The sequence below is a fragment of the Nitrospira sp. Nam74 genome, from assembly GCF_965152615.1.
The window spans coordinates 3,825,172-4,052,752 of the sequence record NZ_OZ224220.1; the positions used below are offsets into that span (position 1 = coordinate 3,825,172).

Annotated in this window: 229 protein-coding genes, 5 tRNA genes, 5 pseudogenes and 2 riboswitches (2 of these 241 running past the window's edge); of the genes and pseudogenes, 99 read left to right on the forward strand and 140 right to left on the reverse strand. The window is 55.3% G+C overall.

All coding sequences use genetic code 11. The features are described 5' to 3' along the window. A protein-coding gene (locus ACWHYZ_RS17975) for an HAD-IC family P-type ATPase (protein ID WP_447984049.1) crosses the window boundary here: on the reverse strand, positions 1 to 976 show its start. It extends 1,187 nt beyond the left edge of the window; the window shows 976 of its 2,163 coding nt (coding positions 1-976); it begins with the start codon at positions 974 to 976; its stop codon lies off the left edge, out of view. 248 nt (positions 977 to 1,224) lie between these two features. Here ACWHYZ_RS17975 and ACWHYZ_RS17980 point away from each other — a divergent pair, with 248 nt between their 5' ends. Beyond that, positions 1,225 to 1,581 (forward strand): heavy-metal-associated domain-containing protein, encoded by a 357-nt coding sequence (locus ACWHYZ_RS17980; RefSeq protein ID WP_447984050.1) that lies wholly within the window; start codon positions 1,225 to 1,227, stop codon positions 1,579 to 1,581. A 41-nt stretch (positions 1,582 to 1,622) separates the two neighbouring features. Here the strand turns inward: ACWHYZ_RS17980 and ACWHYZ_RS17985 are convergent. After that, positions 1,623 to 3,707 (reverse strand): annotated as a pseudogene (locus tag ACWHYZ_RS17985) (heavy metal translocating P-type ATPase); the annotation flags it as partial. A gap of 450 nt (positions 3,708 to 4,157) precedes the next feature. Here ACWHYZ_RS17985 and ACWHYZ_RS17990 point away from each other — a divergent pair. After that, positions 4,158 to 4,391 carry a winged helix-turn-helix domain-containing protein gene (locus tag ACWHYZ_RS17990; RefSeq protein WP_447987607.1) on the forward strand — a complete coding sequence of 78 codons (234 nt, stop codon included), beginning with the start codon at positions 4,158 to 4,160 and terminating at the stop codon, positions 4,389 to 4,391. 504 nt (positions 4,392 to 4,895) lie between these two features. Here ACWHYZ_RS17990 and ACWHYZ_RS17995 read toward each other — a convergent pair. From ACWHYZ_RS17995 to ACWHYZ_RS18005, 3 genes are all read right to left on the reverse strand, one after another. Then, positions 4,896 to 5,270 carry an HMA2 domain-containing protein gene (locus ACWHYZ_RS17995; protein ID WP_447984051.1) on the reverse strand — a complete coding sequence of 125 codons (375 nt, stop codon included), beginning with the start codon at positions 5,268 to 5,270 and terminating at the stop codon, positions 4,896 to 4,898. 149 nt (positions 5,271 to 5,419) lie between these two features. After that, on the reverse strand, positions 5,420 to 5,971 hold the full coding sequence (locus tag ACWHYZ_RS18000) for an HMA2 domain-containing protein (RefSeq protein ID WP_447984052.1): 552 nt from the start codon (positions 5,969 to 5,971) through the stop codon (positions 5,420 to 5,422). Continuing rightward, a complete protein-coding gene (locus ACWHYZ_RS18005) occupies positions 5,968 to 6,306 on the reverse strand; it encodes a DUF5132 domain-containing protein (RefSeq protein ID WP_447984053.1) in 339 nt (112 codons plus the stop codon). Before ACWHYZ_RS18005 ends, ACWHYZ_RS18000 begins: the two co-directional genes overlap by 4 nt. A 403-nt stretch (positions 6,307 to 6,709) precedes the next feature. Here ACWHYZ_RS18005 and ACWHYZ_RS18010 point away from each other — a divergent pair, with 403 nt between their 5' ends. Then, positions 6,710 to 6,997 carry an integrase core domain-containing protein gene (locus ACWHYZ_RS18010; RefSeq protein WP_447984054.1) on the forward strand — a complete coding sequence of 96 codons (288 nt, stop codon included), beginning with the start codon at positions 6,710 to 6,712 and terminating at the stop codon, positions 6,995 to 6,997. Here the strand turns inward: ACWHYZ_RS18010 and ACWHYZ_RS18015 are convergent. Continuing rightward, positions 6,989 to 7,732, reverse strand: a complete 744-nt coding sequence (locus ACWHYZ_RS18015; RefSeq protein ID WP_447984055.1) for a ZIP family metal transporter — start codon at positions 7,730 to 7,732, stop codon at positions 6,989 to 6,991. The genes ACWHYZ_RS18010 and ACWHYZ_RS18015 overlap by 9 nt on opposite strands. A gap of 737 nt (positions 7,733 to 8,469) precedes the next feature. Here ACWHYZ_RS18015 and ACWHYZ_RS18020 point away from each other — a divergent pair. Both ACWHYZ_RS18020 and ACWHYZ_RS18025 read left to right on the forward strand, forming a co-directional pair. Continuing rightward, positions 8,470 to 8,757 carry a hypothetical protein gene (locus tag ACWHYZ_RS18020; protein WP_447984056.1) on the forward strand — a complete coding sequence of 96 codons (288 nt, stop codon included), beginning with the start codon at positions 8,470 to 8,472 and terminating at the stop codon, positions 8,755 to 8,757. Beyond that, a complete protein-coding gene (locus ACWHYZ_RS18025; RefSeq protein WP_447984057.1) occupies positions 8,727 to 9,029 on the forward strand; it encodes a hypothetical protein in 303 nt (100 codons plus the stop codon). The genes ACWHYZ_RS18020 and ACWHYZ_RS18025 overlap by 31 nt, the downstream gene beginning before the upstream one ends. Positions 9,030 to 9,058: 29 nt before the next feature. Here ACWHYZ_RS18025 and ACWHYZ_RS18030 read toward each other — a convergent pair whose 3' ends face one another. Both ACWHYZ_RS18030 and ACWHYZ_RS18035 read right to left on the reverse strand, forming a co-directional pair. Further along, positions 9,059 to 9,340 (reverse strand): metalloregulator ArsR/SmtB family transcription factor, encoded by a 282-nt coding sequence (locus ACWHYZ_RS18030; RefSeq protein ID WP_447984058.1) that lies wholly within the window; start codon positions 9,338 to 9,340, stop codon positions 9,059 to 9,061. 53 nt (positions 9,341 to 9,393) lie between these two features. Then, entirely contained in the window at positions 9,394 to 11,334 is a 1,941-nt protein-coding gene (locus tag ACWHYZ_RS18035; RefSeq protein WP_447984059.1) for a TonB-dependent receptor plug domain-containing protein, read from the reverse strand. A 28-nt stretch (positions 11,335 to 11,362) separates the two neighbouring features. Continuing rightward, positions 11,363 to 11,555: riboswitch (cobalamin riboswitch) on the reverse strand. A 536-nt stretch (positions 11,556 to 12,091) separates the two neighbouring features. Next, positions 12,092 to 12,262: riboswitch (cobalamin riboswitch) on the reverse strand. Between the two features lie 160 nt (positions 12,263 to 12,422). Between ACWHYZ_RS18035 and ACWHYZ_RS18040 the strand changes: the two genes are divergently transcribed. After that, positions 12,423 to 13,295 (forward strand): carbon-nitrogen hydrolase family protein, encoded by an 873-nt coding sequence (locus tag ACWHYZ_RS18040; RefSeq protein WP_447984060.1) that lies wholly within the window; start codon positions 12,423 to 12,425, stop codon positions 13,293 to 13,295. 353 nt (positions 13,296 to 13,648) lie between these two features. Here ACWHYZ_RS18040 and ACWHYZ_RS18045 read toward each other — a convergent pair whose 3' ends face one another. Then, complete coding sequence (locus ACWHYZ_RS18045; protein WP_447984061.1) at positions 13,649 to 14,002, reverse strand: nuclear transport factor 2 family protein; 354 nt, start codon at positions 14,000 to 14,002, stop codon at positions 13,649 to 13,651. A gap of 392 nt (positions 14,003 to 14,394) precedes the next feature. After that, positions 14,395 to 14,682 carry a tetratricopeptide repeat protein gene (locus ACWHYZ_RS18050; RefSeq protein WP_447984062.1) on the reverse strand — a complete coding sequence of 96 codons (288 nt, stop codon included), beginning with the start codon at positions 14,680 to 14,682 and terminating at the stop codon, positions 14,395 to 14,397. 429 nt (positions 14,683 to 15,111) lie between these two features. Between ACWHYZ_RS18050 and ACWHYZ_RS18055 the strand changes: the two genes are divergently transcribed. Next, positions 15,112 to 16,098, forward strand: a complete 987-nt coding sequence (locus ACWHYZ_RS18055) for a hypothetical protein (protein ID WP_447984063.1) — start codon at positions 15,112 to 15,114, stop codon at positions 16,096 to 16,098. A 343-nt stretch (positions 16,099 to 16,441) separates the two neighbouring features. On the opposite strand, the gene ACWHYZ_RS18060 is transcribed toward ACWHYZ_RS18055, so the two are convergent. The 4 genes from ACWHYZ_RS18060 to ACWHYZ_RS18075 all read right to left on the reverse strand — a co-directional run bounded on the left by ACWHYZ_RS18060 (position 16,442) and on the right by ACWHYZ_RS18075 (position 19,452). After that, on the reverse strand, positions 16,442 to 16,603 hold the full coding sequence (locus ACWHYZ_RS18060) for a hypothetical protein (RefSeq protein WP_447984064.1): 162 nt from the start codon (positions 16,601 to 16,603) through the stop codon (positions 16,442 to 16,444). Between the two features lie 129 nt (positions 16,604 to 16,732). Beyond that, a complete protein-coding gene (locus ACWHYZ_RS18065) occupies positions 16,733 to 17,083 on the reverse strand; it encodes a tyrosine-type recombinase/integrase (RefSeq protein WP_447984065.1) in 351 nt (116 codons plus the stop codon). Positions 17,084 to 17,337: 254 nt separating this feature from the next. Beyond that, on the reverse strand, positions 17,338 to 18,846 hold the full coding sequence (gene trpE / locus ACWHYZ_RS18070; protein WP_447984066.1) for an anthranilate synthase component I: 1,509 nt from the start codon (positions 18,844 to 18,846) through the stop codon (positions 17,338 to 17,340). Between the two features lie 3 nt (positions 18,847 to 18,849). Then, positions 18,850 to 19,452 carry a LysM peptidoglycan-binding domain-containing protein gene (locus ACWHYZ_RS18075; protein WP_447984067.1) on the reverse strand — a complete coding sequence of 201 codons (603 nt, stop codon included), beginning with the start codon at positions 19,450 to 19,452 and terminating at the stop codon, positions 18,850 to 18,852. Between the two features lie 192 nt (positions 19,453 to 19,644). Here ACWHYZ_RS18075 and ACWHYZ_RS18080 point away from each other — a divergent pair, with 192 nt between their 5' ends. The 4 genes from ACWHYZ_RS18080 (at position 19,645) to ACWHYZ_RS18095 (ending at position 26,954) form a co-directional block, all read left to right on the forward strand. Further along, positions 19,645 to 20,598 carry an AAA family ATPase gene (locus ACWHYZ_RS18080; protein WP_447987608.1) on the forward strand — a complete coding sequence of 318 codons (954 nt, stop codon included), beginning with the start codon at positions 19,645 to 19,647 and terminating at the stop codon, positions 20,596 to 20,598. An 88-nt stretch (positions 20,599 to 20,686) separates the two neighbouring features. Continuing rightward, a complete protein-coding gene (locus tag ACWHYZ_RS18085) occupies positions 20,687 to 22,612 on the forward strand; it encodes a hypothetical protein (RefSeq protein ID WP_447984068.1) in 1,926 nt (641 codons plus the stop codon). Between the two features lie 103 nt (positions 22,613 to 22,715). Then, a complete protein-coding gene (gene ligA / locus ACWHYZ_RS18090) occupies positions 22,716 to 24,752 on the forward strand; it encodes an NAD-dependent DNA ligase LigA (protein ID WP_447984069.1) in 2,037 nt (678 codons plus the stop codon). Positions 24,753 to 24,827: 75 nt separating this feature from the next. Further along, on the forward strand, positions 24,828 to 26,954 hold the full coding sequence (locus tag ACWHYZ_RS18095) for a sensor domain-containing diguanylate cyclase (protein ID WP_447984070.1): 2,127 nt from the start codon (positions 24,828 to 24,830) through the stop codon (positions 26,952 to 26,954). Here ACWHYZ_RS18095 and ACWHYZ_RS18100 read toward each other — a convergent pair. The 3 genes from ACWHYZ_RS18100 to ACWHYZ_RS18110 all read right to left on the reverse strand — a co-directional run bounded on the left by ACWHYZ_RS18100 (position 26,928) and on the right by ACWHYZ_RS18110 (position 29,600). Beyond that, positions 26,928 to 28,190 (reverse strand): hemolysin family protein, encoded by a 1,263-nt coding sequence (locus ACWHYZ_RS18100; protein ID WP_447984071.1) that lies wholly within the window; start codon positions 28,188 to 28,190, stop codon positions 26,928 to 26,930. The genes ACWHYZ_RS18095 and ACWHYZ_RS18100 overlap by 27 nt on opposite strands. A gap of 227 nt (positions 28,191 to 28,417) precedes the next feature. Next, a complete protein-coding gene (locus ACWHYZ_RS18105; RefSeq protein ID WP_447984072.1) occupies positions 28,418 to 28,972 on the reverse strand; it encodes a septal ring lytic transglycosylase RlpA family protein in 555 nt (184 codons plus the stop codon). Positions 28,973 to 29,174: 202 nt separating this feature from the next. Then, positions 29,175 to 29,600 carry a hypothetical protein gene (locus tag ACWHYZ_RS18110; protein ID WP_447984073.1) on the reverse strand — a complete coding sequence of 142 codons (426 nt, stop codon included), beginning with the start codon at positions 29,598 to 29,600 and terminating at the stop codon, positions 29,175 to 29,177. Between the two features lie 139 nt (positions 29,601 to 29,739). On the opposite strand from ACWHYZ_RS18110, the gene ACWHYZ_RS18115 reads away from it, so the two are divergent. The 9 genes from ACWHYZ_RS18115 to ACWHYZ_RS18155 all read left to right on the forward strand — a co-directional run bounded on the left by ACWHYZ_RS18115 (position 29,740) and on the right by ACWHYZ_RS18155 (position 42,540). After that, on the forward strand, positions 29,740 to 32,034 hold the full coding sequence (locus tag ACWHYZ_RS18115; protein ID WP_447984074.1) for a PBP1A family penicillin-binding protein: 2,295 nt from the start codon (positions 29,740 to 29,742) through the stop codon (positions 32,032 to 32,034). 484 nt (positions 32,035 to 32,518) lie between these two features. Continuing rightward, the gene (locus tag ACWHYZ_RS18120; RefSeq protein WP_447984075.1) at positions 32,519 to 33,700 is read left to right on the forward strand and encodes a patatin-like phospholipase family protein; all 1,182 of its coding nucleotides are present in this window, start codon (positions 32,519 to 32,521) and stop codon (positions 33,698 to 33,700) included. Positions 33,701 to 33,893: 193 nt separating this feature from the next. After that, a complete protein-coding gene (gene lnt, locus ACWHYZ_RS18125) occupies positions 33,894 to 35,522 on the forward strand; it encodes an apolipoprotein N-acyltransferase (RefSeq protein WP_447984076.1) in 1,629 nt (542 codons plus the stop codon). 37 nt (positions 35,523 to 35,559) lie between these two features. Next, a protein-coding gene (gene prfB / locus ACWHYZ_RS18130; RefSeq protein ID WP_447984077.1) for a peptide chain release factor 2 occupies positions 35,560 to 36,712 on the forward strand; the annotation gives its coding sequence in 2 pieces (ribosomal slippage) (positions 35,560 to 35,625 and positions 35,627 to 36,712; 1,152 coding nt in all). A gap of 127 nt (positions 36,713 to 36,839) precedes the next feature. Further along, positions 36,840 to 38,321, forward strand: a complete 1,482-nt coding sequence (gene lysS, locus ACWHYZ_RS18135; protein ID WP_447984078.1) for a lysine--tRNA ligase — start codon at positions 36,840 to 36,842, stop codon at positions 38,319 to 38,321. A 143-nt stretch (positions 38,322 to 38,464) separates the two neighbouring features. After that, the gene (locus ACWHYZ_RS18140; RefSeq protein ID WP_447984079.1) at positions 38,465 to 39,763 is read left to right on the forward strand and encodes an FtsX-like permease family protein; all 1,299 of its coding nucleotides are present in this window, start codon (positions 38,465 to 38,467) and stop codon (positions 39,761 to 39,763) included. A gap of 240 nt (positions 39,764 to 40,003) precedes the next feature. Continuing rightward, entirely contained in the window at positions 40,004 to 40,672 is a 669-nt protein-coding gene (gene lolD, locus ACWHYZ_RS18145) for a lipoprotein-releasing ABC transporter ATP-binding protein LolD (protein WP_447984080.1), read from the forward strand. A gap of 103 nt (positions 40,673 to 40,775) precedes the next feature. Beyond that, on the forward strand, positions 40,776 to 41,918 hold the full coding sequence (gene traF / locus ACWHYZ_RS18150) for a conjugal transfer protein TraF (protein WP_447984081.1): 1,143 nt from the start codon (positions 40,776 to 40,778) through the stop codon (positions 41,916 to 41,918). Between the two features lie 25 nt (positions 41,919 to 41,943). Then, the gene (locus ACWHYZ_RS18155) at positions 41,944 to 42,540 is read left to right on the forward strand and encodes a hypothetical protein (RefSeq protein ID WP_447984082.1); all 597 of its coding nucleotides are present in this window, start codon (positions 41,944 to 41,946) and stop codon (positions 42,538 to 42,540) included. 25 nt (positions 42,541 to 42,565) lie between these two features. Here the strand turns inward: ACWHYZ_RS18155 and ACWHYZ_RS18160 are convergent, their stop codons facing one another. From ACWHYZ_RS18160 to trpD, 7 genes are all read right to left on the reverse strand, one after another. Then, positions 42,566 to 44,206, reverse strand: coding sequence for an HD domain-containing phosphohydrolase (locus tag ACWHYZ_RS18160; protein WP_447984083.1), 1,641 nt, complete (start codon positions 44,204 to 44,206; stop codon positions 42,566 to 42,568). A 54-nt stretch (positions 44,207 to 44,260) separates the two neighbouring features. After that, entirely contained in the window at positions 44,261 to 45,079 is an 819-nt protein-coding gene (gene trpA, locus ACWHYZ_RS18165) for a tryptophan synthase subunit alpha (RefSeq protein WP_447984084.1), read from the reverse strand. A gap of 33 nt (positions 45,080 to 45,112) precedes the next feature. Then, entirely contained in the window at positions 45,113 to 46,306 is a 1,194-nt protein-coding gene (trpB, locus tag ACWHYZ_RS18170; RefSeq protein ID WP_447984085.1) for a tryptophan synthase subunit beta, read from the reverse strand. A 67-nt stretch (positions 46,307 to 46,373) separates the two neighbouring features. Continuing rightward, positions 46,374 to 47,012, reverse strand: a complete 639-nt coding sequence (locus tag ACWHYZ_RS18175; protein ID WP_447984086.1) for a phosphoribosylanthranilate isomerase — start codon at positions 47,010 to 47,012, stop codon at positions 46,374 to 46,376. 20 nt (positions 47,013 to 47,032) lie between these two features. Beyond that, positions 47,033 to 47,536, reverse strand: a complete 504-nt coding sequence (locus ACWHYZ_RS18180) for a hypothetical protein (RefSeq protein WP_447984087.1) — start codon at positions 47,534 to 47,536, stop codon at positions 47,033 to 47,035. Beyond that, positions 47,529 to 48,428: an indole-3-glycerol phosphate synthase TrpC gene (trpC, locus tag ACWHYZ_RS18185; protein ID WP_447984088.1), complete on the reverse strand. Its 900-nt coding sequence runs from the start codon at positions 48,426 to 48,428 to the stop codon at positions 47,529 to 47,531. The genes ACWHYZ_RS18180 and trpC overlap by 8 nt, the downstream gene beginning before the upstream one ends. An 81-nt stretch (positions 48,429 to 48,509) precedes the next feature. After that, positions 48,510 to 49,520, reverse strand: a complete 1,011-nt coding sequence (gene trpD / locus ACWHYZ_RS18190; protein ID WP_447984089.1) for an anthranilate phosphoribosyltransferase — start codon at positions 49,518 to 49,520, stop codon at positions 48,510 to 48,512. A 131-nt stretch (positions 49,521 to 49,651) separates the two neighbouring features. Between trpD and ACWHYZ_RS18195 the strand changes: the two genes are divergently transcribed. After that, entirely contained in the window at positions 49,652 to 49,885 is a 234-nt protein-coding gene (locus ACWHYZ_RS18195) for a KTSC domain-containing protein (RefSeq protein ID WP_447987609.1), read from the forward strand. 176 nt (positions 49,886 to 50,061) lie between these two features. On the opposite strand, the gene ACWHYZ_RS18200 is transcribed toward ACWHYZ_RS18195, so the two are convergent. Continuing rightward, positions 50,062 to 51,297 (reverse strand): DEAD/DEAH box helicase, encoded by a 1,236-nt coding sequence (locus ACWHYZ_RS18200; protein ID WP_447984090.1) that lies wholly within the window; start codon positions 51,295 to 51,297, stop codon positions 50,062 to 50,064. Between the two features lie 690 nt (positions 51,298 to 51,987). On the opposite strand from ACWHYZ_RS18200, the gene ACWHYZ_RS18205 reads away from it, so the two are divergent. The 13 genes from ACWHYZ_RS18205 to ACWHYZ_RS18265 all read left to right on the forward strand — a co-directional run bounded on the left by ACWHYZ_RS18205 (position 51,988) and on the right by ACWHYZ_RS18265 (position 67,066). Further along, positions 51,988 to 52,257: a hypothetical protein gene (locus ACWHYZ_RS18205; RefSeq protein ID WP_447984091.1), complete on the forward strand. Its 270-nt coding sequence runs from the start codon at positions 51,988 to 51,990 to the stop codon at positions 52,255 to 52,257. Positions 52,258 to 53,028: 771 nt separating this feature from the next. Next, positions 53,029 to 53,355: an RNA recognition motif domain-containing protein gene (locus ACWHYZ_RS18210; protein ID WP_447984092.1), complete on the forward strand. Its 327-nt coding sequence runs from the start codon at positions 53,029 to 53,031 to the stop codon at positions 53,353 to 53,355. Positions 53,356 to 53,437: 82 nt separating this feature from the next. Further along, positions 53,438 to 54,286 carry an acyl-CoA desaturase gene (locus ACWHYZ_RS18215; protein ID WP_447984093.1) on the forward strand — a complete coding sequence of 283 codons (849 nt, stop codon included), beginning with the start codon at positions 53,438 to 53,440 and terminating at the stop codon, positions 54,284 to 54,286. A 214-nt stretch (positions 54,287 to 54,500) separates the two neighbouring features. Further along, positions 54,501 to 54,878, forward strand: a complete 378-nt coding sequence (locus tag ACWHYZ_RS18220; protein WP_447984094.1) for a response regulator — start codon at positions 54,501 to 54,503, stop codon at positions 54,876 to 54,878. Between the two features lie 539 nt (positions 54,879 to 55,417). Next, positions 55,418 to 57,262, forward strand: coding sequence for an ABC-F family ATP-binding cassette domain-containing protein (locus tag ACWHYZ_RS18225; RefSeq protein WP_447984095.1), 1,845 nt, complete (start codon positions 55,418 to 55,420; stop codon positions 57,260 to 57,262). Positions 57,263 to 57,459: 197 nt separating this feature from the next. Beyond that, positions 57,460 to 58,677, forward strand: a complete 1,218-nt coding sequence (locus ACWHYZ_RS18230) for an outer membrane beta-barrel protein (protein ID WP_447984096.1) — start codon at positions 57,460 to 57,462, stop codon at positions 58,675 to 58,677. Between the two features lie 210 nt (positions 58,678 to 58,887). Continuing rightward, entirely contained in the window at positions 58,888 to 58,977 is a 90-nt protein-coding gene (locus ACWHYZ_RS18235; protein WP_447984097.1) for a potassium-transporting ATPase subunit F, read from the forward strand. Then, entirely contained in the window at positions 58,977 to 60,779 is a 1,803-nt protein-coding gene (gene kdpA, locus ACWHYZ_RS18240) for a potassium-transporting ATPase subunit KdpA (RefSeq protein WP_447984098.1), read from the forward strand. Before ACWHYZ_RS18235 ends, kdpA begins: the two co-directional genes overlap by 1 nt. 20 nt (positions 60,780 to 60,799) lie before the next feature. Continuing rightward, positions 60,800 to 62,920 (forward strand): potassium-transporting ATPase subunit KdpB, encoded by a 2,121-nt coding sequence (gene kdpB, locus ACWHYZ_RS18245; protein WP_447984099.1) that lies wholly within the window; start codon positions 60,800 to 60,802, stop codon positions 62,918 to 62,920. 9 nt (positions 62,921 to 62,929) lie between these two features. Then, complete coding sequence (kdpC, locus tag ACWHYZ_RS18250) at positions 62,930 to 63,511, forward strand: potassium-transporting ATPase subunit KdpC (protein ID WP_447984100.1); 582 nt, start codon at positions 62,930 to 62,932, stop codon at positions 63,509 to 63,511. A gap of 128 nt (positions 63,512 to 63,639) precedes the next feature. Continuing rightward, a complete protein-coding gene (locus tag ACWHYZ_RS18255; RefSeq protein WP_447984101.1) occupies positions 63,640 to 66,075 on the forward strand; it encodes a DUF4118 domain-containing protein in 2,436 nt (811 codons plus the stop codon). After that, entirely contained in the window at positions 66,057 to 66,356 is a 300-nt protein-coding gene (locus ACWHYZ_RS18260) for a sensor histidine kinase (protein WP_447984102.1), read from the forward strand. The genes ACWHYZ_RS18255 and ACWHYZ_RS18260 overlap by 19 nt, the downstream gene beginning before the upstream one ends. Before the next feature lie 11 nt (positions 66,357 to 66,367). Beyond that, on the forward strand, positions 66,368 to 67,066 hold the full coding sequence (locus ACWHYZ_RS18265; RefSeq protein WP_447987610.1) for a response regulator: 699 nt from the start codon (positions 66,368 to 66,370) through the stop codon (positions 67,064 to 67,066). A 145-nt stretch (positions 67,067 to 67,211) separates the two neighbouring features. Here the strand turns inward: ACWHYZ_RS18265 and ACWHYZ_RS18270 are convergent, their stop codons facing one another. The 7 genes and pseudogenes from ACWHYZ_RS18270 to ACWHYZ_RS18300 all read right to left on the reverse strand — a co-directional run bounded on the left by ACWHYZ_RS18270 (position 67,212) and on the right by ACWHYZ_RS18300 (position 73,423). Further along, positions 67,212 to 67,451 carry a hypothetical protein gene (locus tag ACWHYZ_RS18270; RefSeq protein ID WP_447984103.1) on the reverse strand — a complete coding sequence of 80 codons (240 nt, stop codon included), beginning with the start codon at positions 67,449 to 67,451 and terminating at the stop codon, positions 67,212 to 67,214. Between the two features lie 349 nt (positions 67,452 to 67,800). Further along, positions 67,801 to 69,300, reverse strand: a complete 1,500-nt coding sequence (locus tag ACWHYZ_RS18275) for a sodium:solute symporter family protein (protein ID WP_447984104.1) — start codon at positions 69,298 to 69,300, stop codon at positions 67,801 to 67,803. 360 nt (positions 69,301 to 69,660) lie between these two features. Continuing rightward, complete coding sequence (locus ACWHYZ_RS18280) at positions 69,661 to 70,602, reverse strand: hypothetical protein (protein WP_447984105.1); 942 nt, start codon at positions 70,600 to 70,602, stop codon at positions 69,661 to 69,663. Positions 70,603 to 70,911: 309 nt separating this feature from the next. Next, positions 70,912 to 71,166, reverse strand: coding sequence for a hypothetical protein (locus ACWHYZ_RS18285; RefSeq protein ID WP_447984106.1), 255 nt, complete (start codon positions 71,164 to 71,166; stop codon positions 70,912 to 70,914). Positions 71,167 to 71,533: 367 nt separating this feature from the next. Then, positions 71,534 to 72,130, reverse strand: a complete 597-nt coding sequence (locus tag ACWHYZ_RS18290) for a short chain dehydrogenase (protein ID WP_447987611.1) — start codon at positions 72,128 to 72,130, stop codon at positions 71,534 to 71,536. A gap of 44 nt (positions 72,131 to 72,174) precedes the next feature. Further along, positions 72,175 to 72,723 (reverse strand): YbhB/YbcL family Raf kinase inhibitor-like protein, encoded by a 549-nt coding sequence (locus ACWHYZ_RS18295; protein WP_447984107.1) that lies wholly within the window; start codon positions 72,721 to 72,723, stop codon positions 72,175 to 72,177. A 143-nt stretch (positions 72,724 to 72,866) separates the two neighbouring features. Further along, positions 72,867 to 73,423 (reverse strand): annotated as a pseudogene (locus tag ACWHYZ_RS18300) (DNA-3-methyladenine glycosylase I). 219 nt (positions 73,424 to 73,642) lie between these two features. Between ACWHYZ_RS18300 and ACWHYZ_RS18305 the strand changes: the two are divergent. The 5 genes from ACWHYZ_RS18305 (at position 73,643) to ACWHYZ_RS18325 (ending at position 75,999) form a co-directional block, all read left to right on the forward strand. Beyond that, positions 73,643 to 74,071: a YciI family protein gene (locus tag ACWHYZ_RS18305; RefSeq protein ID WP_447984108.1), complete on the forward strand. Its 429-nt coding sequence runs from the start codon at positions 73,643 to 73,645 to the stop codon at positions 74,069 to 74,071. A 77-nt stretch (positions 74,072 to 74,148) separates the two neighbouring features. Then, complete coding sequence (locus tag ACWHYZ_RS18310) at positions 74,149 to 74,565, forward strand: VOC family protein (protein WP_447984109.1); 417 nt, start codon at positions 74,149 to 74,151, stop codon at positions 74,563 to 74,565. Then, positions 74,562 to 75,260 carry an alpha/beta hydrolase family protein gene (locus ACWHYZ_RS18315; protein ID WP_447984110.1) on the forward strand — a complete coding sequence of 233 codons (699 nt, stop codon included), beginning with the start codon at positions 74,562 to 74,564 and terminating at the stop codon, positions 75,258 to 75,260. Before ACWHYZ_RS18310 ends, ACWHYZ_RS18315 begins: the two co-directional genes overlap by 4 nt. Positions 75,261 to 75,271: 11 nt before the next feature. Continuing rightward, complete coding sequence (locus ACWHYZ_RS18320) at positions 75,272 to 75,631, forward strand: DUF1428 domain-containing protein (RefSeq protein WP_447984111.1); 360 nt, start codon at positions 75,272 to 75,274, stop codon at positions 75,629 to 75,631. Between the two features lie 29 nt (positions 75,632 to 75,660). Continuing rightward, entirely contained in the window at positions 75,661 to 75,999 is a 339-nt protein-coding gene (locus ACWHYZ_RS18325; protein WP_447987612.1) for a GIY-YIG nuclease family protein, read from the forward strand. 41 nt (positions 76,000 to 76,040) lie between these two features. On the opposite strand, the gene rdgB is transcribed toward ACWHYZ_RS18325, so the two are convergent. Continuing rightward, on the reverse strand, positions 76,041 to 76,661 hold the full coding sequence (gene rdgB, locus ACWHYZ_RS18330; protein ID WP_447984112.1) for an RdgB/HAM1 family non-canonical purine NTP pyrophosphatase: 621 nt from the start codon (positions 76,659 to 76,661) through the stop codon (positions 76,041 to 76,043). A gap of 15 nt (positions 76,662 to 76,676) precedes the next feature. Next, positions 76,677 to 77,420 (reverse strand): ribonuclease PH, encoded by a 744-nt coding sequence (gene rph, locus ACWHYZ_RS18335; protein ID WP_447984113.1) that lies wholly within the window; start codon positions 77,418 to 77,420, stop codon positions 76,677 to 76,679. Positions 77,421 to 77,961: 541 nt separating this feature from the next. Here rph and ACWHYZ_RS18340 point away from each other — a divergent pair. Next, positions 77,962 to 79,077 (forward strand): HD domain-containing phosphohydrolase, encoded by a 1,116-nt coding sequence (locus ACWHYZ_RS18340; protein WP_447984114.1) that lies wholly within the window; start codon positions 77,962 to 77,964, stop codon positions 79,075 to 79,077. Between the two features lie 122 nt (positions 79,078 to 79,199). Next, a complete protein-coding gene (locus ACWHYZ_RS18345) occupies positions 79,200 to 79,718 on the forward strand; it encodes a hypothetical protein (RefSeq protein ID WP_447984115.1) in 519 nt (172 codons plus the stop codon). A 235-nt stretch (positions 79,719 to 79,953) separates the two neighbouring features. On the opposite strand, the gene metH is transcribed toward ACWHYZ_RS18345, so the two are convergent. After that, a complete protein-coding gene (gene metH, locus ACWHYZ_RS18350) occupies positions 79,954 to 83,730 on the reverse strand; it encodes a methionine synthase (RefSeq protein WP_447984116.1) in 3,777 nt (1,258 codons plus the stop codon). Between the two features lie 123 nt (positions 83,731 to 83,853). On the opposite strand from metH, the gene ACWHYZ_RS18355 reads away from it, so the two are divergent. Continuing rightward, on the forward strand, positions 83,854 to 84,636 hold the full coding sequence (locus ACWHYZ_RS18355; RefSeq protein ID WP_447984117.1) for a hypothetical protein: 783 nt from the start codon (positions 83,854 to 83,856) through the stop codon (positions 84,634 to 84,636). Between the two features lie 136 nt (positions 84,637 to 84,772). On the opposite strand, the gene ACWHYZ_RS18360 is transcribed toward ACWHYZ_RS18355, so the two are convergent. Beyond that, positions 84,773 to 85,132 (reverse strand): hypothetical protein, encoded by a 360-nt coding sequence (locus ACWHYZ_RS18360; protein WP_447984118.1) that lies wholly within the window; start codon positions 85,130 to 85,132, stop codon positions 84,773 to 84,775. A 58-nt stretch (positions 85,133 to 85,190) separates the two neighbouring features. Between ACWHYZ_RS18360 and ACWHYZ_RS18365 the strand changes: the two genes are divergently transcribed. Then, complete coding sequence (locus ACWHYZ_RS18365) at positions 85,191 to 85,700, forward strand: hypothetical protein (RefSeq protein ID WP_447984119.1); 510 nt, start codon at positions 85,191 to 85,193, stop codon at positions 85,698 to 85,700. A 6-nt stretch (positions 85,701 to 85,706) separates the two neighbouring features. Here ACWHYZ_RS18365 and ACWHYZ_RS18370 read toward each other — a convergent pair whose 3' ends face one another. The 3 genes from ACWHYZ_RS18370 to ACWHYZ_RS18380 form a co-directional block, all read right to left on the reverse strand. Beyond that, positions 85,707 to 85,970 carry a putative signal transducing protein gene (locus tag ACWHYZ_RS18370; protein ID WP_447984120.1) on the reverse strand — a complete coding sequence of 88 codons (264 nt, stop codon included), beginning with the start codon at positions 85,968 to 85,970 and terminating at the stop codon, positions 85,707 to 85,709. 24 nt (positions 85,971 to 85,994) lie between these two features. Then, positions 85,995 to 86,426 (reverse strand): DUF1499 domain-containing protein, encoded by a 432-nt coding sequence (locus tag ACWHYZ_RS18375; protein ID WP_447984121.1) that lies wholly within the window; start codon positions 86,424 to 86,426, stop codon positions 85,995 to 85,997. A 251-nt stretch (positions 86,427 to 86,677) separates the two neighbouring features. Beyond that, positions 86,678 to 86,962 (reverse strand): hypothetical protein, encoded by a 285-nt coding sequence (locus tag ACWHYZ_RS18380; RefSeq protein WP_447984122.1) that lies wholly within the window; start codon positions 86,960 to 86,962, stop codon positions 86,678 to 86,680. Positions 86,963 to 87,074: 112 nt separating this feature from the next. Here ACWHYZ_RS18380 and ACWHYZ_RS18385 point away from each other — a divergent pair, with 112 nt between their 5' ends. Both ACWHYZ_RS18385 and ACWHYZ_RS18390 read left to right on the forward strand, forming a co-directional pair. Next, a complete protein-coding gene (locus tag ACWHYZ_RS18385; RefSeq protein ID WP_447984123.1) occupies positions 87,075 to 87,827 on the forward strand; it encodes a TenA family transcriptional regulator in 753 nt (250 codons plus the stop codon). A gap of 18 nt (positions 87,828 to 87,845) precedes the next feature. Continuing rightward, positions 87,846 to 88,748: a formylglycine-generating enzyme family protein gene (locus ACWHYZ_RS18390; protein WP_447984124.1), complete on the forward strand. Its 903-nt coding sequence runs from the start codon at positions 87,846 to 87,848 to the stop codon at positions 88,746 to 88,748. 149 nt (positions 88,749 to 88,897) lie between these two features. Here the strand turns inward: ACWHYZ_RS18390 and ACWHYZ_RS18395 are convergent, their stop codons facing one another. The 5 genes from ACWHYZ_RS18395 to ACWHYZ_RS18415 form a co-directional block, all read right to left on the reverse strand. Beyond that, the gene (locus ACWHYZ_RS18395) at positions 88,898 to 89,305 is read right to left on the reverse strand and encodes a hypothetical protein (protein WP_447984125.1); all 408 of its coding nucleotides are present in this window, start codon (positions 89,303 to 89,305) and stop codon (positions 88,898 to 88,900) included. Between the two features lie 132 nt (positions 89,306 to 89,437). After that, positions 89,438 to 89,761 carry a hypothetical protein gene (locus ACWHYZ_RS18400; RefSeq protein WP_447984126.1) on the reverse strand — a complete coding sequence of 108 codons (324 nt, stop codon included), beginning with the start codon at positions 89,759 to 89,761 and terminating at the stop codon, positions 89,438 to 89,440. Positions 89,762 to 89,938: 177 nt separating this feature from the next. Next, positions 89,939 to 90,436 (reverse strand): hypothetical protein, encoded by a 498-nt coding sequence (locus tag ACWHYZ_RS18405; RefSeq protein ID WP_447984127.1) that lies wholly within the window; start codon positions 90,434 to 90,436, stop codon positions 89,939 to 89,941. Between the two features lie 211 nt (positions 90,437 to 90,647). Further along, positions 90,648 to 90,965, reverse strand: a complete 318-nt coding sequence (locus tag ACWHYZ_RS18410; protein ID WP_447984128.1) for a hypothetical protein — start codon at positions 90,963 to 90,965, stop codon at positions 90,648 to 90,650. A gap of 151 nt (positions 90,966 to 91,116) precedes the next feature. Next, positions 91,117 to 91,524 (reverse strand): FmdB family zinc ribbon protein, encoded by a 408-nt coding sequence (locus ACWHYZ_RS18415; RefSeq protein ID WP_447984129.1) that lies wholly within the window; start codon positions 91,522 to 91,524, stop codon positions 91,117 to 91,119. Here ACWHYZ_RS18415 and ACWHYZ_RS18420 point away from each other — a divergent pair. The 3 genes from ACWHYZ_RS18420 to hemW all read left to right on the forward strand — a co-directional run bounded on the left by ACWHYZ_RS18420 (position 91,438) and on the right by hemW (position 93,569). Then, entirely contained in the window at positions 91,438 to 91,704 is a 267-nt protein-coding gene (locus tag ACWHYZ_RS18420; RefSeq protein ID WP_447987643.1) for a hypothetical protein, read from the forward strand. The two genes, ACWHYZ_RS18415 and ACWHYZ_RS18420, sit on opposite strands and share 87 nt — an antisense overlap. Positions 91,705 to 91,717: 13 nt before the next feature. Then, positions 91,718 to 92,164 carry a VOC family protein gene (locus ACWHYZ_RS18425; RefSeq protein ID WP_447984130.1) on the forward strand — a complete coding sequence of 149 codons (447 nt, stop codon included), beginning with the start codon at positions 91,718 to 91,720 and terminating at the stop codon, positions 92,162 to 92,164. Positions 92,165 to 92,441: 277 nt separating this feature from the next. Continuing rightward, a complete protein-coding gene (gene hemW, locus ACWHYZ_RS18430) occupies positions 92,442 to 93,569 on the forward strand; it encodes a radical SAM family heme chaperone HemW (RefSeq protein ID WP_447984131.1) in 1,128 nt (375 codons plus the stop codon). Here the strand turns inward: hemW and ACWHYZ_RS18435 are convergent. Further along, positions 93,566 to 93,982 carry a DUF6941 family protein gene (locus ACWHYZ_RS18435; RefSeq protein ID WP_447984132.1) on the reverse strand — a complete coding sequence of 139 codons (417 nt, stop codon included), beginning with the start codon at positions 93,980 to 93,982 and terminating at the stop codon, positions 93,566 to 93,568. The genes hemW and ACWHYZ_RS18435 overlap by 4 nt on opposite strands. Positions 93,983 to 94,425: 443 nt before the next feature. Here ACWHYZ_RS18435 and ACWHYZ_RS18440 point away from each other — a divergent pair, with 443 nt between their 5' ends. After that, complete coding sequence (locus ACWHYZ_RS18440) at positions 94,426 to 94,638, forward strand: hypothetical protein (RefSeq protein WP_447984133.1); 213 nt, start codon at positions 94,426 to 94,428, stop codon at positions 94,636 to 94,638. A gap of 148 nt (positions 94,639 to 94,786) precedes the next feature. Here the strand turns inward: ACWHYZ_RS18440 and cax are convergent, their stop codons facing one another. Further along, positions 94,787 to 95,884 carry a calcium/proton exchanger gene (cax, locus tag ACWHYZ_RS18445; protein ID WP_447984134.1) on the reverse strand — a complete coding sequence of 366 codons (1,098 nt, stop codon included), beginning with the start codon at positions 95,882 to 95,884 and terminating at the stop codon, positions 94,787 to 94,789. A gap of 18 nt (positions 95,885 to 95,902) precedes the next feature. On the opposite strand from cax, the gene ACWHYZ_RS18450 reads away from it, so the two are divergent. Both ACWHYZ_RS18450 and ACWHYZ_RS18455 read left to right on the forward strand, forming a co-directional pair. Beyond that, complete coding sequence (locus ACWHYZ_RS18450; protein ID WP_447984135.1) at positions 95,903 to 96,586, forward strand: hypothetical protein; 684 nt, start codon at positions 95,903 to 95,905, stop codon at positions 96,584 to 96,586. Between the two features lie 65 nt (positions 96,587 to 96,651). Then, entirely contained in the window at positions 96,652 to 96,948 is a 297-nt protein-coding gene (locus ACWHYZ_RS18455) for an ATP-dependent Clp protease adaptor ClpS (protein ID WP_447984136.1), read from the forward strand. 22 nt (positions 96,949 to 96,970) lie between these two features. Here the strand turns inward: ACWHYZ_RS18455 and ACWHYZ_RS18460 are convergent, their stop codons facing one another. Beyond that, a complete protein-coding gene (locus tag ACWHYZ_RS18460) occupies positions 96,971 to 97,267 on the reverse strand; it encodes a hypothetical protein (RefSeq protein WP_447984137.1) in 297 nt (98 codons plus the stop codon). A gap of 254 nt (positions 97,268 to 97,521) precedes the next feature. Between ACWHYZ_RS18460 and ACWHYZ_RS18465 the strand changes: the two genes are divergently transcribed. From ACWHYZ_RS18465 to ACWHYZ_RS18475, 3 genes are read left to right on the forward strand one after another with little or no spacing between them, the layout of a single operon-like run. Beyond that, positions 97,522 to 98,196 carry a DUF3386 family protein gene (locus tag ACWHYZ_RS18465; RefSeq protein WP_447984138.1) on the forward strand — a complete coding sequence of 225 codons (675 nt, stop codon included), beginning with the start codon at positions 97,522 to 97,524 and terminating at the stop codon, positions 98,194 to 98,196. Positions 98,197 to 98,201: 5 nt separating this feature from the next. Beyond that, positions 98,202 to 98,636, forward strand: coding sequence for a DUF5069 domain-containing protein (locus tag ACWHYZ_RS18470; RefSeq protein WP_447984139.1), 435 nt, complete (start codon positions 98,202 to 98,204; stop codon positions 98,634 to 98,636). Positions 98,637 to 98,649: 13 nt separating this feature from the next. Further along, positions 98,650 to 99,180, forward strand: a complete 531-nt coding sequence (locus tag ACWHYZ_RS18475; RefSeq protein WP_447984140.1) for a GlcG/HbpS family heme-binding protein — start codon at positions 98,650 to 98,652, stop codon at positions 99,178 to 99,180. A gap of 8 nt (positions 99,181 to 99,188) precedes the next feature. Here the strand turns inward: ACWHYZ_RS18475 and ACWHYZ_RS18480 are convergent, their stop codons facing one another. The 5 genes from ACWHYZ_RS18480 to ACWHYZ_RS18500 form a co-directional block, all read right to left on the reverse strand. Then, positions 99,189 to 99,932 (reverse strand): TPM domain-containing protein, encoded by a 744-nt coding sequence (locus ACWHYZ_RS18480; RefSeq protein ID WP_447984141.1) that lies wholly within the window; start codon positions 99,930 to 99,932, stop codon positions 99,189 to 99,191. Beyond that, entirely contained in the window at positions 99,932 to 100,696 is a 765-nt protein-coding gene (locus ACWHYZ_RS18485; RefSeq protein ID WP_447984142.1) for a hypothetical protein, read from the reverse strand. Before ACWHYZ_RS18485 ends, ACWHYZ_RS18480 begins: the two co-directional genes overlap by 1 nt. Then, entirely contained in the window at positions 100,671 to 102,038 is a 1,368-nt protein-coding gene (locus ACWHYZ_RS18490) for an FAD-dependent monooxygenase (protein WP_447984143.1), read from the reverse strand. Before ACWHYZ_RS18490 ends, ACWHYZ_RS18485 begins: the two co-directional genes overlap by 26 nt. A 148-nt stretch (positions 102,039 to 102,186) precedes the next feature. Then, a complete protein-coding gene (locus ACWHYZ_RS18495; RefSeq protein ID WP_447984144.1) occupies positions 102,187 to 102,738 on the reverse strand; it encodes a phospholipase D-like domain-containing protein in 552 nt (183 codons plus the stop codon). 6 nt (positions 102,739 to 102,744) lie between these two features. Continuing rightward, entirely contained in the window at positions 102,745 to 103,125 is a 381-nt protein-coding gene (locus ACWHYZ_RS18500) for a hypothetical protein (RefSeq protein WP_447984145.1), read from the reverse strand. A 247-nt stretch (positions 103,126 to 103,372) separates the two neighbouring features. Here ACWHYZ_RS18500 and thiS point away from each other — a divergent pair, with 247 nt between their 5' ends. The 9 genes from thiS to ACWHYZ_RS18545 all read left to right on the forward strand — a co-directional run bounded on the left by thiS (position 103,373) and on the right by ACWHYZ_RS18545 (position 109,322). Then, on the forward strand, positions 103,373 to 103,573 hold the full coding sequence (gene thiS, locus ACWHYZ_RS18505; protein WP_447984146.1) for a sulfur carrier protein ThiS: 201 nt from the start codon (positions 103,373 to 103,375) through the stop codon (positions 103,571 to 103,573). Beyond that, positions 103,573 to 104,496, forward strand: a complete 924-nt coding sequence (cysK, locus tag ACWHYZ_RS18510) for a cysteine synthase A (protein ID WP_447984147.1) — start codon at positions 103,573 to 103,575, stop codon at positions 104,494 to 104,496. Before thiS ends, cysK begins: the two co-directional genes overlap by 1 nt. Positions 104,497 to 104,634: 138 nt before the next feature. Beyond that, positions 104,635 to 105,486, forward strand: a complete 852-nt coding sequence (locus ACWHYZ_RS18515) for a HesA/MoeB/ThiF family protein (RefSeq protein ID WP_447984148.1) — start codon at positions 104,635 to 104,637, stop codon at positions 105,484 to 105,486. A 54-nt stretch (positions 105,487 to 105,540) separates the two neighbouring features. After that, on the forward strand, positions 105,541 to 106,782 hold the full coding sequence (gene thrC / locus ACWHYZ_RS18520; protein ID WP_447984149.1) for a threonine synthase: 1,242 nt from the start codon (positions 105,541 to 105,543) through the stop codon (positions 106,780 to 106,782). Beyond that, positions 106,779 to 107,051 (forward strand): ubiquitin-like small modifier protein 1, encoded by a 273-nt coding sequence (locus ACWHYZ_RS18525; RefSeq protein ID WP_447984150.1) that lies wholly within the window; start codon positions 106,779 to 106,781, stop codon positions 107,049 to 107,051. Before thrC ends, ACWHYZ_RS18525 begins: the two co-directional genes overlap by 4 nt. A 1-nt stretch (position 107,052) precedes the next feature. Beyond that, positions 107,053 to 107,292 carry an NIL domain-containing protein gene (locus ACWHYZ_RS18530; protein WP_447984151.1) on the forward strand — a complete coding sequence of 80 codons (240 nt, stop codon included), beginning with the start codon at positions 107,053 to 107,055 and terminating at the stop codon, positions 107,290 to 107,292. 96 nt (positions 107,293 to 107,388) lie between these two features. After that, entirely contained in the window at positions 107,389 to 108,192 is an 804-nt protein-coding gene (gene moeB / locus ACWHYZ_RS18535; RefSeq protein ID WP_447984152.1) for a molybdopterin-synthase adenylyltransferase MoeB, read from the forward strand. Positions 108,193 to 108,388: 196 nt separating this feature from the next. Continuing rightward, on the forward strand, positions 108,389 to 108,901 hold the full coding sequence (locus tag ACWHYZ_RS18540; RefSeq protein ID WP_447984153.1) for a Mov34/MPN/PAD-1 family protein: 513 nt from the start codon (positions 108,389 to 108,391) through the stop codon (positions 108,899 to 108,901). 85 nt (positions 108,902 to 108,986) lie between these two features. Further along, a complete protein-coding gene (locus ACWHYZ_RS18545) occupies positions 108,987 to 109,322 on the forward strand; it encodes a hypothetical protein (RefSeq protein WP_447984154.1) in 336 nt (111 codons plus the stop codon). Positions 109,323 to 109,504: 182 nt separating this feature from the next. On the opposite strand, the gene ACWHYZ_RS18550 is transcribed toward ACWHYZ_RS18545, so the two are convergent. From ACWHYZ_RS18550 to ACWHYZ_RS18610, 13 genes are all read right to left on the reverse strand, one after another. Beyond that, complete coding sequence (locus ACWHYZ_RS18550) at positions 109,505 to 109,714, reverse strand: hypothetical protein (RefSeq protein ID WP_447984155.1); 210 nt, start codon at positions 109,712 to 109,714, stop codon at positions 109,505 to 109,507. Between the two features lie 55 nt (positions 109,715 to 109,769). Continuing rightward, entirely contained in the window at positions 109,770 to 109,964 is a 195-nt protein-coding gene (locus tag ACWHYZ_RS18555; protein WP_447984156.1) for a hypothetical protein, read from the reverse strand. 170 nt (positions 109,965 to 110,134) lie between these two features. Then, a complete protein-coding gene (locus ACWHYZ_RS18560; RefSeq protein ID WP_447984157.1) occupies positions 110,135 to 111,859 on the reverse strand; it encodes an ABC transporter ATP-binding protein in 1,725 nt (574 codons plus the stop codon). Between the two features lie 98 nt (positions 111,860 to 111,957). Then, positions 111,958 to 112,488: a peptide deformylase gene (gene def / locus ACWHYZ_RS18565; protein ID WP_447984158.1), complete on the reverse strand. Its 531-nt coding sequence runs from the start codon at positions 112,486 to 112,488 to the stop codon at positions 111,958 to 111,960. A gap of 146 nt (positions 112,489 to 112,634) precedes the next feature. Further along, entirely contained in the window at positions 112,635 to 113,432 is a 798-nt protein-coding gene (locus ACWHYZ_RS18570; protein WP_447984159.1) for a HEAT repeat domain-containing protein, read from the reverse strand. A gap of 62 nt (positions 113,433 to 113,494) precedes the next feature. Beyond that, positions 113,495 to 116,581 (reverse strand): efflux RND transporter permease subunit, encoded by a 3,087-nt coding sequence (locus ACWHYZ_RS18575; RefSeq protein ID WP_447984160.1) that lies wholly within the window; start codon positions 116,579 to 116,581, stop codon positions 113,495 to 113,497. A 213-nt stretch (positions 116,582 to 116,794) separates the two neighbouring features. Next, positions 116,795 to 117,946 carry an efflux RND transporter periplasmic adaptor subunit gene (locus ACWHYZ_RS18580; RefSeq protein ID WP_447984161.1) on the reverse strand — a complete coding sequence of 384 codons (1,152 nt, stop codon included), beginning with the start codon at positions 117,944 to 117,946 and terminating at the stop codon, positions 116,795 to 116,797. Further along, positions 117,943 to 119,163, reverse strand: coding sequence for a TolC family protein (locus ACWHYZ_RS18585; protein ID WP_447984162.1), 1,221 nt, complete (start codon positions 119,161 to 119,163; stop codon positions 117,943 to 117,945). The genes ACWHYZ_RS18580 and ACWHYZ_RS18585 overlap by 4 nt, the downstream gene beginning before the upstream one ends. Before the next feature lie 237 nt (positions 119,164 to 119,400). Continuing rightward, positions 119,401 to 120,486 carry an ABC transporter substrate-binding protein gene (locus ACWHYZ_RS18590; RefSeq protein WP_447984163.1) on the reverse strand — a complete coding sequence of 362 codons (1,086 nt, stop codon included), beginning with the start codon at positions 120,484 to 120,486 and terminating at the stop codon, positions 119,401 to 119,403. 2 nt (positions 120,487 to 120,488) lie between these two features. Beyond that, positions 120,489 to 121,268, reverse strand: coding sequence for an ABC transporter permease (locus ACWHYZ_RS18595; protein WP_447984164.1), 780 nt, complete (start codon positions 121,266 to 121,268; stop codon positions 120,489 to 120,491). Further along, positions 121,265 to 122,068 carry an ABC transporter permease gene (locus ACWHYZ_RS18600; protein WP_447984165.1) on the reverse strand — a complete coding sequence of 268 codons (804 nt, stop codon included), beginning with the start codon at positions 122,066 to 122,068 and terminating at the stop codon, positions 121,265 to 121,267. The genes ACWHYZ_RS18595 and ACWHYZ_RS18600 overlap by 4 nt, the downstream gene beginning before the upstream one ends. 83 nt (positions 122,069 to 122,151) lie before the next feature. After that, a complete protein-coding gene (locus tag ACWHYZ_RS18605; protein ID WP_447984166.1) occupies positions 122,152 to 123,240 on the reverse strand; it encodes an ABC transporter ATP-binding protein in 1,089 nt (362 codons plus the stop codon). 22 nt (positions 123,241 to 123,262) lie between these two features. After that, positions 123,263 to 123,526 carry a hypothetical protein gene (locus tag ACWHYZ_RS18610; protein WP_447984167.1) on the reverse strand — a complete coding sequence of 88 codons (264 nt, stop codon included), beginning with the start codon at positions 123,524 to 123,526 and terminating at the stop codon, positions 123,263 to 123,265. A gap of 94 nt (positions 123,527 to 123,620) precedes the next feature. Between ACWHYZ_RS18610 and glgC the strand changes: the two genes are divergently transcribed. From glgC to ACWHYZ_RS18635, 5 genes are all read left to right on the forward strand, one after another. Beyond that, the gene (gene glgC / locus ACWHYZ_RS18615; protein WP_447984168.1) at positions 123,621 to 124,859 is read left to right on the forward strand and encodes a glucose-1-phosphate adenylyltransferase; all 1,239 of its coding nucleotides are present in this window, start codon (positions 123,621 to 123,623) and stop codon (positions 124,857 to 124,859) included. After that, positions 124,834 to 126,690, forward strand: coding sequence for a helicase-related protein (locus ACWHYZ_RS18620; protein ID WP_447984169.1), 1,857 nt, complete (start codon positions 124,834 to 124,836; stop codon positions 126,688 to 126,690). The genes glgC and ACWHYZ_RS18620 overlap by 26 nt, the downstream gene beginning before the upstream one ends. An 84-nt stretch (positions 126,691 to 126,774) precedes the next feature. Further along, complete coding sequence (locus ACWHYZ_RS18625) at positions 126,775 to 127,824, forward strand: DEAD/DEAH box helicase (protein WP_447984170.1); 1,050 nt, start codon at positions 126,775 to 126,777, stop codon at positions 127,822 to 127,824. 49 nt (positions 127,825 to 127,873) lie between these two features. After that, positions 127,874 to 128,326, forward strand: a complete 453-nt coding sequence (locus tag ACWHYZ_RS18630; RefSeq protein WP_447984171.1) for a hypothetical protein — start codon at positions 127,874 to 127,876, stop codon at positions 128,324 to 128,326. Between the two features lie 194 nt (positions 128,327 to 128,520). Next, the gene (locus ACWHYZ_RS18635) at positions 128,521 to 129,045 is read left to right on the forward strand and encodes a hypothetical protein (protein WP_447984172.1); all 525 of its coding nucleotides are present in this window, start codon (positions 128,521 to 128,523) and stop codon (positions 129,043 to 129,045) included. 30 nt (positions 129,046 to 129,075) lie between these two features. On the opposite strand, the gene glgA is transcribed toward ACWHYZ_RS18635, so the two are convergent. From glgA to recO, 4 genes are all read right to left on the reverse strand, one after another. Next, entirely contained in the window at positions 129,076 to 130,614 is a 1,539-nt protein-coding gene (gene glgA, locus ACWHYZ_RS18640) for a glycogen synthase GlgA (RefSeq protein WP_447984173.1), read from the reverse strand. Continuing rightward, the gene (locus ACWHYZ_RS18645) at positions 130,614 to 131,117 is read right to left on the reverse strand and encodes a hypothetical protein (RefSeq protein WP_447984174.1); all 504 of its coding nucleotides are present in this window, start codon (positions 131,115 to 131,117) and stop codon (positions 130,614 to 130,616) included. Before ACWHYZ_RS18645 ends, glgA begins: the two co-directional genes overlap by 1 nt. A 113-nt stretch (positions 131,118 to 131,230) precedes the next feature. After that, positions 131,231 to 131,587 (reverse strand): gamma-butyrobetaine hydroxylase-like domain-containing protein, encoded by a 357-nt coding sequence (locus ACWHYZ_RS18650; protein ID WP_447984175.1) that lies wholly within the window; start codon positions 131,585 to 131,587, stop codon positions 131,231 to 131,233. Positions 131,588 to 131,666: 79 nt separating this feature from the next. Further along, positions 131,667 to 132,473 carry a DNA repair protein RecO gene (gene recO / locus ACWHYZ_RS18655; protein ID WP_447984176.1) on the reverse strand — a complete coding sequence of 269 codons (807 nt, stop codon included), beginning with the start codon at positions 132,471 to 132,473 and terminating at the stop codon, positions 131,667 to 131,669. Positions 132,474 to 132,574: 101 nt separating this feature from the next. Here recO and ACWHYZ_RS18660 point away from each other — a divergent pair, with 101 nt between their 5' ends. From ACWHYZ_RS18660 to ACWHYZ_RS18670, 3 genes are all read left to right on the forward strand, one after another. Continuing rightward, positions 132,575 to 133,435, forward strand: a complete 861-nt coding sequence (locus tag ACWHYZ_RS18660) for a M48 family metallopeptidase (protein ID WP_447984177.1) — start codon at positions 132,575 to 132,577, stop codon at positions 133,433 to 133,435. A gap of 94 nt (positions 133,436 to 133,529) precedes the next feature. Next, a complete protein-coding gene (locus ACWHYZ_RS18665) occupies positions 133,530 to 133,772 on the forward strand; it encodes an Lrp/AsnC ligand binding domain-containing protein (protein WP_447984178.1) in 243 nt (80 codons plus the stop codon). A 26-nt stretch (positions 133,773 to 133,798) separates the two neighbouring features. Beyond that, a complete protein-coding gene (locus ACWHYZ_RS18670; protein WP_447984179.1) occupies positions 133,799 to 134,254 on the forward strand; it encodes a hypothetical protein in 456 nt (151 codons plus the stop codon). Position 134,255: 1 nt separating this feature from the next. Here ACWHYZ_RS18670 and ACWHYZ_RS18675 read toward each other — a convergent pair whose 3' ends face one another. From ACWHYZ_RS18675 to ACWHYZ_RS18945, 55 genes and pseudogenes are all read right to left on the reverse strand, one after another. Beyond that, a complete protein-coding gene (locus ACWHYZ_RS18675; protein WP_447984180.1) occupies positions 134,256 to 134,681 on the reverse strand; it encodes a PilZ domain-containing protein in 426 nt (141 codons plus the stop codon). 406 nt (positions 134,682 to 135,087) lie between these two features. Beyond that, positions 135,088 to 136,488, reverse strand: a complete 1,401-nt coding sequence (locus ACWHYZ_RS18680) for a sigma-54-dependent transcriptional regulator (protein ID WP_447984181.1) — start codon at positions 136,486 to 136,488, stop codon at positions 135,088 to 135,090. Next, entirely contained in the window at positions 136,485 to 137,642 is a 1,158-nt protein-coding gene (locus ACWHYZ_RS18685; protein ID WP_447984182.1) for a sensor histidine kinase, read from the reverse strand. Before ACWHYZ_RS18685 ends, ACWHYZ_RS18680 begins: the two co-directional genes overlap by 4 nt. 69 nt (positions 137,643 to 137,711) lie before the next feature. Further along, complete coding sequence (gene malQ / locus ACWHYZ_RS18690) at positions 137,712 to 139,955, reverse strand: 4-alpha-glucanotransferase (RefSeq protein WP_447984183.1); 2,244 nt, start codon at positions 139,953 to 139,955, stop codon at positions 137,712 to 137,714. A gap of 165 nt (positions 139,956 to 140,120) precedes the next feature. Next, the gene (rplQ, locus tag ACWHYZ_RS18695; protein ID WP_447984184.1) at positions 140,121 to 140,558 is read right to left on the reverse strand and encodes a 50S ribosomal protein L17; all 438 of its coding nucleotides are present in this window, start codon (positions 140,556 to 140,558) and stop codon (positions 140,121 to 140,123) included. A gap of 12 nt (positions 140,559 to 140,570) precedes the next feature. Beyond that, positions 140,571 to 141,575 (reverse strand): DNA-directed RNA polymerase subunit alpha, encoded by a 1,005-nt coding sequence (locus tag ACWHYZ_RS18700; protein WP_447984185.1) that lies wholly within the window; start codon positions 141,573 to 141,575, stop codon positions 140,571 to 140,573. Between the two features lie 69 nt (positions 141,576 to 141,644). Continuing rightward, on the reverse strand, positions 141,645 to 142,271 hold the full coding sequence (gene rpsD, locus ACWHYZ_RS18705; protein ID WP_447984186.1) for a 30S ribosomal protein S4: 627 nt from the start codon (positions 142,269 to 142,271) through the stop codon (positions 141,645 to 141,647). Between the two features lie 89 nt (positions 142,272 to 142,360). Beyond that, a complete protein-coding gene (gene rpsK / locus ACWHYZ_RS18710; RefSeq protein WP_447984187.1) occupies positions 142,361 to 142,744 on the reverse strand; it encodes a 30S ribosomal protein S11 in 384 nt (127 codons plus the stop codon). A 37-nt stretch (positions 142,745 to 142,781) separates the two neighbouring features. Then, the gene (gene rpsM, locus ACWHYZ_RS18715) at positions 142,782 to 143,159 is read right to left on the reverse strand and encodes a 30S ribosomal protein S13 (RefSeq protein WP_447984188.1); all 378 of its coding nucleotides are present in this window, start codon (positions 143,157 to 143,159) and stop codon (positions 142,782 to 142,784) included. An 83-nt stretch (positions 143,160 to 143,242) separates the two neighbouring features. Continuing rightward, a complete protein-coding gene (gene rpmJ / locus ACWHYZ_RS18720; RefSeq protein ID WP_447984189.1) occupies positions 143,243 to 143,356 on the reverse strand; it encodes a 50S ribosomal protein L36 in 114 nt (37 codons plus the stop codon). Positions 143,357 to 143,369: 13 nt separating this feature from the next. Further along, positions 143,370 to 143,588 (reverse strand): translation initiation factor IF-1, encoded by a 219-nt coding sequence (gene infA / locus ACWHYZ_RS18725; RefSeq protein ID WP_447984190.1) that lies wholly within the window; start codon positions 143,586 to 143,588, stop codon positions 143,370 to 143,372. A gap of 16 nt (positions 143,589 to 143,604) precedes the next feature. Continuing rightward, entirely contained in the window at positions 143,605 to 144,375 is a 771-nt protein-coding gene (gene map, locus ACWHYZ_RS18730) for a type I methionyl aminopeptidase (protein WP_447984191.1), read from the reverse strand. Beyond that, positions 144,372 to 145,028, reverse strand: a complete 657-nt coding sequence (locus ACWHYZ_RS18735; RefSeq protein WP_447987613.1) for an adenylate kinase — start codon at positions 145,026 to 145,028, stop codon at positions 144,372 to 144,374. The genes map and ACWHYZ_RS18735 overlap by 4 nt, the downstream gene beginning before the upstream one ends. A gap of 4 nt (positions 145,029 to 145,032) precedes the next feature. Continuing rightward, a complete protein-coding gene (secY, locus tag ACWHYZ_RS18740) occupies positions 145,033 to 146,370 on the reverse strand; it encodes a preprotein translocase subunit SecY (protein WP_447984192.1) in 1,338 nt (445 codons plus the stop codon). Beyond that, positions 146,339 to 146,788, reverse strand: coding sequence for a 50S ribosomal protein L15 (gene rplO, locus ACWHYZ_RS18745; protein ID WP_447984193.1), 450 nt, complete (start codon positions 146,786 to 146,788; stop codon positions 146,339 to 146,341). The genes secY and rplO overlap by 32 nt, the downstream gene beginning before the upstream one ends. After that, positions 146,785 to 146,985 (reverse strand): 50S ribosomal protein L30, encoded by a 201-nt coding sequence (rpmD, locus tag ACWHYZ_RS18750; protein ID WP_447984194.1) that lies wholly within the window; start codon positions 146,983 to 146,985, stop codon positions 146,785 to 146,787. The genes rplO and rpmD overlap by 4 nt, the downstream gene beginning before the upstream one ends. Before the next feature lie 2 nt (positions 146,986 to 146,987). Continuing rightward, positions 146,988 to 147,482 carry a 30S ribosomal protein S5 gene (gene rpsE, locus ACWHYZ_RS18755; protein WP_447984195.1) on the reverse strand — a complete coding sequence of 165 codons (495 nt, stop codon included), beginning with the start codon at positions 147,480 to 147,482 and terminating at the stop codon, positions 146,988 to 146,990. 160 nt (positions 147,483 to 147,642) lie between these two features. Continuing rightward, the gene (rplR, locus tag ACWHYZ_RS18760; RefSeq protein ID WP_447984196.1) at positions 147,643 to 148,008 is read right to left on the reverse strand and encodes a 50S ribosomal protein L18; all 366 of its coding nucleotides are present in this window, start codon (positions 148,006 to 148,008) and stop codon (positions 147,643 to 147,645) included. Between the two features lie 9 nt (positions 148,009 to 148,017). Beyond that, positions 148,018 to 148,554 (reverse strand): 50S ribosomal protein L6, encoded by a 537-nt coding sequence (gene rplF, locus ACWHYZ_RS18765; protein WP_447984197.1) that lies wholly within the window; start codon positions 148,552 to 148,554, stop codon positions 148,018 to 148,020. A gap of 86 nt (positions 148,555 to 148,640) precedes the next feature. Further along, complete coding sequence (gene rpsH / locus ACWHYZ_RS18770; RefSeq protein WP_447984198.1) at positions 148,641 to 149,036, reverse strand: 30S ribosomal protein S8; 396 nt, start codon at positions 149,034 to 149,036, stop codon at positions 148,641 to 148,643. An 86-nt stretch (positions 149,037 to 149,122) separates the two neighbouring features. Continuing rightward, positions 149,123 to 149,308 (reverse strand): type Z 30S ribosomal protein S14, encoded by a 186-nt coding sequence (locus ACWHYZ_RS18775; protein WP_447984199.1) that lies wholly within the window; start codon positions 149,306 to 149,308, stop codon positions 149,123 to 149,125. 31 nt (positions 149,309 to 149,339) lie between these two features. Next, positions 149,340 to 149,882, reverse strand: a complete 543-nt coding sequence (rplE, locus tag ACWHYZ_RS18780) for a 50S ribosomal protein L5 (RefSeq protein WP_447987614.1) — start codon at positions 149,880 to 149,882, stop codon at positions 149,340 to 149,342. 150 nt (positions 149,883 to 150,032) lie between these two features. Further along, the gene (rplX, locus tag ACWHYZ_RS18785) at positions 150,033 to 150,371 is read right to left on the reverse strand and encodes a 50S ribosomal protein L24 (RefSeq protein WP_447984200.1); all 339 of its coding nucleotides are present in this window, start codon (positions 150,369 to 150,371) and stop codon (positions 150,033 to 150,035) included. Positions 150,372 to 150,385: 14 nt separating this feature from the next. After that, entirely contained in the window at positions 150,386 to 150,754 is a 369-nt protein-coding gene (gene rplN, locus ACWHYZ_RS18790; protein ID WP_447979899.1) for a 50S ribosomal protein L14, read from the reverse strand. Next, the gene (gene rpsQ / locus ACWHYZ_RS18795) at positions 150,751 to 151,020 is read right to left on the reverse strand and encodes a 30S ribosomal protein S17 (RefSeq protein ID WP_447984201.1); all 270 of its coding nucleotides are present in this window, start codon (positions 151,018 to 151,020) and stop codon (positions 150,751 to 150,753) included. Before rpsQ ends, rplN begins: the two co-directional genes overlap by 4 nt. Continuing rightward, on the reverse strand, positions 151,017 to 151,226 hold the full coding sequence (gene rpmC / locus ACWHYZ_RS18800) for a 50S ribosomal protein L29 (RefSeq protein WP_447984202.1): 210 nt from the start codon (positions 151,224 to 151,226) through the stop codon (positions 151,017 to 151,019). The genes rpsQ and rpmC overlap by 4 nt, the downstream gene beginning before the upstream one ends. Beyond that, the gene (gene rplP / locus ACWHYZ_RS18805; RefSeq protein WP_447984203.1) at positions 151,226 to 151,639 is read right to left on the reverse strand and encodes a 50S ribosomal protein L16; all 414 of its coding nucleotides are present in this window, start codon (positions 151,637 to 151,639) and stop codon (positions 151,226 to 151,228) included. Before rplP ends, rpmC begins: the two co-directional genes overlap by 1 nt. A gap of 8 nt (positions 151,640 to 151,647) precedes the next feature. Next, positions 151,648 to 152,313: a 30S ribosomal protein S3 gene (gene rpsC / locus ACWHYZ_RS18810; protein ID WP_447984204.1), complete on the reverse strand. Its 666-nt coding sequence runs from the start codon at positions 152,311 to 152,313 to the stop codon at positions 151,648 to 151,650. 14 nt (positions 152,314 to 152,327) lie between these two features. After that, a complete protein-coding gene (gene rplV, locus ACWHYZ_RS18815; RefSeq protein WP_447984205.1) occupies positions 152,328 to 152,681 on the reverse strand; it encodes a 50S ribosomal protein L22 in 354 nt (117 codons plus the stop codon). Positions 152,682 to 152,734: 53 nt separating this feature from the next. Further along, on the reverse strand, positions 152,735 to 153,022 hold the full coding sequence (gene rpsS / locus ACWHYZ_RS18820) for a 30S ribosomal protein S19 (RefSeq protein WP_447984206.1): 288 nt from the start codon (positions 153,020 to 153,022) through the stop codon (positions 152,735 to 152,737). Positions 153,023 to 153,034: 12 nt separating this feature from the next. Then, positions 153,035 to 153,862, reverse strand: coding sequence for a 50S ribosomal protein L2 (gene rplB, locus ACWHYZ_RS18825; RefSeq protein ID WP_447984207.1), 828 nt, complete (start codon positions 153,860 to 153,862; stop codon positions 153,035 to 153,037). Between the two features lie 144 nt (positions 153,863 to 154,006). Then, entirely contained in the window at positions 154,007 to 154,300 is a 294-nt protein-coding gene (locus tag ACWHYZ_RS18830; RefSeq protein ID WP_447984208.1) for a 50S ribosomal protein L23, read from the reverse strand. After that, positions 154,297 to 154,920: a 50S ribosomal protein L4 gene (gene rplD, locus ACWHYZ_RS18835; protein ID WP_447984209.1), complete on the reverse strand. Its 624-nt coding sequence runs from the start codon at positions 154,918 to 154,920 to the stop codon at positions 154,297 to 154,299. The genes ACWHYZ_RS18830 and rplD overlap by 4 nt, the downstream gene beginning before the upstream one ends. A gap of 2 nt (positions 154,921 to 154,922) precedes the next feature. Continuing rightward, entirely contained in the window at positions 154,923 to 155,546 is a 624-nt protein-coding gene (rplC, locus tag ACWHYZ_RS18840; RefSeq protein WP_447984210.1) for a 50S ribosomal protein L3, read from the reverse strand. A 79-nt stretch (positions 155,547 to 155,625) separates the two neighbouring features. Further along, positions 155,626 to 155,937: a 30S ribosomal protein S10 gene (gene rpsJ, locus ACWHYZ_RS18845; RefSeq protein WP_447975578.1), complete on the reverse strand. Its 312-nt coding sequence runs from the start codon at positions 155,935 to 155,937 to the stop codon at positions 155,626 to 155,628. Positions 155,938 to 155,987: 50 nt separating this feature from the next. Next, positions 155,988 to 157,193: an elongation factor Tu gene (gene tuf, locus ACWHYZ_RS18850; RefSeq protein ID WP_447984211.1), complete on the reverse strand. Its 1,206-nt coding sequence runs from the start codon at positions 157,191 to 157,193 to the stop codon at positions 155,988 to 155,990. 72 nt (positions 157,194 to 157,265) lie between these two features. After that, positions 157,266 to 159,350: an elongation factor G gene (gene fusA, locus ACWHYZ_RS18855; RefSeq protein WP_447984212.1), complete on the reverse strand. Its 2,085-nt coding sequence runs from the start codon at positions 159,348 to 159,350 to the stop codon at positions 157,266 to 157,268. Between the two features lie 117 nt (positions 159,351 to 159,467). After that, on the reverse strand, positions 159,468 to 159,938 hold the full coding sequence (gene rpsG, locus ACWHYZ_RS18860) for a 30S ribosomal protein S7 (RefSeq protein ID WP_447984213.1): 471 nt from the start codon (positions 159,936 to 159,938) through the stop codon (positions 159,468 to 159,470). Positions 159,939 to 159,972: 34 nt separating this feature from the next. After that, positions 159,973 to 160,344 (reverse strand): 30S ribosomal protein S12, encoded by a 372-nt coding sequence (gene rpsL / locus ACWHYZ_RS18865; protein ID WP_447984214.1) that lies wholly within the window; start codon positions 160,342 to 160,344, stop codon positions 159,973 to 159,975. Between the two features lie 83 nt (positions 160,345 to 160,427). Then, complete coding sequence (gene rpoC, locus ACWHYZ_RS18870) at positions 160,428 to 164,609, reverse strand: DNA-directed RNA polymerase subunit beta' (protein WP_447984215.1); 4,182 nt, start codon at positions 164,607 to 164,609, stop codon at positions 160,428 to 160,430. A 124-nt stretch (positions 164,610 to 164,733) separates the two neighbouring features. Then, complete coding sequence (gene rpoB / locus ACWHYZ_RS18875) at positions 164,734 to 168,699, reverse strand: DNA-directed RNA polymerase subunit beta (protein ID WP_447984216.1); 3,966 nt, start codon at positions 168,697 to 168,699, stop codon at positions 164,734 to 164,736. A gap of 79 nt (positions 168,700 to 168,778) precedes the next feature. Beyond that, positions 168,779 to 169,180 carry a 50S ribosomal protein L7/L12 gene (gene rplL / locus ACWHYZ_RS18880; RefSeq protein ID WP_447987615.1) on the reverse strand — a complete coding sequence of 134 codons (402 nt, stop codon included), beginning with the start codon at positions 169,178 to 169,180 and terminating at the stop codon, positions 168,779 to 168,781. A 27-nt stretch (positions 169,181 to 169,207) separates the two neighbouring features. Further along, positions 169,208 to 169,714: pseudogene (gene rplJ, locus ACWHYZ_RS18885) on the reverse strand (50S ribosomal protein L10); the annotation flags it as partial. 112 nt (positions 169,715 to 169,826) lie between these two features. After that, positions 169,827 to 170,519, reverse strand: coding sequence for a 50S ribosomal protein L1 (gene rplA / locus ACWHYZ_RS18890; protein WP_447984217.1), 693 nt, complete (start codon positions 170,517 to 170,519; stop codon positions 169,827 to 169,829). A gap of 60 nt (positions 170,520 to 170,579) precedes the next feature. Further along, positions 170,580 to 171,002: a 50S ribosomal protein L11 gene (gene rplK, locus ACWHYZ_RS18895; RefSeq protein ID WP_447984218.1), complete on the reverse strand. Its 423-nt coding sequence runs from the start codon at positions 171,000 to 171,002 to the stop codon at positions 170,580 to 170,582. Positions 171,003 to 171,112: 110 nt separating this feature from the next. Next, positions 171,113 to 171,649 (reverse strand): transcription termination/antitermination protein NusG, encoded by a 537-nt coding sequence (nusG, locus tag ACWHYZ_RS18900; protein ID WP_447984219.1) that lies wholly within the window; start codon positions 171,647 to 171,649, stop codon positions 171,113 to 171,115. 35 nt (positions 171,650 to 171,684) lie between these two features. After that, positions 171,685 to 171,879: a preprotein translocase subunit SecE gene (gene secE / locus ACWHYZ_RS18905; protein WP_447984220.1), complete on the reverse strand. Its 195-nt coding sequence runs from the start codon at positions 171,877 to 171,879 to the stop codon at positions 171,685 to 171,687. Positions 171,880 to 171,926: 47 nt separating this feature from the next. Further along, positions 171,927 to 172,003, reverse strand: a tRNA-Trp gene (locus ACWHYZ_RS18910). A 173-nt stretch (positions 172,004 to 172,176) separates the two neighbouring features. Continuing rightward, complete coding sequence (gene rpmG / locus ACWHYZ_RS18915) at positions 172,177 to 172,326, reverse strand: 50S ribosomal protein L33 (RefSeq protein WP_447984221.1); 150 nt, start codon at positions 172,324 to 172,326, stop codon at positions 172,177 to 172,179. Between the two features lie 22 nt (positions 172,327 to 172,348). Further along, the gene (tuf, locus tag ACWHYZ_RS18920) at positions 172,349 to 173,554 is read right to left on the reverse strand and encodes an elongation factor Tu (protein ID WP_447984211.1); all 1,206 of its coding nucleotides are present in this window, start codon (positions 173,552 to 173,554) and stop codon (positions 172,349 to 172,351) included. 99 nt (positions 173,555 to 173,653) lie between these two features. After that, a tRNA-Thr gene (locus ACWHYZ_RS18925) sits at positions 173,654 to 173,729 on the reverse strand. Between the two features lie 122 nt (positions 173,730 to 173,851). Next, positions 173,852 to 173,926: transfer RNA gene (locus ACWHYZ_RS18930), tRNA-Gly, on the reverse strand. Positions 173,927 to 174,082: 156 nt separating this feature from the next. Continuing rightward, a tRNA-Tyr gene (locus tag ACWHYZ_RS18935) sits at positions 174,083 to 174,167 on the reverse strand. 237 nt (positions 174,168 to 174,404) lie between these two features. Next, entirely contained in the window at positions 174,405 to 175,346 is a 942-nt protein-coding gene (locus ACWHYZ_RS18940; RefSeq protein ID WP_447984222.1) for a hypothetical protein, read from the reverse strand. Beyond that, entirely contained in the window at positions 175,330 to 177,348 is a 2,019-nt protein-coding gene (locus tag ACWHYZ_RS18945; RefSeq protein WP_447984223.1) for an ATP-dependent helicase, read from the reverse strand. Before ACWHYZ_RS18945 ends, ACWHYZ_RS18940 begins: the two co-directional genes overlap by 17 nt. A gap of 151 nt (positions 177,349 to 177,499) precedes the next feature. Between ACWHYZ_RS18945 and ACWHYZ_RS18950 the strand changes: the two genes are divergently transcribed. Together ACWHYZ_RS18950 and glgP are read left to right on the forward strand one after the other, a co-directional pair. Continuing rightward, positions 177,500 to 178,342: a hypothetical protein gene (locus tag ACWHYZ_RS18950; protein ID WP_447984224.1), complete on the forward strand. Its 843-nt coding sequence runs from the start codon at positions 177,500 to 177,502 to the stop codon at positions 178,340 to 178,342. 156 nt (positions 178,343 to 178,498) lie between these two features. Further along, the gene (gene glgP / locus ACWHYZ_RS18955) at positions 178,499 to 180,643 is read left to right on the forward strand and encodes an alpha-glucan family phosphorylase (RefSeq protein ID WP_447984225.1); all 2,145 of its coding nucleotides are present in this window, start codon (positions 178,499 to 178,501) and stop codon (positions 180,641 to 180,643) included. A 23-nt stretch (positions 180,644 to 180,666) separates the two neighbouring features. On the opposite strand, the gene ACWHYZ_RS18960 is transcribed toward glgP, so the two are convergent. Then, complete coding sequence (locus ACWHYZ_RS18960; protein ID WP_447984226.1) at positions 180,667 to 181,140, reverse strand: HIT family protein; 474 nt, start codon at positions 181,138 to 181,140, stop codon at positions 180,667 to 180,669. Between the two features lie 145 nt (positions 181,141 to 181,285). Between ACWHYZ_RS18960 and ACWHYZ_RS18965 the strand changes: the two genes are divergently transcribed. Beyond that, on the forward strand, positions 181,286 to 182,587 hold the full coding sequence (locus ACWHYZ_RS18965) for a HEAT repeat domain-containing protein (protein WP_447984227.1): 1,302 nt from the start codon (positions 181,286 to 181,288) through the stop codon (positions 182,585 to 182,587). Between the two features lie 19 nt (positions 182,588 to 182,606). Continuing rightward, on the forward strand, positions 182,607 to 183,053 hold the full coding sequence (locus tag ACWHYZ_RS18970) for a hypothetical protein (protein ID WP_447984228.1): 447 nt from the start codon (positions 182,607 to 182,609) through the stop codon (positions 183,051 to 183,053). 155 nt (positions 183,054 to 183,208) lie between these two features. Here ACWHYZ_RS18970 and ACWHYZ_RS18975 read toward each other — a convergent pair whose 3' ends face one another. The 5 genes from ACWHYZ_RS18975 to ACWHYZ_RS18995 all read right to left on the reverse strand — a co-directional run bounded on the left by ACWHYZ_RS18975 (position 183,209) and on the right by ACWHYZ_RS18995 (position 187,696). Beyond that, positions 183,209 to 184,030, reverse strand: a complete 822-nt coding sequence (locus ACWHYZ_RS18975) for a HEAT repeat domain-containing protein (protein WP_447984229.1) — start codon at positions 184,028 to 184,030, stop codon at positions 183,209 to 183,211. 30 nt (positions 184,031 to 184,060) lie between these two features. Then, positions 184,061 to 184,282 carry a hypothetical protein gene (locus ACWHYZ_RS18980; RefSeq protein ID WP_447984230.1) on the reverse strand — a complete coding sequence of 74 codons (222 nt, stop codon included), beginning with the start codon at positions 184,280 to 184,282 and terminating at the stop codon, positions 184,061 to 184,063. Between the two features lie 123 nt (positions 184,283 to 184,405). Then, complete coding sequence (locus ACWHYZ_RS18985; protein WP_447984231.1) at positions 184,406 to 185,044, reverse strand: septal ring lytic transglycosylase RlpA family protein; 639 nt, start codon at positions 185,042 to 185,044, stop codon at positions 184,406 to 184,408. A gap of 217 nt (positions 185,045 to 185,261) precedes the next feature. Then, positions 185,262 to 187,403 (reverse strand): glycogen debranching protein GlgX, encoded by a 2,142-nt coding sequence (glgX, locus tag ACWHYZ_RS18990; protein ID WP_447984232.1) that lies wholly within the window; start codon positions 187,401 to 187,403, stop codon positions 185,262 to 185,264. After that, positions 187,400 to 187,696, reverse strand: a complete 297-nt coding sequence (locus ACWHYZ_RS18995; RefSeq protein ID WP_447984233.1) for a DUF2934 domain-containing protein — start codon at positions 187,694 to 187,696, stop codon at positions 187,400 to 187,402. Before ACWHYZ_RS18995 ends, glgX begins: the two co-directional genes overlap by 4 nt. A 132-nt stretch (positions 187,697 to 187,828) precedes the next feature. Between ACWHYZ_RS18995 and treZ the strand changes: the two genes are divergently transcribed. Beyond that, positions 187,829 to 189,697, forward strand: coding sequence for a malto-oligosyltrehalose trehalohydrolase (gene treZ, locus ACWHYZ_RS19000; RefSeq protein WP_447984234.1), 1,869 nt, complete (start codon positions 187,829 to 187,831; stop codon positions 189,695 to 189,697). 1 nt (position 189,698) lies between these two features. Here the strand turns inward: treZ and glgB are convergent, their stop codons facing one another. Then, positions 189,699 to 191,900 carry a 1,4-alpha-glucan branching protein GlgB gene (gene glgB, locus ACWHYZ_RS19005; protein ID WP_447984235.1) on the reverse strand — a complete coding sequence of 734 codons (2,202 nt, stop codon included), beginning with the start codon at positions 191,898 to 191,900 and terminating at the stop codon, positions 189,699 to 189,701. Between the two features lie 24 nt (positions 191,901 to 191,924). On the opposite strand from glgB, the gene malQ (ACWHYZ_RS19010) reads away from it, so the two are divergent. The 11 genes from malQ (ACWHYZ_RS19010) to ACWHYZ_RS19060 all read left to right on the forward strand — a co-directional run bounded on the left by malQ (ACWHYZ_RS19010) (position 191,925) and on the right by ACWHYZ_RS19060 (position 207,617). Continuing rightward, positions 191,925 to 194,198 (forward strand): 4-alpha-glucanotransferase, encoded by a 2,274-nt coding sequence (gene malQ / locus ACWHYZ_RS19010; RefSeq protein WP_447984236.1) that lies wholly within the window; start codon positions 191,925 to 191,927, stop codon positions 194,196 to 194,198. Positions 194,199 to 194,284: 86 nt separating this feature from the next. Then, positions 194,285 to 195,331: a mechanosensitive ion channel family protein gene (locus ACWHYZ_RS19015; RefSeq protein WP_447984237.1), complete on the forward strand. Its 1,047-nt coding sequence runs from the start codon at positions 194,285 to 194,287 to the stop codon at positions 195,329 to 195,331. Positions 195,332 to 195,549: 218 nt separating this feature from the next. Then, complete coding sequence (locus ACWHYZ_RS19020; protein ID WP_447984238.1) at positions 195,550 to 196,797, forward strand: glucose-1-phosphate adenylyltransferase; 1,248 nt, start codon at positions 195,550 to 195,552, stop codon at positions 196,795 to 196,797. 14 nt (positions 196,798 to 196,811) lie between these two features. After that, a complete protein-coding gene (gene treY / locus ACWHYZ_RS19025) occupies positions 196,812 to 199,724 on the forward strand; it encodes a malto-oligosyltrehalose synthase (protein ID WP_447984239.1) in 2,913 nt (970 codons plus the stop codon). 18 nt (positions 199,725 to 199,742) lie between these two features. Then, positions 199,743 to 199,931 carry a hypothetical protein gene (locus tag ACWHYZ_RS19030; protein ID WP_447984240.1) on the forward strand — a complete coding sequence of 63 codons (189 nt, stop codon included), beginning with the start codon at positions 199,743 to 199,745 and terminating at the stop codon, positions 199,929 to 199,931. Positions 199,932 to 199,939: 8 nt separating this feature from the next. After that, the gene (locus ACWHYZ_RS19035) at positions 199,940 to 200,287 is read left to right on the forward strand and encodes a YtxH domain-containing protein (RefSeq protein ID WP_447984241.1); all 348 of its coding nucleotides are present in this window, start codon (positions 199,940 to 199,942) and stop codon (positions 200,285 to 200,287) included. Next, positions 200,280 to 200,960, forward strand: a complete 681-nt coding sequence (locus ACWHYZ_RS19040) for a DUF5752 family protein (RefSeq protein ID WP_447984242.1) — start codon at positions 200,280 to 200,282, stop codon at positions 200,958 to 200,960. The genes ACWHYZ_RS19035 and ACWHYZ_RS19040 overlap by 8 nt, the downstream gene beginning before the upstream one ends. 4 nt (positions 200,961 to 200,964) lie before the next feature. Continuing rightward, positions 200,965 to 202,167, forward strand: coding sequence for a glycosyltransferase (locus ACWHYZ_RS19045; protein WP_447984243.1), 1,203 nt, complete (start codon positions 200,965 to 200,967; stop codon positions 202,165 to 202,167). Continuing rightward, positions 202,164 to 204,197 (forward strand): maltotransferase domain-containing protein, encoded by a 2,034-nt coding sequence (locus ACWHYZ_RS19050; RefSeq protein WP_447984244.1) that lies wholly within the window; start codon positions 202,164 to 202,166, stop codon positions 204,195 to 204,197. The genes ACWHYZ_RS19045 and ACWHYZ_RS19050 overlap by 4 nt, the downstream gene beginning before the upstream one ends. Positions 204,198 to 204,384: 187 nt before the next feature. Next, complete coding sequence (gene treS / locus ACWHYZ_RS19055; protein ID WP_447984245.1) at positions 204,385 to 206,031, forward strand: maltose alpha-D-glucosyltransferase; 1,647 nt, start codon at positions 204,385 to 204,387, stop codon at positions 206,029 to 206,031. 2 nt (positions 206,032 to 206,033) lie between these two features. After that, the gene (locus tag ACWHYZ_RS19060; RefSeq protein ID WP_447984246.1) at positions 206,034 to 207,617 is read left to right on the forward strand and encodes a maltokinase N-terminal cap-like domain-containing protein; all 1,584 of its coding nucleotides are present in this window, start codon (positions 206,034 to 206,036) and stop codon (positions 207,615 to 207,617) included. Between the two features lie 23 nt (positions 207,618 to 207,640). On the opposite strand, the gene ACWHYZ_RS19065 is transcribed toward ACWHYZ_RS19060, so the two are convergent. From ACWHYZ_RS19065 to ACWHYZ_RS19075, 3 genes are all read right to left on the reverse strand, one after another. Next, positions 207,641 to 208,042, reverse strand: coding sequence for a response regulator (locus tag ACWHYZ_RS19065; protein WP_447984247.1), 402 nt, complete (start codon positions 208,040 to 208,042; stop codon positions 207,641 to 207,643). Continuing rightward, a complete protein-coding gene (locus ACWHYZ_RS19070; protein ID WP_447984248.1) occupies positions 208,026 to 209,159 on the reverse strand; it encodes a two-component system sensor histidine kinase NtrB in 1,134 nt (377 codons plus the stop codon). The genes ACWHYZ_RS19065 and ACWHYZ_RS19070 overlap by 17 nt, the downstream gene beginning before the upstream one ends. A gap of 278 nt (positions 209,160 to 209,437) precedes the next feature. Next, positions 209,438 to 210,061, reverse strand: a complete 624-nt coding sequence (locus tag ACWHYZ_RS19075) for a hypothetical protein (RefSeq protein ID WP_447984249.1) — start codon at positions 210,059 to 210,061, stop codon at positions 209,438 to 209,440. A gap of 307 nt (positions 210,062 to 210,368) precedes the next feature. Between ACWHYZ_RS19075 and ACWHYZ_RS19080 the strand changes: the two genes are divergently transcribed. From ACWHYZ_RS19080 to ACWHYZ_RS19105, 6 genes are all read left to right on the forward strand, one after another. Then, entirely contained in the window at positions 210,369 to 211,337 is a 969-nt protein-coding gene (locus tag ACWHYZ_RS19080) for an ABC transporter ATP-binding protein (protein WP_447984250.1), read from the forward strand. After that, positions 211,334 to 212,104 carry an ABC transporter permease gene (locus tag ACWHYZ_RS19085; RefSeq protein WP_447984251.1) on the forward strand — a complete coding sequence of 257 codons (771 nt, stop codon included), beginning with the start codon at positions 211,334 to 211,336 and terminating at the stop codon, positions 212,102 to 212,104. The genes ACWHYZ_RS19080 and ACWHYZ_RS19085 overlap by 4 nt, the downstream gene beginning before the upstream one ends. A 121-nt stretch (positions 212,105 to 212,225) precedes the next feature. After that, the gene (locus ACWHYZ_RS19090; RefSeq protein ID WP_447984252.1) at positions 212,226 to 213,749 is read left to right on the forward strand and encodes a GldG family protein; all 1,524 of its coding nucleotides are present in this window, start codon (positions 212,226 to 212,228) and stop codon (positions 213,747 to 213,749) included. A 255-nt stretch (positions 213,750 to 214,004) separates the two neighbouring features. Then, positions 214,005 to 215,369 (forward strand): DUF4340 domain-containing protein, encoded by a 1,365-nt coding sequence (locus ACWHYZ_RS19095; RefSeq protein ID WP_447984253.1) that lies wholly within the window; start codon positions 214,005 to 214,007, stop codon positions 215,367 to 215,369. 64 nt (positions 215,370 to 215,433) lie between these two features. Next, the gene (locus ACWHYZ_RS19100; RefSeq protein WP_447984254.1) at positions 215,434 to 215,901 is read left to right on the forward strand and encodes a hypothetical protein; all 468 of its coding nucleotides are present in this window, start codon (positions 215,434 to 215,436) and stop codon (positions 215,899 to 215,901) included. Between the two features lie 170 nt (positions 215,902 to 216,071). Further along, positions 216,072 to 216,148 (forward strand) — tRNA-Arg (locus tag ACWHYZ_RS19105). A 4-nt stretch (positions 216,149 to 216,152) separates the two neighbouring features. On the opposite strand, the gene ACWHYZ_RS19110 is transcribed toward ACWHYZ_RS19105, so the two are convergent. Further along, positions 216,153 to 216,575, reverse strand: a complete 423-nt coding sequence (locus ACWHYZ_RS19110; protein ID WP_447984255.1) for a tyrosine-type recombinase/integrase — start codon at positions 216,573 to 216,575, stop codon at positions 216,153 to 216,155. Between the two features lie 411 nt (positions 216,576 to 216,986). On the opposite strand from ACWHYZ_RS19110, the gene ACWHYZ_RS19115 reads away from it, so the two are divergent. Both ACWHYZ_RS19115 and ACWHYZ_RS19120 read left to right on the forward strand, forming a co-directional pair. After that, positions 216,987 to 217,352: a copper resistance CopC family protein gene (locus ACWHYZ_RS19115; RefSeq protein WP_447984256.1), complete on the forward strand. Its 366-nt coding sequence runs from the start codon at positions 216,987 to 216,989 to the stop codon at positions 217,350 to 217,352. A 32-nt stretch (positions 217,353 to 217,384) separates the two neighbouring features. Then, positions 217,385 to 219,004, forward strand: coding sequence for a copper resistance D family protein (locus ACWHYZ_RS19120; protein WP_447984257.1), 1,620 nt, complete (start codon positions 217,385 to 217,387; stop codon positions 219,002 to 219,004). A gap of 327 nt (positions 219,005 to 219,331) precedes the next feature. On the opposite strand, the gene ACWHYZ_RS19125 is transcribed toward ACWHYZ_RS19120, so the two are convergent. From ACWHYZ_RS19125 to ACWHYZ_RS19135, 3 genes are all read right to left on the reverse strand, one after another. Then, a complete protein-coding gene (locus tag ACWHYZ_RS19125) occupies positions 219,332 to 220,708 on the reverse strand; it encodes an aspartate aminotransferase family protein (RefSeq protein WP_447984258.1) in 1,377 nt (458 codons plus the stop codon). Between the two features lie 1,159 nt (positions 220,709 to 221,867). Next, a complete protein-coding gene (locus ACWHYZ_RS19130; RefSeq protein ID WP_447984259.1) occupies positions 221,868 to 222,728 on the reverse strand; it encodes a PEP-CTERM sorting domain-containing protein in 861 nt (286 codons plus the stop codon). 142 nt (positions 222,729 to 222,870) lie between these two features. Then, on the reverse strand, positions 222,871 to 223,035 hold the full coding sequence (locus tag ACWHYZ_RS19135) for a hypothetical protein (RefSeq protein WP_447984260.1): 165 nt from the start codon (positions 223,033 to 223,035) through the stop codon (positions 222,871 to 222,873). Between the two features lie 128 nt (positions 223,036 to 223,163). Here ACWHYZ_RS19135 and ACWHYZ_RS19140 point away from each other — a divergent pair, with 128 nt between their 5' ends. Further along, complete coding sequence (locus ACWHYZ_RS19140) at positions 223,164 to 223,808, forward strand: PEP-CTERM sorting domain-containing protein (protein WP_447984261.1); 645 nt, start codon at positions 223,164 to 223,166, stop codon at positions 223,806 to 223,808. A gap of 364 nt (positions 223,809 to 224,172) precedes the next feature. Beyond that, positions 224,173 to 224,706, forward strand: a pseudogene (locus ACWHYZ_RS19145) (helix-turn-helix domain-containing protein); the annotation flags it as partial. Positions 224,707 to 224,760: 54 nt separating this feature from the next. On the opposite strand, the pseudogene ACWHYZ_RS19150 reads toward ACWHYZ_RS19145, so the two are convergent. Continuing rightward, a pseudogene (locus tag ACWHYZ_RS19150) lies at positions 224,761 to 224,808 on the reverse strand (hypothetical protein); the annotation flags it as partial. A gap of 765 nt (positions 224,809 to 225,573) precedes the next feature. Between ACWHYZ_RS19150 and ACWHYZ_RS19155 the strand changes: the two are divergent. Further along, the gene (locus ACWHYZ_RS19155; protein ID WP_447984262.1) at positions 225,574 to 225,900 is read left to right on the forward strand and encodes a hypothetical protein; all 327 of its coding nucleotides are present in this window, start codon (positions 225,574 to 225,576) and stop codon (positions 225,898 to 225,900) included. Between the two features lie 646 nt (positions 225,901 to 226,546). Here ACWHYZ_RS19155 and ACWHYZ_RS19160 read toward each other — a convergent pair. Beyond that, the gene (locus ACWHYZ_RS19160) at positions 226,547 to 226,747 is read right to left on the reverse strand and encodes a hypothetical protein (RefSeq protein ID WP_447984263.1); all 201 of its coding nucleotides are present in this window, start codon (positions 226,745 to 226,747) and stop codon (positions 226,547 to 226,549) included. 236 nt (positions 226,748 to 226,983) lie between these two features. Between ACWHYZ_RS19160 and ACWHYZ_RS19165 the strand changes: the two genes are divergently transcribed. Further along, positions 226,984 to 227,581, forward strand: the 5' portion of a protein-coding gene (locus tag ACWHYZ_RS19165) for a PEP-CTERM sorting domain-containing protein (RefSeq protein WP_447984264.1). The gene runs 116 nt beyond the window's last position; only the first 598 of its 714 coding nucleotides appear in the window; the start codon lies at positions 226,984 to 226,986; its stop codon lies off the right edge, out of view.

Genomic DNA, 227,581 nt, shown 5'->3' on the forward strand with positions numbered 1-227,581 from the left:
TTTCGTGGGATCGGCGTGCGAAGGCGCGACGAAGGATCGCGTCGTGTGCCGTTTCCTTCCCTATCCGGTTGACGGCGACATACAGATGCCCATCAGCCACAAAGGACCCGGAGAGCAGGAGATCGCCTGACTCCTTGGATTGCCGATGGTCGCGACCATTGCGACCCGGCTCATACACGGTGCCGTTCCCACCCACCACCGTGCCATCCACGGGGACCCGATCTCCAGGGTACAGCACAATCGTGCTGCCAGCGGACAGTTCAGCAATAGACTGCTGCACCCGCTGGCTGTCCTGTCGCACCCACACCTGTTCTGCTTCTGTGGGGAGCAGGGCTTCGAAAGCGGCCGTCGAGCGGCTCGTGGCCAGCATCCGGAGTGCGTCGGTAAGCGTACTCAACCACACACTAACTGTGGCGGTCCCCGCGTCTCCCTGTAACAGAAGAAGGGTCAAGACCGCCCCATCGAGAATATCTTGCGTGATGCCCTCGTTGCCCACAAACGAGTGGTACGCCTTTTTCCAGATGTCGGCACCCGTAAAGAGCACCACGAGAGGTAAGACCGGTGCTGCCAGCGGCTTGAAGAAGTAGTTTGCAACAACGGCTAGCGTCGAGACCATTAAAGGCAAGTGGCCCTCAGCGTGCCGATATTCCTGAGGACCGCCATGTCGGTCTTCTTTGTCAGCCGCAGTCTTCGGCGTTGGTAAGTGGTCCGTCATCCACTCGTGCAGTTGCTGAGCATCCATCATCGAGGGACTGTGATAAATGGTCACACTGCCGCACGCGGGATTGATGACAACGTCCTGGACCCCCGGACAGCGCAGCACAGCGCGTGTCCAGAGGGGCACGAAGGCCTCATGTCCCTTGAACTGAGGGACATAGAAGCGAGCCCGGCCTCGGATGGCATGCCTTAAGAGCACGCCGGACGGAGCTCGCAAAACGGGGGGCTCACCAGCGCCGGTGTCAGCGCGAACGATCATACGGCTCCTTCCCGTGTAGTTACTCTATAATAAACTCCGCAGGGGATAAGTCGCTTTATCAGCCTCATGAAGAGGTCCATCCACCCAACGATAGTCTGAATTGTTCACCACGGCAAGGCTGGAGACGTGATTTTACGCTCTCGTAACTTTGCCGTTTCATCGCCTTAACCCTTAACACATACACTCTTACTCGGGATCGCCCATGCGGTGAACAGATTTCTTCACCACATTTATAAAGGAGGACAGGTATGGTGACGACGGAGGGCTACGTCCATGTACTGGACGGGCGACTTCGCATTCGGCTTACGGAAGTAAAGCGCTCCGCCGCCACGGCGGCCACTGTGGAAAGGATGCTCAGGGACCTGCCCGGCGTGAAGAACGCGCACGCCAATCGTATGACCGGCAGTGTCCTCGTGTTCTTTGATTCCACAGTGCTCACCCATCAGGCTATTTTAGGCAAACTGAAAGCGCTCGATTGTTTGGAATCGGCCTGGGCTCCTCGAGCAGTGGCCAACTCAAACGGCCTGCTCCATTCCTTATCCCACGCGCTGGTGCGATCAGTCGCTGAGGTCGCCTTAGAACGGATGGTCGTGGGCCTGTTGTGAGGGGCCCGTATGTGTTGTGAGAACAGCGGCCGGAGGGCGTTGGCCGTCGCCACCACCGCCGACCCATTGCTCAAGATCGTGGTCGCGCCCGGTCCCATGAGGCCTATAAAGGCCAGGCCTAAGGCGACGGTATTCGGGATCGCAATCACCTGCCAGTTCTGATGAATCAACTCCATGGCCTCGCGGCTGATATCAATGGCCAGCGGGATCTTCCACAGGCCGCCGTGCAGGAGCACCACATGGGCCGTCTCCCGGGCGACATCGGTGCCCCCTTCGACGGCAATGCCGACGTCGGCATAGGCCAGGGCGGGCGAATCGTTAATACCGTCGCCGACCACCGCGACTGTATACCCGTCTTGTTGTAGGCGTTTCACCGCCGCCACCTTATCCGTCGGAAATAATTCGGCGACATAGCGGGTGACGCCAACTTCGTCCGCCACCCGTTTAGCGACACCGTGACGGTCGCCGGTCAACATGACGATTTCTCGGACTCCACGCGCACGGAGGGCCATGATGACCTCACGGGCCTCTATTCGGATGGCATCCGCGCACGCTAAGACCCCCATGATCAAACCATCTGCGGCCACGCACAGCGGTGACGCCGCCTGTTGTTCAATATGCTCCATATCACGCTCGATCCCTGTGGGCAGCATAACACCTCGCTCACGCATGAATCGGGCGCTGCCCACTAGCACCGTCCTCCCATCGATGGACGCCTCTACGCCTCGACCCACGGCGTAATCAAAGGACTTGCGCGAAGGAATGCTCAACTTGTGCTGCTCGGCGGCTCGGACGATGCATTTCGCTATAGGGTGCTCCAACCTCTGCTCCGCGGCTGCGGCCATGGTTAACACATCGTCCGCCATATAGCCGTTATGTGGAATCACCTGCCGTACCTCCGGCTGACCAGCTGTTAAGGTCCCGGTCTTATCGAACACAACCGCATCGACTGCCGCTAGTTGCTCCAGATAGCGTCCACCCTTAATAAGGATTCCGTGGCGCATGGCTTTCGTCATCGAGGCCAGCACGGCCGTGGGAGCGGCAATACGAATGCCCGTGCCGTAGTCGACGATGAGCATCGACGCCGCTCCTTGAAGACCCGCCCCCGTCAGACCTGAGACTCCAGCCGCCATGAAGCTGTACGGCACCAACTCGTCCGCCCATTGCTCCGCATAGTTCTGTACCCGTGTTTCCTGCGCAGGAGCATATTCAATCAGACGGACGACGGTCGCTGCTTCCGTTTCATCACCCAACCGCTCCGCTTTGACATACAACTGTCCGTCCTGCACGACTGTGGCGGCATAGACCTCGTCGCCGACCACCTTCAGGACAGGCACGGATTCGCCAGTCAGCGCTTGCTGATCGACGATGGCCTGACCGTCCAGGACATGACCATCGGCCGGGATGCGCTCACCAGGGTAAATCACGATTGTATCGCCGACCTGAATCGCCTCCACGCTGACCCGGATCTTGCGGCCGTCCCGGATGACCCAGGCGGGATACCGTCGATAGGTCAACACCTCTCCGACGGCGGCCTGAGCGTGCCGCATGGTGGCATCCCGAATGTAATCCCCGAGATTGACGAGCCACACCATACATAGGGCCATCGATACTTTGCCCTGTATGGCCAAGAGCACGGTCGCCGAGGCATCTAAGACATCAACATTCAGGCGATTCCGTTGGGTCACTACATGGAAAGCGCGTATGAGCATCGGAAGCGCACTCCCTAGGAGAAGGAGCGGCATGACCGGCCCGGCCGCCTCCACTGCGAAACTGGCGACGATTCCGATCGAGGAGAGGAACAGCTGAAACGCGGGAGAACTTTCGTCCGCCGGCGTGCTCTTCTCAATTTGGCGTGGTTGGTACCGCTCAAGTTCGTCCAGCGATCGCTCATTGACATGCCGGCAGATTGCTGCAGGAGTCCATTCCGAAGGGGCAAACCGGACCACGAGACTCGCACACACAGGGTTCACATCGACGTCCTCGATCCCCGGTTGATCGCGAAGGTACGCTCTCAGCCAATCCCCCAGCATGGGAGAGGTCTTAAGCGCCGGAATGCGCAATCGCATTCGCCGAACTAACGCATGAACAATGGTGCATGAGACAGGCATCCCTCTGTTCTCCATTTCTATGAGCGACCACTCTCTTAATAATATTGGTACATGCAGCCTCGATGAGCATCAGACGTACTGATACTCCGAGGTGTCAGTACGTTCTGAGATAACGCGCCTACGAATGCCGAGGGAAAAGCAAAGCGAATCGGAAAAGCGATCCGACGTCCTTACCCCCAGCACACAGTCAGCCCCCTTAAACCGTCGAGGACACCTGAGAGACGCTCCGTGGTCATTAACACGAAGACAACAAGATCGCTATCACGTTGTAACACTCAGAGGGTATGAGAGCGTGTCAAATATTGTAAAACAAAGTTCATGTGACGGGTGAGATCTCACGACCACCCGCAGACTGTCGGAAATTATGATGGCATTTAAAAAATACCAGCCCCATAAAGTCTCGGCTGGCCGTTTAGTCCTGGACCGGCCTCGATGTGAAGTGCATGCGGGCCGGCGCAAATTCTGCTGACGGCACGAGAGTTCGAATTATTATGGGATTTGGCGTCCATGATCGGGCACGTTGTCACCCGTGAGTCACTCATGACCACGGTGTGGCAACAGGAGGTCCATGTCTCAAGAACCATCGATAGTCATATTGCCTCGTTATTGCCTTCATCCTCGCCCTTATATACGCCCTATACGCCCACTGTCTGTCAGGCGCATTGGAACCTGAGGACGAGTTGTGTAGTCCCGCCATGAGCCCCCATTGCCCCCTCCCTCTCGTGCAATATGGCCGCCCAACTGACCATGGTCACCTGAAGCGTGATTAGGATTTTCCTTCAGTGACGCAAACGTCAGCGTCCGATCCATGTGGTCGACCCCCATCTCGTGGTAACACCGAGGAAGCTGTACAGCAGAAGAGATTCTCGTGCGGGAACTGCCCAATCAGGAGTCATCCCGTCTATGGGCCCCTGGATACGCGGGAGATGACTGGCCAAGACTTGCAGCATGGGAACATGGTGGTAGTAGGGACGGTCATGGGGCCCTCCCGGATACCCCTGACAGGGGCACCACTTGTGCGGCCTACGAAACGGGCCCAGTGCTCCATGTTTGGAGAAACGGCGGGGCAGAATTACTGTGCGGATCGCCGGATCGTCCTTCTGAACATTTCATGACGGATTGCAACGCGCTAACAGCATCCTTCAGGTCATCCCTTGCGGGCATGTATCCCTGTTCGTGCCAGCCGAACGTTTAAGGCTTCAATCAGTGCCAGGACTGCCTGTGAGAACCGATCCTTCCCAGCAGAAGGGACAAGGCGATTTCACTCATCACACGAATGACAATCTGCTCGACGATGCGGTGACCAGCGGGTGGGGAAGTTGCAGCAGGGTGGTTCGTAACGGGGGGCTCGGCTCCCGCTCCCAGCAAGGCGAGCAGTTCATCCCGGCTCATTTGGCACTCATCATACTGGATCAAGAGACTCCCCGTGAGGGGGTTGGCTGTCACCTCTTTGATGCCCTTCAATCTGCGTAGACATTCCGCAAGGGCGTCGGCACGCGTGGGGTTTCTTTTGAGAATGCCAAGTCGAATACGCAGCCGGCCATCAAGAATGTGAATGTAGTGCTTCACGCTCCTCATGGTCATTCCCCCTGTGGAAGGAATCATCGCGGCTCGCGAAATTATCAGGTCAGCGCACGGGGTGAAAGGGATACCCATCCAAAAATCTGAGGTTGGTCTGCGATGGCGTAAGGGGGATGGCGGCCCACAACTGTGAGTTCGATACCGGCTTATGGCGACGCGTCGCCGGACGCGGGCTTGTTCAACATGAAATAGGTGCCAAACGCAAACCAGAAGTAGTCATACCATCTAGGTGTCACGAGCACCTCGCAAATCAAAAGACTGCGTATGCCGAGCAGTAGGAGGAGTGTAGGGATCAATATCTTCCCATCCACTCGTCCCCCTGATACGTCGCCGATCGTGCGGTTCATTGTCCTTCCGACTCGTTGCAGCTGCCCATGTACGTCAAATGTCGCACGTTCAGCCCCATCCTCCAAGCGCCCCAGCCATTCGCCGATGTCCGTCGCATCGACCATCGGCAGTCCAAACGCGGCGGCCACCTTAGCGAGGAATTCGATCGAGTAGACGGCCGTTGGGTCATGATGCAGCACGACACTTCCCGCCGTCGGGTTAATGTCGATCTGATCAATCCCGGCAATAGCCGTCAACTTCTGCTGGAGATGGGCGTGGCGCTGGGGATGCGTCTTGAGCTCGGAAAACTTTAGGCGCGTCCGGCCTGGCAACGAATGGACCACGCGAAGGTCCCCTAGGGCCGCCTTCATGCCTTCTGTTTCTCGCCCGCTGGGCCGCGCTTCTCCTGGTGCCCAACCGTCGTCGCCCGCTCGCCACCGGCTTCGCTCGTCCGCGAGCGGTCTCCTGTCTCTACCATCTCGGCACGCGCTTCGGCCACCATATCACTCATTTCCTCGCCCGCTTCAGCCACGAAGTCTTTGGCGGAATCGTACACGGTGACCCCGGCCTTCACCACCGCCTTCGCAAGCGGCCGAAGCGCCGAGCCCAGGGCGGGAACGAGTGTAGGCGCCACCAACACCGCCCCGATGACAAGAATCGGGGATGTGAACACGGACTTGGACATGTCTTCCCAGAGACTCATCATAACCTCCTTATCTAACCGATCGAGGGATCCAAGGATCTTGCTCTGAGCTTTATATAACAACTCGCTTGAAAAGGGTGTCAGACAGAATGACGTCGGCCGCTCTGATGCAGGACCTTTCGTTGCCGGTGAATTCCCTTCCGTGCCCATTTCATCGCCAATGCCCATCCGCATGGTTGCTTATCGCCTCCCTTTTGACGGGGTGGACTAGGTTATTCAGAAGGATTGACGTAATTCATGCCTTTTGATGGTCCCCTTTCTGTTGTGCTCGCTCTAGGCATGCTTCAGTGAGTTAGGCAACCGCATTCTATGGAAGATATGAGCCACTTATGGCCCCCTCTTCTGCTTATACGATCGCCCGGAATTCATCGCCACGGCGCTGCGCGCCTGGTATCGCGTCTTGGCGGTGGCGCCCTTATTCATCGAACCCGCCGGTCGGTGTGAGAATGGGTATGCGAAGTCCTTTAACGGCAAGTTGCGTGATGAGTTGTTCAGCGGTGAACTGTTTTATAGGTTGCACGAAGCCCAATGCTCGTGGAACGCCGGCGGCAGAGCTACCTCCGCCGGGACATCGTGCACTGGGGTATCGGCCACCGGCCCCAGAAACTCCCAGCGTGACGCCCATCAGTGTATCGGCGTGACGGAACTCAAGCGGTGTATAGCATGGCCAGGGCGATATCCGGGGCTAGGGTGATACTTTGCTTAGGAGAAAGGCTAGCAGAAACCCCGTGACGGCGATGAGCCGGGAGAAGTGCTGTGTTACAGCAAATGCTTCGGGAATCATGGTGTGCACAATCATGGTTAGGATCGCCCCAGCACCAAGAGCTAAGGACGCTGCGATGACATCAGGCGAGACGCCTTGAAATATGACGTAGCCGACGAGGGCGACGATGCCCAACGCCAACGCAATCACGCCCCATAACCCTAATGCGTAGCGGGGACTTCCTGCCTCTCGAAGGCCTGCTGCACTCGCCAACCCTTCAGGAATGTTGGACAGAAAAATCGCTATCACCGCCACCATACTCACCCGCCGACCATGGAGCAGACTCAGCCCGATGACGAGCGATTCCGGAATCCCATCTAAAGAAGCCCCGAGAGCGATTGCGAGGCCACTTCCTGGCTGATCATCTTCAGCCGGTTGCTGACCCCCCGTCTGCTTGCGCGATTGCGCCCCCCGTTTCTCCAGATACCAGTTGGGGATGGTGTAGAAGACAGCACTCGTAAGAAATCCTAAGGAACTGACCAACGCCCCGCCCCTCGCATAGGCTTCCTCGAAGAGGTCAAACGACAAGGCTGCCATCAGAATGCCACTGCCGAAAGCCATGATGGCTGCGATCCATGGCCGCGGTAATCGCGAGAAATAACCGAGGAATGCGCCAAGCACGAGCGCTGCTCCGGTGACCCATCCCCAAAAAGCGGCTTCCAGCATGCGGGCCTCGTTGAGTGGTATTGATATCTTCAGGTGGGACAGGGGGAACGAGTATCGGGCTTCAGTTAATCAGGGCGTCGGTGGCTATCCCACTCCATTAAGGTGGATATGGGTTAGAGATCAAGCAAGTCGGTGAGTCAGCATCACGAGACATCATGGTGCCACGGCCGCCGGGAGACTGCGCGATGGTACGGCGGTTCCACTGTACAGTCCTCCTGTCGCCTCGAGTGACGACGCAAGAGGAGGCAAGGACGTCTCTCACTCGCCCAACATGAGATCAGCCGAACTGGAATAGTTGGTGTTTGTCCAGACGACCGACGCCCACGCTAGGACGATGAACGGTTCGTGCCCCGAGACAGCGAAGGCCGCGTCCATGGGTGCTTGATGAGCCTCGCGAGAACGCCTTCTGCTTTTGGACGACGCTCTTGCGTAGGCGCTCGGTCCAGGTATCAACCGCCTCTGCAAGGACAGATCTTCGCCTCACCGCCCCTTGTCGGTCACGTCCCTCTCGACGTACGGTTGAGACAAGAGAGGTGACACATGGCTGCTCTTCGGCGACCGATCCGCAACTTGGTTGATTCTTGCGATGCCGTGCGGAAGGAACCTCCGAGAAGGCAAACCGTTTAATGTGATGCGACGTCTCGTTCTCCAGTCGCGCGCGATGCAGCTGTGCCGGAAGCTCGTGCAGTCGCAATTGACCGAGGAGTCTGCTCCTTCAGCGGAGAAGGGTCGTGGGAATGCCGTGTAACACCGATGCGGCGAACAGCCACGGGCAATGGTTACAGTATCTGACGATCGGGTGGAACGTAATCGAATCCACCGTCGGCTTCATTGCGGCTCTCCTCGCGGGCAGCATTGCCCTTCTCGGATTTGCCTTCGATTCGGCTATTGAGGTCATCAGTAGTCTCGCTGCCCTCCGGCGCTTACGGGCCGAGCACGACGGCAAGGCCAAACGGCACGTTGAACGGAACGCGCACAAGATGAGCATCGAACGATGGCAGAGAGTTGGATCGGCATCATCCTAGCCATCGGTTCACTCACCCTATTGCCGTGGCTTGCCGCCTCGAAGCGACGTGTGGCGGAGTGTCTCGGGAGCGCAGCCTTGGAGGCCGAAACTCGCCAAACGCAAATCGCCCTCTACTTGTCCGGGACCCTCCTGATCGGACTAGTCCTCAACGCCACGTTGGGATGGTGGTGGGCCGATCCGGTGGCCGCACTATCCATGGTGCCTGTGATGCTCCAGGAGGGCTGTCGTGCACTATTGGCACCGGGGTTCTTGCTGCAGCGGATCAGGTAATCCTCGAGCCAGGTGCGAGGTGTAGGGTTTCACAACACGTCTGCCGCTGAAAGTTCTTCCGCGATCACTTCGTTCCAGTCCCTGCCCTTGACGCGGTAGTAGCTCCCTCGGTCTCGGCCTTCTCGACGGTCCCGAAGGAGCGCCGCATCCGTGAGCAGCTTGAGATGAAATGGCAATCGTGATTGTCCGGGATTCATAGCATCCGTGAGTCCGCAGACGCAATGCTCCCCGCCTTTCAAGCGGTCGAGCAATGCCAGTCGTCTCTCGTCGGACAAGGCGTGAAAAAACAACGCCGTCTTCTTGAGTCGCATGGTAGGGGGCATGACCTACGATATATCAATAAATATTAATAGGCATGGTAGTCCTATAACGTCACTCTGATGCCGCCGTAGACAGACCGAATGGGTGTACCGAAGAAGAGGATTTCTTCGTACTTTTCATTGAAGAGATTATCGACGCGACCGTATACTTGGAACTGCTTGGTTACATTATAGGTAACCTGAGCATTCACGACTCCGAAGGGACTCATCTTCTGCGTATTCTCAGTATCATTGAATCGTGTTCCCACATACCGATATTCGACATTCAGAAGCAGACGTTCAAGGGGCTGATACCCCGCAATGATGCTCGCTTGATGGAGGGGCCAGCGAGGGAGCCGAAGACCGGTTGAAACATCCTTGGTCTGTGTGTAGGTATACTGGCCCTTCAGGCTAACATTATTGAACACTGCCAGTTGAAAACCGGCTTCCACCCCTTCACTTCTCGACTCTTGAATATTCTGAGGGCAGAATCCGAAGGTGGCAGGAGGACACGTGGCCGACGTCACGTTCACGATCTGATCGGTGAAGTGATTCCAGAAATAGCCGGCGTTGATCTGTAAGCGATCCTTGAACAGACGCTGCTCCACCCCCACATCCATGCTTTTGCTTTTTTCCGGTTTAAGATCGGGGTTGCCGAAGTTTTGGAAAAACAATTCGTTTAACGATGGAGCGCGAAATCCTGTCGCATAGCTACCGCGTATTTTTGTGCCTGTTTCGGGAATGAGATATCCCGCCGTGACGCGATAGGTGGTGGCGTCCCCGAATACGTTGTAGCTGTCTTGCCGTACACCGGCCGTCATCAACAGCCGCTCCCAAATATTCACGTGCGCTTCTGCAAACCCGGCATTCGACCTGAGAATTCTCTGAGGCTGGTCAGTGCCGAAGGATGACCCGGCATTTCCCAGTCCGTCACGGAATTGATATCCGGCTGTTAGGAGCAAGGGTTTCGCGATCTGGAAGTTGTGCTGCCATTCAAGTCGATGATTCAAAATCGAGATATCGGATGGAGAGGGAAACGGTGTACTCACGACCCCAGTCATGATCTCTCTCTGAAGCGTCCCGCTTGTAAATAAGACCCGTTGATCGGTCTGGGCCAATGTGAGCTTTTGCGACCACCAAGCAGTGATCGGCTGTTCGTACCTCGCACTGAGGGTCAGATTCCGGCTCGTCTGCTTGGAACCGAATACATCGAAGGCACTGTTGCCGAATGCGCTGTCCAGATTGACGTCTGAGTTCCACCAACGGAGACTAAATTCCAGCCGACCGTCTCTCGGTAGAGTCACCCCCAGCTTTGAAGAAGCCTGCCAGTTATGGAATCCATCTCGTTCGGCCGCGCCACGTCTATAGTTCACGGCGGAGAAATTACTCGTATCCCAGCGCGAGAGTGACATCGAGAAATCGACAGGCCCTCTGGCTCCTGACGCTTGTGCGCCTTCCCGAATGGTGGCAAAGGAACCATACTCAAAAAAGCTACTGACGGTCGGTTTCCCTGTGCCTCGCTTTGTAATAATGTTGATCACGCCGCCAATCGCATCCGATCCCCACAGCATGCTTTGAGCGCCCCGAAGAATTTCGATGCGTTCAATGTTCTCGGCTGTCAGGTTCGCAAAGTCGAAGGCGCTATCCGTCGGACTGTTCATGATGGTGCCGTCCAGCACTACCATGGTTTGAGCGCTGCTTGCTCCGCGCATTCGCACCTGTGCCAAAGTTCCCGGACCACCGTTAGAAAATGCCACGACACCTTGCGCAAGCCGGAGTGCATCGACGACGGTTTTGATTTTCCTTTGCTGCATCTCTTCTCCGGTAATCACCTCGACAGCACTCGTCACTTGGCTCGCAGGCAGCGGGGTCTTTGTCGCGCTGATGATGACGTCCTGAACTTCGATCGGCTTTTCCGCCGGTTCTTCGGCCGCCGCCCACTGAGCCCACCACGCACTGGAGCAACACATAATCATCAGCCCTGTTCGCACAATCTGATATGTCATACCCATCCCCTTATGCTCGAAGGATTGAACGGTATATCGGCAGTCCGGGTCTCCTGACTCGCGGATCGTCGCTTCCTTGCACCTTCCCATGGATCGACATCCACAGTGGCGTTATGGCAAGGTCACTCCCCGCTTACAGTGGCGGCACCGTGATGGTTTTGCACCATCTTCCCCGGCGCTACGGATTGTTGCTTTCCGCAGCTCGTTGAGAATCCTCTTAATCCATGACTACGTACCCTCCTAAAAATCCGATGAGTGGACCAACTACAAGCCTCCTTCTCCCTTCAGTTAACGTTGTTGCCCGTAGGGCCTCTCGTTCATCTCGCAGACGTGGACTCCAGAGGAGGCTGAGCGAATTTGATGTCGCTGAAATGACCCGCCCCGTCGACGCGACTGGTCGCACGCAAACCAGGTTCTGGACAGATTGACGCCTACCAGTTCTCAATAACACCCGATTCCTTGGAAACCACGTGTTTGGGTCGATCCACGCGAGAGGCGCGCGGACGGGCACAAAGATGGAACACTGAAGGCGAAGGAGATGGGTCAGTCTAGTAGGTCGAGCGCGGTTTCTGGTGAGCAACCGCCGACCAACGAGGCGAGCAATCAGATATCTAATGAGACGTACGCCGCAGAGAGGGCCGGGAGGTCGAGGACGTAATGCGGACAAATCAAAAATCCCCGGGGTCGATTCGCAAACGCGACCTCGAGGATTACTCCCGCCACGATCCTCACGCTTCTCTTCACCCCACGGAAGATTAGCAGTCTTTAGCTCCAGCCAGGTCTTCTGACTCCTGGTTCACTCACCGCCGACGTCTTCCCATTCGCGAGAACGAACAGTGACAGGTATAGTCGGCGGTGTCCCCAGTTACAGCGGCGGGACCGTGAAGGTTTGCACCCTCTTCCCTTAGACCGGAGTATTACGGGCGCACAGTAGAGGACGCGGACTTGTTCTGTCAAGTCTGAAGTCCATTGTCGATCAGTCTTCTGTATTCAGAAGCGAATCGAGTGTCCATCAAGTCGGCAGCGCACTTCGGGACATAGTGGAATTGCGCACTGCTGGATGGTATGTTGCATCCGCCGATGAGGGAATGATGAACTTGAACCGGCGCCAATTTCTCCAGGCAAGCGTGGGCGGCCTCGCGAGCACTCTTATTGCCCATACGGCAGGACTCGAAGCTGGATCGACTCGCACGTTGCGAATCGCCCTCCTCCATCTCGCGCCCAGAGCGGGCGACCTAGCGTACAACCGACGTCTCCTGGAAAAAGCTCTTGTCACCGCAGCGGAATGGCGCGCCGCATGGATCCTGACTCCCGAACTGAGCACCACTGGCTACACCTTCGCCGACGAGATCGGCACGGACTGGATCGTGCCTCAACCGGATCCTTGGATGAAGCATGTCTGTGGTTTGATCTCCCGTCTGAACGTCACGGTCTTCTTGTCCGTTCCGGAACGCGACCCGCATACTCAGAAGCTGCATAACTCTGTCTGCGTCATCGCGTCTGACGGCACTGTTATAGGCTGTCACCGCAAGATCAATACGCTCCGTGTCGGGTCAGAGTCGTGGTCGAATCCTGGGGAACGCGTCGTTCCCCTTCCCGTTCCTCCGTTCGATCTTGTCGGAATCCTCATTTGCGCCGACGCATTTTCCCCGGACATCGCTGAAAGCCTCAAAGCACAGGAAGCTCAATTCTTAGTCTCAGCGGCTGCCTGGGCGCCCGGACTCCATGGCCCGAACGGTGAGTGGGAGCGGTGTACGCGCGATACCGGACTCCCGCTCTTGGTTTGCAATCGGACCGGGCCCGACCGTACGCTCAATTTTACTGAGGCCCAGAGTGTCGTCGTGAAAGACGGGCGGCGGCTACTGTCTATGTCCTCGGAACGTTCCGCCATATTTGTAATCGACTGGGACACGAAGAGCCAGAATTTGGTCTCGCAGGAATACCAGAGAGTCTTCCTTTAGAGTAGGAAGACAGCACGGGAGCATCATATCCGCCGTCCAACAAAAGCCTAGACCTCAGCTCATATCAGACCGTCGGAATGGGAGCCACACTCAAAGCTACAAAACAGGCGTGCCGACAGGAGGCAGAAGTTAGCGCAAGATTAGGAAGGTGAAGGCGGACGCCATGTTGCAAGAACTTCATGGTAGGACAATGCATTGCTATAGATGTCCCCCACCTCCCCCACGTCGGGATCACGACGGATGTGAGCACTGACTAGGAGCGGACTTAATACGCGACTTGTTTGATCCGTTTGAGTATTGGCGTGGATAGCGGCAATGACCTGAATGCCCCTGTCAATTCGTGCCTTCCTCGGCTACGCGTAGTGAGCGGCCGCGCGCGTTACCTGTCCGGCGCTGTTGAAGAAGAAGACCTCCGCTGCCATCCCCCGGCGTCCTCGATAGTAGAGGACGAGGCTGTCAGTCCCGACCAACGTCATATGCAGCTCCAAGCGGATCGGCCCCAGTTGCTCGAGGGCCTTACGCCAGTACGCCCCGACAGCGTGCTTGCCCTTCAGCTTGCCGGAGGGTTGGCCGGCGATCTTAACGATCAACGGGGAGGACATTTCAAAATCGTCCGCATAATGCGCCAGAACTCGGTCAACGGCATGATCATTCCAGGCATCGATCCAGTCGCTGGCAAACTGCTTGGCAAACTCTTGAGTGAGCATCGAATCCTCCGCGGTTGGGATCCGGTTTTGAAGGCCGAGGGCCCCTTTTAGCACATCGAGCAGAGGCGAGCCAGTGGAACTCAAGTGTCTAGCTATCAGCGGCCTTACACATGTAGCGCTTGCTCTTCGCGACGTTCCGGTACAGTACCGCTGTGAAGCGCATGCCGGTAGATCCGATGCGATTCCGGCGAGCTGCCACGGACGATGACTTGTTCAATGACCCGGTGCCATTTGGGACCGGTCAGCGCCCTGATAGTCAAGGCCAGCTGCGGCACATCAGAGGGCCGATTGCATCTGCTTGGTTCGGATGGCGGCAATGCGGGCGGCCAACCACCTCGGCTTCGAACGGTCGACTGATTCCTCGCAACAGCATCGCGCCATTCTCCAAATGGTCACGACATGAGATGCTGTGCCCCGAACGCCTGTTCCATGATTGAGAGTGAGCGTAGATAGGCGAGTTTCGCTTCACCGTATCGACCTGCGTCGGCATGAAAAATGGCTAGATTATTGAGCACCGATCCGACACGAGGATGATCCTGACCCCACGCGCGCTCGAACACGGATAGCGCGTCTCGATATTTGATCTCGGCGTCGAGCAATGCCTCTTCGGCGCCCTCGAGGCTGGCCAGCTTATTGAGTACGGCTGCGACATCTGGATGCTCGGCGCCCAGTGCTTGCATTTTGATCGAGAGCTCGCATTTTCAGTCCTACACCGTGTATAACGCGTCAGGGACCCATGTCATTCCGCTGCCGCAGCCACCAGCAAAAACATTTGTTGGCGTCGATCTGATCAATGTGCTGACCCAACAGTATTTCTAAAATACGGGATCGGGTAGTATCGGCCTTCGGAATACCATGGCGGGATGCCGCCGGCCTTTTTTTTTCGCGCACAATATGTGTTCTAGCGAATAGGACGATGCTGGTGGCATGGAGGAGGTGACATGGATGGTTCGTATTCATTTTAGAACTCAATAGAAGGCCTCTGGGCGTCCTCTCTCTCAACAGCGAGGGCGGTTCCCGTCATGACTGATAGGAGATTGAAAAGCGTCCTGGTTCCGACGTGAGGGCGCAACTAGTCAGGGTAAAAATTGAATGATCAGGAGGATCGGATGAAGAAAATTTCCAAGGCGGATATCAAAAAAGCGATTCTTGCAGTGGAAGCCGAGCGGTTGAAACAGCCGGTCGTATCCCGACCAGACTATGCGAAGTATCCCAAACTGGTGAGCAGCCGCCGAGCGTCGGAAAGGATGGTGTCCGAATTCCTAAGGAATGGGGGCCTGGACACGAAGAAGTTTGAAGCCCTGCAAGTACAGAGAAGCGCCGAACTACAGCGCATTGTTGGCAAGCATAAAGCTGATGCCCTACAGCGAGCATCGCGGCAAAAGGATACGCTCCATTCCTCAATCCTCGAGCAAAGCAAAGCTCTGCGGAGTCTCGCGTCCAAAGGCGATTTTTTCCCTTATCCCTCCTTCAGCCTGGATACTCCGTTTTTGATTTGGACAACGCCACTGCTAGCGTTGGATTCTGCTGCTGTGCCGTTCGGCAGCTGGGCAAAATTCAAGATTGCGACTTCTAAATACCAGGGTACGCAGAAGGTGGGCTTCTATTTCTATTGGGCAAACCCTTACGCTGACTACGCCGTGATCAGCGCATCCACCTTCATGTCAGCGACCGGGCACCTGAAATTACACGCCCCCTGGACAATCGGGGTGAACACTAGTTGGGTACAAGCGTCGGCCCGATTTGGGCTATGGTTTGGCTTTCCGCAGGCCGCATCCACCGATTATGAGTCCGCGTTCCTGGGACAGACTGGAGCCTACGCTCAGACGTTCATTGGCGGGGACACGAATGCAATTGCCATCTCCGCTGGAGTCAGTCTCAACAAGACGATGTTTGCCGTCCCGCCAGGGAATATTGTCATCTTCGAAGTGGCGCTTGCCGTCGAGTATGAAAACGATGAGGGCAATATCGAAGCCGACTTCGAGAGCGGTGACTTCAAAATCGCTTGCCCGATTGTCGTCTTCTCGCTTATGAACTCGCCTCCGGTTGTGATGGGCCGACGCACAACCGTCATGGAAGCCAGGCGCATTAAATGATGGGGCTGGTGATGTAGACATCAGTTAACACTTCTCCTACCGAGGCTTGAACATGAGGAACACGATTGACAGGAGAGCACAGGGAGGCGTCGGAATTAAAGGCTTCATTCACCAAGTTGATTACATCATCCGCCTTGAAGGCTGATGAGAGCTTGGTGGAAATCGGTAAAAGGTCACGAGCAGCTCCTAAGTAGCGGTCAGGCACTGAGCGAAGGGGAGATGCCTCTGCTGCTCGCAGCACCGCATAAACTGATGCCGTCGGCGTTCGGCCTCCTGTTCGGCCTCCACAGAAGGAATAGGACCGCGTGGCACGGCGCATCTTCATGCGTTCTGCCGCTATTGTCTAGATCCTGGCCTTATCATTAAATTCCGCCCATTCAGCCAGGCGCAATTCCACAGTCCGAACAAAATTGTAGAGCAGTATCTGCAGTGCGATAACGGTCGTCCTATTTCCCGCGTAGGCGGCAAGCCTGAACTTGAACTCTCCGATTTGATCCCGGCTCATCCGCCTACTAAGGTTGATCTTGGGCCGGTGGAGTGCGCCCTTTAATGCTGTCGCTGGATCGTGGTCAGCGAGTAGTGTGACTACTTGCGTAACGCAAAATGCCAGAACACCATTGCCAAGTTGAATGGCCTACGTTTCCGCGCCTCGTTTCTCCATGTCCTGAAGAATTTGGACAATGTGAGAGGCCGTGACGCTTCGTATCGGCAACCTTCCTATCTTTGGAAAGGCATTTCTCTCCAAGCAAGTATTCGCCTGCTTGTGAGAGTACGGTGCCCATCTGCCATTCTTCTTTCCCAACCACTCGCGGACAACGGATTCAAATGTGTTGACGTTCTTGGCAAGTTGCTTAGCAAGGGATTTCCTGCCTGGCGTGCGAGGGATGAACGCCTGTTTGACAAGGTCGCGGGCTTTATCTCGTGTTTTGCGGGCTTCTTGGAGGGAGATGGAAGGATACTCGCCGATTGCAAGGAGATTCTCCACGACCGGCTATGCGATACCGGTACCGTCAGACCTTCGATCCATTCGGTCTAATTTTGAGATAGAGGTCATGGCCATCCGTCAGCTTCCTAGGTTCGTTGCCGCCTTCCAACTGATGGATTTTGATGTCGGTCAGCGCATAAAAAGGGGGTATCGCCGATTCGGCGCCCGCTTTTTTGACGACTGTCAACGAATACCGATGAAGGGACGCGGAGAGGAACTATTGAATGCACCCTGAGGATGCGCTGAATGGTTGCTCACTCCAATCCCCGCTCCGCCAACTCCACTGCCTTCATCATGGCCCGAGCCTTGTTACAGGTTTCGTCGTATTCACGCTTTGGCTCGGAATCGGCGACGATTCCGGCCCCCGCCTGAATGTAGGCACGCCGGCCCTTGATGACTACCGTGCGAATGTTAATCGCCATATCCATATTGCCCGAGAAGCTGAAGTACCCGACGGCGCCGGCATATGGGCCTCGACGGGTCGGCTCCAGCTCTTCGATAATCTGCATGGCGCGAATTTTTGGCGCGCCCGAGACGGTCCCGGCGGGAAAGCACGCCCGGAGGACATCGTAAGAGGATTTCTCCTCATCCAGGCTCCCATTGACTTGGGACACTAGGTGCATCACGTGCGAGTAACGCTCTACCTTCATTAATCCGTCCACGACGACTGTTCCCTTCTTCGCCACCCGTCCAATGTCATTGCGTCCGAGGTCCACCAGCATGACGTGCTCGGCCCGTTCTTTTTCATCCGCTTGAAGCTCACGCTCCAACAGCCGGTCTTCCTGTTCCGTGGTGCCGCGAGGTCTGGTGCCGGCAATAGGCCTCAATGAGACACGTCCATCTTCACAGCGAACCAGAGTCTCAGGGGATGACCCCACTAACTCAACGCCGCCAATCCGTAAATAATACATGTATGGAGATGGATTGATGAGGCGCAACGCACGATAAATTTCGAATGGACTGGTTTGGATTCTGGTCTCCCATCGCTGCGATACCACCGTTTGGACAATGTCGCCGGCACGGATATAGTCCTTCGTCCGCATCACCATCTTTTCAAAATCGGCACGGCTCATATTGGAGGTAAAGCTCATCGGCTTATGGCGACGAGAAACCGGCTGCCGACGTAGCGGCCGCTTCAACCGCGCAATCATGCGATCGATGCGCGAGGTGGCATCGGCATAGGCACGCCGGACGTCGGCCGTCTTGCTGGACGGGACATGCGCATTGGCCACGACCTTAATCGTGTGCGCGATATTATCGAAGATCAACAGGGTATCAGTCAGCAGAAAGGCAATGACGGGAAAACCTAGGTCATGCTTCCGATACGCCGGGATCTCTTCAAAGTAGCGGACCACATCATAGTTGACGTATCCGACCGCGCCGCCGACAAACCGTGGAAGCTCCGGCACCGTGACTGGACGGTACCTTCCCATGACCTGCCGTACACGATCCAAGGGTGTCTCGCCCGTCCGCATGCTGACAGGAAACCGCTCGACGCGGGAACCTCTTGCCATGACGATTTCACCCTGGTCCTCCTGAAGCAACACGGGGGAGCCGCTTCCGAGAAACGAATAGCGGGCCCACTTTTCGCCTCCCTCGACGCTCTCAAAAAGGTACGCAGAAGGACCATGGTCGATCTTTGTGAATGCCGAAACGGGCGTTTCAAAATCAGCAAGAATTTCTCGATACAGAGGGATGAGATTCCCCTCTGAAGAGAGCCGCTTGAACGCATCGAAGCTGAGGGAATAGGAGGCCGTACCCATGAATTACTGATACCCGACAATCAATTTTTGTCCGACTTCGATGAGGGTATCGCGAAGGTGATTCCACTCTTTGATTTGCTCCACCTGCACGCCATACTGACGCGCAACCCGAAACAAGGTGTCTCCAGGCTTGACGTTATGATAGACCGGCGATCCCTTTTCCATATCAGGAAAGTCAGCCATTGGAACTGGCGCTTTCTCGAGTCCCAGTGGATCGGCGGACGAAGGCGCAGGATTGACCTTCGGCACAGCTTTGGAGCGCGATTTGGGTTTGGCATCAGACCGATTCATCTCTTCTTTGGCTTTGATCGCAGCCGATTCCCGCAAAGCATCGTTCTCTTCTTGAATCCGTGACGCCTGCTCTCGGACGGCTTGCAGCTGCGCGGTCAGCTCCCTGTTTTTGGCTTCCAGCTCTGGAATCTCGCGTTTCAGTCGCTTGGCCTCCGCATCCAGTTCCCCCGTACGCTTTTCTTCTTGAGCCAATAATCGCTGAAAATTGAGGGCGCGATTCTTTTCGGCCTCATACTGCTCTTTCATCACACAGCCGGTCGATACGATACTGATGGTGCACACAAGGGACAGTGCCAGAGAAACACCCGTTTTCATCGTCTCTCCATCCTTTTTTCTAGGGGGCCTCGCCCTGCCCGGGCTACCCATTCCACCCGATAGCGCGACTCTCCTCGGGGAATGATAACAATAGTGCCGGAGGCAATGAAAGTCAAAGGCTGCTGCAGGCTTCGGCGGTTTGACCCCTTTACGAAGGCTGTGTTACGGTTTGAAAAATTACTGGTCTCGCTGATGGACACGCCCCGAACCTCGCAATCGCATCGTGAAGTTGTGGTCGATGGAGTTACGCTCCGTTTGGCTCAGCCTCTCGAATCGTCCCAAGAATGGATCGGCGCCCGTGAGATCCTGACGCAACTCCTAGCGTGCTGGCTCGTCATCGACGAAAAAGATCTACCCCTCTCGCCCCGAATCACGGGCCCTCCCGGCATTGGAAAAACGACGCTGGCGATGTCGGGCGCGCGGGAGCGTAAACAGAATCTGTACGTCTTTCAGTGTACCGCCGACACCAGGCCGGAAGATCTTCTCATCACCCCTGTACTCGCCGAGTCCGGCACGATTGCTTATCACGCCTCTCCACTCGTCTCCGCAATGCTGACGGGCAATGTCTGCGTGCTGGATGAAGGCAACCGAATGAATGAAAAAAGCTGGGCATCATTGGCCGCGCTGCTCGATCATCGTCGCTGTATTGAGTCCATCGTGGCCGGCATTCTAGTCAAGGCCCATCCAGACTTTCGCTGCTGTGTCACGATGAATGAGGATGCGTCCACATACGAGGTTCCCGATTATATCCTCTCGCGTCTCCAACCAACGCTGGCCGTGACCTATCCGGCTCGACATGATGAATTGGCCATTCTTCGGTATCACTTGCCCTTCGCTCCGGCCGACATGTTAGCGCTGACCGTCGACTTTCTTCAGGAAGCCCATCAGTTGAATGTGCAGTTTTCCGTCCGTGATGGCCTGCACTTGCTGCAGTATGCGCTCAAACGGCTCTCGCAGGATGCCGCGCACCCGCTCTCGAAAGACGCCGCCTGGCGCGAAGCCGTGATGAACGTGCTCGGTGAAGAGGCGCTGGATCTGGAAGGATTATCCAAGAGGCGAGCGAGAGCCTTGGGCAATCAATCGCTCCCACTGGGATTAGGCGACTTTTTCTTCGAGGGGAACGATCCCCTCCATCCGGATCGCTAGGGCGCCGAAAGTCGTAAGGTCTTAACTCGTCAAGTCAGAAGAAAGACCTTAAGGCTTGACAGACTTCAATGACGTTATGACGACAACGATGAACGCCGTTCTTCGCCTTTCGCCTCGTATCGAGGTCCTGCCCATTCTGCACGGCAGTGGGGATGTGGCACAGGAAGTTCGCGAAACCTTGATCGGCCGTCAATTCGATTGTTTGGCGATCCCGCTCCCGCCGTCCCTGGAAGATGCACTAGAAGCCGCCATCCAAGACCTTCCGCAGATCAGTCTCGTCGTAACACCGGAGCCGGAGCAGGAGGCACTCACCGTCAACTTTGTGCCCGTCGACCCTTGTCAGCCGGTGATCATGGGCATTCGTGTGGCGATGGGAGAACACATTCCTCGAGCCTATATCGATCGAGATGTCACATTTTTTGAACCTACGCCCTTTACAGCGCCTGATCCGTACGCGTTAAAACGCATCCCGCTTGCCACCTTTGCAGCGGCGCTCCTGCCATCACTCGTAGCTCCAATGGAGTCCACTCAGCGGTGGCACCGTATCAGATGGATGGCGTTTCGGCTGCACGAACTCGAGCTCGAGTTCGAGTCGATCCTGTGTCTATGTCACGTCGCCGACTGGCCATGGCTCCGAGATGCGTATCGCGAGCGACAGACCTATAGCCCGCCCGATTCGCATGTCGCTCGACCGTCGACGTACGCCGTTGAACCGCAGACTGTGTATTTTGTCTTGGGAGAATTACCTTTTACGACGGAGCTCTATGAACGCCGACGGGCGGAGCTGCTATCGGATCGCCATCTCACGGTGGATGGAATCAAAGAGCTGCTGCTCGAAACACGCATACGCTGGTCGGCCAATCATGAAAGAGAAGACCACTCCATTCCGAATTGGGTCACGCCTCACCTCTTACAGCGCTATCTGCAGTATGTGAGAAATCTGGCGCTTATGGAACACCGGTTGACACCCGATCTCTATAGCTTGGTCTTGGCAGCCAAACAAATGGCGGGTGATGAGTTTGCCATTACCTTGTTGGAGACGGCCAAGACCTATAGCTTTCAAGACGATCGCCAATCGGCGTTTTTCAAGCCGGCTGTGGCCGCGGGCATCGGCAGGTTTGAATTTCCCGATGGTGACGTCGCGCAGGCCAAAAATCGCCTCCAGGGTCCTCCTCTGCACTGGCGCTCCCTCTTCTTACGTCCTCAACCGACCCGCATGAAAAGTCGGCGATGGGCGCTCCAATGGAATCCCTTTCGTCAGTGTTCGTGGCCCCCGGAAGATAGTCGTATTGAAAGCTTTACCCGACACGTACGTGAGCAAGCAAAAGCGCTCCTTGGTGCAGATCTGGCGCGCGTCGAAAAATTCACGACATCCGTGAAAGACGGCATCGATCTGCGCGAAAGCCTCCGGCACTGGCACAAGATGCCCAGTCGTGAAGGTCGTATGAAGAGCTTAGGGCAGAGTCGAGGGCCAGGCCGACATACAACGATCAAGCCTGACATCTATGTCAAAGAGATTCCACCGGGTCGGGGAAACGTCGAAGCCGTCATCTTTTTGTTCGATACCCCGGCCGATCCCGCCGTCTACTCGTGGCAAGCCACGTGGTATGCCGAGCATCAAGAAGAGTCGACCCTCTGCTTCTATGCGAGTCCTTTTCAAGACAATATGGTCGGCCTCGGCATCGGACAATCCCGGTACGGAGGCGCACTCTTTATCTTTCCACCGCGCCCGATTCCCAATATCTGGGATGATCCTACCCTTCGCTTTGCCCAGACGCTGGAAGAACGCCTGATCGCGGCCGCCGCGTTGCATTCACGAGAGCCTCATATTGCGCTCGTATCGCCGATTCCACCGCGGGCGCGCTGGCGTCAGATTGCGAAAGCCTTCCACCGACACATGATCACCATTCCATTGAGCCGATTTTCCGGCCAGACGGTCGACCGCCTTCGTCGGTTTCACGTGCTCAATGGCCATGAGATTCGAAGTTATGCCGCGCAGTTTATTCGTGAATAAGAAGCCATGAGGCATCGGCGATCCAGCCATCAGGTTCTAAACAAGCTGAATGCTGGTCGCTGACGCGCGCCATGGAATGAGCCACGGAATACCGACACTTACAATGCCTCGAATGACAGCCGAGCAACGCGTCATTGAACTCCGGAACGAGATCCGTCGCCACGACTATCTCTATTATGTTAAATCTCGCCCCGAGATTTCCGACGAAGCCTACGATCGACTCTTTCGAGAATTGAACCAGCTCGAAGCGACCTATCCCGACCTTGTCACATCGGACTCGCCGACGCAGCGAATCGGGGCCGCGCCGCAGACGGATCTTAAAAAAGTTCAGCATGAACGGCCCATGCTCAGCCTGGACTCCATCATGAATGCGGACGACGTGCGCGCGTTCGACAAACGCGTCCGGCGTGAATTGGGACGAGAGCTGGATTACGATCTGGAACAGGAGACCATCCACTACACTGTGGAACCGAAGTTTGATGGCCTCTCCGTCGAACTCATCTACGAAAACGGTCGGTTCATGCGGGGTGCTACCCGCGGAGACGGGATCACCGGCGAAGACGTCACGATCAATCTTCGCACGCTACGTTCGCTCCCTCTGCACCTCCAAGCAGCGTCCGATCTTCCAGCGCATCTCGTGGTCCGAGGAGAGGTCTACATGCGCCTCGACGACTTTCAAGCGCTGAATCGGCGTATTACAGAGCGAGGAGACGAACCCTTCGCAAATCCGCGCAATGCGGCCTCCGGCGCACTGCGACAACTGGATTCTAAGATGACGGCGGCACGTCCCTTAGTCGTGACGTGCTATGAGATTATGATCCAGTCCGGCAATCCGTTGCCGACGCACTGGGATGAATTAGACAGACTGGCTGCCTGGGGACTGCCAACCCCATCGCTCTGCCGCCGGTGCGAGTCCATCGATGAGGTGATTGCATTCCACGCCCAAACGGCCTCAGTTCGAGACGAGCTGCCGTTCGAGATCGACGGCGCGGTCGTCAAACTAGACCGCCGTGACTGGCAAGTCCACCTGGGGGAAAAATCGCGAAGCCCCCGTTGGGCCATCGCCTATAAGTTCGCCGCTCGGAAAGAGATCACACAAGTCCAGGATATCGTCGTCTCTGTCGGGCGAACCGGCACGCTGACGCCCTTGGCGTTGCTCAAACCCGTCGATGTAGGAGGCGTCACGATTAGTCGGGCCACGCTCCACAATGCCGACGAGGTAGCCAGAAAGGACGTGCGCGTCGGTGATACGGTCAAGGTCGAACGAGCCGGCGACGTCATTCCCGCCATCACCGAACGTATCCTCGTTCCAGGCCAGCAACGAGCCGACCCCTTTCGCATGCCGGATCACTGCCCGGGGTGCGGCTCCGCCGTCGCACGGGAGGGCGCGTATTCGTATTGTTCAGGGAAGGCCGCATGCCCGGCACAGGTGAAAGGGGCCCTTGAACATTTCGCATCGAAGCACGCGCTCAATATCGCCGGACTCGGCAAGAAGACCGCCGCTCAATTAGTCGAGAGTGGTTTTGTCACCAACCTGGCCGATCTCTTTGCATTGACTAAGGATAAGGTTCTGAAACTGGAGGGCTTTGCCGATCGTTCGGCGTCCTTATTCATGGAGGCCCTCGAACGCAGTAAACACGTGTCGCTGGAGCGATTTCTCTACGGGCTTGGTATTCGACAAGTCGGTGAGCATACGGCCAAAGTATTGACTCGACGCTTCGGATCGCTGGACGCCATCATGGCAGCCGATCACGATACGTTTGAAAGCGTTCACGAAATTGGGCCGGAAATCGCCGCCAGTTTGGAATCCTTCTTTCAGGAAACGCACAACCGAGAGGTGATCGATCGCTTGCGCCGACTGGGCTTAACGATCACCACGGAACGCGGACACGATGCCACCCGGTCTCGCTCCTTCGAAGGCAAGATGTTTGTCTTCACCGGAGGATTGAGCCGGCTCAGCCGCGATGAGGCCAAACGGCGGGTCGAGGAACTGGGGGCACGTGTCACGTCCAGTGTTAGTAAGCACACGGACTATGTCGTGGTAGGCATCGAGCCCGGGTCCAAATTCGACGAAGCAAAACGGCTTGGAGTCACCACCCTCACCGAATCCGAATTTCTCGTGCTTTTGGAAGAAGCTTGACTTCCTTGGTCCCCAGTGGGACAGTGGGGCCGGCTTCTGTGATCCTGCGCCGTCGCGGCCATTCGAGTTCGGCTCATGAACCCGACGCGTCCTGTCAAATTCCCGCTTCGCAGAAAGATCTTTCTCTCCTTAACTGGCGGCCTGTTTGCCTGCACCGCCGTCCTGACCGGGATGCAATATCACGTCAGCAGCCGCACACTGACGGCCGAGTGGGAGTCCAAGGCCGGCGAGTATGGACGGCTGCTGGAATTCGCCTTTCAACCACTCGTCCAAAATAGGGACCGGTCCGGTCTCAGTCGAGCCGTCTTGCAAGCCGTGCTGATTCCAGAGATAAAATCAATCACGGTGATCGATGCGCAAGGCACGATCGTGGCGGACTCCAAAGGGCAAGCGGTCGGCACTCATCTAGCGATTCATCTTGACGCGCTCCGCCGTGCCCTTGAAGAAGATACCGACACGGGTGTTACGTGGGTCGAAACCAAAGACACCGGTCGAATTCGCTTCCTTCTGACCCCCATTAAAGGAGGGTCGCCCGACGCATCGATGCATGCCTCGCCACAGCCGGCGCCGCAAGCAGCCATCCTCATTGGGCTGGATCTCTCCATATTGGACAGCCTGCTGCGATCCAATTTGTACTATCTTGTGTCCATCAACGGCATCACCTTCATGGCTCTGCTGCTGATGTGTTGGATCACCATCCAAATCGGATTCGTGCACCCGCTCCGCCACTTGGTCCAGACCGTGCGTTCGACATCCCGATCTCAATTTTCTCTGGAACGTCTTCAGTCGACCGATGAGATTGCCTCGCTGTCCGAAGGCTTTGCCAAAATGAATGAAGCCTTACAAGAGAGCGAGGACTTCAATCGTGCGACGCTCGATTCGCTCCCCGTGCACGCCGCCATTGTGGATAAGGAGGGACGCCTCCTGTCGGTGAATACGGCGTGGGAACAATTTGCCCGCGACCATGGCGACCTCTTTCCGTGTACCGGTGGCGGCCGCATCAATTTTTTAGAGACCTGTCGGGACTTCACCAAAGGATATGGTGACTATACGCAAGAAGCACTGTCGGGCATCCGGTCCGTCCTTCAAGGCGAGGCGCCGTCCTTCGCGCTTGACTATACGGTGACATTGCCCAAAGGGCGCCGCTGGTTTGTCCTGTCGGCGATGCCCTTGCAACGGCCAGAGGGCGGCGCCATCCTGTCGCACACTGATGTGACGGAGCGAAGGCAGGCTGAAGAGACGCTGGTTCGTGCCACGACTGAAACCGAACAGGCACGCAGCCGTCTGAATACCCTCTATGCCACGATCCCGATTGGGCTCATCTATGTCACGCCGAATCTCATGATCGAACGAGTCAGCCAATCCATGGCGTACTTACAGGGCCGCTCTGTAGAAGAGCTGGTGAATCAACGGCTCTCCAACGTGCTTCCCCCCGAGCGGTGGACGAAACTGAAGACGATTCTCGAGCAAGTCCTCAAGACAGGCACCGCGTATCACGGATTGGAGGAAGTGGTGTCCGACCCCCGCGCGCCTGGCGGCGCACGGATCTTACTCTCCCACTGCGACCCCGACTTGAGAGAAGACGGCACCGCGAGGGGAATTCATCTCGCGATACGAGATATTACTGAAGAAAAGCAAACGCAGAAAGAACACGAACAGAATGTCAGGGAGCTCAAAGCCAAGAACCGAGAGCTCGACCAGATGGCGATTCGCGATCCGCTCACCGGCCTCTATAACCGGCGCTTCTTCGATGAAGCGCTGACTCGCGAGTGGCAGCAATTCCAGCGCAGCGGAGAGGCCTTTACCGTCATCATTATGGATGTCGACGCCTTTAAAGCCATTAACGACGATTACGGGCATGAGGCCGGAGACCGCGCCCTGCAGCAAGTGAGCATCACGCTGAAAGCCAACTTACGTGAAAGCGATTTGATTGCGCGCGTAGGAGGGGATGAATTTGCCGCGCTGTTGCCCCGAACCGATACAGAACAGAGTCGACAAGTGATCGAGAAACTGAGCGATGTCCTTCAATGCCTCCGCCTGGTGACCATCGAAGGCGAGATTCCCATGTCTCTCAGCGTAGGCACCGCGACCGTCCCCGGCTTTCCCCCGGTCACTTCTGCCGCTGAACTGTTGAGAGTGGCCGATAAGCGGATGTACGAAGCCAAACGATTGACCTCAGCTCGGCGTGCCGACGCCGGCTGAATCGGGCGCCGGCGTTTTTTCTTCTTTAAAGATCTGCACGCTCTTGATGGACTTGTGATCGGCTTCATGCACCACCAACCGGCAGTGGCCGATGCGGATTTCCTCGCCGACCGCGGGAATGCGGCCCAGATGCTCTTGGATGAGACCACTGACCGTCGTGGCTTCGTCCCCTAGATCTACCTTTAAGAATTCATTGATCCGCCGCACGTCGGTTCGTCCGTGCACGAGAATTTGATTCTTGCCGATTCGCTTGATGAGTTCTTCGCTAATATCCGTTTCGTCCATGATTTCTCCGACGACCTCTTCAAGCAGATCTTCAAGCGTGACCAGCCCCATGACACCCCCAAATTCATTGACGACGATGGCCATGTGACGTTTGTCGGCCTGAAATTGCTTCATGAGATCATCAGCAGTCTTTCCTCCCGGCACGAACAATGCCGGCGTGGCGATATCCTTCAGCTGAGAATCATAGCGGCCTTGAGCCAATCCCATCAGTGCTTTATCGCGATAGAGAATGCCGGTGATATTGTCCAACGTGGTGTCGTACACCGGAATACGGGAGTATTTCGACTTAAAGATGGCCTCTTGCGCATCCTTTAAGCGTAGGTTGCCCTCCAGCGCGAACACATATATTCGCGGTGTCATGGCATCTTCGGCCGTAATATCCTTCAACTGGAAGACGTTCTTGATCATCTTGACTTCTTCGGTCTCAATCATTCCCGCGCGTCCCCCTTCATCGAGCATGATCTTGACCTCTTCTTCAGAAACATGAGGAACGGTCACGCCCTTTCCGCCGGTGAGCGCATTAATGAGGGGTTCCAACACAAACAAAATCGGCTTCATGACGAACTGGATTGCATACATGGGATAGGCCATCACCATCACGACCGTCAAGGCATGTTTTGCCGCGAGGGTCTTCGGCACGATGTCGCCAAAAATGAGCAATACGAACGTCAAGACGCCGATGACAATGGCAAGGGCTTCCGACCCGAACAGCCGGAGCGCCAGGATCGTGGCATACGAGGCCGCCCCCGTATCCACAAGCCGATCCCCGATCATGATGATTGAGAGCAGGCGCTGGGGGTTTGACCGCAGTTGTAGGACGATGTCCGCCCGCTTGCTTCCGGCCTCGGCCAAGGCGCGCAACCTCGTTTCCTTCACAGAAAAAAAACCGATTTCGGCCGCTGAAATAACTGCAGAGAGGGCGACAAGGCTCAGAAGTATGAGGAAATCCATTTATGCTTTGGGCGAATTGGATATGAATCGAAGATCGAGAGACGCCTCACGCCACGAGAGGCAGGGAAGCGACCGGTCTGAAGAAGTAGGATCGGAACTACGGCACGCAGAACGTCGAGGCCCACCGTCATCCATGGGTGTAATTTCTATCATACCCACTTCGGTTTAGGCAAGGCGACAGAAACAAACGCCCTGTTAATCAGCGACTTACAGAATGAGTTTGCACACTATGCCTTCTCTCGAACCACGAACGACTCGACCTGGAATTGGCGATCGATCCGGTTGGCCGCGGCGGTCGCTTCCTCTTCTGTGGTGAATCGGCCGACTTGAACCCGGTAACGCATACCGATCGGCAATTCAATGGTCATTAACCGTACTTCGCGATAGCCGTCAGTCAACTTGGCCATGAATGCCCGTGCAAGCGCAGGATCGCCAAATGACGCCACCTGAATCCAGAGTACGCCGGCATCATCGGACCGGCCATGGTAAGCAATAACCTTCAATTCGACGTGGTGGCTGCCCTGCGCGATCATGCCGAGCTGCGAAGCAGCCGCTTGCGAAAGATCGAGCACGCGGCCGCGCGCAAATGGTCCACGATCGTTGATTCGAACAATGACCCGGCGGTCATTGAAGAGCGATCGGACTTGAACCATTGAGCCGAACGGAAGCGTTCGATGCGCCGCGGTCAGCTGACGCATGTCGAATCGTTCGCCGCTGGCCGTTCGGCGTCCGTCAAATCCCGGACCGTACCATGAAGCCATGCCGCGTTCGTGATATCCCACTGGATATCCCGCCGGGAAATCACTGCCTCTTGGAGTGGTCCCCGCGCACCCTGCAAGATGCCCGATGAAAAGAAGAAGGCCGGCAAAACCAATCAGGCGGTTGGCAACATGCCGAGCTGAAGAGCCGGACGGAGGCGCCATACTGGTGGGCGGGTTTCTCACGCCACCATAAATATAGTCAACGACAGGAATTGGTGGACCATTAAAAGACGTCGAGGGATTCTTCCTGCAGAATATCCATGGCCTTCTTGGTATTGGAGACCGTGAGAATGACGACAGCCTTTCCACCTTGTCGAGAGGGAGTATAGTAGCCGCTCGTGATATTGATTTTCGCCTCCTTCAGATGCTGGGCCACTTCGCTCAGCGCCCCCGGCTTGTTGTTCAGACTCAAGACCAGCGCGGGTTCTTCACGAAAGGGAATTTTGGCGTTTTTTAACGCCACGCGCGCCCGCTCGAGGTCCGCTACGACGAAACGGAGTGTTCCCTTCCTGACTTTCGCGGTGCTCATGCCTTCGGCAGCGGAGAAGGCTTTGATGTTGACCCCTGCGGCTCCGAGCACCGTTGCCACACGCGCCAGGACGCCAGGCTTGCTCTGCTCTGTAATCACCAGTTGAGTCGTCGTTGGCATAAGCGGATCTCCTTGTGATATAGACCACCGTGCCGCGGTGGCGGCTCCTTCCTATCATAACGATCACCGCTAGTACAGAGGGGTATGTATTTTCCGGGGACGACGATAGCCTCCAAGGGCGAGGCGCGATGAGGACGTTATGAAACGAACCCATCGGCGGCGGCACCCGGTGAGATGGCTACTCGTCCTCCTCATCGGGAGCCTGTGCATCTACGGGTTCTACCTCTATGCCACGCTGAGCCTGCCTCGTGGGGAAGATCGACAGTCATTACGAATATTCAGCGCGTCCTTTCCGCTAGCCCCGGCAGCCCCGATCGAGAAAGCCCGGCTGCAGGAACGCCTGACCCATCTTGGCTACCGGCCGGTCTCGCGAAAGGTGCAGGCGCCGGGTGAATATCGATTCCTCTCTTCTTCTGTTGATGTCTATCTTCGCGACTTTCTTTACCCGGACGGTCTCATCCGCGGCCGCCCGATTCGTCTGATCCTCGAAGATAATCATATCGCACGTATCGTGAACCTTCCCGACGAGCGCGACGCCGGGCCTGTCGCACTGGAGCCGCAGCTGATCGGCGGATTATTGGAAACATCCCGCCAAGTCCGTGACTGGATCTCTTTGATCGCCATTCCTCCGCAAATCATCGATGCCGTCCTCTCCATCGAAGATCATCGTTTCTACGAGCACGTGGGAATCGATCCGCGCGGGATTCTGAGAGCCGCATTCCAGAACCTCAAAGGCGGGACGGTCGTGCAGGGTGGCAGCACCATCACGCAGCAGTTAGCCAAAAACCTCTACTATACTCAGCAACGGACCTACATCAGAAAACTGAAAGAAGCTTTTGCCGCCCTCGTCCTCGAGACGAAGTACTCGAAACAGGATATTCTCGAAAGCTATCTGAACGAAATCTACCTCGGCCAATCAGGCTCGATTGCCGTCTACGGCATCGGACAGGCCGCTCAGTATTATTTCGGAAAATCTCTGTCGCAGCTCAGCGTCCCGGAAGCCGCCTTGTTGGCGGGCATGATCAAAGGCCCCAACACGTATGCCCCGGTGCGAGATCCGAAACGCGCGAAGCACCGGCGGGATCTCGTCCTCCTCCGCATGAAGCAGGAAGGCAGGCTCTCGGATAAACAGTATCAAGCCGCCCTCAACACGCCCATCAGGGTAACCACCCTTCAACACGGCGTCACGGACGCCCCCTATTTTCTGGATTACGTGCTTTCCGAAATCGACGATTCGTCTGATAGCCCGCAGACAGGCCTCCGGCTGTTTACGACGCTCGATCTGGAAATGCAGCGGACGGCAGAAGAGGCAGTCAGCACGGGACTGTCTCGCTTAGAAAGCAAGTATCCCTTTCTTAAGAAAACCGCTGATCATTTGCAGGGGGCCCTGATCGCCATCGATCCAAAAAGCGGCGCCATTTTGGCCATGGTCGGAGGTCGGGACTATCGGACGAGTCAATTCAACCATGCCGTGCAGGCGAAACGCCAAGCCGGCTCGCTCTTCAAACCATTCATCTACCTCACCGCCTTCGAGCAGGGCTTGGCGGCCAAAGAAGGACCCATTACACCGGCGACCCTGGTGGATGATAGTCCGATCAGCTTCCCGCAGGGAACTTCATCGTGGATCCCTCAGAATTATGACCGTCAATTCCATGGGCAGATAACCGTCCGAACGGCTCTTGAACAGTCTCTCAACATCCCGGCCGTACGCATTGCCCAATCTATCGGTATCCCCAATATCATACGCACGTTGCGCTCGGTTGGAATTTCTGGTCCCTTGGACGAGCATCTGTCGCTGGCTCTCGGAAGCTCGGAGGTCTCCTTACTTGAAATCACCAGTGCGTTCGGAGCTTTGGCGCAAGCGGGCCAATACCTTTCGCCATCGGGCATTACGAGTCTCGTTGAACAGGTCAGTGAGCAAGCCGGCCATCAGATCCGACAGCAAAACTTTGAGACAATGCAGGCGTTTTCCCCGCAATCTGCCTATCTCGTGACCTCGATTCTTCAAGGCGTGGTGCAACGCGGTACTGCCGCGCCGGCGCAACGCATGGGGCTCACAGCGAAGGTCGCCGGGAAGACCGGCACAACGGATGATCACCGTGATGCATGGTTTGTCGGGTACACCCGGGATCTCGTTGTGGGCGTCTGGGTAGGATTCGACGGAGGAGCGACGTTAAAGCTAACCGGCGCTCAAGCAGCACTCCCGATCTGGGTCGATTTCTTCCGAAAGGCCGTGGCAGGCTTCCCGATCGACTTTCCAGTCCCTCCAGGAATCATCACCCGCACAATCGATCCACACACAGCCCAGTTGGCCACCAGCGCCTGCCCTGACTCATTGGATGAGTCGTTCATCGAAGGAACAGAGCCAACCATATTGTGCGAAACGCACGACCCCGGCATCTTGGAAAGACTCAAAAGTCTATTCGGTATCTAACCTATTGAACCAGCTGTGCAACGTATTCCTGTCGCTGTCGGGTCGGCGCCTCAAAAGCAGGAGAAGTATGGACATGAGCACAAAGCGTGGGACAAGAAATAGTGTCGGCGCAGTGTGGAGAGTAGGCGAGAAGAAGTCTCTTTCAACATCCTGCAAGCGTCACCCCCCTACGTAATACCGGGCGGGGGGAGGGCAAAACCTCTTCCTTATCCTCCTGCCCTGTCTTTTCGATCCATTGACTCACCCTCTCGTCGCCTTTATGCTGCGCGCTGTCGATTCTGTCACCAGAACGAAAGGTGCGTACATGGAGTACTCGAATCCTCTTTTCAGGCGCAAACCGCCTCAACAGTCGGCCAGTCTCATCGCTGTCATCCTGTTCGTGTCCGTGTCAGCATGTTCCCCGCTTCCAGGGCATTGGCGGCCAGGATGGAATGAGCACAGGCCCGACGGAACACCGATAAGCCGGACGGCAGCTTCATGGACGATGTCCGAGTCGGAAACGCAGGACGGCCGTTTTATCGGTTTGGCAATTTCCGGCGGGGGCAGCCGGGCCGCCAACTTCGGCGCGGCGGTGATGCTTGAACTCCAACAGCGCGGACTCTTGAACCAGGTGGATGTGATTTCAGGGGTATCCGGTGGAACGCTACCGGCTGTGTACTATGGACTGGGCGACAAAGCCGGGCCGTTCGAACACGAGGCGGTGCGAAAGACGCTCGGCTACGACTTCCAAGGCAACTGGCTGTGGCGCTGGCTGCTTCCGCACAATATCTTTCGCTTTTGGTTCACGGACTTTACACGATCCGACATCATGGTGCAGGTATTCAATGCACACTTGACGCGGAAAGCCACATTTGCCGATCTTCGGCCGTATCCCAAAATTCTTCTCAATGCCACCGTCCACAACGACCACACGCGGTTCACGTTTACGGATGACCGATTCCTTGCGCTGCAGTCCCATCTTGCGACATACCGTGTCGCCAATGCAGTGAATGCGTCGTCGGCTTTCCCCGGCGCATTCGACGATGTCACACTGGAAAACTTTAGCTCTCAGGATCCCGTCGCCTTGAAGGCGCTGGGGGTGGAACAGGTGAAGTATCTTCATCTCTACGATGGAGGGCCGATCGACAATCTCGGCCTGCAAGCGATTGTGGAATATCTGAATCGCAATGTGACCGGACCACGCGGGGCGAAGACATTTCCGAAGAGTTGTCTGATTTTCATCATAGATGCGACCCCGGCCAGTGAACATCCGGAATTTAACTTGGCGCGGTCAAGCCGGCGCTTCGCAGATTATTTTATCAACACGAATGTGTTAGATGCCATGGATGCCATGTTGATCGAATCACGCCGATCTACCTTACTCCGATCAGGCATTCCTGTCGAAAAGCAGGACCAGGAAGTGCGCGGCCATTTTTCTATCAATGACCAGACCGGATGCGGCTGCGAGGTGCGGCACGTGGCTCTTCGGCACCTCACCTATATGCCGGAGTCAGCCGAATCGCCCGGCCTGGCGTACCGGGCGACGAGAATCAACACAAAATTCTGGTTATCCAAGGAGGAGCAAGACGATCTCTTTATGGCTGCAAAACTACTCGTCAAGGAATTGGAGGATGATCAACTCTTGCCGGGGCCGGGTGTGAAGCCGACATGTGAGCGCCGCTCATAAGATCTTACAAAATACCCGGCAATCCTTGTCGGCATGCATCCCACCACGCTGTCGACTCACCAAACCGTCACTCAGAAGAGGGGTTCTTCCGTGGGTGCTGAACAGAACCGCTCACGACTACGTCGGCGAGTATAGTACGACGACGTAGGAGCCAAGTTGCAACGCCGTAGACGTTTCGTTAAGGTACGGCGCGATGCGTTCACGATCCGCCCTTCAATTGGCATTAGCGGCCCTGACCGGCATACTGTCTCCGTTCTGCTTTCCAAACTTCGAGCTCGGCTGGCTCGCCTGGGTGTTTCTTGTTCCTCTGCACGTCGCCATCGGGGAGGTTCCTCCACGACGCGCCTTCTGGCTCGGATGGGGTTCCGGCTGGATCGGCTTCATAGGTACGATGGGGTGGGTAGTCACGGCGATGCATATGTACGGGAAAATGCCGTTGCTCTGGAGCTATGCGGCTCTGGCCCTGCTGGCCTCGTATCTCGGCCTGTATGTAGCCGTCTATGCTATGACCGTGACGTGGCTTCGAAGGACCCTGTCGCCCTACGCACTCCTGGCTGCCCCTTTTGTGTGGGTGACGCTCGAGTTCATCCGCACCTCGCTGTTCTCGGGACTCCCTTGGGCGCTGTTGGGCTATTCGCAGTCTCAATGGCTCAGCGCCATTCAGATCGCCGATCTCACGGGAGTGTATGGGGTCTCATTTGTGATCGTCCTCGTGAATGTCGCCATCGCGGAGAGCACGCTCTGGATCATCCGGAAATATCGCACGTTGCCGATTCGTCAACCCGTCAGCTCATTTCCTTGGCCCACGCCGGCCGCAGCTCTCGTGGTCGTCACGGCTACGCTCACGTATGGCTTCTTGGTGTTACGCGCAGCTGACCTCCCCGCCACTGGTCTCACCATCGGACTTGTCCAGGCCAACATCGATCAGGCGCACAAGTGGGATGCCGCCTACCGTCAGGAGACGCTTCAACGCTATGCGCGTCTAACCGGGGAAGCAGCCGACAAGACCGATCTTGTCATTTGGCCGGAAGCCGCCACACCCTTTCTCTTTGAGCAAGAACCAGTGTATCGCGGAGTCGTCGAATCGATGGTCCGGCACTATGGCGTCCCCCTCCTCTTCGGAAGCCCGGCGTTACGCTATTACGCGAACGGAAAACCTTACTTGATGAACAGTGCGTATATCTTCTCTCCGGAGGGCCAGATCCGCGGCCGATACGACAAACGACACCTCGTACCCTTCGGTGAATACATTCCACTGAAGTCCTTTCTGTTCTTTTTAGAGAAACTGGTGGAAGGAATCGGCGACTTCGAAGCCGGCACCGTGCCGACGGTCCTCACGCTCCCCGCCAAGCCGGACGCTGAAACGACCTTCTCATCCCGTACACCGACGAAATTCGGCGTCGTCATCTGCTTCGAGGTCATCTTTCCCGACCTTGTCCGGGAATTCGTGCGCGACGGTGCGGATTTTATGGTGACGATCACCAATGACGCCTGGTTCGGCGATTCGGCCGCGCCTTACCAGCATTTCGGCATGGTGGTCCTTCGCGCCGTGGAGAACCATGTGGCCTTTGCACGTGCCGCAAACACAGGGATTTCCGGTTTTATTGATCCGTACGGCCGCGTCCTCAATGCTTCCCCGATTTTTACCGAACAAGCGATGATCGGTCGTATCCCGGTCCGCAATACGCCGACATTTTACAGTCGGCATGGTGATGTCTTTGCGTATGGCTGTGTTATAATCACCGGACTTTTTATTTTGGCCGCCTTGTGGCGTACCGGGGGCAACGTGCAGCAACCGCTCGTCGTCGGAGCGACGACTTAGCGGGTCGATTTGACATTGCAACGAAAAGGATTGGCGCATGCTTGATGAAGTCCGGACACGGGTCAATACGATAGGCGAACAGGTTTTGGAACTACGGGGGCATCTTTGACCTCCCTAAACTGCACTCCGACCTGGAGCATCTCGACCAAGAAACGTCTCATCCCGACTTTTGGAAAGATACACAAGCCGCTGCCCGGGTGAGCCGGAAAAAGGCTGCCATCGAGCGCGATATTAAGCGCGTGGAGGACTTGGACCGGCAGCACGGAGACCTGCGCGCGCTTGTCGAGCTGGCGGACGAAGCGGCGGACCCATCATTGGAACAGGAGCTCGCGGCCGAACTCAGCAAGCTCGAGACCGCCGTTAATCAATGGCGGGTCGAGCTGTTACTGTCGGGAGAGCACGATAGTAGTAATGCCATTCTCGCCGTTCATCCCGGCGCAGGAGGGACTGAATCGCAGGATTGGGCCCAGATGCTCTTGCGCATGTACGTGCGCTGGGCAGAACGAAAAGGATATAAGATCGACACACTGGATCTCCAGCCCGGCGATGAAGCCGGCATCAAGAGCGTGACACTGGCCGTCAATGGGCCGTATGCGTATGGGTATTTAAAAGCGGAGGCCGGCGTGCACCGGCTGGTTCGCATTTCGCCGTTTGATGCCAATAAGCGCCGCCATACCTCTTTTGCCTCTGTATTCGTCTATCCCGAGTTGGAAGAAGACGTCGACATTGTGGTTGAAGACAAAGACCTGCGGATCGACACGTTCCGTGCCGGCGGAGCAGGCGGTCAGAATGTCAACAAAGTGGAAACGGCGATTCGCATCACTCACCTTCCTACGGGTATCGTCGTCCAGTGCCAGAACGAACGCTCACAGCTTCAGAATCGGCTTGGAGCCATGAAAATCTTGAAATCACGTCTGTATGAAGTCGAGCAGCAGAAGAAAGAGGCGGAATTTAATTCGATCGTCGGTGAGAAAAAAGACAATGCGTGGGGTAGTCAGATACGGTCATATGTATTTCAACCCTATCAAATGGTCAAAGACCATCGAACCAATGAAGAAGTGGGCCAAGTCGATAAAGTGATGGATGGCGATCTGGACAACTTTATCGAGGCATATTTAAAACAGAAACAGGTTAGCAGGGAAGCGATCACCCGTCAGCACTCAGCATTGGAAAGTCGCCGCCCGAGCTGATGGATGAATGCTGAGAGCTGAAGGCTAAGAGAAGAAAGACTCGACCTAGCGGGAAAGCCATCAGCCGCCCGCTGAGCTTCGGACCAAAACACGCTGAGCGATGGCTGAAGTCTAAGAGAACACAGATATGGACGAACTGAACGATCAGCGGCAGCAGCGCATCAAAAAACTGGAGACGCTGCGTACGCTCGGCGTCCCTCCTCACGGCGCCCGGTTTGAAATCAAGGATCGGGCCGGCCAGCTTGTTCGCCTTCACGGCTCGACAACGAAGGAAACGCTCGAGCGGGATAGGGTTGCATGCACCCTTGCCGGTCGTATCGTCGGCCTTCGACGCTTCGGAAAGGCCGCGTTCGCGGTGCTCCAGGACGGTGCGGATCGTATTCAAGTCTATTTAAAAAAGGACCTCCTGGGCGAAACATCTTATAAAGTGTGCGAAGAACTTGATCTCGGTGACTGGATTGGTGTTCAAGGCGTGCTCTTTCGGACGAAAACCAACGAATTGACCGTGGAGGCCCAACAGCTGACGTTCCTTTCCAAAGCGCTGCGACCGTTGCCTGAAAAATGGCATGGCCTGACGGATGTCGAGACGCGTTATCGCCAGCGCTACGTCGATTTGATCGCCAACCCGGAGGTGCACCACATTTTCGTGACGCGGAGCCGTATCATTTCAGCCATCCGCGCCTTTCTGCTGGACCAAGGGTTCCTCGAAGTCGAAACACCGATGATGCATCCCATCCCCGGCGGGGCGACGGCCCGTCCCTTCGTCACGCATCACAACGCGCTCGCGACCGATTTGTATTTGCGAATCGCGCCGGAGTTGTACCTCAAGCGTCTCATCGTCGGCGGGTTTCCCCGCGTCTTCGAGATCAACCGGAATTTCCGCAATGAAGGGATTTCGACGATCCATAATCCAGAATTCACGATGCTTGAGTTCTATCAGGCCTATGCCGATTACAACGATCTCATGGCCTTGACGGAAGACATGTTGAGCCGGCTCGCGCAACAGATTCTCGGAACGACGACGTTCGACTATCAAGGCCAGGAGATTCGATTCGAACGACCTTGGCGTCGATGGTCTTACATGGAAGCGCTGCTGGAGGTCAATCAGCTGGATCCGCTTGTGCTCAAGGATCGTCAGACTGCACTGGATGCGGCACGCCGGCTCAAGGTCGATGTGGATGGAAAGGCCAGCCATGTCGCCGTTTTGACCGCCATCTTTGAAGAAACGGTCGAGCCGCAATTGATTCAACCGACCTTCATCATCGACTTCCCTACGGAGATTTCACCGCTGGCTAAACGCAAAGCGTCAGATCCGACTGTGGCGGATCGCTTCGAGCTCTACATCGCCGGCCGTGAGATTGCCAACGCCTTTTCTGAATTGAACGACCCGCTGGATCAACGCGAGCGATTTGAAGCACAGGTCGCCCAACGCGAGGCTGGTGACGAAGAAGCACACTATCTGGATGAAGATTTTTTGCGAGCGCTGGAATATGGCATGCCGCCGACCGCCGGCGAAGGCATCGGTATCGACCGCCTCATCATGCTCTTTACCAACCAAGCCTCCATCCGTGACGTGATCTTATTCCCCCAACTCCGACCAGAAAAATGAATCAGGATGTTCAAAAAGGTCTCGAAGCAAGGCCGCAACGAGCGAAAGCCCGACGCGTACTCTGGGAGGTGCGTGGAGGACTTGAACGAAGCGGGAAGGAAGCTTTCAGCCTTGTTCAACATCCTGATAGGCCGGAGAAGTAGTTGGCCGCTCCCTACGAAATATATATCGGCCTGCGATACCTGCGCGCGAAACGGCGCCAACGGACGATTTCATTAAACACCTTTGTATCGGTCGCGGGCATCACGCTTGGCGTGGCAGCCCTCATCGGCACGCTCGGCATCATGACCGGCTTTAAGGAAGACTTGCAGGCCAAGATTTTAGGCACCACGTCTCATATCGTCCTGCAGGATCGAACCAAAGACGGGATGACCGGCTACGATGCGCTTGTTGGGCAAGTTGAAGGGGTTCCCCATGTCGTGGCCGCCACGCCGTTCGTGCTTCGCCAGGTCCTCCTGACTTCACAGTCCGGCGTGCAGGGGATCGTGCTACGCGGCATCGATCCACTCAAAGAAGTCCGCGTGACTGAACTGGGCAAGAATATCAAGGCCGGACGCTTAAGCGATCTGACGGCGGCCGTTCAGGCTTCTACAACCGACAAGGCCGTCGCCGATACCACCAGCAATGCGGATCCTAAGGTGCCGGCTACCAGTGATCATCCCGGGATTGTCCTCGGCAAGGAACTGTCCTTGCGTCTGGGCGCATTCGTTGGCGACAACGTGAATGTCGTCTCACCGGTCGGTCCTGTCAGTGCGATCGGCATGGTGCCGAAAATACGTGTCTTCACGGTGGTCGCTGTTTTTGAATCCGGGATGTTTGAATACGATTCGTCACTCGCGTATATCGGACTTGAAGAATCTCAGAAATTCTTCAACATGAATCACGCCGTGACCGGAATCGAAGTGAAAGTGGATGAAATTTTCAAAGCAGCCGAGATCGCGCGAGACATCGAACGCGCAGTCGGTTTCCCCTACTGGGCAAGGGACTGGATGCAGTTGAACCGTAATCTGTTTTCGGCACTGAAATTGGAAAAGACGATGATGTTTCTGCTGCTCGTCCTGATTACCCTCGTAGCCTCTTTTAATATAGTCAGTACCTTGACGATGATCGTGACTGAGAAGCAACGGGAGATTGCCATCTTGAAAGCCATGGGGGCGACGCGCCAAGCCATCATGCGGATATTCATGCTCAACGGGCTCATCATCGGCTTGACCGGCACGGTCATCGGCATCCCGCTGGGCTATACCTTCCTGTGGCTCATTGAAAATTATTGGACCTTCGATCAGACCGTCTACTATATCTCGCACATTCCCGTGCACGTTCAGGCCGTCGATGTCGTGCTGGTGTCGGTGTCGGCCATTTTGATCAGCTTTGCGGCAACCCTCTATCCATCGTATCAAGCGGCGAAGTTAGACCCGGCCGCTGCTCTGCGGTATGAATAACAGGATGCTGAGACAGGCGCCGGGCTTTGTTCTCGACACAGCCTCACCGACTCGCCAGCGCGGACAAACGCGTGCGACTTGTTCGTCCCACGGTACACTTTCAACGTACCCCGAGGACCGAGCCGATCTTGACCGACTCAAGGTTGCGCCGCCGAAATATCGGTACGCCTCCGATTGTTTTTTTCCTGCGACCTTGCTGGAGACACTTGATCAGCCTCGTAAGATCATCAGGAGAGACCCTTGATAGAAGCGGTGAATCTTACCAAATCCTTTAAGATGACAGGCCTTGAACTGACTGTCTTGAAGGGAATCAATCTGACGATTGCGCGCGGCGAGATCCTGGCGATTGTCGGCGCGTCGGGAGCCGGCAAGAGCACGCTGCTGCATATCCTGGGGACACTTGACCGTCCGACCACCGGCACCGTGCTCTTCGAAGGGCAAGACCTGTTTCAACTCTCAGACCAGAAACAAGCAGAGTTCCGAAACCGCCGCATTGGGTTCGTCTTCCAGTTTCATCATCTCTTGCCGGAATTCACGGCCCTGGAGAATGTCTGTCTCCCGGCCTACATTCAAAACCGCTCACCCGAGGAGGTTCATGCTGAAGCGACGTCATTGCTGAAGGACGTCGGTCTCGATCATCGAATGAACCATAAGCCGGGAGAACTATCAGGCGGCGAACAGCAGCGTGTGGCCGTGGCGCGCGCACTTATTCAACAACCCAATGTAGTCCTGGCGGACGAACCAACGGGGAATCTCGACACCCACACCGGCGACGCGCTTTTCACTCTAATGCGTACCTTGAATCGCGCCCGCGGAATCAGCTTCGTCATCGTCACCCATAATGAGAAACTCTCCGCTCAAGCCGATCGCATCATCCACATGGAAGATGGCCAAATCGTACAGGCGTAAGTCCCTCGCCTTGACGGTTCCATGCCGAATTCTTGACGCGAGAGGCGTTTTCCCGTAGGTTTGGTATGTTCTGCATATGAGGGGCCCCTTTCCCGAAGGCGCCATGAGACAGGCTGTGCTGATCCGCCAGGCTTTTTTGGGCATTCTTGTGATCTTGGGGTCGCACGTCCCCTTCGCGGCTCACGCCGTCGAATTCGCAATTGTCGGCCCACGCGCGGCAGGCATGGGCGGCGCGGGCGTAGCGGTCACCACCGACTCTCTGGCGACTTATTGGAATCCGGCCGGACTTGCCATGTCTCAAACCGTAGACATACGTGTACAGGGCAGCGTGCATGGTATTGACCGGCTTGGCGTCATCGATACGGTCAAAGAAATTAACGATCTCAACAAGACGAACCCGGCGAACATCAGCCAAGCTCAAGGTCTAGCCAACAAACTTAATCAGCCTGGAGCCACGGTGTCCGGAATCGGCTCAGCTGGTTTGTACTTTAAAGGTTATTGGGGAAACTCCGCGTTTGGATTTAACGTGTCCGACGTCGCCACCAGCGGTGGCTTCGTGAAAACCCCTATATCAGTGACCGGCGCAGGGCCTTTTCAAGTGAACGGACAATTCGCAGTCCGCGGCCTCGAAGCCCGGCAAGCCGCCTTCTCCTATGCATATGCGTTTGCCGACCGCACCCTGTCGATCGGTGCAACGGTGAAGGCCATTCAAGGGGCGGCGTATACAGGGTTATTAGATGTTAATGGGGCGAATAACAGCGACAATATCAAGGACAGCTTCGGCAAAGCCAAACTGTCGACAGCCGTGAGTGTCGATGTCGGGGCTGTCTTTCGACCGACGTCGTGGTTGCGAATGGGCGTTGTCGGCAAGGACCTGACTGCGCCAACATTTGACGCGCCTGACGGGAGCCAGTTTCAACTTGGTCCGCAAGTCCGAGGCGGTATTGCAGTCAACCCCGACTCTTCGCTGACATTAACCTTTGATGGAGATATCACGTCCAACAAAACGTTGGTGCCGGGAGTGAAGAGCCGCGTTTTGAGCGCCGGAGCCGAGCAAACGATTTTGGGCGAATTTCTCGCCTTGCGCATCGGCGTCTTGAAGAATGTGGAAGATGCCAAGTCCACGTTTACGCCGACCGCCGGCTTTGGGATCAGGTTTTTCGCGCTTCGGATCGACGTGGGTGGTGGGTATGATTTCGATAAAGGGCAGGCCTTGGCTTCAGGCTCCATCTCCATGACGTTTTAATAGCTAGACGATGAGGCACAGAGTAATGAGGCACGTCAAATGGCGCTCCTATGTTGGAATTGGAATCGTGCTGCTGACGGCGATCCTTTCCGGATGCGGCGGCTTGCAAGAAACGTGGGAAGGTCCAGGGGCCTCGGCCTTTCGGCCAGGATCCATTGCCGTGCTGCCACCGATCATTGGGGCGCTGGAGGGCTCGCGTGAGATCGCACATGAAGTGGTTACCACCACATTGAAGAAGGCGAAACGTTATAGCGAGGTGATGGATCCCGAACAGGTCAATGACTTTCTGATCAATTCCAACGATGCCAGGGAAACGTTTGCCAAATTACTATCGACTCTCGAATCGACCGGACTCTCCGAGCAAGAGGCGGCCGTCAAATTAGGCAAGGCCTTGAAGGTTGACTCTCTCCTGGTCGTCCGCGTCAATTCATGGGAATATCGTCGGTCAGAAGGGGAAAATGCGGCACGGATCGGCCTGTCCATGCGTTTGATCGATACGAAGCATGGCGCGATTATCTGGAAGGGCCGGCACGAAAAATCAAAGACCTATATGTTCTTCAAGCCCAGCCTCAAGGACATGGCGACTGAACTCTCGGAATACATGGTCAAATACATTCCCTAGGTCGAGAGGGTCTCCTCAACCGACTCTATCCGCTCAGTCGCTGATACACTTTCGCCTCCACAAACACCTCAAAGAGATCCTTCTCCACTTTCCCGCTCTTCACTTCCGCTTCCAGGATTTCAAGCGCGGCGTGATGTGGGACGGCCGTTTTGTACGGCCGGTCGGACGCCGTCAGCGCATCGTAAATATCGCAGATCGCGATCATGCGTGCCTGCAAAGGAATACTGTCGCCCGGCGCTTGACGCGGATATCCCGTGCCATCCAGCTTTTCATGATGGCTATAAGCGATCAAGGGAATGTTCTTCAGGGCTTTGGTCCATGGGATGGTCGAGAGAAAGCGATAGGTATGGGTCACATGGCTTTCGATCTCAAGTCGTTCTTCGGCCGTCAAACTGCCCTTCGGAATCGACAGGATCAGTACCTCCTGCGGCGTGAGATAGGGTTCATCGCCGTCGAAGCCTTCATAGCGTCGACCGGCAATCTCATGTAGCCGCTCGAACCCGCCCTTCTGTAAAAGCGTCGGTTGATTGGCCTGAAGGAGGAATTCCAGAATGCCCTCCGTCTCTTCGATTCGGCGAGCTAGGTCCTGGTCCACCTCGGCAAGAAGCGCCACCGTGGCCATGCGCTCGCCGGACATCAGCAGTTCCACCTTTCGACGGAGCGCCTGGACCTCCCACGTCCGCTTAATAAAGTCAAAGCGCGCCTTCAAAAGTGCAAGGTCACCTGGAAACAGCTTCTGCGCTTTGATCAAAATGGGTTCTCGCACCCCCACCTTACCGAAGTCGTGCAACAGGGCAGCGTACCGGATCTCTTTCATTTGATCATCCGTAAACGTCACGCCGGCATAGCAACCGTAGTCGAGACCATCCACCATTTCGGCCAACCCGCACGTAAGGGTCGCCACACGGCCGCTGTGGCCACTGGTGGTCGGGTCACGGCTTTCGATGGCCAGCACACTCGCCGAAATGAAACCTTCGAACAAACGGTTGATCTCTTCATACAGATTGGCATTTTCAATCGCGATGCCGACTTGATGACCGAGGGCAATGAAATCGTGAAGATCATCCTGGCCAAATTCCCCGCCGTCTTTTTTGTTAATCGCCTGGAGTACGCCGAGCAACTTGTCTCGCGCGGTGACTGGAACGCAGACCATGTTTCGCGTCACAAATCCGCTTTTCTTGTCTGCCTGGGAAGAAAACCGCGAGTCGTGCTGCACATCGTTCACAATGATCGGCTGACCGGTCTTCGCCACATGTCCGGCAATCCCTTGTCCGACCTTAAGACGTATCTGCCGGACGCTTTCTCCCTTTGCGCCATGCGCAACCTCGAAGTACAGCTCTCCGGTGCCTTCGTCCAGCAACAGCAAGGAGCCGGCCTCGGCTTCCATCACGATCGTCGCCGCCTCGATCGCCTGGGTCCTGATCTCTGCGGGCTTTAGACTGGAGTTAAGAAGCGCGGTGATTTCCTGCAATCTCCGAAGCCGCTGAATGGTCGCATGTGCAAGAGGTTCAGCTTGGGAGGGGTGGGTCGATGCCACCGTATTTCGCCGAACCGGCGAATCCTTCGCGGTCGGTAATTTTGGCGGTGAAGACCGCGATGGAGAGTTAGAGAGACGTCGGTTCAGCTTGTCGGGTGCGCGGCGTTTCCGCCCCGGAGCTGATGCCATCGCTTCTCCCTGCGTAGTGCTGCGTTACGAAAACCGAGGATCGAAGGACCGAATTTATCCGACGGCGGTTGCAGAACTGCTGACCACGGCCGCCTTCAAGGACGACACGTACTCACCGACTTTCTCAGCCATATTAGGTTGCTCACGAAATTCTTCGATACGCCGAACGATCGCACTTCCCACAATCACCCCGTCGCCAATTTCCCCGACGCGTCGGGCGTCGTCCGGCGTCGCGACACCAAAGCCGATCGCGATCGGTACCTTCGTGAGCCGTCGAATCTTTGCGATGTTACGCCTCACGCCTTCAAGATCGGGTAATTGCGCCCCCGTGATTCCGGTGAGGGACACGTAATAGAGAAAGCCCTTCGACCGCCGAGCCACTTGGGCAAATCGATTGGGAGTACTCGTCGGCGCGAGCAAGTATATTAAATGTGGCCCACCGTCACACGCTTCCGCTGCCAACAACGCATCTTCTTCAGGCGGCATGTCCGGCACGATGAGCCCGTCGATCCCCGCACTCGCCGCGGCGCGGCAAAATGCTGCTTCTCCAAACGCGTGAATGCTATTGTAGTACGCCATGAGGACCAACGGAACTTGAGTTCGCAGCCGGAGACGAGTCACCGTTTCAAGTATTTTCCGCAGGGACGTGCCGCTTTGCAAGGCGCGCTCAGCGGCCTTTTGAATCACCGGCCCGTCCGCAATCGGATCGGAAAACGGAACGCCGAGCTCAATAACGTCGGCTCCGGCCTTTTCCAACTGGAACACCAATGATTCGGTCTCGGCCAGGCAGGGATCGCCTGCCATAATATAAGCAATCAGCGCCTTTTCACCCGTCGCTTTGAGGCGGGCAAATGTGGTGTCGATTCGGTTCATCGTCTTGAGTGCTCTAGAGGATGCTCAGCATCCTCACAGCGCGACCCCTTTCATTCGCGCGACCTGATTAACGTCCTTGTCGCCACGTCCTGAGAGATTCACGATAATGATCTGCCGTTTTTTCAGCGTCGGGGCCAGCTTGATGACTTCCGCAATAGCATGCGAACTCTCCAAGGCGGGAATGATTCCCTCTTCTCGTGACAACAAATCAAACGCCACCATCGCTTCATCATCGGTGGCCGAGGTATAGCCCACACGGCCGGTGTCATGCAAATGGCTGTGCTCGGGACCAATGGCGGCATAGTCCAGTCCTGCTGAGACGGAATGCGTCAGGTTGACCTGGCCATCGGTATCTTGCAAGAGATAGGTCATGGTGCCGTGCAGTACTCCTGGGCGACCACCTGCAAACCGTGCCGCGTGCTTGCCGCTCTCAATGCCCGTTCCGCCCGCTTCGACGCCGATCATCTTGACCTGTGCATCGTTCAAGAAAGGATGGAAGAGACCAATCGAGTTGCTGCCGCCCCCGACACACGCCACCAGATAATCGGGTAATCGGCCTTCTGCCGCCATGATTTGTCGCCGCGCCTCCCGTCCAATGACTGATTGAAAGTCTCGGATCAGCATGGGGTACGGGTGCGCACCCAAGACTGATCCCAGGATGTAATGTGTCGTGCCGACATGAGTGGTCCAATCTCGCATGGCCTCATTGATCGCATCCTTCAGCGTACGACTTCCTGCATTGACACCGGTCACGGTCGCGCCGAGCAATCGCATCCGAAAGACGTTCAGAGATTGCCGCTCCATGTCTTCCGTGCCCATGTAGATCTCACACGTCAGCCCGAACATAGCCGCCACGGTGGCCACAGAGACCCCGTGCTGACCTGCGCCGGTCTCGGCGATGACACGGTGTTTTTTCATTCGGCGTGTCAGTAAGGCTTGTCCGATGGAGTTATTGATTTTGTGGGCGCCAGTGTGCGCCAGATCTTCACGCTTCAAATAAATTTTCGCCCCACCGAGTGTTTTCGTGAGCCGCTCGGCAAAATAGAGCGAGGTGGGCCGTCCCACATAATCTTTCAAATAGCGATTGAGCTCACCCTGAAACGATCGGTCTTTGCGCGCCCCGGCATAGGCCTGTTCCAATTCGAGCAGCGCCGGCATGAGTGTTTCGGGAACATACCGACCGCCGAATTGTCCAAAGCGGCCTCGTTTGTCGGGAATCAGTGCCATGGTGGTGAATCGTTCTTGTTACACATTCGTGGATAGGCCTCATGAAGGCGTGCGGGCGAGTATAGCGTTACCTTTGATCGGAGACAAGCTTGGCGGCCTCAATAAACGCCTTCACTTTCGCATGATCTTTTTTGCCGGGAGACGCCTCTACTCCGCTACTGACGTCGACGCCATACGGCCTGACTTTGATGATCGCTTCACCGACATTTTCCGGTGTCAGTCCTCCGGCCAACAGGACCGGCGCCGCTTTCGCCGCTTCGGCAGCCAAAGACCAATCGGTTGTCTGGCCCGTTCCACCATAGGCGGACTCCGAATAGGTATCGATGACCAATCCGCGGACTCCGGCCCGTCCCTTATATTCAGCAAGGGATAAAAAGCTCCCCATGTCGCGCAATCGAACGGCCTTGAAGACAGGCCGCCCAAGCTGTTCGCAATACGCCGCCGGCTCATCGCCGTGCAATTGGGCCAGCGCCAACCCACACGAATCCATCAGATCACGGACTACCTTTATATCTTCGTTCACGAATACCCCCACCGGCATAACGAACGGCGGAAGCGACGCAATGATTCGTCGGACAACGTCAGCGGTCACATATCGAGAACTGCCCTTGTAGAAGACAAAACCCAGTGCATCCGCCCCTGCCTCCACCGCAGCGAGCGCATCATCGGAATTCGTGATACCACAGATTTTAACTTTGTAGGCCATCGTGGTTATCAGACTCGCCGCTATGAGCTGCACTGAAACTCAGCAGTCATCCCGTCGATTGTCTTCACCCATTCCGTCGCGATTGTGTGGAGATGTTGCAATCGTCCGTCGCCGGGATCGGCATCGACCAAAAGGGTCACCGCTTTCCCGAGAGACTGTTTCGCAAGGGTCATCGATCCGCACACGCCCGACGATGCCGGGAGTTGACCGCCTGCGCGCATGAAAAGCGCTTGCGCCCGATAGGTGTGTTCTTGAGCACGGAAGAGCGACTCGGCGCCACGGTACCATTGACTGCGTCCGGCGTCTTTTTGCCGATTTGCCAGTTGTCCGGCCATCAGCGCGGCCTTGCCCATGTTCATGGCAGCCCCGTCGGCATCGTCATTCGCGATGGCCTCCTCGGCTTTATGTTGCAACCGCTCCAGCTCGGCCTCTTCACCCATCACCTGGCCGAACGCTAAGGGGACAAGCATCCACGCGACCGCCATCGCAATCGCCGCAACGAATGGGATGGTTGGATTAGACACGCGTGGAAGATTCCTGTTCTCTGCCAAGTAACTCTCGAACCTTCTTCCCAATATCCGGTGCGCGGATCAACGACTCGCCCACGAGCATGGCGTGGATATCGGTATCGACAAAACGCTTCACATCATCGCGCGTATGTATTCCGCTCTCGCTCACGATGACTTTATCTTTCGGAATGCGGCTGGCTAACCGAAACGTCGTATTCAAGTCTGTTGTGAACGTAGTGAGGTCTCGATTGTTGATGCCGATCAATCGGGCATCGGGCAGCCATTCTAGGACGGTATCGAGTTCACGTTCATGATGCACTTCGATCAACACATCGAGAGACAGGTCCCGGGCCAATGCATAAAAGTCGATCAATTGTCGCCGTTCCAGCGCCGCAACAATGAGGAGCACGGCATCAGCCCCATGGGCCCGGGCTTCATAGAACTGAATGTCATGGACCATGAATTCTTTGTTCAAAGTCGGCAGGCCGACCTTGCTCTTCACCGACTGGAGATATTGCAGGCTTCCATGAAAAAATGTCTCATCTGTCAACACTGAAAGACATGACGCCCCGTGGTCTCTATACTGTTCCGCAATAGCGACGGGGTCGAATACGTCTTTAAACTCTTCTTTGATGAACCCAAGACTGGGGGATGCGCGCTTCACCTCTGCAATCAACGCCGGACTCGTCGGCTTTCGCGTCGCCTCGAGCGTCAGCACAAACAATAAGGGTGGCATACGATCCGCAATCTTGCCCTTCAATTCACTCAAATATCCACGGCTCTGCTTATGCCGGACCTCAGCCCGCTTATGTTCCACAATCCGATCGAGAATCATCTTCCTTAATTGAGCTCCTTCATACGGACGAACAGATCCGATCTTGGAGGGAACGAAGGATGTCGGTTCCACTGCGCGCGTCCACTGAGCACCTTCTTAGCGTGCGCGGTGCGCGAGCACGGAAGCGACGTCCTTTGTTCCCTCCTCTTCATTTCATTTATTCGTAAACTCGATCAATCGCTCCAACTTTTCCATCGCAGCCCCGCTCTCAATCACTCGGCCCGCCAACTCGAATCCTTCCGTGAGCGTCTTCGCTCTTTTTCCTGCCACCAAGGCAAGAGCGGCATTCAGGCATACGATGTCTCGCCTGGCCCCCTTGCGCCCACTGAGAACGTCGCGGGTAATCCGGGCGTTTTCGTCCGCCGTTCCGCCGCTGAGATCCTTCAGCCGCACGCGCTCCAGACCGAAATTCTTCGGTTCGATAAAATAACTCGACACGACGCCTGCCTTGCCTTCCGAGACCCATGTCCGATCGGTCAGCGTCACCTCGTCCAATCCGTCCATGCCATGCACTGAAAAACAGTGCTGCGTACCGAGATGTACCAGCACCTTCGCCATCAGTTCCGTCAAACCGTAGTCATAGACACCGAGTACTTGCATGGTCGCTCCGGCCGGATTGCTGAGAGGGCCAAGAATATTGAGGAGCGTGCGCACACCTAACTCCTGCCGCGGCCCGGCACAATGCTTCATGGCTCCGTGAAACATCGGCGCAAACATAAACCCGATGCCGACCTCGTCCACGCACTCTCCAACTCGGTCAACCGGGAGATCGATCTTGACCCCCAATGCAGTCAATACGTCCGCACTCCCACATCGCGAGGATACGGATCGATTCCCATGCTTGGCGACCGTCACGCCGCTACCTGCCACGATAAACGCCGCCGTTGTTGAAATATTGAACGTCCCCGACTGATCCCCCCCGGTTCCACAGGTATCCATGACTAGCGGATCCGCGACGCGGATACGTGTCGCTCTTGCCCGCATGGCACGCGCGGACCCTGCTATTTCTTCCACAGTCTCTCCCTTGATTCGAAGCCCCATCAAGTACGCGGCAATCTGCACGGGCGTGGCGGCACCATCCATAATTTCAAACAAGACCTCTTCGGCCTCTTTTTCACTGAGGTCGATCCTCTCGGCCAGTTTGGCAATGGCGTCTTTAATCATGTCATTACAGGGAAGCCGTCGAGCATTCAACCAACGAGCGCGATACAAAATGTAGAGAGCGGAATTGTATGAGATAGCCTGGTGGGAAAGCAACGAACGGAATCAGGCACACGAAACAAAGGCGCATCAAACTGGTCCAAGTCAAATCCTCAAGCACCCGCCACGTTGGTTGTGACCGCGACAGGCACCGACTCGTTCTCCACGATGACGAGGACGGTTGGCTTTACGAATACTTCGACGTTCCCCACGATGTGTATCTACGTCTTATGAACGCGGTGTCGATCGGCCGATTTGTCAACTATGCCATTAAACCTCATTACCACTATAACAAGATTCAAAGTCGGCATCCCTGGGTAGAAAAGTAAGTCCGTGCCACCGCTTAGACTTGCGGTGGCTAGGCCCCGGTACTTCCAATAGGTGACAACCCCGTGTTAAGGCATTCGGTGAGTTGCGGAGTCATCTGACGCCGGTAAAAGAGAAGGGCCGTCCGAACAGAATTCTGCCCGGACGGCCCTGATCATTTTTGCAGTCTATCCGGAGATCAACTGACGCGCTCACTCCGTGTGGAGGTCCTTCTGGGCGCAGACGATCTGGCAGGCCGTCTGCGTTGAGGTCGCGCGTGGCTTGCCGGTTCAGCGCTGCGCCGGTGCGCCGGCGGACTGCCTGCAGCGACCGGAACGGATTGGCCAAGCAGCTTTTCGATCGCGCGCCATTGCAGATGATCTTCGGCGGTGACGAAACTGGTCGCCTGACCTGTCGCATGCATACGCGCTGTTCGGCCGATCCGATGAACATAGTCCTCCGGACAGTTGGGCAAATCATAATTCACCACATGGCCGATGTTTGCCACGTCGATGCCGCGGGCGGCGATATCCGTCGCGACAAGAATGCGAAACGTGCCGCGCTTAAACCCTTCGAGTGCCGCACGCCTCTGGGAGAGAGTCCGGTCCCCATGGATCACGGCAACCTTGTGTCCGACATTCCCCAAGACGTGTCCGAGCCGATCTGCGCGGTGCTTGGTGCGCGTAAACACGAGAACCGTCTGCTGTTCTTTTCCCAAGAGAGACACGAGGAGATCAGTCTTACTGTCGTGCGTCGTATGATGCAGGCTCTGGGTTACGCCCACGGCGGTCGTCGCCGGCCGTGAAACCATCACCTTCACCGGATCTTTCACGCTCGCTTGCGCAAGACGGTTGAGATCAGCCGGCATCGTGGCGGAGAAGAGCAGCGTTTGCCGTTCTTCCGGCATGGCATCCAAGATTTGGTTGATTTGTGGCGCGAACCCCATGTCGAGCATGCGGTCGGCCTCATCCAACACGAGAACCTTCATCGGCGCCAGATTGACGGTACCGTTCCAGAGATGATCCAACAATCGACCCGGCGTCGCGACGAGAATATCAGGACGTTGGCGCAGTCCTCTCACTTGAGCCTGCATATCGGCGCCACCGACGATGGTCGTGGCAAAAATCCGCATGCTGCGGCCAAGCTTATCGATCACCTCCTGAATCTGGATGGCCAATTCCCTGGTCGGCACCAGAATCAAAGCACGGGGATGTCCCTTCGGCATGGCGGCGAGCCGCTCGATCAGCGGGATCACAAAAGCGGCTGTCTTGCCGGTACCGGTCTGCGCGCATCCTATGACATCACGCCCCTCGAGAACGCGAGGAATGGCTTGGGCTTGAATAGAGGTTGGTTCAGTAAAACCTGCCCTGGCAATATCGCTTAGAAGACCTTCGGATACACCAAGGGCGTGAAAACTCATGGCAGTCGTCTGCACAGAACTATCCTTTCGTTATGATCGCATTGTCACGGATTCAGAGAACCGAGGGGAGGCAGAATCAGGAAGGAGTCCGCTCCGAACAGGACCTGGGCGCGATGCGATCGCGAGGTCCGCTTATAGAAGTCATCACCATCGACGGACCATAAGCAATGATGATGAGCTCCATCGTACAGCATGGGAACGCATCCGTCAACAAGGATACTAGTATACCGATTGACAACTTTCCCAAAACCAGCGTAACCGCTATATCGATTATGATGCTTTGTGAAGTTCCTTCAGCGACAGTACGATGGGATTCCCCCTAACGGTCAGGTGCGTCGAATGATTCACAATAGCCGCGTTGACACCGGCGCCGTCAGTCTGATAAAGTCCCGTATCGTTTCCAGTGCTTCTCCCTCAGTAATGTCCGCGACCGTTCCCAGTGCTCGCTGCTCTCTACGACTAAGAGCTTTTGTCCTGTACGAACCCGTTGGTGCTTGAATATAGCCCACGAGTCGGACCGTCAGTTGCTTAAAAGCTCGCACTCATTGTCATAGAAGGAACAGTGCCCATGCACAACACATACGTGGAGAGGCGGACAAAGATCATTCTCTCGTTGGTGTGGCATGGGCCGGCTCCTCATACGTGAGGCGTCGTCAACCAACTCATTGCCAAGACGAAACGCCTGACGAAAAGAAGGAGATTATTATGAAAACCCCGATGACTGCTCACGGGAGCAAGACCCGGAATAAACGTGGAAAAGCGAAGCCCAAAGTACGATGGGAACAATTGGGGTTAACCGACCCATCAGAAACGAATACGACTCCATCAATAGAGGAAATCCGGCGGGAGGTCACGTTGATGGCCAGCCGGGGGCTCGCGCAAGGAACACGGACACGCAGCGTGGGCAAGATATCCCACATTGATGCGCCGCCGACTGGATTAGGTCGACAAAGACGCCGCGGCGCTACGGAATAAGGATCCGCATTCAATCCCTCGGTCAACTCGTTGTCTGATCGGATACATATAACGTCGTACACGGACGACCTACGGAATGTAGGCGAGTACATTGATATAGGCATAACACCATCAAGAACCCGCAGAATGTCATCGGCATCCTTTGATGCGGGATAGCGGGGGCGTTACATACGCCGAGGAGGCACCCATCGGAAAACCAGGCAAAGCCACTCTAGCAAAACGGAACCGCGAGCGGGTTCAACAGCTTAAAAAGAAGGATAAGGAAGCGCGTCGCGCCCAGCGAAAAATTGAGAAAGAACCTCGCCCTACGGACACGACAGAAGATCCTGACCTGAAGGGGCTTGTGTGGGGTCCGCAGGATCCACTTTATTAAACTTCACGGTGCATGTCAGATATGGCAAGCGGCCCTTAGATGGCGGCTTGCCAAAAGTTAAGAGCGCGACCCTCTGCTGCTCCAATTGATTGCAATTCGCCCTTCCGGGCGAACGTGCTCACCAAAACTGCGATGCCACTTGATTGTGGTCCCCTTGAATGGGGACCACCATTTGCATTTCACTCTAGTGTCTGATAGTCTGCTTAAGCTTCAACATGCAGGGTCTCGTGTGGAGCATCAGATCGTAAGACCCATCACCGATGTTGTTTTATCCGGGAATCTGATCGGAAGCCACACCAAAGCCGCCCTCATGGATTCGCGTCTTCGGGCCGTTCCTTCCTATCGTTATATCGTTCTCGCGTCTAAGACAATATCATTTTCTCATAAGGAGGACCCCCATGGGTTCGAAGCTGTATGTCGGTGGGTTGCCGTATTCGGCGACTGAAGCGCAATTGAATGATGTATTTGCCGCGCACGGCACGGTTGAGTCGGCCCGCGTGATCACGGATAAGTTCACGGGACAGTCACGAGGCTTCGGCTTCGTCGAAATGTCCACGCCTGAAGAAGCGAATGCTGCGATTGCTGCATTGAATGGCTCTCAGATGGACGGCCGAACGTTGACTGTTAACGAGGCGAAGCCACAAGAACCGCGTTCCGGTGGCGGCGGAGGCCGTTTCGGTGGTGGCGGTGGGGGCCGCGACAGTGGTCGGCGTAGCCGCTTCTAGTCCCTACCCCTTCAGCCGGTAGTAGAAGGAGATGGGACGCCTCGCGAGAGGCGTCCCTAGCACCTCGCCCAGGACCCACTTGATGAAAACACCGATGCTTTCCCCTGTTCCGGCAGTCCCCTCCTGTAGCTATGCAACGATCATTCTTTTTGCTGTTATGTTTATTGGTACCGTGTTTGGAGTCCCTGCCTTCGGGTATCTTTACGGGTACACGTGGTTGGATTGGATGATGTTCGTGCTTCTCTATATCATTACGGGATTGGGCATTACCGTCGGCTACCATCGATTAATGTCACACCGGAGTTTCGATTGCCCGGATTGGGTCAAAGTGATGCTCATGATTGCCGGCGGGTGGGCATTGCAAAATTCCGCCCTCAAATGGGCCTCCGACCACATCCGTCATCATGCGCACTGCGACGGGGAAATGGACCCCTATAATGCTCAACGGGGTTTTTGGTATAGCCACTGTGGGTGGCTGTTTTACAACGATCCCCGGGCCAACGAAAAATATACCTCTCGGTTGCGACAGGACCGCGTCGTCATGTGGCAACACCGATACTATGTTCCGATCGTGGTCTTCGGGTTGGCCTTGCCCTTTGTCATAGGGCTCATTGAGAGCGGTTGGGTCGGTGGGATTGGCTGCTTTCTACTGGGCGGCGTAGGTCGGACGTTTGCCGTTCTTAACTCAACGTTCTGCATTAACTCCGTCTGCCATTTATGGGGAGAGCAGCCGCATGGGCGATTTGATTCGAGCCGGGATAGTTGGTGGGTGTCCCTCATCACCTTTGGCGAAGGGTATCACAATTATCATCACACCTTTCAAAGTGATTATCGAAACGGGCCGTATTGGTACAATTTCGATCCGTCAAAGTGGTTCATTTACGCGCTTTCGGCCATCGGCCTCGCAAAGTCATTGCGTACCGCCCAATAAGCGGCGCTTCCTGATCCCTCCTTGCACGAATCGGATCCAGTATGCCTGTAACTCAGCGGACAACCGCCCGGCCGTCGCCTCTATACGTAATCTAATTCACCACAGACAGTCGAGCATGACTATCACAGGATAGTTCACTAGCCCCGATTGTCGTCGCCCCTCCCTCTAGCTAGTGTCTGATCAAGCTTGACCGTAATCTTCAAGGTATCGATCAATGGATAGAATACTCGTTATTGACGACGATCCGATGGCATTGGCCACGTTTGAATTGATTCTGAGAATGGAGAAAGGTCCTGGGGTCGTTGAAACAGCGAGAACTGCGGAAGCCGCTCTGCTGTTCACGGAGGGGATGACGTTCGATGCCATTTTAAGCGATATTCGAATGCCGGGCTATGACGGCATCGACTTCTTACGAGAAATTAAATCAACTCATCGGAACACGCCGGTCATTCTTGTGACCGGAGACGATAATTGGGATTTGGAATACTTAGCTTTGCACTATGGCGCCTTCGCTCTTCTTAAAAAACCCATTCAGCCGACCGCTCTTTTAATGACGATTAATAAGGCGCTTGAATTAAGCAAGGTCGATTAGCGACGCGTACCTTCATCATGAGCTAGTCATCGACCCTGTGCATACTCTGCGTCTGCGAGGCCGCTCGTCCTAGGAATCTCTGAGATAAGTCTCTCCTCGCGGTTAATGCTCGCCGGACCTGATGAGCACCTCCGGCAGTGCCCCAATTCAAGCTGAGCGCTAGGTTCATTCGTTTCCCTGTAACAAATTCGTCGGTCTTTGTGGCATGACCTCGGTACGGAGCGATGGGAATGCCATTGCCCCAAGCACCATGACATCCAGGTCTACTTCGGCCGTAGCTAGGGCGCATCGGCCTCAACCAACTTACCCCAACCTTTGCATAAGGCAATCCGGTCCACACCTTCGGCCAGTACGTTTCGTAAAACTTTCGAATCCTTCCCGTCAGAATCACGTCGGGGTGGTCGGCAAACGTATCGATGTGCGCGAACATGATTCTTCCGAAGTCCTCGAGCACTGATGCGGCCTTGCCTTTTCACGTCCTCATCCTGCATGCTACCGCCCGGCACACCAATAGAAAGGATCGGAGGCTCGGACGCCTCATGAAAGATATGGCGCCAACCATTCTCCTCAGTTGTGAATCCGTGAGTAAGTCCTATGGCATGAAACCGCTGTTCGCCGATCTCTCGTTTGCGTTATGTGAGGGCGACCATGTGGGCCTCGTCGGTCCTAACGGCTCCGGCAAATCGACCCTGCTCAAAATTCTCGCGGGCATCGAGAAACCGGATGGCGGCACTCGTACCGTTCGACGCCAGTTACAAGTGATGTATGTGCCGCAGGAACCCGTTTTCGGGGAGACGCAGACGGTCGAAGAGGTCCTTAATGAGGTTTTGATTGCCGAAGGACACGATCCTCACGAGCAGACGGGCCGTATCGCAAAGGTATTGAGCATCGGCGCCTTTACCGATTTGGCTCAGACGGTGGCCACGCTTTCCGGAGGGTGGCGGAAGCGCTTGGCCATTGTCCGCGCGTTAATGCTAGAGCCGGACGTGCTTCTTCTGGACGAACCGACGAACCATTTGGATGTCGAAGGAATCCTCTGGCTCGAAGCTCTGCTCAAAGCCGAGACACGAGCTTTTCTCGTGGTCAGTCACGACCGGCGATTTCTTGAATCAGTCGCGTCGCGCATGTTGGAGTTGAACCGCTGTTACAAGAATGGCGTGTTCGAAGCGAAGGGCCGATATAGTGACTTCTTGGAGCAACGGGACGCGCTGCTTCAGGCACAAGCCGACTATCAAGCTTCCTTGGCCAATCGGGTCCGCGGAGAAGTGGAATGGCTGCGACGGGGACCGAAAGCCCGGGCAACCAAGGCCAAGGCACGAGTGCAGGCAGCCGGCAGATTGATTCATGAATTGGAGGCGGTGACAGCCCGATCGGGACAGGCGACCGCCGAGATCGATTTCACGTCGTCCGGGCGCAAGTCTAAACAGTTGATGATTGTCGAGCAACTCACCAAATCACACGGTGGCAGACCGATCATCGCAAAGGTCGATTTTGTCTTGGGGCCCGGACAGCGGTTGGGCCTCCTGGGACCAAACGGAAGCGGCAAAACGACACTCCTACGCCTCCTCGCCGGAACGTTAGAGCCGGATGGCGGAACAATCGTGCGTGCCCAAGGCCTCCGCATTGTCTCGTTCGAGCAGCACCGGGAGTCCTTGGACCAGACGATGCCGCTTCGACGAGCGCTCGCCCCCGTTGGCGACGCCGTCGTCTATCAGGATCGCTCTGTGCACATCGTCTCTTGGGCCAAAAGGTTTCTCTTTCGCCCGGAACAGTTGGACCTGCCGGTGGCCCGTCTCTCCGGAGGCGAGCAGGCACGCTTGCTCATCGCGCGGCTGATGCTTCAGCCGGCTGATCTCCTGATCCTCGATGAACCGACCAATGACTTGGATATCCCCACTCTCGATGTGTTGGAAGACAGTCTGCTGGAATTTCCTGGAGCACTAATTCTCGTGACCCACGATCGATGGCTCCTGGACCGAGTCTCCACCATGCTCCTAGCACTGGATGGTATGGGTAACGCAGAATGGTTTGCTGACTATGCTCAATGGGAAGCGGCCCAAGCACGAAACACGGGCGGCCGGCCACGGTCGGAATCCCAGCCTGATACAGTGTCCCAGACTAATGCAGCGCCAGTGGTCAAAAAGAAAGCGCTGACCTACCGGGAGCAACAAGAATGGGAGCAGATGGAACAAAAGATCGTCGAAGCCGAGGATGCCGTCGCGGCATGCCAAGTTGCAATGGAAGATCCGACCGTGGCTTCCGACGCTACCACACTGCAAGCGCGATGCGAAGCGCTGGAGGCCGCCCAAGCCCAGGTTGAAAAGCTCTATGCCCGTTGGACAGAACTGGAAGACAAACGCGGTCAATCCGCGAAGACGCCATAGCGTCTTCTCCTCAAAGTGGCCAGCTACCAGTTCTCACGTCACGACATCTCCTCAAGCCGCTTACACAGTTTCATTTTTATAGAATATTTATGTGGTCGATCAGGGTTTTTTCCCCATTCCAACATCGCCAGCAGTATTCTGAGGACGACAAGGGGGTTGAAACAGGGACCTGAGCCCATTCAAAAAAGGACGTCGCTGTGAATCTGCGTCTGGGGACCTACATCCTCCTGCTCGTACTCCTAATGAGCTGCAACTCAGCCGCCGCCGAAGACGACTCTGTTACTCCGGTTCAAGCTGAACCTCGTAAAGGTCCCATCGAGACACCGACCACCGAGGAACCCCGGGTGGAGGCTGCAAAGCCGCTGTGGCATTACGGCGGATTTGTCGATCTTGGCTATTCCCTCGACTTTAACTTCCCGCAGAATCACCTGTTTCGAGATCGCAGCACTACACCGCGCGTCAACGAACTCGATGTAAACATGGCCGGCATTTATGTCAAGAAAGACGTGTCTGAACAATCACGGATGGGCATGGAATTGCTGGTGCACGGTGGGCAGGATGCGAAGAATTTTGGGTTTGGGGTCAATGAGCCAAAAGTACCGAACTCAGATTGGTATCGGCAGTTTGGGCGAGCGAATGTGTCATACCTGGCACCAGTCGGGAATGGGCTGACGATTCAAGCCGGACTTTTCAACAGTCTCATCGGTTACGACTCGCTCTATGCCAAGGACAACTTTAGCTACACGCGCCCCTGGGGCGGAGACTATACGCCTTACCTCATGTTCGGCGTCAATGCGACCTACCCCTTCAATGACCGGTGGGCCGGAACGCTCTTCATCATTAATGAGTATTTTCATCTTCAGAATACGAACAGTGTCCCGAGTTACGGAGCACAGGTGGCATACAAGCCATCCGGGCCGTGGACCGTCAAGGAAACGATCTATTACGGCCCAGATCAATCCAACACTTCAATGCAATTCTGGCGGTTTTTCTCCGACAGCATTGTGGAATGGAAACAGAACCCCCTGACGATTGCATTTGAGTACCAGATCGGAACCGAAGAACTCGCGACGCCGGGGACGCCGCGCATTTTTTGGACGGCGGCTCAGTTGCCAATCCATTGGGTTATCGATGGGCCATGGAGCGCGACCGTCCGTCCCGAATTTTATTGGGATCGCAATGGGAGGCTCACGGGGTCTGAGCAGTTTATCAAGGCCGTCACGACGACACTCGAGTACAAATTCCCTTATCTCTGGACCAATACCATTGCTCGGCTTGAGTATCGATACGACGAATCGCGTGGGCCGGGGGGAGGATTCTACAAAGGTGGCGAAATAGCGCCGGGCGTCATTGGGCTGACCCCCGCGCAACACCTCTTGATCGCGGCCCTGATCTGGACATTCGATTCACCGTAGTGCCTACGACGAGCGGCGTTGATTCACCGGTGAACGAACGGCGTAGAGGCACACCACTTTTTACACCATTTTTATACCTCGGTTAGTACAGTGAATCACTAACGAGGAGGAACACCATGGAAGACATCATGATGCTGGGGATGATGATGATCTTTTTCACCGTTACGACCTGGCTCCTCTATTTCCTTGCCAGACTCTAAGGAGATCGCGATGACGGCATGGTATGCGGCGGGTGGTGGGCTGTCTCTTGGACTGCTCCTCTATCTGTTGATTGCGCTGCTCAAGCCTGAGTGGTTCTGATGACCGTCAACGGGCTCACTCAAATTGGACTGTTTTTCGCGATTCTGCTTGCGCTGGTGAAACCGCTCGGCTGGTATATGGCGCAGGTGTACCGCGGCAGGCCGTTCGGGCTCGACCGCATCCTGGGTCATTTTGAGCGATGGCTCTACCGCCTCGCGGGCGTCCATGAGGACGAGGAAATGGAATGGAAGACCTATGCCCTCGCCCTGGTGATCTTCAACGTCGCCGGGCTGCTTGCTCTGTATGGTCTCCAGCGGGTGCAAGCATTTCTGCCGATGAATCCCGCGAGCTTAGCAGCCGTCGCGCCGGACCTTGCCTACAACACGGCGGTGAGCTTTGTCACAAATACCAACTGGCAAGCCTACGGCGGCGAGGCCACCCTGAGTTACTTCACCCAAATGCTGGGAATGACCGTTCAAAACTTTGTCTCCGCGGCGACCGGCATGGCCGTCCTCGTTGCGCTGATTCGCGGCTTGGCACGGCGGAGCGACACGACCATCGGAAATTTCTGGGTCGATCTGACTCGCGGTACGTTGTACATTTTATTACCGCTCGCAATTATACTCGCGCTGATCCTCGTGTGGCAGGGAACGGTATCAACAACCGGCGCATACCATGCCGGGGCCCTTCTTCAGCCCATCACATACGAGAAGCCATTGACCGGTTCCACGGGACAGCCGGTACTCGACGAGAAAGGAGAGCCGAAAACGGAACGCACTTCGGTGCCGGAGCAAGTCCTCGCCGTGGGACCAGCGGCACCTCAGATCGCGATTAAACAACTCGGCACCAACGGCGGCGGCTTCTTCAACGTCAATTCCGCCCATCCGTTCGAGAATCCGACGCCCTTGTCAAATTTTCTTGAGGCCCTGGCGATCCTGCTCATTCCCGCTTCACTCTGCTACACCTTCGGCATGATGGTCGGTGACACTCGACAAGGTTGGGCACTCCTTGCGGCAATGACCATCATTCTCTTGTGCTTCATCCCGTTAGGACTCTGGTCCGAGCAAAGTGGCAATCCGGCCTTTACCGGCCTCGGCATCAATCAGACCCCCGACTTAGGACAAGCCGGGGGAAACATGGAGGGGAAAGAAACGCGGTTCGGCATCACGAACTCCGTCCTGTGGTCTGCTGTCACGACCGCCGCTTCCAACGGGTCCGTCAACTCGATGCACGATTCGTACACCCCCTTGGGAGGGCTCGTCCCGCTCTTCCTCATGCAATTCGGAGAGGTGGTGTTCGGCGGAGTAGGGTCTGGTCTGTACGGCATGATCGTCTTTGCCATAATTTCAGTATTCGCGGCCGGGCTCATGGTCGGTCGTACGCCGGAGTACCTTGGAAAGAAAATCGAGCCGTATGAAATGAAGATGGCCTCCTTGATCATCTTGATTATGCCGATCATCGTCTTGAGTCTCACAGCCGTCGCGGTCGCGGAGGCCGGAAAGGCGTCAATTTTCAATCCCGGCCCACACGGGTTCAGCGAGGTGTTGTATGCCTATACCTCGATGGGTAACAACAACGGCAGCGCCTTCGGCGGCCTGAACGTTAACACATTCTTCTACAATACCAGCGGTGGTCTGGCAATGCTGCTCGCGCGCTTTTGGATTATCCTCCCAACACTTGCATTGGCGGGGTCGCTGGCACGCAAGAATATCGTCCCCGCCGGGCCGGGAACCTTACCCACTCACACGCCCTTGTTCGTCACCGTCCTCATCGGAGTCGTCCTGCTGGTGGGCGCGCTGACGTTCGTCCCCGCGCTTGCGCTCGGTCCCGTCGTCGAACACTTGATCATGATCACTTCGTGACATGTAGCCGCGAGGTCTCAATGGCCGTACAGGCAACACGGCAGAAATCACCATCGCTCTTCGAACCGGTGATCGTTCGCCAAGCGCTGCTGGATGCATGCCGCAAACTCGGTCCCCGGCATCAGGTAAAAAACCCGGTCATGTTCGTGTTCTGGATCGGAAGCATCGTCACGACCGGCCTCTTGCTCCAAGCTTGGCTCGGACGCGGCGAAGCACCCACCTGGTTTATCCTCAGCGTGACGCTCTGGCTATGGTTCACCGTCCTGTTCGCCAATTTTGCCGAAGCGATGGCTGAAGGCCGCGGCAAGGCGCAAGCCAACTCGCTACGACAAGCGCGACGTGAGCTCACCGCCAAAAAACTCGGCCCCTTTCGATCAGGCACGGAGTATCGAGCGGCGCCGGGATCAGCTACTCGAAAAGGAGACGTATTCACGGTTGTTGAGGCCAATGCCTTGAAGAAAGGCGATGTGGTCCTCGTCGAAGCCGGTGACTTTATTCCTGCCGACGGCGAGGTCATCGAGGGCATCGCCTCGGTGAACGAAAGCGCCATCACGGGCGAAAGCGCGCCCGTCATTCGGGAGTCGGGTGACCGCAGCGCGGTGACCGGAGGTACCCGCGTCCTGTCCGATTGGTTGATCATTCGAATCACGGCCGGTACCGGGGAAACATTTCTCGACCGCATGATCGCGATGGTCGAAGGCGCCACTCGGCAAAAAACTCCGAATGAGATCGCACTCAATATTTTGCTGGCGGCAATGACGATCATCTTTTTGCTCGCGACGGTCACGCTCCTCCCCTTCTCTCTCTACAGTGTTCAGGCTGCCGGTCACGGCACACCGGTCATCATGACGGTGCTCGTGGCTTTACTGGTGTGTTTGATTCCCACAACGATCGGCGCACTCTTGTCCGAGATCGGCATCGCCGGGATGGATCGCATGGTGCAAGCCAATGTTATTGCCATGTCGGGTAAAGCCGTCGAGGCGGCCGGCGACGTGGACGTGTTGCTGCTCGACAAGACAGGCACCATCACATTAGGCAACCGGCAAGCAACCGCCTTCATTGCGGCGGAAGGGGTGCAAGAGACCGCGTTGGCCGATGCCGCGCAATTGTCCTCGCTCTCCGATGAAACGCCGGAAGGCCGGAGCATCGTCGTGCTGGCCAAGGAGAAGTATGGATTGCGCGCGCGGGAAATCCATGAACTCGGCGCCACATTTATTCCCTTTACTGCCCAAACTCGGATGAGCGGCGTCAACTTGAACGGCCGTGAGATTCGCAAAGGGGCGGCCGATGCGATAGAGGCCTATGTCACCCACCTCGGCGGCGCCTTCTCCTCTGTGGTCGCACACGCCGTCGACGTGATCGGCAAACAAGGCGGCACGCCATTGGTGGTTGCCGAAGGCGCCCAGGTGTTAGGGGTCATCTCTTTGAAGGATATTGTGAAGGGTGGCATCAAAGAACGCTTCGTCGAACTGCGCCGCATGGGGATCAAGACCGTGATGATTACCGGGGATAATCCACAGACGGCAGCGGCGGTCGCGGCAGAAGCCGGGGTCGACGATTTCCTAGCTCAAGCCACACCCGAGGCCAAACTTAAATTGATTCGTGAGATGCAAGCCGGCGGTCGCCTGGTGGCCATGACGGGCGACGGCACCAATGATGCACCGGCACTTGCGCAAGCCGACGTCGCCGTCGCAATGAACACCGGCACACAAGCCGCCAAAGAGGCCGGCAACCTTGTTGATCTGGATTCGAATCCCACGAAGCTGATGGAAATCGTCGCCATTGGAAAGCAGTTGCTCATGACGCGCGGCGCCCTGACGACCTTCAGCATTGCCAATGACGTGGCAAAATATTTTGCGATTATCCCGGCCGCCTTTGCGACAACCTATCCGGCACTCGGGACGCTCAACATCATGCATCTGGCCACGCCCGAAAGCGCCGTCCTTTCCGCGGTCATTTTCAACGCGCTCATCATCGTTGCATTGATCCCGCTGGCCCTGCGTGGCATCCGGTACCGCCCCATCGGGGCCGGTCCGCTTTTGCGGAGACACCTGTTGATATACGGTCTGGGAGGCATTCTGGTGCCCTTTGTCGGCATTAAACTCATTGACATGCTTCTGACCGTCCTCGGCTTAACCTAAGAGGGATCTATGCGCGCTCAAGTGAAACCGGCCATTATGATGCTGCTGCTCCTCACCGTCCTTACGGGACTCGTATATCCACTCGGGATCACGGCGATGGCGCAGCTGCTGTTTCCACATCAAGCCAACGGAAGCTTGCTCATCAATGGCGGTCGAGTGGTCGGATCATCCTTGATCGGACAGCCATTCGATGATCCCAAGTATTTCTGGAGCCGACCTTCCGCCACTACCCCGTTTCCCTATAACGCTGCGGCTTCACCCGGATCCAACCTAGGACCGACGAATGATGCGCTTATACAGGCCGTGCGAAGACGCGTGGATGCCCTCAAAGCAGCTGATCCCGACAACATAGCGCCAGTCCCCGTCGATCTTGTGACAGCATCCGGAAGCGGTCTCGACCCCCATATCAGTCCTGCCGCCGCCGAATATCAGGTTCAGAGAGTCGCAAGACTGCGTGACATAGAGGAACACATTGTTCGGCGACTTATGCTCGAACAGACGGAAGACCGCCAATGGGGTTTTCTCGGAGAGCCGCGCGTCAATGTTCTGGCACTCAATCTGGCCCTTCATGCTCTGGAACATCGTCCGTAACTATGCTGGTGATCCAACCTATGCTCGTGTGCGCGCATTCCTCCAAAGAGAGACACGAAGCCGCTACGCTCCGCTAACTTCTTTTATCCGGCAAACGGTCTATAATTCCTAACGGATGGTGTATTGATATGGATCCACGCCGACCTGATCCCGATGCGTTGCTGAAACGCGTCCAAGACGAAGAGACTCGCGCGACGTGCGGGAAATTGAAAATTTTCTTCGGCGCCACCGCCGGCGTCGGGAAAACCTATGCCATGCTCGAAGCGGCCCACGAACAGAAGGACGAGGGCGTGGACGTCGTGGCTGGTGTGGTGGTGACGCACGGCAGAGTCGAAACCGCGAGCTTGCTGCAGGGACTTGTCACTTTGCCTCCCCGTGTTGTCAACCATCAGGGCGTGCAACTGGAGGAGTTAGATCTCGATGCGGCCTTGGCTCGCAGGCCGACTCTCATTCTCATCGATGAATTAGCCCATACCAATGCACCGGGCTCGCGCCATCCGAAACGCTGGCAGGACGTGGAAGAGTTGTTGGCCTCCGGTATCAGCGTCTATACGACCGTCAACGTCCAACACATAGAAAGCCTCAACGATGTGGTCGCCCAGATTACGGGAATCCGCGTGCGAGAAACCGTGCCTGATTCGGTGCTCGAGCGCGCGGACGATGTGGAGCTCATCGATCTTCCACCGGACGATCTCCTGCAGCGTCTCAAGGAGGGGAAAGTCTATGTGCCGGAGCAGGCCCGGCATGCCCTCGACAATTTCTTCCGCAAAGGCAACCTGATTGCCTTGCGGGAATTGGCCCTGCGGCGCACCGCCGAGCGGGTAGACCAGCAGATGGAAGTGTACCGGCGGGATCATGCGGTGGTGAAGACGTGGCCGGCCGGAGAAACCATCATGGTCTGCGTCAATCTGAATCCTCGTGGCGTGCGTCTGGTCAGAGCCGCACGAGGCATGGCGGCCGGCCTCCACGCCAAATGGATCGCCGTATATGTTCAAACACCACGCCATCTCGGATTGTCCGAGGTTGAACGGAGTCCGGTCTTCCAGACCTTGCGTCTCGCCGAGCAATTAGGGGCCGAAGCCGTCACACTCACCGGCGAACACGTCAGTCAGGAACTGTTGGATTATGCGCGAAGCCGCAATGTCACCAAGATCATCGTCGGGAAACCGCTTCGATCACGATGGAAAGAATGGCTGTTCGGCTCGGTCGTCAATGACCTCGTCCAAGGGAGCGGGGACCTCGATGTATATGTCATCACCGCAGAAGCCGGCGAGAGCCGCCCCCGATTGGGCCACGTCCTACAGCGGACCAGTCGCTGGTCCAATTACGGATACGCCGGCTTAGCGGTCACCGCTTGCACAGCGGTCAGTTGGTTCATGTTTCCGTACTTCAGCGTGGCCAATCTTATTATGGTGTATTTACTGGGCGTGGTCATTGCCGCCACACAATGGGGCCGCGGACCCTTGATCTTCGCATCCGTCATGAGCGTGGCGGCCTTCGATTTCTTTTTTATCCCTCCTTATTTCACCTTTGCGATCTCCGACATCGAGTATATGTGGACGTTTGGGGTCATGCTCACCGTTGCCGTGCTTATCAGCAGCTTAGCGGCCAAGACCAAACAACAGGCCGAAGCCGCACGATACCTCGAACGTCGCACGGGAGTGCTGTACGCGATGAGCCGAGATCTGGCTACACATCGTGGCGTCGACAAACTCACTGATGTCGCCTGCCAGCATCTCCAGGCGGTGTTTGAGAGCCAGGTGGCGGTGTTCCTTCCGGACGACTCCGGTCGAGTGGCGCTGCAGCGGAGCCAACAGCTTTTTTTCGAAGTCAACCCGAAGGAAGCCGGTGTTGCTCAATGGGTGTTCGACCATAAAGAACGAGCCGGCCTCGGCACCGATACATTGCCCGGCGCCACCGGACTGTACCTTCCGCTCTTGGCATCGCGCGGCCCGATCGGTGTCGTGGCCCTTCGACCGGCACACCCATCCCGCTTGCTCAACCCGGAACAGATCCATTTGCTCGAAACGTTCGCCAATCAAGTCGCACTCGCCATTGAGCGCGCTCGGCTGACGGAGGAAACTCAACAGGCCCATGTGCAAGCGGCCACCGAACGGATGCGCAGCGCGATTTTGAGTTCGGTGTCGCATGACTTGCGCACCCCGCTCGCGACCATCACAGGAGCTGCCAGCAGCTTGCTGAAAGGCGGGGACCATTATGACGACATCGGCCGCCGGCAGTTGGCACGGGCCATTTACGAAGAAGGCCATCGATTGGACCGGTTGCTCAAGAACCTCATCGACATGACCCGTCTTGAAGCGGGTGGCCTGCAACTCAAGAAGGAACGGCACCCGATGGAGGAAGTCATCGGCTCAGCATTACACCGGCTGGAACGCCGGCTGGAGCAACACCGGATCACCACCCATTTACCGGCAAGCCTGTCTATGGTACCCATGGACGCCATTCTAATTGAGCAGGTCTTCATCAATCTCATAGATAACGCTGCGGCCTATGCCCGCCGGACAGCGCCATTGAAATCGCGATCATGCCCAGCAACGGGATGATCGTCTGTGAAATCGCGGATCACGGACCCGGTATCCAGCCAGGCGACGAACAACGGATCTTTGAGAAATTCTATCGTGGGACGCCGAAGCGTGAGGGAGGACTGGGCCTGGGACTGACCATTTGTCAGGGCATCATTGAAGCGCATGGCGGACGAATTTGGGTGGAGAATCGACCTGGTGGCGGCGCTCTCTTCCGTTTTACCCTGCCGCTCGATGACCATCAGGACGTGAAGGCCGCATCCACCGTGCAACCTGCACACAATACCGCGGCACCCTACTAAACATGGGTCAGATCGTCTCCCAACAGCCATTGGTCCTACTCATGGAAGATGAGCCGGAAATCCGCCGGTTTCTTCGAACTTCCTTACCGGTGGAAGGCTACCGCCTCATCGAGTCGACCAACGGTCATGACGGACTGACGCAAGCGAGCGCAAGAAATCCGGACCTGATTCTGCTCGACCTTGGTCTTCCCGACATGGAAGGACTCGAGGTTATCCAACAACTCCGGACATGGACGACCATTCCCATTCTGATTATTTCCGCCCGGGACCAGGAACAGATGAAAGTCGATGCCCTTGATTTAGGCGCGGATGATTATGTCACCAAGCCTTTTGGTATCCCGGAGTTGCTTGCCCGCATGCGGACCGCGTTACGCCACATGGCCCATCTCTCTCAGCACCCCGCCGATGACGTCTTCTCCGTCGGGGGGTTGCGAGTCGACTTGGCTCGTCGACGCGTGTTTGTGAACGAACAAGAAGCCCATCTGACGCCAATCGAATACAAGCTGCTGACCGTACTCATTCATTACGCCGGGAAAGTCGTCACGCATCGACAGCTCTTAAAAGAAGTGTGGGGCCCGTTGCATGTCGACGAGCATCACTATGTCCGCGTCTACATGCGCCAGTTGCGAAATAAAGTCGAGCCGCATCCGGCTCAGCCGCGGTACCTTCTGACTGAACTTGGAGTCGGATATCGACTCAAGGCCGAGTGAAGCAACCGCAGCGTGACCATTTCATCTTCGTGCCGATGAGTGCAGATATCAGATATGTTATCGCACTGCGCCGGCGTCATGTCTCCGGTATCACCTATTCCCCTGCGCGTCATGTCTCGTTCCTATTGGTGACCAATGACCATTATTAGGCCGGAAGTTTGATTGCCTCCCCAGGCGATCCGATCGAATCGTTTGCGTGCTTCTCATAACCGGAAGCAGGGGCGTGACGATTGACATGCGTTCCGTCTCGGAGCGTGTCGGCCAGGCGTACGATAAACTCTTTCTCCGTCGAGTTCAGCGGTGAGCCCTTGTCGATCATATGCAACAACGTCTCAATGCACAGCGTGAGATCGAATAATTCTTTTCGGATTTGCGGTCGCTCCATCGTTTCCTCCTTCGCGATATCCCCCATCATGCTTACTGTGACTATACACAGGCCTTCCATCTCTCCGGCATCATAACAACGGGTATCCCACCACAGCCATCAGTCAAACGGGACGAGCCTATGCGATTTGATCCGTCCTCCATGCAGCGGATAACTCGTACGTGGACACCCATAGGTAGCCAATTGCCGAAGCGTGGTCGACGCCCTTTCGTTTCATTTGTAAAGAGGTGCTTCAAGAGGTCTGTCGGGACGATTAAACCTGATGATGTGAAAGCGCGGCGATAGATGACAGACCGATCGCGCGTGCTGCAGCTCTTCTCGGGGCCTTAGACCATGTGCTGCAGGCCGGCTATTGCCGCCCTTGGCCCGTGCCGTGCTGCTGTGGGGCGTGAACGATGGCGGGGCTCCTACCGGTATCCGCCCCGAGGGAATAAGGCGAGGGATGACCCACCCAGTGAGGTAGCAGCGAGCCGATCAACATGCCGATGACGGCCGTGATAAAGCCAACGAGTTGCGGCGGCCAGACGGTGTGCTGAGGAACGAACAGTTCAAGGGAGATCCATGTCGTGAGCCCGGCGGCAATAGCAAAGAGCGCGCCTTGCGTGTTCGCCTGCTTCCAATACAATCCCGCGCACAGAGGAATGAATGCCGCGACAAGAGTGACCTTATAGGCGTTTTCCACCATCCTGAAAATACTTGCCTCGGAATTAAGGGCGAATCCCAATACGACGGCGGCAAAGCACACTAAGACCGTGCGCATGGTGCGCAAGAAGGCGCGGTCACTCATCTGCGGCGCTATGCCCTTGATGATGTTCTCGCTGAAGGCTACGGAGGGAGCGAGTAGCGTCGCGCTCGAGCAACTCATGATCGCGGAGAGCACGGCGCCGAAAAAGATGATCTGCGCAACGACCGGGGTGTGCTGCAAGATCAGCGTCGGAAGGACGAGTTGTGGGTCCTTATTTAACAATGCGCCGAACATGGCTGGGTCGACCAGCGTCGCTGAATACGCCAGGAACATCGGCACGAACGCGAAGAAAAAATAAAGCGACCCACCGAGCACCGATCCGCGCACTGCGGTCTGCTCATCTTTCGCCGAGGTGATCCGCTGAAATACATCCTGCTGAGGGATCGAGCCGAGCATCATCGTCATCCATGCCCCAATAAAGGGAATCCAGGCGCTAAGGCTGGATTGCGGAAAGAACACAAGCTTTCCCGCCTCCGCCGCATGGCTAATGACCGCCCCTACGCCACCCGCGAGCCCGCTGACAACCGACGCGATGTACAGCATGCCACCCATGATGACGGTGATCTGGACGAAATCCAGGATTGCCACAGCGAACATACCCCCGAACGTCGTGTACGTGAGCACGATCGCGGCACCAATCACCATGCCGAGCGTCTGGGTGACGGCTTCATTCGAAACCATATGCAACACTAAACCTAAGGCCTTGATTTGCGCGGCCACCCACCCGAGGTATGAAGCCACGATGCAGAGCGTACACAAGACCTCCACCGTGCGGTTGTAGCGCAGTCGGTAATAATCGCCAATCGTCAAGAGATTTAGGCGGTAGAGACGTCGCGCGAAGAAGAGCCCGGCGAGGATCAAACACAAACTGGAGCCGAACGGATCCGCCACAACGCCGCGCAACCCGTCCTTCACGAAGGTTGCAGAAATCCCAAAGACGGTCTCCGCACCAAACCAGGTAGCGAACACCGTCGCGGTGACGATCGGCAAAGGCAAACTCCGGCCGGCGACGGCAAAGTCCTTTGTGTTGTGGACCCGGGTAGAGGCGTACAGCCCGATTGAGACGGAGAGGACCAAGTAGAGAATGACAAAGCCGAGTATCATCCGTAGATTGGCATGGTGGTCGGCCGACTCGTTAAGAAGGCTCGCGAAAGATTCCTACTTGACGCGAACCTTATACTACAAACGGTACTACACAGCAAAATGGGCGAAGCGGTGAGTAATTCTGTGGGGGGTAGGCCAGGGGGTCCATGCTGATCACATCAAAGCGCAGAAACCCAATTGCCTTTAAAGACCGAGCCTATTGCAAGTCCGTCAAGATTCGCGTCGGACCATTTCTTGACCAGCTCCCTGAGAGTGATCAGATCTCGGATGCCTAAGAACTCTTTCAAGACTTCTTTGATGGTGAGGGACAGGCCAACGATGCGTCTGTCCTTACGTCCAAACAATGTGTGCACCCGCGCCTTAGCGGCCTGTCTTCCAGAAACGCTTAGGAACATCAAAGGCATAGCGGACTTGAAGCGCCCAGTATTCCTGGACAAGGCCTGAACGATCGAGCGGCCGGTCCTGTTCACGATACACACTGAATTCAAGATCCCTCCAGCGAACCGCCAAGCCGACGATCCAATCGAGTTCCGTCGGATTGGCTTGATTGCCCGCTTCGCGGTCCGTAAAGAAGTTCATGTCGCCGTAAAGGACTACGCGATTTTGATACAGGTCCAGGTCAGCGTGTGCAACGTACCGAAAGAGGGCTCTGCCGGTGTTATCGGGTCTCGCAAAGTAATTGCTATTGTGAAAGAGCCAGCCGGCTCCGGCATACGCGGTTAGATTTTGGTGCGGCAAATGACGTCGCCACCACGCCGAATCATCATCGGCCTCGAAACGAACAGTCCCCAGCACATCAGCGTAGATCTGCTTCGTACCGCTCTTGTCGAGAGGCGCATCTCGCTCATACTGAACACGCCAACTAAACCGATTGACAAGGCCGGTAAGGGCGTACGTTCCGTCCCACTCGCTGAGCTCAATCCAGCCTTTCGTTCGGTCCGAAAAGAAGTTCTGGTCGGTGTAGAAGGTCAGATATTGCTTATATAGATCCGTCTCAAGATGAAGCATGTGCCGCAACCCGACGAGGCCGGTATTATCGGGACGGGCCGCAAACGTGGGGTTCCTGACGAATGCCGCGGTCAGAAAGTATCCGCCGAACAGCGTTTCCTCAGCCTCGCGCTCGGGTTCCCCAGACGACTCCATGGATGGCAACGGCCGTCCGTACTTTTCGAGCGCCGCTGCCGGGGAAGTGAGCCACAGTGGCATTCCCATGATGAGAATGGCAATGCACTTAATGGACCTGGTCTTCGACAGTCGGATGGGACATGACAGGGCGCGGATTCCCGTGAGAATACCTGTCATAACGATGCGCCTTTCTGCCTACCATTCGACTCAGGCAAAAGGCACCATTCGGTATCCCCGCTTAGGAAGGTGTTGAGCGGAGCGGAAAGGCGTTCAGGCTTGGTCGGAAAGCGGCAAGCTGTTCCGGATGATGGAAGATTTCTTTCCTTGGGTCAGGATCCATCTGCTTTCTTTTCTATTGGCAGTGGGCGATTAGAGTGCCTCGATATATGAATGGCATGGAGTCTTTACAGCAAGCTAATCATGAAGTCAATCCATCACTTAGGCAGCAAGTTACTTTTAACAAGCTCGTAACATTGTCTGGGTGGCTTAAGGAGCGCACGATTCAAAGAGCCTATCGCACAAATTCACGTCTTCGAAGGACTCAGGAACAGCCTTGTATTCCGCCCCTACGATGCGATCCTGATCGACAAGCAAATTCGCCCAGCAACCATGATGGATGCCCGGTTGACTCCCTTTTAAGAACACAGCGGATTCTTCAAACATAGGGGCTTCCATATAGTACTGCATGACGAGGCCTTCCTTCGTCGCAACTTCCTTCACGGGCTGACCCGCACAGGACACTATAGCTTCCTTCGTTTTGCCTACTATGCTTTCACGTCTCTGTGAAGATTGCACGGGTCGAGATTGCTGTGAGAGCTCTTCATGAGCGCAGCCCACGACAAGGGAAAGAATCATTATCGTTGTCGCTTCCAATCGCATAACGCCATAGACTATCGTGGTCTCATGTTCCTCCAAGTAGGCCACGCTTGTCCTTAGTGGATCCACGCATCGTCAAGCCCAGGCATGAAGTATCCATCTACCAGACTCGCTAATCAAGAAACTTTCATCAACACTTCTGTTCTATCGGAAAGTCTCATCATGCTGTGGCGATATCGCACTGCGCTAGAGCTTAGCCCCACAACTTGAGAACAAGAGGATGCCTAGCCGTTTATTGTTCGAAGGATCTCGTCTCGAATACTTCCCCGTTCCATGTCCCCTCCACGCTTCCTAAATAGGTCAAGGCGACCTGCCTGGCAGGCATGCCGTTGGTCGGGTCCATCCCTAGGGCCTCCAGCGTTTCCTTCACCCAGACGGGACTGACGGCATTGACCCGTAGGCCACGCGGCAGTTCGAGGGCCGCGGCGCGGACGAACCCGTCGATGCCGGCATTGACTAAACTGATGGCAGCGCTCCCCTTCATGGGCTCTCGCCCGAGCACACCACTCGTCAGGGTAAACGATCCATTGTCTCCCACATATCGGGACCCGATACGGACAAGATTGACCTGCCCCATGAGTTTATTGTTGATGCTCAGTAGAAAGTCCTCGTCCATCAGTTGATTGAGCGGTGCGAATTTCGCCACGCCGGCAGCCGACACGACTGCATCAACAGTTCCGACCGCCTCGTACAGTTTCTTGATCGAATCGGACGAACTGATATCGACCCGATACTCGCCGTACTTGTGCCCCACTGTGATCACCTCATGCCGTGGCGACAGTCTCTCAACAACAGCTCGCCCGATCGTCCCTGTTGCACCGATGACCATGACTTTCACAATGGGTTGGCTCCTATGCCAGATATAACTGTTGCCTACCGCCCATACAGTGCCGTCAATGATGCCTTCGCCAGCGCATTTTGATTCAGATAAAAGCCTACCATTGCACCGGAGGCGTCTTTCTTGAGTGGCAGCTGATCTACTTTAAGCGCATAGACCGTAAAAATGTATCGATGCGGTTTGTCCCCGGCCGGCGGACATGGGCCGCCGTACCCAGGCCGGCCAAAGTCCGTCATGCTTTGAATGGCACCTTCAATCGCCGCGTTGCCGTCCGGTGTGCCGGCATTCGAAGGCAGCGTGTGCACCGTCGCAGGAATATTGAAAATGACCCAGTGCCACCACCCGCTGCCGGTCGGCGCATCCGGATCGTGGACCGTCACGGCAAAACTTTTGGTTCCTTTCGGAGCATTGTCCCACTGCAATTCGGGAGAGACGTTCCCCCCACTGCAACCAAAGCCGTTAAACACTTGTTCATTGGCAATGGTTGTATGTTCTCTCACTGACGGACTGGTGAGTCGAAAATCCGCTGCGTCACTTACAGACACCGCAACTACAAAGACGATCGGCACCATCCATTGAAGCATCTGTAGACTCCTTTCATAGCGTGCTCGACATTGTGGTCCAATACGTTTACCTTAATGCATGCACGAATGAGTCCGCTTTCCGCCTGCAACGCTGTCAGCCCGCTGACCATCGATGGCAGACGGCGTCGGACGGGGCCATTCCCTTATTGCCTGCTCCGTACAAAACAATCGATGGTATGGTCATCTACAAGGCCGATTGCCTGCATGTACGCGTAGATAGTAGTGCTACCGACGAAGCGCCCCCCGGCGCTTGAGATCTTTGGAAAGTGCCTCACTATCAGCGGTTGTCGCAGACACTTGGGACCGAGTATTCCATCGATTCACCTTTGGATGATCGTTGACAAACCGCCATACCTAGCGATCGAACGATCCGTATTCCTCTTGCACGGCGAAGAAGCTCTGGGCATGGTGACGGCCGCGTCAATCTTTAAGCGATTGCGAAAGATACCGGTATTGTTTAACAGGGCAGCTTTCATCCTAGCGGTGAACCGTACCACTTTCACAGGATCGAATCCCGCGAACGCCTACCGATAGCCGTCTCCGCGGAGCAGAATCGTTTCCCATGTCAGCCCGGCCTGAGCGCCTTCCAACAGTAGCATCTCAAAATGGCATTGGTCTCCGCGAATCGGCACGCCCCACTCTCATCGTGGTAGCGAATAGATTGCGGCTGCTCCCCATTATACCTATTGCGGAAGGGCACATTGTTTCAAGTGCAAACTGGAAGACGCGCTCAAAGACGAAGTGGGGGCGCGAGGGTAAAATCGCGTAGGTTTCGATTACCCGCAGACGAATTCCGAACCTCATTGACTATCAGCCTCACAATATCCACCATGTGTTGCAGGCACTGTGATGTGCGCCCCCTTGGGTGCTGTCCACAGGCCAAGATCAGGCACGTTTACATCCACATGGAGGTATTCCGATGCGTTTCATGATTTTAGTTAAAGCCACGAACAACTCAGAGGCCGGCGTGCTTCCGGACGAGAAGCTCCTGACCGAGATGGGAAAGTACAATGAAGAGCTGGTGAAAGCCGGCTTGTTGCTTGCCGGCGAAGGGCTTCAGCCAAGTTCAAAGGGGGCGCGGGTCAGATTCTCTGGAGACAAACGGACTGTGGTCCACGGGCCCTTCGCCGAGACGAAGGAACTGATCGCCGGCTTCTGGCTGTGGCAGGTGAAGTCAAAGGAAGAGGCGATCGAATGGGTCAAGCGCTGTCCGAATCCCTTCCCCGGCGTGGAGTCCGAGATCGAGATCCGCCAAGTGTTCGAGGCTGAAGACTTCGGGGCAGAGTTCACGCCAGAACTCAGGGAACAAGAGGAGCGCCTGCGTGCGCAGGCGGCCAAGAAGAACTAGTCCCGGCGGCCCTGTGCCAGTGGAATCCAGGTTTACAACGAATATCTCATGTTATGGATTATCCAATGGAGGGCATCATGCAACTCAATCCTTATCTCACTTTCAACGGCCAATGCGAGGCAGCATTTAAGTTCTATGAGCAGTGTCTCGGTGGCAAAATCGAAGCTATGTTGACCCATGAGGGTACAGCCATGGCGGATCAAGTGCCCGCTGAATGGCGCAAAAAAATCCTTCACGCTCGCCTGACGGTCGGAGGTCAGGTATTGATGGGCTCCGACACGCCACCCCAGCGCTACGAAAAACCGCAGGGCTTCTCTGTGTCGCTCAACACCAAGGACCAAGCAGAAGCAGAACGTATATTCCATGCTTTGGCCGAAAACGGAACAGTCCAGATGCCCCTTCAGGAGACCTTCTGGGCCGTCCGTTTTGGCATGCTGGTCGATCGGTTCGGCACGCCTTGGATGGTCAACTGCGAACAAGCTGCCGCAGCATGACGTCCGGCAGTCTACAGCCTGTGACGATACGCGTGGACGATGCGCAGCGCGTCTCCGGTCTGCTGCTGGCCCCTGTCGAGGCGAGCGCCTGCTATGTGCTCGCACACGGGGCCGGCGCAGGGATGGCGCATCCATTCATGGCTTCTATCGCAAAGGGCCTTGCGGATCGCGGCGTCGCCACCCTGCGCTATCAATTTCCTTACATGGAGCGTGGCTCGAAACGACCGGATGCGCCGGCACTCGCCCATGCTACCGTCCGGGCGGCCGTTGCCGAAGTGTCCCGTCTGGCGCCGGATCTTGCCCTCATTGCGGGCGGCAAATCGTTCGGCGGTCGCATGACATCCCAAGCACAGGCGGCATCCCCATTGCCGGGAGTCCAGGGCATCGCCTTCCTTGGATTCCCACTCCATCCGGCCGGGCGACCGTCGAACGAGCGTGGCAAACACCTCTTCGATGTGAAGATCCCAATGCTCTTCATGCAAGGCACGCGCGACCAGCTCGCGGACCAGCAACTTCTGCAGCCACTCATCAAACAGCTCGGACGGCGCGCGACATTGAAGCTCTTTCCGGACGCCGACCATTCCTTTCACGTGCCGACCCGCACTGGACAGAAGGATGCGGATGTGAGAATTGAAATGCTGGACGTGTTGGCGAGGTGGATCGACATGGTAATTAACGCAACGGCAGCAACGTAAGGACAGTTCACATGCGCTACGTTGATGGCTACGTGTTACCGGTTCCAAAGAAAAATCTACAGAGCTACCGCCGCATGGCCCGGAAGGCGGGAAAAATCTGGCGGGAGCACGGCGCGCTCGAGTACCGTGAGTGCGCCGGTGACGACCTCAACGCTCAATGGGGTGTGCCGTTTCCGCGCCAGTTCAAGCTTAAGCCGCACGAAACAGTCGTGTTTGCGTGGGTCGTGTTCAAGTCTCGCGCGCATCGCGATCGTGTGAACGCGAAAGTGATGAAGGACCCGCGCCTGGCGGATTCGATGGATACGAAGTCGATACCCTTCGACTCCAAACGCATGGTCTACGGCGGTTTCAAGATTCTCGTCGACGCCTGACGAAGAGACTCAGCTTGCGAGATAGTCCGTTGAGCTGGACAGTCTACATCATCGAGTGCGCAGACGGGACGCTCTATACGGGCGTCACGACAGATCTCCGGCGCCGTCTGGAGGCCCATGCGAGTCGGAACGGCGCAAAATACACCAGAGGGCGTGGCCCTTTTTCCGTTTTCTATACGGAACGGTGTTCTACCAAGAGAGAGGCGTTACAACGCGAAGCACAGATCAAACGACTTGACGCAAGACGCAAGCGGACCCTGATCTCGAAGCCCCATCAGCCTCCGAGGCAGGACACCTCGAAACAACCTCATATGCAATCGGGCGAGAAGCGCAACATGAGAGGAATGAGCAATGACGCTGCAGGCTGAAAAAGGAGCGGAGATTCTACAAGAGGGGCGGCAGGGCGGCGTTATGCCTCGGCTTGAACTGATTTATCTAACTGCTGCAAAACGGCCTTAGCTTTTGCAAACGCTTGTGCGCGATGACTGATACGATTCTTTTCCGTCGGCGTCAGTTCGGCCAACGTCTTTCCCAACTCTGGAACCAAAAAGACAGGATCGTACCCGAACCCCCCGGTGCCGGCTGGACGTTCCGCAATCAGGCCGTTCAGCACGCCTTCCACCGTGTCAACATGTTGTTTCAATGGACTTGCGATCGCCACCACAGTGAGAAACCGGGCGCCGCGCCCTTTCAGCGGAACGCCGTCGAGTTCAAGCAGTAATTTCCTCCAATTGTCCTCATAGCTGACGTGTGCACCCGCGTACCGCGCAGCGTGCACTCCCGGACGGCCGCCTAATGCGTCGACTTCAAGACCTGTGTCATCGGCCACAGCCATGAGACCAGTATAATCTGCAATCACCTTAGCCTTCTTGATGGCATTCGCTTCACATGTCGTCCCGTCTTCATCGACGACAGGAGCCTGCGGGAATTCCGCCAAACTCCTGACTGTAATGCCGAGATCGCTCAACAGAGCGGCTATTTCGAGCCGTTTATCCGGGTTGTGGGTGGCAAGGATGATTTGATTGATCAACAGCGGCCTTTTTGATTATTCCAAAGTGCCGATCATTTCTTTCTGAAGAGACACTAATTCCTGAATGGCCTTCCAGCCGAGATCCAAAAATTCATCCAAATCCTTCTTATCGAAAGAAACCTGCTCTGCGGTGCCTTGTACTTCGACAAATCGGCCACGACCGGTCATCACCAGGTTCATATCGACGTCAGCCAAAGAATCTTCAGCGTACGCCAAGTCGACCATCGCTTCCCCACCGACTTTCCCGACACTAATGGCGGCGAGGTAATCACTCAACGGGCGCTTCTTGATGAGATTCTTCCGCTTCAAGACCGTGAAGGCATCGGCTAAGGCGACAAACGACCCTGTGATCGACGCCGTTCGAGTCCCCCCGTCCGCCTGGATCACATCACAATCGATCCATATGGTTCGTTCGCCCATTTCTTTCGTATCGACGACCGCCCGCAACGCCCGGCCCACCAACCGTTGAATCTCGAGAGTTCGACCGCCCTGCTTTCCCTTGACGGCTTCCCGAGATGTGCGCTCATGGGTGGCCCTGGGAAGCATCGCATATTCGGCCGTGACCCAGCCACGGCCCTTGTCTCTTAGAAATGGCGGAACCTTTTCTTCCACTGATGCCGTACAGATCACCTTCGTTCCACCCATTTCAATGAGTACGGAGCCTTCCGCATGTTGAATGAAATCTCTGGTAATTTTGACAGGACGAGTTTGATCTCGCCGCCGCCCATCACCGCGGGCTAGCTTGTTCGCTGCATTCATGAATGTTTCCTCAGTGATGACAAACGTTGGAGCTTAAGAAGAGAACGTTGAATTATAAAGAAGGGTCAATAAAAGATCAATTCGAGCGGGGGCTGCAAGGGCCTAGGGAGTAACGGATCTGCCCTTAGTTTCGTTTCCGTGCGATCATATAACGAAGAATGAGGAGGCTGACGATCAACACACCCATCAGGCCCACGAACCAGTCCTCATAGAGGAAAACGTATGGCATTGATGGAAGAATAATGATACAGATTTCTCATTACAACCGGTGATTTTGTATGAAGCCTCTGTGTATTTGAGTTCCTAGACAGGACCAGGCTTGCACGGTTGTTCTTGCCTGCGGTGTACAGAGATGTATAAGCCATTCGAAGTCAAGATTCGCATGGAACCAACCGATAAAGACATGACAAGCCCACTCCAGTTACTTCGATCATTGAAGTCCATACGAGATGAATTTGTAGCAGCACGTGCTTGTTTGATTTGACAGAACAGTCACATTCACGGATGCTTACTGGTCTTACGCCCAGACTCCTTAGGTTGCATGGAACAGATTCTCATCGTTGATGATGAGGTGCCGATCCAGCGCATGCTGGGTCGTCTCCTCGAACAGTACGGCTATCTGTGCACATTGGCATCGAACGCCAAGGAAGCTCGTCTGCGATTAGGCGAAAAAGAGTTTGCCCTCATCCTGTGCGACGTCAATATGCCGGGGGAATCCGGCCTCGAGCTCGTCAAACATGTACTGACTGCCTTCCCCCACACCGCGGCTGTGATGGTCACCGGGCTCGACAATCCGGAGCTGGCCGCTGCGGCGTTGGAGATCGGTGCGTACGGCTACATTCTCAAACCGTTCGAGTCCAATGAGATTCTCATTAACGTTGCGAACGCCCTTCGGCGCCGCAAACTGGAGATTGAAAATCGTGCGCATCGGGAGCGGCTGGAATTGACCGTATTGGAGCGTACGTCCGCATTACGGCATGCCGTCGACAGTCTGGAGCGCGCGGAAAAAGAACTCCGATTATCGCGCGAAGAAACCATTCAACGGCTGGCGATTGCCGCCGAATATCGGGATGGTGCCACGGCACAACATATCCAACGCATGAGCCAGTATTGCGCTCTTCTGGCCCGCCGCTATGGCTTGGAACCGGAACGCTGTGAACTCATCCGCATCGCCAGTCCTATGCATGATATCGGCAAAATCGGCACTCCCGACAACATCCTGCTCAAACCAGGCAAATTTACGCCTGAAGAATTCAAGGCGATCGCGCTCCATCCAGAAATCGGCTATCGCATTCTCTCGGGATCCGGCGCGGAATTGTTGACGCTCGCGGCCACCATTGCCTGGACCCATCACGAAAAATTCGACGGCAGTGGGTATCCACGTGGATTGAAAGCGGCTGCCATCCCCTTAGAAGGCCGCATCGCCGCCATTGCCGATACTTTCGACGCTCTCACCAGCAAGCGTGTCTACAAACCCGCCTTCCCCTTTGAGCAAGCGATCGACATCATGCACAAGCGGCGCGGGAAGGACTTCGATCCTGACTTACTCGACACCTTCCTGGAAGGGATGGACGAGGTTCTCGCGATCAGAAGCCAATATGCCGATGGTGAGTGCCCGTTGACAATGCCGCCCGAAGCGGATACAGTTGAGCGTTGAACACGCCGGTGAGTCCTCAGGTGGTCCTGCAAGGCACCGTTCGGTTCCCATAACCCCAAACACTACAAACATCAGCCGGTACGACTGTGTCCGGTGCTGATGAAAACCAGCGGAGGAGTGCGATGACAACGTCTGTCGTGAGTCGCAATTGGCTTGCCTATATTGCGGAAGCATCGATGTCCAATGGCGCCATGCCATCGTGGGAAGCGGCGGAATATTTTACGAACAATCTGTTTGGGGAATCGCCCAATCCTCGCCTCCATGAATCCAAAGCTCCGTATGAAGCAATCTGGCAATTCCTGCACCGCGTCTATAGCCCTATCGTCGAAGCCGCCACACGATCGGTAGAGATGCCGGCGTCTTCCATGATCCATGTCTTCACCGACATCAGCCTCATCGGCAATTCGGCCGTCCTGATCGTGTACTTCCCAGGCGATAACCAGCCGCACCACTTGTTGTTACTTGATGCCGTCAAAGCATGGGATCTGATTTTCCCGGATGCCGCGGCATTCAATGACTGGGCTGAAGAGCGCTACCGCTGGGTGGTGGATGCATTGAAAGCGGCGATCGTGCGAAGTGCTGCAGAATCCCTCGATACCGACCTTCCAATCCCTGCGAGCGTCACCTCTAGCAATCTCTAAAACCGGCCGTCCTTTCCTACCAGGACTCAACGGCAATGGAAAGTATTGGCACCTACGACACCCCCGGCCGAAGGGGCGCCGGGACGCGCCCTCTCAAGACACGGGCTGCAGAAAGTGATGAGAGGAAGCGCACCCTTTGCAGTACGTTGAGGCTGTGAGCAAAGCGAGACAAAGGTGGAGAAGGGCGCGCCCTGCCTAGTGAGGATGAGAATGCGCCTTTTTCATCCTACTAAACCTAACCGTGCAATTGCCCGCACGAACATCCTGGTGTTCCTGTCGAACGGCCGGCATTGATCTCGGCACCGCCCACCTCATCCGGGTCATAGTTCAAATTCGGCGATAACCACCGTTCCACTACGCCAAGGTCCATTTGCTTTCGGCGATGATAGTCCAACACTTGATCCCGCCCGATTTTGCCGACGGCGAAATATCGCGACTCGGGATGTGCGAAATAGAGGCCGCTGACCGAGCTCGCAGGCAGCATGGCATAGGTTTCGGTCAAAGAAATTCCGGTGTTCTCTTCAGCCCGCAGTAAATCGAACAGCAATCGCTTTTCGGTATGATCCGGACATGCCGGATAGCCGGGAGCGGGACGAATCCCGCGATAGCGTTCGCGGATCAGATCTTCACTGCTGAATTGCTCGTCCTTGCCGTACCCCCACTCATCGCGCACCTGTTTATGTAGCCACTCCGCAAAGGCCTCCGCCAGACGATCGGCAAGGGCTTTGGCCATGATCGAATTATAGTCGTCATGGTCCTTTTCAAACCGGGCGCAAAGCGCCTCAACGCCGATTCCCGCCGTCACGGCGAATGCGCCGAGATAATCTCTCAAGCCGGTCGATTGCGGCGCCACATAATCCGCCAGAGCGAGGTTATATTGACCATCCGGCTTTTCCCCCTGCTGACGCAACGTGTGGAAGGTCGTCAACACCTGTGCACGAGATTCATCTGCATACAGCTCGATATCATCGCCCACGCTATTGGCCGGATAAAAGCCATACACGCCCCGCGCAGTCAGTAATTTTTTGTCCACAATCTCTTTCAACAGACGCTGTGCATCATCAAACAATTCCTTCGCCTTGGCACCGACGGTGGCATCGTCAAAGATCCCCGGATAGCGGCCGCGCAACTCCCACGTATGGAAGAAGGGCGTCCAGTCGATGAAGGGCAGGAGGCGATCGAGCGGAACCGACTGCAGGACACGAAGCCCTGTAAAGGCCGGTGTGGGAATGTCCTCAGCGCGCCATTTAATCGGGATCCGGTTCGCTTGCGCCTGCTCGAAGGACAGGAGGGATTTCGGTCCACGATCGGCATGGGCCTTCCGCGCCTGTTCTTGCTCCGAATTCGTTTTTTCGACAAACGCCGCCTTCTGTTCCGGGCTGATCAGGCTGCCGACGACGCCCACTGCCCGTGAAGCATCCAAGACGTGCACGACGCCATGGCGATACGCGGGCGCAATCTTCACGGCCGTGTGCGCTTTGCTGGTCGTCGCCCCGCCGATCAACAGCGGCACCTGAACCCCCTCACGCGTCATTTCCTTTGCGACATGGACCATCTCATCAAGCGATGGCGTGATCAGCCCGCTCAAGCCGATGATGTCGACCTTCTCCTCACGCGCGACGGTTAAAATCTTGTTGCACGGGACCATGACCCCGAGATCGATCACTTGGTAATTATTGCACCCCAGCACAACGCCCACGATATTCTTACCGATGTCGTGGACATCGCCCTTCACGGTTGCCAAGAGGATTTTGCCCTGTGCCTGATGGTTGCCCGATGCCAGCTTCTCCGCTTCCATGAACGGTAGCAGATAGGCGACCGCCTTTTTCATCACGCGGGCACTCTTGACGACTTGGGGTAAAAACATTTTGCCGGCGCCGAAGAGATCGCCGACGATTTCCATTCCAGCCATCAACGGACCTTCGATCACTTCGAGCGGCTTCGGATATTTCTGGCGCGCCTCTTCGACATCCGACTCGATAAAGTCGACGATGCCCTTGACGAGAGCGTGCGAGAGCCGTTCCTCGACCGTGCCCGCACGCCAGGTGTCTTGCTCTTCCACCGTCTTTTCTTTCTGCTTGACGGTATCGGCAAAGGTGACCAGTCGCTCCGTCGCATCAGGACGTCGATTCAGGAGGACATCTTCAACCAGCTCGAGCAGGTCTTTCGGAATTTCTTCATAGACGGCGAGCTGCCCGGCATTGACGATTCCCATATCCAATCCGGCCTTGATGGCATGATACAGAAACGCCGAGTGCATCGCCTCCCGGACGAGATTGTTGCCGCGGAAGGAGAATGAAATGTTGCTGACGCCCCCACTGACCTTACAGAGCGGAAGGTTCGCCTTGATCCAGCGCGTCGCCTCGATGAAGTTCACGGCATAGTTGTTGTGCTCTTCGATGCCGGTCGCAACTGTCAGAATGTTGGGATCGAAGATAATGTCCTGCGGCGGGCACCCGGCCTCTTCCGTCAAAATGCGATACGCCCGCTGGCAAATTTGAATTTTGCGCTCGAGTGTATCCGCTTGCCCTTGTTCATCGAATGCCATCACGACCATGGCGGCGCCATATCGCCGCACTAAGCGTGCGTGCTCACGAAAGGCCTGCTCGCCTTCCTTCAAACTGATGGAATTCACGATGGGCTTGCCCTGCACGCATTTGAGGCCCGCTTCGATGACCGACCATTTCGAACTATCGATCATGACCGGGACCCGGGCGATATCGGGCTCGGAGGCAATGAGGTTCAGAAAGGTGACCATGGCCTTTTCTGAATCTAACAGGCCTTCATCCATGTTGATGTCGATGACCTGGGCTCCCCCATCCACTTGCTGTCGCGCGACCGTCAGCGCGCCTTCATAGTCCCCGCTCAGGATGAGCTTCGCAAATTTGGGCGAGCCCGTCACATTCGTGCGTTCGCCGATATTGAGAAAATTCGTGTCCGGTCGGATTGTCAACGGTTCCAGGCCGCTCAAGCGGCTATAGGGGGTCGGGTGAACCGGCTGCCGCGGCTTGAACTCGCGCACCGCATTGGCAATGGCCTTGATATAGGCCGGTGTCGTGCCACAGCATCCGCCGACAATGTTCAGCCAGCCGTTCTCCGCAAATTCACGAAGGTCTGCCGCCATCATCTCGGGGGTTTCATCAAATCCCCCGAAGGCGTTGGGCAAGCCGGCATTGGGATAACAACTGAGATAGACGGGCGCGATGGTTGACAGTTCTTCGATGTGCGGCCGCATCTCTCTGGCGCCGAGCGCACAATTGATGCCGACACTCAACAAAGGCATGTGCGAAATGGAATTCCAATAGGCTTCGACCGTCTGCCCGGACAGCGTCCGGTTATTCCCCCTCTGCGTGATCGTGAACGACACCATCACGGGCACGCGCCGACCGATCTGCTCAAAATACCGGTCAATGGCAAAGAGCGCCGCCTTCGAATTCAGCGAATCGAAGACCGTTTCGACCAGGAGCACATCGACGCCTCCATCCAGAAGGCCGCGCGCCTGTTCCGTATACGCCTCGACAAGCTGGTCGTACGTCACTGCGCGGAATGCCGGATTATTGACGTCAGGCGAGAGTGACGCCGTCCGATTGGTGGGTCCCATGGCGCCTGCCACGAAGCGAGGGCGCGATGGATCTTTGGCCGTGATGCGGTCCACTGCCTGACGAGCGACCGTGGCCCCGGCCAGATTAAGGTTATAGACCTGATCTTCTAACTTATAGTCCGCCATCGAGATCGAAGTGGAGTTGAACGTATTCGTCTCGATGAGATCGGCGCCGGCTTCTAGAAACTGTTCATGAATCTGTTGAACCAAGTCGGGTCTGGTAATGCACAGCAGATCATTGCATCCCTTCAGGTCATGCGCATGATCGGCAAATTCCCGTCCGCGATAGCCTGCCTCATCCAGTTGATAGGCCTGGATCATCGTGCCCATCGCGCCGTCGATGATGACAACCCGTTCCCGGAGAAGCTGCTCAAATTGTGTGCCGTTACTATTCATCACCACGATACCCATGATAGGACAGGAGTCGTCACTATACTTGGAGAAGAGGCGGCCAGGCAAGGTGAGAGGGAACTCCCGGGATTCTTGACAAGGTACAGAGCCGCCGATACGATGGATGATTATCAGGAGCGACCATTGGCACCTCGCGTCTCTCTTCTCCTTGTTCTGAGCACCATCCTGTGTGTATTCTTTGTGTTCGTCACCATCTCCCGATCCGCCTTGGCAGGGCCGTACTTTGAAGATGGATACTTAGGCCTTACGCAAGATGAACTGCGTGCCAAACTTGGCCCTCCGAAGTCGGTTCGCGACCGCAAATCAGCACTACGCGTCTTCAACTACTATGCCTTCAATGACTGGGAAAACTATTACAAAAAGCTGATCGCACCGCAAAATGGCGAGGACGTCTATACGTATACACGGGATGGGATCAGCGTCCGGTACTCCTTCAGCTATGTCATCGATCCCAACGATACCAGCGATAATCCTACGCTCCATGTCAGTTTGGTCGATATAGAGTTCACGCCATCGGTCCCAATCGACAAAATTCCTGCGATCGTCCCGGAATTCCATCCCGAGCAAGCCGCCACCTCGCCGGCATTTCGGTCAAACATCTGGGTTCTGCTCTTCAAAGGATCGCCGTCACCCGACGCGAGGGCAATCGTGCGCCAGCCGAACAAAGATTCATTGGATTGGACCCTCGCCTTTCAGATCTTCTCATTGCAAGGGTTGCCGGAATTTTTAACGCTGCAGACTCCGGTCGATCGCATGGAAGTGAGCGCCCAAAGCGTGCAACTCGTCCGCGAACGCCAGCGGTTGACGCATGAACCGATCATGAATCCCTTTTCCCGCGAGTTTGCCTTACGACCGCCGCCGCCGCCGAAGACGAAGAAGGTACCGGTGCCTCAGTACGCCGAATAGCTCCTGGCGGGGGACGCTGAAAAAGCCTCTAACTGCGTTCTCGGTTCGCCAAAAGCCTCAACGTACCTCAGAGGGTACGCTTCCGGTTTTGCCTCACCTGCGGCCTTGTTACAGACTTTTTTGAGCGTCCCCGAGATCAAGATTCTTCATAGCGGATGTCTTTAGGATCCGCCAGCAACAGATACGGCTCGCCCCACTGATTGGGACTGTCGAGGTCCCAATCTTCAGAGAGTGACGCCGGCTTCAAACGGATACCGTAGATACCGCCAAAAATCATATAGGCCAACCCTGCGCCTGAATCCTCGACCCTCTGGGCTTGAGCCGGGCAGCATGGGTATGCAGGATCATCGGTCCAGCCGGTCACCCAGCACCATTCGCCCTCGGATTTCCGTTCAAAACTTTTTACCTGTACCGCGCGGCGCACCGGCCCGGCTTCCTTAAATCGAGCATACACCGATTGCTCGCAATTGGGATTCGGTTCCACCTCAACCACCATAGAAAGCCTCTTCTGCGCTTGACTCCCTCAGAGACCCATTGTTAGACTCACAGCGATTATGGCGACACAAGCATCAACGGATTCCTCGCTACCCGGGGAGTTGGCCGCCACTCAGCTGGCCGCGTCGACAGCAGCCTCTCCCCGAACGTCAGAAAAAGAATCGAAACCCTGGCTCTGCCGGCGTCCGGTTCGGCTGACCATCTATGCCCTCTTCGCACTGCTGCTGATCGCCATGGTCGCCTGGCGGTATCTGCCTGCTCTCCTGGATCCGACGTTCGAAAAGCACATTGCACAGAAGCGTGTCGTCGTCGGCATGACGCGACAACAGGTCATGCAGGCTTGGGGTGGGCCCTATTCAATCAATGTCACATACACCAAGGACGGTAACCGCCGAGAGGAATGGATTTACGAAGACTGGGAAAGCAGCTCGGATGTTAGGCACCGGTATCTGTATTTCGAAGAAAACATCCTGCTCGGCGGCTGGTACTATTCCGATCCCAGCAAGAAGGCCCCCGCAACGCCTCCGAAATTCCATGGGTCCGACCCATACAAAGAGATCGGCTCTTAGCTCTCGTTAGTCTGCCTCACGCAGTGGCCGCACCTGTCCCCATTCCTCATCAGAGCGGTCAGACCGATTCTTGAGCAATATCTGAATCAATCGCTCCGCACGGCGCGCATCAGCATCATGGACCATCACGGCACAGCCAACAAACGGCAGGCCCGGGTACAAACTTCCGACATGTTCGTTCTGAACGAAATACTGAATTTGATTCGCATCGAGCAGGCTCTTGATAAACGCTAGCTCACCTTGATCCTGCGGTTCCAGTAATTTCATCATGACGGTTCGACCCCGATCGGACGATTAGTGTCCGGGCACACTGGCGAGCTGCCGGTCCAGCTCTTCCAAAAATCCGCGGATCCGCCTCGCATTTTGCCCGAAGTCTCCTCGGCCGACTCGCGAGGCGGAGCGAACGTCCACCACCGTCGCTCGTTCACGGCTCCGAACGCGAACGTGAACATCGTCCACAAAGCGCCATAAGACGGTTCGCGATTCTGCCTGAATGTCTCCCTGCTTCTCATCATATCCGATCAACGACCACCGGGGCAGGCGATTGACCACATGCAGCGCGGCATCGAATACCTCGGCCGCAGGTTTGTGATATATCCGCGGCTGGATGTCCGGATATTCAGGGGTACGCCCCGTTTCGACGATGTTGATCATCGGCCATGAACGAAGCACCAGCACGCCCGCGCCAATGCCACCGAGGAGCAAGACCCCGACAAGCAGTCCCATACGTCTCACTCAATCACCGCCTCCCATCTCTCTAACAGGGCTCACGACGGTGAGTCAACCCGGCCATTTGAGAAGACAGCGGGGAAGTACTGAGCTGTGCGTGCTGAATAGAACACGGCTGAGCGCTCGTACGATTGATTTTTAAGAAGTTGGACTCTAGACTGGCTCGGTGAAGTGCTCAGTCTTGACTGCGGAGTAGAATGCGGAAGTGAATTTGGATTCCTGACTCAGGACTCAGCACTGAGCACTTATTAAGGCGTCTCAGTGATCTGAACACGCCGTTCCTTACCAGGGCCGCCGGATACCGTCAACACGCGCTTCCACTCGCGCACCTGATAGATCGCCCAGGCATTTGGTTGCCCCTTGTAGAATGCATCAGGATCGTGACCGGACGCGTTCAGGTAGATCGGCTCGGTAAAGCCTTCGTCGAGGACATAGTCCAAGAGGCAATCCGTAGTAAATCCCTTGCCCTGGAGGGAGATCTCGGCGAGCAGATTCAGAATATCGTCGGACTGTTGAATCGTAATGGAATCCATAGCATCACACCGGCCATCAGAGCCATCAGCAAAGTCGATTCTCAAAAAGCCTGATCGGTTACGATTGACGGTTGATCATGGCGATTCTAGCGAGGAGCTGGGAAGGAAAGCAATGGTCACGATCAAGCGTTCGAAGCGCCAGTTTCAAGAAGCGGTGCTCAAGATCATGGACCGCAAGCATCATTGGGCCTGGCCACATTTCAGCAGTAACACGCTCACGAAGGCTCAGCTCAAGATCCATTTCCAGCAGGAATTTGCCGTCTACGTCCGCGACTTTCCTGTCTTCCTCGCCCGCATTCATGGCCAGAATCCTCCCCCTGAGGTACGCCGCATGCTGGCTGAAAATATCTACGAAGAAGACACTGGCGGACTGTCGCTTGGGCATTCGCATCCCGATCTCTTCCTGACGATGATGGAAGGCATGGGTTATCGGCTGAAGGGATTTGACCGCATCACCCTGCTTCCCGCCAGTCGAACCTACCGCGCATGGCTTCATCGCGTGTCAGTCAGCCGCGATTGGGTCATCGGCGCCGCTGCGCTGACCATCTTCGTCGAAGGCAGCGTCAATGATCGCCAAGAAATCTCGAACCCATCCAAGCCCAAGACCAAAGTAGAGATTGAAGACATCGTCAAAAGACATCCGCTCGTTCAGCATCATGGCGTCTCCCCCGATTGCATGGACTTGGTCCGCGCGCATCAGATGGTCGAAGCGGGTCACCGTCAGGACGCTCATACGATGGTCCTCAACTACGCCATCACAGCGACACAGCAACAGCAGGTGTTAGCTTGTCTGAATACGTCATTGCATATCTGGCTACGCTATCGCGATGCCGTGGCCCGTGCCTGTGGGCTCAACAAACCGTAGCATTATCCCTCTCGTATCATGCCTGATTCCTTTCAACATCTTGTTCAACGTGTCACCCTGGTGCTGCTATTCATGACGGCGGTGCAATGGGCGTCTTCCGTCCCAGCCGGGCACACAGAGGATATGGTGCTCATCCCGCAGGGTGAATTTTTCATGGGCAGTCCGGCCGACACCGATAGCTTTGACGATGAACATCCGCAACGAAAAGTCTTCCTCAGCGCATTCTGGATCGATCGTTTCGAAGTTACCAACGGGGCCTACGAGCGCTTCGTCCGCGAGACAGGACATCGCATTCCTGAAAATAACGTTCCTGCCGCGACCCTATGGGAACACGGAGTGCCGATCGCCGGGATTGCGGATCACCCGGTCATCAACATCGGGTGGGACGATGCCGTGCAGTATTGCCGATGGGCAGGCAAACGGCTTCCGACGGAAGCGGAATGGGAAAAGGCAGCGCGCGGCACCGATGGTCGACGGTATCCGTGGGGTAATGACTGGAATCATGAACTAGCCAACAGTGCCAGTTATTGGGCTGGCCGCACGATTGAATTCAAAAGTGGCACCGAGTGGGAAGCCTTCTGGATCAAAGGCGATGGCGCCAGAATTTCAAAGGAACGCGGGATAAAGGGCGAAGTCCTCACACTGCCCGTCGGAAGTTTTCCGGGAGGCCTCAGTCCATACGGCCTCCACGACATGGCAGGCAACGCCTCCGAATGGGTGAATGACTGGTACGACCCCGACTATTACTCAAAGGCCTCCCTCGTCGATCCACCCAGTTCCGAACGCGGCGCCGTCAAAGCGATGCGCGGAGGCTCCTGGCTCAAACCGGCAAAAAGCCTCCGCACCAGTGATCGGGATTTCGGCACGCTACAAGCTCGACCAAGTGGGGCGGGGTTTCGCTGCGCGAAGGATGACCGATAGTACGATGCTGAAAAATCCCCCCAACTTTGTTCTCGGTTTGCCAAAATCCTCAACGTACCCCAGAACGGTACGCCTCCGGCTTTGGCTCACCTGCGGCCGCGTTGGATGGTCTTTTTGAGCATCGTTAATGCGCAGATTAGACTTTATTTCTATTTTTGGGATTCCCAGTCTTGGTGCGCCTCAATTACAGTCACACCAGCATCTCGCAGAAGGGTTGCAAATGGAACAAAATGATCAGACCCGCAGATGAATAGAAGAGGCCATGCGTCAAGGTCTTGTATTCTACGCAACCACTCTTTTTCTCGAATCCGGTCAGATGCAATACTGCCATACCTACGGATAGTTGCATCGATTTTCTTTCGGGGCCAGCTTTCATGCCAACCTTGCAGTTCGATATCATAGTCGCTCCGGATCCCTAGAACCTTTCTCTCTTGAAGAGAAGGATCTGAATATTGGTGGAGTAACTTTAACTCAACACATAGTTGATAAGGAACTGATTCTCTAATTTTGTATTGCAGCAAAGCCTGTGGATTCATTTCTTCAGCGACGGCATGCATTTATGCCGTACGCATAGATCCCGAATGGCGTTACGGAAGCTCTCGACTTCAGCGATCTCCGCCCCATCCATAGGCCGCTGAAATTTATGATCGGTACCAACAAGCACAACAACTCTCTTCTCTTGCCTAGGTTCACTCTTTCAAGAATCCCCAACAAAATGCGCCTACGGCGGTTGCTATACCACCAATCACAACGAGCAGGGTTATGCTTGTTCCCATCCCAGCAAAGGTGACCACTAGTCCGGCAACGAAAATACAAATGCCCAATCTGGCAGTTGGTTCTTTCGCGCTTCCCCACATTAGTAAGCCAAGTCCAACAGGCAAGCACACAAGCACCGGCACAGGAGAGCTTAGTCCACCGAACAACATCAGTAGCAATGGAATTGCTAATAAGCCCACGCCCGTTAGAGTGACAAGTACCGATGTATCGCTTACTTTATTTTGAGCTTGTTCCATTGATTCTTTAATATGAGAGAACCAGGCTAGGTGATGTGGCTCCTGAATCACACACATTTGGATCAAGCACAACTCGCCTGCCGATCGAACTCCTCTGGACGTAGCCGAAAGGTTAGCATCGAAAGAGAGGGTTTTCAACTAGAGCGAGTTCGGAAATCCACCATAGCCTCATCAGCCTCATCTCTCGACAAACAAATAACCAATCTTCTCAACCCCCACGACAGGCATCACCATGCCTTGTCCCGGCTCGTCGTGGGCAAAGTCGTAGATGATTGATTCGTCGGGAAGAAGGCGCCCGGTGATTGCCACCTCAATTTCGATTCGTCCTCCTTCGCGCATCCGTTTTTGTAATGAATCATTCAGAGTTGCTGGTGGAACGGCCACAAGATTTGACGGCAAACTATCCGCTTTGAATCGCACCACACCCCATCGAGTTGGAATCAGCTTCGGCCCCATGGCGACATGAAAGCCACCGAGGTCAGCATCGTAACTTGATAGCTCACCCGACCATAAGAACGTGAGTCTGCGTGTGAGCCCGTCTCGTCCCTCGCGCAGGCGGTCGCGGTTGCGATTGAGCTCAAACAATCGTTCATCATGGCCGTCGCCATGGTCTCCATAGATTGCTTGCCAGTTCGGCGGGGTCCCATCCAGAGCTTCCAAAAATCGCTCGATCACTGCCGCATCATCTAGCAGTAGAGTGTCTTCCGATGGAGTCGATTGGAGTTGATCTTGACTCAGCAACGGACGCACTACATCCGGATCTTCGGCCGATGACAACGTCGGAATGATGAGCAAGAGTGACAGAAGAGCGAGTGGTATTGCGTGGCAAAGGAAAGAGCTAGTGAGGAGGTGGAACAGAGTGCGGCTAAGAGACCTAGGCATGCCCTTATGCGTCGGTTAGCATCTGGGTGAAGGTGGCATTGAGATTGACTACACCGGGATGATCGGTAGAGAGAACGCCGGCCGCTATGAGGAATTCAAGTCGAGGCCGAGGGTCGAGGCGAGGCAAAGCGGAACCATCCAGGTCCTTCACGCTCTGCAATACTTGCCGATATGTTTCAATCCAGGACTCGGTAATAGCCCGCAAGCCCACATCAGTTGGCTTCATGCGGCCAAGCTTCACCTCATGAAGCAGCTTGATTATTGGATCAGACGCCGACAATCGATCAATGGCTTGATCGAAGAGCTGATTCTTATCAGTCATGTATGTTTACTCATAAAGATTCACAGTCAAAAAACTGCTCAAAAAGGCCATCCAACGCGGCCGCAGGCGAGAAACAACCGGAGGCGTACTCTCGGAGATACGTTGAGGATTGTTTGGAACCGAGAACAAAGTTGGGGCCTTTTTCAGCAGCCTAATTCATTGAGCAGGAGCCTGGGCCTCTTGGATCCCCGCACGACCCACATGCCCCCGGGCTGGTAAAACTAGAACTCGTCCAATCAGCAGTTCCTCCGACTCCAAACGCCGAGAATTGCTTGTTAAGCGTGGTGGCCTTGCAAGACGGGCAGGATGGCACGGCCGACCCTTGCACAATGGTTTCGAAGCGATGCTGACAGGCATCACAGATATATTCGAAGATAGGCATGGACATTCTCCCTCGTGGTGATGGTCTTGAAGGTGATATTATAGGCAGACGCGATTGCCTGGTGCAATGCGGACGCGTACGGAGGAGCCCATGTTTCACGAAGAGAAAACCTTTACCTTCCGCTTTAGCCTGGACGCGGCATTTCCTGAGGACTATGACGGCGATGCGGACAATCATGCCTGGTTGCAGGAGTGGGAAAAACAGATCAAGCCGGAGCTCTTGAAAGTGATCTTTGATTCATTACGGCGGCATTACACCTGGAACGTCCATGTTCGAAATCGCGGAGTGTCGCCTTTGGATGAAATCGAAGTCGCCATGGAGAAGGATTTTTCGAAAGATCCAACCGTCCTACTGTAGCTTTGGAGCGATTATGAAGGCACAGTATCTGGGGCATGTCGTCTTCTATGTGAAGGACTTGGCACGGTCGCTGGCGTTTTATCGCGACTTGTTAGGATTTCAGGAAATCGGGACCGCTTTCGGAGGCGCGGCGGCGGCTCTAACGTCAGGACGGACGCATCACGAACTGCTGTTGATTGAGGTGGGACCTGCCCCGGGCCCCCCTCCGGGACGGCGGTTGGGCCTGTACCATATCGGCATCAAGGTCGGCGATTCGTTGAATGAGTTACGTGCCGCTAAGCAAGAACTTGAGCGAGCCGGCGTGCCGATTACAGGTATGAGCGACCACACCGTCAGCCAAAGCCTCTACGTGACTGATCCGGATGGGAATGAAGTGGAACTCTACGTGGATGCCGATCCGGCGATTTGGGAGAAAAACCCGCAGGCGGTGCTGTCACCAACCAAGCCGCTGGGGCTGTAAGAGGATGCTCGAAAAAAGCTACCATTCCACCCCAGGTGCACCGAGCCCCCTTCCCGAGCGTCGTTCTCGGCTCGCGACCATCCTCAGGCGTATCCATGGTGAGAGCCGGTCGAGGCCAGGGTTTGGTGGGTGGAATATCAGTGCGCCTCTGGTTCGTTTTCACCTGCGCCCGCGCTAGGAAAGGGCACGTCTTGGCGTGCCTGGGGCGGGCGGATGTAATAGCTGAGCTTTTTGAGCATTCCTCTATTTGTGGTTCAAGACTAGACACGTAAAAGCTATGTCCCTCGGTTTGTACATCCACGTCCCCTTCTGCCGGAGCCGCTGTCATTTTTGCGCCTTTTATCTCCAGATCTATCGGGAAGATCGAGCACAGCACTATCTGACTGCGCTGTTCCAAGAAATCCAACTTCATGCCGAGCAACAGACGGTCGGTGGTCGCCGGCTCGATACCGTGTATTTCGGGGGTGGCACTCCAACGGCGCTCGAGTCTTCAGATCTCTGCACGATTCTCTCTCGCGTTCAGACACACTTCTGGCTTCAACCCGATGCCGAGAAGACGGTCGAGGCGCATCCCGATACGGTCACCGTCCAAGGATTGACCCAGTTGGCGAACGCCGGCTTCAACCGCATTAGTTTCGGTGTGCAATCACTCGATGAGAACGAATTAGTGGCCATTGGACGTCCCTCCCTTCCCGACAGCGTCTATGGTGCAGTAACTATGGCACGCCAAGCCGGATTCACCGACATCAACTTAGATTTGATTTTTGGGTTACCGGGGCAAACCCTGGAGAGCTGGCAAGAGACGTTGGATCAGGCCATCGCACTGAGTCCGAGCCACCTCTCCTGCTATGCCTTAACTGTGGAAGAAGGGACGCAGCTGATCGTCGACATTCGACGTGGGGACCATACCGATCCCGAGGATCTTGTCCAAAATACAATGGAAGAAGCAGCGTGCAGCACATTGATCGCCGCGGGATTCGATCGCTATGAAATTTCGAATTACTGCCGCCCCGGGTATGCCTGCCGCCACAATAAATTGTACTGGGAGGGCGGTGATTATCTCGGGATCGGCCCGAGTGCACAGTCATACGTCGCCGGCACTCGCTTCGGGAACGTCGAGGATCTTACAGGCTATCAAAATATGCTGGCGGACGGACAGCTGCCCACGGCAGATTACGAGCGGCTTTCTCCTCAACAACAGTATCGGGAAGCGCTCGTCTTCGGCCTTCGGTTGACTGAGGGCATTCCTAGTAACTTCGTTCACGGACATGAGATGGACGCCGACTGGACAGGAAAAATGGTCCGACTTCTGAATGACGGATGGCTGGAAGAAGCAGACGGACGGATTAGATTGACAGCGACCGGCCGCCGATTTGCTGATTCAGTCGCTATCGACCTGCTTTAGTTTTGATCGGCGGCCGGCGGTGGGTTGAGTTTCGTGACGAGAAAGTCTTTTCTTCCTAAGAATTCTTTATTCGCATACAATTGGAATTCATATCGGCCCGGTGTGGGAAACTGCACCACCGGTATATTGACCCCAAAGTCGCTGATGGCAAGTCGATCGGTAATGGTCAGTGACAAACCGGCTTCGGCTAGAACGGCCTGCGACTCTGAATCGACCAGACGCAACATCATGTCATACTCGCCTTCCGCATCCGTCAGACAAAAATACACGGCCATTTTGTGATGTATACAGGGGAACCCTTGGGCCCAGATGTGGGTAAAGGTCCCAATAAGACTTTTTTTGCTCGTCGACTTATCGTCGATGACCATGTCACAGACGAGAAATGCAGTCAGCGACGGTTTCGAATTGCCCATTGAGTACTACCTTTTTGAGTCATGTTTAGTGAAGCAGGTAATGGAGCGCTGTATCGGCCAAAATCGCTCCCTCATGCGATGAGATTGAGCGTCGTCAGTGACCCTCCCTTTTTGATACATGAAACAGAGCCGCGGCAATGAGAATCTGCGTGAGCAAGGGGAAAAGGCCGATGGACGTTTCGGGATAGGTCTTCGCGCTCAACACGGACAGCTACCTCACAGATGCCGGGCAGGGCCGCGGCCACTGTAACAATGAGCTTCCTATCAGTCAACTCACGGAGGGTTGACGAGGCAGCGAATGGAGCGATACAGTCCAAGAGTTGACTGATTGGCCCGGGTTATTCATGGATACCGTTGCGAAGCGGGAGGGGCCGAATTCCGCGCGAGAGGATCAGCCGCTGTAGTAGTGTCCTTGAATAGTCCTGGGTAGCGAGGAGTGTACCATGCCCGTCAATATGGATCCTTCCAAGAAGCGCCGCAAGCCCGTGGCGACACAAGAGACCGACGAACAGACTCCGGCCAATTCGCAACAGCCCGCGAAGGCCGGCGCCCTTCCCGACGAACCGACTGACCGCGACCGCGAACACGCCCTGGCCGATGCGGAATGGAAAAATCTGTGGGATGCCACAGAAGTCATCGACATGGATAAGTGGTAGCTGGGTGGCTGACAAAGCCAGCCAGCAGCGTTTTCGGTCGGATGGGGTCCTTCAACGTACTACCGGGTACGCTTCGGAGAGCCATCCTCGCTGCGGCCTTGCTGACAACTTTTTGAGCATCGAGTAATTTGCTACACCGTTTCATTCATCATTCCGGCAGAAAGAAGAACGCGATCGCGAGTATTACATACACTCCAACGAGCATAACGCCTTCCATCCAGTGGGACTCTCCATCCATCGCGACGAACCCGACGATCAGGACCGACAGCGTCACTGCCGCGACTTCGAAGGGGGTAAACATCAAATCCAGCGGTGTGCCAAAGAGATAACTCACGAAGACCAGAACCGGCGCTACAAACATCGCAATCTGAAGACTGGACCCGACGGCAATACCAAAGGCGAGGTCCATTTGATTTTTCATGGCCATTAGCACAGCGGTGGAATGTTCCGCCGCATTGCCGACGAGGGCAACCAGAATAACGCCGACAAAAATACGGGTCATCCCGAGGCTTTGAGCGGCCGGCTCGAGTGCGCCGACTAGCACTTCACTCATGACCCCGGTCGCGACCGTCGCAAGCGCGAGCACAATCATGGCGGCGCGCTTGCTCCATGGCCGATCGTCATCCTTGAGGGTATTCGAATTCTCGCCCAGATACAGATGCCGGTGGGTCTTCAGGGAAAATATGAGACTCAAGACATAAATGCCGAACAACACCACCGCGATTTCCAAGCTGAGCTCGCGTTCAATGAGCTCTCCCTGGTCCGCAGCCGTCTGATGGAAGAGGGCCGGCACGATAAGCCCAACGGCGGCTAACAACAGAAGACTGGATCCCATGCCTGCTGCCGTGCGATTAAACCGCTGCCGTTCGTACCGCAATCCACCCGCCACCATGGATGCTCCGAGCACGAGCAGAATGTTGCCCAGAATGGATCCGGTGATGGAGGCTTTGACGACATCATGCAGCCCCTCCCGCAGGGCCATGATCGCGATAATCAGTTCGGCGGCATTCCCAAACGACGCGTTCAGCAATGCCCCGATTCCGGCGCCGACGTGATGGGTCAATTTTTCAGTGGCTTCTCCCATTAAGCCGGCCAATGGAATAATGGCCAATGCCGATGTCGTGAAGATCAGCAGCGGATCCGCATGAATCCATTCAAACACCAAGGCCAGTGGAATGAGAGCTAAGAGCAGATAGAGTTTATTGGTACCTGTCAGTGCTTTTCGCATGGCCGGGAAAGGTACCATAGCGGATTCTGGGTGTCGATGATGACGACGAAAAATAGACCTAGTGCCCTGTACTATCCCTTTCACCTGTGTCATGAACGGACGCTCGCGCATCTCTTGAACGACTACACATCGGTTCATTTTCGTGACTACATGGCCCTGCAACTTACCAAGATGAGCGGCACGACGGCGTATGCGGATCGCATGGGAGACGGACACCAAGACTTGGTGGAGAGCGGGCGGATTGTCCAGGGGCATTCAGTGAGCGGACCATTGGACGATGACATGACCGCGGCGGTGAATCGCGACCTCGGGGACAACACCTGGCGGGCTCGCTTTCATCAGGCCTTGATTGACGACCGACGGTTTCAACGAGGCTTATTTGAATTAACCCACGGCATGCTCGTCGGAAACACCCTCATGCCCGGACCCGCCGCTTGGCTCCGTCTCATCGAGACGCAGCGGGTACATCAGCCGTATTCAGTCGCGCTGCTGCAGAGGCTCAGTCGCGGCCGGCTCAATGTCGACGAGGGATACGATTACGAATATGCCTTTGCGTTGGTGAAGACGTCGGCTGCCTTGCATTACACGATCCGATTGGCGAGCAGACACAATCTAGAGGCCGTCACTGATTCACAAGCGCATTATGATCTTTTGGAGTGCACCCGATTGCGGGATCGACTGACGTTTCACCATCGGTGCCTTGAACGCGCCGGCTACTAATGTCCCACACCACTACTCGCCAATCCAACCTTGGCACTCAGGTAGTAAGAATGTAAAATACGGTGATGCAGGAAAGCCCCCCGACGATCGTTATACCTGAAACGATTGAAGACACGACTACCAGCACCGGGGATGGCCTCGAAGCGCGCGTTACTGTCTTTAATTGCAACTGTCACACCTATCAACAGGTGATCACATTATTCTGTCAGGTGATTCCCGGCATGAACCCCGCTAAAGCATTTGAGCTCGCTTGGCAGATTGACCATCAAGGAAGCGCTGTGGTGTATGTGGGGGAACCAAAAACTGCAGAAGAAATCGCCGCAGGTCTCGTAAGGGGAGGACTGAAAGTCAGCGTACAGTAGGATGATGCCCGTAGAACGTAATTTATTTGTGCTTGCGTGTCACTTTGCGAGCCGGTTTTCTCACTGAACTATGGCTGGAGGCTCGAGTCTCGTGCTTGGGGGTAGTTTTTTTGCTTGCAGCCCTTTTCTGCTTGTCATGGACCATGATCACGGGAAGGCGTTTCGCTTTGTGCAAAGTATCGCCGCTATACACCCGTACCTGGTACAGGTCGAAAAGACGGGCAATGGCTTTCGGGTCACCCTTTCTGGCGAGACTCAGTAGTCTGCGCCGTTGATTCATCTCCTCTTCTTCAGTATGGGATGCCGCGCGTCGTTCCATCTTGAAAGGATCTCCTTCGTGAAGACGAACCGCTAGACAAACCGAAAGACGCATTATTATATACCAATTTATGCCGCATGGCTATAAAACACGCGTAAACATTGGTCATTTTCCATAATGACTCCCCGCGCACTCTGTAACCCATTGAAACGTATTCGCTATTCTTTAATTTCCGTATTGGGTTGTAGAGGGACGAACGGCGGTCTTATAATGACTTTTTCTGACCATTATTAACGATAAAGGAGCTTCGTACCATGGAAACGCATCAACGTGAACAGACAACAACCCAGGTCCAGGACGACCCCAAGGCGAGGACCATGCTGCGCCAAGCGTTTGAAAAAACGGCGCGCTGGCAACCGGATTTCAAAGGATTTACGGCCGATCTCACTGTCAACGTCGGCGGCAAGGAAGCCAAAGGAACCGTGATTGTGAAAGGTCCAGGAGAAGTGACAGTGAAACTGTCTGACCCGGATTTGCAGAAATGGGCAGAAGAACAGATTGGGATGATCGTGGTTCATCGCGGTCCCAGAAGTTTCGAACAATCAGACGGCCAATATTCCTTGACTCTCGGCGAGGATACGGACCATCCGCTAGGACCTCGTTTGGCGATTCACGGTGGACAAATGGAGTCATTTTATCGAGTCAAAGGGGACCGTATTACGCAAATTAACAGAAAGAATCCCCGCATGGCGTTCACGATTAACGTCGAGGACAGCGCAGTGACACAAGACGGCAAATACCTGACGACCCGGTACACCGTCTATTACTCTTCTCCGCAAGACGGAAAATTGACAAACGTGGACAGCTTTACGGACACTCATATACGAGTGGGATCGTCGGATCTGCCTGCCACTCGACGAATTATCACCTATGAGAATGGTGGAGTCGTTGTGAAGACTCTTACCTTCGAGCATCACAAGATGCTATAAGCGCTATGGACTTGCGCATCCATTACCCGCGAAGTATTCGGGAGCGATTGGGTGGCTACGTGCATCTTGGCAGGATGATCGATAAATGCCGCGCCCTTCAAGCAGGGATGCAGGGTGATTACCTCTATCCGTGCCCTCTTGATGAGCGTCTCTTACGATTCGCAGGCATTTCATCGGACGAATTCTGCGGTGAGGTTCAAGCAAGAACGGATCAAGATATGGTCGACTGGTTCCACAGAAAAGCCGTTCCACACACTCCTTCCGACATTGAGTCGTGGAACGAGATGATGTTAAGCGTCGGGCCGGATACCGAGGACAAGTGGACCTCTTTCAAGAACACTCGTGATGCCATCGACCCCAGGCGAACGGATATCACAACGTGGGCCGATTTATTAGACTTAGATGAGAAACGAATCGTGCCATTGCGGAAAAGCGGGTGACAGGAGGCCGGGGATGACACAGCAGGGCAAGCAGACCGTTTTGATCATAGCCGTAGCGTTGGTTGGGAGCCTTGGATGGAGCAGCATGGCGACCTCGGAAGAGCTTCCGCGTGAAGCCGTCTTGCCGCTTGTATTGGCGAACAAGGCGGCTTCCGCTGCGCTGGAGAAGTGCAAGCAGGACGGGTATCGGGTAACTGTCTCCGTAGTCGACCGGTCCGGCGTACTTAGAACTCTGATGCGAGGCGACGGAGCAGGTCCTCACACGACGGACAGCAGCACGAAGAAAGCCTACACAGCGGCAAGCCTTCGCCGGCCGTCGAGCGAACTGGCTGAGATGATGGCGAAAGTTCCGGCACTCCAGGCTCTACGCGACATGAACGAGAAAATTCTCATGCTTGGAGGCGGCCTGCCCATCGAAATCGGAGGAGAAACCGTGGGTGGGATTGGCGTGGGCGGCGCCCCTGGGGCTCATCTCGACGATGCGTGCGCGCAAGCCGGATTGGACTCTATTGGAGCTGCCTCGAAGAGTTCAGGAACAAAATAAACCGACTATCATTTCAATCCTTCCGCGCTCGTGCCTCCGCCGAATCCGCCGAAATTTCCCCCGAACCCGCCCTGACCGCTTCCCCAAAATTCTCCTCTGCGGAGGCGCCCGAAAGGATGGCGTAGGTCCGGCCGGCTGATCCACCACAGAAACGCAAAGGCCCCAATCCCCGTCAAGAGGGTCAATATAAGCCCGAGCCCCTTCAGGTGAGATCGACTCGATTCGCCGGCTCGGATATCGTGTAGTCCCGATGCAAGTGCCACCGTGGTTCGGTACAGACCTTCCCCATACTCCCCCTGCCGGAAAGCTGGATCAACATACTGGCGACCGACATCTTCGACCATAGGGGCGGTTATTCTGCCGACCAGTGGCTTACCCACCGTCACCGCCGCCCGCCGCTCTTCAATCGTCGCCAGAATGACGATGCCGTGTTCCTTCTGCGCCGATCCGACTCCCCATCGCTGATAGATGGTTGACGCATACTCGTTGGCAGATCGGTATGGAGCCAAGTTCTTGACCGTGACGACGACCATCTCCACGCCCGTTTTTCGCTCCAAATCTTGACACACGGATCGAATGCGGGCCTTCCAATCAGGATCCAAAATACCCGCCTGATCGGTGACATATCCTAACGGCTGTGGAATCGGAGGACGATCCGGCCCGCTCGCAATGGCGGAATGCAGAGCATCGCTGAACGAGAGGATCACGCCCAGCACCACCGCAGCAATCCAATGATCCATACGTCGTGCCATCACAACCGTCCCTCGGCGCGCAATTGACCGATACGCGAGGCGACCATCTCCAACGTAGACAGATACCGTTCGAAGAGCCGGGGAAACTCTGCCGGACCAGGAGAAATCACTCCTCGTTTAAGGTTCCAAATCTCCTGAAGCACGGTGGGATCGATGCCTAGAGTGCTCGGAAGATCAGTCAGCATACTCTCAGTCGTGCGGGGAACCGGCATACCTAATTCTCGCAGAAGAGCTCGCAGGCACACCAGGAGCGCGGTCAGCGAGAGCGGCAAGAGGATGCCCATAGCTTCCATGCTCACCGAGCCTTCCACCACGCGCTGGCGAAGGCGCAACAGGTTTCCACGGACTTCCTGCTCGCACTGAAGACTCACGTGCCCCGAATCAATCACCAAACCGACAAATGGATCGTGCCCCATCAATACATGATGAAAGGCTGCAATGTCCGTGTACTCCAAGGGAAAGAGTGAGGCAGATGCCCGCAACTCCTCTTCGGTCAAAAACAGCGGAATCGGGATCTGTTCTTTTTGAAAGCGCTTATGAATTTTTGTGTAATTCTGGAGAACTGACATATCAATCTTTGTGATCAGCACGAGCAGATTTAGATTCGAACGCCCCGGCATGTAATCACCGCGTACGGCGCTCCCATACAGGAGAATGGCGTGTAGAGAGGCCCCATAGAGGTCGGTCATGCGCTCCACATACAGGGCGAGCGTGTTGCGGACCTCCTCCGGCAGTATTTCAAACATCGTGTCGGTCAGAGACATAGCACCTCTTGTTCTGTTGGACAGGCACAATTGCTTCGCTTGGAAGACGATCAGCGTGCCGATCCGGCCACACTCCGGCCGCGATCAACCGATCGATGAAACCAAATGGAGCGGTAGATCGAAGCCCGGCCGTCGTGGCGAGTACCTGATAACGCAGCCTGGGATTGCGATCGAACGTCCGAAAGACGCGATCGCGAAGATAGCCAAGCAACGGATTTCCCGTGTTCCAAAAGATCACCTGTTCATCCGCGAGCCGCTGCAGCATTTGCACTTGCGGTCTCCGCGCACGCTCAAAAGGCGCCAATGCGGCGGCCGACAGATCGCCCTTTTCGAGACAAGACGGCAACAGATCAGCCAGCACCATAGCATCCACCATCGCCTGCATTCTTCCTTGCGAGGCGTGAGGATTCATGGCATGCGCGGCATCGCCAATCAATACGGCCCCCTCGGAAACCCACGTCTTTGTGCGCACGCGGCCGGTCGGCATATACGCGGTTTGGTTCCAGTTGGATAAACCTTCGAATACGTGTTCGAGATCAGGGGCGATCGCACGCCATGCGTGGCGTAACGTATCAAGCCCGGCTGCCTTTACTTGGGACATGGAATCCGCTGGAATCATATAAAACAGATACTGCTTGCCTTCGGCGGCCGGAAAGAGACCCAGGATGGCTCGGCGGCCGACATAGTAGCGGGATTCTGCAATATCATCATGACGGCCATTTAAAATGGCGATGAGATATCCTTCACGATAACGATGCAGCTGCGTCGGAATGCCGAGGGCATCGCGGACTTTCGAAAGCGGGCCATCCGCACCAATCACCACTGATGCTCGAATGGTCATGGATCGGCCCGCATGCGTAGCTTCGACTCCGACAACGCGAGCCCCGTCACGGAGCAAGCCCTGAAACGAGGTGCCATACCGAAGACTGCTTGGCGAAGACGCCTCCAATGCATCGAGAATGGCATGGTGGGCAACATTCGGCAACGTGACCAGCGCGCGATTATATGGAGGCGGCAGCATGCCATAGTCTATCGTGCACAAACGATTACACCCGCCCACCCCAGGCGCGCCAAGACGCGCCCCTTCCCGTGCTCCGCCGGCACGATAAAAATGAAAATGCCTGACGGAGCGGATGGCTTGTGCCGGCAGCTTGCCGAGGACGCCGAGCCGGTCCAGCACCTGCTGCCCGTTGGGCTGGAGAATCTCGCCCCTCAAGCCGGTCGGCGGTCCCGGCGCTTGCTCGAGTACAATCGTGCGAATCCCTTTTTGGGCCAGAGCTAAGCCGAGGACAGCTCCCCCTCCTCCGGCGCCTACGATGATCACATCAGTTTGTTCGGTCATCTATTTCACACCGAAAGGTGGGTTGGTCGCCCTTGACTGCACGCGTCTTATCACCTACCCGCCCCAGGCGCACCAAGATGCGCCACTTCCCCAAGCGAGCACATTCTTAACGTGCGCGTTACCCGAGCACGAAGGGCATCCCTTCACCTTACTCCTTCCACTCTTCATAGCGAACCGGGTCTTTCCACATAGCCAAGAACTTTTCCCGCGCTTTGACGGTGATGGCTCTATCCGCGATGACATCGAGCCGTTCATCATTATACCGATGGCCGCTGGTCGTATGGTTCATTGAGCCCGTCGTATTGATCTCATCATCAATGACGACTTGTTTCAAGTGCATGAGGCCATCGTGCAAATTGACACGAATCGGAATGTTAGCCAGATGCAAGGCCTCCAATGCCCGTTGCTGTTTCGGATCGTTCCCCTGCCCGCGATCGGTAATCACCCGCACATCCACTCCCCTCTTCTTTGCGTCGATCAGCGCTTTGACAATCGGCGGGAACGTGATGCCATAGACAGCCACATAGATATACCGGCGCGCATGGTCATAGAGCGCTATGAGGTGATCGGCGGGCAAATCCTCAGGCGCATAGTAGACGTCGATGGTCGCCGCAGATGCGATCGCAGCGGGCACCGGACCCATTGGCGAACTGACGTTCAGCACGGCCAGGAGGACGAGTACGAACCTGGGGATTAACATCCTCGGTCAGTCGGCATCGAAGGCGACCTTAAAGTGATCCTCCGCCTCGCTCCAGGCTTGCGGTGACGTTCGGCTCAGCCACTCACGTAGATAGAGCTTCTGGCCATCGGTGAGGAGTTGCTTGATCTGATGGGTGCGCCCTTGTAACGGCTGAAGAAACCCAGCTCGCCGCTCGATATCGAGCGTGGCGGTTCTCACGTATACGTTGGTATACGCCGTTGGAGCCTCTCCCTCCTTGCCCTCGCCTTGAATCCAAACTGAAATAAACTTCTCTAATTGTAGTCCGGCGCTGTCCAACGCCGGATCGGTATCATGAAACAGTTCGTTTTCGGACTGCTTCAATGGGGTCGAGTCCTGGTATCGAAACATAAAGTTTTGTTTCCACATAGCGTCCTACTCAGCTGGTGTATTGAGAAGTGTTCCTGTGCAATAGAGCTAAGAGGCCGCCATACTGAAGAGGAACGATCTTGACTGTCAAGGGGGACAGCAAACGGGACGGTGCAGGTTTCGCTGAATGGATTTATTTCAGAACAATGTAAAGCATCGTCGGCGCCACGCTCGCCATTGACAATCGCGCAACGCATTTGTTAGCGTTTGGAATTCTTTTACTTGACGCAGAGTTGCGGGGTCTTCCATGCAGGTGAAAATCAACGGAAAATCTGAAGAGGTCCAAGGCACGACCGTACTGGACCTCTTGAAAGCCAAGAGTATAGACCCACACATGGTCGCCGTCGAATTGAACTCCACAATGGTGGAACGAGACCAGCTCGCCGCGACCACCCTGAAAGACGGTGATGCGTTGGAATTTCTTTTCTATATGGGAGGCGGCTGCTGATGCAGGCCCATAAACAGATCACGGAGCTGATCGGGCGCACGCCTTTGGTCCGCTTGAACCAGCTCTCGCCCAAAGGCGGCGGCTCCATCTATGCCAAGGTCGAATCCTTCAATCCTGGTGGCAGCGTGAAGGATCGTATCTGCTTGAATATGATCAACGAAGCCGAGCGCCAGGGCAAGCTCAAGCCGGGTGGCACCATCGTAGAACCGACCAGCGGGAACACCGGTATTGGACTCGCTCTGATTGCCGCGGTGCGTGGATACAAGCTGATCCTCGTCATGCCGGAAAGCATGAGCATGGAACGCGCCAGCCTGCTGTCCTCTTACGGCGCACAGTTAGTCTTGACCGCTGCGTGGGAAGGCATGAAGGGATCCATTAAGGAAGCGGAAAGCATCGTGGCACAGAATCCGTCCTACTTCATGCCGGACCAATTTTCCAACCCGGCCAACCCGGCCATGCACCGCCAGACGACCGCACTTGAAATCTGGGAAGCGCTCGATGGCCGGATCGATGCCTTTGTGGCGGCAGTCGGCACGGGCGGGACTATTACGGGTTGCGGCGAAGTCTTGAAACAGCGCAACGCTCAGGTCAAAGTCATTGCCGTGGAACCTTCCGGTTCACCGGTGTTGTCAGGTGGTGATCCGGGTCCACATAAGATTCAGGGAATCGGGGCCGGGTTTGTGCCCAAAGTCCTGAACCGGTCGATTTTGGATGGTGTCGTGACGGTCACGGACGATCAAGCCTATCAAACGGCTAAACTCCTGGCGAAGCGAGAAGGACTCTTGGTGGGCATTTCATCAGGGGCTAACGTATTCGCGGCGCAAAAAGTCGCTCAGGACTTAGGATCGGGGAAAAATATCGTCACTATTCTGTGCGACACAGGAGAGCGGTATATCAGCATCGAAAAATACTTCAACATTTAAGGATGCTGAAAATGGCCCCTAACTTCGTTCTCGGCTCGCAAACATCCTCAACGTACCCCAGAGGGTACGCTTCCGGTGTTTACGTCGCCTCAGGCCTCGTTGGATGACCATTTTGAGCATCCTTGGATAGCTCTAAAGATGGAATTTACTGAAGAACAAATATCCCGTTACAGCCGCCACATTCTTTTGCCCGAAGTCGGTGGAAAAGGGCAGAAGAAGATTGCTCAGGCGAAGATCCTGCTCGTCGGCGCCGGCGGTCTTGGCTCTCCTGCGGCGTTCTACTTGGCTGCCGCCGGTGTCGGGACAATCGGATTGATCGACAGCGACGTCGTCGATCTCTCGAATCTCCAGCGACAGGTGCTCCATCACACCGCAGATATCGGTCGACCGAAAGTGGTGTCCGGAAAGGAAAAAATTCAGTCGCTGAATCCGGACGTCACGGTCGTCATGCATGAAGAACGGCTGACTGCTAACAATGCAGCGAAGATCGTCGGCGACTATGATGTGATCATCGATGGAGTCGACAATTTTCCGGCCAAGTTCCTCATTAACGATGCGTGTTTTTTTGCCAAGAAACCGTTGGTACACGGTGGCATTCTGCGATTTGACGGCCGCCTCTTTACCATTATCCCGGGGCAAACCGCGTGTTACCGCTGCGTCTTTAAGAACCCGCCGCCCCCGGGACTAGTGGCCAGTTGTCAGGAAGCAGGAGTCATTGGCGTGCTGGCCGGCATCATCGGGACGCTCCAGGCGACCGAAGCACTGAAGATCGTGCTCAAAATCGGCAAGCTGCTAACCGACCGGATGCTCGATTTTGACGCGCGCCGCACCGCATTCCGCGAAATCAACATCCGGCGCAATCCGAATTGTCCGCTGTGCGGCGCCAACCCGACGATTACTGAATTGTTTGACCACGAGCCCGAGTCGTGTGAGCTGAAATCGGAAGCCGTGAGCGTTCAGCCATCAACCGCCACCAAAGTCTCACGCTAAGAGCCGAAAGCTGAAGGCTTCTTTGCTACCTAAGGTGCCTCTATGACGAAGAAGATGAAAGCGCTAGTCTGCCGGGAGTGTCGAAAAGAATATCCGACGGCGGCAATCCATGTCTGCGAGATGTGTTTCGGACCGCTGGAGGTCAAGTACAACTACGCCGATATCAAGCGAACGACTTCACGGAAAAAGATTGAAGACGGCCCGCACAGCATGTGGCGCTACATCGATCTCCTCCCGATCGAAGGCGAGGCGACAATCGGACAGCATGCGGGATTTACTCCGATGGTCCGCGCCAGAAATCTCGGCGCGTTCCTCGGCCTCGACGAGTTGTACATCAAGAACGATACCGTGAACCATCCGACGCTGTCGTTTAAAGATCGCGTCGTGGCGGTCGCACTGACCCGTGCCCGTGAGCTCGGATTTGAAACGGTGGCGTGCGCCTCAACCGGCAACCTGGCCAATTCCGTTGCAGCCCACGCGGCCGCCGCCGGCATGCAATGCTATGTCTTTATCCCCGGCGATCTCGAAGCTGCCAAAGTGCTCGGCAATCTGATCTATAAACCCAACGTCGTTGAAGTCGAAGGGAATTATGATGACGTGAACCGGCTCTGTAGTGAAATTGCAGCTGAACATCGGTGGGCCTTCGTCAATATCAACATCCGGCCGTACTATGCCGAGGGCTCCAAGACGTTGGCGTTCGAGACGGTCGAGCAACTTGGATGGCGCGCACCCGATCAAGTCGTGGTCCCGATGGCGTCGGGGTCGTTGTTGACGAAAATCTGGAAAGGCATAAATGAAATGCATACGCTCGGCCTGATCGATCGGGTGCCGACGAAATTGAATGGAGCTCAGGCGGAAGGATGCTCACCCATTTCGACGGCGTTCAAGGCGGGCCGCGATTTCTTTAAACCGGTCAAGCCCAAGACGATTGCCAAATCATTGGCCATCGGCAATCCGGCTGACGGCTATTACGCCTTGAAAGCCACGGCCGAATGCAAGGGCGCCATGGAAGCGGTAACGGACGAGGAAGTGGTCGATGGAATTAAACTCCTTGCGCAGACCGAAGGCATCTTTGCCGAAACCGCCGGCGGCGTAACTATCGGCGTGCTAAGGAAATTAGTGAAGCAAGGGGTCATCAAGAAAAGCGATGTGACCGTCGCCTACATTACCGGCAATGGGCTCAAGACGCAGGAAGCCGTCATCGATGCGGTCGGCCGGCCCGTTCGTATTCAGCCCAGCCTGGTCAATTTTCAGCAGACATTCAAGATGGGAAAAAACGGAGGCGGTGACGCATGATCAAGGTTCGGATTCCAACGCCCCTCAGGCCATTGACGAAAAATCAAGGTGAAGTCGAGATCACAGGAGCCAATATCGGCGAGATCATCGACAATTTGAATGCCTCTTACTCCGGCCTGAAGGATCGCCTGTGCGATGATAAAGGCGAACTCCGCCGGTTTGTGAATGTTTACGTCAATGAAGAAGACATTCGCTTTTTGAAGGGCAAAGACACGGTGCTGAAGGACGGAGACGAAGTATCCATCGTGCCGGCAATTGCGGGAGGCTAAGATGACGAGCTTACGGTTTCACATTCGCTTCCCTGAGGAAAAAATTAAAGAACCAATCATTTATCAAATCGGCCATGAGTACAAGGTCGTAACCAACGTCCGACGGGCAGATGTCCGCGAAACCACCGGTTGGATGGATGTCGAGCTGACCGGTGACACGGCTGAGATCGAACGGGCGGTCGCAGGCATGCGGAAGAAGGGCGTCCTGGTCGATCCAATTGAATTGAACGTCGTGGAATGAGAATGAGATGGCGATAGCAAGTGGAAGAGGTGAGGAGTGGGACAGAATTTATTCGCCCATCCCTTATAGCCTCTGGCCTTTAGCCTGGCAATCAAAATGGAATTGACCGATACTCAAATCGAACGTTACAGCCGCCACATTATCCTTTCTGAAGTCGGCGGGAAGGGGCAAAAGAAACTGTCCCAAGCCAAGGTTTTGGTCATTGGGGCAGGCGGGCTCGGTTCTCCTGCCGGGCTCTACTTGGCGGCGGCCGGCGTCGGCACGATTGGCCTCGTCGATGGCGATGTGGTGGACTTGTCCAATCTGCAGCGGCAAATTCTCCATACGACGGCCACCATCGGCATGCCGAAAGTCGAATCGGGGCGGCAGACCCTCGCGGCTATCAATCCCGACATTACGATCAAGACCTATCAGCATCATCTGTCTACCGACAACATCATGGGGCTGCTGCCGGACTATGACATCATTCTGGACGGCTCCGATAATTTCTCGACACGCTTTATGGTCAATGACGCGTGCTATTTTGCCAAGAAGACCCTGATCTCAGGAAGCATCTTTCGGTTTGAAGGCCAATTGACGACCATTAAGCCGCACGAGGGTTACCCCTGCTATCGCTGTCTATACCCTGAACCGCCGCCCGCTGGACTGGTCCCGAATTGTCAGGAAGCCGGGGTGCTAGGCGTGTTGGCTGGAACCATCGGCGTGTTGCAGGCTTCTGAGGCCATTAAGGAGATTCTCGGCATCGGCGAGACACTGGCCGATCGTTTATTGATTTACGACGCACTCGAGATGAAATTTCGGAAAGTGTCCCGCCCGAAGGATCCCGACTGCCCTCTCTGTGGCGTCAATCCGCGTATTACCAATCTTGGTGGCGAGTATAACGTTACCTGTACGATCTGACCTAGGATGCTGAAAATGTCGTCATCGGCGATCTCCGCTCGAAAAGATCCTAGACGTACGCCAGGAGGTACGCCTCCCGCGCTTGCTTCGGCTGCGGCCTTGTTCGGAAGGAGAGCGCCTTGGCGCGCTTGGGGCGGAATAGATGCTCATTTTGAGCATCCTACATGCTCTATGTCTGCTGGCTTAATCTCTTGACGTGTCTCCTCTAAAGATACCCCGAAAAATCTTAGATGAAATGGTGGCTCACGCGCGTGAGTTGGCCCCTTATGAATGCTGCGGGCTGCTAGCCGGTAAAGACGGGACGGCAACGCATCATTATCGGATCAAAAATATCGTCGCACAGGACGGCGCCGAAGAGCTGTCATCGTTCGATGAAGCCAAAGCCAGTCATCTGAAACGACTTTCTCCTCAAGAACGAGCCGAAATTGCATTTATCATGGATATGCATGATTTCTCACTGGCCAAAAAGGACATCCGATCGCAAGGCACCGAACTGCAGGTCGTGTATCACTCGCATCCGCATAGTCCGGCGAGACCCTCGGTCACCGATATAAAAATTGCGACCGAGTACGAGGAGATTTGGGGGAAAATTAACCTCGCCGAGCCGCTCTACATCATTCTTTCCTTACAAGATAAATCAAAGCCGGACATCCGCGCCTACTCTATTAAAGAACAGCACGTCACACCTGCCACATTCACACCGACCTAGCCGTTGCATTTCGTGTATCCTTCCCGCACAATTGGCCACGCTGTGTCATATTTTTGATTCGTTCACCCCGTGCATGGAGGGTACTGTGAAGATGTCACATTCCATCAATGCCTTGGGCGTAGTTATCATGCTCGCTCTATTATTTTTAGCCGCTCCCGCCCCTGCAGAAGATAAAAGTTTCTACAGCCCGATTGTCCACGTGGACAAGGAAAAAGGCTTTATTGTGGTTTCCAATAGCGGGAAAGTCTTCGCCGTGGAAGTCCCTGATGCGGCCAAGCCGCATCTCGACAAGCTGCCTCTGTCCGGCATGATTGACATTGTGGTTGAAATGCGCGCCGATAATGCGCCGCTATTGAAAACGTGGAAAGTTGCCGGTGGCGAATCGAGTTGCAAGCACTTCGACGGAAAAACCTGCAAGTAAACGAGCACATTATGCCAGGCAAGTCACACCCAGAGGCGTCCCTTTCCGGGCCGGAACGCATGGGTCAGACAAAATCGCCAGGCTAATCTCTCATGTATTTTCCGGCGTTGGAACTGAGAACGAAGCTCGGCAACCGACGCACTTGGCGCGAGAGGCGTGATGGTGATTTTTCTCACGATCTGCTATTCAGAGCTGCCCAGCATGTCGTCAATCAACGGTCTATTGATATCTGTGCAGCCTAGACAGATTGTATCGAAGAGGGCTTCATGATCCGCGACAAAGTTTCTCCCATCCACGAGCTTGTCGGCAAAAACCTGCTCATGGCATGAATCACACAACATCATGAGCCCACGACTCACCGACACGGTTTTTCGTCCGATACTCTTTGTCATAGAACATCCTGTTATTCGATCATTGTCCTGCGTCTCGCTGAAACCTATTGTGAATTCAAACCGACCCTCGCTGTTGGGCAATCCTAAAATCTTCAGCCTCTAATTCCACTCCACACCGAGGACATTCATATGGCTGATCCAGTGGGGGAACGCGCATGTCCTGTTCTTCGACTCGCCCCTGACAGACGTGATACCAGTGTCCGCCAGCATGTTCGTGATCCAAGGGATCATATTCGAATCTCAATACCATCTTTGTGCCTCATTCAGATCGTCAGTATACAGAGCGTCCTGTTACCTCTTCAATCAGTCAAACATCGGCATGCTCAAAAAGGCCATTGATTACATCCGCCTACCCCACCCGCGCCAAGGCCGCCCCCTTCCCGGGCAAGGCCGCAGGATCGCGCTTTTTCAGCATTTCGATCAAATCTGGAATTGAGCTTCGTACAGAACCGAATACAGGCCGCCTTGAGCCAACAGTGCGTCGTGATTGCCCTGTTCGATAATATGGCCCCGGTCGATGACGACAATGCGATCCGCATCCTGCAAGGTGGACAACCGGTGAGCAATGGTAAATGTGGTGCGGCCTTTCATCAAATAATCCAGCGCTTCCCGGATCTTGAGCTCCGTTTCGGTGTCGACGTTCGATGTCGCTTCATCAAAAATCACGATCGGCGGATTCTTGAGCAGTACACGGGCAATCGAAACTCGTTGCTTTTGACCGACGGAGAGTTTCACGCCGCGTTCCCCGATCCACGTATCATAGCCATCGGGCAGATCGACAATGAAATCATGCGCTCGTGCTGCTCGTGCGGCTTCCTCGAGGCGGGACTGATCGGATGCGGGGTCACCATAGGCAATGTTCTCCCGCACCGTGCCATTGAATAAAAACGGCTCTTGCTGGACCAATCCGATGTGATGCCGGAGAAACGACAGCGGAAGATCGCGGACATCATGCCCATCGATCAGGATGGCGCCGGCCTTCACGTCATAGAAGCGCATCAAGAGCTTGAGCAAACTACTCTTCCCCGCCCCACTTGGTCCAACCAATGCGATGCGCTCTCCGGGTCTGACGGCCAGGGTGATCTCTTTTAGGACCGGTACGTCATCACGATAGGCAAATGCCACGCGCTCGAACCGCACGGCACCCTCCAATCGTTCTGCCGGCGCGATCACACCTGGTCGGTCTTGGACATCGGGTTGCGTGTCTAAGACCTCAAAGACCCGTTCGCTGGCAGCCAACGCATGCTGCAGGAGATGGTTCACAGAGTGAATTTGATTGATGGGCACGTAAAATAGCGTGAGGTACCCCAGAAACATCACGAGCTCACCTAGCGTTAACGCACCTGACAGGACCTCGTGAGAACCGAACCAGAGAATGAGGATCGTCCCCAGACTGCCCACAAACATCATACTGGGCGAATAGAGCGACCACAGATACATCGCTTTCAGGTTGCTGCGACTATAATCCTCGCTAAGCCTGTTGAACCGCGCCCGTTCAGCGTCCTGCTGGTTGAACCCGATCGTTTCGCGGATGCCCGAGATGGCATCCTGGAGGTATGCGTTGAGGCCGGCAGCACTGCGTCGAATTTCGTGGTAGTACGCATGCATGCGTTTCGTAAAAGTGGTCGCAGACATGATGAGCAAGGGAATTGGAATCAATGCGAGCAGCGCCAGTTTCCAATTCAGCCAAAAAAGCATGGACATGATGCCGATCAGCGTGAGAGAGGCGGTCAGCATCGATTCCAAACCGTCGATGAAAATCCGCTCGACATGCTCCGTGTCGTTGTTGACACGGGACATGATTTCTCCGGTCGATCGGTTCTCGTAATAGCTGATCGACAACCGCTGCAAAGCCGAGAAAACTTGATCGCGCAGGTCATACACGACCTTTTGCTCCAAGGTATTGTTGAATCGGATGCGCAACGAGCCGAATACGTTCCGTAAGCCATAGGTGACAATGAGTCCACCGACGATCCACGGCAACAGCGCAGGCTGGTGCGCCTGGATCACATCATCGATGACGGTCTTGATGAGCCAGGGCGGGACGAGTTCGAGCGCGGTTGTAAGCCCGGCACAGGCCAGCGTCAGCAGCGCCAGATGGCGATACGGTCGAATGTAGCGGAGAATACGGAGAAGAGGCTTCACACTCGACAAGTCCTGAGTGCAGGGTGCTGAGTGCTGAGCAGGCAGATGAGACCGGAATTCATGCACTCAGGACTCAAGACTCACAACTCAGGACCATTCTAAATGACAGTCGCATGATCTTGCTTCCAATACTGGTCAAACTCCTCAAGCTGCGTCAGGCTGGAGAGCTCCGTCATACGGTCAAGAAAGACTTTCCCAATCAAATGGTCCAATTCGTGTTGGATACACACCGCGAATAGACCGGTTGCCTCAAAGTCAACGGGCGCGCCATGGCGATCCCAGGCCTGAACGCGGATCATCGAGGGACGCGTCACTTTGCCGCGGAGACCATCAACGCTAAGGCAGCCTTCCCAGTTCTCCACTTGCTGTGGTCCGTAGAATACGATCTTGGGGTTGATCAGCACCGTTTTGGGAAATCCACCCTCCCCCGGACAGTCCATGACGACAACCTGCTGAGAACGGGACACTTGGGGGGCAGCCAGACCAATGCCTTCAGCCTCAACCATTGTCTCCAACATATCCTCGATAAACTGTTGAAATGCCGGCGTGAGAACCTCATCCTGCGGGACAGGCTCTGCCCTTTTCCGCAAGACCGGATTCCCTAACTTTGCAATTTCCAAGGAAGCCATACGCTCTCCACGACGTGAATCGAATGATAATTTTATAACACAGCGCCTTGAATCAATGCAAAATAGAGCCAGACACTCAAAACGTAGGATTAAGCAAATACGGACTCACCATCTCGCATTTCATTGATCATTTCGCATGGAACGCGCTACTGAGCGAGCTTTTTCGATTTCCGCGGTTCCGGCAATTGAAACGTCTCTTTATTGGCATTCCACCAATCGCTCCACTCCTGCGTCCAGTCCATCCGGTCTTGTTTCGTGGAGCTGTCCCAATCGTGCATCTCGGTGTCATAGCGCGTCAGGGTCCACAGTGAATTCACGGCGGTCAACGAGACAAACCGTTCGTCATCAGGAAGCAGACTGATCAACACCGGAATGACAGCCTTTTGCCGAACATAGCGGGACTCAAAGGCAGCCGCTTTCCGGATCGACCCGTTCGGATCCTTCGCCATGACTTCAATGGCGGGAGGGACGAGCGAAGGATCGAGCCGGACCGCCACGCGCAAGGCATGTTCGCGAATTTTAGGCATTTCATTCGGATCCTTCGCGACCGTAATCAAGGCAGGCACCACGCTCGGGTCTTTCATAATGTGCAAAGTCTCGATCGCATTGTAGCGAACACGCGGCGACGGCATCGTCAAAGCCTTCACCAGGACCGGAGACACGGCCGGGCCCAGATGTACGAACTCGCCGATCGCCCAGAACTCCTGTTTGCCCTCCAGCATCGGTAAGAGGGCTTCCGCGCGTTTTAACTCGTCGGGACCCAAAGGCTCGTTTAGCGGAGGGATCGAGGTATCCGGAGCGGTCTGTGGTTTCGGCGGCGCTTCAAACGGCATCTGCACCAGCCATATCTGGGATGCTGCCGTGGCCACACCGCCAAACGTGAACATCAAATAGCTGAGGAGCGCCAGGGATCCAATTCGAAGACGCAGGGCATAGTTCATCATCGATACTTCCTTCCTGTCCTGTGGACGTGCACTTTCATCGTACCAGGTTCCCATCGTGACCACTACTCGTGCCCTCCGGCGTCCCCGCACTTCGTGCCGGCCCGTATGACGATCTGATAAAGAACGGGAAGCACCACCAGAATCAACACGGCCGCGGTCAACATCCCGCCGACGACGACTCGCGCGAGCGGCTGTTGCGCTTGCGAGCCAATCCCGGTCGCGATGGCTGCGGGGAACAGGCCAATGGCTGCACCGAGCGTGGCCATCAAGACAGGCCGCATTTGCACGTCCGCGCCCTTCAAGATCGCTTCTTGCAGTGGAAGACCCAACGTCCGGTTCTCGCTGATGCGAGAAATCAGCAGGACACCCCCGAGAATAGCCACCCCGAGGGTGGAGATAACGCCTACGGCAGCGGAGATACTGAAGGGGGTACCGGTCACGACCAAAGCCAGGATGCCCCCGATCAAGGCAAACGGCACAGTCGCCAGCACCAAGAGGGCGTCGCGAAGGGAATTGAAGGTGACGTACAACAAAAAGAGAATGACCAAGAGGCTGATCGGTACGATGAGCGTCAGTCGTTTCTGTTCCCGCTTCAATTGATCGTATTCTCCGGCCCATTCGATGCGATAGCGTTCCGGCAATTGGATCTCTTTCGCGACACGTAGTTGAGCTTCCTCGACCGTCCCCGCAAGATCCCGCCCGCGAACACTAAATTTGATGGGGATATATCGCTCGTTATTCTCACGATAAATAATAAAAGCTCCGGTCTGAACCGAAATGGACGCGAGTTGCTTCAAGGGAATCCGGGCCCCGTTTGGCGTGCTGACTTGAATATTGCCGATCACGTCCACGTTCTGACGATACTCGTGTTGGAACCGTACCACGAGATCGAACCATCGTTCGCCTTCGAACACCCGTGTGACGGCCTGGCCGCCGATGGCAGCCTGAACTACCGCGTTCACATCCGCTACTTGCAAGCCATACCGGGCGCAGGCGTGGCGATCCACTTGAATGAGAAGATTCGGCTGCCCCATCAGATGGAAGATCCCAAGGTCTCTCACCCCGCGGATGTCTTTCATGATCTTTTCGATCTCAACCGCCTTCGCCTCCAGCACTTTCAGGTCCGGTCCAATCAGCTTGATTGAATTTTCACCTTTGACCCCGGACATCGCTTCTTCAACGTTATCCTGAATCACCTGTGAGAAATTGAAGGTCACACCGGGAATAGCGGCCAGTAAATGCTCGATCTCCTCAATCAATTTCTCCTTACTCGGGACGTCGGGTCGCCACTCTTTGAACGGTTTCAGATTGACGAGGAACTCGGCGTTAAAGAAGCTGGTCGGATCTGTCCCGTCGTCAGGGCGACCAAGCTGCGAGACTACGGTCACGACCTCCGGAAACTGACGAAAAATGCCTCGCACTTGAGTCGCGATCTGAGACGCCTCCTGAAAGGAAATGTCGACCGGCATCGTCGCCCGGACCCAGAGATTCCCCTCTTCCAACGCCGGCATGAATTCGCCGCCGACAAACTGCATGGCAATGAGCGTGAGCGCAAGTAAGAGGACCGCCGCCCCCACGACTAGGACCTGGTGGTCCAACGCCCATTGCAGCACCGGCATGTAGGTGCGACGAATGACCCGCACCACCGAAGTATCTTCTTCCTTGACTGGACCGGCGAGTAGAAAGGAACTCAATGCAGGGGCAAGGGTAAACGCCATGATGAGGGCACCGAAGAGTGCAAACCCATACGTGATCGACATGGGTGCAAAAATCTTCCCCGGTACGCCGGTCATCGTAAAGAGAGGGATGAAGGCCACGACAATAATCGCGGTCGAAAAGAAGACCGGCCGCCCGACGTGGCGGGCAGCGCGCATGATGACCTGGGGTGGCGTTAATCCCGGCGCGCGATTATGCCCCAAATGGTAAAATACGCTTTCGACCATAATGAGCGTAGCATCCACGATGATGCCGAAATCGATGGCGCCTAATGAGATCAGATTGGCCGATTGCCCGATCATCACCATCATCGCGAACGTAAACAGAAGAGAGAAGGGAATGGTCAGGGCTACGATGAAAGCGGCCCTCAAATTTCCCAGGAAGAAGAAGAGGATCACGAAGACCAGGACGACGCCGCTAATCAAAATATCCCGGACTGTTTCAACCGTCGTATGAATGAGGACGCTGCGATCGTACACCGGCTTGAGCTGCACGCCTTTCGGCAATTTCCACGAGTTGAGTTCATCGGCCTTTTTCTTGACCTGATCGAGCACGCTCAGCGCCACCGCCCCGCGCTGAAGCAGCACCACGCCTTCGACGACGTCGTCCCGATCGTCGATTCCGACTTTTCCCAATCGAACCTGATGGCCGACACTGACCTGTCCAAGATTTTTCACAAATATCGGGGTGCCGTCTTTTTCCGCCACCATCACGTTCTCGATATCGTCCAAGCTGTCGATGAGACCGACTCCGCGGACGTTATAGTTCTGGGCGCCGATGGTTAAATAGTTCCCACCGACATTCGCGTTGCTGTTGGAGAGCGCCGTGATGACCTGGGGCAGATTCACCCCATACCCGAGCAATGCGCCCGGATTCAAATCGACATGATATTCCTTCGTCGTGCCGCCGAACGCGGTCACATCGATCACGCCCGGCACTCGCTTGAACTCCCGCTTCAACTGCCAATCTTGGATTGTTTTAAGATCGGTCAGGCCGGTTCGTTCGCCGATCATTTCATAGCGATAAATCTCGGCGAGTGCCCACCACGGCGAGAGCATCGGCCGAACATTTTCTGGAAACGCCACCATTGCCAGGCGGTTGAGGACCTCCTGGCGATCGAAGAAATACTCCGTTCCGAAATCAAAGTAGATCTTAATGTCGTTCAATCCGAAGATGGAGATCGAGCGGATATCGGTTGCCCCCGGCATCCCGGTGAGCATCACTTCAACTGGAATGGCGATTTGCCGCTCGATTTCTTCTGCAGAGAGTCCGGGAAACTGCGTGATGACCTCAACCATCGGCGGGGAAGGATCGGGATAGGCCACGACATCAAGGGTGTGAAAGGCGTACAGGCCCCCGAAGAGCATCGCGAGACCGAGGACGCAGACCAACAACCGCTGAGCGAGCGCAAACTCGACGACACGAGTAATCATCGTGTTCGGCTCGGAGTGTCAGTGGGGTGAGGCGAGGCGACAGAAGCAGGATAGAAAAGACTGCGCGGGCGAGGCGCGCCATACCAGCCCGTCAAATGGACCTCCGGCGAAATGATGCCGACCGCCGTCTGACCATGCGACGTAGGCCAGGCGTCTTGTACACGGGGCGAGGCGGATCCGGACGCAAGGACTCGAAAGGAACTGGTGCTGACGTCACCCCTTGACCTCATTGCCTTTCAGCAGAACCGCCCCTTTAGTCACGACCCGATCGCCGGGTTTCAATCCACGGAGAATACGAAGGCGGTCGTCCGAGGGGCTTCCAACTTTCACTTCCTGCTTCATATACGTGCCGTCCAATTGTGCGATATAGACAAATTCCTTTCCATCGATTTCCAATACCGCTTCCTTCGGAACGGAAATGAATTCTTTTCCTTCGCTGATATCGATATGCAGCCTCGCAAACATTTCCGGCTTGAGCTTGCGTGAGGCATTGTCCACCCAGGCGCGAACTTTGATCGTGCGGGTGTTGGGATCGACCACATCTCCGATCGCCGCGACAGCCGCTGCAAATGCCGCGTCGGGATAGGCCTCGACGCTGACCACCGCGGTGAGGCCGGGATGGATGAGATCGAGATCTCGTTCATAGATGTCCGCCACGACTTGCAGCGTGTCGAGGTCCGCAACGGTAAATAACACCTGAGAGGGATCCCCACCCACGGACTGGCCCGGGGTCACGGTGCGTTCAACCACTGTTCCGGTCAAAGGACTGCGCATCTGGAATCTGGAGGTGATTTGTTGCTTATCGATCGGCTTTTCCAATTCATCAGCCGGCACACGTAAAGAAAGCAGCCGTTCTTTCGCACGACGGAATTCCGCTTTGGCCTTCACCAGATCGTTTTCGGCCTGCTTGAGGTCTTTCAATGCCAGTGCCTTCGTCTCATAGAGATCCTTGGCCAACTCATACGCTCGGATCGCATATGTCAGGTCGGATTCCTCTTTGATGAATTCCGAGTAAGCTTGGGCAATATCAGGGCTGTCCACGATCAAGAGAATGTCCCCTGCCTTGACCCGGTCGCCTAACCTTGCTCGGACTTCAAGGACTCGTCCTTGCACAGGAGAAGAGATCTTGGAATAACGATCCTCCCCATAGGCGACCTTGCCGGCTAAGCTTAACTTCGGCTTGTCCTGACTCGCCGAGACGACCGCCGTCTCGATGTGGCTCGCTGCGTCGGTCGGCTGGCGGGAGTCCGATTGAACGGTTGGGGTCGCAGCATTCGACGCCCCCGGCTCCTCATGTTTCCCACACGCAAATGGAAGCAGCACGACAAGCAGTGGCAGACACAGCTTCTGATATATCGTGATCATGTAATCTCGCGGCCCACCGCGCTCTCCAGTTGGAAGATGTTGCGCTGGTAATTATACAGCGTCTCGATATAGTTCTGTTGGATTGTGCGTGATGTTCGAGCCGCATCCAGTAGGTCCAAGATCGTTGCGCCCCCTCGCTCGTACGCTTTTTCGACGATCGTCAGCGCCAGCCGTGCATCTTCTAAGACACCTGCTCGATACGCCTCCACTAACCGTCGACTTTGAATGAGGTTCCGATACGCCACATCGACTTCACTTTCCACTTGGATGAGGGTCTTTTTCAGGTCGGTTTCCGCCACTTGAGCGGCGATTTCGGATTGCATGATGCCGCCTTGATTCCGGTTAAAGATAGGCAACGGCACATTGAAGTTGAGGACCGGCATCTGAGGAAGGTCGGGTCCGCGGGCTCCCTGTACCGCATACCCCGCACCGATGGTGATGTCCGGATAGCGATACGCTTTTGCTAATTTCAGATCGGCAAGCCGCTGCGACTGCGTCAGTCTCTTGGCGCGGATGTCGGGTCGCGCGTCCATGGCCACTAGCCGCAATGCATCGATGTCCGGCTCAACTCGGTGATAGTCTAACTCGGTCGTGAGCAGCAGCTCGACGGCGGGCGTGATGCCGAGGAGTATGCGCAACTCCGCACGCCCCTGATCCGCTTCTTGAATCGCTTGAATAACCTGCGCTTGAAAATCGACAATCTGAAGGCGGATGCGAATGAGATCCACTTCCGCAATGTAGCCCTTTTTGAACCGGATCGTATTGATTTCCAAAATACGCGCAAAGCGGTCGCGATTCTCCTCTGCAATTGCCAGTCTTCGCTGGGCCAACTGAACTCGGTAATAGGCATCTTTCAAGGTAAACCCGAGCTGGCGAATTGCGTCCTCAAAATTGGCTTCCGCCGATTGGGCACCGAACGCCGCGCTTTCGATTCGATAGCCGCGCTTACCGGCCATTTCAAACAGCTGCTGAATTTGGGGGTTGATCTGCCCGCTGTTGGAAGGAGTCAAGCCCTGCGTGAAGGAGGCCATGGTGCTCACGATCAGCGTAGGATTTGGAAATAACCTCGCGGTGATTTGCTGACCTTTGGCTGTATCGATTCCAAAGCTCGAGATAATTAAGTCAAGGTTCTGACGAAGGAATACGGCAATGGCTTCGTTTAAGCTCAGTCGTAACACTGGAGGGAGTGTGGTGGCAGCTTTGGCCGGACCGTCCACGACTCTGATCGTATCGGACGATGCGAAAATTGAACCGGCAAAGAATATTGTCAGCGTGCTGAGAAAAAAGGCTATTCGTGAAACGTTGAGGATTGACGATAGCAACGATTCGTTCGTATGGACCATGTCAATTAATGTACGTGGAAGTCATAGGGCCACTCGTGCTAGCCTGCAACTCAACATTATACCTGGGTTTTCGGATGCTTGAAACAAAAAGTCTATGTGCACAAGACGCGGCTAGTGAAGCTTCAGTTCCGTCCACCCTCGATCGTACAGCCTGATGGTCTCGCCCAGGTCCTCCATCCACTCCAATCGTTCAAAGGCGGACTCCGGCGGATAGACGGCAGGATTCTCTTGCAGTTCTGGAGTCACCAAGGCCTTCGCCTCTCTATTGGATGAAGCAAAACGCAAACGGTTTGTCGTCTGAGCCGCCACCTGTCTATCCAGCAAATAATTAACGAATCGCATGGCAAGCTCTTTGTTGCGAGACGATTCCAACACCACTAGACAATCGGACCAAATCGTTCCACCCTCCTTCGGGATGATATATCGAATGGATGGGCGGTGGACCGCGGCCCGCGCCACCGCCCCACCCCACCCGTGCGCCAGGATCACTTCTCCCGAAGCCAGCAGTTGATCATAGTTTTCACTGGTATACGCTTTCACCAATGATTTTTGCTGCAACAGCTTGCGCTTGGCTTTCTCGATGAGCATTGGATCCCGACTGTTGATCGACGCCCCAAGGGACCGTAATGCCATGCCGAAGACCTCGCGCTGATCATTGAGCATGCTGATGCGTCCCTTGTACCGCTGGTCCCACAGCACATCCCAACTGTCGGGAGGAGCGGCCAGGACGCTGGAATCATATCCTATTCCGACCGTCCCCCACAGGTACGGAATCGAGTAGCGGTGATCGGGATCATACGAGAGATGTTGTAGACGATCCAGAAGCAGACCGGCATTCGGAATGCTCGCGAGGTCTAACTCAGCCAACAAGCCGAGCTTCCTCATAATAGACACCATAAAATCGGAAGGAACGGCTACATCATAGCCCGTCGCACCGCTTTGAAGTTTGGCAAGCAACTCTTCATTGCTGCCGAACGTATCCACGACGACCTTGGCCCCTGTCTGCCGTTCGAACTCCTCGATAAGCTCGGGCCCCGCATAATCAGACCAGGTGAAGTAATAGAGCGTCTGCCGCCCCTGAGGAGTCCTCTTAGTCCCATCCTCGGACGTCGGCTGACAGGCGAGGAGAAGGCACAATGCAACATTGACAATGCAAAATTGAAGGAGGGGACTCGGATTTAGTTTTGCGCTGTGCATGCTCAATTTTTAATTGCGCCGCGGCGCTGGAGCGCGGCGGCGGCGGCGACGAGCATCATGGAGATGACGACCAATACGGCGGATAGCGCGTTGATTTCTGGCGAGACACCCGATTTGATCATGGAATACACTTTCAGCGGCAACGTGGTCGACCCCGGTCCGCCGGTGAAAAACGTCACGATAAAATCGTCCAATGAAATGGTAAACGCCAACAGAATGCCGCCGAAGATTGCGGGTGCAAGCAAAGGAAGAGTCACACGGCAGAACGCCGCCCATGGTGTCGCCCCAAGGTCATACGCAGCTTCGAGGAGATGGGGGTCCAGTTTTCGCAATCGCGTACGGATGATCACCATAATGACCGGCACATTAAATGCCGCATGGCCGATCGTCACCGTTACGAGACTGAGCGGCCATTGTATGGTGACAAAGAACAGCATCAGGGCGACGCCCAACATGACTTCGGGAACTATAAGCGGCATGAGCATCGCGCCTTCAATGACCCGTTGCTTCCGTAACGAAAGCGACTCCAACCCGACGGCGGCCGCTACCCCAAGAATCGCGGCAATAACAGTCGACGCCGCCGCGACGAGCATACTTTTCTCAACGGCCAGGATCAGCGCGTGATCGAACATCAGTTCGCGATACCACTGAAGCGTGAAGCCGCTCCAGGTTGCTGTCAATCGAGAGGCATTGAATGAAAAGACGATCAAAATCAGAACCGGCCCATAGAGAAAGAGCACATTAGCCACACTGATCCCGAGCAGCCAACCGCGGGGTTTCATCGTCGCTCCTCCATGCCCTCGAATACGCCTCCACGCCTGAGGTATGTCATCACGCCGATGACAACGAGCGCCATCAAGACAAACGCAATCGCCGAGCCGAACGGCCAATCCCGAATGACGAGATATTCGTGTTGAATCAAGTTTCCTACCATCATGGTTTTCGCGCCTCCAAGCAGATCAGGAGTGATATAGGCGCCGACGGACGGAATAAATACCAAGAGGCATCCGGCGATCACGCCGGGCTTTGTCAATGGAAAGATTACCCGCCAAAACACCGACCAGCCATTCGCATACAGATCCCATGCCGCCTCGACGACGGACCGATTCAACCGTTCAATGGCTGCGTAGAGCGGTAGGACCATGAAAGGCAGGTAGCCGTAGACCAGTCCGATCAGTACCGCCCAATCGGTATAGAGAATCTCAACCGGAGTGCGAATCAGCCCCGCTGCTTGCAGCATGGTGTTGAGCAAACCTTCCGTCCGCAAAATAAACATCCACGAGTACGTCCTCACGAGGAAATTCGTCCAAAACGGAATGATCACCAAGAGCAGCCAGACACCTTGCCAGCGCATGGGCGCGCGCGCGATGAAGTAGGCAAGCGGATACCCCACCAGCAAACACATGGCGGTCGTCGCCGCGGCAAGCAGCAAGGAGCGCCCATAAATCTGTAGATACAGCGGATCGACAATCATCGTGTAATTCGTGAGACTGAACGACCATTGCACACCGCCGTAGGGCCCTCGTGACGCAAAACTGATCGCCAAGACGAGCAGGAGCGGAAGAAGGAAGAAAACCAGCATCCACAGCAGGGCAGGAACAAGCGGCCAAGAGGAACGCCAATCACGTCTAGGGTGGTATGAGGACCCGGGGGCCGATCGATCATTCACTCGATGAGTGCCACTCCATCAATGGCGTTCCATCCTACATAGACGGATTCCCCAGAGGCGAATTCTTTCTGGTCGCCTCGTGCGTTTACTACTCGAGCAGTCCAGACTATGTGATCGGCGAATCGGAGCCAGTAGTACATATCGCTTCCATTGTAGACGGCCTTGTCGATGCGGGCCGATACGACATTGTCGCATCGGGGTTCAAGGGCTTCCCGGGACAGATGTACTCGCTCGGGTCTGATAACCAGCATGATCCGGGTTCCGACCGTCAGAGACGCCTGATACCGGGCGACGATGGGCGCCAAACCAGGGACCTGAACCCGACACACGGAAGCCTCAACCGTCTCGACTCGCCCAATGAGCTGGTTGGAATGGCCGACAAAGTTGGCCACAAAGAGTGAGCCCGGTGATTCATACACATCTCTCGGAGACCCGATCTGCAGAATCCGACCGTGGTGCATGACGGCCACACGATCCGACATGGTCAGGGCTTCTTCCTGGTGATGCGTGACACAGATGAAGGTGAGGCCGACCTGTTCCTGGATGGCCTTGAGCTCGAGCCGCATGTCCTGGCGCAACTGCTGATCCAATGCACCGAGCGGTTCGTCCAAGAGCACGACGGCGGGACGGTTCACGAGCGCCCGAGCTAAGGCGACTCGCTGTTGCTCACCACCCGATAGCTGCCGAGGAAAGCGGTCCGGCTTATCCTGCAACTTGACCATTTCAAGAGCGGCTCCCACACGGGCGCTTACTTCAGAGGGGGCGACGCGGCGCATTTCGAGCCCGAAGGCCACATTCTTGAACACGGTCAAATGCGGAAACAAAGCGTAGTTTTGAAAGACGAGGTTGACGGGACGATGGTTGGGGGCGATACCCCGCATCGAACGGCCTTCGATCAGAATCTCTCCATGATCGGGTTGCTCAAACCCCGCCAGCAAGCGCAACGTCGTCGTTTTACCAGACCCGCTCGGGCCGATCAGGGAAAAAAATTCGCCCGGCTTGATGAAAAAAGAGCACCGGTCGACCGCCAGGGTTGCGCCGTGGTATTTGGTGAGATCTCGTACTTCGACGCTGTACGTGCCCAATGAGGACGGCTGCTGAAGTGAATCAGGATTCTGTGTGCGCTCGCTTGCGGACTCGCAAGCGATGCTGATGTTGACGGACCATCTGACGGCGCAAAAGTTCGCGATCCTCTGCGACGATGCGGACGACTCGATCGGCATCCTCCGCATGATCGCGCACCAACTCAGAGAGTTTTTGCACTTGCCTCTCCAGTCGATCCAGCCGCCACAATACTTCCTGAAGTTCGGCCGGCACCAAGCTATTCTTCACTCCGCGAGCCGGTTTCGTCGCCACTGCGCTTTTGGCCATCTGCTCCTCCTTCAACTTCACTAGCGCTAGTATCCTTATCAATCGCCGACGTGTCAATCTTTCTATTTATGGATCATCCTGTTAGAATTCGGCAATGAAAAACGTTTTTACGATGATTCTCGCGGGTGGAAAAGGCGAGCGGCTCAACCCCCTCACGCAGTACCGAGCCAAACCCGCCGCCCCGTTTGGAGGGAAGTATCGAATTATCGATTTTACCCTGAGCAACTGCCTGAACTCGGGGATTCGGAAGATCGCCGTCCTCATCCAATATAAATCTCATTCCCTGGATCGCCATATTCGAACGGGCTGGAACATTCTCAACGCCGAACTGGGGGAATACATCGCCTCTATCCCGCCTCAACAGCGCATCAGTGAAGATTGGTACAAGGGCACGGCCGATGCTGTTTATCAAAATCTCTTCCTATTGGATAATGAACAACCGGAATACCTCCTCGTCCTTGCCGGGGATCATATCTATAAGATGAACTATGCTGAGATGTTGGATTATCTGCAGGAAAAGAATGCCGATGCGATCGTAGGCGCGATTGAATTTCCGGTCTCCGAAGCCAGTAGTTTCGGCGTCATCAGCGTGGACGAGGACTATCGGATTCTCAGCTTCGATGAAAAACCGGCACATCCTAGGCCAATGCCAAACGACCCGCAGCACGCGTTCGTCTCGATGGGCATTTACCTCTTTAGAACCCAGGCCATTCGCGAACGGCTCATCGAGGATGCGACGAAGTCCAGCCCGCATGACTTCGGGAAAAATATCATCCCACGCATGATTCAAGAAAACCGCGTCTTTGCGTATAAATTCCAAGATAAGAACAAAAAAGCCGTCAAATATTGGCGCGACATCGGCACCCTGGACGCGTATTGGGAAGCCAACATGGATCTCGTCGCCGTGGATCCGCTGTTCAATCTTTACGATCAAAATTGGCCGATCCGGACCTATCAGGGACAGTTCCCTCCGGCTAAATTCGTCTTTGCGCAGGACTTTGACGGCGGCCGGATGGGCGTTGCCTTGGATTCCATCGTCTGCGGCGGCTGTATTATTTCAGGCGGCCGCGTGCAAAACTCCGTGCTGTCGCCTAACGTCATCGTGCACGATCATGCCGATGTCCGCGAATCCGTCGTTATGGAAAATGTCGTCATCGGCGAACGTGCCCGGATTCGACGCGCCATCATCGATAAAGATGTCATCATCCCGCCGAAGACCGAAATCGGCTACGATCGCGAGGCAGACCGACGCCGATTCACGGTGACGGACTCGGGTCTTGTCGCCATTTCCAAGGGAATGAAGTTGCATGCCTCCGTCCATTCACCCGGTTGACCTGATCACCGCTCTTCGTCACAAGCATCTCACCCCCGCCATCGTCTTTTTGACTTCGCGTCGTGCCTGCGATGAAGCCATCCAAGCCTTTCAACGCAACCAGGCCGTGTTGCCGCCGGCCAGGCAGCAAGCGATAGCCGAGGCACTCGATCATGTGATTGCGCAGTATCCCAGTATTGCGGAACACCCCCTCTTGCGCACCGTCACTCAAGTCGGCGTGGCGGCGCATCACGCCGGTCATCTGCCGTCATGGAAGATCGCCGTTGAGGAACTGATGCGGCGGGGCTGTCTGGATGCCGTGTTCGCGACGACGACGCTCGCAGCGGGGGTGGACTTTCCCGCGCGGACGGTCGTGATTACCCAATCGAGCGTCAGAAAAACGAGGGACATTACCGAACTGACGGTCGGCGAAATCCAACAACTTGCCGGGCGCGCCGGCCGTCGCGGGAAAGATCAGGTTGGATTCGCGATCATCACGCCGTCCCCTTATATCGATTTAAACGTGCTGACGAAAGGGCTAACCGGCAAACCGGAGGCGATTGATAGTCAGTTCGTCATTTCCTATCCAATGGTGCTGAACCTCCTGAAGGCGCATCCGCTGGATCATATTCAGTCGATCCTGGCCAAAAGCTTCGCGCAATTCCAGCTAAATCGGCGCTCGGACGCGCTGGAGGGAAAACTCGACGTGCTGCGCGACCAAATAGCGCCGTACGGCCCACGCGTCTGTACCGATTGGATCACCCAGTGGCAAGCGTTCGATCATGCGCGTAGGCAGAAGGCACATCGCATTCAGGTGAAACGACGCGAACCACCGGAACTCGCGGCCAAGCTTCACTTTCTCTCACCAGGCCGTGTGGTGGGATTTCCAAAAGGACGAGGGGTCGTGCTGCGTGTCTACCGAAGTCGTGGGCAGCGACACCCCATGGTGACGGTCCTCCGCCCGGGCGGCTCAATCAGCGAGTCACCGGCAAATATGATTACACTGATTTACGATCGCGTGCTCGATGTGGCGGAAGCCCCGGTATATCCCTGGTGTACGCCCGCCAGTTTGGAGAATCTTACTCTTCAGGTGTCAGAACTGCCGACGCGCCTGCCGATTCTGCCGATGTTGGTTCAGCCTGAACCGGAAGAGAGCGAGGTGACGGAAACCCTGGCTGAGGAGTTTCCATGTCCCACCTGTCCCTCAAAGCCGGCATGCCGTAAAGACCATGCCGTCGCGCTTCGTATTCGGCAGGACATGCATCGCCACACAAAAATGATTCAAGCGCTTCGAACCGGACTCTGGCACCGGTTTCAAGCCAAGGCAGAAGCGCTCCAACAATTCGGCTACCTCACGGCCGCGTGCCAATTAACCGAGGCGGGAGAATGGGCCAGACTCATCCGTATCGATCATTCGCTCCTGATCACTGAACTGATTCGTGCCGATGCATTTAGCGCGGTGGAGCCTCAGATTCTGGCCGCAGCTCTCGCCAGCATTGCGCACGACGACGATCGGCCGGGAGCCTTTCCACGGATTACCTCCGGCCTTGCGTCTCTGCTGGGGCAAGTCAGACAATTGGCCCAATCCTTGGCACCGTATGAAGATCCGCCTTTGCTGCGAGCCGACGTCGCAGCGCTGGTCGAGCGATGGATCGGCGATCCCACGATCACATGGATCGCTCTGTGCAAATTGACGACGATGGCGGAGGGCGATATTTATCGCCTTCTGGCCCGCACCCTAGAATATCTCTCCCAGGTGCACCAACTGCATGCCACTCACCCGGGACTGTCCGACACTGCGGCGAAGGCCATTAAAGCGTTACGTAGAGGCGTGCTGGAGGAACTGCCGTAACAGTATCACAGAGCCACAACGTCTAAAGGCCTCATGTCCGAAGACCTTGCGACTTGAAGACTCTTACACGGGACGGACAAAAGAATGACGACTGACGAACTGGAACAGGTTCTGGCACAGCAGCCTGTAAGCCGGTTGCATCGGCTGGCGCACGGGCGGGTTCATCGGCATTTCCGTTTGGGGAAACGTCGACTTATCGAAGCACTGCTACGTCATTCCGCAGAAAATCGAGCAGGCCTGGAATCGGATCTGTCCATCCTGGTGCAGGAAGACGTGGCGCGTGGGGGACGGCCCGAGCCGCACCGCAAGCCTTCCCCTGCCCTTCGCGACTCCATCGCTCACCCTCATATGGCGACGCAAGATGGTGGACGAGTAGATCCGCCGACAGATCTGACGGAGTTTTTATCCGGCATCGGAGTGCCACCGCCACAACCCTTTGTGCCTGACCCTTGGCAGGAAGAAGCCTTGGAATGCCTCAAGACGACCGATGTGGTCGTCAGCGTGCCCACCGGCAGCGGAAAGACGTATGTGGCGGTTGAAGCCACGAGACGGGCTATTGACGCCGACCGCACGGTCATCTATACCTCTCCCCTTAAGGCTTTGTCCAACACGAAGTTTACCGAATTTACAAAGATCTTCGGGCGCGATCGCGTCGGGATCTTAACGGGAGATCGACGAGACAATTCTCAAGCCCCGCTCTTGATCATGACGACCGAGATTCTCCGCAATTTGCTTTACGATGCGGCGGGAGGCGAAATCGATCTGCGTCTGGATACGCTCGGCCTTGTGATCTTGGATGAGTCGCAATACATCGCCGATCCGGAACGCGGGGTGGTGTGGGAGGAGACGATTATCTTCAGCCCAGCCCAAGCCCGCTTGCTACTCCTTTCCGCATCTATCGGCAACCCGCAGGACATTGCCGATTGGCTGACCAGCATTCGGCCGACGCCTTGCCAGCTTATTCAACACCAACGCCGTTCGGTGCCCTTGCGTGCCGGGTACCTACATCCAAACGGAAAGTTGGCCCCGCTGTTTAGAACCGCCAGAATTCCGAAGGGCCCGCATCCACCGCTCCACCCCGACGCCAAACGCCTCTTCTCCCAATACGAAGACGACTCGGTGCGATCGAGATGAATTGCGCGGAGATTCGAGGAGCCATAGGTTAATCAGGCCGGAGATTCCGATGGAACTAAACATTGGCTCGAATATTTATCGCAATGCGAATGGCGTTCTGAAACTGGAGGGCAAGGAACAAGTCGTCATCGAGGTCCGTGGCGATTCCCCGCAACTCTTTATCACCGCGGATCTCTACGATGCGAAAGGCACACAGGTGGCGCACTTGCGACGCAATGTATGGGCGTTTAATTTCAAAAGCCGCTTCGAACTTGAGACGAGTCTCGCCTTGTCGCTCTTCACCTATCCAACGTGGGTCAAGATTGTTGACAAGGAGACGGCGGAAACGGTGTTCGAAATCAGTCTCCTGAAAGAAGCGACGGTGCAGATCGCCAATGGCCGCCTCTACAGTCATAAAGGACAAGTCCTCGACATCACGCCGCATTGTTGGCGCTTCCCGCAATGCCCCGCCATGTTTGGCAGTGTCCAAGATATTCGTGGAGGGGCCGTCATCATAGGCTAAATATAGGCTGAACTCACGACTGCCATGGCATCGACGGACTGTATACAAAACACAACAGACGTGTGGTTTTGCAACGACATTCGCACATCAATCAAAACCAAAAGCCGTGATATCAGCCACTTAGGTTGAACCATGCTCGGCATCCGTCTTGCTGAATCCTCACCTATAGAAGCTACAGACTTAGGAGCCAATCGATGAAGGCAGGGTGGTTACTCAGCGTAGTGTTGATATTGTCGGGGTGCCAAACGACGGCTCCCATCGCAAAATCCGCCACGCTCGACAATACGTCCTTTATGGGCATGTGGAATATGTACCGCCATTGTGAGGCTGCCTCTGATATAGACGTGATGCGCTCGGATGCATACCATCTCGATTCAGTCGTCCACCAAGCAGTCACCGGCATGGGCCATGATGTGGCGCTCCCACAGGTTATGAAGCGCTGGATCTCAGAACCTGCCAACCGACTCGCAGTCGATCCGAAGGCCATGGCGGCGGCTTGCAGCCTCCATACCGGACAAGCCGCCCTATCGGCGGGGCGATATGAGCTCGCGGACGAGATGTTCCAGGTGGTGCTGGGTTACCCCGAAGGGATGTATCCTTACTATATTAAGCAAGCTCGAGAGGGCCTGGCTCAACTCATGGAAGCGAATACCTCCGAGACGGCTGCTTTATCTTCATCCTTTACTGCCATTCTCGCATCGAGCACCCCAAGAAAATAATCGATCCTCCTTGCCCGCCACTCATACCGTTTAGAGGCTACCACGGACATCGCTCAGCGTCCGTCGATAGATGTCTTCATAGGCTTGCGCAGAGCGCGCCCATGATACATCGGTCTTCATGCCGGCCTGCATCAGTCCTCGCCACTCTGACCGGTCTCTGTAGACCCGTAGTGCCAGCAAGACGGTATTCAGCAGGGCGTCAGCAGATGCTTCTTCAAACATAAACCCGGTGGACCGCCCTTGTTTCATGGCCATCGGCGTATATGAAACCACGGTATCGGCAAGCCCCCCCGTCCGTCTGACAATGGGAATGGTCCCGTACCGGAGGCTGTACAACTGGTTCAATCCGCAGGGCTCGTATCGTGACGGCATTAAGAACAGGTCGGCGCCGCCCTCTATCCGATGGGCCAGCCCCTCATTAAACCCGATTCGCAGGCCGAGCTGCCTTGGATAGGCGGCATGCAAGGACCGCCATTGTGCTTCGGCCGACGCGTCCCCTGTGCCGAGCAATACGAACTGAAGATCCAGGCTCATGACTTCAGGAACAATCTGCATCACGAGGTCCAACCCCTTTTGCGAGCTCAATCGGGACACCACCGCCAACAGCGGCACATCTTTCACCGGCAACTTCATCTCACGCTGGAGCGCACGCTTGCATTCCCGTTTTCCACTAAGATCCATAGCAGAATACCGAACAGGCAGATGTGCGTCGGTGGCGGGATTCCAGACATCGGTATCGATGCCATTGACGACTCCGACGAGTCGATCCCGTCGTTCGCGAATGAGGCCATCCAGGCCGAACCCGAATTCCGGAGTCTGGATTTCACGGCTATAGGTCTGACTCACGGTTGAGAGACAATCCGCATAGATCAAACCACTTTTCATCACATTACATGACCCATAAAACTCCAGACCGCTTGGTGTGAACAAACTCGGCGGCAACCCGGTCTTTGGATAATCTGAAGCCGGAAAGAGGCCTTGATAGCCGAGATTATGAATCGTGAACAGAGTTCCGATCCTATGGCGCTGCGTATAATCCAGATACAGGATTTTTAGATACGCAAGGCAGAGGGCCGTTTGCCAATCATGGGCATGTATCACATCAGGTACCCACTGGGCTTTATCCTGAAACTGCAAGAGCAGTTGCATCACCGCTCGGCAAAAGAATGTAAAGCGTTCCAGGTTATCTGGATAATCCGCTCCGGACTCCTGGTAGAGTCCCTTTCGAGCAAAATACGCGTCATGGCGGATGACGAAAACCTGGGCCTGTTGAGTAAGCGGCAGGGTAGAATCCGTCAGCAGGCCGTGCTCCACAACCGCCTCTGTCGGCCCACCCGCGGTTGGAACGATCAGCCGATCCCACGATGACAGTCCGTGCGTGGAGGCCTCGATCATGCTATAGCCTGGAACAACGAGCGACACACGATGGCCCAGGCAGGCCAATTCACGAGGAAGAGCGCCCGCCACATCAGCGAGTCCTCCCGTTTTCGCAAACGGAACTGCCTCAGAAGCCACGACGAGGATATTCAGCGGTTGGCGTTGGTGAAGAGATGAACCAGTGTGCGGCATTACGGCTTGGGAGGCACCGACAAGTCGGTCTCAAGACGCGTCTTAAAGATCGCTTCGTGTTGCCAATTCTTACCGATCTCATGAATTTGGGCGGCGCTCAATTGCTCTCGATAGACGAGATGGTCGTTGATAAAGCCAAGTAGTTGTCCTCGATCGACATAGCCCAAGAAAACCGCCGGTTCAGAGACAACGGACGCATCCCAGCCGGCAGGAACTTCACCCAAAGGGGCGCGAAAACGAGGCACGTAATTCCCCGTTTTCACAGGATAGAACTGCGTATTCTCCTGATGCACGTATGTCGGCTTGCCCCAGGTTTCAAGGAACGCTTGAATGGTCAAGACCTGAAAAGGAAGAGTGTTCTTACGAATATGGGCTTTCTGTTCCTCCAACGGCACTCCACATCCTTCAAAGAAAAGGAGAAGAACGGCCGCGAGCCCGAATAGAGACAAAGACCATTGTGTTTTGAAGTCGACGGGAAACCGACGGCTTATTAGGATGTTCAAAAAGGCCTTCCAGCGGGGCCGCAGCGAGCGAAAAGCCGAGGCGTACCCTTTGAGGTGCATTGAGGCTTTGTGGGATGCGAGAACAAAGCTGGGGGCCTTTTTCAAGATCCTCACTAAAGTAACCGCTTGCTCCTGGGCTCCACCGGTTTTACCGGCTGACAGACGTCGCACTGGCACATCCGCCTGAGCCAGGTATAGGCGTACAGCCCGGTATCGTGCCCGTCACTCCACGTGATCTTAAAGGCATAGCGACCGACCGGTTCGATATCCATGAGCATGATAAGGAGCGGCACCTCGTCGGGTTTAATGCGCAGCTCCCCCGTCCACTCATCAGTGCAGGCGGCACAGGGGCAATGTTGGCGAAGATATCGCACCGGGTAAACACCCTTATGCCCGTCATTCCATTCAATGCCGAGCACGCCCTTCTCCAGCCACTCCATGTCTTTGGGTTCAAGCGGGGCTTGGCTCACAGTAACTCCACAAAATGACTGTCCATTCAAGCTCTCGACACTATATCGCACGCCTCCTAGCGGCACAACCGTCCCTCCCTCATCGAAGCCCATAGGCCGGTTCATGGCGCTCGGCGACCAAGAAATCCATCGGCGGGAGGCGCTTGCCTGCTACCACCGTGATATATGCTTCCATCGCAGACTCTAATTCCATTCGAACTTGACCGGTCGCTTTCAGACGAGTCAGGACGGATGGTGACCATTGCAATGCGTGCTGAAGCATCGCACGGCTCCCCGGCGACATGGGCAGGCACCGCCCAGAGTAGCGATGGCCACAGGCATGACAGACCAGCCCACCCGACTGTGGGGAAAACCACAGAGGTGAATCAGTCCGGATTTTTTGAAAGACGACCCCGCATCCCGCGCAGTGTTCGGTCTGGGGTCGAAATCCGGTTTGTCCCAATAGTCGGACCTGAAGCAACAATGTCATCAGCATGGTATCGCCGCCGCCTTGCAACGCCCGCAATCCATTGAGCAGCGTCTCGAAAATCAATGGGCAGGGATCGCCCTCGGCCGTAATCGCGGTCACGAGATTGACCAGACGCGCACCTGCCGACATCAGCGTGAGATCTTCTCTGAGCTCCGTAAAGGGTTCGTGTATATCGGCCTGGGTCACACGATACAGCGAATCGTGGGGCTTTTCGAAGAGATTGAGATCAGATGAGACGAACGGTTCCAGGGCACTTCCGAACCGGCTTTTCACACGCCGTGCGCCACGCGCAACACCACGCACTTTCCCTAAGCGGAGGGTATAAAACGTGACAATCCGATCCGCCTCTCCCCACTTTCGGCTCTTCAGCGTAATAGCGGGTGTCTTCAACAGAGCCATACCTCTGTGGTCTATCATGAATGCCCCTCTCCCGCAAGCCACAGTCCATGTGCCACCGGTCCTTACCATATTCTGGCCTCCGCTCCATGCAATATGATACAGTCCGAAGCGTGACAAAGATGTCTATACCAATGCGCGGGGCCACCGTCTGCCGATGCTTGATGATCATCCTGTTGGCAACTCAGTACACGGGTTGTGAAACGAATCCGTATACCCATCGCACTCAGCTGTTGGCGGTCCCCAAAGGATATGAGATGAATCTCGGGACTCAAGCCTATGAACAAGTATTGCATGACCCCAAGGTTCAGATTTCTCGAGATCCACGAGAAGTAAATGCCGTCAACCGTGTCGCGGACAATATTATTCGGGCAGCGAAAGCCTCCCGCTATGCGGACACCGCGAAGGAGTTTGCATGGGAAGTCAGCGTGATCAAAGACGACAAAACCAAAAACGCGTTTGCATTACCGGGAGGAAAGATTGCCGTCTATACCGGTATTTTCCCGATCGCGAAAAACGAGGCCGGACTGGCGGCCATTATGGGTCATGAGGTCGTCCATGCGCTGGCTCGCCATGGGGCCGAACGCATGAGCCAGGGCCTGTTGGCGCAAGCGGCTGTGGTCGGGGCGTCACTCGGAGCAGCGAGTCAGGGAGTCAATCCTCAGATCGCCCAATTAGCGGGCGGTGCGCTGGCCAATTATGGATTCATTCTTCCATTTAGCCGAAAACATGAGTCTGAAGCGGATTATGTGGGGTTGCTTCTGGCTGCTCAAGCCGGCTATGACCCTCGAGAAGCCGTACACGTGTGGGAACGTATGGAAGCCGCTGGAGGGAGCCAACCTACAGAGTTTCTTTCTACTCATCCCAGCCACGGCACGCGAATCAAGCAACTGGAAGAACACATGCCGGAGGCGCTCGCGGTGTATCAGAAAGGCCCTCAGGCGGCCGCAACCGAGCTGCCACCAATCGGCAGTTCGCGCTAAGCCGCCTTACCGGATGTTGACTTACATAGACCATTCCGCTAGGGTGTTCGCCGCATTTCGCGGCCTGTAGGGACGGAATTGCAGGGGGAAACGAATGTCTGACCGCGCCTATGTGCTCATCAATGTCCTGCCTGGCCAAACGTTAAACGTCATTAACTCGTTGACCGAAATCAAGGAGATCAAGACGATCGATACATGTTGGGGGAAGCCCGACATCTTTACCATTGTCGAAGTGTCCGACCAAGACGCACTGTCAACGTTGGTTTTGACGAGAATTCATTCGATTGAGGGTGTCGCTCAGACAGATACGCACTTGGTATACCGTCTGAAAAAGTAGGTGCACTGAACGACCGGCAGTGTTGTATGCCAAGGAACGTGATACGAGCAATCCTATTCTTCTTCGCCGCTCTCTTGTTCGTGGGCTGTGCAAGCGATTACTCCACCCGGTTGCTTGATTCGACAGATACCGTGCTTGCCGCTCCTCTCGACCAAGTTAAAACAACGCTCATCTATGTCTTGTCGGCAGACGGCTATCCGGTTCGGGATGGTACGGATGACGATCGGGTGGTGATGACGGGTTACCGCCGGGAGACCCAGGGATTGTGGGACTGGTTGTTGAAGACTCGCTTTGGAGTCGGGCGCAGCAAGGTGGAAGCTACGGTATCGCCAGACTCACAAGAGACGACCCGGGTGACGATCTCCGTCATTTACGAGGCCAAGGACCACCTATGGTCAACCTGGGAAGAAACAACTCCTCCTCCACACCGCAGTGCAACCTTGCATCTACGCTCGGTCAAAAAAGCGCTCGGGCTTCTATAAGTTATTCCAGCGCGCAGGCATACATTTCGAAGATCCTTAGCAGGCCCTGCCCTCGTTTAATCCCGCTGTAGTGGTGACAATCGACTCTGTCGTTCGCGAGAAACTGTTCCAAACGCTTTCTACTCGGCTGCGAAATACTCAGAAATTCCACTCCAAACCGTCGCTGCGCCGACCATCGCACTGCCGCCAATTCAATATCGACGGGATTCAATTGATCCGGGAGCGACAGACTCACCCCGACATAGGCACCGGGAATGACATCCGTAATACTTTCCACGCCACAGCCCCACGACGATACATTAAAGATTTTCCCGTTGCCGACATGTCCCTCCCCTTCGAACGTGACAGAGCCTCTCGCTTCCACACGAGGGCAACGACGTAGATCAAGCGAAGCATTGAGGTGGTTTATTCTTTCGGTGTATCGCATTGTTCCTCCTGTGGTACCGGCCGGCACGGCCAGGCGTCATACCTTTTGGCGCGCTCCGCAGATGGAGCAAGAAGCGATCCTCCGAGGTGGTCGTAGATGGAAGGAAGACAACTCAGCGAAACTCCATGGGAAGCAGGCTCATTCTAAAGGAAGGGAGACAACCCTATACTGTATACTTCGTGCTGGTGCAGGATAGGTGGCGTTATAGTCCGTTCGCCCGACACTCGCTGTGTCGATGGAGCCACAAGCATGACCTATTCGTTCAAAACTGTAGCTCCCTCTAAGCGTCTGAAAGGAAAAGGCTATATTGGAGAAGCTTGAAAGAGGGAAGAAGCAAGACCGTATTTGTACACAACCTGAATTTTATCGTTCATTCGAATATAAGTACTTTTAACTCGTATTCGTATCACATCGATTCATGGTTGTCGTCACCCAAGTCGAGGCCAAATCGTTCGGCCATGCGGTAAAGCGTTCGGCGATCGATGGCGAGAATTTTTGCTGCGCGGACTTTGTTGTGACCTGATTCCCTTAACACTCTCAGCAGATATCGCTTCTCTAGCTCGTCCAGCGTGACGAGATCGCCATGAAGGCCCGGCAACGCGGCCGGCTCTAGCCCACTTGCTGATGCCTGTCGAACAGGATCAGGTAAATCATCCGGAAGAATAAGCGGACCATGAGTCAATGAGACCGCTCGCTCAATGACGTTTTCCAGTTCTCTCACATTCCCCGGCCAGTGATAGCGCTGCAAGACGGCCATGGCGTCCGGAACAAAGCCTCGGATGATGGACCCACTTCCAGATGACACTTTTTGTAGAAAGTGGTGAGCCAGCATGGGAATATCCTCACGGCGCTCGCGCAACGGCGGCATCATAATGCGGACCACATTCAATCGATAGAAGAGATCTTCGCGAAACTTCCCTTGTTTGACCAGTTGAGACAGGTTGCGATTGGACGCGGCGATGATGCGGACATCGACCCTCATAGAGGCCGTCCCCCCGACTCGGCGCACTTCCTGCTCCTGAATGACCCGAAGAAGCTTCACTTGGAGCGCCGCTCCGATGTCTCCGATTTCGTCTAGAAAAATCGTTCCCTCATGCGCCGCTTCGAACAGTCCCTTCTTGGCACCAACGGCTCCCGTAAATGCTCCCTTTTCATGACCGAATAATTCGGACTCCAGCAGTGCATCCGGAAGTGCCGCGCAATTGACCGGCACAAACGAACGTTCACGCCGGGGACTATTGGCATGGATCGCCCGAGCAATGAGTTCTTTCCCGGTTCCGCTTTCACCCTCGACCAAGACCGTGCTTTTTCCCGACGATACGCGCGCCACCAATTTATACACCTCCAGCATAAGGGGGCTGCTTCCGACTAAGCGGGACAGATCCTCACGGTCTCGCAACTCCTCTCTGAAGCGGGCGTTCTCGCGCACGAGACGGCTATGCTCGAGACTGCGTTGGACAACGAGCTTGATTTCCTCTTTTTTAAAAGGCTTTGCCAAGTAGTCGTACGCGCCTTGCCGAATCCCTTCAATAGCGCCTTCCATGGATCCGAAGGCAGTCAGTAACACGATCGCCGTATCGGGGCTGTGGTGTTTGAAGTCCTGCAAGACCGCCAACCCATCGATTTCGCCCATGCGTATATCGGTGAGCACGACATCGAAGCGTGCGCGTCGTCCTCGTTCCACCGCCTCCGTTCCACCGGCGGCCTCGTCGACCTCATACCCTTCTTTCCGCAAAGCCTCGGCAAGCAAGCCGCGGGCGACCGCATCATCATCAACCACAAGAATCTTGCCTTCAGGCCGACTCATGAGCGTGCGATCTCATCGGCGACAAGGGTGACATGATTGGGAAGCGCCATAACAACCATCGTGCCCTTGCCGACCACGCTGTCAATGGTCAGCGATCCTCCATGAGACACCACGATCTCCCGGCTGAGAAAGAGTCCAAGGCCGGTGCCGTCCCCCACCGCCTTGGTTGTAAAGAACGGCTCCAACGCTTTAGCCATGGTTTCCTCCGACATACCGCAGCCTGTGTCGCGAACCGTTAGTGTCACCATGGTCTCAACCAACGCATGACCGGCGCGGCGGCGTTCCTCCAATTCAGTCAGGGTTGCAGCTCGTCGCCCCATGACGATCACGACTTCATCGCCGGCTTTCGTAGCCGCCAACGCATTGGTCAGCAGATTCACGAGCACTTGTTGAAGTTGCTCAACATCACCCAACACCGGTGATGCCTCCGTCCCGAGGTCCGCCTTGAGTAGGACGCCTTTGCCGATGAAGGAGGGTTTCATCAGCGTCACGACAGATTGGGCCAACTCGTCTAACTGCAAGGGGGCGTAGGGTCGCTTCGGTTGGCGCGTCAGTGACAGCTTGTCTTTGATAATGCGGACGACGCGATTGAGCTCAGCATCGATGACGTCGATCGTTTTACGCATGTCAGGGGTGACATGCGGGTCCTCGGCCAACGATTGAACCTGCCACGCGATGGAGTGAAGTGGCGTACCCACTTCGTGCGCCACAGAGGAGGCCAGTAATCCGAGTGCGGCCAAACGCTCCGACCGATTGAGTGCATCTTTGACTTCGACTAATGTGGCATTGGCGCGCAGCAATTCTGCTCGTGCTTCTTCCTCGCGGGCTTTTCGCTCCTCGCGCGTCATGGCAAGATAGGCCACACCGACCAAGACGCCGGCCACCACGGTTCGATTAATGACCGCGGCCACAAATCGTCCAGGTTTGTGCGGCCTCAGCAAGCCTGAATAGGTGGCGGCGATACAAAGCGCCACAGTCATGACCATTAACCAGCGGCGCCTGACTATCGCGACGAGGAGGATGGGGAGCACGAATCCATAGGCCGCGACGACATTGGCAGGCGCTGCGCTTTCAAAGACGACGATGACAACAAACAGCACAGCCGCGATACTGAGGACGAACCAATTGACATGACTCGAGCTCCGGCTCGGCATGCGATCCCTCCGCTACGGCATCACATAAATATAAAGTAAATGCCTAGGCGTCACAAGGCAACAAGAGATCTATGGCCGGGTTGTTTTCAGTGCTCTTGCAAGCCGGCTCGCATGGGAGTTTGCTTTGACTTCGTCCAGAGTGAACGGGGTCTTATGAGACCAGTTGGGGTAGCTATCTAGCGTCCCCGGTAGGTTGACCTGGGTCACCTCTCCAACGAGATCCTCCAGTGTCACAAGCATGAAGGATGATGGCGACCGAGCCACATAGGCATGGATGGCGCCCGTTAAGTCGGCTGATAAAGGTTGCTGCAGGGCGACAGCTTCCTCTACATCGGACGGCCAGACTCCTTCCCGCTGTAACGCCCGCGCGATCCCTGCTTTGTCCCGTTGCCGCTCGTCTAGTGCACGACCATACGCGGATTCGTCAGGGTAGAACCCCAGGCGTTCACGAACCCTGAGATCTTCACCGTCCCAAAACCCGGCGAGTGTGGGCAGATCATGAGTCGTCACGACGGCTAAGGCTTGCCGTGGATACATCGCCGGCCGTTTCCATTCGCCGTCGTCGGCTCGTTCAAAATAAAACACTCGATAAGACAACACGCCTGCGGCACCCAGCTTCTCACGGACAAAATCGGGGACCGTTCCTAAATCTTCGCCGACGATCACCGCACGATGCCGCACGCTCTCCAACGCCAAAATTCCGAGCAGGTCATCCCACGGATATTGCACATACGCGCCGGCCGACGGCGGCAGTCCACGGGGAATCCAAAACAGTCGGAAGAGCGCCATAACATGATCGAGTCGAATCGCGCCTCCGTATTGTAGATTCTTCCGTAACAGATCGATGAACATTCGGTAGCCGTTCCGGCGGAGCGCATGTGGATTCACCGGCGGCAGTCCCCAATTCTGCCCTTCCGGTGCGAAGGCGTCCGGCGGACAGCCGCAATCGGCACTCAATGCCAGGAGGGACTGAAATATCCAGGCATCGCTTCCGCCTCGATCGCTTCCCAAGGCCAAATCGTGATAGAGGCCGATCGGCATGGCAAGCTCCCGGGTCCGTTCATGCACGCGTCGCAATTGTTCGTGCGCCAACCATTGCACATACTGATGGAACCGAACCTCTCGTACGTGCGCCAGGAGAAATGCTTGACTCGCCGTTGAATTGGGATGCCGATAGGCTTCAGGCCAATCCTGCCAGACGAGTTGCGGCGGAGACTTCTTTGAAAATTGCTCGTAAAGCACTTGGAACAGTGCAAATGCTTGCAACGCATGACCTTCTCGTTGAAGATACTGCTCGAAGTCCTCACCACGTGTCGTGCAGGCGACACGTCGATCGCCCTCTCTCCGAAAATGCTGTTCTTCAAACGTTTCAAAGAGGGCGTTCAGGACCCGCCGTTTCAGAGCGGCGACCCGCTCATAATCAACCGTGTCACTTTTTTTTAACGCTTCCAAAGACGAGAGAACCCCGCCCTCTCTCGCAATCTCTTGAGCCTCCGACGATTGTTGAAACTCAGGAGCTTTTTCAACATCCACATACACGGCATTGAGATAGAAGCGACTATCCGGCGAGTATGGGCTGATGTGATAGGGTCTGGAGTTTTTGAGGGCGTGCAGCGGGTTTAAGCCGATGATGCCGGCTTTCAACTCCGTCGCGGCCCACTCGGCCCACTGGAACAGATCGGTAAAGTCTCCTACTCCCCAGTTCTGCGTCGAGCGTAACGCGTAGAGTTGCAACGACACGCCCCAGAGACGACGACCTGTTTCCATCTCAGCAGGTTGATAACAATGCGTCGGCACAATGATAAGGCGCAGCGAGCCGTGAACGTGATGCGAAGATGACGTGCCTGTCGCCGTAAGATCGTAATAGCCGGGCGCCAACCCCCGCGGCAGAGGCAGATGAAACTTCCAGTAGTGCCGATCATCAAGAAGCGCCCTGTCCGTAGGTTGCAATCCAGGACCAGCGTTCTCCGCAAGCAGCTGGCGCCCGGCCTCATCTTTGATCGACCACTCAATGCGAATGGCGTCCCCCTCATTCTCCTGGGCAGGCATCCGGAAAGACCATGTACCGTCTCGTCCTACCTGTTGGACGAGAACGGGCTCGCACGGCTGCCGCCATGTCGCTTCATGGACTGCCGCTAATTCTTGCGCCATATCCGTGACGGTCTCTGTGCGGATCCCCATAGAGGCGAGAATCGCGGATTTCGTTTCGAGGGGAACGAGGTGCTTATGGCCGAAGATATCGTAATACTCCGGATCGATGCCGAAGCGTTTCGCCAATTCGTCGACCAATTGCTCTGCGGTGTGGTTTGCCATGAACGGAGTCTAGGAAGAAGGGCAGGCCAAGTCAATGGGAGACGTGCCCCCCACGAATCACGGCTTCAAAACAGACAGGCGCCGCGTGAGATTTCCCACGCGGCGCCTGTCTGTGGTTCATGAGTCGAAAGACGTTCGCGGCGAATAGTCGGCGGCTAATCCATCCTAGGATTGAGCCGGTTCCGATGGTGTCTTCTTCGTGGCCTTGTCAGTCGTCTGATCCGCTTTCGCCTTCTCGGTTCCGCTTTCCCGGACCACCAACTCGATGGCCACCATTTCAGCGGCATCGCCGACGCGTCGACGGGTCTTGATGATTCGGGTATACCCGCCGTTGCGTTCGCGGAATCTCCCCGCGACATCGCTGAATAACTTAGAGACGACGGCCTTGCTTCTCAAGAAGCTTAAGGCACGCCGACGAGCCGGGAGATCACCTTCTTTGCCGAGCGTGATCATCCGGTCCGTAAAGCCTCGGATTTCCTTGGCCTTCGCTTCAGTGGTCTCAATCCGCTCGTGCTCGAGCAGCGAGGTCACCAGACTGCGGTACAAGGCCCAGCGGTGCTTGGTGTCACGTCCTAACTGTCGTCCTTTTTCTCTGTGCCGCACGGTGTCCTCTTCTTATGGCTCCAGCTTGGCGCTACTCTGTCCAGCCGGAATTTGATCGAGTTTCATTCCAAGACCAAGCCCCATTTCAGTAAGGATTTCCTTGATTTCATTCAAGGACTTTTTACCGAAATTCTTGGTCTTCAACATTTCCATCTCGGTCTTCTGGACCAGGTCGGCGATGGTCTTGATATTCGCGTTCTTCAGACAATTCGCTGCACGAACGGACAATTCGAGCTCATTCACGCTTCGGAACAGATTCTTGTTCGTCGCGCTCTGCTCGTCATCCTTCCGCTGATCCGACTTCGCTTCGCCCGTGCTCTCCGGATGGATAAAGATATCCAGATGCTCGCGAAAAATGCTGGCCGCCTCCGACAGCGCATCACGCGGTGATAAACTGCCGTCCGTCCAGATCTCCAGCGTCAACTTGTCGTAGTCTGTAATACGACCGACACGCGCGTTTTCGACCTGAAAGTTCACCCGCTTCACAGGAGAATAAATAGAATCTACAGCCAACACGCCGATGGGCAGCCCTTCTTCCTTGTTTCGTTCAGCCGGAACATACCCGCGTCCAGGCTTAACGACCATTTCCATGTCCAGCGTGGCTTCCTTATCCAGCGTCGCGACGTGCAAATCAGGGTTTAAAATGCTGATATCCGCATCATGAATGATGTCTGAGGCTTTGGCCTCTCCGGGCCCCTTCTTTCGCAACCGGATGGTCTTTGCCTTGTCCGTATGCAACTTAAACCGGAGGCTCTTGACGTTGAGAATAATTCCGGTCACATCCTCAGTCACCCCCGGGATCGTCGAAAACTCGTGGAGTACGCCCTCAATTCGAACCGTGGTGACTCCTGCCCCCGTCAATGAAGACAGCAACACGCGGCGTAAGGAATTGCCGATGGTCGTACCGAATCCTCTCTCGAACGCTTCAGCGGTGAATTTTCCGTAGACCGGAGAAAGCGTCTCCTTCTCGGGTTCGACCCGCATCGGGATCTGAAAATCCTTCATACCCTTAATCATAGTTCCCCCTTCGCCTTAGTCAGATGCTCGAGCTCTGGCCATCTAGAACTGCGCGGAACAGAGAATGGATTATCTCGAATAGAGTTCCACGACCATCTGTTCATTGACGGGCAGCGCAATATCATCTTTGGTCGGCAGGCTCCGGACCGTTCCTTTAAAAGCCCCTTTATCCAATTCCAACCAATTCGGAATACCTCTGCCATCCACTGCTTCTAAGGCTGCTTGAATCGGGATGAGGGAGCGGCTGCGCTCCCTCACTTCGATGACATCGTTCGCCTTCACGAGCATGGCCGGCACATCAGCTTTGCGTCCATTCACCGTCAGGTGTCCGTGGTTGATCAGTTGACGAGCCTCTTTGCGGGACGCGGAAAAGCCGAGTCGGTACACGACATTATCGAGCCGGCATTCCAGGAGCTTCAGTAAATGTTCTCCGGTCACGCCGGCCTTTCGCTCCGCATGTTCGAACACGCCACGGAACTGGCGTTCCTGGAGACCGTAGATGCGTTTCAGCTTCTGTTTTTCACGAAGCTGCGCGCTATAGTCGGATAATCGCTGACGGCCTTGCCCATGTTGACCCGGGGGATAGCTCCGGCGCTCGACCGCACATTTCTCCGTCATGCATCGAGTGCCTTTTAAAAATAGCTTCACACCCTCGCGCCGACAAAGCCGACAAACTGGACCTCGATACTTAGCCACTGCTTCCTCCCTCTTCGTTAACCGTTAATTCGTGATCGTTAAACGTGAATGTACAGGTTCCGGCGAGTAACGTCTCACGATTAACGTCATCACACGCGTCGTCGCTTCGGTGGTCTGCACCCATTATGAGGGATGGGAGTCACGTCGCGAATAAGATTAATCCGAAGTCCTGCGGTTTGCAGCGAGCGAATCGCGGACTCCCGACCGGACCCCGGGCCATTAACATAGACGTCCACTTGGCGCATGCCGTGCTCCATAGCTTTTTTGGCGGCTGCCTCACCAGCCCGTTGCGCGGCAAACGGTGTACTCTTTCGGGATCCTTTAAATCCTTGATTCCCCGAACTGGCCCACACAATGGAATTACCGCTCATGTCGGTAATCGTCACAATGGTGTTATTGAAGGAGGCCTGAATGTGAGCGACCCCGCTCTGAACCAGTTTGCGCTCCTTTTTCTTGCCTTTTTTCACGCTCATGCTTATCCCCTTTTACGCCATCGGCCTGGTCAACGCGCTATGCACCAGCCGGTTTTCTGGCTTTTCCCATAGACCGTCTTCCTTTGCGGGTTCTAGCATTGGTTTTTGTCCGTTGCCCCCTGACCGGAAGACTCTTACGATGGCGCAGACCTCGATACGTTCCGATATCGACGAGCCGTTTAATATTCATCGATACTTCTTTGCGGAGATCACCTTCCACTTCATGATCCCGATCGATCGTTTCGCGCAATTTCACGATCTGATCTTCGCTGAGATCCTTCACACGTATTGATCCGTCGACACCGGCCTTATCCAGAATGCGCGCCGAGGTCACACGCCCGATACCGAAAATGTAGGTTAACCCTACATCGATGCGCTTATCTCTCGGTAAATCTATTCCCGCTATGCGCGCCATAATTCCTCCTACCGCCTCTGTATCTTTTCACTGTGGTCAGGATGTTCAAAAAGGTCCCCTGGGAGCCTTTTTCAACCATCCCGCTACCCTTGACGTTGTTTGTGCCGTGGGTTCTCGCACAGCACGCGCACCACACCTTTGCGTCGAACCACTTTACATTTTGAACAAATTGGCTTGACCGACGATTTAACTTTCATGTTTTTATCTTTTCTATTTGAATCGATATGTGATGCGTCCCCGCGTCAAATCATACGGAGACAATTCCACTGTCACCTTATCACCCGGCAAGATCCGAATAAAATGCATCCGCATTTTTCCGGAAATATGTGCAAGGATTTTATGACCGTTATCCAACGTCACTCTGAACATCGCGTTGGGGAGCGTTTCAGCAACCGTTCCCTGAACCTCGATCACATCTTCTTTCGCCATTGATCTCCGATCTACCTCAGCAAGCCCCGATCAGTTCAGGGACCTGCGTCAAAATCCGCGGGGGACCGCTCGACTGAATGGCGATGGTATGCTCAAAATGCGCGGACAAACTGCCGTCTGTCGTGACGGCGGTCCAGCGATCGTCCAACACGCGCACGCCGCTATTGCCCATATTTATCATCGGTTCAATGGCCAGGACCATGCCCTCTTGGAGCCGTGGGCCTTGCCCGGGCTTTCCATAGTTCGGCACCTGCGGCTCCTCGTGTAATTGCCGGCCAATGCCATGCCCCACAAAGTCGGTCACCACCGAAAATCCGGCTGCCTCCGCGTGCCGCTGCACAGCATGTGAAATATCGGACAGCCGATTGCCAACCACGGCCTTGGCAATTCCCGCATACAACGATTCTTCGGTCACGCGAAGGAGTTCGGAGACCCGAGGATTGACAGTCCCCACCGCCACCGTGACAGCAGAGTCCCCGTAAAATCCGTCTACAATCGCGCCGAGATCAAGGCCAATAATATCGCCTTCCTTGAGAGCACGCCTAGACGGGATCCCGTGCACGACTTGATCATTAATGGAAGCACATAGCGTTTTCGGATAATTTCGATATCCTTTAAAAGCCGGTGTCCCACCATGCGACCGAATAAACTGTTCAGCCAGGCGATCGAGCTCTTCCGTCGTAATCCCAACACGCACTTCACGCCTCAACATCGCCAAGGTTTCTGCGACCAACCGCGAGGCGCGCGCCATAATCTCGATTTCATCCGGCGTCTTTAATATGATCATGACAATGCCTGAGCAGCGAACAAGTCCAGTAACCGTTGTTGCACCTGCTCAATCGTGCCGGTCCCGTCAAGGTCCGACAAGAGCCCGCGCTGGCGATAGTAGGCAATCAGCGGAGCGGTCTGTTCGTCATAGACGGTCAATCGAGCCTCCACCGTCTCCTTGCGATCATCATTGCGCTGAGCCAGCGCAGTAGTACAGCGATCACAGACGCCTTCCCGTTGCGGCGGCGCAAATTCCACGTGAAACACGGCTTGGCATTTCGGACAGCTCCGCCGGCCACTCAGCCGACGAACCACCTCGTTACGCGGTACCTTGACATTGATAACGCGATCAAGCTTCTGTCCTCTTTCGCTCAGGGTCCTGTCGAGTTCCTCGGCCTGAGCGACCGTCCGTGGAAAGCCGTCTAACAAAAACCCCTTTGCAGTGCCTGGTTCGTTGAGTTTTTCTTTCACCAAACCGATCACTACAGAATCGGGCACCAATTGACCTTGATCCATAAAGCTTTTGGCTTGAACGCCCAAGGCGGTCTTGTTTCGAACCGCTTCACGGAGAATGTCTCCGGTCGAAATCTTCGGGTACCCAAACTTTGATGACGCCTGCTCAGCCTGCGTGCCCTTTCCGACACCAGGGGCGCCTAAGAATACGACCCGCATTGCCTCACCCACTCCGACCCTTCAAGCGCCCCTTCGCCAGGAACCCTTCATAGTTTCTCATGAGCATGTGGGACTCAATCTGTTGGGCCGTATCCAACCCGACCCCGATGACGATCAGCAACGAAGTGCCGCCGAAATAGAACGGAACATTCAGACGATAAATAAGGATTTCCGGGATCACGCAAACAATTGCCAGGTAGATGGCCCCGATAAACGTTATTCGCGTCAACACCTTGTAAATGTAGTCAGACGTACGCTGTCCCGGCCGGATCCCTGGAATAAAGCCGCCATACTTTTTCATATTGTCGGCCATATCCACTGGATTCAACACCACGGCGGTATAGAAAAAACAAAAGAATACGATGAGGCCCACATAGACAATCGTATAGAGAAGTGACCCTGGTGCCAGCTGCGCTCCGATGGATTGGACCCAAGGAACCTGGATGAAGCCGGCGATGGTGGCCGGAAATGCAATGATCGACGACGCAAAAATAGGCGGGATTACACCCGCGGTATTGATTTTCAGTGGAATATGGGTGCTCTGACCGCCATAGACGCGCCGGCCAATCACTCGCTTGGCGTACTGAACGGCAATTTTTCTCCTCCCACTTTCGAGGAAGACGATGGCGGCCACCACACCCAGCATGACCGCGGTCAGCACGACCAACAGTAAGAAACTGAGCTGCCCAATCTGATATAGATCGTAGGTCTGAGCAACGGCATTCGGAAGTCTCGCCACAATTCCCGCGAAGATAATCAGCGAAATTCCATTTCCGATACCGCGTTCGGTAATTTGCTCGCCGAGCCACATCAAAAAGGCAGTGCCGGCAGTCAGGGTGATCACGGTCATCAGACGAAACCCCCACCCTGGGGTCAACACAAAGGCGCCTTGATTCATGCCTTCCAGTCCGATCGCGATGCCGAATCCTTGGATCAGGGCAATGCCGATCGTGCCGAAACGTGTATATTGGATAATCTTTTTGCGGCCTCGCTCACCCTCTTTCGCCAATTTCGAGAGATGCGGGATGACGACGGTCAACAACTGTAAAATGATCGACGCGCTAATATAGGGCATAATGCCCAGCGCAAAGATCGTCAGTCGTGACAGCGCACCGCCTGAAAATATGTCTAAAAACCCAAGGAGCGCGCCGCCCTCTTTCTGGAGAAACTTGGCCAGTTCATCATTGTTGATACCGGGGGTCGGTACGTGAGCCCCGATACGATACACTGCGAGCATAAGCAGTGTAAAAAGAATCCGGATCCGAAGCTCCGGTATCTTAAAAATGTTTTGAAAGCTCGTGGCGAGTCGCTCAAGCACCGGCAATAACCTCAGTCCGCCCACCGGCGGCCCTGATCTTTTCCTCCGCTGACTTGCTGAATTTGTGAGCCTGGACGACAATCGGTCGAGTCAGCTCACCCTGGCCGAGGATCTTAATCTTTTCGCGCTTCTTCTTAATAAGTCCGGCATCGACCAACACCTGAGGGGTTATCTCGGACACCTCACTCAGATTTGCAAGGGATTTCAGATTGATTACGGCATAAGCAATGCGGAACGTATTAGTGAAGCCGAATTTTGGCACACGACGGGCCAAGGGCATCTGGCCACCTTCAAAACCTGGGCGTTTGCCGCCTCCAGACCGAGCCAACAATCCCTTGTGTCCCTTGGTCGCTGTTTTCCCATGTCCGGATCCGGTTCCCCGGCCGATCCGTTTTCTTCGCTTATGTGCCCCAGGGGCTGGAGCTAAATTAGAGAGTTTCATAATGTTTTTACATCCAGCAAATAAACGACTTTGTGAATCATGCCTCGGACTTGTGGCGTATCTGGTCTCGTGACTGTGTCGTGCATTTTTCGAAGACCCAATCCCCGCAGCACGAGACGGTGACGAGACGGAGTGCCGATCGGACTCCGCTTCAATGTAATGGACAAACCGTGGCTTTGCGTGTGACCAGCTGTCATGATTACCCTACCTGTTCAAGACCGCTTCGACGGATGCGTGCGACCTCTTGTGGATCTCTGAGTTGACAGAGGCCGTCAAGAGTCGCCCGAACCGTATTGAATGGATTGCCCCTACCTAATGTCTTGGCGATAATGTTTTGCGCTCCCGCCAATTCGACGACCGCTCTGACGGCGCCACCCGCGATAATTCCTGTTCCAGGAGCAGCCGGCTTCAAGAGGACGTGCTCAGCTCCGAATAACCCGTGGACGACATGCGGAATAGTTTGCTCCCTGAGTGGAATATGAACCAAATGCTTCTTGGCTTGCTCCACCGCCTTGGAAATAGCCGCAGGGACCTCTGCGGCCTTCCCTTTACCGATTCCCACCCAGCCCTGGCCATCTCCCACGACGACCAACGCACAGAAGTTGAACCGCTTACCACCCTTTACCACCTTGGCGACGCGGTTGATAAACACGACCTTGTCTTTCAGACTTAGTTCTTCAGGGTTTACTCTCACGCAGGTGCCCCTTTTCTATCAAATCAGACAGTGAACATGCTGCTCAAGAAGGAGATTCAGCAAGGTCGCAGGTGAGAAGCAACCGGAAGCGTACCCATTGGGGCACGTCGAGGATTGTTTCGGACCAAGAACAAAGCTGAGAGCCTTTGTCAGCATCATGCTAAAATTTCAGACCGCGTTCACGGGATGCTTCCGCCAACGCCTTAATGCGGCCATGGAACAGACGGCCACCACGGTCGAACACGACGGCTTCCACGTTCGCTGCCTTCGCTCGATCAGCCAATGCATGACCGACTGCTTTCGCGGCGTCCATGGGCTTGCTTGAGGACAACGCGGATTTCAAATCCTTATCCAACGTTGAGGCTGACGCCAAGGTCTTGCCGTTGATATCGTCGATAATCTGGGCATAGATATGTTTTTTACTTCGGAAGACGCTCAAACGTGGGCGCGCCAATTCGCCAAATATTCGTTGACGTACCCGCCGCTTTCTTCGTGCTAATTTGTCTGCTTTCTCATTCGTCAGCATAACTTCAACCTACTTTCCCGTCTTGCCTTCCTTCTTACGAAGCGTTTCACCGGCATATCGAATGCCCTTTTGCTTGTAGACATCCGGCGGCTTAATGGCGCGGAGATCCGCCGCGGCTTGTCCGACTCTTCGCTTGTCGCTACCTTTGATAGTGATAATGGTTTGTTTGTCCACCTTGGCTTCGACTCCAGGCGGCAGATCGTAGACCACGGGGTGGGTATAGCCGACATTTAAACTGAGGCTCTTGCCTTGCACCTGAGCCTTATAGCCGACGCCGGTAATCTCCAGGGTGCGTTCATACCCTTTGGTAACCCCAACCACCATGTTGCTCAGCTCAGCGCGGGTTAACCCGTGCAAGGCTCTCGTTTTTGGTTCATCGCCGGCCCGATTGACCTGCACGTGCCCATCGGCAACTGCGACTGAAAGGTTTTGAACCAGCGGCCATTCCAAACGGCCGAGCGGTCCCTTTACAGAGACGGTCTGGCCATTCGTATTCACCTCGACTCCCTTAGGAAGGGGGATTGGTTTGCGTCCGACCCGCGACATAGTTAAACCCTTTACGATCCAATAGTTCAGATTTTCTGTTCGAGGCTTTATAGCCTGTTCATTTACCGCCCGTGGCTATTCGCCTCTTACCAAACCTGGCAAAGCACTTCCCCACCGAGCCCGGCACGGCGAGATTCTTGGTCGGTCATGAGTCCCTTGGAGGTAGAGACGATCGATAGCCCCATCCCGTTGAGCACCCTGGTCAATTCACGGGAGCCTACATACACGCGTTTGCCAGGCCGACTGATCCGTCGGACGCCTGTGATCACCGGTTGTCCCTCACCGATATACCGCAACTGAATTTTCAGAATTGGATGGCCACCACTCTGCTCACGCTCATACTGACCTATAAAGCCCTCTGCTTTTAACACGCGCAGGATCTCCATCTTGAGCTTGGAAGCCGGCACAGTGACCGAAGCGTGGCCGCGGCCCAAGGCATTGTGAATGCGCGTCAGAAGGTCAGCGATCGGATCCGTCATCATAATGTCACTCCAACTTTGGTCAGCGCCCAAGAATCATCCCGTCGATCCTTCACTGGCGAAGGAGAGCGGGTGAGAACTATTTCTTTCTACCAACTCGACTTTCTGATTCCCGGAATTTCGCCCTTCAAACTAAAAAACCGGAAACAAATGCGGCACAGGCGGAAACGCCGCAGAAAGCCTCGCACGCGCCCACAGTTCGGGCAGCGATTGTAATTACGTGTGCTGAACTTTGATGAAACCGCTGCTTTATTTCGTAATGCTTTTCTCGACACCGTGCACTCCGTTTCCTAAAAGGAAGTGTGTCTATGCTCTAAAAGGCATCCCCATGTGGCGAAGCAGAGCCTTGCCTTCATCATTGGTGGTGGCCGTGGTCACAATCGTAATATCCATTCCGTGAATGGACGCCACGTTGTCGTACTGAATTTCCGGGAAAATTAATTGTTCTTTCAGACCTAAGGTATAGTTTCCACGACCGTCAAATGCCTTGGGGGAAACGCCTCGAAAATCTCGGATGCGAGGGAGCGCGAGCGACACGAGACGATCGAGAAACTCATACATGCGATCGTTGCGAAGTGTCACCTTGGCGCCGATCGGCATCCCTTGACGGAGCTTAAATCCGGCAATCGCCTTCTTCGCCTTGGTGACTACCGGTCGTTGTCCTGTAATAATCCCCAATTCAGTGACAGCGCTTTCCAGAAGTTTCACATTCTGGATGGCTTCTCCCATTCCCACGTTCAAGACGACTCGCTCAACCTTCGGCACCTGCATTGGATTTTTATACCCAAACTCCTTCATCAGTGCCGGCACGATCTGATTGCGATATGTCTCTCTCAAACGAGGCGTGATTTTCGGCTCGTCTTGAGTCTTGGCACCCTTGCTTGGCACGGCTCCTTCAGGCCGAAGTTCTTTCTTCTGACCCGCGGCCTCCTTCTTCACTTTTTTCTCAGAGGCCTTACCGGCCGATGGTTTTTCCGTCTTGGCCATCGTACCCTTCCCTTATGTCCGTTCGATGACTTCCTGGCACTTCTTGCAAATACGAACCCGCCGCCCGTCATTCAATTGCTTGATCCCAAGCCGAACCGGCTTGTTGCAATTGCCGCAGAGAAACATGACGTTGGAGAGAGCAAGAGGCGCTTCACGCTCGATGATTCCGCCCTGTTTGACCTTTTGATTCGGCTTCGTATGCCGCTTGATCAAATTCAACTTTTCGACGATCACCTTGCCATCACTCAGGTGAAGCGAAAGCACCTTCCCGGTCTTCCCACGTTCACGACCGGTGGTGACCATGACCGTATCGCCTTTTTTAATCTTCGTTTTGGCTACTGATGCACTCATCTGATATTCCTTCGCTACAACACTTCAGGGGCTAAGGAGATAATCTTCATAAACTTCTTCCAGCGCAACTCGCGAGCCACCGGCCCAAAAATACGGGTTCCAATCGGTTCACCCTGCGCATTGATCAAAACACATGCGTTCCGATCAAACTTGATGTAAGAGCCATCTTCGCGTCGAACCCCTTTGGTGGTCCGAACAATGACGGCTTTACTCACATCACCCTTCTTCACAGTCGCCTGAGGGATGGCTTCCTTGACGGCCACCACGACGATATCGCCGAGCGACCCATACCGACGCTTGGATCCACCCAAGACGTGAAAGCACATGACTTGCTTGGCGCCCGAGTTATCTGCCACATCGAGATAGCTATAATTCTGGATCATGATTCAGACTGGCCTCGCTGCATGACTTGCACCACTCGCCAATGCTTTTCTTTGCTAATGGGCCGGGTTTGTATCAACTTAACCCGGTCGCCCACCTTGCACACATTTTCTTCATCGTGCGCCTTCAGTTTAGTGACCCGTCGCATGACCTTGTGATACACGGGATGCAGCACGAACCGATCCACGGCGACCACGACGGTCTTGTCCATCTTGTCGCTGACTACATTGCCGAACCAATTCCGTCGCTTTTCCGATCGCTCGCTCATGATCCACGCCCTCTGCTTGCCATCTTTTTTTGGGTCAAGACCGTCTTCACTCTCGCTAAGTCACGCCGAGTCTGGCGGATCTTCATTGGATTTTCGATACGGCCGGTCGCGAGCTGAAAACGCAAGTTAAAGACTTCTTGTTTGAGCTGACGCTCTTTTTCCTGCAGTTCGACGTCGTCCATCGCTTGAAGTTCTTTTACGTCCATCAAATTTCCCCACGCACGACAAACTTTGTAGCCACGGGCAACTTATGGGCAGCCAGTCGGAGCGCCTCATGCGCCACTTCCCTAGTCACGCCATCCATTTCATAGAGAATTCTTCCGGGTTTCACGACTGCCACCCAGTATTCCGGATTCCCCTTGCCTTTACCCATGCGGGTTTCTGCCGGCTTCTTCGTAATCGGTTTGTCAGGAAATATCCGGGTCCAGACCTGACCGCCGCGCTTGACGTGCCTGGTGATGGCAATTCTGGCTGCTTCGATCTGGCGACTGGTGACCCAACCAGGCTCCAAAGCCTTGAGACCAAACTCGCCGAGGGTAATTTTTCCGCCGCGATACGCCTTTCCGCGCATGCGACCCTTCTGTGTCTTCCGAAACTTAACTTTCTTTGGTGCCAGCATGCGACTCTCTATCCTCTTTCAAATCCGCCTTCGCCCTTTTGAGGCTGAGCGACAACCACTTCACCGCGGTAAATCCATGTTTTCACACCGATCTGACCCATCGTGGTGTGGGCTTCTGCGAAGCCGTAATCAATATCGGCCCTCAGCGTATGCAGGGGGACTCGCCCTTCCCGATACCATTCAGTTCTGGCAATTTCAGCGCCTCCGAGACGGCCGGCGACGTTAATGCGTATACCCTGGGCGCCCAAACGTTGAGCAGCCGCAATGCTCCGCTTCATGGCACGACGAAAGGCCACGCGTTTCTCAAGCTGAACCGCAATATTCTCGCTCACGAGTTGCGCATCCAATTCAGGCTTCTTAATTTCCTTCACGGTAATATAGACCTGACGCCCGTACTGCTTCTCGAGCATCGCCTTTAATTTGTCGACTTCAGCGCCCTTACGGCCGATAATGATGCCCGGACGAGCGGTATGAATGATGACGCGGGTCTGATCGCCTGAACGTTCGATTTCCACACGCGAAACCCCGGCATGATACAGCTTCTCCTTCACCACTTTTCGAATCGCGATATCTTCATGAAGAAGCTTCGAAAAGTCTTTTCCGGCGTACCATCGGGAACTCCAGGGTCGGCTATACCCGAGTCGATAACCAATTGGATGTGTCTTCTGTCCCATAGTGCTCCTGCTAACTATTTTCGACCGACCGACTCCGGCGCTTCTACTACCACGGTAATATGGCTCGTTCGCTTATGGATCGAGGCCGCGCGGCCCATCGCACGTGCATGAAACCGCTTGAAAGTCGGCCCACAGTCGACGTACGCGCGGGACACCCGCATGGAGTCGCTATCGCCAAGTTCCTTTTGTTCGGCATTGGCGACCGCAGAACGAAGGACCTTCTCGACCACCTTGGCGGCAGCCCGTGGTGTAAACTTCAACATGGTCAACGCTTGCGAAACCTGTTGTCCGCGGATCATATCGACCACCGGCCTCGCCTTTCGTGGCGCGACTCTGACAAACCGAAGAATTGCTTTCGCCTCAGCCATATCACACTCCGTTATTCATTCGTCGCGAACCGTCGACCAGTACGATGAAGGGCCTACTTCAGCGCCACCGCTTTCTCGGTTCGCGCCGCCCCGTGCCCCTTGAAAAATCGCGTCGGAGCGAATTCTCCGAGCTTGTGACCGACCATGTTTTCCGTCACAAAGACCGGGATAAATTTCTTCCCGTTATGAACCGCAAGGGTATTGCCGATCATTTCAGGAGTAATAGTCGACCGACGGGACCATGTCTTGATAATTTTGCGATCTTTATTCTCGTTCATCCGCTCAATCTTCTTGAGAAGATGATCGTCGACGAAAGCGCCCTTACTGACTGAACGCGGCATACGAGTCTCCGATTACTTCTTGCGTCGTGTGATAATGAACTTATTCGTGGACTTGTTCTTTCTCGTCTTATATCCCTTGGTCGGAACGCCCCACGGAGAAACAGGATGGGGGTTACCTTGACCTGATTTACCCTCTCCGCCGCCGTGTGGATGGTCGACCGGATTCATGACGACGCCACGCACGTGAGGTCGCCGTCCCAGCCAGCGAGACCGACCCGCCTTTCCGATTGAGATATTTTCATGGTCCAGGTTGCCGACCTGCCCAACGGTTGCCATACAAGTCCCGAGGATGCGCCTCATTTCTCCTGATTTGAGGCGAACCTGTACATAACCTTCCTCCCGACCCATGACTTGAGCAAAACCACCGGCACTCCGAATCAATTGACCGCCCTTGCCTGGCTTCAGCTCTATATTGTGAATGGTTGTACCAAGCGGCATAGTGGTCAACGGCAATGCATTGCCTGGTCGTACTTCGGCGTCAGGACCTGACTGGACCATATCATTGACCTTCAGACCGGCCGGTGCCAGGATGTACCGCTTTTCTCCATCGACATAGGCCAATAAGGCGATACGCGCGGATCTGTTTGGGTCATACTCGATTGCCTGAACGCGTGCCGGAATTCCGACTTTGTCGCGCTTGAAATCAATCATGCGGTACAAGCGCTTGTGCCCACTCCCACGAAAGCGAATGGTCATACGACCATCGTTATTCCGCCCACCGGAACGAGTATGAAACTTCGTCAGACTTTTCTCAGGTTTTTTTTCCGTGAGATCCTCATTTGTGAGGACCATCATTGCCCGTCGCCCTGGAGAAGTCGGTCTATATTGCTTCAACCCCATTTCCCTCTACCCTCTCTCTTTTCCTACTGGAGATACTCCAACAGCGCCGCTCGAGATGCCTTGCTGGCTGGCTGGAAGGACCACTGTCCTCGTGGGCGTATTCTGGTTGACACGGGGTCGACTCCAACAGTCCTAACCGTATGGCTACACCCCTTCATACATCTCCAGCTTTTCGCCTTCTTTCAATGTCACAATCGCCTTCTTCCAATCGGGTCGCTTTCCGACAAACCGTCCTAAGCGCTTTACCTTCCCGGGCACATTCATCACATGGACCCGCTCCACGCGTACTTTCAGGGCCGATTCCACGGCCCGCTTAATTTCGATACGGTTGGCATTCCCACGGACCACAAAGCCGACCTTATTGCTGGTTTCACGCATTGCTGTTAACTTTTCCGTCAACAGTGGCGAGACGAGAACATCCTGATGATCGTGTTTCATGACCACACCTCTTGCACGCGCGGCAATACACGCTCGAGAATCACGATGGCGTGATAGCGAAGAACATCGTAGACATTGAGCGTTTCGGGAGTGACGAGCTTCACCTGAGGAAGATTTCTCGCCACCCGCTCAAGCGTGGTGCTCTCTTCGCCGATGACGATCAATGTTGGACGAGTCAAACCCAGGTTGGCCAACGCCTGCGCCAACAGCTTGGTTTTCGGCTCGGCGATGGACAACTCTGACACCACCATAACGGCACCCTCGGCCAGCCGAGCAGACAAAGCGCTTCGGAGAGCGGCGTGATACTTCTTTTTTGGAATGCTATAGGCGTAGCTGCGCGGGTGCGGCCCGAACACGATGCCACCGTGGCGCCATACCGGAGATCGAATAGACCCGGCTCTGGCCCGGCCGGTATGCTTCTGTTTCCATGGTTTTTTCCCGGATCCGCTCACCTCGCCACGCCGCAACGTCGAAGCAGTGCCCTGACGCTCGCACGCTTGCTGCATAACCACAGCCGTATGGACCAAATGAGGGTCCGCCTTCACACCAAACACCCCGTCATGTAACTCGACGGAGCCTACCTTTTTTTTGTTGAGATCGAGCACATCTACAATTGCCATGGTCAGCTCTTTTTAGATTTCCGAACTGTCACAAAACCACCCGTGGCCCCCGGAATAGCGCCGCTGATAAAGAGAAGATTCTCATCCGGCCGCGCCTCAACCACTCTCAAACGCTGGACGGTCACGCGCTCGCTTCCCATATGGCCGGGCAGTGCCTTGTTCTTCCAGACACGAGACGGATGTGAACTGGCCCCAATAGATCCGGGCGCTCGATGGAACATGGAGCCATGAGTTTCCGGCCCCCCGCGATAATTGTGCCGCTTCATCACGCCCTGGAAGCCCTTCCCCTTGGAGACCCCTTCGACATCAACCCAATCGCCCTTCGCAAAGAGATCGGCCTTAAACGTCTGACCGAGTTCAACATTCCCCGTCTTCTTAAATTCCATCAAACGCCGGCTAGGGGGGAGATTCGAGGCCTTCAAATGCCCCAACTCCGGCTTGTTCAACTTTCTTGCCGGCACTTCATCAAACGCAAGTTGGACAGCTTCATAGCCATGCTGTTCCTTTGTCTTAATCGCTGAGATCCGGCAGGGACCGGCCTGAACAACCGTCACGGTCGTCAAGCGCCCACCGTCGTCATACACCTGGGTCATTCCCAACTTCTTTCCGAGCAAACCGTTCGTCATGCCAGCACCATTTCTTCTTCAAAAGACGCACACCGTTCATCTGGTTGAGTGAAACCGTGAGCCGTCTTCAACATCCGAATCACAACTTAATCTCCACATCGACGCCAGCCGCTAAGTTGAGCTTCATTAACGCATCCATGGTCTCCGGTGTCGGCTCCATAATGTCGAGTAATCGCTTATGAGTTCGGATCTCGAACTGCTCACGCGATTTTTTATCGACGTGAGTTGAGCGCTGGACCGTAAATTTTTCAATGCGCGTCGGCAGAGGAATTGGGCCGGCCACCTTGGCTCCACTGCGCTTCACGGTCTCCACGATCTCGGCAACGGACTGATCCAAGACGCGATAATCGAAGCCCTTCAATCTGATACGAATACGCTGATCAACCTTCACAATATCTCCTGCTGTTCCCGATTCATCGCCTGAAATCGAACCGCTTGCCTCTACGCCACAATTTCGGTGACGATGCCGGAGCCGACGGTCTTGCCACCTTCCCGCACGGCAAACCGCAAGCCCTGATCCATCGCAATCGGCGAGATCAATTCGGCACTGATCGTCACATTATCCCCCGGCATGACCATCTCCACCCCCGGATTGAGCTGCACGATCCCCGTCACATCCGTGGTCCGGAAGTAAAACTGCGGCCGGTAGCCATTAAAGAAGGGCGTATGCCGGCCCCCTTCCTCTTTGGTCAACACGTAAATTTCCGCCTTGAACTTCGTATGCGGCGTAATGCTCTTGGGCTTGGCCAGGACCATGCCGCGCTCCACATCTTCCTTCTTCGTCCCCCGCAACAGCACCCCGATGTTGTCGCCCGCCTGCCCTTCATCGAGCACCTTGCGGAACATCTCTACTCCGGTCACAATCGTGCTCTGCGTCGGCCGCAACCCGATGATCTCGATTTCATCGCCCACTTTGACGATCCCGCGCTCACAGCGCCCCGTCACCACCGTCCCCCGGCCGCTGATCGTAAAGACGTCTTCGATCGGCATCAGAAACGGCTTGTCGATGGGCCGCACGGGCGTCGGGATGTAGCTATCCACCGCATCGAGCAACTTCAGAATCGACGGCACGCCAATCTCGCTCTGATCGCCTTCCATGGCCTTCGTGGCCGACCCAGTGATAATGGGCGTCTTATCCCCCGGAAATTCATACTTGCTCAGCAACTCGCGCACTTCCAATTCGACCAGCTCGAGCAATTCCTTATCGTCGACCTTGTCCGCCTTGTTGAGGAACACGACGACATACGGCACGCCCACCTGCCGGGCGAGCAGAATGTGCTCGCGGGTCTGCGGCATGGGCCCGTCGGCGGCGCTGACGACCAAAATGGCCCCGTCCATCTGCGCGGCCCCGGTAATCATGTTCTTGACATAGTCCGCATGCCCCGGACAATCCACGTGCGCATAGTGCCGCTTGTCGGTTTCGTACTCGACGTGACTGATGGCAATCGTCATGATCTTGGACGCATCGCGCCGGCCCTGCGATTCGCTCGCCTTGGCCACTTCGTCGTAACTGACAAACTTCGCCATGCCGCGCTCGCTGCAGATCTTCGTCAGTGCGGACGTGAGCGTCGTCTTGCCGTGGTCCACATGCCCGATCGTCCCGATATTCACGTGGGGCTTGCGCCGCTCAAACTTCGCCTTCGCCATACCCTCCTCCTTCGTCCGATTGGATCACTTGAGTTGCTACACTGATACCGGCAAACGGTCGCGATCCCGCGATCAAGCGGCCCCTTGGTTCTTCGCGATAATCTGCTCAGCGATCTGCTTCGGAACCTGTTCATACCGATCAAATTCCATGCTGTACGTCGCTCGTCCCTGCGTACGCGAACGCAAGTCGGTGGCATACCCGAACATCTCGCTTAAGGGAACGGCAGCATCAATGGCCTGCGATCCTGCACGAACCTTGATCCCCTGGATCTTGCCGCGTCGACCGTTGAGATTCCCAATGACGTCACCCATATATTCCTGCGGCACCAAGACTTCCACTTTCATGATGGGCTCCAGCAGGACCGCATCGGCTCTCCGGCAAGCATCCTGAAACCCCATCGATGCCGCAATCTTAAAGGCCATTTCATTGGAATCGACATCGTGGTATGAGCCGTCGATCACGGTCACACGCACATCCCGCATCGGATAACCGGCTAACACACCCGTTTCCATGCGCTCGCGAACCCCTTTTTCTATGGCCGGAACGTATTCTCGTGGGATGGAACCACCTACAATCTTATTGACAAATTCGAAACCCTTCCCCGGCTCACTCGGCTCCACGGTCAAAACGACATGGCCATACTGCCCACGCCCGCCCGTCTGCTTGATGTATTTTCCTTCGGCTTCTGCATGGCGCCTAATCGTTTCACGGTACGCAACCTCGGGCTTGCCAACGTTCGCTTCAACTTTGAACTCGCGCATCAACCGGTCGACAATGATCTCGAGATGTAACTCGCCCATCCCGGCGATAATGGTCTGCGCCGTCTCTTCGTCGGTTCGTACCCGGAACGATGGGTCCTCCTGCGCCAATTTCTGGAGCGAAAATCCAAGCTTCTCCTGATCCTGCTTGGTCTTCGGCTCAATCGCCATTGAAATCACCGGCTCAGGAAATTTCATGACTTCCAGGAGAATCGGGTTCTTTTCATCACAGAGAGTATCGCCCGTCGTCGCCCCCTTCAACCCGACCGCCGCCGCAATGTCCCCGGCATAGACCTCATCGATATCTTCCCGCTTATTGGCGTGCATTTTCAGCAGCCGTCCGATCCGTTCCTTTGTATTCTTGGTAATGTTATAGACAGTTGTCCCTGTCTTGAGCGTACCTGAATAGACCCTGAAATACGTCAATTGACCCGCGAACGGGTCGGTCATAATCTTAAAGGCCAAGGCGGAAAACGGCTCGTTGTCGCTCGCTTGGCGTAGCAACTCTTTTTCGGTCGAGGGATCCACGCCCGTCACCGGCGGGATATCTAGCGGCGACGGGAGGAAGTCCACCACTCCATCGAGGAGCTGCTGCACGCCTTTGTTCTTAAAAGATGCCCCGCAGAGGACCGGGGTCACTTTCATGCTGATTGCACCCGCACGAACGGCCTTCTTCACGTCCTCTTCAGTTAATGTGTCGCCATTTAAATATTTTTCCAAGACGCGCTCGTCATATTCCGCCACGGCTTCCAGCATCTTCTCGCGATACTCACGAGAAATCTCGACCATATTTGCCGGGATTTCCTCTACCTTGTATCTGGCACCCAATGATTCGTCATCGTACACATACGCCTTCATGGTGATCAGATCGACGCAACCCCTGAAATCGCCCTCTCGACCGATTGGCAACTGAATCGGAACAGGCGTCGCTCCCAGACGATCCACCATCGATTGCACACTTGTAAAAAAGTCGGCACCGATACGATCCATTTTATTCATGAAGGCGATGCGCGGCACATGATACTTATCCGCCTGCCGCCAGACGGTTTCAGATTGCGGCTCAACGCCTTGCACAGAATCAAAAACCGTGACGGCACCATCCAACACGCGCAAGGACCGCTCGACCTCAATGGTGAAATCGACGTGGCCCGGCGTATCAATAATATTGATGCGATAGTCCTTCCAATAGCAGGTCGTCGCAGCGGATGTGATCGTGATCCCACGCTCACGCTCCTGCTCCATCCAGTCCATTGTCGCAGCGCCATCGTGCACTTCGCCCATCTTGTGGGATACACCGGTGTAGAACAAGATGCGTTCAGTCGTCGTCGTTTTCCCGGCGTCGATATGCGCCATGATGCCGATATTTCTGGTCCGATCCAGGGAAACTCGCCGAGCCACGTGAAACCTCCGAAAATAATCGTGCTGCAGCAGACATTCGCCCGCGATACAGGTCGACCCACCTGCAATTCGCAGCGCGGCCAACTGCAGCACAAAGACTGTTTCTATGAACGCTGCTTACCAGCGGTAATGCGCAAAGGCCTTATTGGCCTCGGCCATTCGGTGTGTATCTTCTCGCTTCTTGACTGATGCCCCGGTATTGTTGGCTGCATCAAGCAACTCGCCAGCCAATTTTTCAGCCATGCTCTTTCCGCCGCGCGCCTTGGAATACTCTGAGATCCAGCGCAACGCCAACGACATACGGCGAACTGGACGTATTTCAACCGGCACTTGATAGGACGCGCCACCGACGCGGCGCGACTTCACTTCCACAATAGGCTTTACATTATCCAGCGCGGCCCGAAACACCTTAAGCGGGTCGTTACCTGTCTTCTCCTGAATGACATCGAATGCCCCGTAACACACCCGCTCGGCGGTGCTTTTCTTTCCCCCGTACATCATCACGTTGATAAACTTGCTCACCAGCTTATCGTGATATCGAGCATCGGGGGCCACCTCTCGCTGTCCAAATATTCGTCGTCTTGGCATCTTCGTTTCTTCTTTTAATGAATGTCAGTGGAAGTTACTTCGGCCGCTTCGCGCCGTACTTCGATCTACTTTGCTTGCGATTGGCGACCCCGACGGCATCCAACGCACCACGAACGATGTGGTAACGGACACCCGGTAAGTCCTTGACGCGGCCGCCCCGGACCAACACGATGGAGTGCTCCTGGAGATTGTGCCCCACGCCCGGAATATAAGAAGTGACTTCCATTCCGTTCGTCAGACGAACGCGGGCTACTTTCCGCAACGCCGAGTTCGGCTTTTTGGGCGTCGAGGTATAGACCCTGATACACACTCCACGTTTCTGCGGACAACGCTTGAGAGCCGGACTCTTCGTCTTCCCCTGCGCCTTCCGCCTTCCCTGTCGCACTAATTGATTGATCGTTGGCATTTCAATTTCCTGTTGGCTATTCGCCCAAAGCCGACGGATTATAATGAGGTGCGAGCTCCATGTCAAGCAAGCAGAAACCCTTTTTACGCACCAGTCGACCCAGTTTCTACTTTTTGTTGCATCTCTTGCGCAATACCGACTGGCTCGCCGGTCAACTCACGGTCTTCCGCCTCCTGCTTGGGACTTATGACAAACGTGTCGCGATATTCGTCGAACCCCGTCCCGGCAGGAATCAGGCGCCCGACGATGACATTTTCCTTCAAGCCCAAGAGCTGATCTTCCTTCCCGTTAATAGACGCTTCCGTCAAGACACGAGTTGTCTCCTGGAAGGAGGCAGCCGAAATAAAGCTATCCGTCGTCAAGGCTGCTTTAGTAATGCCCAACAATACCGGCTTCCCAAGCGCCGCTTTGCCGCCATTGGCCAAGACCCGCTCGTTTTCGTCTTCGAATGCGAACCGACTTACTTGGCTTCCCGGTAGGAACTCCGTATCCCCCGGATCTTCGATGCGAACCTTCCGCAACATTTGGCGGACAATGATCTCAATGTGCTTGTCATTGATCGAGACACCTTGCAACCGGTACACATCCTGGACTTCGTCCACGAGATATTTCTGGAGTTCTTTCGGACCCAGTACGTCCAGAATGTCATGCGGATTTGCCGACCCGTCCATGAGCGGCTCACCGGCTCTGACCCAATCTCCTTCGTGGACATTGACGTGCTTTCCCTTGGGAATGGAATACTCTTTCCGATCCCCTACTTTATTGTCGACGATGACTCTGCGCATACCTTTTACGAAGCCTTCATAGGAAACCTCACCATCGATTTCGCTGATAACCGCCTGCTCTTTTGGCTTCCGAGCCTCGAATAGCTCAGCGACACGCGGCAAACCTCCGGTGATGTCTTTGGTCTTCGTCGTCTCGCGAGGAATCTTTGCCAGCACGTCACCCGGATAAACAGTGCTCCCCTTTTCGACGAGAATATGCGCGCCCACGGGAAGAAGATATCGAGCCACGGCCGCCGCGCTTGAAACCTTTGCCGTCTTGCCGGAGTCATCCTTAATGGAGACGCGCGGCCGCATCGTGGTGCCGGAATGCTCAATCACCACTTTGCGCGACAATCCCGTGACCTCATCGAACTCCTCTTTCATGGTCACGCCTTCAGTAATATCCCCATACGCGACCTTACCACCCACATCCGTCAGGATAGAGAGGGAATAGGGATCCCATTCGACCAGCCTCTGACCGACTTCCACGCGGCCGCCGTCTTTAACCTTGATGCGCGCGCCGTACACCACGGGATACTTTTCGCGTTCGCGACCGTTTTCATCATAGATCGCAATCTTGGCGTTGCGATTCATCACGACCCATTCGCCTTCTTTATTCTTCACGGCTATGGTCGGATTATGGTGGTCGGTGTTTTTCTTCGCATCGAAGCTCATAAATTTCAAGAAACCGGCATGTTTTCCCTCAACCACCGTCTGCTCGACGACCTTGCTCGCCGTTCCGCCGATATGGAACGTTCTCATTGTGAGCTGCGTACCCGGCTCTCCGATCGACTGCGCGGCAATAACGCCAACCGGCTCGCCTTTTTCCACTAGCCGACCTCGGGAGAGATCGCGTCCATAGCACTTGATACAGACACCCCGGCGCGACTGACAGGTAAGCACTGAACGGATGGTAACCCGATCGACACCGGCTTCAACAACGCTCTTGGCGCGCTCCTCGTCGATTTCTTCGTTGGCCTTGACGATCATCTCGCCGGTTAACGGATCGCGAATGTCTTCCGACGCCAAACGACCCAAGATACGGTCCTCGAGCGGTTGAATAATTTCTCCACCCTCAATAAGGGCCGTCACGACAATGCCGTCTGCCGTTCCGCAATCCAGCTCGGTGATAATTACATCTTGGCTGATGTCGACCAGCCGCCGGGTGAGATAGCCGGAGTTCGCAGTCTTCAACGCAGTGTCCGCGAGACCTTTGCGGGCGCCGTGCGTGGAAATGAAATACTGCAACACGGTCAAGCCTTCCCGGAAATTCGCCGTAATCGGCGTCTCAATAATTTCACCTGAAGGCTTAGCCATCAAACCGCGCATACCGCCAAGCTGCCTGATCTGCTGAGAGCTGCCACGTGCGCCCGAGTCGGCCATCATGAAAATCGGATTGAAGGCCTCCTTAGATCCGCCGTCCGCTCCCAGGCTCAGCTCTTTCATCATCTCGTTCGCCACCTGTTCGGTGACATGCGCCCAGATATCGATGACCTTGTTGTAGCGCTCCCCGTTCGTGATCAACCCTTCACTGTACTGTTTCTCGATTTCGTTGACTTCGCGTTGAGCCCGGTTAATCAGTTCTTCCTTTTTCAGCGGGATGTGCATGTTGTCGATACAGATCGACGCGCCCGCCTTGGTGGCATAGTAAAATCCCAAGTCTTTAATCTTATCCAACAACATAACGGTTTCTCGGTGGCCGGCTTGTCGATACACTGTATCGATCAGCTTGGTCATTTCCTTCTTGGTCATGACCTGATTGGCAACCGAGAAGGGCGTCGTGACCGGCAACACTTCACCGAGGAGGATCCGCCCCACCGTCGTCGCTACAAGATTGCCTTCGATACGGACTTTGATTTTCGCGTGCTCTTCCACTTCGCCGGCATCATAGGCCATTCGCACTTCTTCCTGAGATGCGAACACCTTGCCTTCACCTTTGGCACCAGGCCGTTCCTTGGTCAACCAATAGCAGCCCAACACCATATCTTGGGACGGCACGGCAATTGGCTTGCCATTGGCGGGCGAAAGGATGTTATTGATTGACATCATCAGCACACGCGCTTCGATTTGCGCTTCAACGGAAAGCGGCACATGCACCGCCATCTGATCGCCGTCAAAGTCCGCATTGAAGGCCGCGCATACCAAAGGATGCAACCTGATAGCCTTGCCTTCGACGAGCACGGGATCGAACGCCTGAATACCAAGACGGTGGAGCGTCGGCGCGCGGTTGAGAAGAACGGGATGCTCGCGGATGACTTCATCCAGCACATCCCAGACTTCCGGACGTTCCTTCTCAACCAACCGCTTCGCGCTTTTGATCGTGGTGGCAGCCCCCCTGGCTTCCAGTTTGTGAAAGATAAACGGCTTGAATAGTTCGAGGGCCATCTTTTTTGGCAGCCCGCACTGATTCAAACGTAGCTCCGGACCGACGACGATCACGGAACGACCGGAGTAATCCACACGCTTTCCGAGCAGGTTCTGCCGGAACCGGCCCTGCTTGCCCTTGAGCATGTCGCTCAACGACTTCAACGGTCGTTTGTTCGGACCACGGATCGCCCGCCCTCGGCGTCCGTTATCAAAGAGCGCATCAACGGCCTCCTGGAGCATCCGCATCTCATTTCGGATGATCACGCCGGGCGCTTTGAGTTCCATCAGCCGCTTCAATCGATTATTCCGATTGATGACTCGGCGATAGAGATCATTCAGATCCGATGTGGCAAACCGGCCGCCGTCCAATGGCACCAATGGACGCAATTCGGGCGGGAGGACGGGAATGACGTCCATAATCATCCACTCGGGCTTATTTCCGGATTTCCGGAAGGCCTCGAGGACCTTCAAGCGCTTCGCCAGTTTTTTCTTCACTGCGACCGACGTAGAAGTCTTGGACTTGATATGGAGTTCGTCCCACTGGGCATTGATGTCGACTTTTCTGAGCAGATCGCGAATGGCTTCTGCGCCGATTCCTGCCTTGAAAGCGCTCGCGCCGTGTTCTTCCTGAAGGGTGCGGAGCATGTCCTCCGTTAACAACTCTTGCACCTTCAGCGACGTATCGCCTGGATCCACGACAACGTAGCTTTCAAAGTAGAGAATTTTCTCCAGGTGCTTCAGACTCATATCGAGCAGCGTGCCGATCCGGCTTGGCACGCCCTTGAGAAACCAGATATGAGCCACTGGAGCGGCCAGCTCGATATGTCCCATCCGCTCGCGCCGCACTTTCGACTGGATGACTTCGACACCGCATTTATCACAGACGATGCCGCGATGCTTCATGCGCTTATATTTGCCGCAATTGCACTCCCAATCCTTGATAGGACCGAAAATTTTCGCGCAAAACAGTCCATCCTTTTCCGGCTTAAACGAACGATAATTGATCGTCTCCGGTTTCTTCACTTCGCCATAGGACCACGAGCGAATCTTTTCCGGCGATGCAATCCGAATGCGCATGGCATCAAAGGACATGGAATCGCGAGGCTTTTCAAATAGTGTGTAAATGCCTTCCAAGGGTATCCTCCTTGTAAGCGGTCAGCTTTCAGCCATCAGTTTTCAGCACAGATTCTTTTCCGAGTCATGGCATAGTCCATCTGGCTGATCGCTCACGGCTAACGGCTAATGGCTTCTCTTCGGTTCATTCTTTTGATTTGACCAGTTCGACGTCGAGACCGAGGCTTTGCAGTTCCTTGACCAATACGTTGAAGGATTCCGGCAGGCCCGGCTCCAAAAAGTTTTCTCCTTTGACGATGGCCTCATAAATCCGCGAGCGGCCCGGCACATCATCCGACTTGACGGTAAGGAATTCCTGGAGAGTGGAAGCCGCGCCATATGCCTGAAGCGCCCACACCTCCATTTCACCCAATCGTTGTCCACCGAATTGCGCCTTTCCACCCAACGGTTGCTGCGTGACCAGCGAATAGGGACCGATGGAGCGGGCGTGAATTTTATCATCCACTAAATGGTGCAATTTCAGCATGTACATATATCCGACTGTGACCGGACTCTTAAACGGCTCTCCGGTCCGACCGTCATAGAGTCGCGTTTGCCCGGTTGGCGGCAAGCCCGCCTTTTTGAGCAACTCCTTAATTTCCTTTTCGGACGCTCCGTCAAAAACCGGGCTGGAGACGTTAATGCCGAGCGCCTTCGCGGCCCAGCCCAAATGCGTTTCAAGAATTTGCCCGACGTTCATACGCGAGGGCACACCCAATGGATTCAAGACGATCTCGACAGGGGTGCCGTCCGGCAGATACGGCATATCCTCTTCCGGCAAAATTCTGGAGACCACGCCTTTGTTGCCATGCCGGCCCGCCATCTTGTCCCCGACAGAGATCTTCCGCTTCATCGCAATATACACTTTGACCAGCTTAATGACGCCAGGCGGCAATTCATCGCCTCGCTTGAGACGCCCGACCTTATCGTCATACAGCGTCTGCAAGATTTCAATCTGCTCCTTTGCGAGCCGTTCGATTTCTTCGAGCTGTTTCTGCTCATCGGGATCGCTCAACGTGATGTGCTTGATTTGATCGTCACCCAACTTCTTGAGCACCTCTGCCGTGAGCTTCCCCTTTTTCTTCAGGGTCACGTCTCCCGTGTCAGCGTCCATGAGGTCTCGCCCCACCACTTTCCCGAGCAAGAACTTCCGCACCTTCTTCGTCTTTTCTTCTTCGATAATGCGAAGCTCGTCTTGGTGGTCGCGCTGCAACTTCAGGACATCTTCATTTTCGATGCTCTTGGAGCGTTCATCCTTGTCAAGCCCTTTGCGCGAAAAAATCTTGACATCGACAACAATCCCCTCGACGCCGGGCGGCACTTGAAGGGAGGTGTCCTTGACGTCGCCCGCCTTTTCACCGAAGATCGCTCGAAGCAGTTTCTCCTCAGGGGTCAGTTGCGTCTCTCCCTTCGGAGTCACCTTCCCGACCAGAATATCTCCCGGCTTCACCTCCGCGCCTATCCGGATGATGCCGCTTTCATCGAGATTTCTGAGCGCTTCCTCTCCGACATTGGGAATGTCCCGAGTGATTTCTTCTTTACCTAATTTTGTGTCACGAGCCTCGACTTCAAACTCCTCGATATGGATCGACGTGAACGCATCCTCACGCACCAGCTTTTCGCTGAGGAGGATGGCGTCTTCGAAATTGTATCCGCCCCATGGCATGAAGGCGACCAAGACGTTCTGGCCAAGCGCCAACTCGCCCTTATCCATCGCCGGCCCATCACCGAGCACTTGTCCCTTTTTCACCGGCTGTCCCACGCGAACGACCGGCTTCTGCGTGATACAGGTGTTCTGATTGGACCGCTGAAATTTGATCAAATCGTAGACATCCAACAATCCATCACTCTTCCGGCCGCCCTCATTCTTTTTCGGTTCGGCGCGGACCACGATCCGAGTCGCATCCACACTCTCGACAACCCCGGCTCGCTTCGATTGGATGACGTAGCCGGAATCTCTTGCTACGACCGCTTCCATGCCGGTTCCGACGAACGGCGCTTCAGTCCGTACCAAGGGTACGGCTTGCCGCTGCATGTTCGAGCCCATGAGAGCACGATTGGCATCATCGTGCTCAAGGAATGGCACCAAGGCTGTTGCGACGCTGACGACCTGTTTCGGCGAGACATCCATGTATTCCACCCGGTCCGCAGTCGTCGTGACAAAATCCCCGGCCTTCCGAGAGGAGATAGTTTCCGACACCAACCGTCCCGATCCATCCACTTTTGAATTGGCTTGCGCAACCGTGTACTGGTCACCCTCAATGGCAGACAGGTATTCAATCTCATCGGTGACACGGCCCTTTCGGACCTTACGATACGGCGCTTCAATGAAACCGAAATCGTTGATCCGGGCATAGGTGGCCAGCGAGGTAATCAACCCGATGTTCGGACCTTCCGGCGTTTCAATCGGACAGATACGACTGTAGTGGGAGGGGTGCACATCTCGCACCTCGAATCCCGCGCGTTCGCGGGTTAATCCCCCTGGGCCAAGCGCCGACAGCCGACGCTTGTGCGTGATTTCGGCCAATGGGTTGGTCTGATCCATAAACTGCGAGAGCTGGCTGCTGCTGAAGAACTCTTTGATCGCCGCCACGACGGGCTTGGCATTGATCAGGTCGTGCGGAAGCACCGTCTCCATATCGAGCAGATTCATCCGCTCCTTGATGCTGCGCTCCATGCGCACCAGACCCAAGCGAACCTGATTTTCCAACAGTTCGCCGACCGAGCGCACCCGTCGATTTCCCAAGTGGTCGATATCGTCGATGTCTCCCTTGCCAAGCTTCAGATTGACCAGATAGCGGATGACCTCCACGATATCCTGTGCCGTCAACGTGCGCTGCTCGAGGGCCAAATCAAGGCCGAGCTTCTTGTTGAGTTTCAACCGTCCAACCGGCGACAGATCATACCGTTTTCCGTTGTTGAACAGATTCTCAAAGAGCACTTTGGCCGTCTCGACCGATGGTGTTTCGCCAGGCCTGAGACGCTTATAGATTTCAACCATCGCCTCTTCTTTGGATTCAGTGTGCTCCATATCCAACGTATCGAGAATCACCGGCGTCGCAGTGACGGTGTCAAGGTAGATGGCTTTAAAGCTGTCGATGTTGCTTTCGAGAATCTTGTCGAGCGCCGCCGGCGTCAACTTATGGTTCTTCTCCAGCAACATCTCTTTGGACACGGGATCGACCAATTCCGTCAGAACCGCCCTACCAACGAGGTCGGCGGGGTTCACTGGAACTTCTTTCACACCGGCCGCCTTCAAACGGGCAATGGTATTCTTCGTCAGCTTGGCACCCTCACGGACTATAGGCTCTTTGCTGCCCTTTTCCGTAATTTCGACCGGACATCTCGCCCCGTGGTGAATCTCGGGATCAAGCTTCCGCATCAGCTTCCCTTTGACGACGCGGATTTCTTCCACAGCGTAATACATTTTCAGGAGATCGTCGCCGGAATAGCCGAAGGCTTTCAATAAAATCGTCGCCGGCATCTTACGGCGACGGTCGATACGCACATACAGGATGTCGCGCGCGTCGAACTCAAAGTCCAACCACGACCCCCGATATGGAATGATGCGGGCAGAGTACAACACCTTCCCGCTCGCATGCGTCTTCCCCTTATCATGCGTAAACGACGCGCCCGGAGACCGGTGGAGCTGACTGACCACTACACGTTCGGTGCCATTGATAATGAAGGTTCCCCGCTCCGTCATCAGCGGCAACTCGCCGACGTACACTTCCTGTTCGCGCACATCGAGTACTTTTTTCTTGGGCCCCTTGTCTTCCTTATCAAAGACCACGAGGCGTACGCGAAGCTTGAGTGGGACCGCGTACGTCATCCCCTGCTCAAGGCATTCGCGGACATCGTATTTCGGCGTACCCAAAGAGTAGCTGGAAAATTCCAGCACCGCCGTATTGTTGTAGTCAGCGATCGGAAACACACTGACCAGCGCGGCCTGGAGCCCCTTGTCCTCACGACGGTCAGGATCGGTCTCCAACTGCAGAAACTGCTCATAGGATCGCTTCTGGATTCCGATCAAATCGGGAATGTCAATGTTCGCACGGATTTTCGAATAATCTTTCCGCTCGACCAATCCATTGACAGACATCTCCAACATTCCAAGCTCCTCCATCAGAGAGAGTGAACGGTCCTGCCGACATTAACCGTACCGGCACGACAACGCGTGTGTTCTGACGCTACTTAACCTCGACCTTTGCGCCACTTTCCTCTAACTTCTTTTTCATCGTGTCGGCTTCTTCCTTCGTGACACCAGTCTTGATGGGCTTAGGCGCACCTTCCACAAGATCCTTGGCTTCCTTCAAGCCCAGGCTGGTGAGCTCTCGAACAACCTTGATCACTTGGATCTTTTTGTCAGCCGCGGCGCTCGCCAGAATCACATCAAAGGAAGTCTTCTCCTCCGCCGCCGGAGCGGCTGCACCGCCTCCTGTACCAGGTGCCGCGACGGCGACTGGAGCGGCTGCCGTAACGCCGAAGCGGGTCTCCAATCCCTTGACCAACTCTGAAAGCTCCAATACGCTCATGCCTTCAATGGCCTTGATGAATTCCTCTTGCGATAACTTGCCTTCTGCTGTTGCCATGTCCCCTTCTCCTTTCTTCTTGTCCTGAATTGCCGCTAATACTCCAACGAGTCCCCTCATGAGTCCGCTCAGTGCGTAGACCAAACCACGGGCCGGTCCTTGCATCGCAGAGAGCAGCATGGATATCAGCACCGCTTTCGACGGGAGGCCGGCGACAGCAAGCAGCTGCTCGGCCTGCAGCAAATTGCCATCCAACACTCCCACGGTGATCTTCATCTTTTCTTCGCGCTTTTCCGCTTTAATGAAATCGCGCAATATTTTGGTCGCTACGGCCGGATCGTCATACCCGATGAGCACCGCCAATGGGCCTTTAAAATGCGGCTTGGCCGCGACGATTTGCGTCCCTTCCACGGCTCGTGCCGCGAGCGTATTTTTCATCACCGTGAACTCGGCCTTTACGCCGCGCAATTGCCGCCGTAGTTCCGTGACATGATTGACCTCAAGCCCGGAGCACTCTGTCATCACGGCGAGCTTCGCCCGCGAGAACTTTTCATGCAGTTCGGCAATGGCGGTCGCTTTCTCTTCCTTTTTCATGTCCCCTTCTCCCCTTCCTCTCACTACGCTACGCTACCTGGGCGCCTGCATGATGTCCTTAGCGTGCCGGCGCCCCGCACGCATGCCGCAATCCAAGCACCCATCCAGACTTTTAGCTCCATTCCTTAGTGATGCCCATTGGATCCAAGTGCACGCCCGGTCCCATGGTGCTGGAAATAGTCGCGCTCTTCAGATACCGTCCCTTGACGGACGCCGGTCGGGCTTTCATGACAGATTCAAGAACGGCATTGGCGTTGTCATAAAGATGATCGGGAGTAAAAGAGACTTTGCCCACCGGCACGTGAACAATCCCCGCTTTCTCGACCTTGTACTCGACGCGCCCTTTCCGAATCTCATTGACGGCCTTCCCGACTTCAAACGTCACTGTTCCCGTCTTCGGATTGGGCATGAGACCACGCGGTCCAAGGACCTTTCCGAGCTTTCCGACTGACGCCATCAAATCCGGCGTCGAAATCGCCTGGTCAAAATCCATCCAACCGCCCTTAATTTTCTCCATCAGATCATCGGCACCGACGTAATCAGCCCCAGCGGCTCGCGCTTCCTGCTCCTTTTCGCCCTTTGCAAATACAAGCACACGCACCTTCTTGCCGGTCCCATGGGGAAGCACCGTGGTGCCACGAACCATCTGGTCGGCTCGCTTGGGATCGACGCCTAATCGAAGGGCTAAATCCACAGTTTCATCGAACTTGACGTAGGAGGATTGCTTGACAGTCTCCACGGCCTCCTTAAGCCCATAGAGCTTCGGCTCCACCTTCGCCGCCGCCGCCTCAAACTTCTTTCCCATCTGCCTACTCCTTCCTCTCCCCGTCAATAACGCCGACACGACATGCGGATTTGACACGGATCACTGAATGACAATTCCCATGCTCCGCGCCGTTCCTTCGATAATTCGAATGGCTCCGTCAACGTCGGCCGCATTGAGATCCGTCATTTTTTTCGTGGCAATATCTTTCAGTTGAGCTTTGGTGATTTTGCCGACCTTATCTTTATGCGGAATGCCCGAGCCCTTGATCAAACCGGCTGCTTTCTTGAGCAGATCGGATGCGGGAGGCGTGCGAGTAATGAAGGTGAACGTCCGGTCTTTGTAAACCGTGATCACAACCGGAATGATGCTGTCTCCGTCCTTCTGAGTTCGGGCGTTAAACTGTTTACAGAACTCCATGATATTCACGCCGTGCTGGCCCAAGGACGGTCCGACCGGTGGAGCCGGATTCGCCTTCCCGGCGGGAATCTGTAGCTTGATTTGACCGGTGATTTCTTTCGCCATGATTGCTCCTAGAGATTAGCTCAAACAGGATGTATACACGAGCTGCCGAGGACACCCCACGAACTCCAGCCGCTGCCGGCCGGGCACCAGGCCGGTGGCTGTCCCAGCATCTAGATCCTCTCGACCTGCATAAACCCGAGTTCAACAGGCGTGGACCTGCCGAAGATGCTGACTAGCACCTTAACGCGATTATGATCGCCATCGACCTCGTCCACTAAGGCATTGAATCCCAAGAAGGGCCCATCAATAATGCGGACATTATCACCCTTCACAAATCGGATTTGCTCTCGCGGGGCAGCCGTTCCGGAATCCACTTGCTTGAGCAAGGAATCCGCTTCGTCAGTCGTCAGCGGAATGGGCTTGGTCCCACCTCCGACAAAACCGGTCACCTTCGGAGTCTCCTTGATCATCTGAGCCGTTTCGTCGGTGAGCGGTGTTTCCAGCTCCACCAGGACGTACCCAGGGAAAAACTTCCGCCTGGAGGTCCGACGCTTTCCGTCCTTAATCTCGATGACGTCTTCGGTCGGAACCAAGACTTGCCCAAGCTGTTCGACCAAGCCCATTTGATTCGCGCGCTCCATGATGCTGGACTTCACACGCCCCTCAAATCCGGCATAGGTATGAATCACATACCAGTTCTTCCCCATTCTCCCCCTCAATAGCTCACGACCAGGTCAGGTCATCAGATAATCTTGCTCACCAACCAGACAAGAAACGAATCCACCACCGAGAGATACACCGACATGATGATGCAAAACACGATCACAACCGTTGTAGACCCGAGCGTCTCGCTTTTCGTGGGAAACGTGATTTTTCGGAATTCACTTTTAACTTCACGAAAAAACTCAACTGTCGAGTCCCACAATTTTTTGAACATTGAACGCTCCGTGCAGTCAGTTTCCTACAAGACTGATTCGCTCATAATGGCAGGGGCACTAGGAATCGAACCCAGACCTTCGGTTTTGGAGACCGACGTGCTAGCCGTTGAACACCATGCCCCTAGTACAAGCTGCTGAAAAGTCCGCCAACTGCATCCCCGCATCGAAAAACCCCCAACGTACCGCAGGGGATACGCCCTCGGCTTTTCCTCTACTGCGGCCCCTTGCTGGAGGCCTGCCTTGAGCTGCCTGCTGAGCCCAAGACAAAAGCCCTTCACTGATAGCCGCTCACTGGCTTATTTCACTTCTTTATGGGACGTGTGCTTTCTGCAGAAACGGCAATACTTATTTCGCTCAATGCGATCCGGATCGTTCTTCTTATTTTTCATGGTCGAATAATTCCGCCGCTTACAGATTCCACAGGCCATTGAGAATATTTCCCGCATAGCGCTCTCCCGCCTTCCTTAACTACGCCACAATTTCGGTGACGATGCCGGAGCCGACGGTCTTGCCACCTTCCCGCACGGCAAACCGCAAGCCCTGATCCATCGCAATCGGCGAGATCAATTCGGCACTGATCGTCACATTATCCCCCGGCATGACCATCTCCACCCCCGGATTGAGCTGCACGATCCCCGTCACATCCGTGGTCCGGAAGTAAAACTGCGGCCGGTAGCCATTAAAGAAGGGCGTATGCCGGCCCCCTTCCTCTTTGGTCAACACGTAAATTTCCGCCTTGAACTTCGTATGCGGCGTAATGCTCTTGGGCTTGGCCAGGACCATGCCGCGCTCCACATCTTCCTTCTTCGTCCCCCGCAACAGCACCCCGATGTTGTCGCCCGCCTGCCCTTCATCGAGCACCTTGCGGAACATCTCCACTCCGGTCACAATCGTGCTCTGCGTCGGCCGCAACCCGATGATCTCGATTTCATCGCCCACTTTGACGATCCCGCGCTCACAGCGCCCCGTCACCACCGTCCCCCGGCCGCTGATCGTAAAGACGTCTTCGATCGGCATCAGAAACGGCTTGTCGATGGGCCGTACGGGCGTCGGGATGTAGCTATCCACCGCATCGAGCAACTTCAGAATCGACGGCACGCCAATCTCGCTCTGATCGCCTTCCATGGCCTTCGTGGCCGACCCAGTGATAATGGGCGTCTTATCCCCCGGAAATTCATACTTGCTCAGCAACTCGCGCACTTCCAATTCGACCAGCTCGAGCAATTCCTTATCATCGACCTTGTCTGCCTTGTTGAGGAACACGACGACATACGGCACGCCCACCTGCCGGGCGAGCAGAATGTGCTCGCGGGTCTGCGGCATGGGCCCGTCGGCGGCGCTGACGACCAGAATGGCCCCGTCCATCTGCGCGGCCCCCGTAATCATGTTCTTGACATAGTCCGCATGCCCCGGACAATCCACGTGCGCATAGTGCCGCTTGTCGGTTTCGTACTCGACGTGACTGATGGCAATCGTCATGATCTTGGACGCATCGCGCCGGCCCTGCGATTCGCTCGCCTTAGCCACTTCGTCGTAACTGACAAACTTCGCCATGCCCCGCTCGCTGCAGATCTTCGTCAGTGCGGACGTGAGCGTCGTCTTGCCGTGGTCCACATGCCCGATCGTCCCGATATTCACGTGGGGCTTGCGCCGCTCAAACTTCGCCTTCGCCATACCCTCCTCCTTCGTCCGATGTGTTAATTGGTAATGTTCCCAAAGTTCGGCGAGATGGGTGCACTCGCGACTGCTTATTAGTCTCGATATGATTCATGCTGGAGCCCACGACGCGGATTGAACGCGTGACCTCGTCCTTACCAAGGACGTGCTCTACCAACTGAGCTACGTGGGCAGGTTTCGTTCATCGCTCGTCGTCATTCATCTGTCTTCACGCAGCCAACAGATCACTGCTCCATGCTTGCCTTCCATCAATTCACGCAATTCACGAATGACGCCTGACGTGCCCATGAAAGATGGAGCGGGCGAGGGGATTTGAACCCCTGACAGCCAGCTTGGAAGGCTGGAACTCTACCACTGAGCTACGCCCGCACGCCGAGAAGTCACAAGCAAAGGTATGATCCGACCACTTAAAACTTCTAAAACTTCCGGTTCTCGATACTGGCACATGGCAGACACCACAGCCTCTTGGCAGATTCGGTTTCCGCCGGCGATCGGTCAAAGCAAGCGGCTCAAGTAAGTTTGTTATGGTGGGCAGGCAAGGATTCGAACCTTGGAAGCCGATGGCAACAGATTTACAGTCTGCCCCCTTTGTCCACTTGGGTACCTGCCCTAACATCGCAAAGTCTCTTGATTCAGCCTTGTGTGCGCAAAAACAAACCATCCCGCTCACAGCTCTCCGCTTTCCAATCGCCCAGCAGGAGATGACTGTTCAGGATGGACAGTTAGCTATTCTGGAAGCAGGCAATTTTACGAATGATGTCTCGATATGTCAAGTGGGATGGCATGTTTTTTTAATGGCTTTAAGGTATTTTGACATTCTGTCCGCTCGGCATAGCCTAAGCCTAGGCTATTTGGCGAGATCGCGACAACGTGAACTCCCGGTGAGTGAACCGCGATTCGACTTCAGTGCTCCGGATATACGATCCGCCTCTGCGGGTGAATATTCCAGGAAATCCTGTAGCAACTGATTCACTTCTTGTGGGGTAATTCTGTTCGAAGGCGCCAGGTAGCGCTTTCGAGCAATAGATCGTTCTGCGTTATTTTCCGGCTCGTAATAACCAATTAAATCTCCCTCTTGATCTGCCTTTTTCAGCCGATTGACCCATGCATCCTGGACGGCGGCATTGTTCCGCCCCGATTTCGGTAGTGCTCGCTGCACTTCTAGTTTCGTCCAAATAGCCCAACCGACAAACACGGCCCACGTCTCATTCAACGCCTCCCAGGATTCACGATCGCTCAGAAATCGCTCTTCTGTCCGAGTCTTTCGCTGTACGATTGGCGTGATGCTGACCTGCTGATACTGACACTGTTGCCGATCTCGGGCAAACGCGAGCAAGCGAACCGCCATGTGGCCGGCGACTTCCGGATTGGCAAGCGAACTGATGTAATCGATATAGGCATGAAACAATTCATGGTACAACGTACCCAATTCTCGCGGAGCCAAATTGGCCACTTGCTTCAGGCGACCTCCGGCCGCGTTGAAGGAGAGGCTTCGGTTCAGCACCAGTCGATGCTCCTCCGGATGATACTCGGCCGCAAAGGCATGGAGATCGTCGAATTCCAATGTCACAAAGCCCGGATCCATGGCAACCAGAAATTGCGTCGGTAATCCCGCGACCTTGGCCTGCCTGATGAGGGATTGCCAGGAATCGTCGTTGACGTGATTGACCGGGTCCTTCAGTCCGGTAGCCGATCGATCCTCGGCGAGCACAGGGCCTGCCAAAAGAGAAATGACTAGCCAGCCGGCCAGGACAATGTGCTTTTTATCCGCCTTACCCCCATCGATCATGGAAGCCGCCTTCCTCGACCAGGGCCCACGTCTCGAGCAGAGAAGAAGGCACGTCATCCAAAAACCGGGATGGTTTTGACAGAACCGACCCGGTGGTTTTGTCATAGACATTAATAGGGTAGGTCAAGAATAAATGCTGTTTTGCCCGCGTCACCGCGACATAAAACAGGCGCCGCTCTTCCTCCAGTTCTTCTTCGGTCGCAAAGGAGTAGGCGGAAGGGAACCGGCCGTCGACGGCCCAAATGACGAAGACACATTGCCATTCTAGTCCTTTCGCCGAATGGATGGTCGACAACACGACCCGTTCATCGTCTCGGTCGACGCCATCGACATCCGTCACGCTCTGATCCGGCGGCTCCAAGGCCAGATCTGCCAGAAAGGCGTCCAGCTTCTGGTAACGTTCCGCGATCGTGTAGAGATGTTCGAGATCGCGCACCCGCTTCGGATAGTCATCATAGTGCTCTTTGAGAATGGGCAAATAGTAGCTATAGATTTCATTCACCTGCTCCGCCGGCGTCAGTTCCGCCAATTTACCGGCTTCCTCCAACGCCTTGGCGAGATCCTTTAAGCCCCGAGAGGATCGGCCTGCCACCTCTCGAAGCGCGTCAAAAGGGGTCCGATCAGGTCGCCCTTCCTTGAAAAAGGACGCAATGAGGTCTTGAGCTTTCTTTGGCCCGACGCCGTCTACCATCAGCAGAGCCCGATTCCAACTGACGGCATCGAGGGGATTTTCAATGACCCTCAGATGAGCGAGCAGATCCTTCACATGGGCCGTCTCGATGAACTTAAATCCTCCGCGCTTCACGAACGGCACGTCTCTTCTGGACAATTCTATTTCGAGATCGAAAGAATGGAAACTGGATCGAAACAAGACCGCGACCTCATCCAGAGGCACACCTTCTTCCCTCAATTCGAGGATTTTCTGTGCAATGAACCGGGATTGGGCGTTTTCCCCTGCGGCTTGGACAAGAGCCGGCAATGGTCCATCGAGCTTTCGCGTAAACAGTTCCTTGCTGTATTTTTCGGTCGCCCGTCGAATAATTTCGTTGGCCACATTTAAGATGGGCTGCGTGCTTCGATAATTCTCCTCCAGCTTATAGATGCGGCACGCCGGGAAAAGCGTCGGAAATTCCATAATGTTCCGGAAGGTGGCGCCCCGAAATGCGTAGATAGATTGGGAATCGTCTCCCACGACCATGGCATTGTCGTGGGTGGCGGCCAATTTCCTGATGATATCGGCCTGTAACCGATTCGTGTCCTGGTATTCATCGACCAGGATATAGCGAAAGCGATGGGACACCGTCCGTCGGGCCGTCTCATCCGTCGACAGCAATTCTCGAAGCTTCACCAGCAAATCATCATAGTCCAACAGTTGTCGTTTTCGCTTGTCGGCCTCGTAGGCCCGCCATAACTTATCCAGGTCTTCGAGATGTTCAGAGAAATGCGCAAATTCCGACAGCACCACATCATCGAGGCCTTGCAGGGTATTGACACACTTGCTGAAGATCTCTGCGATCGTTCCTTTACGGGGAAAGCGCTTGTCCTTCTCGCTCAAACCGAGTTGTGCGCGCAGCAGGCTGATAAGATCTTCTGAATCCCCTCGATCCAAAATCGTAAAGCTGGGCTGCAGCCCGATCGGCCGACCATATTGTCGAAGCAGCGTATTGGCCACAGAATGAAAAGTGCCGCCAAACACTTGCTCACTTCGACTCCCGATGAGCAGCCCGGTTCGGTTCAGCATCTCTTGTGCCGACTTTCGGGTGAACGTGACCAGCAAAATCGAACTCGGGTCGATACCCTTATCAATCAGATAGGCAACGCGATAGATTAACGTTCTCGTTTTCCCGCTTCCCGCTCCTGCAATGACGAGTGCAGGACCATCTCCAGCCGTCACCGCCGCCAACTGTTGGGGGTTCAGGGCCTGCCCGTAGTCAAGAGAGAGCGTCAATGGTGTTTCATGCTCGGTACGCCGCAGGACATATGCCTTTATCTCACGGTCCATTCCATCCTCCACAAGGTTGCAGTGGTTATACCGTCTCGAATAGAGTGGCGCAAGATCATTGGCTTTTCGTTTCAAGATTGGACTACACTCATCTGAACGCTTGGACGCTCTCTATTAAGTTGTATATAATGGGCCACCTTTGGAGGTCATCATGTCAGCTTCTCAGGGCGAACATGCCAGCTTACTACGCGAACTGGCGGCGCTGCTTACAGCAGTTTCGGGTGAGTCCGTCACGATGGTCAAGCGCACTCTTCCCGATCAGACCCTGAAGCTGACGTCACAGCAGGAATGGAAGATCTACCTCGAATTTTTGAAAGTCTTATTCAACCTGGCAGACCGTTTGACCGGCTTTTACCTTCCCTTGAAGGACCGGCCCGAATTTATGGATAGCCTGGAAGATGCGGTCACCCAGCAATTGAAAGCCGTCCTTTCTCCTGCACTCGGGCCCGATACCGACCAAATGGAAGTCACGCTGACGATTGGCCAGGCCGTCGCAGAGAGCCGACAAGTGTACGAGTGCCAGGCATTTGTCGTGACCGAAGAGAGTCCTGCCAAAGCGCAATATCTACAACTATTTGGTGAGCGAATCGCAGATGCCATGCAAGCGCCGGGCAATGGCTTAGTCATTTCGGCGGCGACCTTATGCGCAAATGCGGCGATTCCGGCGATGAAGGCGGCATTCGAAGGAGCGACGCACAAGGCACCGACGCTGAATGCGACATCCGAAGGCGGCGCGGAAGCGCCTCGCCAAACGCCGGCAAGCGGCACTATAGGCAACGAGATTAAACTCGTCAGCGTCATGTCGGTGCTGAAGAATGAGGAAGTGGAGACGAGATGGGGCCTCCATCCGCGATTCCGCCAAGACCTCACGCCAGACGAAACGCGAGAACTGTCCCGGTTGATGAACCGCGTGACCAGAATTATCGGAGAACGCTATGCCGCCGTCGCCTTTTCACCCAACTGGGCACCGTGGCAACAGGTAGGTCACGCGTAACGGGATGCTGAAACAGTCTCCCTATACGTTCTCGGTTCAAATAATCCTCAAAGCACGCCTAAGGCAATCGTAGCTCCGTGTAGGACGGACCATACCGAAGTCAATTTGTTAAGCAGACCGTACACCACTAGAGATGTTTAATTGCAAGGAGGAATCGTGAACGACAGCCACCCGGTGTCTCGTCCCGGCGGACTCATTCGGCTTTCGGAATTGGCTTACAATCTCTGGTGGAGTTGGACACCCGAGGCTCGGCAATTGTTTGAAACAATCGATCCCACGCTCTGGCGACTATCTCATCATAATCCCGTCAAACTGCTTCAGGATCTGAAGCCTGATCGGCTCTCCGTCTTAAATGAAGATCCCATTTTCGTCAGGCAGTATTCGGCTGTTGTCAAGGCCTTCGATGAGTATATGAGCCGAGAAGGCACCTGGTTCAGCAGACAGTATGCCAATTGGAACGACCTGACGATCGCCTACTTTTCTGCTGAATTTGGATTGCATAATTCAGTGCCGATCTATAGCGGCGGTCTGGGCATTTTAGCCGGCGACCATTGCAAGGAGGCCAGCGATCTGGGCATCCCGCTGGTCGGGTTGGGCTTTATGTACCCCCAAGGATATTTCCATCAACACATCACCTCGGATGGATGGCAGGAAGCGCACTATGAGCCGTTCAACCGACTGGAGTCACCCATCACCCAAGCGCTTGATCCTTCTGGGAAGCCCTGTTGTGTCGACGTTGAAATGGGCGATCGAACGGTCAAAGTGCTGGTATGGCAGGTTCGGGTCGGCCGCGTGTCACTCTATCTATTGGACACGGACGTCCCGGAAAATGAGCCGCGTGATCGGGAGCTTTCGGCGCGGTTGTACGGTGGCGATCAAGAAGTTCGGCTGTGTCAGGAAATCTTGCTCGGTATCGGGGGGGTGCGGGCGCTGCGCGCCCTGGGATTGTCTCCGAACGTGTGGCACGCGAACGAAGGCCATTCGGCGTTTCTGACGCTGGAACTGTATCGTGAATCAATTCGAGCCGGACATGCCCATGCCGACGCGATTGAACGCGTCCGTCGATGTTCGGTATTCACTACGCATACGCCCGTTCCTGCCGGGCACGATGTATTTCCATTCCATTTAATGCACCGGTACTTCGGACCCTATTGGGAGCAGGTTGGGTTAACCCAGGACGCGTTCCTACAATTCGGGCAGCATCCGGATTATCCCGACGCCGGATTCAATATGACAGCCTTGGCTCTCCGCATGTCCTCCCATGTGAACGGCGTCAGCCGAGAACATGGCCGTGTCTCCCGGCATATGTGGCGGAACTTGTGGCCCGACGTTCCTGAAAATCAGACTCCGATCCGAAGCATTACCAACGGCATTCACATCCCGACGTGGGTGTCCCCTGAGCTTAACCAACTCTTCAGTAAATACTTGGGACCGGAATGGGCGCATCACTCCGATAACTCCGCGGTCTGGCATCGGGTCACGGAGATCCCCGATGCAGAACTGTGGGCTGTCCGGACCATGCAGAAACGGAAGTTGATGGCCCTGATTCGCGAACGGGCACGGGCTGGATGGATGCAGCAGCGCCTTGATGCTACACAAGTCCTGGCAGGCGGGACGTTATTGGACCCCGAGGCTCTCACGATCGGCTTCGCCCGCCGGTTCGCGACCTACAAACGGGCACCCCTCATTTTTAGATCGCTGTCCCGTCTACAACCGCTGCTCCAAGATCGCTGGCGCCCGGTCCAAATTATTTTCTCAGGAAAGGCGCACCCAGCCGACGAGCCGGGGCGCCAGTTTATTCATGAGGTCTATCGCTTTTGCAAAGATCATGGCATGGGTGGACATATCGCCTTCCTGGAAGACTATGACATGCATGTCGCGAAGTACCTCGTGCAAGGCGTCGATGTATGGCTTAACACCCCGCGGCCGCCGATGGAGGCCAGCGGCACCAGCGGTCAGAAGGCTGCACTGAACGGCGTCCCTAATTTAAGCGTGCTAGATGGATGGTGGCAGGAAGGATATGATGGCGCGAATGGATGGCCCATTCCCACCTCATTGCACCTCACGGACTGGCAGGCGCAGGACGCCCACGATGCAGATCAACTCTACAATATCCTCGAGCAGGACGTTGTTCCGCTCTATTATATGCGGGACCGAGACGGCATCCCGCGTGGTTGGATCCAAATCGTCAAAGATGCAATTCGAACGATAGCCCCTCGGTTCTGCACCCGGCGAATGGTCAAAGAATATATGGAACTGCTCTATGCGCCAGCCGGCAACCGGTCTCCGGCCATGCGGTGAAGAACCGCCCGGCCCCGGTCAATCTATCCGGGACGATGATAGCCCGGACGCTGGGAAGACAGCCGCGACCGAATGAGAGCAAGTCGTTCAGAAAGATGAGCGGGATTTAAAGGCTGCCTCTCATGCGCCACAGTCCAGATCGGGTCACGGGGTGACGGGTCACCAGGCAGGCGAGGAATTAGATGCCAATGTATGTGGGGGACTTGGTTACCGAGCAGCTCATAGTTGATTTTAACGGGCTGAAACGCCCCCATCAGGGCTTCGGCCGTCGCGCTCACTTCTTCCATCAATCGGCTGCGCTCTTCTTCCGACAGCTCAAACAGTTCTGTCGCATGGCGTTTCAGGACCAAGACTGTCCAGCCGGGGAAGAATTGGTCTTCAAATAGATAGGCAATCGATGTACCGCAGTCGGCAATACGATGATCGAGGGGTGGCCACTGTCCCGAACAGGCTATGCAAGTCAGATTCATAACAGTCTGCTGCTGCAGTATCAGCATCGACTTCATCCTGTCAAGAAGCCATTCCGTTGAACCTCTACACGACGGATGTTAAGATGCCCCGCATCTGATCGGATCATTCAAACCCTTGATTCTCCTCCCCGTCATTCTGACTATTCTTCTGCTGGCTCCAAGTAGTCACGCTATGCCCGGCGTCGTCCAACCCAACCATGCCGACACACCGCGGGAAGCGCTCGCAGCTTTTAAGAAAGGTCACTTTGATCAGGTCATCCGTCAACTTGAGACTCTTCCACCTGACCAGGACCCGCCACGCGAATTGTTAAAGATCGGTGTCAAAAGCTATCTCAAGCTCGGGCGTCCTGAAACGGCTTTCAAAAGTTACCTGAAGCTCGTTCCGTCGGGACAACCGGATGATGCCCATCTTCTTCGTGAGATCGCGAGCGCCTTTGTGGCCAGTCATGTGCGGGGCCCCGAAGAACATGTACGGATCGCCGCCTATACCACCCTCAAGGACAGCGCAGATCCGCAGATGATGGCTATTCTCGAGGACGGGCTGTTCGATTCTTCAGCATTGGTTCGCACCTTGGCGGCGGAAGGGCTTGGACGTGCACTGGTCGCGTCAAAATCATCGAAGCCGTCAAGCGCCCTCACGGCCCTCAAACGTGCCTTGCAAGATCCCGCTCCGGCCGTCCGAATTGCCGCCATCAGTGCCTTAGGCGATACGGGCGATCAGAGTCTCGTCGATATCCTTCGCCGTATTGCACGGGCGGATGAAGGAGCCCTCCCCGTGTTTGCCGCCGCCGCGCTCGTAAAATTAGGTCACACGGAAGCTTTCGACGACATCCTCAGTACAGCCAGCCTGCCTGACCCCGATGCCCGTATGGCCGCGATCGGCATGCTGGGTCGATTGAAGATGCCTCGCGGATTTACGGTACTGAGCCAGTCTGTGTATGATCCTACCCCTTCGGTCCGCGCCTTTGCCGCCGGCGCATTGGGGGAATTCGGTACACCCGAAAGCGCCGCCCCCCTCACACATGCGATCGGAGATGAAGACCCGCGCGTGCGGAGTATCGCAGCCGCGAGTTTGGGGCGTTTGCAGTTACCCCATGTCAGGCCGTTGCTGTGGCAGGCCGCCAAGGATCCTGTCGACTTTGTCCGAACCGGAGCATTGGAAGGTCTCCTGAGGCTTGGCGATACCGAGGCCTCGTTGATCGCCAGAGAATTGAGCAAACATGCCGATCCGTCGATCCGTAGCGCAGTGGCCCAGGCAATTGGGCTCTCACGATATCAGCAAGGCACTCCTTTGCTGGACCTACTGAGACAAGATCTTCAGCCGCAACCGCGGCTCATGGCCGCCCGCGCGTTGGGCCGAATGGCGCGGCGAGAAGCAGTGCCCGTGCTGAAGCCGATGCTACAGGACTCCGATACGGCCGTCCGGGTGACGGCAGCCGGCAGCTTGCTTCAAGTGTTGCGGCAGACCAAATGAGACAGAACAAAGGAGCGCAATGCTGAAGTTTCTGGGATTCCTCATTGTCCTGACCGCCACCTTTGCGACGGGTTTTTATCTTGGGCGACATTCACTCCACGATTTGACCAAAACCGTAGCGGATACGGTCACCGATCTCTCTCGGAACGTCGTCGATACGACGGTGGGGCTCGAGCGTAGTTTGCGCGGCCGTCAAAGCCTCGTCGATGCGAAGGCCCAGGTGATACAAGCCAAATCAGATCTTCTGGACCACAATTTGGGGAGTGCGGCCAAGGCGTTAGATCAAGCGGTGAGCGATCTAGAGCGAACGAAACAGATCGAAAAGGTGGCAGAACGAACGACTCAGATCAATGGCCTCATTCTAAAACTCAGAGCCGTTCAGCAAGAACTTGCGTCAGGAAAATCAATCCCGGGAAGCAGGCTGGATGAGGTTCAAAAGGAAGTCGACAAACTCGCCGCGCACTAGCAAAAATTCATGAGTACTGGGGTTCCTCCCAAAGGCCGCTGCAAAAGTTCATCTAACGAACCCGCAGGCCAGAAGAACCGGAGGCGCACCCTCTCTGGGAGTACGGAAGGTTGTTGTGAGCCGAGAACGAAGTTGGCGGCCTTTTCAGCCAGTCTTCATGCATTCGCGGCACGCTTTTTCCACGCCGCCAATATCCGCTCAACGCGCATTTTTACAACCATATCGGGATCTTTCAACAAGGGCTTGATCGCTTCACGCCCCCGTTCATCGCCTATCTTTTCGAGCGCAGCAGCGGCTGTCAGACGCGTATACCAATCTTTGTCTTTCAGTTTCTCAATCAACGGGTCAAGCGCCGAAGGATCTTGAATACGGCCGAGCGCGATGACGGCTTGCTTACGAGTATTGTCATCCCTGTCGCTCAATGCCGCGACTAGTTTCTCCACTGCGGGTGGTCCCAACTCTACTAAGGCATCAGTCGCGTCTTCCCCGAATTCATCGCTCCGGAGTTGGTTGATCAAAGGATCCAGGACTCGCTCATCCTTGATTTTGCCTAGTGCGCGAATAGCCGCCTTTCGATGATCCCACGAACGGCACAACTTGATCAGCGGATCGACGGCCGGTGAACCAACCATACCCAACGCTTCGCTGGCCACCTCGCGGACCTGCCAGTCGCCATCCTGAAGCGCGCGAACCAGCGGCTCGACACACCGTTCATCCCCCATTTCCCCGAGCGTAATGGCGGCTTCTCTACGTACCGCCCAGTCCGGATCCTTAAGCAGGTCGATCTGGATTTCAACTTCATCCTTGATCCGCTCTTCTTCCAGCGCTGTTTCCTGAGTTGGCTCGCCGGCCGTCTGATCCAGAGCCGCCTCGTCGGAAGCAGTCAAGGCATCAGAGAGTTGGTCCGCCATCTCATCTTTGTGGTCTTCAGTTTGAAGTGAAGGCCCTTCTTCAATTTTTTGGCGATCGTTGCTCATGGTTCCTATACCCTCAACCTGGCTGCGTCGCTAGGCCGTAGCTGTTTCGGTCTTCTGAGCGCCGGCGTTCTTGCCCATGGCATGTCGTTTCCGGGTCGCAAGTCTTCGCTTCTTACGCTGGGCACGCTTCAAACGTTTATGGAGCGATCGCAGTTTAGGATTCCCTTTGGTGCTCTCCGCGGCAGTTCGCTGCTCCGCGACCTTTTTCTGTAATCGAGCCATATCCGTTTCCAACGGCGTTTTCTTAGCCATTCGCACGCTCCTTCATATCTGAACAATCGGTGAGTTGGTCAGTGTAGTAGAGGAACAACGACGGTGTCAACAGAGCTGTATGAGCAGAACAGACTGCAAGAATTGATTGGAAGGATCGCTGCACTAGACCAGCGCAAGCTCGGCCACCACATCACCCCGGCAATCGGCTGCCATAATGTCGCCGACTCTCCGGGCGCGCCGCTCCCGAATCACGTCGGCCGGCATCAAGCGAGGGCCGCGATCAAGCGGCTGAATCTGAGAGAGAACCTGTGGCAGGGACACCGATACAGGACCTAGCGCCGTTTCCTGCCATGGACCTCCCGGGCGTCCTCCTGTTGGTTCGCTTAAAACGGTACCGAGCACATGTTGGCCCACAACTTCTAGCTGGATCGCCGAGATGCCATCCCTCAACATGTCTAATCGTTTCGCAGCCGCATAAGAGACGTCAAGAATGCGACCATTGACATAAGGCCCTCGATCATTAATCCGGATCACGACGTGCCTTCCATTCACGACATTGGTGACGCGGACAATGGTTCCCAATGGCAATGTCCTATGTGCAGCGGTCAACATATGCATGTCATAGATTTCCCCGCTGGCGGTCACCCATCCATGGAAATCATCTCCATACCAAGAAGCGATTCCCCGCTCCTTCATGCCGATATCCAAATCGGCTTGCCCTTTGGTCAAGCCGGCGCACCCGCCCATCAGCACACTACCCGTGACGACGAGCGCCCACATGTATGGTTGTCTGAGACGCATATTCCCTCCAGACCGGCTGTCAGAAATAGACCAGGTGCACGCAATCTAATGAACCAAAGAAAGAAACGATACGATCAGCACGCGAAGACTTGCGGGGAGGATGAACAAGTGAGCCCACAGTATCAAATCCCTCACACGAACGTCAATCCGACTTTCGTCCTTAGACTTTGGAATGACACATGCCCCGCGACACGTAACAGACGGTTTTCATTCATCGTCATGATTTTTTTTCTTGCCCACGGAGGCGGAGGACGGCCATGGACCGCGCCTCGAGATCGAACCGGTCTCCGCCTTTGTGAAACAACGTCGGTTTCTGATCTTCTTGTATGGTCGTTTCCAATAACGTCTCCCATCGGACGCCACGCTTGTGCGCCGGCAAGGTAAACGGCAGCGCCTCGTGGTGAGCGTTAAGCAAGATGAGTATTGTATCTCCTATGATTCTGCGCCCCTTTTCATCCTTTTCTTCAATCGCGTCGCCGGCCAGACGCAAGCCGAGACATCGGACATAGCCCTTGTTCCAGTCTTCATCCGTCATTTCTTTTCCATCGGGACGAAACCAAGCGAGATCTTTTACTTCTGATCCCCAGATTCGGCGCCCCTGGAAGAAACGTCGGCGACGTAAGACCGGTTGCTCCCGCCGCAATGCGATGAGCTGCTGAACGAAGGTGAACAGATCACGTGTGGAGCGGTCAAACTTCCAGTCATACCAGCTGAGTTCATTGTCCTGACAATAGGCATTATTGTTTCCTTTCTGCGTGCGGCCGATTTCGTCGCCTCCGCAAATCATCGGCACGCCTTGAGAGAGCAGGAGTGTCGCCAGGAAGTTTCGCTTCTGCCGTTCTCGAAGCGCATCCACATCCGGATTATCAGTCGGCCCTTCTACGCCGCAGTTCCAACTGAAATTCTCGTCGGTTCCGTCGCGGTTGTCCTCACTATTGGCCTCATTGTGTTTCTCGTTGTAGGACACTAAATCGTTCAGGGTGAACCCATCATGAGCCGTCACAAAATTAATGCTGGCATGGGGACGACGCCCGCTCGTCTCGTACAAATCACTGCTGCCGGTCAACCGATACGCCAGCTCCCCGACCTGGTCACCATCCCCCTTCCAGTACCGTCGTATGGAGTCCCGATACCGTCCATTCCACTCGGCCCAGCCGACCGGGAAATTTCCGACCTGGTACCCTCCTTCACCGAGATCCCACGGTTCGGCGATCAGTTTGACCTGGGATAAGATCGGGTCTTGGTGGATGATGTCAAAAAATGCACTCAATCGGTCGACGTCGTGTAGTTCTCGGGCTAACGTCGAGGCCAGATCAAATCGGAATCCATCCACATGCATCTCCTGCACCCAATAACGGAGACTGTCCATGATCAGTTGCAGCGTGCGCGGATGCGTGACGTTTAATGTATTCCCGGTTCCGGTGTAGTCCATGTAATAGCGCTTGTTACCGGGAACGAGCCGATAGTAGGCGGCGTTATCGATGCCTCGAAACGAAATTGTCGGACCAAGATGATTCCCTTCGCCGGTGTGGTTATAGACCACATCCAAAATCACTTCCAGGCCCTCGCTGTGCAAAGTTTTCACCATCGTCTTGAATTCTTTGACATGCTCCCCACGTTTTGGAGATCTCGCATATCGAATATCGGGTGAAAAGAATCCGATTGAATTATATCCCCAGTAGTTCGTGAGTCCGCGATCATAGAGATGTTTGTCACGAACGAAATGGTGCACAGGAAGAAGTTCGACGGCGGTGACACCCAATGATTTCAGATAATCCAATACGGCCGGAGACGTGAGCCCGGCATAGGTTCCACGTTGGCTTTCCGGGACGTCCGGATGGCGTGCGGTAAAACCTTTGACGTGGACTTCATAAATTACCGTTTGATCCCACGGTGTGCGCAATAATCGATCCCCCCCCCATGTGAACGCCTGATCAATGACGACACACTTCGGGACGTTACCGGCGTTATCGCGATCATCTTTGGAGAGATCGGCGGCTTCATCGCCGATCCGATAACCAAACATCGCATCGGACCATTCAATCGTACCCGAAATTGCTTTCGCGTAAGGGTCAATCAGCAATTTGGCTGGATTGAAGCGATGACCGGCTTCGGGTGCATAAGGACCGTGCACACGATATCCATAGTGTTGACCGGGTCTGACTTCCGGCAAATACATGTGCCAGACTTGATCGGTGCGTTCTTCCATGCGAATTCGATGGGATTCATGATCCGAATCATGTGCATCGAAAAGGCACAGTTCAACTCGTGTCGCATTCTCAGAAAACAAGGCGAAGTTGACGCCTTCGCCGTCCCATGTGGCGCCCAATGGATATGATCGTCCTGTCCAGATTCTCATGAGATGACGGTTTCGCCGTGCTGGAGAAGCTCTTCTTTGACGAGTCGTTCCGCCTCCAGCCAATCTTCTACATCGTGACCTTCATTCCGCCCACGGCGTTCGAAGAGGTCATATGCTTTCCGCGCGATGCGCGCATGATATTCTACAAGACTGAGGCCGGGTTCGGACGCCGCCGTGGTTGATGGAGATTCCTGCTGCGTCTCGTACTTCAAAGCTGAGGAGTCTTTTGCACGCTTTCGCACATCGGTCGGCTCTTTGCCTTTGTCCTCTATCGTAGACCGCCGCTTTGCCATAGAATCTCCCTCAATAGATAGTTGGTAAAGCATGCCAGCCGATCACCGTCAAACGTATCGGCTAAATGCCCTATTTGATGTCGGATTAACACCAGCCTAGCCATCACGCCCGCCATCTGGCAGACTGACGACATGCCTAACGCCGATGGACAATTGAATCTGGGCGCGCAGCCTCATGCATCAGGCACTCGATTTACCGTGTGGGCACCCCATGCCTCGCGTATCGACCTCAAACTAGTGGATGAAAGTCGAACCCCACTTCCGATGATACGCCGTGCCGCAGGTTATTTCGAAACCGACGCCCCGAATGTTAGAACCGGGGACCGATACGTCTATCTTCTTGATGGCAACAAGGAGCGGCCCGATCCGGCTTCTCGTTCGCAGCCCGAAGGCGTGCACGGGCCGTCCGAAGTGGTCGATCCGCGGCAATTCCAGTGGACGGATCGGCACTGGCATGGACTGGCTCGCGAACAACTTATTATCTATGAACTTCACGTCGGAACGCTAACGACCAGAGGAACTTTCCAAGCGATTATCCCATATCTGGGGTATCTTCGAGACCTCGGCATCACGGCAATCGAACTCATGCCCGTCGCGCAGTTCCCGGGCACACGCAATTGGGGCTATGACGGCGTAGGACTCTTTGCCCCTCAAAACACCTATGGCGGACCCCAAGGCCTAAAAGAATTGGTGAACGCTTGCCATCAACACGGTATCGCCGTCATTCTCGACGTCGTGTACAACCATGTGGGACCCGAAGGCAATTATCTCGCTGACTTTGGCCCGTACTTCACCGATCGCTATCGAACACCCTGGGGATCAGCCATCAATTATGACGGCCCCGACAGTGATGACGTTCGACACTTTGTCGTCAGCAACGCCATATATTGGGTCACCGAGTATCACATTGACGCCTTACGATTGGACGCGATCCACGGCATTTACGACTTCAGCGCCGTTCACATCCTCAAAGAATTGGCTGATGCGGTCCATGCTGAAGCCGGACGATTAGGGCGAACCGCATTAGTGATTGCCGAAAGTGATCTGAACGACAGCCGGATTATCTCTCCGTCGGGAGAAGGCGGATATGGACTCGATGCACAGTGGAGCGACGATTTTCACCACGCTCTTCACGTGCTTCTTACCGGTGAACGGGCCGGCTATTACGAAGACTTCGGTCAGCTCGCCGACCTGACGACTGCACTGCAGGACGGATTCGTGTACGCCGGTCAGCATTCCAAGCATCGGCGCCGGCGCCATGGCAATACCATACGCCATCGTCCGCCACAACAACTCGTGATATGTGCGCAAAATCACGATCAAATTGGCAATCGTGCGTTAGGCGAGCGACTGAGTACGCTGGTCCCTGCGGAAGCGTTAAAAAGTGCGGCTACCGCTGTCCTGCTTGCGCCTCAAACTCCTATGCTGTTCATGGGAGAGGAATACGGCGAGACGGCGCCGTTTCAATATTTCGTCGATCACAGCGATGCGGATTTGAATGAAGCCGTGCGTCAAGGACGCAAGAAAGAATTTGCGGCCTTCGGATGGACAGAGGTGCCGGACCCACTTGATGCTGCGACGTTCACGCGCTCGTGCGTGCACCTTGACGGACCGCACAATGAACGACAGAACGCCTTGCTGGCGTGGCATCGCCGGCTCATGTACCTCCGAAAAACATTGCCACCCTATGCGACGTTTCCCGGCTATCACCACATCCACAGGCTTGAGGAACAGCGCGTTATCATGATCCATCGCTGGACCGAAGAAGGTGATGCCACGTTGGTCATCGTGGGATTGAATAAGAAACTGGTGCAGCTCTTATTGGACAAGCCGGAAGGCGTATGGATGCTGCAGGCAGCTAGTTGGGCATCAGAATACGGAGGGAGCGGAGAAACGACTGCGCTCCACACGCTCAGCATCCCCTCGAATGCTGAGCGGATTGACCTCCCGGCATACGGCGCGGCCGTGTATATACGCAGCAAGGACAAGCGTCAAGAGTGAGCTACTGTCGTTTCAAAAAGAGGACCGAGAGCGGCGGAAGCGTTAACAGGAGCGAATAGGGTTGCCCGTGCCAAGATACATCCTCGGCCTCGCGACCCCCTGCATTGCCCATGTTGGACCCGCCATACAGGGCTGAGTCGCTATTGAGCACTTCTCGATACCAGCCGAGCGCGGGGACGCCAATGCGATAGCGTTCACGAGGCACCGGAGTAAAATTTCCAATACAGAGGACCGAATCGTCGGTATGGCGCGCGCGTCGCATGAACGCAATGACGGCGTGGTCGGCATCACTAAAGTCGATCCACTGAAAACCGGACCACTCGAAATCCACTTCATATAACGCCGGCTCGGATTGATAGACACGATTGAGATCCTGCATGTATCGCTGCAGGCCGCGGTGTGGCTGGTGTTCGAGCAAGTGCCATTGCAGGCTATCGTCATGATTCCACTCCCACCATTGACCGAACTCTCCGCCCATGAACAACATCTTCTTCCCGGGATGCCCATACATAAATCCGAAGAGGGCCCGTTGATTGGCAAACCGCTGCCACAGATCGCCCGGCATTTTATCCAGTAACGCTTTCTTGCCATGGACTACTTCGTCATGCGAGAGGACCAGCACGAAATTTTCGCTGAAGGCATAGACGAGCCCGAACGTAATTTTGTTCTGATGATAGCGGCGGTGAATCGGATCGAGACTGAAATACTCGAGCGTGTCGTGCATCCACCCCATATTCCATTTGAGACTGAACCCCAGCCCGCCTAGATAGGTCGGCTTCGACACACCAGGCCACGCTGTGGACTCCTCGGCAATGGTCAAAACACCCGGATGGTCCTGATGCACCTGTGTGTTAAATTCCTTGAGAAATGTAATGGCCTCCAGATTTTCGTTGCCGCCATACTTGTTGGGGATCCATTCGCCCTGCTTACGCGAGTAATCCAAGTACAGCATGGAAGCAACCGCGTCGACCCGAAGACCATCGATATGATAGCGATCGAGCCAGAACAGCGCACTGTTGAGCAGGAAGTTCCGCACCTCCACACGGCCGAAATTAAAAATGCGGCTGTGCCACTCCGGATGGTAGCCCAGGCGAGGATCTTGATGATCGTAGAGATTCGTGCCGTCGAACCACGCCAACCCATGCGGATCATCAGGAAAGTGGGCCGGAACCCAGTCCATGATGATGCTGATGCCGGCTTGATGGCAGGCATCGACAAAAGACATAAAATCTTCAGGCGTGCCGAATCGACTCGTCGGTGCAAAGTACCCAGTCGTCTGATAACCCCATGACCCGTCAAATGGATGCTCGGTTACCGGCATCAGCTCGATATGAGTAAATCCCATGTCTTTGACGTACGGGACCAACGTGGCCGCCAGCTCACGATAGGTCAGCCACCGGTTGTGCTCTTCAGGCGCACGACGCCATGATCCAAGATGGACTTCATAGATGGACATCGGGGCTGAGAGGGAATTGCGCTGCACCCGTTGCTCCATCCATGCCTGATCGTTCCATTGATACCGGGTGATGTCGCGAACGATGGAGCCGGTCTTCGGGCGAAGTTCCGAGGCAAACCCATATGGATCAGCCTTCAAAAATGGCGCGCCGCCATTGCCCGGACGAAGCTCATATTTGTAAATGGAGCCTTCGGGCAAATCGGGGATGAAGAGCTCCCACAGGCCGGAGGCCCCTCGGTTGCACATCTGGTGACGCCGGCCATCCCATCCGTTGAAATCGCCGACCACGCTGACACGCATCGCGTTCGGCGCCCAGACTACGAAACGAACCCCCGCAATACCATTGATCTGAATGCAGTGTGCACCGAGTATGTGATACGCCCGGTACAGACGTCCTTCGGCAAACAAGTGAAGGTCAAAATCTGATACTAAATTCCGAAAGGCATACGGATCGTGTCGTTGCGTAACGGCACCGAGCAGGTCGGTCACTTGCAGCTGATAAGAAGCCGAGGAAATATCCTTTGGGATCGTCGCCTCGAACAGTCCTTCATCATGGATCCGCGTCATGGGAATGGCCCTATCCCCGTTCATCAGCACATCCGCGGTGGCCGCTTCAGGTAGGAAGGCCCGCACGACTACAACTGGCTGCCCATTTTTCGTAGAGGGATGAGGTCCGAGCAGAGAAAACGGATTCCAATGTTCGGCGCGCAGGAGTCGAGTGAGGTCTTCGGCAGTACGAGTCATCATGCTCCAGTATAATAAACCATGGTTATGAGAAACAGGAAGGTCTTGCGCCTCGCCAACATACATGGGATAGAGACGGAGTATACCGACGAGCTAGGAAACCTGAAGACAATATCACCACAGAATCTTCGCTCCATTCTGGAGTTATTGAACAATGCCGCGAAGAAAAACGACAGTTCCCCTCACGAGTTCGATAACGTGGCTTGCTCGCCATGGCCGTCCCTGACGCCTCCAACTCTGGTCGTAAGAGGCGGCTCACTGCCGCCAGTGTGGCATATCCATCTACCAGTTAGTAAGTCGGTGTTTTCTGACACGCGCGTGACATGGAGTATCCGAGACGAAAGCGGGGCAGTGAGGGAGCATCCCGCCTTCCCGCATGGGGCAACAGTTGATGGAAACAAACCAATACATGGGCGCCGATACGTCCGTGTCGCCCTGCCCTTTCCACAAGATCTTCAAACTGGTTATTACGAGTTTCAGGTCAAGGCACAGTGGCACGGCCAACACTGCCAAGGCACCACGCAAGTTATTGTCGCGCCTCAACATTGCTATCTCCCTCCAACATGGCGACCAAGGGGCCGTACGAAAGCCGGAACGCCCGTCGACAAATGGTGGGGGCTCACGGTGCAGTTGTATGGTCTGCGGTCGCGATGGAACTGGGGAATCGGAGACTTTCGCGACCTCGCCGATCTGATGCGCTGGGCGGGACGGCTCGGAGCCGCGATGGTCGGTGTCAATCCGCTTCATGCGCTTCTGCCGGGCGGCGTCAGTCCCTATTCACCATCAAGCCGGCTCTTTCATAACCCGCTCTATCTTCACTTGGAGTGGATCACTGAATTCAAAGACTCAGCGGTGCGGCGCCTTGTGGCTCGTCGGGCGTTTCAACGATCACTTGACTCGCTCCGACAAACTGAGACCGTGAATTACGAAACCGTGTCGCAGCTCAAATGGCCGCTGTTCAAAAAGCTGTTTCGCATCTTTACCACGGCACATCTGGGCCCTCGGACCAAGCGCGGTCGAGCGTTTCGGCGCTTCATGGCCGAGCAGGGACCGCCGTTGCAACGATTTGCCCTCTTCCAAGCGTTGCAAGACCATGTGACACCGCGAGGAGCACGACCACGACCATGGCGGGAATGGCCACCCGAATACCGGCATCCTGACTCTCCATCAGTTCAACAGTTTCTCCGCAGTCATCAAGACCATGTCAACTTCTATGGCTATCTGGAGTGGCAATGCGATGAACAACTGAAGCGGGTTCAGTCGGCGGCACAGCGCGGCGGCATGCCGATCGGGCTGTATACCGACTTCGCGATCGGTATCGATCCGAACGGCGCAGATGCGTGGGCGTTTCAAGACGACTTCGCACAAGGAGCATCGGTCGGGGCGCCGCCCGACCTCTTTTCACCAAAAGGGCAGAACTGGGGCTTGACGCCCCCGCATCCGGAACGGATTGCCGACAGCGGGTACCGGCTCTTCGTGGAAGGATTTCGGCGGAATATGCGGCATAGCGGCTTGTTCAGGTTGGACCATGCCATGGGATTGTTCCGTTTGTTCTGGATCCCTGAGGGCCGGTCCGCCTCCGAGGGCGCGTATATCAAATATCCCTCGCAAGATCTACTTGGCATTCTCGCCTTAGAAAGCCGGCGAAACGGTGTCGTCGTCGTCGGTGAAGATTTGGGCACCGTGACATCGGAGATTCGAACACAGCTCATACAGGCAGGACTCCTCTCCTATCGGTTACTCTTCTTCGAAAAGTCAGATGACGGCACATTTATTCCGCCTCATCACTATCCCCGACAAGCCATGACGGCCGTCACGACGCATGATCTTCCCACCTTACACGGATTTTGGACGGGACGCGACATTGACCTGAAGGAAAAACTTGCATTGTATCCTGACGACACGCTGATACAGCGAGACAAAGACACGCGCGATCGCGACAGGCAGGCGTTAATGAGAGCCCTCAAGACCGCGCATGTGCTCCCGAAAGAATATTCGGTGAAGTCGAGCGGTTCTAACCTGGACGAGACGCTGTGCCGGGCGGTGTATACCTACCTTGCCCGTACCCCCTGCTATTTACTGGCCGTTCCGCTGGAAGATCTTCTTGGAGACCGGGACACGCCGAATCTTCCGGGCGCACCAGCCGACCAATATCCCGTATGGCGAATGAAAGCCGGTCCTGCCGGGTCTACATTGGAAACCTGGTCACGGCTGCCCCGAGTCCAACTGATCGCGCGCGTTCTGCGGCGAGAACGTCCGCTGCGGCGGACCAAAGAAGGCCGCAAACGGCTAGCCTCGTAGGGTCGAATCCGCTATAGTGTCGACCGCATTTCAAGACGCCGATCGCCTCGTCGTCGATTTAAATCAATCCAATCGGGGACCATTTCATGTCGCCTATGACTGCGAACATCTTGACCGCAACGGCCGTCTTCGGCGTGGTCAGCGGGTTGGCTTTCGGTCTGCGGTATCTGGCGGTCCGCGCGCTACAACGCTGGGCCAGCCTCACGGCCTCTCCCTTTGGCGAGGTCATGATCGAGAGCTTTCGGGTCCCTTCTCTGATCTGGTGCGTCCTCATTGGGCTCTACACCGCCATCGATACCGCCGACCTGCCGCCGCGCCCCAGCGCAACGGCCCTGAAGTTACTGTTCAGCTTGCTGGTTATCTCAGTCACGGTGGCCATCGCCAACTTATCAGGCACGGCGCTTCGCCTGGGATTAAGACAGAGCCACGTCGCGATGCCGGCAACCGGGCTCTCGCTCACCTTTGTGAAAGTCGTCATCTGGATCACCGGTGTGCTGGTGCTCTTGGGGGGCTTAGGCATTTCCATTACGCCTGTGCTTACAGCGCTCGGGGTCGGTGGCCTCGCCGTCGCCTTGGCTTTACAGGATACCCTTTCAAATTTTTTCGCGGGCATTCATCTCTTGATCGAACAGCCGATTCGTGTCGGGGATTTTATCAAGTTGGAAAGCGGACAAGAGGGCTATGTGGCGGATATCGGCTGGCGTACGACTCGAATCCGCATGTTGCCGAACAACATGGTCATTCTTCCCAACAGCAAATTAACGCAATCCATTTTGACGAACTATTATCTCCCTGAGCCGCGAATGGCCTTACTGCTTCCCATCACTGTCTCCTACAAGTCGGACCCTGAACGAATTGAACGAATCCTCGTCGAAGAGGCAACTGCCGCGCTGGGCGAGATACCAGGCTTGCTGGCCGAGCCTGCTCCCTTTGTGCGGTTTATTCCCGGGTTCGGTGAATCCTCCCTGGATTTCACCCTGATCTGCCAGGTACGGGAGTTTACCGATCAATATTTGGCCCAGCATGAATTGCGTAAACGCATCTTCAGACGATTTCAGTCCGAAGATATTGAAATTCCATTCCCACAACGGACCATTCATCTGCGCACCGAACCTCCCTCTATCCCCGACTGACGGAAGAATGCTTGACCTACGGGACAACTTGTCCACAAATCGGACAAGTTGCCACCGGTTTTCTGCTTTTCAGCCTCTCCTCTCGCCTGAATCACCTTGCCTCTACTGACTGGATCAGGACACCGCCACCGGTCTCTCCCTTGCATACGCTTCATAAGCGTCCTACACCCGATCCTCGAGCATGATATGGAGACATCTTTGAAAGAGAACAAGACCGTATGAATATTTTGGCGATGATTATGGCCGGCGGCAAAGGCGAACGCCTCATGCCGCTGACTGAGCATCGAAGCAAACCCGCCGTTCCTTTTGCCGCCAAATATCGAATCGTCGATTTCGTCTTGAGCAACTTCCTCAACTCGAACATCCGTTCGATCTATGTGTTGGTTCAATATCGCTCGCAATCATTGATCGAGCATTTGCGGCGAGCCTGGCGAATTGGGGAACGACAAGCGAATGAGTTTGTCTCGGTGGTTCCTCCACAAATGCGGACGAGAAGCGGCTGGTACGAAGGGACGGCGGATGCCGTGTATCAGAATATTAACCTATTACGCGATTTCAACCCGGATCTTGTCGCGGTGTTCGGGGCAGACCATATCTACCGCATGGATATCAATCAAATGGTGCAGTTTCACCTGGAGCACCAAGCCGATATCACGGTCGCGGCCCGACCCGTCCCGGTGCCTGCGGCTCAAAGCTTCGGCATTATTGAGGTGGCCGAGAAGCAGGGAACCCCTCACATCGTCGGGTTCCAGGAGAAACCCAAACACCCCAAGCCGATGCCGACCGACCCGGAGCACGCGTTTTCTTCGATGGGTAACTATCTGTTCGATGCCCGTGTCCTACAAGGCATTCTTGAACATGATGCGAACGCACCCGGCTCGCATGATTTCGGCCGGGATATCCTACCCCGTGCGGTCGGGTCCCATCGCATCCTGGCCTATAACTTTTGCCAGAACCGCATTCCGGGGATGAAATCCTATGAAGAACCGGCGTACTGGCGAGATGTCGGCACGCTGGAAGCGTATTGGCAGGCCAACATGGACATTCTCGGCGAATCACCCGTGTTCGACCTCTGTAACACACAGTGGCCGATTTTAACCGACAACTATGATGCCCCTCCGTCGAGTTTGATTCGAACGCATCTCGATCATTGTGTCGTGGGGCAAGGCAGCCGCATTTTCGAAGCCGACATCAGACGGTCCGTCATTGGACGGGATATTACAATTCAACACGGGGCCTCACTGGATGAATGTATTATTCTTGATGGCGCAGTTATCGGAGCGAAATCGCGTCTCCGCCGCGTCATTGTCGATCGGTTCAATCATATCCCTGAAGGAACGTCCATTGGGTTTGATGTGAGCGCGGATCGCAAACGGTTTCCAGTAGACCGGTCAGGATTAGTGGTGCTGCCACAATGGCATACGACAGATCGGGCGTCGCTCTATCAGCATCCCACGCTCCATTAGTGACAGGAGACTTCATGACTGCAGCCCCGGCTCGTCTACCCGTTGCGACCTATCGAGTGCAATTCAACCGGTCGTTTACATTTCAGGATGCGCGTACGATCATTCCCTACCTCCATGCGCTGGGCATCACGGACTGCTATGCCTCATCGTACTTGAAGGCGACTCCCGGCAGCCTACACGGATATGATATCGCTGATCCACGAACCCTGAACCCGGAGATCGGGACGGAACGTGACTATCATGACTTCGCTCAGACGCTCCGCGACCACGGGATGGGACAGATTCTTGATGTGGTTCCGAACCATATGGGCATTTCGCGATCGTGCAACGCGTGGTGGCTCGACGTGCTGGAGAACGGGCCGAGCTCCCGGTATGCCGCATTTTTCGACATCGATTGGCATCCAATCAAAGCGGAACTGAACAATAAAATCCTGTTGCCCATCCTCGGCGATCTGTATGGGGCGGTGCTGGAGAATCAAGAAATCGTCCTCTTCTATGAGCAAGGCGCGTTCTTCATTCGCTATTACGAGTATCGATTGCCGGTCTCCATCAAGTCGACGGTTCGCGTTTTGTCCCATCGTCTCGACGCCTTGATCCAAGCAGCCGGCGCAGACCATGCCGATGTGCTCGAGCTTCAAAGCATCATGACGGCGCTCAATCATCTGCCTCCGCGAGAAGAACACGATCCTGCCCGTCTGGAAGAACGGCACCGCGAGAAAGACATCGTCAAGAAACGTCTCAGTCGATTGGTGCAGGACAGTCCGGCGATTGCGGCCTTCCTCGAGGACAATATCCGGCAGTTCAACGGCACGAAGGACGATCCGCACAGTTTCGACCTGCTCGACGGTCTGCTCAACGAGCAGGTGTATCGGCTGGCGTATTGGCGAGTGGCCGCGGAAGAGATTAATTATCGGCGGTTTTTCGATATCAATGAATTAGCCGCGATTCGGATGGACAATCCCGCTGTCTTCAATGAAGTGCATCAACTCGTCTTTCGCCTCCTCAAAGAAGGCACGGTAACCGGGCTGCGGATCGATCATGTCGACGGCCTCTATGATCCCGGCGAGTATTTACGGCGGCTACAAGGCTGGGCGGCGGCGGAATTATCGGACATCAAGGAGCCGACGGACACCACCTATCCACTCTACGTCGTCGTGGAGAAGATTCTGGGCAAGGGAGAAACGCTGTCCCAGCAGTGGCCTGTCCATGGCACGACGGGTTACGATTTTCTGAACCTTTTGAACGGCCTATTCGTCGATCCGGATCACGAACACGCGTTCACCGAAATCTATGCTAAATTCATCCGTCAGCGGCTGTTGTTTGAAGACCTCGCCTACGAGAAAAAGAAGCTGATCATGAGTGTCTCTATGGCCAGTGAAATTAATACCCTCGGTCACTATTTGAATCGCTTTTCTGAGCGGGACCGACGATCTCGAGATTTCACACTGAACAGTTTGATTCATGCCATCCGAGAAATCATCGCGTGTTTCCCGGTGTACCGGACGTATGTCGGTTCCGATTCCGATTATGTCACCGAGCGCGACCGTGCCTTCCTTCGGCTGGCCGTGATGAAGGCAAAACGCCGCAATCCGGCCACGAACAGCCTGGTCTTCGATTTCATTCTCAATATTCTGTTGAACCGAACGGAAGACCGTCTGCGGTTGGACCGCGAAGAACGTCTTGGATTTGTCACGAAATTCCAGCAAACGACCAGCCCCGTGACGGCGAAAGGAATCGAGGACACGGCACTGTATATTTACAACCGGCTCCTTTCCTTAAACGAAGTCGGCGGTGAACCTGAACGCTTCGGCGTGCCCGTGGCGGCATTTCACGAGCGCATGTTGACACGCCAGGCGCAATGGCCGGCCGCGCTCTCTGCCACAGCAACACATGACACGAAACGCGGTGAAGATCTCCGGGCACGGCTAGATGTCCTCTCGGAAATGCCGGGTCCATGGAAAGTGCATCTCTCCCGATGGAGCCGGCTTAATAAGCGATACAAGAGCGACCTGGACGGCCATTTGGCACCCGATCGCAATGAAGAATACTTTCTGTATCAAACACTCGTCGGAGCTTGGCCCCTGGAACCCATGGACGACTCCCAGTATCGAGCCTTTGGCGAGCGGATTCAAACGTACATGGACAAGGCGTTACGTGAAGCTAAAGTGCACACCAGTTGGCTGAATCCTAATCAATCGTACGATGTTGCGGTGCACAAGTTCATCGAAGCGATTCTGGATCGAACCCGTCCGAATCCGTTCCTCGATGATCTGCGTGTCTTTCACGAGAAGGTCGCGGCCTATGGGGTGTACAACAGCCTGTCGCAAGTCGTCTGCAAAATTGCCGCCCCTGGAGTACCGGACTTCTATCAGGGCACCGAGCTGTGGGACTTCAGTTTGGTTGATCCGGATAACCGTCGCTTAGTTGATTATGATCGCCGTATGCGTCTCTTGGCGGACGTGCAGAAAACCATCGCACGCTCGGAAGACCGATGCCTCGCCGTGCGAGACCTGGTTGACAGTCCTGCGGATGGGCGGATTAAGCTCTATGTCATCATGACGGCCTTGCGCTATCGCCGAGACCATGCCGCGCTGTTTCTTGACGGTGAATACCTGCCCCTCGAAGCCGGAGGAGTTGCACACAAACACGTCTGTGCATTTTCCCGACGATTGGACAGACAGTCCATTCTTGCCGTCTTCCCGCGGCTCATCACGGGCCTGAATGCGGATCCATCACTGCCACCGCTAGGCACTCAAACATGGGGAGATACGTGGATCAACGTGCCGAATGGAGCGGGAACGAGTCGGTATCGAAATCTTTTCACCGACGAAATCGTCGTGGCGAAAGAGCAGGATGGCCGATATGTTCTGCCGCTCGCCGAGCTTCTCTCTCACTGTCCTGTGGCGCTCATGGAGAAAGTCTCGTGAGTGGGTCGAGGATGGAGGATGCCCGACGTGCATGGCTCGGCGGAGAAGCCCACGTTCGGCGGCCAGAACAAGGCCGTTTGTGGCGGCTTCCGCCGGAATGGCGACAAGGATTATGGCTTTCCGGCGCGCTGCTGGTTGGGTCGGCGCTTGGAGGAGCAGCTACCGCCGCTTGCCTTCCTAGACAAGGGAAGTCTTCGTCCCAAGTAGGAAAAGGAATGCTCCATATGAATATCAACCAATCGCGGCGGCGCGAGCGATCGTCGATTTCACCTCTGTCCATCGCGTTTGTCATTGGCGCGGCAGTCGGAGCGGGTGCGGCACTGTTTACGACGCCCCTTTCGGGATGCGAGATGCGGCGTCGAATTGCCTCCGGGGTCAAAACCGCACAAGAAGAGCTCAGTGAGGTCGTTGAAGAAACGCGTGGGGCGGTTGAAGCGATCACCAAAGATGCCCGCCAGACACTGAGGCATACTGCCTTGCGCCTGACGGACGTGGTGAGCGCGACCAAAGATGCGTTCCAAGCTGACGAGGGAGTGCGGGAAAGGACGCGTGCCGATGAATGACTTCCATGCGCCCACGCCGTTTCGATTCGTCGGCTGCGTGGAACTTCGTGAGATGCTGGGACGCAAAGCGGCCGACGTGCAGCAACTCATGGCGGGCATAGAAGAGGTCCCGGCCGATTCCATTTACTACCATACACATAGCTATTTCCTGCGGTACGAGCATGGCCCGAGTCTCTTTCCAAGCGATTTTGCCACCTGGGTAGCCGTATCCGTTCGTGATCGTGTCCTGAGCGAACGACTTGGGTTGATCGACCCGTTCGAATTTCGCGACGTGGAAGGCCTTCGCGCCGAGATCGTCGCTACGATCGACGATCATCTCAAATCCCTGTGGAATGTGCCGCGATTGATTCATGGGGAGCCGTTCGAGTTCGTGAGCTCGCATATCATCGAAGTGGATCTCGGCCTCACGGCACAGAGCCTCCAAGAGTTTCGAGAGCATCTGGCCACGGTGGATCGCAGCGTGCTCTTCAATCACATTTGCGAGGCGAAAATCCGCAAAGGGCGCCACAGTGGTGACTTTATTCTCTGGATCGGTTCGGAAAGCGGGCTTAATCTGCCTGACTTAGCGACGCAAATCGCCGCGATTCAGCCGATCGGGCTCACGCTCGAGGGGATTCGCACCCGCACATTAGATCTCTTGGACCACTGGCTCGCACACACGGTTCCAGCGTAACCCAATGCCTATTTCATTGAATGCATATCGAGAGATTGCCCCACCCGGCCGTGTGGAGCTGCTGTATCGACTCAGCCAACAGACGGTCGGCAAACGCATGGTGCATATCACCGGAGACCGAACCGGCGGTGAGATCGGGGAGATCTTGCACACACTGATTCCCTTACTGACGGAAGTCGGCCTCGACGTGCGATGGGAGAGAATGAAGGGCACCGGTAGTTTTCATGAAGCGGTGCAAACGTTCCGCAACGGTCTCCAAGGAGAAGACGTCAAGGTCCCCGAGGCGCTCATGGAAAGCTATCGTGAGGGGATCCATCAGCTGGGCCGTACGCTCGAGCTCAGCGCCGATAGCGTCATCAGCCATGATCCGGATACGCTCGGGCTCATTGATTACGCGCCCACGGATTCCCGGTGGATTTGGCGGTGCTACTTGGACGCCTCGCGGCCTCAACGGAAGACCTGGGCCTTCCTACGTCCATACATTATCAAGTACGACGCAGCGGTGTTCTCGCTCCCGCAATTTGCCCAGCCTTTACCGGTCCCGCAATTTCTCGTGTACCCATCCATCGACCCGTTGAGCGAGAAAAATCGCGAGCTGGAGCCGGAAGAGATCGCGGACATCCTGGACAAGCTGCAGATTACCCGCGACAAACCGATTCTCTTACAAGTCTCGCGGTTTACCCGCTCGAAAGACCTTCGCGGCGTAATCGAGGCCTATCGATTGGTCAAATCGCATTTCGATTGCCGCCTCGTGCTGGCCGGGACGGCGTCCGCCGATGACCTGGATGAACAAACCGTGCTGACCGAGGTGCGGGACGTCGCCGCGAAAGACGAGGACATCCACATCGTGCCGCTTCCGCCCGAGTCCTCCCTCGCAATCAATGCGCTGCAGCGTGCCGCCACGATCGTCATTCAGAAATCCAGGCGGGAAGGCTTTGGACTCTCTGTCACTGAAGCGATGTGGAAGGGCAAGCCGGTGATCGGCAGCGAAACGGGCGGAATCACACTCCAGATCATGTATGGCCAAACGGGCTACACCTCCAATTCCATTGAAGGCACCGCCTTCTACGCTCGGCATCTCTTGAATAATCCCGCCATCGCACTAGAGATGGGAGGGCGTGCCCGAGATCGAGTCAGGCAAAACTTCCTGATCACACGGCACCTCGAAGACTATCTGTCCTTGCTCATTTTTATGGGGCGCCTATGAAGACGGTGTCCCCGAGCCTCCCCCCTCAGACCTCTCCCGAAGACACCACACATGCGGGTATCCTCTCCACCATTGTGATCGAACGGGTCTCTCCTGAATTAGACTGCGGCCGGTATCCCGTGAAGCGCGAGATCGGGGATCGCCTGGAGGTGACGGCGGACATTTTTAAGGAAGGGCACGAAGTGCTTATGGCGGCCCTTCGCTATCGATCGACGCGCGAGCCGGACTGGTGCGAACACCCCATGCGGCCGTTGGAGAACGATCGTTGGCTAGGCTGGTTCGATTTGACCCACAATACCCGCTACTACTACACGATCGCCGCGTGGGTGTCGGCGTTTGAATCTTGGAGGCAAGAGGTCTCAAAGAAACGAGAGACCCAGAGAGATCTGCAGAGCGAACTGTCGGAGGGATACGCGCTGGTGAAAGCCGCGGCGCGACGGGCGGCATCGGCCGATCAAGCCCACCTTCATGATCATCTGAAGCGTTGGGAGGCGTCCGATTCGCCGGATACTCTCGTTCGACTCGCACTGTCCGAGACGCTGGCCGATCTCGTCCTCCGCTACGAAGAACGAGTGGCCTTAACGATCTACGACCGAGAGCTGGAAGTCGTCTCGGATCGTATCCGGGCTCGATATGGCGCGTGGTATGAAATGTTTCCGCGCTCCCAAGGCACGGTGGTCGGTCGAAGCGCGACCTTTCAGGAGGCTGAACGGCGACTCCGTGCCATCCAGGCAATGGGATTTGATGTCCTGTATTTGCCACCCATCCATCCCATCGGCCGAACGAATCGGAAGGGCGCCAACAATAGCCTCGAGGCAACCCCTCACGATCCCGGCAGCCCCTATGCGATCGGAAATGAGGAAGGGGGACATGATGCGATCGAACCCGGGCTCGGGACACTGGCGGATTTCGATCGCTTCGTCAAAGCCGCCCATGATCATGGCCTGGAAGTCGCATTGGATTTCGCCATCAATTGTTCACCCGATCATCCCTATGTGACACAACATCCAGACTGGTTCTATCATCGACCGGACGGCACCATCAAATACGCCGAGAATCCTCCTAAGAAATATCAAGACATTTACCCGCTCGACTTTTATTGCCCGGACTGGCGAGCCCTCTGGCAGGAAATGAAACGGGTCCTGCTCTTCTGGGTCGGCCACGACGTCAGAATCTTCCGCGTGGATAATCCACATACGAAGCCGGTCGCCTTTTGGCAATGGGTGATCCGGGAGATTCAAACCGACCATCCCGAGGTGATCTTTTTGTCGGAAGCATTCACACGCCCCAAAATGATGCGGGCACTGGCCAAAGCCGGGTTCACGCAATCCTATACCTACTTCACCTGGCGCAATTCGAAGCAGGAGCTGACGGACTATCTGACTGAATTAACGCAAAGCGAAATGAAGGAATATTTTCGGGCCAATTTTTTCACCAACACTCCGGATATTCTCCCTGAAATTCTCCAACACGGTGGTCAGGCTGCCTTTAAGTTCCGCCTGGTGTTGGCGGCGACTCTCTCGCCGTCATACGGCATCTATAATGGATACGAGTTGTGTGAGAACCGGGCTATTCCAGGCACTGAAGATTATCTACATTCCGAAAAATATGAATACAAGGTGTGGGATTGGGACCGTGCCGGCGGGATTACGGACTATGTGGCGACAATCAACCGGATCCGGCGAGAAAATCCCGCGTTGCACGAGTACGAAAATCTGCGCTTCTATTCAGCCGACAACGATCAAGTGATCTTCTACGGCAAAAGGACCTTTGATGGGAGCAATACCGTGCTCGTGGCCGTGAACCTGAATCCGTTTCAAACCCAAACCGCCCGGTTGACCATTCCCCTCGCCGACCTGGGGATCGCACCGGACGAGACGTACCAGCTGCATGACTTGCTCACCGAGCATCGAGATCTCATGATCGGCGACACCTATTCCATTCGTCTGGATCCCCATGTCGAACCAGCTGCCGTCTTTGCCATCCGCCGATGGAGGCGCCGGGAACAGGACTTCGATTATTTTATGTAAGGCGGCAAGGTTGAGGGAAGATGGGTTATCGCGCGATAGCGATAGTTAACCTCAGCGGTTCCCGCAGGCGGCTCAAAATCGCCGCCAAAGACGCCGCATGATGCAATGACCGGAGGGGGTACCCTCGGGTACGTTGAGGACCGTTTCGAACCGAGAACGAAGTTGGAGGTTTTTTTAGCCGCCTGCCATGGATGACTCACTCTGGTATAAAGACGCCGTCATCTACCAACTCCATGTCAAGGCGTTTCTCGATTCCAATGCCGACGGCATCGGGGACTTTCGCGGGCTCACCGACAAGCTGGACTACTTACAAGATCTCGGCGTCACCGCCCTGTGGTTGCTGCCCATGTATCCGTCGCCGTTCAAAGATGACGGCTACGACATTTCAGATTATCTCGATATTCATAAAAACTATGGGACGCTGAAAGACTTTCAGGCATTCCTTGACGAAGCGCATCGTCGCGATCTGCGCGTGATCACCGAGTTGGTGATCAACCATACCTCGGACCAACATCCCTGGTTTCAAGAAGCTCGTCTCAACTCTTCCTCGCCATACCACGACTACTACGTGTGGAGCGACAGCGATAAAAAATACAGCGGCGCGCGCATTATCTTTACCGATACCGAACGGTCCAATTGGGCGTGGGATCCTGATGCCAAGGCTTACTACTGGCATCGCTTCTTCAGCCATCAACCGGATCTCAACTTCGATAATCCTCGCGTGCGGGAAGAAGTCATCAACGTGATGAGGTTCTGGCTCGATAAGGGGGTGGACGGCCTACGTGTAGACGCCGTGCCATATCTCGTGGAGCGCGAAGGCACGTCTTGCGAGAATCTGCCCGAGACTCATCAGGTGCTCAAAGAGATTCGTCGAGCCGTCGATGCCGGCTATAAGGATCGCATGCTGCTCGCCGAAGCCAACCAATGGCCCGCGGACGTGCGGCCGTACTTTGCCAACGGCGACGAATTTCACATGGCGTTTCATTTTCCACTGATGCCGCGAATTTTCATGGCGATCAAAAAAGAAGACCGCCATCCGATCACGGACATTCTCAGGCAAACGCCCCCCATTCCGCCGAATTGTCAGTGGGCGCTGTTTCTGCGCAATCACGACGAACTGACGCTGGAAATGGTCACCGACGATGAACGGGATTACCTCTACCGGGAGTACTGCACGGATCCACGGATGAAGATCAACATCGGCATCCGCAGGCGCTTGGCGTCCTTAATGGACAATGACCGCCGGAAGATCGAGTTACTGAATAGCTTGCTCTTCACCATGCCCGGCACGCCCATCCTCTACTATGGCGATGAACTGGGCATGGGGGACAATATTTATCTGGGGGACCGCAACGGCGTCCGTACACCGATGCAATGGACGGGCGATCGGAACGCCGGGTTCTCCAAGGCTGAAACGGCGCAGCTCTACCTTCCCTTGAATGTCGATCCGGTCTACGGCTATCAAGCCCTCAATGTCGAAGCACAGCTTCGCGTGCCGAATTCCCTGTTGAAATGGACGAAGCGGATTCTGGCCGCTCGCAAAAAACACAAGACCTTTGGACGCGGCACGCTGGAATTTCTCAACCCCTCCAACCGGGCGATCCTGGCTTACGTGCGGAAGTTCGAAGGCGAAATATTGCTCATCGTCAACAATTTGGCCAGCACCGCCCAACCGGTTGAACTGGACCTGCGACGATTCATCGGCGCCGATGTCGTTGAGCTCTTGGGAGAAACCAAATTCCCTCGTATCGCTGAACATCCCTACCAGCTCAGCTTAACGCCCTACGGGTATTTTTGGTTTCAGCTCGTGCCTACGCGAGGATCAAGGAGATAGGCGTGGGCTCCTGGCCGGATCGTCTCATTCAATATATGGAAGGTGAAGGACGTCAGGCTTTGGCGGGTTACCTGCCGGGCCAACGTTGGTTCGGTGCCAAGGGCAAACGAATCGTCGGTGTTCACCCTTACGACCATGTCGTTCTTCCGGAAGCCCCACGGCCGACGCTCCTGGCCATTGTGGCCATTGAGTTTCATGACGGTTCGACCGAGCGCTATGTCCTGCTCCTCGCCATGACGTCTCCCCTCATGTCGAATCAAGCTTCTATCCAAGACCGCCTGTTCAGCCTGTCCGACTCTACAGGCCAGATGTGGGTGACCGATGCGACTGCCGACGCGGACAGATGCCTGACCCTCATTGACGGGATTCGAGACAGCCTGCAGTGGCAGGGACGCCGGGGCACGTTTCGGTGCCTACCGACAACCGCCGCCGATTCCTCGCTGAGCTTCCCCCTGCGCCACGGGAACCGACTGTCCGGTGAGCAGAGCAATACGTCCATCGTGTTCGATGAACGGGTCATCCTCAAACTGATCCGTAAATTCGACTCCGGCGTCAATCCGGATCGAGAGATACTTGAATTTCTGACAACGCGTACGCGCTACAAGTCTGTACCGCCATTGATCGGGTCGATTGAGTATCAGCGGTTCTTCGATGTTCCCGATTCATCTGAATGCTCGGCGACCATTGGGCTACTCCAAACCTTCATACCGAACGACGGCGACGGCTGGAGCGCCGCAATGCAAGGTGTGAAGACGCTCCTCCATCACAACCGGACACAGAAGCCGAACCGGCGAACGGACGACAAGCTGCGCAAGCTTGTCGAGCACTCCTCCCAGAAGGAAGTCACCGCCATGCGGCGGCTCGGCGCCATCACCGCCGAACTTCATGTCGCGCTGTCCTCGGATGCGGCCGATCCAGCGTTTCGTCCGGAATGGATTTCTGAAGAAGATCTTTCCGTCTGGTCCTCGGGCATGACGTCCCAAATTGTCACCGTCTTCAGCCAACTCAGACATTTGGATCGAAACACGCAGGCTCACTTGCAGCTGACGGAAGATGAGATTGCGTCGTTAGAATTCAGCTCTAAAAAAAGACTCGATGGTCTGCGCATTTTACTGAATGATCCGGTGGCGAAAATTCGAGTGCACGGAGATTTTCACCTTGGCCAAGTCCTCAAAAAAGGAGAGGAATTCATCATTTTGGATTTTGAGGGAGAACCGGCGCGTCGGCTTGAAGAGCGGAGAGCGAAACAGTGTGCCCTGAAAGATGTCGCCGGCATGCTGCGTTCCTTCAACTACGCGGCGTGCGCGGCGCGGCGAGAAGAAACGGGTGAGGCACAAGAGGATGAGAGGATCACGACGCTCTGGGAACGACTGGTCACGGATGCCTTTTGGACCGGCTACACCGCCATTGCGCGACCAAGTGAGGTGGCGTTCATGCCCGGAACGCTTGCCGGCGCTGAAGCAGTACTGCGCGTATTTGAACTCGACAAAACGATCTACGAGATCGGCTATGAACTGAACAACCGCCCCGACTGGTTGGAGATCCCGCTCAATGGCCTCCGGCGGATACTTGGCTCGCGTTCTTGATCCCGTGCCTCATTCCTATCTCATCATGAATGATCCGCCCGCGGGGAGGCCATGTGCAACAACTCATCCACCTTCTTGAGCAACACATGCGGTGGCACGGGCTTTTGAAGAAATTCTACGTCTCCGGTCATTCCATTCTCGCGCAGAAAGTCTCCGGCATAGCCGGATAGAAACAGCACCTTGACGTCCGGCATGGTCGCTCGAAGACGCTGCACCATGGCAGGACCACTGAGGCCGGGCATGATAACGTCGCTAATCACGAGGCGGCACGCATCTCCATGGCGTGTAATTAACTCAAGCCCTTCGATACCGTTAGCCGCCTCCTCGACGACGTAGGAGCTATCTTTGAGCGTTTCAGTCACCAGCAGTCTGACGATCTCCTCGTCCTCAACGACAATCAGGACGCCATCAGGCGGACGTGCCATTGCTGATCTCCTGGCTATTCGCTGTCTGACTCGTGAGCTGAGGGAAATACAGTTGGAATTTGGCGCCATGGCCGATCACACTGCTGACCGTGATATATCCACGATGCTGTTTGACGATCCCGTAGACCGTCGTTAATCCCAGTCCGGTTCCATCGCCCATGCCCTTCGTCGTAAAAAACGGATCAAAGATATGGTCTTGCGTATCACTATCCATTCCACAGCCGGAGTCTTTGATCGAGAACGACACATAGCGGCCTGGGCGGGACCCGGGATGCTGCGCGACAAAGCTTTCGTCCAATTCCATGTTGCTGGTCTGAATCACCAGCTCGCCGCCCTGAGGCATTGCATCCCTTGCATTGACGACTAAATTCAAAATGACTTGCTCCAGCTGAACCGGATCGATCGACATCTTTCCAAGATGGGGATCGAGAGCCAGCGTCAACTGAATATGTTCTCCGAGGCTTTTTGCCATGAGGGTATGCAGGTCTTCAATGACCTGATTCAAATCGACAGCAGCAAGCTTCAGCGGCTGTTGGCGGCTGAACGAGAGCAGCTTTTTGGTCAGGGAGGCCGCCCGCGCTCCGGCATCGCCGATGACTTGAAGATGGGAGAGACGAGGGTCGCTTCCATGCTTCGCGACCAGGCGTGCGGTGAACCCGTTAATGACCATGAGGAGATTGTTAAAGTCATGCGCAATCCCGCTCGCCATGCGTCCCACGGCTTCCATCTTTTGCGCTTGGCGCAGTTGCTCCTCAATCCGTTTGCGCTCCGTGATGTCGGTGATGGTCTCGATGACGTGCGCCTCGCCGTTTTCCGTGACAGTCTTCGCCCAATGCACCAGAATGGTCTGGCCATTTGGAAGCGGCACCTCGTTTGACGTCAATTCGCCTGTCCGAAGTGTCTCTCCCATACGACAAAATTGGCAGGGTGCCGGGCTGCCGCCAATGACGGTATGGCATTGCTGGCCTCCGATGTCGCCAAATTTTCCCAAGCCGGTTTGATTTTGAAACTCGACATGATACGTGCTCGGATCAATGACGGTCACAATAACGGGCTGCGAATTCAGGAGGCTTTGCGGATCGTAGTGCGACTGACCGGCAGGCTTAGAGGACATCATCCCTCTCTTCCGGCTAAGGTGACGGCACGTCTCTCAACTGTTCTATGTATCGGCTGTCACAAAGCAATACTTTACCGCCTGGAGTTGCTGGCCATCGGGAGATGGGAAGCAGAGCGTTGGCACGATCAGTCGGTCGCCGGTCCGCCTATAGGCGAGTCGATGCAAACTAATGACGACGAGCGGGTTGAAAATAGGGGGAGAAAGTATTGGAAGGCAGGGGCTGAGGAATGACCGGCCTGATCAACGTTCCCCGGGCTGATCATTCCTCCAAATTCGCCTTACTTCAATCGCAACATTTTATTTTCAAACTTCGTATCGGTGGTGAGCTTTTCCATACTTTCCGCCAGCACATCGTTCAGGAGCTTTTCCGCGTCCTCAGCGTCAAACCAAAACACGCTTTGTGAGCCGGCTCCGTTCAGCGTCATGCGGACATTGCTGTCGTCGGCCGTATTTTGAGCCTGCACGGCGATTTTGGTCTTGGCAGCCATTTCCGTCGTCCTTAAAAATCTACTCTGTGCATCCATCGACAGCGCCAAAATTTTTCCGGTGAGGATCACGTCGGGTTTTTCCGGCGCGATTGAATCGGCGGATTTCACCAGCATGACATTCCATCCCTTGCCTTTCAGATAGTCGGCGATCGCCTTCGACACCGCATCTCCATGCTTGCCACCCGGAATTTCAAAATAGGATTGACCACCCATAATATGGGAACGTGTTCCCAGATGAGTCGGCTCGGGCCGTGCATCTTCAAAAGGCACGATGACCACGAGCGCATCCGGTTTTTGCGTACTGGTTTGGACAACGGGAACGAGATTGATGGGCACGACCTCGCCTTTTGCCCCGCAACCGGCCAATGCCAATATTCCGACGAAGCCGATCACATTAAGTATTCCTCTTCTCACAGCCGCCTCCTTGTGGAAAATCCTGCCAACACGTTCGCACGCGCGCCCTATGCGCGCTTCCACCATGCCTGAGCACGGTTGGGCTTAAGGAGAGGTACTATAACAGATTCGTTTGAGCAGGCAAATCGACGGGTTGCCATTTCCCTATGTCCAAATACCTTCGTCTCGAGACGGATCAGTCCATACATGCACTTGACTGGTCCTTAGTCCGGTGGTTAAGATCCCACCGGACCCGCAGTCCGCGTATTGTGGACCGCGGGTCCTGTTGTGAGCGCGGCTTACTGAGCATCATCCCCGCGATCTTTCTATGATTGAAGTTGCACAGGTTACCAAGCGCTACGGCGATTTGACCGCCATTGATCGGGTCAGCTTTACGGTTGAAAAGGGCGAAGTCCTGGCCTTTCTCGGACCCAATGGGGCCGGGAAAACGACGACGATGCGCATCCTGACCTGTTTTATGCCGGCCACCGAGGGATTGGCGCGCGTAGCCGGATTCGATTGCTTTGAGCAGCCTCAAGAAGTCAAGCGGCGCGTGGGATACCTTCCTGAAACGCCGCCGCTGTACCAAGAGCTGACCGTCACGGAATACCTGACATTTACCGGTCGTCTCAAAGGCATGACAGCCAACGATCTTCGCACCGGATTGGACCGAGTCATTGAACGCCTCTCACTCGGCGATGTTCGACATCGCCTCATCGGCAATCTTTCCCGAGGGTACAAACAACGCGTGGGACTTGGCCAGGCGCTTCTCCACGATCCACCCGTGCTCATCCTGGACGAGCCGACCGTTGGACTCGACCCAAAACAGATCATCGAGATCCGGGATCTTGTCAAGAGTTTGGCCGGCTCGCATACCGTGATTCTCAGCACGCACATTCTTCCGGAGGCGACGGCCGTTTGCCAACGCGTCGTCATTATCAATGGGGGCCGAATCGTTGCCGAGGACACGCCGGATCGACTTTCCGCCCGACTGCGTCGCTCGGAAAAAGTAAGCGTGACGGTTAAAACGCCGCCGCCTGATATGGCGGAACGGTTGCAGTCAATCCCTGGAATTGTCGGCGTGTTCGAGCAGAGCGATGCGAGTACCTATCTGTTGGAATGTGAACTAGGCCGAGATCACCGCGACGAGATTGCCCGCTTCATCGTCGGACAAGGATGGGGCTTGCTGGAATTGAAAACCATTTCAATGACGCTGGAAGACGTGTTTCTCCGTCTCACGCAACACGAAGATGGCATGGCCGTCACCGCCACAGCCGGAGAAGGGACGACAATATGACGTCCGTCCATGCCTTGATCGCGAAAGAACTCCGCTCCTACTTCGTCTCGCCGGTGGTGTATGTCGTCGGTGCCGTCTTTCTCCTCATTTTCGGGATCCTGTCGTATTTAGCGGTCGTCAATGCCGGAGCGCAGGCGGTGCGTCTCATGCAATTGCAAGGCGCGGCGGCTCAGCTCAATCTGAACGATCTCGTCTTCCGGCCTACCTTTTACAGTATGGCCCTGGTCGTTCTGCTGGTCGTTCCTATTCTGACCATGCGCTTGTTTGCTGAAGAGCGAAAGTTGCGGACCTTTGAATTGCTCATGACGTCGCCGATCGGCGTGAACGAGATCGTCATTGCTAAATTCCTGAGCGTGTATGTGGTCTATCTGGGTCTCTTGGCCTTCACCGGTCTCGTGCCCTTGATTCTTTCTGTCTTCAGCAGTTTCGACTGGAACCCAGTGTTGACCGGCTATCTTGCCCTGGCTCTGTTGGGAGCGCTGTTTCTCTCCGCCGGCCTTCTCGCCTCCGCAATGACGGAAAACCAGATCATTGCGGCATTCCTCAGCTTCGGCTTGTTGATTATCGTCTGGCTGCTGGGGGCGTTCGGCGGCGTAATTGGCGATACGCCTTTGGGCAACACGATTTCCTACTTGTCTTTCATTGAGCACTATGACCGGCTGGTCCGCGGGTTAGTCGAGGCCAAGGACCTGATGTATTACGCCTCCGGTGTCGTGCTCATGCTGTTCCTGGCGCATCGCGTGGTGGAAAGTCAGAGATGGAAGTAGACACCATAGAGGCAGTCCTTGTGCTCGCAGAGCGCGCACGCTCGGAAGGTGCTCGCTCCATACGCGCAGTGGGGACTGCTTCTACGGCCTCTACTGCCATGGAGTGGTGTAAGAGAAGAGTATGAAGCGGTTGATTCCCGCACTTGGTGTGATAGGCGCGATCCTTGGGGTCGGAGGGCTAGTGGTGTATAGCCTAGATCCTGGGATGCTCACGTTGGTCACGCTGCTGGAAGGCTTGGCACTGGTGTGCCTGATCGTGTTCTTTGTCACGCACTATGAAACGGTCAAAGCGTTTTCGGCTCGGCGCTCCACGCGGTTGGGCTTCAACAGCATCGTGATGGTGGTGTTATTTATCGGCATCCTGGGCATTGCCAATTTTCTCGTTGCGCGTCATTCCACCCGTTGGGATTTTTCCGAGACCGGGCATTTCACATTGGCGCCCCAGACGTTTCAAGTGCTGCGCGGTCTAAAACAAGACGTCAAGTTCACGGTGTTCAGTCAAGATCGCAGTCCGTTATATGGGACCTATCGCGATCTGCTGGACAGCTATAAGCAGGCAAGTGACAAAATCAAAGTTGAGTTTGTCGATCCGGAGCGCAAGCCGGGCGTCGCTCGTCAATATGGGATCACGCGCATGGACACGGCGGTGGTCGAGAGCGGAGAGCAATCAACGCGTATTACTGCGGCTTCGGAGGCCGAACTGACGGGGGCGGTCATTCGGCTCTCCAAGACCACCAAGAAACGTCTCTTGTTTTTAGAAGGCCATGGCGAGCGGGGCCTCACGGACACGGACCGTGGGGGCTTTGCCGTCTTAAAAGAGGCGCTGACCAAACAGGGGTATGATTCGGCCCCCTTATCGCTGCTCCAAGAAAGCGCCGTGCCCGACAACACCGCCGTGCTGGTATTGGGTGGTCCTCGCCGAGCCGTGACGCCCGATGAACAAGAGCGGATCGCTCAGTATGTCGCAGCCGGCGGGCATGTGCTCATCATGCTCGATCCCGATGTGCAAACGGGCTTGGACCCCTTATTGGCCAAATGGGGCATCGAGCCCGGGAAGGGCATATTGGTTGATCTGCAAGACCGGATCGCCCAAGGTGACTTGACGGCCCTCCTCGTGCGCACGTTTACCGAGCACGAAATTACACAAGATTTGACCGCCGCCGTCCTCTTTCCTGCGGCACGTCATTTAGTCTTTCATGAAGACCAAGCCAAAGAGTGGGATTACGTTCCGCTGGCCCGTACCTCGCCCCGAAGCTGGGCGGAGACGGATTTGAACGGCCGCGTGGTCAGCTTCAACGCCAAGGAGGACGTACAAGGTCCTCTGCCCCTTGCCTTTGCCGTCACGCCGAAAAAGACGGCAGAGCCGGGCAAACCGCGCGCGGCGGTCGTCGTCATCGGCAATTCCTCCTTCGCCAGTAATGGGTACGTGAATTTTCCGGGCAACACCGATTTTCTGCTCCACACGATCGGGTGGTTGGCGGAAGAGCGCGATCTCATTTCCATCACGCCGAAAGAGCCTGCGTTTCGCCCATTCATACCCAACCCGGCTCAGGAACGCGCGCTCCTGTACATTCAAGTGCTGCTCCTTCCTTCGTTGACCTTCCTGTGGGGGATGACGATATGGAAAAGGCGCCGTCGTCTGTAAGCAGGATGCTGAAACGGCACCTATTACATTTTCCCTGTCCCAAGCACGCCAGGACGCGCGCCTTTTCAGGCTTCGTTTTCGGTTCAACAAACTCCTTACCGTACCCTTTGGAAAGAGCCGGTCTTGGCCGGTTCAGGATTGGGCGGGTGAAATGGCGGTACGCCTGCGGCTTTTTCTCACCTGCAGCTTCGCTGGCTGAGGCTCTTGAGCATCCTTAGAACTCTTCCTCAATGGATATTCGTATTGCATAAGGCTATGAAACGGTACTCGCTCACGGTCATTATGGCGGTGCTGCTTGCTGGACTGGGTGGCTATGTCTATTGGGTGGAGCTGCCGACAGAGCGCGCCAAAACGGACACAGAAGTGACAGAGAAAAAACTGCTTCCTTTTACCGAACGGGAGATCAACGGAATGACCGTCCATTCCGACTCAGGAGATATTATTCTGTCCTCAAAGGACGGCGCTTGGCAGATCACGGCCCCACTTCAGACAGAAGCGGATACGCGCGCCGTGCAGTCGATGCTGCGGTCGTTGGTCTTGGGAAAGATCACAAGGGTGGTGGAGGAACAGGGAACCGCACTGGCCCCGTTCGGATTGGACAAACCTTCCATGACGCTCACCCTCACCGCCGATTCGCAGCAGGAAACGGTGTCGATCGGCGATAGCGGACCGATCTCATCCACTCTCTATGCCATGCGGGCTTCCGATAAAAAGATCCTGCTCACCGACCTGGCCACAAAGGACTTCCTCAATAAAACCCTGCTGAGTCTTCGAAAGAAAGAGATCCTTCCCGTGGATTCCAACAAGGCCGAACGCGTGCGTCTCACCTATCCAAAGACGGAAATCGTCCTCTATCGGACGGACAACAAAGACAATAAGAAGAAATGGTCCATCCGGTATCCCATTGAAGCACCGGCCGATCAGCCTGAGGTACGAACCCTCCTCATGAAGCTGGATGATCTAAAGGCCTTGGCGTTTATTGATCCAGGACCGCAACGCGATGAACAGCTGAAGAGGCTCACCAAGCCGGACATCAAAATTATGGTCTATAGCGGAGGCGTTGATCATACCGTCAAACTGTATCAACCGGATCCTACGAGCGGAGAAGCCTTTGCCGTTACGACCCCGGAGGCACCGATCTATCGCATTAATCCCATGATCCTGAAGGACCTCACCAAAGAACTCTTCACCTTGCAAGATAAGCGGCTGCTCGGCATGGACAGTGACGATGTCGCTATGTTGGAAGTCAAAACACGTGAAGAGCACTACACGCTCATTCGTCAAAACAATACATGGGTCTTGGAAGACGCGCCCCAAGCCACATTGGACCAAGAAAAGGTCGCTCTCTTTGTCAGTCGAGTCGTAGATCTGCCGGCCGAGATTCGTATCGTCAAGCAGGCTGGTCCGCTCGCGCCGTACGGCCTGAGCTCGCCGACGGCAGAGTTTACAGCAACCGCCAAGGACGGCAAAGCAACCGGTCGTCTTGTCTTGGGCACCCGGGCGGGCGGGCTGGTTTATGCCATGGGTCGGGGACTTCCCGGCGTGTATCAGGCGCGGTCGGACCTACTCACTCAAATTCCGTCGAAGCAAAATCTTGAAAAGATACAAGAAGGTACGTAAGCTAAGGACCGCTTGTAGTCTTTCACGTGGTTCTCTATAGTCTTTCCGCTATAAGGAGGTAGGCATGGATATTCGTATCACCGTCATGATGTCGATTTTTGGTGCAGCACTGGTCGTGGGTGGCTGTGCAAGCACCGAGGAAACAAGACCGGCTAGCGGCCCTTCCATGAAGGAGATTCCGTCAGCAAAGCCGAAAGACACACCCCAACCCATGGCAAAAGAACCGACTGTTTCTGCTCCCACGAAAGAGACAGCAAGCTCCTCTGATTCCCGCACGGCAGTGAATACCAATCCACTCCAAGCCTGCCTCGATGCGATAGCGAAAGGGGCGACGGCCGGACAACGCTCACTTGCAGAGCAGACGTGCCAGCGCGATTTTGGCAGTGGTGATTCCCGAACCGTTTCATCCGGCACACAAGGTGATAGCTTACAAGGTTGCATAGCCCGCATTCCCCAAGATGCCACTCCCGGGCAACGCATGATGGCTGAGGAGAGCTGCCGTCGTGATGAGGAGGTGCGGAAAGGATTTTGACATTTATCCTCGCCAGTCTGGAGCCTTTCCAGACGGATATGAATTCCTTTCATTCGCTCAATTCATAAGCACCTTAATTCCGGCAAGCTGGTCCGCGCTCAGTGCTGAACGCGGATCAGCCCGGGTTGCCTCTGGACTTCCTATCCCCCATCCGATATCGTACTCCCCATGCCCCCGTAGCTCAGTCGGATAGAGCAGCGGTTTCCTAAACCGTTTGTCGCACGTTCAATTCGTGTCGGGGGCACCAACAATTACGCACTTACGGAGGCTGGAGGAACGGTATAACCAGCAGGTGTTATCAGAGTGTTTAATTGAAAGTACGTGTTCAACTCCCAAGCTGCGTTCGTCAAATCCTTTTCCTCAATTGCGGTATACCGCTTCCACATCTTCTCAGACTTGTGGCCAACTATTTTTATGGCCGTTGCGGTGTCGACACCGGCGCGTCTAAGATTCGTAGCGGCACAGTGGCGAAGATCATGAACCCGCAAATGCAAAATACCTATCCCTGTTCGTTGTTCTGAAAGCTCGCTGTATTCATTTGATCGGTGCTCCCTTGTATAGAAACACTCGTAAGTAGTTAAAGAACGAACTTTCGAAATATCGCCGGCTGCCGCGAGGGCCCTCACGACACCCGCAGCGATAAATCCGGTCGCGCCAGTCACCAGCGCTTTCACAACTCTTTACACGTGTTAAAGCCCGGTCTCGCCTGTGGTTCCATTTTGCTAGGGCTACGCGCGTCGTGTCTGGCGCGTGCCTTGAAAAAGAAGAGCCTTACAAGTTGTCATGGTTTCCTAACGTTCCTTTCGGTATCCCTTGTCGAAAGGCCGAACATCAGGTCCTAGACATTAACACATCCCTCCGATGTGCCGGTACTCGCCTTCCGGATACGCGTCTATTATTGCTGATCGGAATGTCGTCTTGTATTAATACGCCGCCATTCAAAATACGGTAGCATAACTAATAAAAGGTGAGTCGATGGATGCTATGGATGCTAATGTGCCGCTGCCCAACCGCGTAAAATTGTTGGCGAGTTGCGTACCCCACATAGACCATTTGCGAGCTAGGCATATACTTAGGACACAAATATGTTGACCACAACGGCCCGCTTATTCCTAATAGCGACACTCGGAATGAGTACCGCGCACGTCGGTGCCCATGCCGTGCTGATGCAATCTTCGCTGGAGGATCACACGCTCCGGGTTAACCAGCCAACGGAACTGCTCCTCAGTTTCAATTCTCGGATCGAATTAGGCCTCTCAAGGGTATTCCTCGTAAGCAAGGGTGATGTCTATACGCCAGTGGAAATCGCTAAAGGGCACAAAGCCGGCCAGATGATCATCAAGGTGCCGGCCCTTGAGGAGGGCGATTACGCGCTAAAATACAAGGTCTTCGCATCGGATGGGCATCTCACTGAAGATGTGATTCGATTCAAAGTGTCACGAGGGCGGTAACACATATGTACATGCAAGGCATTGCGAATTTCATGGATGACTTCCTGGGGGGGCTCAGCCTGATGAGCTACGCGCTCGTCGTCGGAAGCCTTTTCTGGGGAGTCGTCGTCCTCCGCATAGCCAATCCCGACAGGTGCAGCAGCAGCGTGATACGTCCTGCCGTCACATTGCTGCACTGGGGGGCGGTCGCCCTTGCCGTCTCTGTGGCAATGAAGTTAGTCATCAAAGGGACCGTCTTGGCATCGATGCTCGGCGAACTGCCGTTGGAAGCCTATCTCAGCACCGTACAATTCAAGGCAGGCGTGCTACGGCTGACTCTGGCCCTTGCGCTGATCTGGCATGCTAAGCGATTGACCGAGAATCCGCACAAGATGTTATCCTGGGCCATCGTCGCGGCTCTGACGCTTCCTTTGGTGATCAGCGGTGCATGGCTCGTGCACGCGGTGGGCCGATTTGATGACCGCGGGCCGTTAATGTTCACCACCGTGGTGCATCAACTTGCCGCAGCCGCCTGGATCGGCGGCGTGGCGCAATTGCTGGCACTCCGGAAAAGCTGCCATACAGATCTAGGTTGCAAGGAGTTTTGGCCGCTTGCGGTCACCCGCTTTGCCTGGTTGGGAGCTAGCTGTGTTGTCGTGCTTCTCCTCACAGGAAGTTTTCTGGCATGGACGTATATCGGCACGTGGAACGGCCTGTTGGGCACCGGCTATGGCAATCTAGTGCTGGCCAAGAACGGGCTCTTGCTGATGGCCCTGGGCTTCGCCTATCTCAACAACCGCGCCGGGCGTCGGTGGCGAACCACCGGGGATCTAACCAGCCTCGCTCATAAAGTGCCCTACTACATCGAGGCCGAAACGTTTTTGCTGGCAACCATCCTGTTCCTGGCCGCTGCGCTTTCCTCACAGCCGCCTGCCATTGATATCAAGGACCGCACTGCTTCGGTATGGGAAGTCGTCAACATGTTCATGCCGTCTCTGCCGAGAATCCATTCACCCAGCCATGATGAACTGCTGGCCGGTGAGCCAGGTCGTGTGGCGGTAGTCAACAAAACGCCATCGCTGGCCGCCAAGGAGTGGTCCGACTACAACCACAATGTGTCGGGCATCGTACTTGCGGCCATGGGTCTGATCGCCATGTTTTCTTATGCACGAGCACACGAATACGCCTGGACCCGTTATTGGCCCATCGGGTTTATCGGCCTGGGAATATTTCTGTTTTTGCGGAGCGACGCCGAAACGTGGCCGTTGGGTCCCATCGGCTTCTGGGACAGCACCTTTCGCAACGGCGAAGTGTTTCAACATCGTATTGCCACGATGTTACCCTTTCTGCTTGGTAGCATAGAGTTGCGAGCGCGGACTCACCCGGAGACGAGCAACCTACCATTTCTCTTTCCGATCCTGTGTGCCTTCGGAGGCATCCTGTTGTTGAGTCACGCCCATGCTGAATTTGAATTGAAGAGCGAATTCTTGATCCAGGTTGTGCACACAGCCATGGGAATGTTGGCGGTCATCGTGGCCATAGGACGCTGGCTGGAACTGCGTTTGGGAAGTCAGATCGGATCCTGGGAAGGCCGTATTGCAGGCCTTACCAGCGTCACGTCGCTATTTTTAATCGGCGTCATCATGATGTTCTATCGAGAACCGCTGATGTGAGGACGTGGCGGTCAGCCGCTTGTCGCGTGGTGCGCCAACGATGAATGCGCCGATTCTCAGGCCGCCGAGAGCGGGGCGGTTTTACACGCACGCGCGCGTACCCAAAGCGGCAATGCTGTTGTTCGTGAGCGGAAATAGGTGCACCTAGTGATCAGGGCACAGCAGGCAAATGCCACCCGCTCTCCTCTGTCCGTGTGCTGCCAAAACCAACGGCGCATGCGCACCTGTTGATTCTTAGCGCCGCGCCGGCCTCGCCGCTCGCATAGTGTGGGACAATAATCTTAGTTATCGGAGGTCGTCATCAGGACGCATCGAGAGGGATCGGCTTTACAAGAGTGCGTGGGTCGTGAGCCGCTTGCCAAGGTCCCAGAAGGGACCCGGAAAGGAGTGGGCGCTCTCCAGGACGCGGTCCAGCGATCGGACGAAATAGTCGATGTCATCTCTTGCCACGACGAGCGCCGGGGCGACTTTGAGAACGTCTTCGTTATGGCCTGCCACCTGGCTTAAAATCCCGTAGTCCTCCATCAGTGGAATCGTGAACGCTTGCGCAAATAAACCCGGATTGATCGTGTGCATCATTCTCCATGTCTGACGTAAGGCGAACGAGGTCGGCTCCCCTAATTCCACGCCGATTAACAGGCCGCACCCCCGCACCGCCTTCACCAGCTCATACTTCTGTTTTAAGGGCATGAGGCTTTGGTAAAGATAGTCGCCCAATTCCCGGCAGCGGGCGATCAGATGCTCCGTGTCGAGGACGTGCAGCGTCGCTAAGCCTGCGATCATGGCTAAGTTATTGCCCATGAAGGTGGAGGCGTGGACACAACTACGATCCAGCCGCGAGTACACTTTATTGATGATGTCCTTGCGAGTCACCACGGCGGACACGGGCACCAATCCGCCACTCAACCCTTTGGAGAGGCACACCACGTCGGGCTCGATGCCCCAGTGTTCAGAAGCGAGGAACGTGCCGGTTCGTCCGATGCCCGTATGGATTTCATCCATGATGAACACGGCCCCATGCTGCTGACACAGCCGGTGAATCGACGAAAAGTATCCCTCGGGCGGGACAATGACGCCCGCGCCGACCTGGATCGGCTCTAACAGCACGCCGGCGACATTGCCCTGGCGTAGTTTCTTCTCGATGGCCTCCGCGTCGCCGAATGGCACCGCCTCCGTCTGCGGGACCAACGGCTCGAACCCGTCGCGCCACATTCGGTGGCCCGTGACGGAGAGGGCGCCATATGTGACCCCGTGATAGGAGCCGTGGGCGTAGAGCATCCGTTGTCGACCGGTCGCACACCGCGCAAACTTGATAGCTGCTTCAACGGCCTCCGATCCGGAGTTGGCGAAGAAAACCATGTCGAGCCATGGGATGCGCCGCACGAGGGACTCGGCCAGAAGCCCAGACAGGAGTGAGCAGTCCAGTTGGATCAGGTTCGGGAGGGATTGGGTGAGCGCTTCGCGCAGCGCCTGACGCACGACCGGATGGTTATGACCGATATTCGAGACGCAGAAGCCAGACACGCAATCTAAATACCGTTTGCCACTCTTGTCCCACAGATGACACCCTTCGGCCTTCGTGTACACCTTATCGTAGCCGATCATCCGGGTCACTCGTGCCCAGGTCGGGTTTATATACTGGCTGTGAAGCGCATAGTTCTCGCCGAGCCGTTGCTGAAACGTTCGAAGTATGTCAAAAGACATAAGCTACTTTCGCGACTCGCATGGGGAGCGCGATGCCTCGGATCTGCTAAGATGGTAGAGATTTTTAGTTACGTCCGAACAGACCTGTTGCAACAAATGAACTCATGAGATCCATTTTTCGTTTGCTCTTTGTTGCTCACTCGTTTGCGTTCGGGTGGCATAGGAATCACAATTTTGATGGACGATCGAACTCCTGTCTTGAAAGCGTATGCACTAGCGAGTGTTGCCGGAAAAGATAGGCCCTCCCCTTATTCGCAAGCCCCGACCTCTCAACATCGTTCAGAATAGTGGACAAGCAGGCGGGGAACGGGGAACGAGCGATGCTAAAGTCAAAACGAAAGTGGGAAAGGTAGGGCCTGGGCGATTAATTCGAACCTCGGAAGAAACTGACCAATCACTATATTGAGCGATAAGGAGTCCATTCGAGATATCGGATATAGGTCCTTTCCCGTCAAGATCTTGGGGTTCTTTGCTTTCGACGATATTTTCCTGGGCAAAGTGGGTGGGAGTGAGATCACCAAGGAAGGCGACATCAACAATATACGGAATAGCGATAAAGGCTAATCCCAAAACAACCGACTTAGTGGACTGACAAAATCCTCGGTATGCCGCAATAGTATGTTCACACTCATGCACCTGAGAGCCTCTCGCTAATCATCTACTGCGATATTCAAAATGAAGTTTAGTAAAACTAATATCCTAAAAAGGATGAAGTCCTTGTAGGGCCAATAGCGCTTGCGCTATCGTAAAGGAGCCAGCGGATTCCGTGGTGTGCGGCCTTCGCAAGGAATCGAACTCAGGGACAAGGAATCGTCTCGGGGACCAGTTCGCTCAGTATTTTGCGTAGCCGTACTACATAGCGTTGGAATCGAGTCGAAAATGATTTACCACGACCGAAGGGATTGGATCATCGGGAAGCAAGATGATGACTATTGGTCATTCCGCTGGCAGGTGATGAATGGACTAAATGATTCCCGCCCGGCTTGACGGTTGAAGATGTGACGTTGATGTTTTGATAATATGAGCCATTGCTGGATTCTGCAGTCAAACAAGCGGCGAGTGGCTCACAAGGACGCCCAGAAATAAGCACTTCGACCTGCCAGACACTCTATGCTTTATGCTGGGTCTACCTTCAGCGACTATCTCACTTAAGTCTCCATTATTTCATAAAGTGTATTCTTCTTTTCCACGCCAGCGCCCCTAAGCCCGTTGCCAACAACATTAGAGACGACGGTTCTGGAACGGCTGACCCTCCGCCTTGCAACGCCTGTGGTTCTCCATAAATGAAATCGTCCATGACGACATTATCGAATCCTTGTGCGGCACCAGTTAAGGGACCATCCCCATTCGTGAGTCGGACACGTGTCACTCCTTCACCAAACCCTGAAACACCGACGAACGAAAGGCCTTGCGGTGCAGTTGGAGCGAAGAACGTCCCCAACGATGTATTACTGGCATTGAAGTATTGAATAGAAGTGGTGTTTGCTAGGTCGACATCAGTAAAGACAGATCCGAACCCGCTGACTGTCGCCGGAGTGTTGCTTCCCGGCACGACAAAATTAACATCCACTATGTTGCTATCCAATGCGGTGAAAAGGCGTTGCGGGCTAAAGACGGTGAATTTACCCGGAAACTGAGCATTGATATTGCCGAATCGCACTGGTGTGTTCGTCGGATTGACGGCGTTCGCACTGACCTGGAAGCCACTGCCAGGTGTGGACAAGAGGACTCCTCTGGGGGAATTGACGTTGAAGAAATTTGACGGCAAATTATTGGGTGCTGCCAGGTTGTCAGGCACCCCATCCCAATTAATTTCACGGCGGCCCGTGGCAAATGAACCGGCTACATTGGAATTAAGAGACCCTCCCAAGTCACTGCGGAACGCATCAACTGCGGATTGAATAGCAGCAGGATTGGCGCCGCTCCCCTGCTGAACAGAAACAGCATACGATGGGCCCACGGCGATAAGAGTCATTCCTACCAAGGCTAGCGGCAATGTGAACGATCGGCCTGGCAACATAGGGCACCTCCATCTTGTTTGTCTCTTGCCACCGACATTATTCGTCGCTACGATCCTTCACAAGCGTACAAGGGGGAATTTTTCTGTGAGGCCGCTACCGATGGTATGTCTACTAGGGCACTCCTTCCTCGGGGTTCAGTGATCACTTCGCATCGGCAAACTCTTCCCAATTGCGATAGTATATATCTCCATCTGCTTCAAGTTCCGCCATCGCTTCATTGATTGAGTAGCCAAATCCCGCGACTCTTGAGATCGGATCATCACCGACCACTGCGCCCCCCTGGTTGCCATCCAGCCACATCTTCACCGTAACACATACTGCTCCTCCATATGGACTTCTGGATGAATGGATATCACCACGACTTTAGTCTAATAGACACCCATGGACATGCGTTGTACTTAGGTATTTATAATACAACTATGTCAGGAGGGTTTATGCGACCATGGCTGATCAATGCATGTCTGTTTATGTCTTTAGTTTATACGCCCCATGTGTCTGCCTCTCCTACCTGGCAACTTGACCTATACAGCGATCCTGGCGACTATGTCGGACAAGGTCTTGAGTATCATTTCACCCAGGCCGATTGCTGCTTTCTCAATCCGAATCTTTTCGATTCCACCCATGACGGAGTAGTTGACTACGTCCAACTGTTTTTTCATGCACCTGTCTACACCCCCTTTTGGGATTTAGACATTGGCACGAATTGGATGGGCACGAATTTGATGCCGGGGGTGTACGACGATGCACAGGCTTATGGAGAAACAGATCCCTACCCAACGCTATCGTTTTTTTTAGATGGACGAGGCGCGAGCACTGTAGTCGGCAGCTTCATCCTCTGGGATATTGCCTTTGACTATGAGCATCTCGGCGTGGGTGCCGCCGGACTTCAACCAACCTTACTACGACTGAATGTTAGCTTCGAACAACATAGCGAAGGCGAGGAACCGGGACTGTTCGGTTACTTCTCTTACGACGCAGGATACGCCGCTGTGCCGGAACCCACGTCGCTTTTCTTACTAACGACTGGTCTATTGGGGCTGTTGATAATACGCGGCAGGCTTCATAAAGAATGCGGTTAAACAATCATGCCAGGCTGCCATCAAGGAAGTTATTCCTAAAGCTTCTTTTTGACTCAGGACTCTATTCGTCAGCCACAGCGCACAAGCTGTGATCACGAGCTGAACAACTCTTCAGAGATTTCCTACCGAGTAGGACTCGCTTCCCTCGTCCTGCCGCAATACGTTGAGGATCACTACTCTCTTGTCTTGATCATCTAACTATCGGGTCCGAGCTGCAAGGCACCGATGAACCTAGTCGAGCAAGATCCCTTACTTTCAGGGAGTAGGTCCTTTTTGTGTGCCTACCCCTTTATTTTGCCGTGAGCGCTAGAACTTAATCGGACAGTTAGGTAGAGTCCTTCCGTTCATGGAAGGAGTAAGGACAATGGCTAGGGAGCAGAAGATCATCAAGACCAAAGTGGGTGTTTTGGAACTGGCCAAGCAACTGGAAACGTCTCCAACGACTGTCGGCTGATGGGTATAGCCGAAATAGTTTATACCGCTTGAAGGAGCTGTATGAGACGGGAGGAGAAGCCGCGCTCCAAGAGATTTCACCGCAGAAGCCGATTCTCAAGAATCGGGTGGCCCTTGAGGTGGAACAGGCCATCGTGCATTTGGCGATGGACCAGCCAACCTGGGGGCAAGTGCGCGTCGCAAACGACCTGCGTAAGCCGGCGCGGACCATCTCGCCGGCCGGCGTCCGCTGTATCTGACTCCGGCATGATCTGGAGACGATGCGGAAACGATTGAAGGCGTTGCAAGCGAAGGTGGCGCCAGAAGGGCTGCCTCTCACGGACGCGCAGGTCGTTGCCTTGGAGAAAGCCAAAGCCGACAAAGAAGCGCGCGGGAAATCGAGAGCGAATGCTCCGGCTACTGTGGCGGGCAAGATACGTTCTATGTGAGGGACCTTAGACCGGTGCTCGTTGTACTCTCGTAGCCACATATCCAAGTCGCCCTGGAGTTGCTCCAGCGTCCGATAGATGTTCTTCAGCAACATCACGCGGTAGAAGTCATTCAACATCCTTTTATGGAAGCGTTCGCAGATCCCGTTCGTCTGCGGAGGCGGGTCTTGGGGCGTGTATGATCGATGTTCTCGACGGCCAGGTAGCGTTCATATCCCATGGCATTCGGGGCGTCGCAGTACGCCGCTCCGCGGTCGGTGAAGACCCGACGCAGCGGAATCTCCTGGGCGTCAAAGAACGGGTGAGGACTCGCCGTCCGTCACATGAAATGTTGAGTTATACATTTGAGCAATCTCTCATTCACTGTTTGCTAAACCGTTTGTCGCACGTTCAATTCGTCTCGGGGGCACCAGTCATTTCGATGCTTACACACCGCTCCTCCCTCCGACCGAATCTTCAATTCCGGTTCCTGAGATGGTTTGCATCGACCGTCCCAGCCTCCCAACTTCCTGATCGTCGCCTCTTTCCCTACCGTCATCCAACTCCATGGGTCGTCACGTCCCAACGGCCAGCTGCATAAGTATGGCGGTACAAGGGTCAACTGTCATTTACCTAATAGTTCGACTGTGGTAACTTTGCGGTGCCCTAGAAGGGTTGGTAAAAACAACGAAAGGGAAGGCCCGGCTATTTCGGGGCTGATAGAATTAAAGTGGCGGGGGGATGGAGAAGAAGTCTGTACAGCAACGCTTGGTGGAGCTTCAGATGCATTTCCGGAAGATGGAGCAAAATGGCTACTCGGGAGGAGCAGCAAGGATGCCGTTGTGGAATGCGTATGCTGTTAGATCGAAAGCAGCGCGAGAACGGGGGAACAAGTGCATCGTGACGTGATCCGACAGAAAGTGGGGCAATCCTTCCGCTTACGCCCCTTACCTTCTTTCTACAGCAGGGAAGGCACCCGTCTTCCGTTTCGTGATGATCTGTGGGTGTTGCGCCACGTTTTTGATAAGGACGCCGAGTTTAGGAATCGGCAAACGGGCGTGGCCTTCAGAATTGATCTCAACGACCTTGAGGAAATCCGCATCCCGGATTATCTGATTATCAATTGCGATATCACTGTGACGGGGGATAAAGCCACCTTGGTCAGCCGGAAGGAACCCGACCCGGAATTGTTGAGACGGGTAAAACGGTCCGAGGAGCCGAGCAAGCGATAGAGGCTGATCTTCACGAGTTGGAGTAAAAGGGTGCTGCTGAACGGCAGATGCTCACCTGAGCATCTAAGTGACTTAGATCCGCGAGTCGAAGGGCTGTTGTAATGGCACAGAGACGACGGTGAGAAAGTTAACGTCCATCAGCATCCTCCTGCGATCGATATCATCATGAAGCAGGCGGGGCGGTTCTCGGGGTCAGTCCTGCGTTGATTGCTGGCGATTCTCGCTAAGTCAGTGCGCCTCTACACTAACTAACAATGATCACGATCCGGTCAGAGAGCCGATCTCTCATGCTGTTACATGGTGCCAGATCGTCGCCGGCCGCGTCGCGATGTTCCTCCACTCACGCATCAGCCATCATATCTGAACAGCTGCGATCCACCTTGATATCTCGGCCTATGATCGTAGGCGAAACCTGGTGGACCGTCCTTTGTGTTCAGTGTCCCGAACAGTCCTTATGCTCGCACGTACACGTACGAGTTGGGCCGGATTTATGATCGCGTTCGCATTCCTGACTACAATAGGAACTTGACCACGATCCCAAGCACGTGCAGCTCGGATGGCCGCATTTTTTGGGATAATCGATTGTGATCGCCCGACTCGGACTTGCCATTGATTTTCAGAACCAATGAAATAGCCAATTGACTATCTAATATTCCGGGCCCGGCGGGCGATTTCCCGTGGCAGGCGCGGGAGGGATGGGAGGAACAGGCTTGGTCGGATTGTCGTTGAGACGTTGATTCATCGCTGATGGATGGTCTGCTCTACTATAGGCCGGTTCCCGCGCGCATGCCGCCACCATGACGAGAATGGCTCCCGCAAGACACATTCCTGTCGTCGCATGTCCCATGTCTCCTTATATCTGAAGTGTTGCACGTTCGAATATCAGACACGCTTCCGCTACGGTATCAGACACGCGCAGACATGAAAGTCTGGAACAAGCCAAGGCATAGGGCCATCGATTTCGCACGCTCTCGTTTAATGTATGTAAAGCAACCCCCGACACATGGCAGTCCCGTGAACTGATGGGCGAGGGCATCATCTTATGGTCTTCTACGTGCACAACCATTCGCCCAGGACGTGATCATGAACAAATTAGCCTTTTCGGTTCTGCTGAGCGCCGCCGTCATACCGGTTCACGCGGGCGCAGTGACGCTGCAGCAAACAACCGTCACGACATCGGCAGTTTCTCAAGTGAATGCGACGACGGGAGGCAGTGTGTTCAATCCGTTCCCGTTGGTGGGGGCGGCTGCGCCGTTGGCTACCTCAGCGACGACCTTCAATCCGTCTCCGATTGTCGGCAACGCTCCGCCAACACCGCCGACAGGAACGAGTGTCTTCAATCCATTCCCCCTAGCTGGTGCCGCTGCGCCGCTTGCCGTCAATGTGCAGCCATTTACATCCCCGACAGGCGGCTCTGCCGCGTCGCGCTTTCCTGATGCCACGGGGGGCGCGCTGCGACCTGCCGCACTTGCTGGGCCGACGTCAACGACTGCGAATACTGCCGTAACGCCGGGTAGTACCACCACGACTACAACTATCAGTACCCCCGCAATGACAGCAGGCACAGCAACCGTTTTCCAATCGACGCTGACCGCAACTGTCACCCTCTCGCCTTCTTTTACGGCCACAACATTGAATAGTGTGACGTCGGCCTTGACGGGCACTACGGACTCGCTTTCAA

Excerpts from the sequence above, each read along its gene's own strand:
- treZ (WP_447984234.1), top strand. The coding sequence starts at position 187,829 with ATGCCTAACGCCGATGGACAATTGAATCTGGGCGCGCAGCCTCATGCA.
- ACWHYZ_RS18100 (WP_447984071.1), bottom strand. The coding sequence starts at position 28,190 with ATGGATTTCCTCATACTTCTGAGCCTTGTCGCCCTCTCTGCAGTTATT.
- ACWHYZ_RS18465 (WP_447984138.1), top strand. The coding sequence starts at position 97,522 with ATGGAAACGCATCAACGTGAACAGACAACAACCCAGGTCCAGGACGAC.
- ACWHYZ_RS19065 (WP_447984247.1), bottom strand. The coding sequence starts at position 208,042 with ATGGCACGTCCGCCTGATGGCGTCCTGATTGTCGTTGAGGACGAGGAG.
- trpE (WP_447984066.1), bottom strand. The coding sequence starts at position 18,846 with ATGGGTACGGCCTCCTATTCCCTCAGCTTCGATGCGTTCAAGCGGCTC.
- ACWHYZ_RS18670 (WP_447984179.1), top strand. The coding sequence starts at position 133,799 with ATGCCAAGGAACGTGATACGAGCAATCCTATTCTTCTTCGCCGCTCTC.
- trpB (WP_447984085.1), bottom strand. The coding sequence starts at position 46,306 with ATGGCACTGATTCCCGACAAACGAGGCCGCTTTGGACAATTCGGCGGT.
- ACWHYZ_RS18310 (WP_447984109.1), top strand. The coding sequence starts at position 74,149 with ATGCAACTCAATCCTTATCTCACTTTCAACGGCCAATGCGAGGCAGCA.
- ACWHYZ_RS18220 (WP_447984094.1), top strand. The coding sequence starts at position 54,501 with ATGGATAGAATACTCGTTATTGACGACGATCCGATGGCATTGGCCACG.
- ACWHYZ_RS18485 (WP_447984142.1), bottom strand. The coding sequence starts at position 100,696 with ATGTCTCTGACCGACACGATGTTTGAAATACTGCCGGAGGAGGTCCGC.
- ACWHYZ_RS18015 (WP_447984055.1), bottom strand. The coding sequence starts at position 7,732 with ATGCTGGAAGCCGCTTTTTGGGGATGGGTCACCGGAGCAGCGCTCGTG.
- ACWHYZ_RS19045 (WP_447984243.1), top strand. The coding sequence starts at position 200,965 with ATGCCTATTTCATTGAATGCATATCGAGAGATTGCCCCACCCGGCCGT.
- ACWHYZ_RS19085 (WP_447984251.1), top strand. The coding sequence starts at position 211,334 with ATGACGTCCGTCCATGCCTTGATCGCGAAAGAACTCCGCTCCTACTTC.
- ACWHYZ_RS18290 (WP_447987611.1), bottom strand. The coding sequence starts at position 72,130 with ATGGTCATCGGTGCAACAGGGACGATCGGGCGAGCTGTTGTTGAGAGA.
- ACWHYZ_RS18490 (WP_447984143.1), bottom strand. The coding sequence starts at position 102,038 with ATGACCGAACAAACTGATGTGATCATCGTAGGCGCCGGAGGAGGGGGA.
- ACWHYZ_RS18595 (WP_447984164.1), bottom strand. The coding sequence starts at position 121,268 with ATGAAACCCCGCGGTTGGCTGCTCGGGATCAGTGTGGCTAATGTGCTC.
- ACWHYZ_RS18700 (WP_447984185.1), bottom strand. The coding sequence starts at position 141,575 with ATGATTAAGGGTATGAAGGATTTTCAGATCCCGATGCGGGTCGAACCC.
- ACWHYZ_RS18315 (WP_447984110.1), top strand. The coding sequence starts at position 74,562 with ATGACGTCCGGCAGTCTACAGCCTGTGACGATACGCGTGGACGATGCG.
- rpsM (WP_447984188.1), bottom strand. The coding sequence starts at position 143,159 with ATGGCGCGCATAGCGGGAATAGATTTACCGAGAGATAAGCGCATCGAT.
- thrC (WP_447984149.1), top strand. The coding sequence starts at position 105,541 with ATGAAAGCGCTAGTCTGCCGGGAGTGTCGAAAAGAATATCCGACGGCG.
- ACWHYZ_RS18455 (WP_447984136.1), top strand. The coding sequence starts at position 96,652 with ATGCAGGAAAGCCCCCCGACGATCGTTATACCTGAAACGATTGAAGAC.
- rpsS (WP_447984206.1), bottom strand. The coding sequence starts at position 153,022 with ATGCCGCGTTCAGTCAGTAAGGGCGCTTTCGTCGACGATCATCTTCTC.
- ACWHYZ_RS18475 (WP_447984140.1), top strand. The coding sequence starts at position 98,650 with ATGACACAGCAGGGCAAGCAGACCGTTTTGATCATAGCCGTAGCGTTG.
- ACWHYZ_RS18530 (WP_447984151.1), top strand. The coding sequence starts at position 107,053 with ATGACGAGCTTACGGTTTCACATTCGCTTCCCTGAGGAAAAAATTAAA.
- ACWHYZ_RS18050 (WP_447984062.1), bottom strand. The coding sequence starts at position 14,682 with ATGCAAGCACTGGGCGCCGAGCATCCAGATGTCGCAGCCGTACTCAAT.
- ACWHYZ_RS18945 (WP_447984223.1), bottom strand. The coding sequence starts at position 177,348 with ATGGACCGTGAGATAAAGGCATATGTCCTGCGGCGTACCGAGCATGAA.
- ACWHYZ_RS19030 (WP_447984240.1), top strand. The coding sequence starts at position 199,743 with ATGCCCGACGTGCATGGCTCGGCGGAGAAGCCCACGTTCGGCGGCCAG.
- ACWHYZ_RS19125 (WP_447984258.1), bottom strand. The coding sequence starts at position 220,708 with ATGTCTTTTGACATACTTCGAACGTTTCAGCAACGGCTCGGCGAGAAC.
- kdpA (WP_447984098.1), top strand. The coding sequence starts at position 58,977 with ATGACCGTCAACGGGCTCACTCAAATTGGACTGTTTTTCGCGATTCTG.
- ACWHYZ_RS19130 (WP_447984259.1), bottom strand. The coding sequence starts at position 222,728 with ATGTTGCCAGGCCGATCGTTCACATTGCCGCTAGCCTTGGTAGGAATG.
- infA (WP_447984190.1), bottom strand. The coding sequence starts at position 143,588 with ATGGCGAAAGAAGATGTGATCGAGGTTCAGGGAACGGTTGCTGAAACG.
- ACWHYZ_RS18225 (WP_447984095.1), top strand. The coding sequence starts at position 55,418 with ATGAAAGATATGGCGCCAACCATTCTCCTCAGTTGTGAATCCGTGAGT.
- rplN (WP_447979899.1), bottom strand. The coding sequence starts at position 150,754 with ATGATCCAGAATTATAGCTATCTCGATGTGGCAGATAACTCGGGCGCC.
- metH (WP_447984116.1), bottom strand. The coding sequence starts at position 83,730 with ATGGGTATCGTGGTGATGAATAGTAACGGCACACAATTTGAGCAGCTT.
- ACWHYZ_RS19090 (WP_447984252.1), top strand. The coding sequence starts at position 212,226 with ATGAAGCGGTTGATTCCCGCACTTGGTGTGATAGGCGCGATCCTTGGG.
- ACWHYZ_RS18460 (WP_447984137.1), bottom strand. The coding sequence starts at position 97,267 with ATGGAACGACGCGCGGCATCCCATACTGAAGAAGAGGAGATGAATCAA.
- ACWHYZ_RS18975 (WP_447984229.1), bottom strand. The coding sequence starts at position 184,030 with ATGAGCAACGATCGCCAAAAAATTGAAGAAGGGCCTTCACTTCAAACT.
- rpsK (WP_447984187.1), bottom strand. The coding sequence starts at position 142,744 with ATGAGCGTGAAAAAAGGCAAGAAAAAGGAGCGCAAACTGGTTCAGAGC.
- ACWHYZ_RS19115 (WP_447984256.1), top strand. The coding sequence starts at position 216,987 with ATGTTGACCACAACGGCCCGCTTATTCCTAATAGCGACACTCGGAATG.
- ACWHYZ_RS18970 (WP_447984228.1), top strand. The coding sequence starts at position 182,607 with ATGCTGAAGTTTCTGGGATTCCTCATTGTCCTGACCGCCACCTTTGCG.
- ACWHYZ_RS19095 (WP_447984253.1), top strand. The coding sequence starts at position 214,005 with ATGAAACGGTACTCGCTCACGGTCATTATGGCGGTGCTGCTTGCTGGA.
- ACWHYZ_RS18305 (WP_447984108.1), top strand. The coding sequence starts at position 73,643 with ATGCGTTTCATGATTTTAGTTAAAGCCACGAACAACTCAGAGGCCGGC.
- ACWHYZ_RS18495 (WP_447984144.1), bottom strand. The coding sequence starts at position 102,738 with ATGTTAATCCCCAGGTTCGTACTCGTCCTCCTGGCCGTGCTGAACGTC.
- glgA (WP_447984173.1), bottom strand. The coding sequence starts at position 130,614 with ATGCCGCACACTGGTTCATCTCTTCACCAACGCCAACCGCTGAATATC.
- ACWHYZ_RS19100 (WP_447984254.1), top strand. The coding sequence starts at position 215,434 with ATGGATATTCGTATCACCGTCATGATGTCGATTTTTGGTGCAGCACTG.
- glgB (WP_447984235.1), bottom strand. The coding sequence starts at position 191,900 with ATGATGACTCGTACTGCCGAAGACCTCACTCGACTCCTGCGCGCCGAA.
- ACWHYZ_RS18400 (WP_447984126.1), bottom strand. The coding sequence starts at position 89,761 with ATGGAACAAGCTCAAAATAAAGTAAGCGATACATCGGTACTTGTCACT.
- ACWHYZ_RS19140 (WP_447984261.1), top strand. The coding sequence starts at position 223,164 with ATGCGACCATGGCTGATCAATGCATGTCTGTTTATGTCTTTAGTTTAT.
- rpmD (WP_447984194.1), bottom strand. The coding sequence starts at position 146,985 with ATGACAGCTGGTCACACGCAAAGCCACGGTTTGTCCATTACATTGAAG.
- ACWHYZ_RS18260 (WP_447984102.1), top strand. The coding sequence starts at position 66,057 with ATGCCCAGCAACGGGATGATCGTCTGTGAAATCGCGGATCACGGACCC.
- ACWHYZ_RS18515 (WP_447984148.1), top strand. The coding sequence starts at position 104,635 with ATGGAATTTACTGAAGAACAAATATCCCGTTACAGCCGCCACATTCTT.
- kdpC (WP_447984100.1), top strand. The coding sequence starts at position 62,930 with ATGCGCGCTCAAGTGAAACCGGCCATTATGATGCTGCTGCTCCTCACC.
- rpsH (WP_447984198.1), bottom strand. The coding sequence starts at position 149,036 with ATGATGACGGATCCGATCGCTGACCTTCTGACGCGCATTCACAATGCC.
- rplR (WP_447984196.1), bottom strand. The coding sequence starts at position 148,008 with ATGCTGACGAATGAGAAAGCAGACAAATTAGCACGAAGAAAGCGGCGG.
- ACWHYZ_RS18160 (WP_447984083.1), bottom strand. The coding sequence starts at position 44,206 with ATGGCATCAGCTCCGGGGCGGAAACGCCGCGCACCCGACAAGCTGAAC.
- ACWHYZ_RS18080 (WP_447987608.1), top strand. The coding sequence starts at position 19,645 with ATGGACACGCCCCGAACCTCGCAATCGCATCGTGAAGTTGTGGTCGAT.
- moeB (WP_447984152.1), top strand. The coding sequence starts at position 107,389 with ATGGAATTGACCGATACTCAAATCGAACGTTACAGCCGCCACATTATC.
- tuf (WP_447984211.1), bottom strand. The coding sequence starts at position 157,193 with ATGGCGAAGGCGAAGTTTGAGCGGCGCAAGCCCCACGTGAATATCGGG.
- ACWHYZ_RS17980 (WP_447984050.1), top strand. The coding sequence starts at position 1,225 with ATGGTGACGACGGAGGGCTACGTCCATGTACTGGACGGGCGACTTCGC.
- ACWHYZ_RS18590 (WP_447984163.1), bottom strand. The coding sequence starts at position 120,486 with ATGCACAGCGCAAAACTAAATCCGAGTCCCCTCCTTCAATTTTGCATT.
- nusG (WP_447984219.1), bottom strand. The coding sequence starts at position 171,649 with ATGGGGAAGAACTGGTATGTGATTCATACCTATGCCGGATTTGAGGGG.
- ACWHYZ_RS18030 (WP_447984058.1), bottom strand. The coding sequence starts at position 9,340 with ATGCGACTCAAGAAGACGGCGTTGTTTTTTCACGCCTTGTCCGACGAG.
- ACWHYZ_RS18995 (WP_447984233.1), bottom strand. The coding sequence starts at position 187,696 with ATGGCAAAGCGGCGGTCTACGATAGAGGACAAAGGCAAAGAGCCGACC.
- rplF (WP_447984197.1), bottom strand. The coding sequence starts at position 148,554 with ATGTCGCGGGTCGGACGCAAACCAATCCCCCTTCCTAAGGGAGTCGAG.
- rplO (WP_447984193.1), bottom strand. The coding sequence starts at position 146,788 with ATGAAACTCTCTAATTTAGCTCCAGCCCCTGGGGCACATAAGCGAAGA.
- rplP (WP_447984203.1), bottom strand. The coding sequence starts at position 151,639 with ATGCTGGCACCAAAGAAAGTTAAGTTTCGGAAGACACAGAAGGGTCGC.
- ACWHYZ_RS18425 (WP_447984130.1), top strand. The coding sequence starts at position 91,718 with ATGAAGGCACAGTATCTGGGGCATGTCGTCTTCTATGTGAAGGACTTG.
- ACWHYZ_RS19160 (WP_447984263.1), bottom strand. The coding sequence starts at position 226,747 with ATGGGACATGCGACGACAGGAATGTGTCTTGCGGGAGCCATTCTCGTC.
- ACWHYZ_RS18005 (WP_447984053.1), bottom strand. The coding sequence starts at position 6,306 with ATGATGAGTCTCTGGGAAGACATGTCCAAGTCCGTGTTCACATCCCCG.
- cax (WP_447984134.1), bottom strand. The coding sequence starts at position 95,884 with ATGGTACCTTTCCCGGCCATGCGAAAAGCACTGACAGGTACCAATAAA.
- ACWHYZ_RS18155 (WP_447984082.1), top strand. The coding sequence starts at position 41,944 with ATGAGGCACGTCAAATGGCGCTCCTATGTTGGAATTGGAATCGTGCTG.
- ACWHYZ_RS18110 (WP_447984073.1), bottom strand. The coding sequence starts at position 29,600 with ATGCCAACGACGACTCAACTGGTGATTACAGAGCAGAGCAAGCCTGGC.
- ACWHYZ_RS18555 (WP_447984156.1), bottom strand. The coding sequence starts at position 109,964 with ATGGTATTGAGATTCGAATATGATCCCTTGGATCACGAACATGCTGGC.
- ACWHYZ_RS18675 (WP_447984180.1), bottom strand. The coding sequence starts at position 134,681 with ATGCGATACACCGAAAGAATAAACCACCTCAATGCTTCGCTTGATCTA.
- treY (WP_447984239.1), top strand. The coding sequence starts at position 196,812 with ATGACTGCAGCCCCGGCTCGTCTACCCGTTGCGACCTATCGAGTGCAA.
- ACWHYZ_RS18575 (WP_447984160.1), bottom strand. The coding sequence starts at position 116,581 with ATGATTACTCGTGTCGTCGAGTTTGCGCTCGCTCAGCGGTTGTTGGTC.
- ACWHYZ_RS18020 (WP_447984056.1), top strand. The coding sequence starts at position 8,470 with ATGCCGTGTAACACCGATGCGGCGAACAGCCACGGGCAATGGTTACAG.
- ACWHYZ_RS18570 (WP_447984159.1), bottom strand. The coding sequence starts at position 113,432 with ATGATGAACTATGCCCTGCGTCTTCGAATTGGATCCCTGGCGCTCCTC.
- rplK (WP_447984218.1), bottom strand. The coding sequence starts at position 171,002 with ATGGCGAAAGAAATCACCGGTCAAATCAAGCTACAGATTCCCGCCGGG.
- ACWHYZ_RS18345 (WP_447984115.1), top strand. The coding sequence starts at position 79,200 with ATGACAACGTCTGTCGTGAGTCGCAATTGGCTTGCCTATATTGCGGAA.
- ACWHYZ_RS19020 (WP_447984238.1), top strand. The coding sequence starts at position 195,550 with ATGAATATTTTGGCGATGATTATGGCCGGCGGCAAAGGCGAACGCCTC.
- trpD (WP_447984089.1), bottom strand. The coding sequence starts at position 49,520 with ATGATTAAAGACGCCATTGCCAAACTGGCCGAGAGGATCGACCTCAGT.
- ACWHYZ_RS18950 (WP_447984224.1), top strand. The coding sequence starts at position 177,500 with ATGTCAGCTTCTCAGGGCGAACATGCCAGCTTACTACGCGAACTGGCG.
- ACWHYZ_RS18525 (WP_447984150.1), top strand. The coding sequence starts at position 106,779 with ATGATCAAGGTTCGGATTCCAACGCCCCTCAGGCCATTGACGAAAAAT.
- rph (WP_447984113.1), bottom strand. The coding sequence starts at position 77,420 with ATGAATGCAGCGAACAAGCTAGCCCGCGGTGATGGGCGGCGGCGAGAT.
- cysK (WP_447984147.1), top strand. The coding sequence starts at position 103,573 with ATGCAGGCCCATAAACAGATCACGGAGCTGATCGGGCGCACGCCTTTG.
- ACWHYZ_RS18385 (WP_447984123.1), top strand. The coding sequence starts at position 87,075 with ATGGTCACGATCAAGCGTTCGAAGCGCCAGTTTCAAGAAGCGGTGCTC.
- ACWHYZ_RS18095 (WP_447984070.1), top strand. The coding sequence starts at position 24,828 with ATGAACCCGACGCGTCCTGTCAAATTCCCGCTTCGCAGAAAGATCTTT.
- ACWHYZ_RS18635 (WP_447984172.1), top strand. The coding sequence starts at position 128,521 with ATGAAGGCAGGGTGGTTACTCAGCGTAGTGTTGATATTGTCGGGGTGC.
- thiS (WP_447984146.1), top strand. The coding sequence starts at position 103,373 with ATGCAGGTGAAAATCAACGGAAAATCTGAAGAGGTCCAAGGCACGACC.
- rplX (WP_447984200.1), bottom strand. The coding sequence starts at position 150,371 with ATGAGTGCATCAGTAGCCAAAACGAAGATTAAAAAAGGCGATACGGTC.
- lnt (WP_447984076.1), top strand. The coding sequence starts at position 33,894 with ATGCGTTCACGATCCGCCCTTCAATTGGCATTAGCGGCCCTGACCGGC.
- ACWHYZ_RS18380 (WP_447984122.1), bottom strand. The coding sequence starts at position 86,962 with ATGGATTCCATTACGATTCAACAGTCCGACGATATTCTGAATCTGCTC.
- ACWHYZ_RS18175 (WP_447984086.1), bottom strand. The coding sequence starts at position 47,012 with ATGGCCTACAAAGTTAAAATCTGTGGTATCACGAATTCCGATGATGCG.
- ACWHYZ_RS18600 (WP_447984165.1), bottom strand. The coding sequence starts at position 122,068 with ATGCTGGTTTTCTTCCTTCTTCCGCTCCTGCTCGTCTTGGCGATCAGT.
- glgC (WP_447984168.1), top strand. The coding sequence starts at position 123,621 with ATGAAAAACGTTTTTACGATGATTCTCGCGGGTGGAAAAGGCGAGCGG.
- rpoB (WP_447984216.1), bottom strand. The coding sequence starts at position 168,699 with ATGTTGGAGATGTCTGTCAATGGATTGGTCGAGCGGAAAGATTATTCG.
- rplB (WP_447984207.1), bottom strand. The coding sequence starts at position 153,862 with ATGGGGTTGAAGCAATATAGACCGACTTCTCCAGGGCGACGGGCAATG.
- ACWHYZ_RS18375 (WP_447984121.1), bottom strand. The coding sequence starts at position 86,426 with ATGGGACTGCTTGTCGGGGTCTTGCTCCTCGGTGGCATTGGCGCGGGC.
- ACWHYZ_RS18665 (WP_447984178.1), top strand. The coding sequence starts at position 133,530 with ATGTCTGACCGCGCCTATGTGCTCATCAATGTCCTGCCTGGCCAAACG.
- ACWHYZ_RS18000 (WP_447984052.1), bottom strand. The coding sequence starts at position 5,971 with ATGAAGGCGGCCCTAGGGGACCTTCGCGTGGTCCATTCGTTGCCAGGC.
- ACWHYZ_RS19015 (WP_447984237.1), top strand. The coding sequence starts at position 194,285 with ATGTCGCCTATGACTGCGAACATCTTGACCGCAACGGCCGTCTTCGGC.
- ACWHYZ_RS18035 (WP_447984059.1), bottom strand. The coding sequence starts at position 11,334 with ATGACATATCAGATTGTGCGAACAGGGCTGATGATTATGTGTTGCTCC.
- def (WP_447984158.1), bottom strand. The coding sequence starts at position 112,488 with ATGGCTTCCTTGGAAATTGCAAAGTTAGGGAATCCGGTCTTGCGGAAA.
- ACWHYZ_RS19040 (WP_447984242.1), top strand. The coding sequence starts at position 200,280 with ATGAATGACTTCCATGCGCCCACGCCGTTTCGATTCGTCGGCTGCGTG.
- lysS (WP_447984078.1), top strand. The coding sequence starts at position 36,840 with ATGGACGAACTGAACGATCAGCGGCAGCAGCGCATCAAAAAACTGGAG.
- ACWHYZ_RS19070 (WP_447984248.1), bottom strand. The coding sequence starts at position 209,159 with ATGATGTCCTCTAAGCCTGCCGGTCAGTCGCACTACGATCCGCAAAGC.
- ACWHYZ_RS18115 (WP_447984074.1), top strand. The coding sequence starts at position 29,740 with ATGAAACGAACCCATCGGCGGCGGCACCCGGTGAGATGGCTACTCGTC.
- ACWHYZ_RS18680 (WP_447984181.1), bottom strand. The coding sequence starts at position 136,488 with ATGAGTCGGCCTGAAGGCAAGATTCTTGTGGTTGATGATGATGCGGTC.
- ACWHYZ_RS18440 (WP_447984133.1), top strand. The coding sequence starts at position 94,426 with ATGCCCGTCAATATGGATCCTTCCAAGAAGCGCCGCAAGCCCGTGGCG.
- ACWHYZ_RS19050 (WP_447984244.1), top strand. The coding sequence starts at position 202,164 with ATGAAGACGGTGTCCCCGAGCCTCCCCCCTCAGACCTCTCCCGAAGAC.
- ACWHYZ_RS18480 (WP_447984141.1), bottom strand. The coding sequence starts at position 99,932 with ATGGCACGACGTATGGATCATTGGATTGCTGCGGTGGTGCTGGGCGTG.
- ACWHYZ_RS18620 (WP_447984169.1), top strand. The coding sequence starts at position 124,834 with ATGCCTCCGTCCATTCACCCGGTTGACCTGATCACCGCTCTTCGTCAC.
- malQ (WP_447984236.1), top strand. The coding sequence starts at position 191,925 with ATGAGAAACAGGAAGGTCTTGCGCCTCGCCAACATACATGGGATAGAG.
- ACWHYZ_RS18830 (WP_447984208.1), bottom strand. The coding sequence starts at position 154,300 with ATGAAACACGATCATCAGGATGTTCTCGTCTCGCCACTGTTGACGGAA.
- ACWHYZ_RS18055 (WP_447984063.1), top strand. The coding sequence starts at position 15,112 with ATGAAGAAAATTTCCAAGGCGGATATCAAAAAAGCGATTCTTGCAGTG.
- ACWHYZ_RS18085 (WP_447984068.1), top strand. The coding sequence starts at position 20,687 with ATGAACGCCGTTCTTCGCCTTTCGCCTCGTATCGAGGTCCTGCCCATT.
- rpsG (WP_447984213.1), bottom strand. The coding sequence starts at position 159,938 with ATGCCAAGACGACGAATATTTGGACAGCGAGAGGTGGCCCCCGATGCT.
- ACWHYZ_RS18500 (WP_447984145.1), bottom strand. The coding sequence starts at position 103,125 with ATGTGGAAACAAAACTTTATGTTTCGATACCAGGACTCGACCCCATTG.
- tuf (WP_447984211.1), bottom strand. The coding sequence starts at position 173,554 with ATGGCGAAGGCGAAGTTTGAGCGGCGCAAGCCCCACGTGAATATCGGG.
- ACWHYZ_RS18395 (WP_447984125.1), bottom strand. The coding sequence starts at position 89,305 with ATGCATGCCGTCGCTGAAGAAATGAATCCACAGGCTTTGCTGCAATAC.
- ACWHYZ_RS18980 (WP_447984230.1), bottom strand. The coding sequence starts at position 184,282 with ATGGCTAAGAAAACGCCGTTGGAAACGGATATGGCTCGATTACAGAAA.
- trpA (WP_447984084.1), bottom strand. The coding sequence starts at position 45,079 with ATGAACCGAATCGACACCACATTTGCCCGCCTCAAAGCGACGGGTGAA.
- ACWHYZ_RS17995 (WP_447984051.1), bottom strand. The coding sequence starts at position 5,270 with ATGAGGAGCGTGAAGCACTACATTCACATTCTTGATGGCCGGCTGCGT.
- ACWHYZ_RS18470 (WP_447984139.1), top strand. The coding sequence starts at position 98,202 with ATGGACTTGCGCATCCATTACCCGCGAAGTATTCGGGAGCGATTGGGT.
- ACWHYZ_RS18215 (WP_447984093.1), top strand. The coding sequence starts at position 53,438 with ATGAAAACACCGATGCTTTCCCCTGTTCCGGCAGTCCCCTCCTGTAGC.
- ACWHYZ_RS18610 (WP_447984167.1), bottom strand. The coding sequence starts at position 123,526 with ATGGCCAAAAGCGCAGTGGCGACGAAACCGGCTCGCGGAGTGAAGAAT.
- ACWHYZ_RS18340 (WP_447984114.1), top strand. The coding sequence starts at position 77,962 with ATGGAACAGATTCTCATCGTTGATGATGAGGTGCCGATCCAGCGCATG.
- ACWHYZ_RS18120 (WP_447984075.1), top strand. The coding sequence starts at position 32,519 with ATGTCCGAGTCGGAAACGCAGGACGGCCGTTTTATCGGTTTGGCAATT.
- ACWHYZ_RS18685 (WP_447984182.1), bottom strand. The coding sequence starts at position 137,642 with ATGCCGAGCCGGAGCTCGAGTCATGTCAATTGGTTCGTCCTCAGTATC.
- malQ (WP_447984183.1), bottom strand. The coding sequence starts at position 139,955 with ATGGCAAACCACACCGCAGAGCAATTGGTCGACGAATTGGCGAAACGC.
- ACWHYZ_RS18025 (WP_447984057.1), top strand. The coding sequence starts at position 8,727 with ATGGCAGAGAGTTGGATCGGCATCATCCTAGCCATCGGTTCACTCACC.
- ACWHYZ_RS19080 (WP_447984250.1), top strand. The coding sequence starts at position 210,369 with ATGATTGAAGTTGCACAGGTTACCAAGCGCTACGGCGATTTGACCGCC.
- ACWHYZ_RS18985 (WP_447984231.1), bottom strand. The coding sequence starts at position 185,044 with ATGCGTCTCAGACAACCATACATGTGGGCGCTCGTCGTCACGGGTAGT.
- rpmJ (WP_447984189.1), bottom strand. The coding sequence starts at position 143,356 with ATGAAAGTTAAATCGTCGGTCAAGCCAATTTGTTCAAAATGTAAAGTG.
- ACWHYZ_RS18280 (WP_447984105.1), bottom strand. The coding sequence starts at position 70,602 with ATGACAGGTATTCTCACGGGAATCCGCGCCCTGTCATGTCCCATCCGA.
- rpsQ (WP_447984201.1), bottom strand. The coding sequence starts at position 151,020 with ATGAGCGAGCGATCGGAAAAGCGACGGAATTGGTTCGGCAATGTAGTC.
- ACWHYZ_RS18255 (WP_447984101.1), top strand. The coding sequence starts at position 63,640 with ATGGATCCACGCCGACCTGATCCCGATGCGTTGCTGAAACGCGTCCAA.
- ACWHYZ_RS18660 (WP_447984177.1), top strand. The coding sequence starts at position 132,575 with ATGTCTATACCAATGCGCGGGGCCACCGTCTGCCGATGCTTGATGATC.
- ACWHYZ_RS18275 (WP_447984104.1), bottom strand. The coding sequence starts at position 69,300 with ATGATACTCGGCTTTGTCATTCTCTACTTGGTCCTCTCCGTCTCAATC.
- ACWHYZ_RS18295 (WP_447984107.1), bottom strand. The coding sequence starts at position 72,723 with ATGCTTCAATGGATGGTGCCGATCGTCTTTGTAGTTGCGGTGTCTGTA.
- ACWHYZ_RS18210 (WP_447984092.1), top strand. The coding sequence starts at position 53,029 with ATGGGTTCGAAGCTGTATGTCGGTGGGTTGCCGTATTCGGCGACTGAA.
- rplL (WP_447987615.1), bottom strand. The coding sequence starts at position 169,180 with ATGGCAACAGCAGAAGGCAAGTTATCGCAAGAGGAATTCATCAAGGCC.
- ACWHYZ_RS18420 (WP_447987643.1), top strand. The coding sequence starts at position 91,438 with ATGTTTCACGAAGAGAAAACCTTTACCTTCCGCTTTAGCCTGGACGCG.
- ACWHYZ_RS18630 (WP_447984171.1), top strand. The coding sequence starts at position 127,874 with ATGGAACTAAACATTGGCTCGAATATTTATCGCAATGCGAATGGCGTT.
- glgX (WP_447984232.1), bottom strand. The coding sequence starts at position 187,403 with ATGAGAATCTGGACAGGACGATCATATCCATTGGGCGCCACATGGGAC.
- rpsL (WP_447984214.1), bottom strand. The coding sequence starts at position 160,344 with ATGCCAACGATCAATCAATTAGTGCGACAGGGAAGGCGGAAGGCGCAG.
- ACWHYZ_RS18960 (WP_447984226.1), bottom strand. The coding sequence starts at position 181,140 with ATGCTGATACTGCAGCAGCAGACTGTTATGAATCTGACTTGCATAGCC.
- ACWHYZ_RS18410 (WP_447984128.1), bottom strand. The coding sequence starts at position 90,965 with ATGACTGATAAGAATCAGCTCTTCGATCAAGCCATTGATCGATTGTCG.
- ACWHYZ_RS18940 (WP_447984222.1), bottom strand. The coding sequence starts at position 175,346 with ATGATCGATGGGGGTAAGGCGGATAAAAAGCACATTGTCCTGGCCGGC.
- ACWHYZ_RS18965 (WP_447984227.1), top strand. The coding sequence starts at position 181,286 with ATGCCCGGCGTCGTCCAACCCAACCATGCCGACACACCGCGGGAAGCG.
- ACWHYZ_RS18360 (WP_447984118.1), bottom strand. The coding sequence starts at position 85,132 with ATGGTGGTTGAGGTGGAACCGAATCCCAATTGCGAGCAATCGGTGTAT.
- ligA (WP_447984069.1), top strand. The coding sequence starts at position 22,716 with ATGCCTCGAATGACAGCCGAGCAACGCGTCATTGAACTCCGGAACGAG.
- ACWHYZ_RS18625 (WP_447984170.1), top strand. The coding sequence starts at position 126,775 with ATGACGACTGACGAACTGGAACAGGTTCTGGCACAGCAGCCTGTAAGC.
- rplA (WP_447984217.1), bottom strand. The coding sequence starts at position 170,519 with ATGGGAAAGAAGTTTGAGGCGGCGGCGGCGAAGGTGGAGCCGAAGCTC.
- ACWHYZ_RS19035 (WP_447984241.1), top strand. The coding sequence starts at position 199,940 with ATGCTCCATATGAATATCAACCAATCGCGGCGGCGCGAGCGATCGTCG.
- rpmG (WP_447984221.1), bottom strand. The coding sequence starts at position 172,326 with ATGCGGGAAATATTCTCAATGGCCTGTGGAATCTGTAAGCGGCGGAAT.
- ACWHYZ_RS18235 (WP_447984097.1), top strand. The coding sequence starts at position 58,888 with ATGACGGCATGGTATGCGGCGGGTGGTGGGCTGTCTCTTGGACTGCTC.
- ACWHYZ_RS18060 (WP_447984064.1), bottom strand. The coding sequence starts at position 16,603 with ATGAGCCGGGATCAAATCGGAGAGTTCAAGTTCAGGCTTGCCGCCTAC.
- hemW (WP_447984131.1), top strand. The coding sequence starts at position 92,442 with ATGTCCCTCGGTTTGTACATCCACGTCCCCTTCTGCCGGAGCCGCTGT.
- kdpB (WP_447984099.1), top strand. The coding sequence starts at position 60,800 with ATGGCCGTACAGGCAACACGGCAGAAATCACCATCGCTCTTCGAACCG.
- map (WP_447984191.1), bottom strand. The coding sequence starts at position 144,375 with ATGATCATATTAAAGACGCCGGATGAAATCGAGATTATGGCGCGCGCC.
- ACWHYZ_RS18045 (WP_447984061.1), bottom strand. The coding sequence starts at position 14,002 with ATGCTCACTCAAGAGTTTGCCAAGCAGTTTGCCAGCGACTGGATCGAT.
- ACWHYZ_RS18370 (WP_447984120.1), bottom strand. The coding sequence starts at position 85,970 with ATGATGAAATTACTGGAACCGCAGGATCAAGGTGAGCTAGCGTTTATC.
- rplC (WP_447984210.1), bottom strand. The coding sequence starts at position 155,546 with ATGACGAACGGTTTGCTCGGAAAGAAGTTGGGAATGACCCAGGTGTAT.
- ACWHYZ_RS18390 (WP_447984124.1), top strand. The coding sequence starts at position 87,846 with ATGCCTGATTCCTTTCAACATCTTGTTCAACGTGTCACCCTGGTGCTG.
- ACWHYZ_RS18270 (WP_447984103.1), bottom strand. The coding sequence starts at position 67,451 with ATGGAGCGACCGCAAATCCGAAAAGAATTATTCGATCTCACGCTGTGC.
- rplD (WP_447984209.1), bottom strand. The coding sequence starts at position 154,920 with ATGGCAATTGTAGATGTGCTCGATCTCAACAAAAAAAAGGTAGGCTCC.
- ACWHYZ_RS18320 (WP_447984111.1), top strand. The coding sequence starts at position 75,272 with ATGCGCTACGTTGATGGCTACGTGTTACCGGTTCCAAAGAAAAATCTA.
- ACWHYZ_RS18040 (WP_447984060.1), top strand. The coding sequence starts at position 12,423 with ATGATGAACTTGAACCGGCGCCAATTTCTCCAGGCAAGCGTGGGCGGC.
- ACWHYZ_RS18450 (WP_447984135.1), top strand. The coding sequence starts at position 95,903 with ATGATGACGACGAAAAATAGACCTAGTGCCCTGTACTATCCCTTTCAC.
- recO (WP_447984176.1), bottom strand. The coding sequence starts at position 132,473 with ATGATAGACCACAGAGGTATGGCTCTGTTGAAGACACCCGCTATTACG.
- ACWHYZ_RS18435 (WP_447984132.1), bottom strand. The coding sequence starts at position 93,982 with ATGGGCAATTCGAAACCGTCGCTGACTGCATTTCTCGTCTGTGACATG.
- secE (WP_447984220.1), bottom strand. The coding sequence starts at position 171,879 with ATGTTCAAAAAATTGTGGGACTCGACAGTTGAGTTTTTTCGTGAAGTT.
- ACWHYZ_RS18415 (WP_447984129.1), bottom strand. The coding sequence starts at position 91,524 with ATGATTGTCCGCATCGCCGTCATAGTCCTCAGGAAATGCCGCGTCCAG.
- rpmC (WP_447984202.1), bottom strand. The coding sequence starts at position 151,226 with ATGGACGTAAAAGAACTTCAAGCGATGGACGACGTCGAACTGCAGGAA.
- ACWHYZ_RS18550 (WP_447984155.1), bottom strand. The coding sequence starts at position 109,714 with ATGACAAAGAGTATCGGACGAAAAACCGTGTCGGTGAGTCGTGGGCTC.
- ACWHYZ_RS18580 (WP_447984161.1), bottom strand. The coding sequence starts at position 117,946 with ATGATCACGATATATCAGAAGCTGTGTCTGCCACTGCTTGTCGTGCTG.
- ACWHYZ_RS18365 (WP_447984119.1), top strand. The coding sequence starts at position 85,191 with ATGGCGACACAAGCATCAACGGATTCCTCGCTACCCGGGGAGTTGGCC.
- rpsC (WP_447984204.1), bottom strand. The coding sequence starts at position 152,313 with ATGGGACAGAAGACACATCCAATTGGTTATCGACTCGGGTATAGCCGA.
- ACWHYZ_RS19120 (WP_447984257.1), top strand. The coding sequence starts at position 217,385 with ATGGATGACTTCCTGGGGGGGCTCAGCCTGATGAGCTACGCGCTCGTC.
- treS (WP_447984245.1), top strand. The coding sequence starts at position 204,385 with ATGGATGACTCACTCTGGTATAAAGACGCCGTCATCTACCAACTCCAT.
- traF (WP_447984081.1), top strand. The coding sequence starts at position 40,776 with ATGAGACAGGCTGTGCTGATCCGCCAGGCTTTTTTGGGCATTCTTGTG.
- ACWHYZ_RS18205 (WP_447984091.1), top strand. The coding sequence starts at position 51,988 with ATGAAAACCCCGATGACTGCTCACGGGAGCAAGACCCGGAATAAACGT.
- ACWHYZ_RS18075 (WP_447984067.1), bottom strand. The coding sequence starts at position 19,452 with ATGAAAACGGGTGTTTCTCTGGCACTGTCCCTTGTGTGCACCATCAGT.
- rplV (WP_447984205.1), bottom strand. The coding sequence starts at position 152,681 with ATGGCTGAGGCGAAAGCAATTCTTCGGTTTGTCAGAGTCGCGCCACGA.
- ACWHYZ_RS18735 (WP_447987613.1), bottom strand. The coding sequence starts at position 145,028 with ATGCGGGTCGTATTCTTAGGCGCCCCTGGTGTCGGAAAGGGCACGCAG.